The following is a 209786-nucleotide window of genomic DNA, read 5'->3' as shown; positions in this document are numbered from 1 at the left end:
GCCCAGCCACACCACGAACGTCACCGATGTCCTGAGACATCAACTGTCACCGATGTCCTGATACAGAACTGTCACCCATGTCCTGAGACATGACAATTGACTCGTCAGGATTCGTTGCGCTCGCTCGAACATCTGTTCTAATGTTTTCCCAGTTCGCGGTTCTCCACCCGGACGTCCGACCGGCCGAATCTCCCACCTCCGATGTGGACGGCCACCATCGGACCCGCCGCCCGGGGTGTGAGGTCCCGGGCGACGGAGAACCGCCCCAGAGAGTTTCGTGTACGACTGAGAAAGACAGGTGATGCCCGACGGAGGGATGCACGCGATGCTGCTCGAACACCGCGGCCGGCGACCGGTCGTGCCCGAATCCGCCTATGTCGCACCATCGGCCGTGCTCTGCGGCGCCGTCGTCCTCGGCGAAGGCAGCAGAGTCCTGCACGGTGCTGTGCTGACCGCGGAGGATGGTGAGGTCCGGCTCGGGACGAACAGTGTGGTGATGGAGAACGCTCTGGTGCGCGGCCGGGCGAAACATCCCGCCCTGCTCGGTGACGCGGTTCTGGTAGGTCCCCATGCACACGTGAACGGCGCTACGGTCGAGGACGAAGTCTTCATCGCCACGGGCGCTGCGTTGTTCCCCGGTTCTGTCGTCGGCGCGGGCGCGGAGCTCCGGATCAACAGCGTGCTGCAGGTCAACTCGCGCCTCGAACCCGGCGCGGTCCTCCCGATCGGCTGGATCGCGGTCGGAGACCCGGCTCAGCTCTTCTCGCCCGACCGGCACGACGAGCTCTGGCAGGTCCAACGCGAGCTCGACTTCCCCGGCACTGTGTACGGCGTCTCCCGAAGGACCGGCATGCGCGACGTCATGGCGCGCCAGTCCGCCTTCTACGGCGCCCATCACGACGACCGGGAGCTACCCGCCGACTGACTCGATGCTGTGCAGCTCGAACCGCCGTGCTTGGACGGGAGCCTTCCCGCTGCAGGTCAGCGGAGCATTCACGGTGTCGAAGTGCACCGACACCTCAACGACCAACTGAGTTGCGGCCAGCTGAGTACCGTGGTCACCCCCGCCCTGAGGAGTGGCGAGGGCGATTCGGTAGTGGTGGTCGGACAGAGGCGTGATCTGCGTGGGCTGGAGTGCGTCGAGAGCTAGAGAGTGACCTGCCTGGCGGGCGTAGTGCTGAGCTGCCTGGACCGGTGGGGCGACAGTGCCTGCGCCGCGGAGAAGGTCGGGGACGACACGGAACTCGGCGTGGTGTTTGGCGACTTCGACAGCGCGAGCCGGCGTGACCTGGCCGTAGAACAAGGCGTGCGGGAGGACGACGACGTTGCCGGCGAAGCGATCGCCGCCGATGTGGCTGCACTCCCACGTGCGCTCCGGGTAGGCCGCAGCGAGCGCAGCCGCGACGGGACGCCCGCGGACTGCGCAGCAGGCGTCGTGGCGACCGTGGGTGCAGACGAGATAGATCGGTTCCAGGGTTGGAGGTTGCAGGTCACTCAGAGTTTCCAGCGCGTCAGCCGCGACGGCGTCCAAGACGCTGATCAGGTGCGCGTCCGAGGCGAGCTCACCCCAGCGAATGGACTCGCGCCCGGGACGACAGTCGACCAGCGCATACCGTCGTACGGCGGCTCGGTCGACCCGGCCGTAGCGTCGGATCAGAACTGGCCGATAGCCGAGTTCCGCGCACCGGCGGGCTACCTCGGTGTCGACCTCCGGCAACGCGGTGAGCGCTTGGCGCGGCCACGGCGTACGGGACTCGATCAGGAGCCAGCGAGCGGCCGGCGGAGCGGTGGCGATCAGCGAATCGCCGCGCTGCAAAGCCATCGCCGCGCAACCTGTGTCGGGGCGGTAGCGGCGATCGGCCGGAGCCGAAGACGCCGCAATGGCGGGATCGAGGGGATTGGTCACTGGAGCCAAGTTTAGGCGGTCGACACCAGGACCGCCTCGGTGAGGAGACGCCGGACCAGCACCACCTGGTCGTCCACCGGGAGCCCGGGCAGCGTGCCCACCTTGTGTTCCTGACCGTCGAGCAGGTGAATGAGGGCCTCGCTGACCGCAGCCGGGAAGGTGATGGCTCGGTCGGGAAGCTGGAGCGTGATCGGGTCGCCCGGGATCAGCCGATGCCGGAGCCCACCGCGAAGGCGGACGGTCGTGCCAGCTGTCAGAGTGCCGAGCGCAGCCGCATGAGCCAGCGGCGGGATGGGCTCGGGGCGATTCGCAGACCAGGTACGACGGCGCAGTCGCGGCGCCAGGTCGTCGACCGCGGTCGAGCGCAGGTGAGCGACGAGAAGCTCGGTCACCTCCGGCAGCACCGCGGCCAGCTGAGCAGGATCACCCGGGTCGAAGCCGAGTGGCAGTGCGGTTCGCAGCGCCGGTTCGTTGGCAGCCAGTGCGGCGAGCTCTTGGACCAGCAAATAGCGGGTCAAGGTGTGCAGACCGACGGTTAGGTGCGCGCTGACTCCGCCAAGAGCCTTGGCCGAGTGCAGGAAGCCGCGCGGCACGTACAGCGCGTCACCGGGGCGCAGGACTTCGTCGACTACCGGCTGCTGATCCCGGGCGGCCGCGGCCACCGCAGCGGAGTGATCGGTCCACGGCTGGTTGCGCAGCGGATTCACATGGACTGGCTCGTGGACGGTCCAGTGCTTCTCGCCGGCCACTTGCAGGACAAACACGTCGTGTACGTCGTAGTGCGCCGAGAACCCCTGTGACTCCGGCGGAGTGATGTAGGCGTTGATCTGCACCGGATGACCGGCATCCGTTGACAGTTGGGTAGCGAAGTCGACCAGCGCGGGCCAGGTGCGATGCAGAGCCTGCAGTACGACGGTGTGCCCGCTGGCGAACAGAGCCGCGACCTTGTCGTCGCGAACCTGATCAGAGATATCCGCACCGACTCCACCGGAGCCGGTGAACTGACTGTCGCCCACGACCGACCCGTTCTTGGCCACGCGCAGGAACGGCGTGCGAAGGCCGCGGCGGGACAAGAGCTCGTCCGCGGCGGTCAGCGTGAAGAGGTCGTCGTACGGCGCGGGCAGGTCGGGAGCGTGCGACAGCAGGGCGCGCGAACCCCAGTAGCCAGTGGCGAACTCGTCGAGGTCGCCTGCCACGCAGCGCCGAAGAGCCGGACGGTCAACCGTCACAGCAGGATCTGATTGCGGTCCGGCCCCCGGCACTGTCGTCACCAGCTCCCGGAGTTGCCGCTCGCGCCTCCGTCGGCACCGCCGTCCGTCGCATTCGCGTCGGCGCCACCGTCAGCGGGGCCTTCACCCTGACCGGCGCCACCATCGGCACCACCGTCCGTACCGCCGCCTTCCGCGCCGCCGTCGGCCGGTCCCTCGGACTCGCCACCCGAGCCGCCCGAGCCGCCCGAGCCGCCCGAGCCATAGCCGTCGCCACCGCCGCCGTCAGCACCACCATCGGCACCGCCGTCCGTGCCACCACCCACTGCGCCGCCGTCGGCCGGACCCTCGCTGGAGTCACCGCGGGAGCCGCCAGAGCCGCCGTACTCGCCGGCGCCACCATCGGCGCCACCGTCCGTGCCGCCGCCTACCGCGCCGCCGTCGGCCGGACCCTCGGACTCACTGCCGTAGCCCGACGAGGTGTTACCGCCGCCGGCCTGGCTGTCGTTGCCTTCGGCAGAGCCTCCGTACTCGCCGTCGGACGAGGTGTTCATGTCGTCGTCGTTCAGACCCATGATGCTGCTCCCTTCACTGATGGTTTCAGAGCACCGGAGTGTGGAGCAGGCGCTCTGGGACCATCCTGTGCGCAAAGCAGCGGCGGGCTAAACGTCGCGGCGGTTACAGGTCGGCCGCAGAGTCCCGCCAGACCTTCACAAAGCCGTCAACGACATCCTCCGGCCGGACTGCGATCCGTAACCAGTCCGGTCCGAGCCCCGGGAAGGTGTCTCCACGCCGTACCGCATATCCCTTGGCCCGCAAGGCTTCTCGCAGTACGGCGCCGCCCGCGACCTGCACGAGGACGAACGGACCCCGCGGTACGCCGTAGGTCCGGACAGGACTCAGGCTGTCGAGCAGGTACGACCGCTGACGCTCGATGTCCCCAGCAGCCGCGGCCGCCTCAGCCACTGCCTGCTCGTTGCTGCAAGCAATGGCAGCGGCCAGCGCAGGCGTGGACACTGGCCAGTGCGGCTGCACAGCGGCCAACTGCTCGATCAGGCCGGCCGCGGCGAGCACGTAGCCCACACGCAATCCAGCGAGCCCCCACGTCTTAGTGAGACTGCGGATCACCACCAGCCCCGGAATCGACGCACCGGCCAGCGATTCCGGCTCCCCCGGTACGGCGTCCATGAACGCCTCGTCGACCACGAGAATCCGATCCGGCCGGGCGAGTTCGCGCAGGTCGTCGGCGCGGTGCAGGACCGAGGTCGGGTTGGTCGGGTTGCCGATCACCACGAGATCCGCATCGGCCGGGATCGCCGCCGGGTCCAGCACGAAGCCGTCCTCCGGTCGCAGGATGACCCGGTCGACCATGTGGCCCGCGGACCGCAGCGCGGCCTCCGGCTCCGTGAACTGCGGGTGCACAACCACCGCATGTCGCGGCCGGAACGCCCGGGCGATCAAGACGAACGCCTCGGCCGCACCAGCGGTCAGCAGCACTCGCTCCGGGTCCACCCGGTGCCGCGCAGCGACCGCCAGCACTGCGGCCTCCTGACGCGGGTACGCCGCCAGGTCCGTCAGGCTGGCTGTGATCGCGTCGACGAGCCATGGCGGCGGCGTACCGGTCCGCACGTTGACGGCGAGGTCTACGAGTCCGTCACCGACCTCGAGATCGCCGTGATGCCACAAGTCAAAACCATCCGCCACAACTGTGAGGCTAACCCGGGACTAGGAACGGGGAGTGACACTGAAGCGGCGATTGACCAGCGAAGGGTTGGTCTGACGTACGCCGGCCAGCCGGTCCCCCGACAACTCAGCGACCGCATACCCGTCCGACTCGCCCACTGCGGCGATGGCGATGCCCTGCGGATCGAGGACCTGACTGAGGCCGGAGTACTTCTTCCCGTTCTGCGCGGCAGCCACTACGTAGCAGGTGTTCTCGATAGCGCGCGCCGTGAGCAGCGTGGTCCAGTGGTGCTCCTTGAGCGGCCCCCGCACCCACGCGGCCGGTACGACGAGGACGTCGGCCCCCTTGTCGACCAATGCGCGCGACAGCTCCGGGAACCGCAGGTCGTAGCAAGTCATCAGGCCCAGTGTCCGGCCGGCGATCTTCACCACGACCGGTGCGACGTCACCAGCAGTCAGCTGGTCGGACTCCTTGTAGCCAAACGCGTCGTACAGGTGGATCTTGCGGTACGCGCCGAGCAGTGAGCCGTCGGCGCCGACCGCCAGCAGCGTGTTGTACGGCCGGTCCTGGTCGCAGCTGCGTTCGAACATGCCGGCCACGATCGCTACGCCGTGCTCCACCGCGCTCTTACGCAGCGTCGCCACGAACTCGCCGTCCAGCGGCTCCGCGACGTCAGCAACGCCCTCGACGTTGAAGTCGGCCATGATCGCCTCCGGCAGCACCACCAGATCAGGCCGGTCCGCAGCCGCCTCAGCCACCAGTCGCGCGACCAGCTCCCGATTGGCAGCCTTGTCCGAGCTACTGGCCGTCTGCACCACAGCAATCCTCATCTCCCCATGGTGCCGCAGAAACGCGACACGCACAGTGCCGCACTGTGCGAAGGGCAGACTGACCGGGTGGACTTCGATGCGGTGGTGGTGGCCGGGGGTGGGTCTACTCGGCTCGGCGGGGTGGACAAGGCGCTGGTGGTGCTCGACGGGGTGACGTTTCTCGACCGGGTGCTGCGGGCGGTAAACGCTGCCGTCAGCACGGTGGTCGTCGGGCCGGTGCGTACGACGTACCGCGAGGTGGAGTGGACGCAGGAGGATCCGCCAGGAAGTGGGCCGGTGGCCGGGCTGGCAGCTGGACTGCAGAGCGGAAGCGCACCAGTCGTAGTGGTGCTGAGCTGCGACCTGCCCTGGGTGACGGCAGCTGACGTCACCCAGTTGGTCGACAGTCTCGGAAGCCATGACGGCAGTGGGCTCCGGGACAGCGACGGACGTGACCAGTGGCTCGCGGCGGCGTACCGGCGGAGCTCACTCGACCAGGCGCTCGAGCGGCTCGGGGATCCACGCGACAAGTCGGTACGACGCCTCATGGCCGACCTGGACCTCGTCTGGTCGGAGCCGACCCGGAGTGGCGACGACGTGGACACGTGGGCCGACCTCGACGAGTGATCGCCGGTACGGTGTGAGTCATGCGAGCTGTCGTGTGTGAGGGTGTCGGTGGTGTCGAGGTTCTGACCGTCGGAGAGATTGCGGATCCGACTCCGGCTGTGGACGAGGTCGTGATCGACGTCGTGGCGGCGGGTGTCAACCGAGCCGACCTTCTGCAGCGGCAGGGGTTCTACCCACCGCCTCCGGGCGCACCCGGCACGATCGGGCTCGAGGTCTCCGGCCGGATCGCCGCGGTCGGTTCCGAGGTGACGGACTGGACGGTCGGCGACGAGTGCTGCGCGCTCCTGGCCGGCGGCGGGTACGCCGAGAAGGTCGTCGTACCGGCGCCGCAGGTGATGCCGATCCCGGAGGGGATCGATCTGATCAGCGCGGCCGCGTTGCCCGAGGTCGTGGCAACCGTGTGGTCAAACATCTTCATGACCGCGCACCTGAAGGAAGGCGAGACCTTCCTGGTGCACGGCGGCGCTTCGGGGATCGGCACGATGGCGATCCAGCTCGGCGTCGCGCACGGCGCGCGAGTGCTGACGACGGTGGGCAGCAAGGACAAGATGGAGTTCGCGAGCGCGCTCGGCGCGGATGTCGCGATCAACTACAAGGAAGCCGAGTGGGTCTCGGTGGTCAAGGAAGCGACCGGCGGCGCCGGGGCCGACGTGATCCTCGACATCATCGGCGCGAAGTACCTGACCGACAACGTGAAGACCCTTGCGTACGACGGCCGGCTCGTCGTGATCGGGATGCAGGGCGGAGCGAAGGGCGAGCTGGACCTTGGTCAGCTGCTCAGCCGCCGGGGTTCGGTGATCGCCACCGGCCTGCGGTTCCGGTCGGTCGCGGACAAGGGACGGATCGTCGCCGAAGTGGTCGGCCACGTCTGGCCGCTGGTCACCGCGAAGAAGGTCCGGCCCATCGTCCACGCCACCTTCCCGCTGGCCGACGTCGCCGAGGCGCACCGCGCCCTCGAGGAGTCCAGCCAGATCGGGAAGGTCCTGCTCACTCTCAGCTAGGGAAGTTCTCCGCCAACCACGCAGGGTCCGGTGCGACCAGCTGGATCACGTCGAGCCAGGTGCCTTCGGGGTCACGCACGAAGAAGTGCCGCTGACCCCACACCTCGGTGACCACCTCGGTCTCCAGCGGGATGCCGGCCTCGGCCAGCGCGGCCGCGGTCTTGTCGACGTCGTCGACGATGAAGCCGAACACATTGCTGCTTTCCCGCGCCGCGGAGACCGCGGCCGGCACCGACTCGTGCCCGCGCTGGGTGATCGCCAGTTCCCAGCTCGCGTCGCCCCGGCGGACGCAGATGAACCAGCCGAGGTCGATGGTGATCTGGAGATCGAAGTGCTGCTGATAGAAGGCGGCGACCTCCGCCGGACGGTCGGTCACCACGGTGGCGCCGAAGGCTGCGGGTTGCATAAGCACTCCTGACTACTACAGCTGTCGTTGTTGACCAGGACAGTTGTAGTGGATGGCTGCTACAGTTGTCAACGTGCCCCGGAACCCCGAACGCCGCACCCAGCTCGCCGACGCCGGTCTCGCCGTCCTCGCCGAAGCCGGCGCCCGCGGCCTGACACACCGCGCCGTGGACGCAGCCGCCGGCCTCCCCGCCGGTACGGCGTCCAACTACTTCCGCACCCGTGATGCGCTGCTCGGCGCCCTCGGCGAGCGGATCTTCGAGCGCCTCACTCCCGATCCGACCGTCCTCGAGCCGCTGTCCCAGCGGGAGCCGACCATCGATCTCGTCGTCGACTACGTGCACTACATCGTCGAGCGACTCCTCGGCCGCCCCGAGCTTTCACTCGCTCTGATGGAGCTCCGCCTCGAGGCAGCCCGGCGCCCCGACCTGCACGAAATCCTGTCCCGCACACTGCGCCAGGGCTTCGACGCCGACGTCTCCTTCCACGTCAATGCCGGCCTGCCCGGCGGTGCCGAGGAGATCCGCCTGCTGCACTTCGCCATCGACGGCCTCGTCCTCGACCAACTCACCCCCGGCACCGGCCACCCGTACGACGTCGCCGCCACCACCGAACGTCTGGTACGGCGCCTGGTCCGCGCCGACTGAGCGGCCACCGATTGACCCAGCCATACCGAGTATGCATACTCGGTATCTATGTCGATCAAACACGGACTGCTGGCGTTGCTCCGCGAGGAGCCGAAGTACGGATATCAGCTGCGCGGAGAGTTCGAAGCAGCCACCGGCGCGACCTGGCCGCTCAATATCGGGCAGGTCTACACGACGCTCACCCGGCTGGAGCGTGACGGCCTGGTCCGGGCCGCGTCCACCGAGGCGGACGGGCGATCGACGTACGAGATCACCGACGCCGGCCGGGACGAGCTGACCAACTGGTTCCAGACTCCGGTGACCCGCGAGTCGCGGCCGCGCGACGAGCTCGCGATCAAGCTCGCGCTGGCGCTCGCCGTACCGGGGGTCGACGTGAGCGCCGTCGTTCAGCGGCAGCGCGCGGCGACGATGCAGTCCCTGCAGGAGCTGACCCGGCTGAAGCGCGGCGATCGCGAGGGCGAGATCTCCTGGCGGCTCGTGCTGGAGTCGATGATCTTCGCCGCCGAGGCCGAGATCCGCTGGCTCGACCACTGCGAGTCGATCCTGTTACGGCACCGCGGCCGGCCCGCGAAAACGGCGCAGCCGGAGCCGGCCGAGGACACCACGGGAGCGAACCGATGACCGCGATCCTCGATGTCCGCAACCTGACCAGGACACACGGTCAGGGCGAGCGGGCCGTGCATGCGTTGCGTGGCGTCGATCTGAGCGTCGTACCGGGCGAGCTCGTCGCCGTGATGGGTCCGTCGGGTTCGGGCAAGTCCACCCTGCTCACGTGCGCCGGCGGCCTCGACCGGCCGACCCATGGCGAAGTAATTGTCGACGGCAACGATCTGGCCGGCCTCGGGCCGGCCGGCGTGGCCGCGCTGCGCCGCCGCCGGATCGGCTACGTCTTCCAGGACTTCAACCTGATCCCCGCCCTCACCGCGGCCGAGAACGTCGCCCTCCCGCTCGAGCTCGACGGCACCCGCAGCAAAACCGCCCGCAAGTACGCCGACGCAGCCCTGCAGGAGGTAGGTATCGGTGAGCTCGCCGACCGTTTCCCCGACGACATGTCCGGCGGCCAGCGGCAGCGGGTGGCGATCGCCCGCGCCATCGTCGGTGAGCGACGGCTACTGCTCGCCGACGAACCCACCGGAGCCCTCGACTCCGAGACCGGCGAAGCCGTCCTCCAGCTCCTCCGCGATCGCTGCGACCAGCACGGAATCGCCGGCGTCCTCGTCACCCACGAGGCCCGGCACGCCGCCTGGGCCGACCGAGTGGTCTACCTGCGCGATGGTGTCCTGGTAGGTCAGGCCGGACCGCTGCCCGACCCCGACGAGCTGCTGCAGGGAAGCCACTGATGGGCAGCTGGGGTCCGCCGCTGCGGATCGCCCGAAGAACCACTCGCAAACATCTCGGCCGCACCTTCCTGGTGGCGGCGTTGATCGGCCTGCCGGTGTTCGCCGCGACCTGGGCCGGAGTGACCGGCCGCACCGGGAGCCCGACCGGCGAACTGCTGGCCCGGACCACCATCGGACAGGCCGACGCGCAGCTCACCGTCACGCCGTACGACAAGCTCGACCTCTCGTACGGCGAGCCTCGGGCCGACGTGATGCCGGCGCAGGCGTCGGACAGCAGGCAGGTGCGGACGCCCGCGACCTTCGACCCCAAGCCGCTGCTTCCGGCCGGAACCGTGCTGGCCCGCCCGTTCAGCAGCGCCGGCAGCGCGGAGGTGAAGGGGCCGTCCACGGTCAACAGTGTCGACGTCGTCGTCGGTGACGGGCAGAGTCCGCTGCTGGGCGAAACGGTCCGGCTCGATCAGGGTCGCTTCGCGACCGCACCCGACGAGGTCGCGATCTCACCGGACCTGGCCGACCACCTCGGCATCGCCGCACCCGGCGCCACCCTGAACACCGCGAACGGCAAGGCGTACAAGGTGGTCGGGATCGCCCGGCAGAACCAGCAGCTGAGCCACTGGCTGATCTTCGCCACACCGGCGAGCACGCTGGTCGGCACGCCGCCACTCGAGGCGCGCTACCTACTCGATCTGCCCGACCGGATCGACCCCCGATCGTTGACCGGGGCACTCGGCGAGCAAGGCCTGTTCTTGTTGCCAAGAGCAAACATCATCGATCCGCCACCGGGACCGTACAACTACCCCCAGAACTCGGCCGGTCCGTACGCCGTGATGGCGCTGGCGATCGGTTTCGGCGTCCTCGAGATCGTGCTGCTCGCCGGTACGGCGTTCGCCGTCGGCGCCCGCCGGCAGACCCGCGAGCTCGGGCTGATCCTCGCCGCTGGCGGAACCGCACGAGACGTCCGCCGGATCGTCTTGCTGCAAGGCGTTTTCGCCGGTGTCGTCGGGGTCGGCGGCGGCCTCCTGCTCGCAGCTGTGGCACTGACCGTCAGCCGGTACGGGTGGTGGGAACACGCGTCGACGAGCTTCTTCGTGGAGTGGCAGATTCCCTGGACGGCGATCGTCACGATCAGCCTGATCGGGCTGCTCTCCGGGCTGGCGGCCGCCGTCGTACCGGCGATCAGCGCCGGGCGGCAGACTCCCCTGGCAGCCCTGTCAGGGCGTTTCGCGGCGACCGCGACACGGTCACCGATCCGCAAACCCGCGCTGCTGCTGGTGATCGCGGGCGTCGTCCTGGTCGTGACCGGTTCCGGGATGATCGCGGCGGCTCTGGCGCAGGCGAAGCGGCAGATCGTCGAGAGCTCGGGCGAGCACGCCACCGTGACGCCGGAGGGGCCGATCGCGCTGGTTCTGCTCGGCATCACGCTGGCGATCGCCGGGCTGATCTGGATGCTGCCGAGTCTGGTCAGCACAGTGTCCGGCCTGGCGGGGCGGCTGCCACTGAGCGGACGGCTCGCGATGCGCGACGCCGCCCGGCACCGGCACCGCACGGCTCCGGCCGCCGCGGCCATCATGATGTCGGTCGCCGCTACTGCTGCCGCTGCTTTCGCTGGTGCGAACTCCGTCGCCGCGAACGCCGCGGGGTATGTCCCGGAAGCCAGGATGGGGAATGCGACCCTGCGGTTCGACTCCGGACCGTCGAGCGTCCCGTTCTCACCGGAGCTCGAGCAGCGGGTTGCCGAGCAGTTGCCGACCGAGCAGACGTATCGCTTCGGGATGCTCTACTCCCCGCGGCCGAACCGCGACCCGGCGTACGTGGGCATCGAGCCACCGGCAGTCGATGCGGGGAAGTCGCCGGAGACCTTCGCCGGCCTGGTCGTGGTGGATCCCAGCTACATCGAACAGTTCGACGGCAACGGCCGGGAGCTGGCAGCCCGTCTGCGAGCCGGCGACATCGTTGTTCCGCGCAAGGACTTCACCAGCACAGGCACGGTCGGACTCGGTGGTCTCGATCCGGACCAGCCCGCGAAGCCCGTGCAGCACAAGGCGTCGTACGGCGGTGAGCTTCCGCTGATCCAAGGGCTGCGCGGCCAAGGACTGATCGGGCTGGAGGCCGCGGCGAAGCTCGGCCAGGTCAGCACGTTCATGGTCGAGTACCGGTTGCAGCGCGAGCCGACCGATGACGAACTCGCCGCCGTGGATCGAGTGCTCGGTCACGACGGGCTGCTGAAGGTCGAGCGGGGATATCAGAATCCGAGCGGCACGATCCTGCTCTGGATCCTGATCGCCGCGGCCGTCGTCACGCTGCTCGGCGTGGCGATCTCGGTCTCCTTGTCCGCGGCCGAAGGCCGGGCCGACCTCGCCACACTGGCGGCGGTCGGAGCCTCACCCCGCCGTCGGCGCAATCTCGCGGCGGCGCAGGCCTGGTTCCTCGGACAGCTCGGGTGCGTGCTGGGTGTTGGAGTCGGTGCGCTCTACGGGTACACGGCGCACGCGGCCTTCGGCTCGCCGCACTTCACGGTTCCGTGGGCGGAGATCGGCGGCACGCTGATCGTCGTACCGGCGTTCGCCGCGGCGCTGGCCTGGCTGCTGACGCGGTCGCGACTACCGATGGTTGCCCGTATCGACTAGCGCCACCTCGGGGTAGGCCACCGGGTACGGCGGTGTGCTTGTGACGCGCCAGTCGCCACAGGCACACCGCTGGTAGACGACGAGTCCTTCGCTGACCTGGTGGGAGGAGACCGCGCTCCAGCGGTGTCGATGTGTTGTCATACCGCCATCGTGCTGTAATGGCATTATGCATCTCAACCCTTACGGCGCGGACGCCGTACTGCTGGCCGTCAACCTGGTGACGCGACCGGCCACAACGCCCGCCGAGCTCGCCGAGCGCTGCGAGGAGAGCGGCGTCGAGAGCCGCCTGGTGCGGGACCGCAAGGTGACGCGCGCTGACCTTGCCGCCGTCCGGGTCGCGCTGGACGAGTGGCTCGAGGTTGTGGACGCCGAGGACGAGCAGAGTCGCGTCCATCTGATGAACGCCATGCTCGCGAAATACACCGAGCATCCGCGGCTGACCAACCACGCCGGCGACGGCTGGCACATGCACTACCGGCCGGACAACGTCCCGGTCGGCCGCCTGGTCGCGACCCTGATCAGCACCGGTACGGCGTTGCACCTGGCCGGCCGCGGCATCACCCGGCTCGGGCGCTGCGCCACCGAGGGCTGCGACAACGTGTACGCCGATCTGTCGCGCACCGGCCGGCAGCGCTACTGCAGCCCGGCCTGCGCCAACCGGGACGCCGTCCGGCGGCATCGTGCCCGCACCCCGTAGGAGCCGGCCGGACGGGTTCTAGGATGGGCAGATGAGCGAGAGCAGCAGCGGCGAGGGCCAGGAGATGCCGATGGCCGGGGCGCGGACCGAGGACGGCAAGATCCTGATCGTCGGTCCGGACGGGATGGCTGTCGAAGGACCGCCGCGCTCGAACGACGACAACGACGACGATCACGACGAGCCACGATCGGTGACCGAACTGGTCGAGCAGCCGGCCAAGGTGATGCGGGTGGCGAACATGATTCGCCAGCTGCTCGAGGAGGTGAAGTCGGCACCGCTCGACGAGGCCTCCCGGCAGCGGCTGCGGTCGATCCACGAAGCCTCGATCAAGGAACTGGAGAGCGGTCTGGCTCCCGAGCTCGTCGAGGAACTGGAGCGACTCAGCCTCGACTTCACCGAGGACAGCACTCCGACCGAGGCCGAGCTGCGGATCGCGCAGGCCCAGCTGGTCGGCTGGCTGGAGGGCCTGTTCCACGGCATCCAGACCGCGCTGTTCGCTCAGCAAATGGCCGCTCGTCAGCAGCTCGAAGGTCTGCGCCGAGCACTCCCTGGCGGCCAGCAGGCGCCGGGCGAGGAAGGACCCGGTCTCCCCGGCGCCCCGCGGGCCACTGACGGCCCGGGCAGCGGCGGGATGTACCTCTAAGCACTAAAGATCGAACAGCTCCTCGAGGACGGCGGCGACGCCGTCCTCGTCGTTCGAGGGGCAGATCCGGTCCGCTACGGCCAGTACGTCGGAATGCGCGTTCGCGACCGCATACGACGTACCGGCCCAGGCGAGCATCGGCAGGTCGTTGAGCGAGTCGCCGAACGCGATCGTGTCGGCGGCCGGGATGTCCAGCTCGGCGGCGAAGTCCGCGAGCATCGCCGCCTTGGAGACGCCGGTCGCGCCGATCTCCACGAGGCTGGTCCCGCCACTGTGACTGGCGGACACACGTTCGCCCACCACGGCACTGATCCGCGCCAGCAGTTCGTCGGAATGCCAGCTCGGGTGCCGGACCAGCAGTTTGGCGGCCGGCTCGGCCAGCAGCACCTCGAGCTCGGCGATCAACGTGTTCTCGGGTTGCGGCCAGCGATTCACGTACCGCGGTTCCTGTCCGTAACGGTTCGATCGCTCAATGGCGAACTCCACCTCGGGAATCTCCGACCGGATCGCCATTGCCACTTCGTGCAATACCGCCGGATCGATCAATCGGGTCCGCAGTGCGGTCTGCCGGCCGACGTCGTACAGAATGGCGCCGTTGGCAACTATTGCGATTCCGTGATCGCCCACGAGATCTGCCAGTTCGTGCAACCATCGAGGTGGCCGGGCGGTGACCATCACGAAAACACTTCCTGCGTCCTGGACGGCGGCCACCGCGGCGCGGGTTCGATCCGAGACGGATCGATCGCTGCGGACCAGCGTGCCGTCCAGATCGGTGGCGACCAGACGCGGCGGGCGGTGCGGTTCGGATGCCTTCACGCGCTCACCGTATCGGCCGTTCCCTCTACCGCCGGATCGGCCTGCTGCGCAAGGTGCCGGCGTCTGCCTTCAGATGATTCTGATCAATCTTATTGAGCTTTTGACAACGTCACCAGACCGTTACGGCAACAAGCTGCAAAGGCAGCTAGTTCGCCTGCGCAGCATGGAGAACGCGTGATTTCATGCGGAGGTCTGGCAGGGAACCCGGAGCGATTCGACCGCGTCGTATGCCTGTTCTGGATCAGCACGACTGAGACAGCCCGCCAGCGACCAGCGAAACGTCCGCGAAATTGATGCGGATTTGGCTGCAACCAAATCCTCAGCAGCGACGTCAACAGTTATGGATCGGTATGTCCCGCGCCAGGGACGACGTGGTGGGCCGGCAAACAGTCGCCGTTCCATCAGCTAGTGGATCCGTGTGATCGAACGAGGTTCACCGTTCGTTCACTTCGATCCGGATACTTGGGGAGCCTTGATGACCGTCAGCAGCGCCAATCTCTTGGGACACGATCGAGCTGTCGACACATCTTCCACGACAGATGGGGCCATGACCGGATGTATCGCCCGGTCGGACATTTTCCAGCACCGTCTGATGGAAGAGCCGCCGCCCGCCTCGGCAACCCGCCGGACCCGGGAGCGGTACGAGCAGCTGGTGCGGGAGGCAAAAGCCTTGTGTGCTTCGTGTCCGCTCTTCACCGACTGCCTGTACAGCGCGGTGGCGGAGCACGACGTGAGCGGCTTCGTCGCCGGAACGACCGCGGCACAACGCCGCTCGATGCGGAACCTGCTCGACGTCGAAGTGCAGGCCGACGACTTCGACCAGCTCGCCGGCGCCCGCGGCACGCGCCGTCCGGTCAGCCACGAAGAAGTACTGCGGCTGCGCAGCCAGTACCCCAACGACAGCCTGGAATCCCTTGCCATGCGGCTCGGATGTTCCTTGTCGACTGTCAAGCGGCACTTGCGCCGAGCCCGGCGCGGCCAGAGCCCGGCCACCAAGACGCCGCGGCCGCGGCCCGAGCTGAGCGCCGTACTGGACGCCTTCGAGACCGTCGTCGACGTTCAGCCGTGCCAGCCGCGCCGAGGCGGTAGCCGCGTCGCCTGATCCGACAAGCGGCCCGCCAGCGGACTGTCGGTCACTCAACGCACCGGCCCGGAATCCCTGCGTAGACAGGGGTTCCGGGCCTTTTTGTTGCTACCGGCAAGCTTCCGGCTTGTCAAGCTATTTTGTTCTGGTCGAAAGGGTTGCTGTCAGAACCAGCGGTTGAGTACGGCGGCGACTCCGTCGTCGGAGACCGACTTCGTCACCTCGTCGGCGGCTGCCTTCACCTCGTCGGGCGCCGAGCCCATCGCGACCCCGAGGCCGGCGAACTTCAGCATCTCGATGTCGTTGCGTCCGTCCCCGATCGCGACCAGACCCGACGGGTCCAGGTCGTACTGCGCCAGAGCGACCTTCAGACCGGTCGACTTGTCCACACCCTCGGGCGCAATGTCGAGCCAGGCCGTCCAGCCGACGAAGTAGCCGACGCCGTGCAGACCCAGCCGCTCGGCCAGCCGCACGAAGTCCGCCTCGGACTGCTCCGGGTCGCGAATGATCAACCTGGTCACGGGTTCCGGCGCGAGCTCCTCGTCGGAGACCACGCGGATCGTGGCGTTGTAGCCGAGGTCGCCGTCCGGGAACGGCTCGGTCACCAGGTACGTCCCGTCGTACTCCTCGACGGCCATCCGGGCGTTCGGTGCGTGCTCCCGGACCGAAGCGATCACCGTGCGCGGGTCGAAGGTGCGCTCGTCCAGCAACTCGCCGTCCGGGTAGCGCATCGTGCGCGCACCGTTGCTCACGACAACTATTCCGCCGGCGGGCAGGCCGAAGCGGTCGGCCACCGGCTTGGTCGTCGACCACGCCCGGCCGGTGGCCAGGAACACCGGCACCTGCGCGGAGGCCCGCCGTACGGCGTCGACGACCGCAGGCGACAGCCTCTCGTCGTGGTCGATCAGCGTGCCGTCGATGTCCAGGGCAACTGCTGTCGGCTGGAAAGGCGCCGCCTGCGGTTCGCTCACTTGCTGTTGACCGGCTCGAGGACCTCGCGGCCGAGGAACGGCTGGAGGGCGGCCGGCACCCGGACCGATCCGTCCGCGAGCTGGTGCGTCTCCAGGATCGCCACGATCCACCGGGTGGTGGCCAGCGTCCCGTTCAGCGTCGCCACCGGCTGCGTCTTGCCGTCGGCGTCGCGGTGCCGGATGTTCAGCCGGCGGGCCTGGAAGTCGGTGCAGTTCGACGTCGAGGTGAGCTCGCGGTACGCGCCCTGGGTCGGCACCCAGGCCTCGCAGTCGAACTTCCGGTACGCCGACTGTCCGAGATCACCGGTCGCGGTGTCGATCACCCGGTAGCTCAGCTCCATCTTGTCGAGCATCTGCTTCTCCCAGTCCAGCAGCCGCAGGTGCTCCGCGGCAGCGTCCTCGAGGCTGCAGTAGGAGAACATCTCGACCTTGTCGAACTGGTGGACGCGGATGATCCCGCGGGTGTCCTTCCCGTGCGAGCCGGCTTCCTTGCGGTAGCAGGACGACCAGCCGGCGTACCGGATCGGGCCGTTGGAAAGGTCCAGGATCTCGTCCATGTGGTAGCCGGCCAGCGCGACCTCCGACGTACCGGTCAGGTAGAGCTCGGGGTCGTCGAGGCGGTAGACGTCGTCGTGGGCCGAGAGGTAGCCGGTGCCGCCCATCACCTCGGGCTTGACCAGCGTCGGCGTGATCATCGGGGTGAAGCCGTTCTCCACCGCCTGCTGGACGGCCAGCTGCAGCATCCCGAGCTGCAGCAGCATGCCGACGCCCTTGAGGAAGTAGAACCGGGCACCCGACACCTTGGCGCCGCGCTCCATGTCGATCGCGCCGAGGAGCTCGCCCAGCTCGAGGTGGTCGCGCGGCTCGAAGCCCTCGGCCGCGAAGTCGCGCGGCTTGCCGATCGTCTCGACAACCCGGAAGTCGGCCTCGCCGCCGACCGGCGCCTCGTCCGAGACCAGGTTCGGCAGTGCGCCGGCCAGCTCGTCGTACCGGCGACCGGCCTCGTTGGCGGCGGCCTCGTTGGCCTTCACCTCGGCGGCCAGGGTCTTCGTCCGCTCCAGCAGCGCGGTGCGCTCGTCACCCTTGGCCTGGGCGACCTGCTTGCCGAGCGTCTTCTGCTCGGCGCGGAGCGCCTCGAAGGCGGAGATGGACGATCGACGCTCACTGTCGGCCACCAGAATCTGGTCGACCAGGTCGGTACTCTCGCCGCGCTTGGTCAGGGCGGCACGTACGACGTCAGGGTTCTCACGGAGCAGTTTCGCGTCAATCACACGATGAGGGTATCGGGGCGTGTCTCGGCGGGCGAAGTCAATTCGGGATGATGTGGTGTGTTGCATCGAGGATCGTTGGTGCGACTGGTGGTGGTCCAGTCGTTCGCTGGCAAGGCGGAGGAGGAGCGCGATGCGGAGCATCTCGCGACGACGACAACGCCGCCAGCGGGCGTCTGGGGCGCCTCCAGGCGTGCCGAACGGTTCTCGATGCAACACTGCACCGGAGTGACCACAGGGGGGAATTGAGCGGGCGATGAACCACCACCCATCCACTCCGGTCGGCCGCGCGCTGACCGTTGTCCTGGGTGCGGTGCCGTTCACCGTGATCACTCTGCTGGTCTTCGGCGGCTGGCCGCCGCTGCAGCGCTGGGACGCCTCCATGGCCGCCCGAGCCAGCGGGTACGGCGCCACGCACCCGGAGGTGGTCGACTTCTGGCAGGTGGTCGGAGCGGTCGTCCTGCCGTGGACGTCGCGAGCCGTGATCGTGGTCGTCGCCGTCTACCTCTGGCACCGTCGGGCGCGGCTGCTGACCGTCTGGCTGCTGGTCTCGGCCGGCGCCGAGCTCGGGCTGGTTCAGGCGGCGCAGTACATCTTCACGCGGTCCCAGCCCGCTCAGCACCTGGTCGAGACCGACGGCTGGTCGTATGTCTCAGGCCACGCGACCGCAGCGTTCGTGATGGCTGGGGCGCTTGGCGTCGTACTGCCTTCGGTGCGCGGGTGGCGGCGGCGGTTCCGGCTGCTCGTGCTGCTGCCGGTCATTGCGGTCGTGTGGATTGCGTCGGTGGACCGGCTCGCGCTGAACGTGCACTACGTGTCCGACGTGCTCGGCGGCTGGGCGCTCGGGCTGGCCATCCTCACCGCGACCTCGATCGGGTTCGGCCTGCGCCCCGGATTGCGCCGGAGGCGCCGCCGTACACCGTCCTCGACGTTGGAGACCGCGCGCCCGCCGCGGGCCGCGGTGATCGTGAACCCGATCAAGGTCGGCGACGGAGTGGCCTTCCGGCGGAAGGTGACCCGCTCGCTGGAATTGCGCGGCTTCGACGACCCGCTGTGGCTGGAGACCCAGATCGACGACTCCGGCAATGCGATGGCCAAGCGCGCGATCGAGTACGAGTCGGACCTGGTCCTGGTCGCCGGCGGCGACGGCACGGTCCGCGTGGTCTGCGCGGCGCTGGCCCACACCGGCATCCCGGTCGGCGTGATCCCGGCCGGCACCGGCAACCTGCTCGCCCGCAACCTGCACATCCCGCTCGACCTCGACGACGCGCTCGAGCGGATCCTCGAAGGCCGCAACCGGCGGATCGACCTCGTCTCCGTGTACGGCGACCAGCTGGACACCGACCGCTTCGCCGTGATGGCCGGGCTCGGGCTCGACGCCGCGATCATCTCCGGCGCGCCGCCCGTCCTCAAGGCGCAGATCGGCTGGCCGGCGTACTTGGTCTCGACCGCCCGCAACATCAACCACCCGTCGGTGCGCGTCCGGATCACCCTTGACGACGAGACGCCGATCGAGCGCCGGGTCCGGACCGTCGTGGTCGGTAACGTCGGCATGCTGCAGGCGAACATCCCGCTGCTGCCGGACGCCCGCCCCGACGACGGTCTGCTCGACGTGGTCGTGATCGCCCCGCGCCGCGTCACCCAGTGGCCGATCGTCGTCTGGCGCTTGCTGACGCGCACCAACCGCACGGACATGTACCTGGAGCGCTTCACCGGGCGCAAGGTCGAGATCATCGCCGCCGTCGACGTAGAACGCCAGCTCGACGGCGACCCCATCGGCCCCGGCCGAACCCTGACCGCCGAAGTAGAACCCGGCGCCCTGGTCGCCCGAGTCCCCCGCCGCCGCTAGGCGAGGGTGGGGCCGGCGTCTTTGCGGAGGGTTTCGAGGGCTTCCTCTTCCTCCGGGGAGAGTTTGGACTCGCTGGCGAAGGAGCGGATCTCCTTGGCGTAGGTGCGGGCGTCGGCGCGGCTGTTGATCGAGGTCAGGACGACGCCGTGGCCGTTGTCGTCGAGCAGGGCCAGCGACCAGGAGAGCTTGCCGCCGGTGTCGCCGAAGGCGTCGTACCGGACGATGGCGAGGTGCTGGACGGTGTCGCGCAGCTCGGCGCGGGTCACCTCGATGTCCTTGCCGAGTCTGCGCAGTTCGGCCTTGACCGTGCCGGGTTTGGGCTCGGGTTGCGGTTCCGGATCGGGCTCTGGGGCAGGCGGCGGTACGGCGGCGGCCGTCGTACCGGTCTGGGCCCGGACCGCCTGGATGGCGAACACGAGGGCGAGCACCGCCACGAACAAGGCAGCGATCCCGAATGCACCGGCTAACGTCGAAGACACGCACGAGAGCCTAAGGCATCCGGGTTTACCTGAGTACTCAGGTGGTTGCGGAGCGTGCATCACGTAGATTCACGACGTGACACATTTGCCTGACCAAGGACCACAGCCGGGGGTTCACGACCTCGGTTACGCCCGTCTCGACACCGACCGGCTGGAACGCACTGGCGACGCCGAGGTGGTGTACGGCGCCGGCAAGACGCCCTCACAGGTCGTCGAACTGCTGCGCACCCTGCACGCCACCCACCCGGGCAACGCCGTACTGGCGACCCGGCTGACGCCCGAGGCCCAAGCCGCGGTCGCCGCCGAGCTGCCGGATGCCGTGGTCGACCCAGTCGGCCGTACGGCGGTTCTCGGCGAGCCTCCCGTTCTGCGGGGGACCGTGGCCGTGGTGGCCGCCGGTACGTCGGATGCGCCGGTCGCACTCGAGGCGGCGACGACTGCACGCGTGTTCGGCGCGAACGTCGAGATGATCACCGATGTGGGTGTGGCCGGGCTGCACCGGATCCTCGGGGTGCGTGAGCGGCTCGACGTCGCGGACTGCCTGATCGTGGTCGCCGGGATGGAGGGTGCGCTCCCCAGCGTCGTCGGCGGGCTCGTCGGCGTACCGCTGGTCGCCGTGCCCACGTCGGTCGGCTACGGCGCATCTTTCGGTGGTGTGGCCGCGCTGCTCGGCATGCTGAACTCCTGCGCCCCCGGCGTGACGGTCGTCAACATCGACAACGGCTTCGGCGCCGGCGTCTTCGCCGCCCGAGTAGCCCGCCGCGCAGCCCCGCGTGAGCGGAAGGACGAGTCGTGAAGGTCGCCTGGATCGACTGCTCCGCCGGTGCGTCGGGCGACATGCTCCTAGGCGCGCTGCTCGACGCCGGCGCCGACCTGGCGTACGTGAACGCCGCGGTAGCCGCGGTAGACCCGTCTCTCGCCGTGCAGACGAGTCGGACAGCCCGCCACCAGATCGCCGCTCTCAAGGCGACGGTCGAGGTCAACGGCACTCCTCACCCGGAAGGGCCTGCAGTCGCCGTACCCGAACCGGAGGCTGGGCACGGACACGGCCATGGGCACGGTCATGGCGGGCACTCGCACTCGCATGGGCCTACTCGGCCTTGGAGTGAGGTTCGGCGGATTCTGGAGGCGGCTGAGCTGCCGGAGAGTGTTCGGGAGCGGGCGTTGGATACCTTCGCTCGGTTGGCTCGGGCTGAGGCGAACGCTCACGGAGTGGATGTGGAGGGGGTGCACTTTCACGAGGTCGGCGCGCTGGATGCGATTGCGGACATCGTGGGGGTGGCGGCGGCATCCGTTTCGCTCCAGCTGGAGCGGATCGTGGTTTCGACGATCGCGCTGGGTGGGGGGCGGCAGGTGCGGGGGCAGCACGGCGGGATTCCGATTCCGGGGCCGGCGGTCCTGCATCTTGTGGCTGAGGCTGAGGCGCCGGTGATTGGCGGCACCGCGCCGTACGAGATGACGACGCCGACTGGCGCCGCGTTGCTGGCGACGCTGGCGGACGAGTTCGGGATGATGCCGCCGATGCGAGTCGGCCGGACCGGGGTCGGCGCCGGCGGGCGAGACCCGGTGGAGGTGCCGAACATCCTGCGAGTGATCGTCGGGGAGACCGCCGAACGGGCCGCGACGCAGCTCGTCTACGAGACCAACATCGACGACCTGGACCCGAGGCTCTGGCCGCCCATTCTGCAGCGGTTGCTGGACGCCGGCGCTTCCGACGCGTGGCTGACGCCGATCCTGATGAAGAAGGGCCGGCCCGCCCACACGCTGTCCGTCCTCGTCAGCAGCACGAACGCCGACGCCGTACGACGCGTTGTCCTGACCGAGACCACCGCGATCGGCCTCCGCGAGTACGACATCCGCAAGCACGCCGCCGACCGCGAGTTCACCTCGGTCGACGTCGACGGCCAAGCGGTCAGCATCAAGATCGCCCGGTACGACGGCCAAGTGGTCAACGTGCAACCGGAGTACGAGGATGTCGTCACCGCGGCCGCCGAGCTCAAGCAACCGGTCAAGGCCGTCATGGCCCGGGCAGTCGCAGCAGCCGCGCACTTCTGGAACTAGCGCCCCGAGTACGCCGGAGCGAAGACGACCAGCAGCGAAAGGTCTTCGGTGATGTCGACGAAGCGATGCTCCTCTTCCGCGGGAACGAAGAGGACATCGCCCGTCTCAACAGGCTCCGCACCGGACGGCGTCACGAAGGTAGCCCGTCCAGCCGTCACCACGTAGATCTCTTCCTCGTGGTGCGGCGCCTGGTCGTCCACCCCACCCGCCGGAATCGAGTAGGTCCCCACCGACATCGACCCGGTCCGCAGTTGCTCGACGTAGTCGTTCGGCTCGCGGTGTACGAAGACACCCGCCCCCACCAGCTTCTTCATCCGGCGAGGTTAGCTTGCGGAAGCCTTCTCCGGAACGGCCTTCTGCTTGCGCCGCGGCCAGTCGTACGGCCACCACTGCGCGCCACTCCGGCGGGCCCACACGATCAACCCGACCAGTACGGCGAGCTCGATCGCCGGGCAGATCGTGTCCCGTAGCCGCGCGCTGAAGAACTCCAGCGAGTCGGACAGGCTCGCCGCGACCTGACGTGCGTTCGGATCCCGCCCTGGCACGTACGCGATCGCGAGCATCGTCGTCCGGACCACCATGAACTTGTCGACCTTCGACGCGGCCACGGCCGCCAACGGCAGCCAGGCGATGACGTCGTACCAAGGCAGTGAGTACATCGCGGTCAGCACCCAGGCGATCGCGTAGATCGCGGTGTAGCGCACCGCGGCCGGGACCGGGTCGTTCGGGTGCGTCTGCGGGACGAGCGACTTCGGCATCACCTGCGAGAGCAGGATCGCGACCACGATCAGCCCGACCCAGGCCAGGATCGCGAGGATCGTCCGGACGAGGGCGCCGGGCAGGAACAGGTCGAACAGACTCAGCAGCACCTTATGCGGCGTACCGGTCGAGATGAACGACGTCTGCGACCGCGCCTGCTGGAAGGCTTGCAGCCCGAAGATGCCGTACAGACCGCCCATCGCGAGCGCACCACCGCCGCACATGATGAGCGCCTTGCGGCGATCCGCGCGCAGTGACCACAACATCGCGATGCCGACCAGACCGATCGACAGCTTGGTCGCACCGGCCATCCCGATCAGAAGTCCGGCCAGGAACACATGCCGTCGCAGCGCCACCAGCGCCAGAACCGCGAACATCACCGCGATCGAGTCGTTGTGCGCACCGGCCAGCACCGACCACAGCAGCAGCGGGTTCGCCATGCCGAGCATCAGCACGCGCCGGCGGCTGGGCAGGTTCGGGCCGACGAGCTTGAGCAGCAGCAGGCTGGTCAGGATCAGGCTGATCCCGACCGACAGCTGCAGCATCCACACGGTCAGCTGCATCGAGTCGCCGCCGACCACCGACGACAGCCACTGGATCCAGGTCGCGATCGGGCCGTAGACACTGCGCGCGCCCTGCCACGGCCGCTCGGTCGCCGCGATCACCGGGTCGTAGCCGAGCCGGATCGTGTCGGCCGGCGCGGTCGTGTACGGGTTGCCGCCGAGCGTCATGATCCGCCCGTACGCCGCGTAGATCAGCACATCGCCGGACGCCATCGGCGGCACCAGCGTCACGGCCGCCGTCGTACCGATGCCTAGGGCAACCAATCGGCTGAGGCGCGGGGCCCAGCCGTGCTTCAACGCCTTGACCGCCATCCAGACGCCGTAGCCGCCGAGGAGGATCGCGACGTAGATCAGCACCGAGACGAGCCAGCCGTTCGGCTTTGCGTCGAACCAGTACGACGGGAGCCAGGCGTGCCGGTTCGTGAGCGTCAGCACGACGACCGACGGGCCGAGCAGGCCGACCGCCACGATCAACGCCGTACAGGCGAGGTAGAGAGCGACGGCGCGGCGGCCGTACCGCTCTGCGAGGCGCGGGTCGGGGGTGACTTCGGTGCTCATGGTGTCGTCTTCCGCGGGAACAGGCTGCGCAGCGACGGTCCCCCGTCGGCCGGCAACGCGCTGCGGGCCGCGAGAGCACGCCGTACATGCAGGTACTGCTTGCCGCGGTGCAGTTGGCCGCGCAGGTCGGTCCCGGTCGCCCGGTGCCGCACCTCGATCGGCACCTCGAGGATCCGGAACCCCTTGCGGCCGAGGTCGATGCTCAGCGCGGTCTCCACGCCGAACCCGGCAGCCAGCGGTACGGCGGCATCGAACGCGAGCCGGGTCAGACAGCGCTGGCCGGAGAGCGGTTGTTCCGGAGCCCAGCCGGTCGACTCCTGGATGCCGGCCCGGGCCAGCTTGACCACGAACCCGTGGCCGCCGGCCTTAGAACCGTCGGCCCGAACCTGCGCCGGCAGCGTCCCGATCGTCATGTCCGCGCGACCGGCCTGCACCGGCTCCAGCAGCGGAGCCGCAGCACTGGCGGAGTCGGTCAGATCCGCGTCGAGGAAGAGCAGGTGTCGCGGCCGGGCGCCATCGCGCTCGGCGACCGCCGCCGCGCCGGTCTCCATCGCGGCTGCCTTGCCCTGGTTGCGGTCGTGGCGGACCACGACGGCACCGGCACGCTCGGCCACTTGGGCGGTGTCATCGGACGATCCGTCGTCCACGACCACCACCAGATCGACCCCGATGATCTTGTGCACCGCGTCGACCGTCGCCGCGATCCGCAGCCCCTCGTCCTTCGCCGGGATCACACAGGCGACGGCACGCTCGAACGGCTCAGGGGAGGAATCAGCACCGGACACAGCACCGCAGCCTAGTTCCTCAATGGGCTGCGGACTGCTTCAGTGGGTACTCGAAGACGACATCTCGTTCTTTCGGACGAAGGCAGTGTTGTGCAGCTCTCTTTGCATCCGAGCGAAGATTGTCGGACAATCAGACAGTACTTGTCGACGAGAGGGCAGGCAGATGAGCCAGATGTACGGCGTCGACAGCGAGGTCGGCACGCTGCGGACTGTGATGCTGCACCGGCCGGGGAACGAGTTGCGCCGGCTGACCCCGCGCAACAACGACAAGCTGCTGTTCGACGGGATCCCGTGGGTCGGCCGCGCGCAGGACGAGCACGACGCGTTCGCGCAGGTGCTGCGGGACCGCGGTGTCGAGGTGCTGTACCTGCACGAGCTGCTGATCGAGGCGCTCGGTGACCCGGCGGCTCGCGAGCAGGCGGTGACCGGCGCGATCGCGGACCTGCGGCTCGGCGACACGCTGCGAGAGTACCTCGCTGCGTCGCTGACGGCTCTCGATCCGGCCGAGCTGGCCGAGGCGCTGATGGCCGGCGTCCGGAACGACGAGGTGCGGGCCGGCGGGCTGGTCACGTCATTGCTCGCGCACGAGGACTTCCTGATCGACCCGCTGCCGAACCTGCTGTTCACGCGGGACTCGAGTGTGTGGATCCGGGACTCGGTCGCGGTCACGTCGCTGGCGATGCCGGCGCGGGTTCGCGAGACCCAGCTGACCGAACTGATCTACGGCTTCCACCCGCGGTTCGCCGGGGCGGACAAGGTGTACGACCACTCTTTGGAGCACGTTGAGGGCGGGGATGTGCTTGCCCTCGGGCCCGGCGTGCTCGCGGTTGGCGTGGGCGAGCGGACGACGCCGGCTGGTGTCGAGCGGCTGGCGCGGCGGGTGTTCGCGAAGAACCTCGCGCACACGGTGCTCGCCGTACCGATTGCTCAGCAGCGCGCCACGATGCACCTCGACACGGTGTGCACGATGGTCGACGTCGACGCCGTACTGATGTATCCGAACATGGCCGAGGAGATGCGCGCGCTCGCCGTCACCACGGACGGCGACGAGCTACACGTGGCCGAGTCCGAGCCGTTCCTCGTCGCGGCCGCCAAGGCGCTCGGGATCGACACGCTGCGGCGGATCGACACCGGCCTGGACCCGGTCACCGCCGAGCGCGAGCAGTGGGACGACGGCAACAACACGCTCGCCCTCGCGCCGCGCGTCTGCATCGCTTACGAACGCACGGTCGAGACCAACCAGCGTCTCGAGGAATCCGGCGTCGAGGTCATCCGGATCTCCGGCTCCGAACTCGGCTCCGGCCGCGGCGGCCCCCGCTGCATGTCGTGCCCGGTGCTCCGCGAGCCCGCCTGACTCCTTACTTCACGCATTCACTTGACGACGCGAGTGAAGCCGACGACACGCGGAGTGAAAACGGGGCTTGTGCACTGACCCGCTCCTGAGTACTCTTCATGCCTAGGCCCAGGCCCTGTTGCTCCCCCGTCAGCAGGACTTGGGCCGTCCACGTTCGAGAAGGCCCCGGTTCCCACCGGGGCCTTCTCGCGTTCTGGGCACAAAAGCCCAGACCTGGGGTCCGCACGCACGCGCGCGGCAGGTGTCGAAAAGTCCGTCGCCGCCGAAGGCGGTGTCCTTCGGCGGCCGTGTCCTTTTACCGGATGGTGAGTTGGCGGCTGGCGAGGCCGGCTCGGGCGGCTCGCTCTTCGGTGGTGAGGGGGGCGGTGGCGGCGAGGGCCTTGTCGAGGGCGGCGGCGAAGTCGGCGGCGGGCTTCTCGACGTCGGCGGCTTCGGTGTCGGCGGGGAGCTCCCAGACCGGGGCCAGGACGCCGAGGGCGCGGAAGGAGCCGATCAGGCGGCTGTCTTCGACGAGCTGGGACTGGCCGGCTGCGTGCAGGCGAGCGAGCGCGTCGAGGACGGTGTCCTCGCCGTGCGGGAGGACCCAGCGCAGGTAGCGGCGGTCGCCGATCTGCGTCCAGTACGCCGCCTCGACCGACTCGAGCCGGACGGTCGGCGCAGCGGCGGCGTTGGCGCGCTCGAGACCGGCAGCGACCTCACCGGTCGGGTCCTCGACGTTCTCGCCGACCCAGAAGTCGAAGCCTTCGTGGACCTTGACCTCGATCGGCTTGGAGGTGTCGATCAGGTCCTGCAGGCGCGGGCCGTCCTTCATCAGGTCGCCGACCTGGATCGGGTTGCCGGGCTCGGTGGCGAGGGCGGCCGTGATCGCGTGGCCGAGGTCGCGTGACGGGTCACCGGAGGAGGCGTGCGTCTGCAGGCCGATCCAGATCGTCTCGTCGTCGCGGACCAGGCCGGGCATCGCCATCGGCAGCAGGGTGACCAGGTTGACCACCTTGCCGGAGTCGAGCAGCTCGACCTGCGCCGTCCCGGACGGCACGATCTCGCGGAACGCGATCAGGTCGCACTCGGACGGCAGCCCCTCGAACGGGCGCACCACCCAGGTGTCCGCGGCGGCCGCGATCTCCTTGCCGTGGCACTGCTTGAACCGCTTGCCCGAACCGCAGGGGCAAGGTTCCCGCGGACCGACGTCGACCAGGTCGGCCGGGTCGAGGGTGACGGTCGTCGTGTTCTTCGCGCGCTGCCGCGACTTCTTTCCCATGAGCGCAGTCTTGCAGCCCACCCCGCCGTACGGCGAACCCGCCGGAGTCAGCTCGGGACGACGGCGTGCACGGTCCGGCGCCCGATCCCGGTCCGGACGTCCCAGTGCGAGGTGAGGACGTCGACGATCGCCAGCCCACGGCCGCCGATCGACTCCGGGTGCGGGTCGTCGATCCGCCGCGGCTCGGTCTCACCGCGACCGTCGGTCACCTCGACGTGAATTCCGGAGTTGTCGATCCACCAGGCCGCGCGCACTTCTCCGGCCGGCAACGCGGGTGCGTAGCGGATGGCGTTGGAAAGCAGCTCCGAGAGCACCAGCTGAGCGTCGTCACACGCTCCGTCGGTCACGCGGTACCGCTTCAGGTATGCGGCCAAACGGCGCCGGGCATCCGCTACCGCGGACACTTCGTGCGGCAGTACGACGTCCACGACACTCACGTCGGCAGGCAGGGTCGCTGAGGACAAGCAGGGTCTCCTCGATGATCGGAACAGCCATCAGAGGTTCTGCCCACTTCCGGCCCGGAAAAACACCGGCGGGAATTCCGTTACACAGCTAACGCTTGAACCACGGGAGTTGTTGGGAAACTGTCATGAAATCGAGCGACATTTAACGTAACAATAACCGCCCGCATTCATCGGAACACCCTTAGGGACGTCCGATCTCTCGACTCTCGTCCGACAACACCCGGAGTACGGACTCCGGCCGGTCGCTGATGATCGCGTCGACCCCGATATCGCGGCAGTGCCGCATATCGGCCTCCGCGTTCACCGTCCACACATGTACCTGGTGACCGTGCTTGTGCGCTCGGTCGACGTACTCGGGGTGAGCGGTGACGATCTCCAGGCTCGGACCGGCATGCGAGACCCCGGTCGGCAGCGAGCCGTCGCGGAACCGCAGCGGCACCCGGTCCATCAGCAGTACGGTCCGCAGCCCCGGCGCCAGCACCCGCATCCGCCGCAGCGACAACCAGGAGAAGCTCATCACCCGGACCGGCGATTCGGTGCCGATCTTCGGATGCGACCACCCGTACCGCCCGAGTGCCTCGATCAGACGCCGTTCCACCAGTCCGGCGTACCGAGTCGGGTGCTTGGTCTCGATGGCCAGCTCCAGCGGCCGCCCGGAGTCCCGTACGGTCGCCAGCAGCTTGTCCAGCGTCAGCACCGTGGACAGGTCCGGATCCGGCAGTTCGGCGTCCTCGTCGAGATCGGACCACGGGTTCTTCCAGGAACCCCAGTCGAAGGCCTCCAGCTCCTGCAGGCTCATCGTGGACAGCACGCCTTTACCGTTCGAGGTGCGCTCGATCCGGCGGTCGTGCACACAGACCAGATGACCGTCCGCGGTCAGCCGGACGTCACACTCCAGACCGTCGGCCCCGGCATCGATCGCTCGGCGGTACGCCGCGAGCGTGTGCTCAGGACTGGTATCGCTGGATCCACGGTGCGCCACCACGCTCGGGCGTTTCCCCATGTAGAGAACTCTGACACGGCAGGAGGCAGGATGGTCGCCATGGACATGCGAGCAATCGTGCTGGACCACCCGGTGGAACCCGAAGAGCTCCGAGTACGCCGGGTGCCGGTTCCCGAGCCGGATCCGGGCTGGGTGCGGATCAAGGTCGAGGCCTTCGGACTGAACCGGTCGGAGTATCACCTGCGAGCCGGGCTGGCGACCGGGGCGACGTTCCCGGTCATCCCCGGGATCGAGGCGGTCGGCACCGTCGATGCCGCCCCGAACGGCGAGTTCGCGCCCGGGCAGCAGGCGGCCGCGATGATGGGCGGGATGGGCCGCCAGTACGACGGCGGCTACGCCGAGTACGTCGTCGTTCCCGCCACGTCGATCGTCCCGGTGACCACCGACCTGGACTGGGCCACGCTCGGCGCGCTCCCCGAGATGCTGCAGACAGCCCACGGGTCGCTGTTCACCGGCCTGGCGATCGAGCCCGGCCAGAGCGTGCTGATTCGCGGCGGTACGTCGTCGATCGGCGTGGCCGCCGCCGCGATCGCCAAGGAACACGGGCTGACCGTGTTCTCCACGACCCGCAATCCGCACCGTGTCGACGTTCTTCGCGACCACGGTGTCGACCATCCGATCGTTGACGACGGCAACGTCGCGGCAAAGGTCCGGGAAATCCGCCCCGAAGGCGTGCACGCCGCTCTCGAACTCGTCGGCACAAATGCGCTTCCCGACACGTTGAAAGCCGTCGCGGTGCACGGCACCGCGTGTTTCACCGGAATGCTCAGCGACAACTGGTCGATCCCGGACTTCTATCCGATGGACTATCTGCCGAACGGCGTCCGGCTGACCGCCTACAGCGGGGAAAGCAACGATCTCCCCGCCGAGGCGTTCCAGCGGTACTGCGATCTGGTGGCCGCCGGCAAGCTCTCGATCCGGATCGATCAGGTCTTCACGATGGAAGAGATCGGCGCGGCGCACCGGATCATGACCGACGGCAAGGCGGTCGGGAAGCTGGTCGTCCGGGTCTAACCGGTTGCCTCCTGCAGAACCGTGGACCGGCCGGCGGGGCGGGCTAGGCCGTAGTGGTCTCGGAGGGTTGTCCCGGTGTACTCGGTGCGGAACAGACCGCGCCGCTGCAGGATCGGGATCACCTCGTCGACGAAGACGGTCAGCCCGGACGGGAGCACCGGCGGCATGATGTTGAAGCCGTCGGCCGCTCCGGCCGCGAACCACTGCTCGATCGCGTCGGCCACTTGGTCCGGCGTACCGGTGAAGGTGCGGTGACCGCGGCCACCACCGAGGCGGCCGATCAGCTCGCGGACGGTCAGCTTCTCGCGGCGGGCCAGCGTGACGATCAGCGTGTAGCGGCTCTTCGCGCCCTCGATCTCGTCCTCGTCGGGCAGTTCGGCCGGGAGCTGCTGGTCGAGCGGCAACGCCTCCGGCGCGACGCGCAGTGTCTTGGCGAGCTGCAGCCGCGCGTACTCGGGCTGGATCAGCTCGTCGAGCTGCCGTTCCAGCCGCTGCGCCTCCTCGACCGTGGACCCGATCACCGGCACGATCCCGGGCAGGATCTTGATCGTCTCCGGATCGCGGCCCAGCGCCGCCGTACGGGCCTTCAGGTCACGGTAGAAGTCCTGGGCGTCGGCCAGCGTCTGCTGGGCCGTGAAGACGGCCTCGGCGTACCGGGCGGCCAGTCCCTTGCCGTCCTCCGACGAGCCGGCCTGCACGATCAGCGGATGCCCCTGCGGCGACCGCGGCAGGTTCAGCGGGCCGCGGACCTGGAAGTGCCGGCCGACATGATCGATCGGTACGACGCGGTCGTTGACCGCCCAGACGCCGGCCTCCTTGTCGGCGATCGCGGCATCGTCCTGCCACGAGTCCCACAGCTTGTACGCGACCTCGAGGAACTCGGCCGCCCGGTCGTACCGCTCCGCGTGCGCGGGCTGGTCGGCCAGGTTGAAGTTCTTCGCCGCGTCCGGACCCGCCGTGGTCACGACGTTCCAGCCGGCCCGCCCACCGCTGACATGATCGACGCTGGCGAACCGCCGCGCGAGATTGAACGGATCGTTGTACGTCGTGGATGCGGTCGCGATCAGTCCGATCCGCGAGGTCACCGCGGCGATCGCGGTCAGCAGCACGGTCGGCTCCAACGAGCCCGCCGGCCGCCGGCCGACCTCGCCGAACAACGCCGGCGAGTCCGCGAAGAAGACCGAGTCGAACAATCCGCGCTCGGCGATCCGCGCCAGCTCCTGATAATGCTCGATCGACGTGTTGGCGAACGGATTGCTCTCCGGCAGCCGCCACGACGCCTCGTGGTGACCCGTACTCATCAGGAACGCATTCAGATGCAACTGCTTGCTCACAACGAAACCCCCAACGCGTCAAGAAGCCGCGACCGGACCGCGGCAGGTTCGTCCACCACTTCTTCGGCGATCAGCCGCCCGTCCTCGAGCACGAGAATCCGATCTGCCAAGGCGACCGCCTCGTCGACGTCATGGGTCACGAGCAGGACGGCGGGCCGGTGCACCTCGCACAAAGTGCGCAGCAGGGCATGCATCTTCAACCGCGTCAGCGCATCGAGCGCACCGAACGGCTCATCGGCCAGCAACAGTTCAGGCTCCCGCACCAGCGACCGGGCGAGCGCCACCCGCTGCTGCTCCCCACCCGACAGCTCGTTCGGCCACGCCTTCTCCCGGCCGGCGAGACCGACCTCGGCCAGACTCTTCCGGCCCTGATCCTCGGCGCCGCGCAGTCCGAGGACGACGTTCTCCAAGACCGTTGCCCAGGGCAACAATCGCGAGTCCTGGAAGACGACCGAGACGTTCTGAGGCACCACCAGTTCGCCCGAGCCGGCGACGTCGGGGTCCAACCCGGCGAGGGCGCGCAACAGGGTGCTCTTGCCGGAGCCGCTTCGGCCCAGCAGGGCAACGAACTCGCCGGGCGCGATCTCGAGATCGACACCGTTCAGGACGGCTCGGTCGTCGTACCGGCGGACCAGATCGCGAGTTACGATGCCAGCGTACGGCGCCATGACAGGGCCCTCCTTTGAATCAAGCGAACAGCCCCGTCGGAGAGCAGGCCGAGAATTCCGTACAGGACCAGGCCGACGATGATGATGTCGGTCTGCCCGTAGGTCCGGGCCAGCTCCATCATGTAGCCGATCCCGCTGGTGGCGTTGATCTGCTCGACCACCACCAGCGACAGCCACGCGCCGGTCACGGCGAACCGCAGACCGAGCAGGAACCCGGGCAGCGCCCCCGGCAGGACGACGCGCCGGATGAACTCGCGCTGCGACAGGCCGACGGTCTGCGCGAGCTCGACGTACCGGCTGTCGATGGTGCGCAGGCCGTTGTGGGTGTGCAGGTAGATCGGCACGAAGACGCCGAGCAGGATCGTCACGACCTTCATCGACTCGCCGATCCCGAGCCACAGAATCAGCAGCGGCAGCAGGGCGAGCGACGGAATCGCGCGCTTGATCTGGATCGGTCCGTCGAGGATCGCCTCGCCGAGCCGGGAGAGCCCGGAGATCAGCGCCAAAGCGACGCCCAGCACGATGCCGAGGCCGAGTCCGACCAGCGCTCGTTGCGATGACGTCCACAGGTTCGACTGCAGACGGCCGTCCGAGATGAGCTCACCGGCGGTCGTGACGACCGTCCACGGCGCCGACAGTACGCGTTGGTCGATCCAGCCGGTGGCCGATCCGATGCTCCACCCGACGAGCAGCAGGATCGGTCCGATCGCAGCACCGAACTTGATCGGCTTCCCCGGTCCGAGCCGGCGCCGCCGTACGACGGGCGCGGAGCGCGTGACAGGCCGCACCCCGGGCAGACTGGTGACGGTCATTTCGCCGCACCTGCCTTGATCGCGTCGGCCGCGACCGTCTGGAACCGCAGGTCGTAGAGGTCCTTGGCCTGGATCACCGGGTTCTTGGTCTCCGCGGCCAGCAGTTCGATCGTCTCCTGGTTACGCGTGATCGCGTCGCTCCAGTCGGCCGTGATGTCCGGGTGGCCGGCGTTGTCGACGAGCCACTGACCGTCGGCCTCGGTGAGTCCCTGGTCCTTCACGTAGTACCCGGCGATCCATTCCTTCGGGTGCTTGTCGATCCAGTCCTGCGCGACGCCCCACGCGGCGACGTACGCACGAATGGCGGCCGCCTTGGCGGGATCCTCGAGCGACTCGACCGGACCGTAGAGGTGACCGGCGTCGTCCCGGATCCCGTGCTGCAGCGTGGTCGCACCGTCCTTGCCGTACTTGGCCGTGTAGCGCTTGATCTGTACGCCGCCGATCGGCGCGACGTCGACCTGCTTACCTGCAAGGGCGTTCGTGTACACGTCCCCCGTGCTGGGCAGCTCGATCAGCTTCACGTCGTCCTTGGTCAGGCCGGCCTTCTTCAGCACCTTGAGGACCAGCGCGCCCTGCGCCTGCCCCGGACTGAACGCGATCGACTTGCCCCGCAGGTCGGCGAGCGTCTTCACGGTCACGCCGGGCGCGATCCCGAGCTCGTAGATCGGGTGGTTGATCGCGTCCTGGCGGAACTTCGAGGCGACGATCTTCACCTTCAGCCCGGTCCAGGTCGCGTGGATCGCGGGGATCTCGGCGACCGAGCCGAGGTCGAGCGCATGCGCCCGGAACGCCTCGGTGGTCTGCGGTCCACCGCTCAGGTTCGCGAACTTGGTGTACTTCTCCACCTTGTCCAGCTGGCCCGACAGTTTGAACGCGACCTGGGTAGCCGGGTCGCCGACGACGATCTTCGCGCCGTCCGGGACGGTCGTCGGCAGCGGAGCATCCAGCGCGAGCTTCGCGCCACTGCCCGCCTGGGCCGCGCCGCCGCAGCCGCTCACGACGAGCAGCGCGGCGAGAGCGAAGTACTTCAAAGACTTAGACATGGTGAACCCTCGGGGTGGCGGTGGCGTAGCGACCGTCGTGGTAGAGCAACGGCTCGTGTTCGCGACGTTCGGTGTGGGTGATCAGGCGGGCGACGACCAGGTAGTGGTCGCCGACAGCGAAGCGGTGTTCGACGTGTGCGCGCAGGACGCTCGGCGCTTCGTCGAGCACGGGCTCCCCGGTGTGCAGCCGGGACCAGCGGGTCGGCGCGGCGAAGCGGTCGATCCCGCTGGTGGCGAACCGGCCGGCGATCGCCTGCTGGTCGTCGGACAGGAAGTTGATGGCCAGGGACTCGGTACGGCTGACGGTCGGCCAGCTGGACGCCTTGGTGTCGATGGCGAACGAGACGAGCGGCGGCAGCAGGCTGACCGAGACCAGTGAGGTGGCCGTGAAGCCCACCGGGCCGTGGCCCGCGTCGGCGGTGATCACCACGACGCCGGCGGCGTGGCGACGGAAGACGTTGCGGTAGACGTCGGCGTCCACGACACGCTCTTCGGAGCGATCGGGGACCAGTGAGAGGGCAGGACGGTGCACAGCGGGGACAGACATGGGTCTCCCTCGAACAAGGGGCACGCACAGAAAGAGATCAGGGTGATGGCGCAGGCAGAACAGGGGTCACCGACAGGTGGCGCTCGCCGTCCGCAGCAGATCGATGACGCGACGGCGGGTGAGCAAGGTCGTCGTCATGTCAGCTATCTTCGCACCAATGTCTACTGAAGAACTGCACAATCTCGCCATCCGGGACGGCCGTCCAGAAACGGGTGGCCCTCACACCTGACGGACCCGCTGCGTTTAATGAGCATGGTGACTGTCGAACTGCCGCCGTTCCAGGCTCTCGTCGACGCGCACTGGCGGGACGTCGCCCGCCTGGCCCGCGCGCTGGCCGGTCCTGTGGACGGCGACGACGTGGCGCAACGCGCGTGGGAGAAGGCGTTCGCCGCCTATCCCGGACTGACCTCGGCCAAGAACCTGCGCAGCTGGCTGCTCACCATCACCGCCCGGTGTGCGACGGACGTACACCGGGCCCGCCGGCCGCAACGGCCGCTCGACGACGCACCGCCGGTCGCGGTCGACGGCCCGGACGCCGCCGACTGGCCGGATCCCGAGCTGTGGCAGGCGGTCAACGGGCTGCCCGAGCGGCAGCGGTACGCCATCACCCTCAAGTACGTCGGCGACCTCGACCACCACGGAGTGGCCGCCGTACTGGAGACCACCCCCGCAGCCTCGCGCCGACTCGTCAGCGACGCTCTCGCGACCCTGCGCCGTACCCTCGGAGTTGACTCATGAACTCACTGGAGGACCGGCTCACCCGGTTCAGCACCTCAGATTTGAAGCCGCCTGTCCTGCCGGACGCCGACGTCGCCTACACATTGCACGACACCCCGATCGGCACGCTGCTGCTGGCGGTCGCACACGGCCGGGTGGTTGCTAGCTCGTTCGGCGACGAGGAGACGATGACCGGCCGGCTCGCGCGTGCCGTGTCGCCGCGCGTACTCCGCCAGCCGCGCGCACTGGACGCCGTACGGCGGGAGCTGGACGAATATCTCGGGGGTGAGCGCCAGGAATTCACCGTGCAGGTCGATCTCGCGCTCGCGACGCCGTTCCAGCAATTGGTGCTGAGCGACCTGCGCACGCACACCAGCTATGGACACACCAAGACCTACGGACAGCTCGCCGGGGAGATCGAGCGGCCCAAGGCCGCCCGAGCCGTCGGTACGGCGCTGGGCGCGAATCCCGTGTGTGTCCTGCTGCCCTGCCACCGCATCATCGGCGGAAGCGGAGCGCTGACCGGCTACGCGGGCGGACTCGAGGCGAAGCGCTATCTGTTGGAGCTCGAAAAGAAAAGAATGGTTTCCGCGTAGCCGCGGGAATGTCTTTAGAGTTGAAGGAATCAGGAGCAGGTCCCCAATGTGGAGTGGGGATCTGCTCCTATTTCTTCGGGGTTTAAACGTTCAGGCGTGGATCTCAAGGATGAGCCGGCGCCGGCCGCCCCACTCGCGCTTGTAGACCTTGTAGTTTTCGATCCCCGCGGCGGCACAGAGCCGGCCGTAGCTGATCTCGTCGTGGATGTAGTGCACGCTGCTCAGCCCGTCGGCGTGCTCGGTGGTGACGATCCGGTGCTCCGGTCCCTGCCGCATCCCGATCGCGATCTCACCGGCGGTCGCCGGTCCCCAGGACGGACCCTCGATGATCGCGATCCCGCCCGGCTTCAGCACCCGGGAGATCTCGCAGATCGTGGAGATCTGCTCGTCCTCGGCGAACAGCTCGTGGAACGCGGTCCACAGGCAGATCACCGCGTCGAACGAGTCCCACGCATAGGGCAGATCGGTCATCGAGCCGATCGCCCAGTCGATCGCCAACTCCTCCTCGAGCGCCCGGGCGCGGCCGGCCTCGACCAGGTTCGGTGAGATGTCGAGGCCGCGCACGGTCTTGCCGGCTCGTGCCAGCGGCAGCGAGATCCGGCCGTAGCCGCAACACAGGTCGAGGACCGATTCGCGGCCCTCGAGCAGTTCTTCGACGGCCTTGACGATGTCTGCGTCCCGCTCGGGCGAGGTCCGCGCGGCCAGACCGTCGACGCCGAGTTCGGCGTACTCGGCCCGGCTGCGCAGTGCGGAGTTGAGCATGGGCGCAAGTATCGCGGTTACGCCAGGTCAGTTGTCCAGTGGGTCCGGTGACATTACGGCCGACGAACCATCGGGGGCCGGGCCCTGTCCGATCGCTTCCCCCGGCCGCACTGTGGTCCCGACGGGATTTCCCCACTCCGAGGAGCAACCATGCCGACGTACGACGATCTGCACGCCCTGTTCGTGAACTGCACCCTGAAGCGGTCGCCGGCGGTGAGCAACACCGAAGGCCTGATCGAGGTGAGCGGTCAGATCATGCGTAAGCAGGGCGTGCAGGTCGACGTGATCCGGGCCGTCGACCACGACATTGCGACCGGTGTCTGGCCGGACATGACCGAGCACGGCTGGCCGACCGACGAGTGGCCGGCGCTGCAGGAACAGGTGATGGCGGCCGACATCCTGGTGATCGCCGGTCCGATCTGGCTCGGTGACAACAGCTCCGTCACCAAGCAGGTGATCGAGCGCCTGTACGCCAACTCCTCGATCCTCAACGAGCACGGGCAGTACGCGTACTACGGCCGGGTCGGCGGCTGCCTGATCACCGGCAACGAGGACGGGGTCAAGCACTGCGCGATGAACATCCTCTATTCGCTGCAGCACCTCGGGTACACCATCCCACCGCAGGCCGACGCCGGCTGGATCGGCGAGGCCGGCCCCGGCCCGTCGTACCTGGACGCCGGTTCGGGCGGCCCGGACAACGACTTCACCAACCGGAACACGACGTTCATGACCTGGAACCTGTTGCACCTGGCCCGGATGCTGAAGGATGCCGGCGGCATCCCTGCCCACGGCAACCAGCGCTCCGAGTGGGACGCCGGCTGCCGTTTCGACTTCGAGAACCCCGAATACCGCTGAGCTTGCTCAGGCAGCCTGGCGGCGACCGACCCGGCCGAGCAGCACCGCCGCGACCATCGACACGATGATGCTTGTGTACGTCGCGCCCAGCCAGCCTGGTACGGCGTGGCCGCCGAAGAGCTTGCCCTGGACATCGAGCCAGAACGGCGACCAGCCGGCGACCGTGCCGGGGTTGACGAGTTGGTACGCCACGAAGCCGATCAGCCAGGCGACCGCGGGCTGCCAGCGGAACTTCGCCGTACTGGAGACGTCCCACTTCATCTTGCTCACCAGGAAGAAGTCGGCAATGGCGACGGCGAAGAGCGGGATGAAGACCGAGCCGATCAGGTAGAGGAACTGGGTGTAGTTGCCCAGGTCAACCAAGAGGGCGAGGCCGGTGGCCAGGACGCCGATCGCGACCGAGATCCAGCGGCGGTCGACGTGGCCGATCAGGTTGTGCGCGGCCATCGTGGTCGAGTAGACGTTCGCGTAGGCCTCGTCGACCTCGTCCACCAGCAGCACGAACAGTGCGATCGCGCCGGCGGGCAACGTGACCAGAGCCGTGATCACGTCCTCGCTGTTGGTCTGCAGAGTCGCGACCGCGAAAACGCCCAAGGCGTAGTACAGGATCGCGGCCAGGCCGTAGCCGAGCGCGGAGCCGCCGAAGGCCGCCTTGTTGGTGCGGGAGTGCCGGGTGTAGTCGGCGGCCAGCGGCGCGAACGAAACAACGCCTGCGGCCGCGAGGTCGACGGCCGGCCAGAAGCCGTACACGCTGTCCTGCGGCAACGCGTGCACCGGCTTGCTCAGCACCTGCACAAATAGGTAGACCGAGGCAACCAACACCAGCCAGACCATGAACTTGCGCAGCACCTTCACGCTGCCCAGCGGGCGAACCGCCATCGTCGTCGCGATGATCCCGGCCAGTACGACGAACAGCCAGCGCCAGCGCTCACTCGTCACCGCGACCGCGGCCTGCGAGATCACGATGATCTCCATGGTCGCCCAGCCGATGTTCTGCGCGATGTTGAGCACGGTGGGGGCCATCGACCCGCGGCGACCGAAGATTCCGCGCAGCGCGGTCATCGCCGGCGCTCCGGTCTGCGAACCGAAGACCGCCGCGCCGCCGAGCACGAGCGCGCCGATCCCGCAGCCCACGACGACCGCGAGCAGCCCCTGCCACAACGATCCCGTGTACGCCGCGACCAGCGCGCCGGTGACCGGACCGAACAGCGAGATGCCGAAGTTGCCCCAGAGTGTGAACTGGTCCAGGAACCCCAGCGTCCGTGGCGCATCCGTGGTGAGAACCAGCGGTGCTTCTTCGTTGGCAGGGCGAATTGCAGTGTCAGTCATTGCGATCCCTACGCCGGCATTACCCGGTCAGGTTCAGGCGGTCGGCGACCCGGTGTCACGTCGCCCTCTCAGCCCGCATTCGGTGCGAGCTCCCGCAAAGGTTTTGCTACCGCGTCAACGATAACGCGTCAGTCGCCGGGCCGCGCGGCGGCTGCTCGCTGGATGAGCGCGGCCACCTCCGGGCCGTTGGTCAGCACCGGCATGTGCGAGCCCGTCTCCAGCGTCCGCGCCTCGCCGTGGGTGAGCTCCGCCAGCCGAAGGACCCAGTCGGCGGGCGACAGGTGGTCGTAGCGGCAGCGCACGATGATCACCGGCGCCTGGACCCGGGTGATCACCCCAGCCATGTCATGTCGCCGACAGGCCTCCGCGGCCCGGGCAATAGCGCGGAACGTTGTCCGCGCGTACTGCGGCGCCAGCACCGGTATCAGCCGCGGAGTCTCCGGCAAGGTCGACTCCAGCCACCGCATCGCCAGCGTGGGCCAGGTGACCGTACCCGCGTCACCGGTCGGAGCGATCAGGACCAGCGCGTGCACCAGTTCCGGGTGGGCGACCGCCAGTTCGACGACAATCTGTGCGCCGGCGGAGTGCCCGACCAACACCGAGCGCTCTCGGACCTTCTGCTCCAGCCGGGCAGCGAGCGCCCCCGGGTGCAGATCATCACGGTCGTCGGCAGGCTCGCCGTACCCGGGAAGTGTGACCACCTGGTACGGCAGCGAGAGGTGCTCGACCGTGGGGGCGTACGACTCCGGCCCGAGGCCGAGGCCCGGGACCAGGACTACCGGGGCGCTCACTCCCAGGGCGGGCGGCCCGGTGCCGCCCGGACTACCGTGTCGAGATCCGGCTTGAGCTCGCGGTAGCCGAGGAAGAAGCCGGCCGCCAGGATCAGCAGACCGAACCCACCCCAGGCGTACGCCGTCGGCAGCCGGTCCAGAGTGTCGTCGGCGGACCCCAGGCCGGTCGACAGCACCATGACTGCCCAGATCAGCAGCGGAATCAGCGAGACGCCGACCAGTCCGCCACCGATGAGCTCGTAGATGTCCGGCTGGCGTCCGAGCTTGCGCCGAGCCAACAGGTCGCGCGCCCAGAGCACCAGCGCGGCCAGACCGACCAGAACGATCAGCAGCTGCCCCAGTGCGTCGATCACGTCGGTGCGCAGCGGGTGGTTGAGCGGTGAGCCCGGAGCCTGGGTGATCTCCCGGATCGAGACCCGCTGGATCGTCACCGCCATCAGTCCGTAGACCGCCGCGATGATCGTCGCCAGCAGCACCACCTTGGCCGCGCGTGGATCACGGTCGGCGAAAGGCTCCTTACGCCCGTACGTCGGGAAGGCGGCCGGATGCGGGTCCACGGGAGCGCCGTACGGGTGGCCCGGCCGATAGCTCGGTGGCTGCGCCGGGTCGGTCGGCGGACCGCCGTACTGACCTGGCTGGGAGCCATAGGGCTGCGCGGGCGCATAGGGGGCGGGCGGCAGTGGCTGACCACCGCCGGCGTACGTGCCGGCGCCGTACGGCGTGGGTGGCGCGAAGTGCTGCTCTTCGCTGGGTTGCCCCTGCTCCGGGCGCTCCGGCTCCCGCCCGTACGTCGGGAAGTCCTGTGACGACATCGCTGCTCCCTCCCTCGGGACTCAGCTTCTCACGGGAGGTGGTCAGGTCGCTTTGATCGTCGGCCACGCGTTCGGCCGGCAACCACCGAGCCCCTTGGTCTGCTGCATCATCACCGGCGCCGGCGACTGCGCCTTCGTGCACGTCGAGTGCCCGTGCCCGAGCGCGTGCCCGACCTCGTGGTTCACCAGGTAGTTGCGGTACAACGCCACATCCCCGCCGTACGCCGGTACGGCGTACATCCAGCGCTTGGCGTTCAGCACGACCCGGTCCTCGACCCGGCAGGACACCTCACCGCCGGTGTCGAGCGGCAGACACAGCTTGTCGGTCAGCGTCGGCGTCGCCACGATGATGCGCAGATCCACGTCACCCGTGTCGGTCCGCTCGAAGCTCACCGGATGCACCGCCTGCCATCCGCGCGGATCGGTCAGCGTCTTGTGAATGCTCGCCGCCACCGCCGCCGCGTTCAACGACAGCCCCTGCTCGATCTCCACCCGGTACGTCAGCTTGTCCCGCACCCCGGTCGCCTTGTCCGACCCCGGCACGACACTCAGCTTCCCGCTCGACACCGTCACATTCGGCTTCGCGCCCTTCGGCTGCCGAGTCAACGTAGGTGCCGGCCGCAACGGAGTCGTCAGATGCGTCGAAGGCGTCGGCACCACCACCGGAGTAGGCACCACGGGCTGCGCCACCGGAGTCTCTGCTCCCGCAACAACCTCAGCAGCCAAACTCCGCCGCCCGGTCACATCCGGATGCACCACCATCACAGTCCCCAGCACCGCCAGCGCCGTCACCGAGAACCACTGCACCCGATGCGACTTCTTCCGACTGTGCCGCCCACGCACGGACACCCCAGCACGCTGGCCAGTCCGTCCCGTGGTCATGCCGATTCACCCTACAGACTCCCGCGCCCACCTCAAAAGGCCCGCCTCAGCGTTTCAGGCAGTGCGGGTGCGGAGGAATTTGCCGAAGTGGGGGACGGTGAAGGCTACGGTGCCGCGTTCGGCGGAGAAGACGAGGCCTTTTTTGATGAGACCGTCTCGGGCTGGGGAGAGGGATTGGGGTTTGCGGTTGAGGGTGGTGGCTACTTCGGCGGTGGGCACGGAGCCGTCGTCGGCGGCTATGCCTAGTTCGGCCATCGCGCGCATGTACTCGCGTTCGGCGGGGGTGGCGCGTTCGTAGCGGGAGCCGAAGAAGCCGACGGTGAGTTCGGCGGAGGCTTCGGGGGCGGCTACGGCGACGTCTTTGATGGTGATGGGTGAGGTGGGGGCGTGGTCCCAGGTGGCGTGGGCGAAGGCTTGGACGAAGTACGGGTAGCCGTCGGTCTGGGCGTAGAGCTCGTCGAGGGCCTCGGCGTCGTACTGCACGCCTTCGCTCTCGGCGGGGATCATCAGCGCGCGGTCGCAGGCTTCGCGCGCGAGGCGGTCGACCCGCACGTACCGGAAGAGGCGCTCGGAGTACGACTTGCTGGCAGACAGTACGGCGGGCAGATGCGGCAGCCCGGCGCCGACCACCACCATGGGTGCACTCTGCTGTGAGATCTCATGGCAGGCGGCGCACAGTGCGGACAGGTCATCGGAGCTGATGTCCTGCATCTCGTCGATGAACAGTCCGACCCCGACCGACAAATCACCCGCCAGGTCAGCCGCATCGGTGAACAGCTCGATCAGATCCATCTCGAGGTCACCGGAGTCCGCACGTCCCTTGGCCGCGGCCACATCAACAGGCGGATGCCACCGGATGCCCTTGCGGTCGTTCACATCGGTCCGCAGCGCAAATGCCTTCAGTACGGCGCTGAACTGGTCGACCCGATCGTCGTCCCGGTGCCGGTGTCCCAGTTCGCGCATCGCCGTGTGCAGGGCCTGCGCAACGGGCAGCCGGATGCTCTGGTCCGGGCGAGCCTCGATCTTGCCCGTGCCCCAGGCTCGCTTGATCGCCTGGCTGCGCAGCGTGTTGAGCAGCACTGTCTTTCCGACCCCACGGAGCCCGCTGAGCACGAGGCTCCGCTCCGGCCTGCCTGCCGCGACCCGCTCGAGCACGACCTCGAACTGCCGCACCTCGGTGTCGCGTCCGGCCAGCTCAGGCGGCCGCTGACCGGCGCCGGGCGCATAGGGATTCCGGATCGGATCCATGCTGCCACTGTATGAGCCCGTCTAGCGTTTTCCGTAGATTGACCAATCAACAACGAGAGCGTGTCGCGACCGCTCTCTACAGCTTTCTAGCGGAAACACTAGACAGCGATAGACACCCTGAGCGACCCGAAGAGCACTATCGTTCCCGCATGATCGGGCGGCTGGAGTGGGCTGAGCAGGCGGCAGCGGTGTACGAGCGCGTGCACCAGCAGTACGTCGGGGGCGCGCGCAAGCTCGAGTCGCTGATCAACGAGCTGATCGGTGAGGAAGAGGGCATCAACTACCTCACCGCGACCGCGCGCGCCAAGGACCCGGAGTCGTTCCTGGCCAAAGCGGCCAAACCGCACCCGGACGATCCGAACCGCCCGAAGTACGACCAGCCGCTGGAGCAGATCACCGACCTGGTGGCGGCTCGGGTGATCACGTTCCTGGTCGAGGCGGTGGAGCGGGTGTGCGAGGTGATCGAGGAGGAGTTCGAGGTCGTCGAGCACACCGACATGGGGGCGCACACGCGGGCGCAGGGCGTGTTCGGCTACGCCAGCAAGCACTACCTGGTCCGGCTGAACGCGCACCGGCGCGAGCTCCCGGAGTACGCCGTACTGAAGAACCTGACGATGGAGATCCAGGTCCGGACCGCGGTTCAGCACGCGTGGGCCGAGTTCGAGCACGACATCCGGTACAAGCTGGACATCCCGCCGGACCGCAAGCCGGAGTTCGACCGGCGGTTCCTGCTGGCGGCCGCGCTGATGGAGCTGGTCGACAACGAGTTCACCGAGATCGACCGGCTGTATCGGGAGCTGGCGGCAGCCGAAACGGACAAGGCACCGCGCGACCTCACCCCGGCCACCCTCACGACGTACCTGACCCGCCGGTACCCGGACGCCCCGCATGCGAAGACGAACCACTACGCGTGGATCCTCGGCATCCTGGCCCGCCTGGGCGTCAGCACGGAGGAGGAGCTCACCGAGCTGCTCTCCGACATCGACAGCACCGCCGTTCAGGCAGCGATGACGCACAAGTTCCCGGCCGGCACCGTACGACGCTTGGACGACGACCTGCTCGCTGCTCGCGGTTCGGCGTACGTCGACCTGTTCCCGGAGGAGGACCGCCGGCAGAAGATCCTCCGGGGTCGGCTCAGGGCACTCATCAAGGCCGGCATCACGGAAGCTTGAGCGCCGCCGCAGTACGGCGAGCCCAGGCACCAGTGGTGATCAGACCGAGCGCGAGCACCAGCAGCCCACAACCGACGACCAGATACCAGAAGAGCCGAGCAGCCGAGACGAACCCGCTCTCCAGCGGACCGACCAGCCGTGCCGATAGAACCGTGCCCGCGATCGCCACACCGAGCGATGCGCCAACCTGACGACTGGTAGACGCGACAGCGGCCGCAACACCGGCCTGCGCCCGTGGCATGCCAGACACCGCCGCATTCGTGATGGGCGCGTTGAGCATGCCGAAACCGATACCGAAGACCAGATACCCGATCGCCAGCACCACAACGGTTGTCGAGTCGGTCAGCCGAGACAGGATCAGCCCGGACGCCGCCAGCATCGTCCCGGCCACAGCCAGCGGCAGTCGCGGTCCGCGGTGCCCGACCAGCCAGCCGGAGATGGGTGCGAAGACCACCGTCATCGCAGCCATCGGCAGAGTCAGCAGTCCGGCATGCAGAGCGGAGTACCCACGCACTGACTGCAGATAGAGCGAGTTGAGGAACAGAAACCCGGAGAGCGCGGCAAAGCCCGCCACTGCGATCAGTGTGGCCCCGGAGAACGGCGCACTGCGAAAGAACCGAGGTTCGAGCAGCGGCTGCTCCCTCCGCTGCTCATAGAGCACCAGCGCCACCAGAGCCGCCACCGTCACTCCGAAGCACGCCAGGATCAGCGGCGACGTCCACCCCGCCTCACGGCCCTCGATGATCCCGTAGATCAGTCCACCCAGCAGCACCACGACCAGCACCTGCCCCACCGGATCCATCCGGCGTGGCACGAGCGACCGCGACTCAGGCACGAACAACGCAGCCAGTACGACGGCCAGTAGCGTCACCGGCACGTTCATCCAGAAGATGAACCGCCAGCCCACGCCGTCGACCAGTGCACCGCCCACGACCGGACCGACCGCCATGCTGAGGCCGACGACGCCGCCCCAGACGCCGATCGCCTGCGCCCGCTCCCGAGGATCTGTGAACGTGTTGGTGATGATCGACATCGCCACCGGATTCAGCATCGAGCCACCGACCGCCTGCAGCATCCGGAAGACAATCAGCAACTCGACCGTCGACGCGACTCCGCAGAGCAACGAACCGATGCCGAAGAGCACCAGACCGGCCTGGAACGTCCGCCGCCGCCCGATGCGGTCCGCGGTGGAACCCGACACCATCAGCAGGCTGGCCAGCACCAGCGTGTAAGCGTCGATCGTCCACTGCAGCTCGGTCACCGACGCGCCCAGCTCGGCGCGGATCGCCGGCAGCGCCAGATTCACGATGGTGGAGTCGAGACCCACGATGAACAAGCTGCAACAGCAGATGCCAAGGACCAGTACCCGACGCCTGCGGCTCAGCTCGCCCACGCCTCCGACACTACAGCGGCCCAATCAGCGAACCCCGAAAAGATCGCTGATCGTCTGCAGCACGGTGTTCCCGGCCTGATCCGTCGCCTCCACCCGCAGCGACACAGTCTTCGTACCTCGCGGCGGCAGCAGAAATCCCTGGTAGACGCTGCGCAGGTTGACTCCTGCCACGGCCTTCCAGCTCTGACCACCGTCATAGCTCACGCTGACCCGCACTGTCTTGAACAGCGCGGTCTGTGGCTTCGCAGAGCTCTCGTAGTACGGCTTGAGCTGCAGCGGAACGACGCCATGGGCAACCTTGTTGTTCTGGTCGGTCGGTGCCGAGTAGCGCAGGTACAGCAACCGCTGCGGCGCACAGACGGTCGCCTGGTAACACGTGCTGCTCCCCATGCCCGACGTACTGACGGACTGCGAGCCGAAGGTCCACTCCGAGTGCTGCTTCGCGCCGTACCGGTAGAGGTCCGGGTACGACGTCATCGGCGCGGCGTTCAGGTCGGTGTCCAGCACCAGCTTGTACCGTCCGGGTGCAGACGGCAGGTTGAAGGCCGGATAGGCGCCCTGCAACATCGTTCCCGCGATTTCCTGGTCGCCGGCGTACAGCTTGGCCTTGGCGCCGATCACGCGCAGCGACGGCACCACCAGCGGATCAGAGTTCGCGTACTGCGGTACGACGACCAGTCGGTCACCGTCTCGGCAGGCAGTGCAGTAGCCCATGTGCAGCAGGTTGGTCGCGGCCGCCGATACGTCGGAGGCTCCGATACTGCGCGGTGCGCCCAGCCAGCGTTCGTCCGGCATCCGGCCGGCCCGCAGGATCGTCCGGCGCTCCTCCACGGACGCCAGGCCCCGCTCGGTGCCGGCGGACCTGATCCACTGCTGACCCGGGACGATCGGACCGAACAGTTCCTCCCTGGTCAGCGGCACCTTGGTCAGGTAGGTCGTCCACTGGAACAGATTCGGTTGCTGCTCCCGGCTCAGCCGCTGACCCGCGAGCGACTTGGCGCCGTACCCACCCGGTTGCCATTCCGGCGTGTAGCTGGACCTGATCCGGGCCAGCTCCCGGTCGTGCACCTGGAAGGACATCGACTTCGGGAAGCTGGTCAGCACCTTGGAGAGGTGGTAGAGCGTCGGCGCATCCGGTACGCCGACCAGCGTCACGGTGACGGTTCCCTTGCCCAGCAGCGCATGCAGCTTGCCTGCCTCAGTGGTGTCGACCGCCGCCACCGGAAGCACGTCGGTGTCCAACTGGTACGGGTACGGCTCGCACTGGTAGCCGATCGACTCCTGCAGTACGCCGACCGCACCGGCCGCCTTGAGCGCCGCAACGTCCGCGCCACTCAGAATGCAGTCCCAACCGCCCTGTCCCGAACTGAAGGACATCAGGACGAGCTTGCCGCGCACAGTGGCCAGTTCACCCGGCTCCAGCGACCAGCCGACATCCACGACCGGCAGCTTCTTCCACGTGCCGTCGAGATGTGGGGCGGTGCTGTTGAAGGCGGCGTTGCCCGGGTAGTTGGGCAGCATGGACAGACCGCGGCCGTTGGCCGAGTCGACCGTCATCCGCAGCTGCGGTTGGCCCCGCGTGCTCATGAAGTTGATCAGGTAGCTGCCATCGGACGACACCGCCTTGTTCGGAGCGACCAGGTAATCACCGTCGCCGTACTGCGAGAACTCCTCGGTGATGATCCGCCCGTTGGACTTGTCCGCGTTGTAGCGCTGCTCGATCAGTCCACCGCCCAGCGGCTGGGTCGGCGCGTCTGTCGCCATCCGGAACGGGGTCGCGTCCTTGTCGTCGAACGCCAGCTCGGTCGGGCCCTGCACGGTCACATCGGGTTCGGAGAAGAGGACTCGCTCGAGCCGCTCGGTCGGCTGCCGCCGGGTAGCGCCGGCCCGGATCCAGTAATGCCCCGGAGGCAGGTCGAGCGTCACGTCTCCGCTCGTCCGGTCGCCGCCGGAGCGGGTGTACGTCGAGACAGCCGCCACGGTCGCGTCCTCGGCGTTGAAGGCCGTGACATACGCGTCGGTGTACATCGGCGCCGACAGCTTCACCGACAGGTGCACCGGGAAGGTCTGCCGCGACTTCCGCAGCGCCACCGGCGTCCGCACCTGTACGCCGTCCGCGCTCGCCACCACCACTCCGGACGAGAACCCACCGGCGAGCGCATCAGCATGCAGCGTGACGTCCACAGTCGCAGTTCCACGAGCCGGTACGACGACCTGTCCGGGAACACTCAGCGCTGCGCTCGTGTCAGCCCCAGTCGTCGTCCGCAGTGAGCCGGTAAGGCTCACCGTGACGTCGGCCGAGCTGTCGTTCCGGTAGGTGACCGGCCGGACCACATCGCCGTGCTCGCTGTCCAGAACGCGTCCGAAGTCGACGCCGCTGGTCACACCGACAACCGGCTGGCTCACTGCCCGGGCGATGTCGACGCGACCAGCGCCTTGCTCGAAGACGGCGTACTTGTCGTCCTTGCTGGTGCTCATGAGTGCTGCCTTGAGCTGCGGCCCGGACCAGTCCGGGTGCTCTTGCAGCAAGATGGCGGCGGCACCCGCCACGTGCGGCGTGGCCATCGACGTACCGGATGCGGTCGTGTAGTTGGCATCGACCGGTTCGCCCATGGCCGTCCCGGCGGCCCGGGCGGCGACGATGTCCGAACCCGGTCCGGAGATGTCCGGCTTGCTGACCCTGTTGGTGGACAGGAGCGGCCCACGGCTGGAGTAGTACGCCAGCTTGTCGCTCTTGTCGACCGAGGCCACGGTCAGGGCCGCTTCGGCGACACCTGGGCTGCCGACCGTGGAGGCGCCGTACTGGCCCCTGTTCCCGGCGGCGATCACGAACAGTGCGCCGGTCGACGCGGTCAGCTGGTTCACAGCGATCGCGCCGGGATCCTGCGAGTCGTCGGCGTACGCGTCGCCGCCGAGGCTGAGGTTGATCACCCGCGCGCCCTGAGCGGCTGCCCACTCCATCCCGGCGATGACGTCGGACTCCAGCCCCAGGCCGGAGTGGTCGAGTACCTTGCCGACCATCAGCTCGACGTCCGGCGCGACGCCCTTGTACTTGCCGCCCGAAGCGGCACCGGATCCGGTGATGATCGAGGCGACGTGCGTCCCATGCCCGAAGCCGTCGACGACGTCCGGGTCCGCTGTGAAGTTCTTCGATGCGGTCACCTGTCCCTTGAGGTCCGGGTGATTCAGATCGATGCCGGTGTCGAGAACTGCGACCTTCACGCCCTTACCGGTGTACCCGGCCGCCCACGCCTGCGGTGCACCGATCATCGGCACGCTCTGGTCCAGCGAGGCCCGCACCTTGCGGTCGAGCCACACCTTCGCCACACCCCGATGAAACGACCGCGCAGCGGCCTTCCCAGCAGTGAGCGACGCCCAGAACGACGCTGTCTGAGTCTTCGGTACGTCGACCGCCGTCGCATGCAAACTGTCCAGCTGCGCAGTCGGAGTTGCCCCCGGTACGGCGTCCGCCTGGCTACGCACCCTCGCCGCGGGCACTGACGACGCCATCTGGGTGATCAACGGCAACCGCTCGGCCGCACTGTCGCCGTACCCGTTCTCGACGAGGTACGAGACGTCGAACAGCGTCCGGTCCAGTACGCCGGCCGCGATCAGCGGACCGGCGTCGTCGGGCACCACCTCGCGCCGGCCGTTGGTCTCGGTCATCCGCAGCAGCGGCCGGTAGCCGTTCGGCCGCACCGCCGCTTCCATCGAGATCTTCGTGCCATCCGGATCCGGGGTCAGCGTGACCTTGTCGCCGGTGATCAGGGTGACAGTGGTCGGTGCGGCCACCTGCGGCAGTGCCGCCGCAACCGACTGTGGCGTCACAGCTTGCGCGTCCGCCGCAGTCAAGGTGGCAGCGATCAGGGCGGTTCCGAGCAGGACGGTCAGCGCAGGGCGGGACATCGGCGGCTCCTCACGACAGCGGGTGCTAGGAGCGTCACTGAGGGCCCGAAAGCCTGTAAAGACATGACCGAGACTGGTATAGGCCATTGGCCGATATCAGACATAGCCTGGGCGGGTGCTGGAAAGTCTGGGGCTCGACGCTGCGCAGGAGGAGCTGTACGAGCGCGTCCTGACCAACCCCGGACTGCAGGTCGACCCGGACACCCCGGAACGCGCGGTGCTGGATCAGCTGGTCTCCCGGCGACTGGTGCGCCGGAGCGACGATCGCTACACGGCAGTGCCGCCGGAGCTCGCACTGCAGCGCCTGCTCGACGACCGTCGGCTCGAGCTGGACCGGGCCGCCGCGCGGGTGCGGGAGCTGGAGCGGTTGCATCGGGCAACCCCGGACCCGGAACAGCAGGTTCCCGTGCAGTTCGTTCCCGGCGACGAGGCGCCCCACTTCCAGCGCGCGATTCATGCCACCACGCGGAATCAGTTGCGTGCGCTCGAGACTCCGCCGTACGGGAAGCCTTTCGAGCTCGGGGACACCGAACCGGAGGTGGGCGCGATCCACCGCGGAGTGCGGCACCGGATCGTCTACAGCCGCGAGGCGGTCGACGTCCAGGGGCTCGACGTCTTGCGGCTGACGCTGACGATCGGTGAGGAGGCGCGCGTCGCCGGCGACGTACCGCTGCGACTGTCGATCTTCGACGACGCGGTCGCCACGATGCCGCTGCGGACCGGCCGCCCGGTCACCGAAGGCCTCCTGGTGATCCGGCCGAGCGCTTTGCTCGACGCGCTGATCGCCCTGTTCGAGCAGGTGTGGTCCACTGCATTGCCGCTCAGTCCCGACCTCACCGACGGCCTGGACCCGGACGACGACCGGACGTTGATCGCCCTGCTGGCAGCGGGAATGGGCGACCAGGCGATCGCCCGCCAGCTCGGGATCAGCCTGCGCACGGTCGGCAGACGGGTACAGCGCGTACAGACCACGCTGAACGCGGCCACCCGGTTCCAGGCCGGGGTCGCGATCGGGGTGCAGCAGGCGCAGGACCACCCCTCGAAAAGGGTTTGACGGACTGTCGGAGGGGCCGCCTAGGCTTGTTCCATTCGCCTGGTCAGGTGCCCTTACCCCCTTCTATGTCTTCGTCTGTGGGACGTCATGTCTTTGCGCCTCATTCCGTTCGCCGACCCAGGTGTGCCAGACACCCGGTCCGGTCTCCGACTCATTCTCTGGCTCGAGCATCAGCAGCTCCGCGGGCAGGCGCTCGCCATCTTCTGGGGCCTGGTGTTCTTCGGTGGGATCGCCGCCTCGCCGATCGCGGTCGGCCTGGCTGTGCAGGCCGTGATCGATCGGTCCTGGCCGAAATTGATTCTGTCCGGCGTGCTGCTGCTCGTCTTCGGCGCGGCCAAGGCCGGCGCCGACTCGTACTTCCACCGCGCGGTGGTCTCCAACTGGATCAGTACGGCGTCGCGCCTGCAGCAACTGCTGATGCGCAAGGCGTCGGAGCTGGGCTCGCTGCTCACCCGGCGGATCGCGGCCGGCGAGGTGGTGGCGGTGAGCAGCGGCGACGTCGAGAAGATCGGCTGGTTCGTCGAGGTGCTCGGCCGGTTCACAGCCGCGCTGCTGACCTCGTTCGCCGTGGTCATCGGGCTGCTGTTCTACGAGCCGCAGCTCGGTCTGGTGGTGGCCGTCGCCGTACCGGTGCTGGCGTTCTCGATCGTGCCGCTGATGGGCCCGGCCGAGCGGCGTGCGGACGCGCAGCGCGCCAAGGGTGGTCGTGCGACCGAGCTGGCCGCGGACACCGTGGCCGGTCTGCGAGTGCTGCGCGGTATCGGCGGTGAGCAGCTGTTCCTGGACCGCTATCGCGCGGCCTCTCAGGAATACCGGGCCAGCGCGGTCCGCAGCGCGCGGATGTGGTCGCTGATCGCCGCACTGCAGGTGCTGCTGTTCGGCCTGTTCCTGGTGCTGATCGTGTGGATGGGCGTGCGGATGGTGTCGGCCGGCCGGATCACGGTCGGTGAGCTGGTCACGACGTACGGGTTCATCACGTTCCTGCTGGTGCCGCTGCACACGTTTGAGGAGACGGCGAACGCGTTCATCTTCTCGAAGGTGTCGGCCAAGCGCGCGGCGCGAGTGCTGTCGCTGCGCCGTACCGACGACACGATGGGCACGGCCGCTGCGCAGCTGCCGGAAGGTGACCTGTTCGACCCGATCTCCGGGCTGCAGGTGCCGGCTGGTTCGTTCACCGCGGTGGTGTCCGGCAACCCGGATGCGGGCGGCCTGCTGGCCGACCGCCTCGGCGGACACAGTCCGACGGCCGAGCCGGACGAGGCGTCGGTCCAGCTGGGCGGTGTTGGGCTGGACGACCTGCCGCTCGATTCGGCGCGCACGGTCGTGCTGGTGCAGGACAAGGACCCGGTGCTGTTGTCGGGCACGGTCCGCGAGCTGTTCGACGTACCGGCTAGTGGTGCGGTCTCTCCGGAGACTGCGCTGGAGGCAGCACAGTGTGCGGACATCCTCGACGTACTGCGCCAGAGCCTGCCGGCCGGTGAGACGGACGCGATGCACGCCGTACTGACCGAGCGCGGTCGCTCGCTGTCCGGTGGACAGCGGCAGCGCATCGCACTCGCCCGCTCGCTGTACGTCGATCCGCAGGTGCTGGTGCTCGATGAGCCGACCAGTGCGGTCGACGCGCACACCGAGGCCCGTATTGCCGACGGACTCCGCCTGCTGCGGGCCGGACGCACCACCGTGGTGTTCACGTCCAGCCCGCTGATGCTGGATCGCGCGGACCGGGTGGTGTTCGTGCCGGACGGGCGTGTGGCCGCAGTCGGAACGCACCACGAGCTGGTGCACACCAACCCGCGGTACCGCGCGGTCGTCACCCGTGAAGAAGAGCCAACTCTCGAGGAGTCGGTGTGAAGCCCCCTCTGTACGACCCGGCGGCGCCACAGGAAGTGGTCCGGTTGCCGGTGGCAAGTAGTGCAACTGTGCGCGCCTATGTGAAGACGCTGTTCCGCAGACACCGCCGAGCGTTCGGCTGGTTGACCGCGGTGAACGCAGTGGCGGCACTGAGCGGCATGGTCGGTCCCTGGCTGCTCGGCAACGTGGTCGAGAAGCTGTCACAGGGCCAGCAGGACGTCGACCTTCCCTATGTGGTGCTGGGATTCACCCTCGCCCTGCTGGTCCAGACGGTGTTCGTCCGGCTGACCAGACTGCGTGGTGCGGTGCTCGGTGAGGAGATGCTCGCGGATCTGCGCGAGGACTTCCTGGTCCGGTCCGTGGGTCTGCCGCCTGGTGTGCTGGAGCGCGCCGGTACCGGTGACCTGCTGTCCCGGATCACCACCGACATCGATCGGCTCTCGCATGCCATGCGGGACGCCGTACCGCAGCTGACCATCGCCGTACTGTGGGCCGGACTGCTGATCGGCGCACTGATCGTCACCGCACCGCCGCTCGCGGTGGCTGTGGTGATCGCGGCGCCGATCCTGATCATCGGCGGCCGGTGGTACTTCCGCCGGGCACCGCAGGCCTATCGCTCCGAGGCCGCCGGGTACGCCGCGGTCGCCTCGGCGCTGGCCGAGACCGTGGACGCCGGCCGGACCGTCGAGTCGCACCGGCTCGGCGCCCGCCGGATCGGTCTGGGCGACACCCGGATCGGGCAGTGGGTCGCGTGGGAGCGCTACACGCTCTACCTGCGGATGATCCTGTTCCCGGTGATCAACATGACGCACACGGTCGCACTGGCCGCGGTGCTGGTGATCGGCGGCGGCTTCGCGCTGCAGGGCTGGATGACCGTCGGTGCGCTCACCACGAGCGCGCTGTACATCCAGATGCTGGTCGAGCCGGTCAACATGATGATCCGCTGGTACGACGAGCTCCAGGTGGCGCAGGTGTCGCTGGCCCGGCTGGTCGGGGTGCGCGAGGTCGAGACCGAGCAGCTCGGTGAGGAGCGCGAGCCGGAGGGCCGGACCGTGCTGGCCGACGAGGTCCGCTTCGGCTACCTCGAAGGGCGCGACGTGCTGCACGGCGTCACGCTGACCGTGCAGCCGGGCGCACGGGTCGCGCTGGTGGGCCCGTCCGGTGCCGGCAAGTCGACACTGGGCCGGCTGCTGGCCGGGATCTACTCGCCGCGGGTCGGTGACATCACCCTGGGTGGTGCGGCTCTCGACAAGATGTCGGCCGAGCAGGTACGTACTCACGTTGCCCTGGTCAACCAAGAGCACCACGTGTTCGTCGGCAGTGTCCGCGACAACCTGCGGCTGGCGCGGCCGGCCGCGGCGGACGAGGAGCTGTGGGCGGCACTGCGCTCGGTGGACGCCGACGGCTGGGTTGCTGGATTCGACGACGGTCTGGACACCGAGGTGGGCTCCGGTGGCGTCACGCTGACGCCGGCGCAGGCTCAGCAGGTCGCCCTGGCCCGGCTCGTGCTGGCCGACCCGCACACCCTGGTCCTCGACGAGGCGACCTCGTTGATGGACCCGCGGGCCGCCCGGCACCTGGAGCGGTCACTGGCCGGCGTTCTCGAGGGCCGGACCGTGGTCGCGATCGCGCACCGCCTGCACACCGCGCACGACGCGGACGTGATCGCGGTGGTGGAGGACGGCCGGATCGTCGAGCTGGGCGGTCACGACGAGCTGGTCGATGCCCAGGGCCCCTATGCCGCGCTGTGGAACTCCTGGCACGGGGACCGTTGATTTGCAGCTTGTGGCAGGCCGGGCCGCCTGCCACAAGCTGTCCCGTCATGTGAGGATGAGGTGTGCTGACCTCGCTGTTCTCGATCCCGTCCTCGATGGCCCTCGATGTGAACGACGAAGGCGGGATGCTCGTCCTGTACGACGGGACCGGCGTCCGCCAGGTCAGCGAGATCACCCCCGACGGCAGCTGGCGCGCACTCACCGACCTCGGTGACACCTGCCGGAACGCGCAGTTCGTGCCGGGCAGCCGCTCGGTGGTCGTCGAGCACGACAGCGGCGGCAACGAGCGCGGGCAGCTCTCGATCCTCGATCTCGACGAACCCGGGCTGCCGACGATGGTCCCGCTCGTCCACGACCTCGACTACCTGCACCACCTGGTCGCCGCGAAGCCGGGCCGGGTGCTCTACACGACCAACCGGCGCAACGGCGTCGACTTCGACGTGGTCGCCCGCGATCTGGCCACCGGCGCGGACACGGTGCTGTACGACGGCGGCGGCTGGGTGATGGGCGTCAGCGTCTCGCCGGACGACCAGTGGGTCGTGCTGACCGTCGCAAGCACGCCGGCCAACTCCATGCAGCTCCTGCTCGTCGAGACCGCGACCCAAGCGGTCACCGAGCTCACTCCGGCCGACGCGCCGAACGATCAGGGCCAGGTGTCCTGGTTGCCGGACTCGTCGGCCTTCGTCGTCTCCACCGACGCCGACCGCGACCACAAGGCGTTACGCCGCTACGACTTGAGCACTGCGGCGTGGAGCGACGTACTGGTCGACGATGCGCACGACCTGGCCTCATGGCTGTCGCCGGACGGCGAGCAGCTGCTGGTCGCCGTTGTCGACGACGGTGAGGTGTCGCTCGCGACGTACCGGCTGTCCGACGGTTCTGAGCTCACCCCGCTGGAGCTGCCGGCCGGTGGCTGCGCGGCGCTGTCGATGATGACGCCGAACCCGGTCTGGTCGCCGGATGCCTCGTTCGCCGCACTGACCTACAGCTCTCCGACCACACCGCCGACGGTGTACCGGTATGTCCCGTCCAGCGGTGAGGTGAGTGCCGTACTGCCGCCGGACATGCCTGAGGTGCCGAAGCTGACCATGCCGGAGAGCCTGCGGGTGCCGTCGTTCGACGGCGAGCAGGTGCCGGTCTTCCTCTTCCGGCCGACCGGACCGGACCTGGGGTCGACGGTGCTGCACATCCACGGCGGTCCGGAGGGCGCAGCGCTGCGCATCTGGCACCCTGCGATCGCTGCGCTGGCGGCCGAGGGCCACACCGTCATCGTGCCGAACGTGCGCGGCTCAGCGACGTACGGCAAGCGGTGGTACTCGCTGGACGATCGCCACCTGCGACTGGACTCCGTGAAGGACCTGGCCGCGATCCACGCCTGGCTGCCGACCATCGGCGCCGACCAGAGCCGTGCAGTGCTCTGGGGCGGTTCGTACGGCGGTTACATGGTGCTGGCGGGCCTGGCGTTCCAGCCGGAGCTGTGGGCGGCCGGGGTGGACATCGTCGGAATCGCTTCGCTGGTGACCTTCCTGGAGAACACCTCCGACTACCGCCGGGCCATGCGCGAGCGGGAGTACGGCTACCTCGCCACGGACCGCGAGTTCCTGGAGTCCGCCAGCCCGCTCAGCCGCGTCGACGACATCCGGGCGCCGCTGTTCGTCATCCACGGAGCCAACGACCCACGGGTCCCGCTGTCCGAGGCCGAGCAGATCACTGCGGCGCTGGAGCAGCGCGGTGTGCCGTGCGAGCTCGCCGTCTACCCGGACGAAGGCCATGGCCTGGCCAAGCTCCACAACAAGCTCGACGCCTACCCGCGCGCGTTCAGCTTCCTGCGGCAGCACCTGGCCACAGTGGAGTGAGCGTCGCGGCTGTCGCGTCCAACCGAACCGGCAGCCCGAGCGGTACGGCGAGGTTCAGGTCCTCGTGGCCGATGCCGGCGCCTTCCACCATCGGAAGGCCCAGCGGCTCGAGCCGCTCCCGTACGACGTCCGCCGCGAGCCCGGCGTCGTCGGAGTCGGTGAAGTCCCCGATCACGAGGCCGGTCACCTGCTCGAACCAGCCGGCCCGCAGCAGCTGCGTGAGCAGCCGGTCGATGCGGTACCCGTGCTCACCGACATCCTCCAGTACGACGATCCCGCTCGGCGGCGCGTAGGTCGGCGTACCGATGCTGCCGGCGAGCAGTGCGAGATTGCCACCGCGCAGTACGCCGTCCACAACGCCTCCGACGACAGAGCGAGCGCCACGAGGTGCCAGCAGGTCGGTGACGCTGTCCGGCTCGAACAGCAGGTCGTGCAGCCTCGCGCGGCCCTCCGCGACGCCCAACTGCTCGACAGCGGCAGCCATCGGCCCGTGAATCGTCACGAGACCGCGAGCGTTGAGTGGCTCATGCAGTGCGGTGATGTCGCTGAAGCCCACAAACCACTTCGGTACGGCGGCCAACTCGTCGAAGTCGACCGCGTCGACCATCCGCTGCACGCCGTACCCGCCGCGTCCACAGAAGACCGCAGCGAACCGGTCATCCAGCCACGCGTCCCGCAGGTCAGCAGCCCGCGCATCATCCGCGGCCGCAAGGTAGTCGAACCGGTCATGCCCCGCGAGCACGAACGGCATCACGTCGACCTCAAGCCCCCACGCCTTCAGGTACTCAAGCCCTTGGTCCAGCCGCTCGGACCGGATCCGCCCGGACGGCGCCACCACGGCAATCCGGTCGCCAACTTGCAGAGGACGCGGGACGATCGTTTCAGTCACCCGGTAGACGCTACTCGACGCGGAAGCGCTCACCAGGTGACCGTCAGGGAGGCGGTCTGGGTGACGCCGTTGACGGTGACGGTCAGGTTGGCCGTGCCGGGGCGGAGGGCGGTCAGCTGACCGGTCGCCGGGTCGTACGACGCCACCGCCCAGAACGGGGCGGTGGCCGCCGTACCGATGTGCAGCTGCGACGAGCCCTGCCAGTCGGCCGAGACCGGGAAGGTGACCGGGACCCGACGCCCGTCCTGTACGACGGTGGCCGTGGCCGGTGCCGTCGTTCCGCGGCGGAGGGTTGTCGGTGCAGTCAGCTCAAGGCTGTCGACGTGGGGACGGAGCTCGAGTTTGAGCCAGTCGGGCTGCTGACCGATGCCTACCAGCGCCCAGCCGGTGAAGCCGCCGGCGTCCGGAGCAGCGGCCGGGCTCTTGCCGGAGTTGCCGGTCAGGGGGAGCAGGACGCCGTCGGTGCGAGTCGCGGCGAAGGTGCCGGCGTGGGCGGCCATGTAGGCAGCGCCCTTGCCTGTGTTCGCGCGGAAGTCGGCCAGCCACTTCACGATCAGGGCAGCTTCCTTGCGGTCACCGAGCTGCGAGTTCTGCGTCGGCGACGGGTCGTCGATCGGGTGGTGCGCCATCACGACGACGTTCCGGATTGCCTTGTCGCGGGCCGCATCGTCCAGCTGTGCCCGCAGATCCAGGATCTGTGCGAACCCGCCGGCCCGCAGCGAGCCGAGCGACGAGTCGCGCAGAACGAAGCGCGTGCCCTTGTGGTCGAACGTACTGGTCGGCGCCCCGAACACCTTCGTCCACTCGGACAGATCACCCGGTCCGTAGCTCTCGTGGTTGCCCGGCACATAGTGCACCGGCACCTTCCCGCCGACCTCCTCGTCGAGGATCTGCTTGGCCAGCGCGATATCCGGCCCGAAGGCCCGGTCAACGAAGTCGCCGTTGATGACCAGGAAGTCCGGGTGCTGGGCGAGCGCCTCGCGGATCGTCCGGCGGGCCTGCTTCACGTAATCCGAGTTCGGGTCGTCCGCGGTGAACTGCGCATCCGACATCACCGCGAACCGCCAGCGCCCGCTGGTGACAGTACCGTCGGTGACCACCATCGGGTCGATCACCTTGGCCGGCTGCGCCAGGTTCACCGGCGGCGCGCTGCGCACGGTCAGGTCGTCGATCACGATCCGGCCGGCGTACTGGCGCGTCGGTACCGTCTCCACGACGTAGATCCGCCAGAACCGCAGCGGCATCGTCAATCCGGCCGGGATACTCGCCTCGACGTACTTCCAGCCGACCCAGTCGACCGTGGCCGCCAGGTTGACGGTCTGCGCCGAGCCGCCGGCGCCGTCGTACGCGTTGGCACGCAACCACGCGCCCTTGCCGTCGCCGTACACCCAGGCGCCGAGCTTCTGCGGCTGGCCCGGCAGCGTCTGCTGCGGCGTCTGCGCCAAGTACGCCGCTCGCGTCGCCGTACTGCCGGTGAGCGAGTAGTCGAGGGCGATCGCCTGGCCGCCGTCGTGCCCCTCGGCCGCGGACCGCGAGGCGGTCGCAGCGCCAGCCGGTACGGCGTTGGCCGCCCACTTGGTGACGTCGTCGAGCTCGTCCACGACGGTGCTCGTCAGCCCAGCCGTGACGCTGAGCTGCGTGCTGAGCTTGCCGACCGTTGCAGTCACCACGGAGGAGACAGCTTCGTTGCTCAGGGCATTCACTTCGAATCCATTGCTTTTGGCAACCACATTCAGTACCGCCGGATCGAAGCTGAGCTTCACGTCGCGCGGCTCGATCCAGGTCGAGAACCCGTCCGCGTCGTACCCGTCGATCTCGAAGAAGCCCTTCGCCGCGGAGTCGGCCAGCGACACCTGCCGGCTCGACGGCGCCAACCGGACCGGCGCGCCCAGCACCGTCATCGGGAACCTCCCGTTCGCCGTCCCTCGCACCGCACTGACCACCACATCACCGGCGCGCCGCCCGGTCACCACACCCTTCTGATCAACGCGAACCGCACTCCCACCAAACCAGTACGGCGTACCTGGCGCGGGCGCGAAGGTCTCGTCGTGGCCGGCGGCAGTGAGCACTCGGCTGAGGCCGGTGAGCACGCGCGAGCTGCGCGACAGATCGGCATCCGCATCGGCGGCCGCGGTTCCGGCTGCTTCGATGCGGAAGCCCTTGAGCCGGCCGGATCCCTTGACCGGAACCAGGCCGAGACCGTTGGGGACCAGTCGCTCACCGCCGTCGGAGGGGTCGTTCACCACCGATGGCGACGCGTCGCCCGCCGTGCGAGCGAGCATGGTCGACGAACCGCCGCCGTCGAGGTTCAGCGCGTCGTCGGCGCCGAGGCCGATCATCAGCTGACCCATCTCCTTCAGCGACAACCCGCGCGAGCCGGTCGCCCGGCCATCGACGGTCAGCAGGATCATCCGGCTGCCGTCGGCGTCGAACCCGATCGCGGTCCGCGGCGCCAGATCCGCATCCGGTACGTCGGCCGGTACTGCGCCATCCTTGGCCAGCTGCACGTTCCCGCTGATCCCGACCGCCACCTGCGACGCATCCGGTCGCAGGCCGTACTCCACGTCGACCTTGTCGCCGACCTCGAACGCGGTCAGGGCCTCGGCCCCGGCCTCTCGGCCGATCAGAGCCTGCTCGTTCTGCGCCAGCGCCGTCGTACCGGGGGTGGGTGTCGATGAGACGACCACGCCGTCGCGCAGCACCACCTCGCGAACCGTCGGCAGTCCGTCGACGGTTCGGATTCGGGCCACGTCACCCCACTCGGGGGTGTAGAGGCCGATGCCGGCGGTGTCGACGGAAGGCGAGTTCAGGTTCGTCAGCGCGAGCTTCACGGCGTCGTCGTCGGTCGCCGTCCCTTGCAGGAAGAGCTGGGCGATCCGGCCGAGCCCGTCCTTGCCGATCACCGCGGTGTCGTTGTGCCCGGCAGCGGGCGCGTTGATCAGCCGGCCGCCCTGCTCGACGCCGACGCCGAGCGGCGCGGTCGTGTCGTTGATGTCGAAGAAGTCGCCGTTGACGCCGGCGATCGCGCCCTTGCGGACAAGCTGCTGACTCAGCGGAGCGCCGCCGGAGACCTTGCCAGTGTTCACGTAGTCGACCGTGACGCCGTGCTTGTCGAGGTCCGTGGTGATCAGGTCACCACGCAGCCAGCCGCGCGGATCGAGTCGCTCGAACGAGGTGTAGGTGACGCCCGGCGCGACCGGGCTGTCGTTGCGGCTCGCGAGCACCCCGTCGCCGGCCAGGCCAGTCCCAAGGTCAGGACCGGCGTACGACGGCAGCGTGAGCCCGGTCAGCAGACCGGTGAGAGCCAAGGCGGTGAGAGCGGGACGGGCGAGCGGCACGGGAGCCTCCACTGATCGCCTCTACTGAGTGCGGGCGGTGACAAACTAACGCCTTGAGTGCCACAGCGGAAGGTTTTCTTCCCTGGTGAGATCTCAGCCGCGGACGACGAAGCCGGTCTCGTAGGCGACCACCACGGCCTGCACGCGGTCCCGGACCCCGAGTTTGGTCAGAACGCGCGCCACGTGGGTCTTGACCGTCGTCTCCGCCACGATCAGTTCGGCGGCGATCTCGGCGTTCGACAGACCCCGCGCGATCAGCCGCAGGACGTCGAGTTCCCGCTCGGTCAACGCCGCGAGCTCCGCCGGCAGTCCGGCCGGCTGGACCGGCTCGGCGAACCGCTCGACCAGCCGACGGGTGATCGCCGGGTCGATCAGCGAATCCCCCGTCGCGGCAGCCCGCACGGCCGCGATCAGCCGGGAGGACGGCGAGTCCTTGAGCAGGAAGCCGGCCGCACCGGCCCGGAGCGCGCGGTACACGTACTCGTTCTGGTCGAACGTCGTCAGCACGATGATCGTCGGCGCGTCCGGCCACCGCCGGATCTGCTCGGTGGCCGCGAGCCCGTCGAGTTCGGGCATCCGGATGTCCATCAGGATCACGTCGGGCCGGACCAGCTGCGCCTGCCGGACGGCCGCCGTACCGGTGTCGGCCTCGGCGACCACCTCGATATCGCCCTCGGCCTCCAGGATGACCCGGAACCCGGTACGCACCAGCGTCTGGTCGTCGGCGACCAGGACGCGGATCTTGTCGGACACACGGTGATTGTGCCGCGTCATCCTTGCGGATGACAGCCGAGCCGAACAATCGTCCGCAGGACAGACGTGGACGACGGACGCCGGTCCCTAGCGTCGTGGCATCAGGGTTCGCATCCGCGGCCCACGACGGAGGGGAACTGCGATGAGCGAGATCTTCAAGGGCGTCCGGCCGCTCGACTACGTACTGACCGCACTGCTGTCGGTGGCCGGTCTGCTGCTGATGTACCAGAACACGGTCAGCACCGAGGCCACCGCTCACGCGGTCTCGACCACGAGCTGGGCGATCGTTCCGTCCTTCCTGCTCGTCACGCTGCCGATCCTGTTCCGTCGGCGCGGCATCCTCCCGGTCATCGCTGTCACCGCGGTCACCACGCTGGGGCACGTACTGGCGTTCGGCTGGCTCACCCGGTGCGGAGTCGCCGTCCCACTGGTGTTCGCGCTCGCGTACGCCGTCGCCCGGTTCGGCGGTGTACTGCGCAACCAGCTGATCGGGCTGGCCGGAGTCGTCGTCATCCAGTTGGTGATGCTCGCTCGGGATGCGTCGATCGACACCGTTCTCAGCGGACTGGCGCTGACGATCCCTGGAACCGCGCTCTTCTACGGGATCGGCCTGGTCGTGCAGAATCGAGTCACGAAGCGGTCCACCGGTGTCGCCTTGGCCGACCAGCGCCAGGCCGCCTGAGCCGGACCGCGATCAGAAGGAGCCGGCGATGACCGAGTCGTTCAGCTGGATCTTCCGGGGGATCAAGCTCCGCGACTGGCTCCTCACGGCCGTTCTCACCGCCCTCGGGATCGCGTTGATGCTGGAGAACCTCCACATCTCCGAGACCGAGGTGCGGGCAGCCATCGCGGAGGGGTCGATGGCGCACCCGATGGACTCTCATTCTGTCTGGATGATCCCGGTGTTCGCCGCGGCGACGCTTCCGGTGCTGTGGTGGCGCCGGAGCGTCGTCGTGGTCGCCGGCGTCTGTACGGCGGCGATGGCCCTGCACGTCCTGCTCTTCGGATGGGTCACCCGTTGTGGCGCCGGGCTGCCGCTGGCTTTCGTCGTGGCGTTTCTCAGCACCCTCGCCACCCGGGGCGTGATGACCTGGATCGCCTGCGGCCTGTCCGTGCTGCTGACCGGGCTCGTCCTGGTCGTCGATGCGACCACCGGCACGGGTGCCATCCTGCTGGCGCTGCCCGTGGTCCTGGTGCTCTTTGGTGTCGGCCTGGCCGCCCGCCATCGCTCCGACCTGAATCGGCAGCTCGCCCTTCGGGAGGAGGAACTGCGCCGGCTCCGCGACCAGCGCGCGGCGCTCGAGGTCTCCGACGATCGGGAGCGACTGTCCCACCAGCTCGACGGACTGTTGCAGGACCGCCTCACCCAGCTGACGGCAGCGGCCGAGACAGCCGGTGAGCTCCCACCTGCCGAGGCCAAGGCGGTGCTGGCGACGATCGAGTCCGACAGCCGACGGACGTTGCAGGACATGCGGGAGATCGTCGGACTGCTGCGCGGTGCGGACGCCGCGCTCTCCCCTGCGCCGACGGTCGCCCACCTCGACACGCTGCTTGCCCGGCTACGGACCGCGCACTCGCGGCTGACCGTGACCGGCGATCCGCGGGCGCTACCGCCCGCGGTCGAGCTGTCGGCGTACCGGATCGTCGAGCACCTGGTCGCCGCGCTCGCCGACGAGGCCGGTACGCCGATCGAGGTGGCCGTCAGGTTCGATGCGAACGCACTCGAGATCCAGGTGCACGGGCAGGTGGGCGTGCCCGCGGAGCTGAAGGCCGCTGTCGTCCGGGCGAAGGAGCGTGCCAAGTTGCTCGGCGGGTCGGTCGAGGTGAAGGTCACCAAGGGGTACGCCGGAGCGGTGGCCCAACTGCCGGTTGCCGGCTGATTCGCAGGAGCCGACGGTGCGTAGGTTGGAACGGCCCGCGATCGCGCTCCTGGTGCTCGTGGTGATCACTGTCCCCACGGCGTACGGCGGCTGGCCGCGCACTTTGGCGGCGAACGCCGTCGTTCTGCTGGTTCTGGCGAGCGGCCTGACGCTGGTCTGGTGGCGGTCGCATCCCCGGACGGTCGCGCTCCTGGGCGGACTGCTCTGGTTCCTGCCCGCGCTGGTCGCGCCATCGAGCGAGTTCCCGGACGCAGCGTTCGCGATCATCGCGCTGCTGACCCCACTGGCCGCGATCGGCTGGTCGGGCTGGGCGGCCCGCGTCGTCGGCGCCGGGCTGGCGGCGTACCTGGTGGCGCTGTGGCTGCTCGTGGGCGACGTCAGCGAAGTCGCGCTGGTGATGTTCAGTGTGCCGAGTTTCCTGGCCGGCACCATCCTGCGGCTCCGCCGCGAGGCCGCCGACGAACTCGCCCGCCGCGGCCGGGAGCTGGAAGAGGAACGGGAGCTCTTCGCCGAGCTCGCCGTCCGGCACGAGCGGAGCCGCATCGCCGCCGAGCTCCACGACATCGTCGGCCACGCGATCAGCGTGATGGTGATCCAGGCGGCGGCCGGGCAGCGGCTGGTCGGGCACGACCCAGCCGGGACCGAGCAGGTCTTCGCCGCGATCGCCGAGTCGGCCCGCCAGGGTCAGGCGGATCTCCGGCGCCTGGTCGAGCTGCTCGGCGGTACCGAGGTCGAAACACCCGATCTGTCCCTGATCGGGGAGGTGGTGACCCGGGCCGCTCGCGGCGGACTCGAGGTGACCTGCCGCTTCGAGGGCGACCGCGAAGGGCTGGCCGCGCCGACGGCGCACATCGCGTTCCGCGTCGTCCAGGAGAGCCTGACGAACGCGCTGCGGTACGCGCCGGGTGCCGCCGTACGGGTGCTGGTCAGCGGCTCCCGCCGGATCCTGACCGTCACGGTCGAGAACGACCGTGCTCTCGGTGAGCCGCCCCGGCTGGCCGGGACCGGGCACGGGCTGGTCGGCCTGCGGGAACGGGTCCAGGAGCTCGGCGGTCAGCTGGTCGCCGGCCCGCTCGCCGACGGCGGGTGGCGGGTCGCGGCGACCCTGCCGGGTGAGGTGGGGGTCAGTCGACCGCGACCGGACGGCCCTGGGTTTGCCAGGCGTGCATCCCGCCGTCCAGGTTGATCGCGTCGCGGCCCACCGAGTTCAGGAACTGGGTGGCCATCCCGGACCGGCCGCCGACCGCGCAGACACAGAGGATCTTCTGGTCGTTCGGCACCTCGCCGACCCGCTCCTGCAGGTCACCGAGCGGAATGTGGACGGCACCTTCGATGTGGCCGCGGGCCCATTCGTCCGGCTCGCGCACGTCGAGCACGAACGCCTCCTTGAGCAGGGCATCGTCGAGCTCGGCCACCACGACCGAAGGGATCTGCTGATTCTGGAACATGCCTCCGATGATGTCAGATCTCACAATGGCTCACATTCGAGCCGTTGAATTATGAGAGCGCTTCCCTTGTACTGGGCGTGACCGGTCCGGTGATCTCCGTGATCGGTCGACCTCTACTTCCGCCCCGATAGAGGAGACACCCGATGCGCAATCCCATGCCCAGATTCGCCCGGCTGTTCGTCGCCGGCGTACTGATCAGCTCCGGCGCGGTGGCCACCGCGGCCGCCGCCCCGCCTAGCAGCCCGGCCGCCGCACCTGCCGGGACCAGCTCGATCCAGGCTCCGCCGCTGCCCGGCAAGGTTCCGGCCGGCGCGATCGACGCGACCGGCTACTGGACCGCCGAGAAGATGGCCAACGCCATCCCGTACGACCTCCCGCCGGGCGCCAAAGGCACCGTCGGCAAGGCCGTGAACAACACCAGCGGCATCGCTTCGCACCCGGTCGCACCGAAGGGCAACGGCCTCCTGAACGACCCGGTCCCCAGCACCGCCGGCAAGTTGTTCTTCACCATCGGCAGCGCCAACTACGTCTGCTCGGCGTCGACGATCAACAACAACTACAAGAACCTGATCATCACCGCCGGCCACTGCGTCCACAGCGGCGCCGGCGGCGGCTGGCACGGCAACTTCGTCTTCGCACCGGCCTACTACAACGGCAACTCCGGGTACGGCGCCTACAACTGGAGCAACGCCCGAACCTTCAACTCCTGGATCAACAGCAGCGACTTCAGCCACGACCAGGCGTTCATCACCCTCCAGAAGCGCAACAACGTCAACGTCGTCGACGCGGTCGGCGGCAACGGCCTCGTCTGGGGCAACGGCCGCTCCCAGGCCAACACCCGCATCTGGGGCTGGCCGGCCGAGGCGCCGTACAACGGTCAGGTGCCGTACTACTGCGACGGCAACACCTACGCCTGGGGCTCCACCGACGCAGCCCTCACCTGCGGCATGAACGGCGGCGCCAGCGGCGGCCCCTGGCTCAAAGACCGCATCAACGCGAACCTCGGCTACGTCTTCGCCGAAACCTCCCGCCGAACCACCAGCGGCACCCCAACCCTGCTCGCCACCCCAAACTCAGGCGACGTCAAAACCATGTTCGACCAGATGACGACCTAGTACGACGAACAGCCCCGCCTCCGGGCGGGGCTGTTGTCAGGATCAGCGCTTCAGTCGTCGATCAGCACCCACAGGGTGCTGTAGCCCGGGCTCGCCTGATCGCAGCGCTCGGCTCTGGTCCCGCCGTAATCGTGGTACCAGTTGGCTTTCTGGAAGCAGGTGTAGGTGTCGAAGGTGCCAATCTTCTTCCAGCCCAACGACTGCACGACGTGACCGGCGCCGGTCGCGGCCTGGGCGGGTACGGCGACGACCAGCCCGGCCAGGGCGACGACTCCGGCTCCTGCCACTGCGGTAAGAATTCTGCGCATTCGGACTCCCAGCTCTCGCTCCGCCAGGAGCTCCGGCGGGCTGTTCCACCTTCGTCACACGAACTGGACCAGACCAACTTTTCCATATCGATCGAACTCCGTGTTCAGCTGAGACCGAAGGCCGAAGGATTTCGAAAGACCCGGTACCGGGAGTCCTCGTTCCGTCAGTTGTTGTTGAGGAAAGTCCGGGCGAGCTCCTGACCGCGGGAGGTTGCGAGGCTTTGGCTTTCGATGGGGTTGATGGTGGAGTTCTTGAAGACGATGTAGGTGACGGGGCCGTCGGTGCCGCCGTTGGCGGGGTCGGGGTTGATGCCTAGGGCAACAGCAGTCGCGTACGACGCCTCGCCGATGATGTCGGTGGGGCCGGTGTCGCCGATGACGGCGTACTTGACCTGGTTGTTGTAGATGACCGCGACCACACCGCCACCGGCGATCTGGAAGTTCTGGAAGTTCCAGATACTGCTCGCGCTCGGTACGACGACGTACGGCAGCTGCGCGGCGTTGAGCGGCTGGTCGGTCGAGGTGTGGAAGGCGGTGTCCGGCTGGAACCAGGGGTCGGTGTTCTCGTTGCACTGCGTGGTGCGGAGGCCGTCGCAGTCGATGTCGAGATCGGCCTTCCAGAAGACGGCTCCGTTCTTGCCGCAGACCGGGATGGTCGGGGAGAGCTCGGAGTCGGTTTTGTAGGTGCCGTTGGAGATTTGGCTGCAGCTGGTCACCTTGGCCAGGAGCTCGGCCGCGGTCGGCGCGCCGCCGCCACCACCGGAATCGGTGACGGTGAGCGAGTCGAGGTTGGGGCCGCCGTTCGCGGTGGTCGCGGTGGCCTTGATCGTGTGCGAACCCGCGGACAGGTTCGCGTTGACCGTGCTCGTGGTCCAGGTGGTCCAGGCACCGGTGCCGGCGAACTGCGGAGTGGCGACGGTGCTGCCGTCGACCGCGATGGTCATCGGGCGGCTCGTCGTGGTGCCGTTGGCGAAGCGGAACGCCAGTGTGGCGTTGCCGCTGGCGCCGACGTTCACCGTGAAGGTGACCGAGGAGCCGGTCACGTTGTCGTAGTTGACGAAGCCGGAGCCGGTGAACCCGGCGTGGTTGGACTCCACCACACCAAGGTTGCGGGCCGCGTTCTCTGCCTCGTACGACGTGGTCGCGGCCGTGGCCGTGGTCGCGAGCGTGGGGATCAGCAGCGCACTGCCGACCAGAGCGAGGGCGAATGCGATGGGGCGGAAACGCATCGTGCACACCTCCGATAGTTAAGAAACTTTCCTAACTGTCGGAAGGCGTTTTCCCGCTGTCAAGAGTTCATTGGTTCCGGAACTATTTGAGGAGCTTCGACAAGCGGCGATCGGCCAGCGGTTTACCGCCGGTCTGGCAGGTCGCGCAGTACTGCAACGAGGAGTCGGCGAAGCTCACTTCGCGGACGATGTCACCGCAGACCGGGCACTTCTGGCCGGTCCGCCCGTGCACCCGCAGGCCGGACTTCTTCTCCGACTTCAGGTCCTGTACGGCGAGGCCCGCGGAGCGGTCGACCGCGTCCTGGAGGGTCTCGCGCATCCCGTCGTACAAGGTCTTGAGCTCGGCGTCGGTCAGGTTGGAGGCCGGTTTGAACGGGCTCATCTTCGCGACGTGCAGGATCTCGTCGGAGTAGGCGTTGCCGATCCCGGCGATCACCGACTGGTTGCGCAGCACGCCCTTCAGCTGCACCCGGCCGGCCTGCTTGAGGATCGCGCCGAACTCCTCGATCGGCAACGAGAACGGCTCCGGACCGAGTCGCGCGATCCCCGGCACCTCGGCCGGGTCGCGAACGACATACACCGCGAGCTTCTTCTGCGTGCCGGCCTCGGTCAGGTCGAACCCGGACCCGTCGTCGAACGCCGTCCGCAACGCGATCGGCCCCTTGCCGGGCCGGACCAGGGCGGTCGACTGCTCGTCGCGCCAGCGCAGCCAGCCGGCACGGGCGAGGTGGATGACCAGGTGCACGCCCTTGGCCGAGAAGTCGAGGAACTTCCCGTGCCGCTGGACGTCGTCGATCAGCAGCCCGACCAGCGCCGAGACCGGCGGATCGTACGTCTTCAGGGCGCTGATCGCGGTGATGTCGGCGCGCACGAACGCCCGCCCGACGGCGCGCTCCCGCAGGAACACCGCCAGCGACTCGACCTCCGGCAACTCAGGCACCCTCCCAGTGTGCCTGATACCAGGGACAGTTTCGGGTGATCACCCATGGGAACCAGTTGTGCAGGCGGCTAGTGTCGAGAGCAATTCAACGAAGGAGGCCCCCATGGGTGGCTTTTTGAAGACGCTGGTGAAGGGTGCCGTCGTCGCCAAGGTGGTTCAGGTCGCGCAGCGCGAGCTGAGCAAGCCGGAGAACCAGCAGAAGATCAAGCAGGCGTTCCAGAAGGTCCAGCAGCGCCGCGCGCACTGATCAGGACTTGTGGGCCTGCAACGTGTAGGTCGCCGCAAGACGCTCGGGGTTGTCGGTGAGTCGCCACTCACCGGCACCATCTTGAGTCATCAGCCCTGGCATCGCGTCCCAGGGTGCACTGTCGTGCTCGGCCAATGAGTCGAACACCAGTCCGGCGTCCTGGACTGCCGTGATGATCTCGCCGAGGCCGTGGTTCCACTCGTGCGTGAGGTTCGTGGTGAACACCGCATCGGTGTCGGCGTAGGTGCCTCCCTCGTCGAAGACCAACGGCTCGTCGCGCTCGAAGTAGGTGTACTTCAGCACGGCCTGGTCGTCGAGCGCGAACAACATCGGATGCCCCTCGCGAATGAACAGCTGCCCACCCGGCTTGAGCAGACCGGCCACCGTCTGGGCCCATCGCTTGATGTCCGGTAGCCAACACAAGGCGCCGATCCCGGTGTAGACCAAGTCGTAGGTCTCCGCGCCAAGGATCTCGACCGCGTCGTACACGTCGCCGACATGGAAGTCGGTCTCGAGGCCCAATCCGTCCGCGAAAGACTGCGCCTGCGCAACCGCCGGCGGCGAGAAGTCCAGCCCACTCATCCGCGCACCGAGTCGCGCGAGCGAGACGGTGTCGGTGCCAATGTGGCACTGAAGATGCACGCCCCGCAGGCCGGTGATCTCACCCAGCCGCGGCAGGTCGAAGCGAACCACTTCGCTCAGGTACGACGGGTCGGCCGCGAAGTCGGCCACGTGATAGCTGCGGGCGGCCGCATGGGCGGGAACACGCTCGTCCCAGCTGGCCTGGTTGATCTTCCGGTAGTCGCTCACCGCCCGACTGTGGCACAGCCGGGCGGTGCGGTTCGATGGATTTATTCGAAGGCGGTCGTCCAGATGCGGGCCTTGTAGAACTGCGCGCCTGACCGCGAGCGATCCGCCGACTGCGAGAAGCGGATCGTCTTGTTGGCCCAGTCGCGCGGCTGCGTGCCGTCGCCGCGGATCGACACGACCTCGCCCGAGGAGTGCTTCACGTACGACTTCACCTTGGTCTCCGAGGAGATCTTGCGGCTGCGGAAGGTGCCGCCGTCGGTGAGCAGTTCGTAGACGCCCTTGGTCGCCGTGATCAGCATCTTGTGCTTGTTGGTGTAGTCGGGCTGTAGGTCGTGCCCGAGGTTCCCACTGCCGAGGCTGAAGTGGGCGGCGTACTTGAGCCGGGTGTTCCGGCCGCTACCCATCACCGCGTAGTGGCTGAACCGGTTCTTGCCGACCACCCAGAGCAGCTTGAAGGTCGGGTCCCACAGCACGCCGTGCGCAGCGGCGTAGTCGACGGTCTGCACCTGCTTCAGGCTGCCCAGGTTGCCGACGCTGGTCGGCGCGTACAGCGTGAGCTTGCCGTCGGAGCTCGCCACCACGACCGAGCCGTTCCCCGGTACCCGCTCGATCGCGTGGGGGTTGCCACCCGGCGTCGCACTCCACTTCAGGTCGTTGCCTTCGGTGTGCTTCTCGCTGCCGATGTCGACGATGCCGGCCTTGCCGCCGGACGCGGCCACCAGGGCGATCCAGCCCTGCGCCTCGGTGGCGCGGATCTTCACGTCGCTGAGGTTCGCCCACGCGCCGCCGCCGGGAGTGAAGCTCCAGTGCACGTTCGCGTCGGTGAACGCCTTGTTCTTGTCGAAGACGAGCACCTTGTTCTTGGTCTGCTCGGTGGCGGCCACGTAGTAGTTCGTGGCCGCTGCCGCTTCCTGCTGCCCCAGTAGTGTCGCCGCCGGCGCGGCTACTGCTGCCGCCGCCAGCCCTTGCAGGAACGTCCTGCGCTGCATCAACGTGTCTCCTCACAGTCGAGAGCGGGTGATCTTGAGGTGCTTAGATCAGCCAACCCGACTGTTGGTTCACGAGTAGACCAAAGTCACGCGGCGTGACGTCCGGGGTGCGTGAGTCGCGCCACCTGGATGCGGTGGACCGAGGCCTCGGTAGTGGTGGGCTTGTGGGTGAAGGGCTTGGCCGACGCGCCGAGGGCGAGCAGGTCGAGCTTGGTCCGGGCCAGGTCGCGGTCGTCCGCCGGGCCGGTCAGGTCGGTGTTGTGCCGACGGTGGCTGACCTCCAGAGCTGCGATCAGGGCCAGTGCGATTGCTGCGATCACCACGATTCCGTTCATGGCAGTAATCATGCTATGCATCAGATCCCGCCACCATTGGCACTATTGACATAGTTCATCAAATTCCTGCCATACTGGCCGCATGCTGCAGAAGATCGCCGTCGTCCTGATGGAGGACGTCGCCCTGTTCGAGTTCGGAGTGGTCTCCGAGGTGTTCGGGATCGACCGCACCGACGACGGCGTTCCGCCGTTCGACTTCAAGGTCTGCTCCACCCAGCCCGGCGTGCCGATGAGCACGAGCAGCCATTCCGCCGTCGTCGCGCCGTACGGGTTGGAGGAGCTGGAGGACGCCGACCTCATCGCGCTGCCGGCGACGACCTGGCGGCACGCGTACGACGACCGCATCCTCGAGGCATTGCGGAAGGCCGAGGCGCGCGGAGCGATCCTGCTGACGGTCTGCTCAGGCGCCTTCGTGCTCGGTGCCGCTGGACTGCTCGACGGCCGGCCGTGCACCACGCACTGGCGTTACGTGAAGAAGTTCGAGGAGCAGTTCCCGCTGGCCAAGCTGGACGCGGACGTGCTGTTCGTTGACGACGGCAACATCATCACCAGCGCCGGCACCGCGGCCGGGATCGACGCCTGCCTGCACCTGGTACGGCGTGAGCTGGGCAGCGCCGTAGCGACCCGGATCGCCCGCCGGATGGTCGTCCCGCCGCAACGCGACGGCGGCCAGCGCCAGTACGTCGAGGTGCCCGTCCCCGAGTCGTCCGGCGAGAGCCTGCAGCCGGTGCTGGACTGGATGGTCGACAACCTGACCGTCGATCACACCGTCCCGGCACTGGCCAAGCAGGCCCAGATGTCGGAGCGAACCTTCGCCCGGCGCTTCGTCGCCGAGACCGGGACCACGCCATTGAAGTGGGTCACCACGCAGCGCGTCCTGCGGGCCCGGACCCTGCTCGAGCAGACCCGGATGGGGATCGAGCAGATCGCGACCGAGTCCGGGTTCGGGACCGCGGCACTGCTGCGGCACCACTTCCGCCGCGTCGTCGGCGTACCGCCGCAGGACTACCGGCGCACATTCCGCACCAGCGCGTGACGTATCGCACACGATTTGCAACCACCCCCGGCGGTCCCACTAGGATCGTCGAAGTATCACGGGGGGATAACGGGTACTTGGGGGGACACGGCCGAAACTGATTCGGCGAGTCGAGCCAAGCTGGAGCTTCTGTGTCCACGTCCCCGTCTTCGGGGCGCCGCCTGAGCTGGGACGTTGTCCGCGTCCTCGCCGTTCTGGCCGTCGTTTTCACCCACACCACCTACATGGGCCCGTTCCTCCATCCGGAGCTCGGCGCACCACTCACCCCGCATCCCTTCCAGGTCGGCGCCAGCGTCCTGCTGGTGATCAGCGCGTACTTCGTCTGCGTCACGGTGCGCAAGGATCGCTCCACACTGCGCTGGCTGTGGCGGCGCTACGCACGCGTCGTACCGCCGTACTTGGCTGCTGTTGTCCTGACCTACACCGCGCTGGTGTTGTTCGGGCCGAGCCAGTGGACGCTGCCGACACCCCACGACCTGTGGGGCAATCTCACGTTGACCAGCTCGTTCGACCCGACCGTGCGGATGATCGACGGCTCGTACTGGACGCTGCCGTTGCAGTTGATGGCGTTCACCGCCGCTGCCTTCCTCTGGCCGCGTGGCGCCGCGACCGGGCACCGGATCACCGTGCTGCTCTGGGTGATGATCCTGGCGCCGGTGATGCTGCAGTGGAACGACCGCATCACCAACAGCCCGCTCTGGGTGATCCAGATCTGGAACGGTTTCGGCATTCACCGGCTCCAGCTGTTCGCCATCGGCATCGCGATCTGGCTCTGGTCGAAACATCGAATTGGCCTACCGCACCTCGGCGCGCTCCTGGTCGCGACCGTGTTCGCGCACCACGCGCAGACCGATGACCTGCCGTCATCGCTCGGCATGGGCGTCCTGCTGGTGGTTGTCGCCGGCGCGGCCCGCGGGCCGGACTGGACGATCTTCGAGCCGGTACGGCGACCGATCGAGTTCCTGGCGAAGATCTCGTTCGGGATCTACCTGCTGAACCAGGAGCTCGGCTACCTGGTCGCGTGGCACCTGATGGAGCTCGGCGTCGGCCGGGTCGGCCAGATCGCCGGCGCGGTCACCGCGGCGATCCTCCTCGCCTGGCTGCTCACCAAGTACGTCGAGCAACCGGCGTACCGGGTGTTGACGACGCTCCGGCCGGTCCGGCGGTTCGGGTTCCGCGCGGTCGCGTGGCTCAATACTTGACATCGGATACCCGTGAGCTAATACTCGATCTCGAATAGCCGAGATCGAGGAGTCCGTGATGGCGAAACGCAAGGTGGCGAACCCGCTGGCCTTCGCCGTGCTCGGCACCCTGAGCGAGCGCCCGATGCACCCGTACGAGATCTCCACGACGCTCCGGTCCCGGGGCAAGGACTCGAGCATCAAGCTCAACTACGGCTCGCTCTACTCGGTCGTGGCCGCGCTGGAGAAGCACGGCTTCATCGAGGCCCAGGAGACCGTTCGGGACGGCAATCGCCCGGAGCGGACGGTTTACCGGCTCACCGAAACTGGGCAGCGTGAGTTCGCCGACTGGCTGACCGAGCTGATCGGATCGCCGGCCCGGGAGTACCACCCGCTGGAGGCCGGCCTGGCCTACATGCCGGGCCTGCAGCCGGACGAGGTCGTCGAACTGCTCGAGAAGCGCGGCGCGGCGGTCGACGCCGAGATCGAGCAGATCACCGCCGCGCACGAGCAGATGACGGCGATGGACTTCCCGCGGGTGTTCTGGGTCGAGTCGGAGTTCCGGCTCGCCCTGCTGAAGACGGAGTCGGCGTACGTGCATCAGCTCGCGGAGGAGATCCGGACCGACGCGCTGGGCGGCTCGGGCTTCTGGCGGCAGGCGTGGAGGACCTCGATCGAGCAAGGCATCAGTCCGACGGATCAGCTCAAGGATCCGGTCAAGTACTTCGGCCAGGAGTTCGCCTGGATGAAGAACCAGTAGAACGGCCCCGACCCACGGCGCGGCAACGCCAGGGGTCAGGGCCGCAGTTTCCTCGAGTCGGTCCGAAGACCTGGCACCCAAGGGCACACCATCAGGATAGCCAGACCTGGACCGCCTCCCCATCACAAGTGAGGGAGTCACCATGGCAACGCATGCCCTGGAAGCAGTTGAACTGGTCAAGACCTATCCACCCGGCCATCGCGCCCTCGACGGACTGACCTTCAGCGTCGGCGAAGGCGTGGTCCTCGGCCTGCTCGGCCCGAACGGCGCCGGCAAGTCGACCACCGTCAAGATCCTCACCACCCTGTCGCGCGCCGACTCCGGGACCGCCCGGGTCGCCGGGTACGACGTCGTCCGCGAACAGACTCAGGTCCGGCACGCGATCGGCTACGTCCCGCAGAAGTCGAGTTCGGACCCGATGGCCACCGGGATGGAGAACCTCGTGCTGGGTGGCCGGATCTACGGTCTGTCCCGGACCGACGCCGTACGGCGGGCCACCGAACTGCTCGAGCGCTTCAGCCTCACCGAGTACGCCGGTCGCCCGGTCAAGACGTACTCCGGCGGCATGCAGCGCAAGCTGGATGTCGCCCTCGGACTGGTTCATCGGCCGCAGGTGTTGTTCCTCGACGAGCCGACGACCGGTCTCGATCCGGAGGCCCGCGCGGACCTGTGGACGGAGGTCGGCCGGCTGGCCGGTTCCGAAGGTCTGACCGTGCTGCTCACCACGCACTACCTCGAAGAAGCGGACCGGCTGGCCGACCAGCTCGCGATCGTCGACCACGGCAAGATCGTTGCCGAAGGCACCCCTGAGGGTCTCAAGTCCGAGCTGCGCGGCGACTCGGTCCAAATCGAACTCGTCGACGCCGATACCGACGGCAGCGTGCGGGCGCTGTTGGGACAGCTCCCCGGCATCCGTGAACTAGTTGTCGAGGGCAAGCTGTTGCGGGCGCGCGTCGACCACGGCGCGACGGCGGTCCCCGCCGTACTGGGAATCCTTGAGGACAAGGCGATTCCGGTCTCCGCGGTCACCGTCTCGCGACCGTCGTTGGACGACGTGTACCTGAGCTACACCGGTCGTTCGTTCCAGGCAGCTGAGGAGGCGGCGTGATGACCACCGCGGTTGCGCACACTCGTCTCATCACCGGTCGCTGGCTGCGCGCGTCGTACCGGCAACCGGCGCTGATCGTCCTCACGTTGGTCCAGCCGGCGATCTGGCTCCTGCTGTTCGGCCAGGTCTTCCAGGGCATCGTGAAGCTTCCAGGCTTCAGCGACACGTCGTACGTCGCCTTCCTGACGCCGGGCATCGTGATGATGACCGCGCTGATGTCGAGCGGCTGGAACGGTACGACGTTCATCGCGGACATGGAGCGCGGCGTGATGGACCGGCTGCTGGCGTCACCGGTGAGTCGCGGCGGCCTGATGGCCGGGCAGTTGATCAGCAATGCGACCAACACGCTGATCCAGACGCTGCTCGTCTTCGTGATCGGGATGGCCGCCGGCGCCCGGTACGACGGCGGCGCGGCCGGCTACCTGGTCACCGCCGTGGTGGCGATGCTCGTCGGAACGGCCTTCGGATCACTCTCGAACGCCGTGGCACTGCTGACCCGGCAGCAGGAGGCGCTGATCGGGATCTCGCAGTTCGTCTCACTGCCCCTGACGTTCCTGTCGTCGATCATGATCGACCCGAAGGTGGCGCCGCACTGGGTCTCGGTCGCCGCCCGCTTCAATCCGGTCGACTGGGCCGCGATCGCCGCCCGGCAAGCGCTGGCCGCCGACCCGGACTGGTCGTCGGTGCTGCGCCACGGCGGCTACCTGCTGGCCTTCACGCTGATCGTCGCGTGGCTGTCGACCCGTGCCTTTCGCACCTACCAGCGATCGGTGTAGCTCGGCCCGATTCTTGTGAGGTTCTCGACCCAAGGGGCTGCAACCCCTTGGGTCGAGAACCAGCTTCGGTGTGGGCGGCGACGATCGCGTCAGCCGTCTCCCACGGTTCGGCCGCGGCGTCCGGGCGGACGATCGCGCCGGTTCGCTGAGCGGCGAAGTACGGCAGCACGGCGTCCTCGATCGTGCGGTCGCCGGTGGTGTTCACGAGCACGTCGAGCCCCTGGTGATAGCCGACGATCCCGGCCACCACGTGGTCGGCCCGCTCCGGCGCGAATCCCAGCGCCTCGACCTGCTGCGGAAACGCTGCCACCAGGTCGTACACGGACTCGGGCTGCCGGGCCGCGGCGACTACGACCGCTCCGGAGGCGGCCGCAGCGGCCACGATCGAGCGCCCCAGCGCGCTGTCCGCGTCGGTCACCAACCAGACCTTCGCCATGCCGTGCTCCCCCCAGATCGGACCCGAAGTCAGACTCTAGTCCAAGTTGATGTCATAGTCTGCCCATGGACTCTGACTCGGCAACAGTCGACGGCACTCCACTGGGCCGCCGGGAGCGGAGCAAGGTTGCGCTGCGGCAGCGATTGCTGGAGGCCGCGATGGCCGCGTTCGCGGAGAAGGGCTACCGCGCCGCCACCATCGACGAGATCGCCGAACGAGCCGATGTCGCCCGGGCCACGGCCTTCAACCACTTCCCCCGCAAGGAAGACTTCCTGCTGGCGCTGATCATGCAGCGGCGGGAGACCGTGATGGGCCGGCTCGGTGAGTACCTCGAGTCCGGCGACCGCACGGTGATCGACGCCATCGGCGACCTCGTCCGCGAGCTCGGCCGCTGGTGGGACGCCGACCGGGAGATGAACCAGGCGATGATGCGCGCGGTGCTGCACTCCGGCGTGATGGCCACCGCCGGCTCGCACGCCAGCGGCCTGGTCTTCGGTCGCGCGATCGCCACCGGTCAGGAGCGCGGGGAGATCGATCCGGGTCTGGACCCCTTCGCTGTCGGCAATCTGATCTTCGACGGCTACCTTGGCATCCTCTACCGGTGGGGACTCGGCGAGGTCAGCATCCCGCTCGAGCAGGCCTTCGGTACCGCGCTCGACATCGTCGTGACCGGAATCGGCTCAACGCGCCGATAACGCTTCCTTCCGGCACGCTTGAAGCAACTGACTGTTGCTGACCGTTGCTGTGAGGAGAATGCGCATGAGCCGAGCGAGTCGCCGGGCCGTCCTCGGGGGTGCTGTCGCCACCGCCGCCGGTATCGCCGCCAGTGGTACGTCCACCGCCGCCCACCGACCAGCGGGCCGATTCGCCGGGAAGGTCGTGCTGATCACCGGCGGCACCTCGGGGATCGGAGCCGCCGCCGCTCGGGCGTTTGCCCTCGCCGGGGCGCGCGTCGCCTTCTGCGGTCGGCGGACCGCCGAAGGGCATGAGGTCGAGCGGACGATCCGCGCTGCTCGCGGTGAGGCGACGTACGTCCAGGCCGACGTTCGTGAGCCATCGTCGGTGCAGAACTTCGTCGACACCGCCGTCCGCCGGTACGGGCGTCTCGATATCGCGTTCAACAACGCGCGGGCGCAGGTCGGGTCGGTCGCGGAGTGGGATGAGGGGCTGGCCACGAATGCGCGCGGGCAGTTCCTGGCGATGAAGTACGAGCTGCCGCATTTGATCGCGAGCGGGGGCGGGCACATCATCAGCAACTCACCGGCCGCGCAGGATCTGGTGCGGACCGCGGCGGCCGAGTACGCCGTACAGGGGGTTCGGGTGAACCTGATCCTGCCGGGGAGTGTTCCGGCGGCTGCGGCCGCTGCGGCTGTGCTCGGGTTAGCGAGTGACGAGTTCAGCTATCTGAACGGCGCGACGATCCCGGCCGGCGGTGGGCTCGGCTGATGCAGGCAGTTGTCGTGCACGGCCCGGGGGATGTCCGCGTCGAGGAGCGACCGGATCCATCCCCTGGGCCAGGCGAGGTGCTGGTCGCGATGGAGTGGGGCGGGATCTGCGGGAGTGACATCTCGTACGCCCGGCACGGATCATCCGGTACGGCGGTGCTCCGGCATCCGCTCGTGCTCGGGCACGAGGTGGCCGGGCGGATCGCCGTACTGGGTGCTGGGGTTTCGGGTTGTGCCGTAGGGGATGCGGTGACCGTGCATCCGGCGTCGCCTGATGGTCGGTACTTCGGGTCGGCGGCTTGTGATCCGCATGAGGATGGCGGCTTCTCGACGTACCGGGTGGTGCGGGTGGATCAGCTGCGTTCGTTGCCTGGCGGGTTGTCCACTCGGGTTGCTGCGTTGGCCGAACCGCTGGCTGTTGCGTTGCATGCGGTGGGGCGGCTGGGGGATGTGCGAGGCGAGACCGTCTTTGTGAACGGCGCTGGGTCGATCGGGTCGCTGGTGGTTGCGGCCTTGAAGGCTCGTGGGGCTGCGCGGGTGCTGAGCGCTGATGTGAATGTTGATGCGCTGGCGATGGCTGAGGCGTTGGGTGCGGATGAACTCTTCGATGCCCGCCAGGGTTTGCCGCAGGACGTTGCGTTGGCGGTCGAGGCTTCTGGTGTCTCGGCTGCGCTCGGTGGGGTGCTGCGCGCGACGGCTCGCGGCGGAACCGTCGTACAGGTGGGGAATCTGCCGATGACGCCGACGCCTTCGGTGCTCGCGGATCTGGTCACTCGCGAGATCACGTGGACCGGCTCGTACCGCTTCGTCGACGAGATCACCGAGGCGGTCGCCTTACTGGCGGGCGGACTCGAGGTGACACCGCTGATCGCGGCCGAGTTCGGCCTCGCCGACGCAGCGGCCGCTATCGATGCGGCCGCAGCGACAGCGGGGAAAGTCCTACTCCGCTTGAGCTAGCGCTTCGGCGTACCAGGGCTTGATGATGCCGTCGATGATCGCGAGCCGCTCGTCGAAGGGGATGAAGGCGGACTTCATCGCGTTGATCGCGAACCAGCGGAAGTCCGCCAGCCCGTAGCCGAAGTTCTCCGCCAGCAACGTGAGTTCGCGGGTCATCGACGTACCGGACATCAAGCGGTTGTCGGTGTTGACCGTGACCCGGAAGCGCAGCTTGGTGAGCAGCCCGATCGGGTGCTCGGCGATCGACGTGGCCGCGCCGGTCTGCAGATTCGAACTCGGGCACATCTCCAACGGGATCCGCCGATCCCGCACGTACGCCGCCAGCCGGCCCAGCTCGACCTTGTCGCCCGCGGGGTCGTGGCTGATGTCGTCGATGATCCGCACGCCGTGCCCCAGCCGGTCCGCACCACACCACTGGATCGCCTGCCAGATCGACGGCAGCCCGAACGCCTCACCCGCGTGAATCGTGAAGTGCGCGTTCTCCCGCTGCAAGTACTCGAACGCATCCAGGTGCCGGGTGGGCGGGTACCCCGCCTCCGCCCCAGCGATGTCGAACCCCACCACGCCCGCATCCCGGTACGCCACCGACAACTCCGCGATCTCCATCGACCGCGCCTGATGCCGCATCGCCGTCAGCAACTGCCGCGCCACGATCGGCCGCTCCGCCACCGCCATCCCGTGCTCGAACCCCGCCCGAACGGCATCCACCACCTGCTCCAGCGACAACCCCTTGGTCAGATGCTGCTCCGGCGCATACCGCACCTCCGCATACACCACCCCGTCCGCCGCCAGGTCCTGCACACACTCACTGGCCACCCGCGTGATCGCCTCAGCCGTCTGCATCACCGCGACCGTGTGATCGAACGTCTCCAGATACCGCTCCAACGACCCCGAGTCCGCCGACTCCACGAACCAGGCCCCCAGCTCCCCCGGATCCTCCCGAGGCACCCTGTGCCCAACCTCCCGAGCCAGCTCCACCACAGTCTCCGGCCGCAACCCACCATCCAGATGGTCGTGCAAAAGAACCTTCGGCGCTGCCTTGAGCTGTTCCGGCGTCATCATCCACCCATCTTGCCACCGGAGACCATCCGCCCCGATCTGCCCCTGGATGCCCCTGGAATCCCTTCGTGTCGCAGACGTGTCCCGCGAAAGCGTTGCCGCATGAACGACAAACCACGCTTCGAAAGCGCCCCCGCCCGATCGTCCCTGCCCACGTGGTACCCCGATTTGCTGGACGACATTTCCGAACACATCAGCACCGGCCACCGCCGCGCCGTCACGGCGGCCAACCAGGAGACGTTGCGGAGTTACTGGTCCATCGGGCACGAGATCCTGAAGCGACAGTCCGAGGAAGGCTGGGGCGCCCGGGTCATCGATCGCCTCTCGACCGACCTCAAGTCACGCTTCCCCGGAGCGAAGGGGTACTCCCCCCGCAACCTGAAGTACATGCGCGCCTTCGCAGCCGGCTGGCCGGACCTCTCAATTGTGCAGCGCAGCGTTGCACAATTGCCGTGGCGGCATCACATGGCCCTGCTGGACAAGCTCAGCACGCCTGAACTACGCCGTTGGTACGCCGCCGCGGCGGCTGAGCACGGGTGGAGCCGTGATGTGCTCGCGCTGCACATCGACGCCCGATTCCACGAGCGAGCCGGCAAGGCGATCACCAACTTCGCCACGACGATGCCGCCGGGTGACTCCGACCTTGCGCAGCAAGCAACCCGCGATCCGTACCTGTTCGACTTCCTCGGCACGACCGACGGCTGGCACGAACGCGAGGTCGAGCAGAAGCTCGTCGAACATGTCGGCAAGTTCCTGCTGGAGCTCGGCCAGGGCTTCGCGTTCATCGGGCAGCAGGTGCGCCTCGAGCTCGGCGGCGACGAGTTCTTCTGCGATCTGCTCTTCTACCACCTCGAGCTGCGCTGCTACGTCGTCGTGGAGCTGAAGGCGGTGAAGTTCAACGCAGCTTTCCTCGGTCAGCTCGGGCTCTACATGGCCGTAGTGGACGACGTCCTCGCGAAGGACGGGGACAAGCCGACGATCGGGCTGCTCCTGTGCCGGAACAAGAACGAGGTCGTCGCGGAGTACGCGCTGCGGGGTTACAAGGCGCCGATCGGCGTGGCCGAGTGGACCGAGGCGATCGAGAACTCGCTGCCGGAGGAGTTCCAGTCGGTGCTTCCCAGCGTCGCCACGCTGGAAGCAGAGCTGTCGGAGCATGCACCGGAGGCCTGATACTCACCGCCATTTGTGCAAGTGCCGCTTGCACAAATGACACGCCGCTCAATTCTGCAACGCTGCGTTGCAGAATTGAGCGGCACCTCCTTCCGGGTCCTGCGGTCCTCGAGGCGGAACTCTCGATGCCGGAGGAGTAGGACGGTCGCGCCTCAGCTCCCGCCTTGCCACCGACCGCCTCAGCAGGCCGCGCCCGCCGGCGCCCACGGCCGGCCCGGGCGGGAAAGGCCGCCGCTGCACGCGCGACCCGCACGGGTGGGGTTGCCACCTCAACCGACTGTTCAGGCGGGGTTGATGCGGAAGGCGGGGACGCCGGGGGCTACGTGCTGGAGGACCTCGTCGGGGGAGTCCTTCGTGACGTCGCCTTCGAAGAAGGCGCCTACTTCCCAGGACCACTTCTTGAGGTAGAGGCGGAGGATGGCGGTCTTTTCGGTGTCGGCGAGTTCTTCGGCGCGGAAGGTTTCGGTGGTGCGGCCGAGTTGGAGGCGGGCTTCGGGGGTGGCGCGGAGGTTGCGGACCCACTGGGTGTGGCCGCGGGGGGCGACCAGGTAGCGCTGGCCGTCGAGGACGAGGAGGTTGACGGGGGTGCTGCGCCACTCGCCGGACTTGCGGCCGCGGACGGAGAGGACGCGGCTACCCATCAGGCTGATGCCGAGCTTGGTGAGGCGGGCGACGATGCGGTTGAAGACGCGCATGCTGCCTTCGCCGCCGGTGAAGACGCGCTTGCTGTCGTAGGTCTGCTTGTACTCCGGCATCGTCGGACTCCTTCTCGGCGGTTTGCGAGAGCAGTGCTCTCTGTTGTGATCAGTGAACACGGAAGCAGTGATCACTGTCAAGAGCAGTGCTCTCGGTTTTGTGGCAGACTGGCGGCATGAGCGCTCCACGGACTGCCCGTGCGCGGGCCAGAGCTGAGCTGACCGGCGAGATCAAGGCGGCCGCGCGGCGGCAGCTGGAGACCAGCGGCGCGGAGAGTTTGTCGCTGCGGGCGATCTCGCGTGAGCTCGGCATGGTGTCGTCCGCGCTCTACCGCTACTTCCCCAGTCGTGACGACCTGCTCACCGCGCTCATCATCGACGCGTACGACGCCCTCGGCGAGGCGGCCGAAGCAGCGGCCAAGCAGGAGTACCCGCACCCGCGCGAGGCCTGGATCGCCGTGTACGCCGCTGTCCGCGACTGGGCCCGCGCCAACCCGCACGAGTACGCGCTGATCTACGGTTCGCCGATCACCGGCTACCAGGCGCCCCAGACGACCGTGCAGCCCGCCACCCGCGTGCCGATGGTCCTGCTACGCATCCTCCAGCAAGCCAACGAGGAGGGCTGGGTGCAGAAGCTCGACGCGCCCGAGCCGACCGGCCGATTGGCCGAGCAGGTCGACATCGTCGCTCCGCTCGCCCCCGGCGTACCGCGGCCGTTGCTGCTGCGGATGGTGATCGCGTGGACGCAGCTGTTCGGAATGATCAGCTTCGAGCTGTTCGGCCAGCTGGTCGGCTCGATGGACCCCGCCGACGACTTCTTCAAGGAGACCAGTCGGCAGATGGCTGCCTACGTCGGGATCAGCTGAACGCCTTCGGCAGGGGCAACGGCAGCGCCCGGCGAACCCGCCTTACGTACTCATCGCGCGGGATCGAGATCGCGCCCATCGTCGCGAGGTGGTCGGTCACCCACTGGATGTCGAACACCCGCTCGGCGGCGTACTCGTCGTCGAGCAGCTCGATCAGCCCGGCCACGGCCGCCTTGGATCCGTCGGTCTTGTGATGGAACATCGACTCCCCGGCGAACAGTCCGCCGATCGCGACGCCGTACAGGCCGCCGGCGAGTTCGTCGCCGTCCCAGGCCTCGACCGAGTGCACCCAGCCGAGCCGGTGCAGTTCGGTGTACGACGCGATGATGTCGCGGTCGATCCACGCGCCTGGCCGGCGCGGGTCCGCGCAGGCGCGGATCACCTGGTCGAACGCCGTGTTCACGCGAATCTCGAACTTGCTCCGCGCCCGCCGTACCGTGCGGGTCGGCTGATACCCGGCGACCTCGATCACGCCGCGGTCCACCGGCGACCACCACAGCAGCGAGTTGCGGTGGTCCGGCATCGGGAACAGCCCTTGCCGGTACGCCGCCAGCACCGTCCCCGGACGCAGATCCGCGCCACCCGCCACCACGTCGCTGTCACCGGCGACCGACACCGGCGGGAAGTCCCACACTGACGCAGCAGGCTCGACAGGCATCCTCACATCCTGGACCACGGCAGATTCCAGGGCACACCGAGGGTTTCTCCCGAGTGGCGGGCGGACACGGGCCACGTAGAGTTGAAGCACGCCCGGGTCACTGACGCGTGGGGCTGGGCGGGAAGGAGCACCGTGGCCGGAGTAGCCAGGTTCGTCGCCAGTAGTCTCGCGCCCGCCGCCCAGCGGTTCGCGCCGCAAGCCGCGGCGGGGGTGCTGCGCCAGATCCTCGAGTTCGCCATCGACGGGTACCAGCGTTTCCCGAGCGCCGAGCAGGTCGCGGACAACAAGCTCGCCAAGACCGGCGGTGACACTCAGCTGGCGATCGACGCCGTCGTCGACCAGCACATCCGGCTCGCCGGGGTGCAGGGGTTCGTCACCAGCGTCGGCGGTCTGGTCACGCTGCCGGTCGCACTCCCGGCCAACCTGACCGGTCTCGCCATCGTGCAGGCCCGGATGGTCGCGGCGATCGCGCACCTGCGCGGTTACGACCTCGACGACCCACGGGTTCGAACGGCCGTGATCACCTGTCTGCTCGGCGAGGACGGCGTCACCGACCGGCTGAAGAAGTCCAGCCTGGTGAGCTCGCCGCTCGCCATCGCGACTGCCCCGGTCTTCGACCCCGAGCTCGACCGCCAGGTCGCCACCGAGGTCGTCGCCGAGCTGATCGCCCGGGTCAGCGGCAAGCGGATGGCGCTCACCGTCACCCGCCGCGTCCCGCTGCTCGGCGGTGCAGTCGGAGCGGGAGTCGACGGCTGGTCGACGTACCGGATCGGTCAGTACGCCGACAAGAGCCTCATCCGCCGGATCCGGCGGCCGATCGAGCAGTAGCCGCTGGTCAGCCCCAGTCCCAAGCACGCATCTCAGTTCCACCTCTGTCCGTTCCGGCACTCACTGTGAGCGCCGAGACTCAGCCTGGCGTCGGAGGCTTCGACCGGACAGGGACAAAGTGGTACACCGCGGCGGTCAGCTCGGGGCAGTCGTCCCGTGCGCCGCATAGACCGCTTCGGCGAGCTGGAGCTGCTCTTTGCCGTCGGCATCCCGGCCGAGTTCGAGATAGGTCTGCCCGAGGCCGGTCCTGATCCGCGCCTCGCGATCCCACAGCTCGCGGCTCACCGCGATTCCCAGGCCCTCGAGATAGGCGGCCAAGGCCTCCGGGTGGCGATCGAGATCGCCGTACGCCGCGCCCAGTTCGCACAATGCCTCGGCCAGAACTCCACGAGTGTCGTGCTCCCGGATGACGTCCACGCCGGCCAGCAGCACGTCAATCGCCAGCGCCGCCTGACCGCACTCCCGCAACGACGCACCGGCGCTGATGTGCATTCTGCACAGGACATCGGGGTTGTCCTGGACGAGAGCGATCGCGCGCTCGAACGATTCCACTTGGAGCGCGGACTCCCCAGCGCGTCCGTGGAGCATGCCGAGCGTCAGCTGCGCCCACGAGCCTTGCCCGGCGGCTTCGGGCACTCGGTCGATCAGGTCGAGGGCTTCGCGCACGTACCCGAACCCCTCCGGTACGCGATCGGCCTGCTCAAGCATGTGGGCGAGATTCACCAAGGAGCTGATCAGAAACTCCTGCTGCCCGATCAGCCGGGCGGCGTCCGTGGCCAACGCCAACTGGTCGGCGGCGGCGGAGAAGTCATTGAGCTCGCCGAGCGCGAGGCCGAGATCGAAATGGACGAGTGCCGCGCCGACCGGGTCCGATCGCAGGTCGACGACTTCGGCAGCCGCGCGGTTCACGTCGCGCCACTCCAGCCACCGCAGCCGGGAGGGGCCGAAGACGTTCATCCCGACGGCGATCCGGACCGCGAGCTGCCGATCGGACTCGGTACCCCGAGCGGCCCGCCGTACCAGGTCGACGAGTGCGGATCGGTCGGCGTCGAGCCAATCGAGGACGTCGGTGAGTTCGGTGAGATCTCGCGCAGGCTCGGCCCAGCTCGGGTCCCGCCAGGCCGCGCTCATCGGCGCCTCGCCGGCCAACTCGTCGGCCCGCCAAAGCATCGCGAGGTAGCAGTTGAGAACGCGCTCCTCAATCCTCCGCTGGTCCTCTGCACGCGCGCCTTCGCGACCGACGGCCCGGACCAGGTCGTGCAGCCGGTAGCGGTGCAGCGTCGGCGCCTCCAGCAGATGCACGTCGACCAACCGATCGAGGAGCTCCTCCGTCTCGTCGACCGTCCGCCCCAGCGCGGCAGCCGCCACCCGCAGCGAGAACTCGCCGGGATCAAGCAAAGCCAGTACGCCGAACGCTTCCGCCGCATCCCGGTCAGCCGGTACCGAGCGCAGGTCGTCGATGGACAGCGCGATCGACGCCCGCACACCCGTCTCTTGATTGGCGAGCTCGCCCAGCCGGGTGCTCGCATCGGCCAGCCGATCCGCGAGCTCCTGCACCGGTCGACCGCTCGGCAGCCGCCCGCCGGCGATGCGCAACGCGAGCGGCAGGTTCCCACAAGCGTGTACGACGGCCAGCGCCGCCTCGGGCTCGGCCGCGATCAGAGCTGCGCCGATCACTTCACCGAGCAAGTGCAGCGCCTCGTCATCGGACAACACGTCGAGCCGCAGGTGCAGCGCCCCGGCCAGTTGGTCGAGCAGGCGTCGGCTCGTGATCACCGCGGCCGATCCCGACGTACCAGGGATGAGCGGGGTGACCTGCTCCGCGTTCGCCGCATCATCCAGTACGACGAGCACTCGGCGCCCCGCGAGCGCCGTACGGTATCGGGCGGCCGCGGCAGCAAGCTCGTCCGGAATCTCCTGCGCCGGTACGCCGAGGGTCCGCAGCAGCGAGGTGAGCGCCTGCAAGGGCGGAACCGGCTCGGTCTCGCCACGCAGGTTCAGGTAGATCCGGCCGTCCGGGAACTGCGCTTCGACGAGATGCCCAACGTGGATCGCGAGCGTGGTCTTGCCGACCCCGCCCATCCCGGTCACCGCGGAGATCACGACGCTGGTCGGCCGCGCCGGCTCGCGGGTTCGCAGCAGCAGATCGGTCAGCGTCTGCACCGACTCGGCCCGGCCGACAAAGTCCGTGACGCCCGCGGGCAAGCGGTCTTGTGTCTCGGTCGGTCGCCGCGCAGCCTGCTCCAGCTCATCCCGGTCCTCGGTAGTGAGCTCAAGCGCATCCGCGAGCCTGCTCACCGTGAGCGCCCGCGGATAGCGGCGGCGGCCGATCTCGAGCGTCCGGATCGCTTCCACGCTGAGGCCGGAGGACTCGGCAAGCTGCTCCTGCGTCAGCCCGGACTCAGCACGGAACCGACGTAACAGTTCCGGCACACCACTCACGAGCCACCCGCCGTTCTCTTGGTTCGGAGCCAGCCGCGGAGATCGGCCGGGGACCACGACGGCCTGCCGACCATTCGGGCGGCCGCTCGCCGCAACGCCGCGGGCGAGCCTTCGCAGAGCTCGATCACCTCGAGCGTTGCCGCGGGATCCTGCTGCCAGCGGTCGGCGCCGACGATCTGGTGCAGCAATCGCTCCGCGTCTGCGGTGGGCAGTGCGCCGAGCTCGATGTGAACCGCCTCGTCGAGAGGCTGCCGACTCGTCACGAGGACGGTCCCAGTTGTTGCCTTAGGCACCTGTTTTGCCGACTGGACGTCGTCGAGGACGAGCAGTGCACCTTCGACGGGTCGTACCGGCTGCGACGTCATCCGGGCGTTCACGAAGATCTCGCCGTTCGGGAAGGCGACCTGGCGCGCGGCGTGCACGGCGAGCGCCGTCTTGCCGGCGCCGGCGCGGCCGGTGATCACGACCGTCCCCGGCGAGGCCAGCAGGCCGACCAGGCGCCGTACCTCGTCGGCTCGGCCAGTGAAGTCCTGGACGTCGGCGGGCAGTTCGTGTGGCACGAACTGCCGCTCCGCGCCGGCCGCGGCAGTGAATCGGGCCCGCTCGCCGGCGGCCAGACCGAGCGCATCGATCAGCAGTCGAAGCGTTTCATCGCGGGGTGACTTCCGGCGGCCGGACTCGAGACTGCGGATCGTCTCGATCCCCACGCCGGACCGCTCGGCCAGAGCTCCTTGGGTCAACTCAGCCGCGCCCCGGAACCGTCGTAGCAACTCACCGAACGAACGCGCCTGCACACCGGCTCCCATCCGTTATCCGAAGGGCCACCGGCATGCTACCCGGAGTGACTGATCAGCCCGCCAGGGCCTGCACCACTCGGCTCGGCGACGGCTTGCCGAGCTGCTCGGCCATCCAGACGCTGGTCTCGACGAGCTTGGGCAGGTCGACACCGGTGCTGATGCCGAGACCGTCGAGCTGCCAGACCAGATCCTCGGTGGCAAGGTTCCCGGTGGCGGACTCGGCGTACGGGCAACCGCCGAGGCCGCCGGCCGAGCTGTCGACGGTGGTGACGCCTTCGCGCAGCGCGGTCAGCGTGTTGGCCAGCGCCTGGCCGTAGGTGTCGTGGAAGTGCACGGCGAGCTTGTCCGGGCCGACGCCGGCCGCGCCGAACGCGCTGATCAAGGCGATCACGTGGCCGGGTGTCGCGACGCCGATCGTGTCACCGAGGGAGAGTTCGTGGCAGCCGAGGTCGACCAGCCGCGCACCCACCTTCACCACCTGATCGATCGGTACGTCGCCCTCCCACGGATCGCCGTAACACATCGACACGTAGCCGCGGACGGTCAAACCCTCGGCCAGCGCCCGCTGGACGGTCGGGGTGAACATCGCGAACTGCTCGTCGACGGTCGAGTTCAGGTTCTTCGCCGCGAACGTCTCGGTGGCGCTCGCGAAGATCGCGATCTCCCGTACGCCGGCCGCCAGCGCGCGATCGAGACCGCGTTCGTTCGGCACGAGAACGGGCGCGCGAACCTCGCCGGGCAGGTCGAGCCGGCCGAGCAGCTCGGTCGCGTCGGCGAGCTGCGGAACCCACTTCGGGTGCACGAAGCTGGTCGTCTCCACCGTCCGCAGCCCGGCCTCGACCAAGCGGCGGATGAACTCCGCCTTCACCTCGACGTCGACGATCGCCGACTCGTTCTGCAGTCCGTCCCGCGGTCCGACCTCGTAGATCGTGACCTGGTCGGGCAGTCCGCCGGCCTGCACCAGCTGCGGTGTCCGCATATGTCGCCTCCGTGCGTTCGGTGGGTTCTCCACCACAATGGCTCGTGATGACAACTCTGGCTGACATTCTGCGCGGCGTCGAAGGTGGCGTCTTCCCGGCTCCCGACCTGGGCGTGACCGTCGTCTCAGCCCCGTCCGCACGGGAGGCGTGCGTACTGGCCTTCACCGGCCACAGCGTGGTCGCGGCCGACGTCGACGCCGCCTGGGTCGCGGACCGCCTGCCGCCCGAGGATCTCGCCGCTCCCGTCTCGCCGCCGTTCCTGACTGCGCTTGGTCAGGCGACCGGGCGCCAGGCGCAGGCCCTCGACGCGATGCTGCTCGCGCCGGCGGTCGCGGACGCCGCCGTACTGGCTGGGCTCGAAGAGCTCACCAGCCGTGATCATCCTCGCGTCCGGCGCGCTTTCGAGTTCCGTGACGACGTCCGCGCGTACGTCGATCCGTACGGCGGCGTCGTGACCACCGGCCGCGGCGTGGCCGGTCGGCTGGAGTGCGCGATCGAGGTCCCGGACTCGGTGCAGGGTCAAGGACACGGGCGCCGCCTCGCGCGCGCCGCCCGCGCCTTGATCCCTGCTGACACGCACATCTGGGCGCAGATCACGCCCGGCAATGCCGCGTCGCTCCGCGCGTTCCTTGCCGCGGGCTATCGCCTCGTCGGTTCGGAGATCCTGCTTCTCTAGTAGGTCGGTTCGATCGAACGGCCTGCGCTGGTGATGGCGGTGACATTGGTCAGCGTCGTCGGCAACGCGACCCGAGGCGTCAGGGTGCCGTCCGCGCGGCGGCGCCGGGTGTAGAGCTTGCCGCCGGAGGTGGCAGTGATCTGCAGCTCGCCACCAACCGAGGACGCCGCGACCTGGTCAGCCGCGTCGCCGGTCTGGGTCGGCCACTGCCAGCTGCCGTCGGTGTGCTGGATCGCGTAGTACAGCTGGCCGCCGGCGGCGATCACGACCATCATCTCGTCGCCGACCACAGTCACCGCCACGGACGTGATACCTGCCAGCGTGACGAACAGGTTCCGCGAACTCCAACTGCCGCTGGCATTGCGCACGCGATGGTAGATGCGGCCGGAACCTTCGACCTGGATCAGGTGGAAGGTGCTGTGGAATTCTGTGGCTGCCACCAGGTTCGCGGCGTCGCCGAGCCGGTTCGGTCCGTCCCAGCGACCGTCGGCGTACTGCATCGTGTGGTAGACGACTCCACCCGACGCGAACGCCACCTGCAGGCTGCCGACCACTACCGCGGCCGTCATGGACGACACTGCATTCAGCCCACCGAAGAGGTTCCGGCTGCCCCAACTGCCGTCGACGGCGCGCACTCGGTGGTAGATCGCGTCACCGGTCATCTCCATGACGTCCAGCGCGCCGTTGCGCTCGGCCGCCGCGACGAGGCGGGCCGGGCCGCCCAGTGAGTTCAGTTCTGTCCAGGCTCCGCCGACCTGCTGGATCCCGTGATGCACGCCGGTCTCCGTCGCCACGACGAGCTGCAGTTGCGGATCGAGCGACGTACCGGTGGAGTCGAGTCGGTAGAGCGCGGCAGCGCCAGGGGCCAGCGAGACCGAGAGCGAGGCCGGGCTCGGCTGTGCCGTATAGGTCCTGGTCTCCGGGTCGAAGCGCGAGACGCCGGAGACCGTGGTGGTGTCGAGGTTGAGGGTGGCCTGCGCAGAGGTCGCGTGGGACCAGTTCGCCACCCACAACCACCTGGTCAGCGGCTTGCGATCCTTGCTGCGGAACGTGCCGAGCACGACCGGGCTGCCGCTGGTGCTGGTCACGAACCTGTCCGGTGTGAACGGCTCCGCGTTCGGCGGGACCGACCCGTTCGCGTGCACCACCCGCTCCGACACGAGCGGCTTGAGCTGGGAACCGGCCGGCGCGAGCCAGCTCTTGTTGAGCGTCGTGGCGTAGTCGTAGAGCGGCGACCGATTGCCCTCGTAGTCGATCAGGGCCGCGCCGTAGGTCGGGGGCGGTTCTGGCGACCAGTAGCAGAAGTACTGGATGCCCTTGCAGCCGTAAGCCAAGCTGACGTTGACCTGCCAGGCCAGCTCGGCGGCCGACGGCGAGCGATAGCTCCAGTGCGGGACCGACAAGATGTAGATCCAGGTCGGTACGCCGGCGCCCAGACCGGCCGCGCGGAACTCCCGCCATTCGCCGCAGTAGTTGGCGTGGTCCGTGCCGTTGTCGTTCAAGGGATAGCGGTCGTACGACAGCATGTCCGGGCGGACGACGCCGACGAACTCGTGGATGTACTCGCGCCAGGACCCCTGGTCGGGAAGCAGGTTGATGTTCAGCAGCAGGTCCGGGGACAACTCACGCAGGGTCGCCGAGCCGGTGCCGAGGTCGGGAAACTTCGAGGTGTTCGCCGGTTCGTCGTCCAGCCGGAAGCCGGCGAACGATGGGTGCCGAAGGTACTCCGCACGCCGCTCGATCGCTTCCTTGGGCCAGTTGACGACAATCGCCTTCAGCCCGACCTGATCGGTGAGTTCCAGCGTGGAATGCACCGTCTCCGGGGTTTCGTCTTCCGGTTTCGAGCTGCCGTTGCCGACGAAGGAGAACGTGAAGCCGGCATCCTTCATCTCCTGGAAACGCTCCAGCAGATTGAACCTGCGTTGCATCGACGGCGGCCAGAAGGCGCCGATCGGGAATTCCGGTCCGGACAGGATCGGCAACGCCGAGCGCGGCGCGGCTACCGCTTGGGTTGTTCGGGCCAGAGCTTTGGTGGCGGGCAGGAAGGGCACGAGGCCGGCCGCGGCGGCGAGCTTGAGTACTCCGCGGCGGCCCATCGTCGGCGGGGTCATGGATCGCATTCGAGCACGCCGGCGATGATCGAACTACCGCTGCAATTCCGGTCGAACAGTTGTTGCCATGGGTTAATCGCGGTGGTACGTCCGGGCTTTGCCGGCGTAGAACGTGCCTCGGTAGTGGCCGTGGATGATCTCGGCCTCGTAGCCGTCGAGTTCGGGGGCGCCGAGGTCGCGGGCGACGGCGAGTTCGGCGTGGGCGTCGTACGGGACGCGGACGAACTGGATCGAGAAGGGCGCCTTGGGGTCGTCGGCGCCTTCGAGGATCGTGTAGACCGGCGTCGGGTCGTTCAGGCTGTTGCCGACCGAGCCGACGTTGATCAGCGTGCGGCCGAGATCGCATTCGTAGTAGGCGTCGTGGGTGTCGCCGTACGCGACGACGGTGGGCAGCGGGCCGTCGCCGGTCGCCGGGGTGTTCTCGAACATGCCCAGGTACGCCGTCTCGTCGTGGTCGAAGTAGACGCGGCGGTGCACGGAGGTCGCGGACGCGTGGAAGATGCGGATCTGCCGGCCGCTGAGCCGGAAGTCGTGGCAGAACGGGAGACTGCGCAGCCAGACGTGCTGGTCCGGGCGGAGCTCCTCTCGCCACCAGAGCATGCTTCCGCCGGCCGGGTATTCGCGGTCGGGGTCGGGGAGGAAGTCGTCCCAGTTGCCTTGGATGTTCACCTCGCAGACCTCCCGGCAGCGGTCCACCACCGCCTGCCCCCGCGGACCCTTGCCGACATAGTCGCCGAGGTTGAAGATCCGCGTGATACCGCGGGCCGCGATGTCGGCCAGGACCGCTTCAAGTGCGGTGAGGTTGCCGTGGACGTCCGAGATGAGGGCGATCCGCTCGAGGTGCATGCGCGCCATCGTTCAAGGCCCGGCCGCGCCACGGCAAATCGTTTCTCATCGATCACCAACCGCCTGAGGGGCCGTCGTAGTTGGCCGAACTGGTGCCGGTGGTTGCGTAGGTCCGGGATGGTGCGCCGCCGGATGCTCCCGACGGGCCTCCTCCTGAGGAACCGCCTTGCGAACCGCCGCCGCCGTAGGAGCCCCCGCCGCCGTACGAGCCGCCGCCGCCTGACGCGCCGCCATATGAGCCTCCGCCCGACGCGCCACCGCTCGACGAGCTACCGCGGGAACCGCCACCGCGGGAACCGCCACCGCGGGAACCGCCACCGCGGGAACCGCCTCCGCGCGATCCGCTGGGGCCGAAGGAACTCGGGGTGCTGCCACCGCCGCCGCCTTCGCCGCTCGAGTGTGCGGCGGCTCCGGCGAGCGCACCGCCGGCTTTGCGGGCCGCCGTGACGGCCGCGCCTGCAGCGCCCATGCCTGCACCGACCGTGCGGGCACCCGACGCACCGCCACCCGCCCCACCGCCCGCGGCGCCACCGCCGGAGGCGCCGCCTGAACCGAGGCGGGCGCGGCCGACGTTGACGGCGCCGGTCGCGAGACCGCCGGGGTCGGCGACCGAGCTGCCCATCGCGGCGCTGCCGCCGGCGACGGCCGCGGTGAGCGGTACGGCGAAGCGCAGCAGCGCGGGTAGTGCGAAGACGGCGAGCATCAGCATCATGATTCCGGTCATCGCCTGCACCAACTGGTTGTCGCTGGGCAACATCGCGGACTGGTTGAGCTTCATCGCCGCCGCGTAGATCAGCGCGGCGGCGGGCTTGTACGCGATGAAGGCGAGCGACCAACCGCAGAACTTGCGGAACCACGTCCGGCCGACCTCGGTGTTGGTCGCGGCGGCCGCGAGCGGGAAGGTGCCGGCGAGCAGCACCAGCATCGCGGACCGGATCAGCAGCAACAGGATCTGGATCACCGACGCGCACATCACCGAGACCGTCACGCACAGGGCGAGGATGACCTGCCCGGTGGCGACGCCGAGCTGGGTGAACGAACCGTTCGCGACGATCGAGTTCAGACCGGCCTCGACGTTCCCGCCGGAGGCCTGCGCCACGATGTCGTGAGCGAACCCGTCGGACCATTCGGTCAGCAACTGAAGCACCGCCGCCCCCGCGCCACAGACCAGCACGAACGTCATCATTGCCTTGAGCAACTCTTGGATCGGCTTGGCGCGTTGCTCCCAGGCGGTTCGCGCACCGGCGATCAGGATCGCGAGGGTGAAGATCGCCGCGACGACGGGGACGGTGCTGTGCTGCAGGTACTCGACCGGGCCGCTGTTCTTCCAGCCGCCCGCGTTGGTCGCGATCGTTGCGTCCGGCACCTTCAGCCAGAGTGTCGCCATCGAATGCATGGAGTCGAGCGCGGCCTGGCTGGCCTGGTGCAGCAGCGAGTCCAGGCTCGACGTCGCGACCGAGACGAAACCCTGCTTGATCTGACAGCCGATCTCGAGCTTCCCGCACATCAGAGACCACTCCACTTCACGAAGTCGGCGAGGTTGCGAACCTGGGCGAACGGCGCCCCGACGGCGGCACCCGGCGACGGTGGCTGCAGCCGCCAGTCGTGGTCGTGCCAGACCATCGTGAGCGTGAGACTCATGTACTGCGCCTCGACCGGTACGGCGAGCATCACCGTCACCTGATCGCGGTTAGCGGCGATGACGCGGTACCCGGCGAGTTGAGTCGCCTCGGAGGCGGTCGACGGCGACTCCTTGGCGGTCTGTCGCAGAAGCTCGTCGGTGTCCGGTCCAGGCACCATCAGCTTGCGAGCGCTGGCGGCGAGCTTGGTCGGATCGCCGAGCGCCGCCAGCACGTTGTACGCCGCGAACACCGCACCCGTCGGCGAATGCGCGAAACACCGCCGGAACCCGTCGGAGTCCGTCACCGCCGGCCCGAACTGCGCCGACCGAGGAACAACCACCCGCCGACTCACCTCCCACCCATCCACCGCAGGTCCCGTGGCAGGAACCGCCTGATCGCCAGTGGGGAGAGCACAGGTGGAACGGGAGGGGCGGGGGCACGCCCCAGAGCCGCCGGAGGTGGAACCAGCCGGGTCGCCCGAGCCGGAGCAGCTGGCGTCGGGAGTTGCTGGGCTGGCTGCCGTTCGCCGAGCCTCGCCCGGCGCGGCTGCGGCGGGGTTGGCGAGAGTGGTGGTGGCGGGGCCCGCCGGGCCGGCGACGAGCAGCACCACGCCGCAGGTGACGACCGCCGCGATCACGATGCAGGCCGCGACGAAGCCTGGGCCGAACGGTGTGGTGCTCTCGTTGTCGCTCATCCGCGTCCCCGATCCGAAGCTGAAAACCTGCTGGACCAAGGCTTGCAAAAATCGCCCGACCGCCGCGGAAGTTATCCACAGGCACCCGGCGAAGCGGTCTGGACAGGTGCTCGGTTACGCTCAGAACAGCGCTGATCGACCGGCGATCTGTAGCCAAAAGGTCACCCCGTGTAGCGAAGTGAACTAGTCAGCTACTAGAGTCCGCGCATGACCATCGCGCCTTCGCTTTGCTCGCCCCTAGCGCTCGCCGATGCAGAACCCACCCGCGCCGCGGAACCCTGGGAAAGCGACGTGATCACGGCTTATGGCCTGCTGCGCGAGGCAGCGGCCGAGCTCGATCAACTGATGCGTCACTCTCTCAAGCGCAGTGGTCTGCAAATGGCAATGTTCGAACTGTTGCTGCGGCTGGCCCGCAGTCACGGGGAGAAGCAGCGTTTGACCTCCCTGGCCAGGGAGCTGACCGTCACCACCGGCGGCATCACCCGGCTCGTGGACCGTGCCGAGAACCTCGGCCTGGTTCGTCGCGAGCCGTGTCCCGACGACGCCCGCGGTTCGTACGCGGTGCTCACCGAGGAGGGGAAGCGGCGGCTGCGCGAAGCACTGCCGGATCACCTCCTGGAGATCGACAGCCTGTGGATGTCGCAGCTGTCCGACGACCGCGACGTCGTGCTCGGCAAACTGCGCCGGGTCCGGGACAACGCACGCCGCTGGCCGAACGGCCGGCCCGCGCTCTAGGCGAGCAGTACCAGCAACGACAACTTCAACGGATTACCCGGAACTAACGGATGGGGCGCTCGGCTGGTGTCGGGCGCCCCTCCGCGTCAAGGTTGAGATGTGAATCAACAGCTGGCCGAGCGCGAGCAACAGACCGAACGCCACGCGGACGGCCGGCGCGCGACCCGATGGCGTGGCGCGCTCGGCGGCGTACTGGCTGCCTTGGCCGGTCTCGCGGCCGGCAGTGTCGCGGCCGGCCTACTCGGTACGTCGCAGACTCCCGTGGTCGCGATCGGTTCGGCGTTCATCGACCGAGTGCCGCCGTGGCTGAAGGAACTCGCGATCGCCTGGTTCGGTACGCACGACAAGACCGCACTCCGAACCGGCATCCTGATCGTCCTGCTCGCACTGGCCGCGGTCGGCGGCGTCCTTGCGGTACGCCGGTACTGGGCCGGCGCGCTCGTGGTCGTCGTACTGGCCGGCGCAGCGGTCGCCGCCGCGATGACGCGCGCGGACTCGGGGCAGACGGGGTTCTTGCCATCGGCCGTCGCCGGGCTCGTGGCACTCGGGGTGCTGCGCCTGTACACCTCACGGCTGGAACCGCTGCTCGACTTCCCGGACGACGACGTCAGCCGCCGAGGCTTCCTGCAACTGTCCGCCGGTGTCGCGATCGGCACGGTCGCGATCGGGGCACTGGGTCGCGTGATCGGCGGCAGCCGGACCGCCGTGGCCGATGCGCGCAAAAGCCTGAACCTGCCCAAGCCGCCGTCGCTGGTCCCACCGGCCGGTGTCCAGGCCGACGGCGCAACCCCGTGGGCCACGCCCAACGAGGACTTCTATCGCATCGACACCGCGCTCGCGGTGCCGCAGATCATGCCGTCGGACTGGAAGCTGCGGATCCACGGCATGGTCGACAAAGAGCTCAACCTCACCTTCGACGACCTGCTGAAACGCCAGGTGCTGCACAAGTGGGTCACGCTGACCTGCGTCAGCAACGAGGTCGGCGGCGACCTGATTGGGAACGCCTTGTGGTCAGGCGTCCTGCTCAAGGACCTTCTCGAAGAAGCAGGTCCCTCGAAGGACGCCGACGCGATCCAGTCGACGTCAAAGGACGGCTTCACGGCCGGTACGCCGCTCAGCACGCTGCTCGACGATCGCCAGGCGATGCTCGCGTTCGCGATGAACGGTGAGCCGCTGCCGGTGGAACACGGGTTCCCGGTGCGGATCGTCGTACCGGGTCTGTACGGCTATGTGTCGGCGACGAAGTGGCTGGTCGATATCGAGGTGACCCGGTTCGACCGGTTCGAGGCGTACTGGACGCCGCGCGGCTGGTCGGAGCTCGGTCCGATCAAGCTGTCGTCGCGGATCGACGTACCGCTGGGCAAGAAAGTGACCGCGGGCCCGGTGACGGTGGCCGGCGTGGCGTGGGACCAGCATGTCGGGGTGTCGAAGGTCGAGGTCCGCGTCGATGGTGGCCCTTGGCAACAAACCACGCTCGCCGCGGACGGGTCGATCGACACCTGGCGGCAGTGGCACTGGACCTGGGACGCGCCGCGCGGGACGCACATCCTGCAGGTCCGCGCAGTCGACGGGAAAGGCACCCCGCAGGTCGAGGCGTCCGCGCCACCGGCTCCGGACGGCTCGACCGGACTGCACACGATCAGTGTGAAGGTCGACTGACCGCGTCCAGCACGATCGGCAGAAAGGCGTGCTCCAGCGAGCCCGGCGAGACCTTGCCGGGCTCGAGCAGGCTCTGCGATCGCGCACCCTCGTGCACCGCGATCACCAGGCGCACGAACTGCTCGGCCGGCACGCTGAACTGCAGGTGACTCGCAGCCGAAATCTCCTCGACCAACCGGGTCAGGCTGGCCCGAAACATCGCGCGCTGCTCATTCAGCGCCCGCGCCGCGTCGGGATTGCGCAACGCGTGCAAAGTGAACTCTGTCGAGATCAGATGCCATTGCCGCTGATCGCCGATAGCCTCGTCGAGCAACCCCAGGATGGCGTCGAGCAGCGTGCCGGGCTGGTTCGCCAGCTCGGGCAGTAGCGCCTCGATCTGCTCGAGCAGCCGGTCGGTCGTTGCCTGGAACAACGAGAGCACCAACTCGTCCTTCGAGGTGAAGTTCGAGTAGAACGCGCCCCGGGTGAAACCTGCCTGGTCACAGATGTCCTCCACGGAGGCACCGGCGAAGCCCCGCTCGGCGAAGACTTCGAGCGCGCCTGCCAGGAGGCGGGCCCGAGTGGCGGTACGACTGCGCTTGGGTGGTTCCATAGGAGTAGGATACAGTTCTGTATTGAATACACAACCGTATTGAACGGGGAAGAGAATGCAGCTCGAGGCCGTCGGAGTCAGCGTGTTCGGTCCGCACGCCCCGATGCTGACCGGTACGTCGGTGTCGGTCGACGAGAAGCAGGTCATCCTGCTGACCGGCTACCCCGGCCCCGGGCACGTTGCTGCCGCACTGGCTCTCTCCGGGCGCCTCAAGCCGGACACCGGCGAAGTCACCCTGCAGGGCTCCTCGGACCCCGCAGTACTGCGTCGCCGGGTCGCTGTGGTCGACGCACCGGGAATCACCGAGCCGGACGACGCACTGCCCGTTCAGACGGTTGTCGGCGAGGAGCTGGCCATGGCGGGTCACAAAGCCGGCCGGAAGGCCGTGCTGGAGTGGCTGAGCGAGCATGGCGCCGCTGAGCACGCCGACAAGCGCTTCGAGCACCTGCCGGTCGCTGCCCGCACCAGACTGCTCGCCGAGCTGACGGTCGCGCGACCGGACGTGAAGGTCGTCATTCTGACCATGCCGGACCGGCATGGCGGCGATCCGCACGAGTGGTACGCGCTCGGTCAGGAGCTGGCCGACCGTGGCTACGCGGTCCTGATCACGTGCGCGGACACCTCCGCCCGGTTGCTCGACGTACCCGCAGAACAAGTTGAGGAGATGAAGGCGTGACCGCGCTCCGGATGGCCCTGAGTGAGCTGCGGCGGCTGACCGCCGGCCGGCTGCCCAAGCTGGCCGTGGTGGCCCTGCTGATGGTCCCGGTCCTGTACGGCGGCCTCTACCTCTACGCGAACCACGATCCGTACAGCAGGCTGAACCAGATCCCCACCGCGGTCGTGGTGGAGGACGAGGGGACGACGCTGGCGACCGGCGAGAAGCTGAACGTCGGGCCGCAGGTGGCCGACGAGCTGGTGAAGTCGAAGAGCTTCGACTGGCACCGGGTCGACCGGGCCGCGGCGACCAAGGGAGTCTCGGACGGCAAGTACGAGTTCGCCCTGGTGCTGCCGAAGTCGTTCTCTTCAGACCTGGCCTCCAGCGCGGAGTTCCAGCCGCGGCAGGCGAACCTCGAACTGCTCACCAACGACGCCAACAACTACATCGCGCACACCATCGCCAACCAGGTCGTCGCTCAGGTCACCAAGACCGTCGCCTCGCAGGTGAGCGAGACCGCGGCGAGCAAGCTGCTGGCCGGCTACAACACCATCCACGGTCAGATCAGCCAGGCCGCTTCCGGCGCTGCGCAGCTCCAGAACGGGCTGACGTCCGCGTCCACTGGCGTTGGCAAGCTGCAGAGTGGTGCGAGCCAGCTCAACACTGCACAGCAGCAACTGTCGGCCGGTGCGACCAAGCTGGCCGCAGGTACCGGACAGGCGAAGCAGGGCGCGGCGAAGCTCGCCACTGGCGCTGACCAGCTCAGCGACGGCCTGGGCACGCTGAAGTCCAAGACCGCGAGCCTGCCGAAGCAGACCAAGGCGCTGGCGAACGGCGCTGACCAGGTGGCCGACGGCAACGAGAAGATCGCCGGAGTGGGCCGGCAGGTCGCCACTGCGTCGAGCGCTCTGGTCAAGGACCTCAAGGCGTTCGACAAGACTCTGGCCGCTCGCTTGAAGGCACAGGGGCTGAGCAACCACCAGATCAACGTCATCCTGTCCGAGACCGCCAAGCTGCGCGGTCCGGTCCTGCGGGCGAACACCAAGATCCAGTCGACCTCCACTCAGCTCAACCAGCTCGCCGGTGGCGCACGCAAGGTCTCCAACGGAGCTGCCCAACTCGCCAAGGCCACGCCGGCTCTGACCAACGGCATCAGCGCGGCAGCCAACGGCGCCAAGCAGCTCGACAACGGAGCGGGTCAGCTGAGCTCTGGACTGACCACGCTGCAGTCCGGCGCGCAGCAACTTGCGGCCGGTGAGAAGCAGGCGGTGGCCGGGCAGGGCCAGCTCCTGACCGGGGTGAACAGCCTGGCCGACGGCATGACCAAGCTGAAGAACGGCTCGGCCCAGCTGAACAGCGGGCTGCAGAAGGGCGTCAAGGAGATCCCCAACCCGAGCGCGGCGCAGCGCAAGGCCACCGCCGAGACGCTGGGCGCACCGGTCACCCTGCAGAACGTCTCGCAGGCGAGTGCCGAGAGCTACGGCGCCGGGCTGGCTCCGTTCTTCCTCTGCCTGGCCTGCTGGATCGGCGCCTACGTACTCTTCCTGCTGGTGCGGCCGCTCTCCCCGCGCGCTCTGGCCGGGCTGCAGTCGCCGTTCCGGGTGGCGCTCGGCGGCTGGTTGCCGCCTGCTCTGTTCGGCGCGATCCAGGCGACGCTGGTGTTCACCGCGGTGACTCTCGGACTCGGCATCCACGCGGCACACCCGTGGCTGACGGTCGGCTTCCTGATCCTGACCTCGGTGACCTTCGTCGCGATCCTGCACGCGCTGGCCTCGTGGTTCGGTGCCATCGGCAAGTTCCTCGGTCTGGTGATGATGGTGATCCAGCTGGTCAGTGCGGGCGGCACGTTCCCGTGGCAGACCATCCCGGCGCCGCTCTACTTCTTCCACCACGCGCTGCCGATGAGCTACGCGATCGACGGCGTCCGGCACCTGATGTACGGCGGCTCCACCGCATCGCTCGGCAAGGACCTGCTGGCCCTGGCCGCCTGGTTCGCAGTGGCACTGGGCGCGTCTACGCTGGCTGCGCGCAAGCAGCGGGTGTGGCCGGCCAAGAAGCTTCAGCCGGAGCTCGCGCTCTGACGGGAGAGTTTGGATGAGGCCTACACAGGACGACGTCCTCGGATACTTCGACACACTGTCGAACTGGGGACGCTGGGGCGACGACGACGAGCGCGGCACGCTGAACCACATCACCGACGAGGTCCGGCTGGCCGCAGCACGGGCCGTGCGCCACGGCAAAAGCGTCTCGTGTGGCTGGGAGATCGGCGTACCGGGTGAGATGGAGCGGGCGACCAATGTCTGCCCGTGCGCGGTGGAGATGCCCGGTGCCGAGCACATGCCGCAGCTGTTTCAGAACGACCGGCGCTGGGGCTTCTCGAACGAGCGCCTCGGCATCATGTTCCACGGCAACACGATCACCCACCTGGACTCGCCGTGCCATCTGTTCTGGGACGGCAAGACGTACAACGGGCGGTCGCACTCGATGGTCGACGCCGAGACCGGTTCGGCCTGGGCGGCCGTCACTGCGGCTGCGGACGGGATAGTCACGCGTGGCGTGCTGCTGGATGTTGCGGCAGTTCGCGAGGTGCCGTGGCTGGAGCCGGGTGAGGGTGTCTACCCTGAGGACCTCGAGGCGGCTGAGCGTCGCCAGGGCGTGCGGGTGCAGTCCGGTGACGCGGTGCTCCTGAGGACTGGCTACGGCCGCGCGCGGCACGAGGCCGGGCCTAGTGGTGGCATCACTCAGGCCGGCTGGCACGCGTCGTGCCTGCCGTGGTTGCAGGAGCGAGAGGTCGCGCTGATCGGCGCCGACACTCCCCAGGACGTGCAGCCGTCCGGGTATGACGACGTACTGATGCCGGTGCACGCGGTGAGCCTGGTCGCGATGGGCCTGTGGATGCTCGACAACTGCGACCTGGAGCAGTGCGCGTCGACAGCTGCCGAGCTCGGCCAGTGGGATTTCCAGCTCGCCGTGGCACCAGTCCGCTTCGCCGGTACGTCGGGCAGTCCGGTCAACCCGATCGCCACCTTCTAAGCGTTCACGAAGGCCGCCGTCTCGGTCAGCAGCTGACTGGTCGCCGGCTGGTCGAAGTACGTGATGAGCGCTTCGTACACACCCGCCTCGGCCGCGGCCGGATCGACGACGTACCCGAAGTAGCCATCGGTGTAGCCGACCACTCGCGTGATCGGATGGCTGCTCTTCTCCTGCAGGGTGGCGCCGTGCAGAGCGAACAGCTCGACTGGCAGGTTGATCCAGCAGACATCGCCCATGGTGACCACGCTGACCGGGAGCTCGAGTTCGGCCGGCAATGCGACCGCAGTCATCAATGCCTGCCCTCTGGCGCCGTCCAGGCGAGTCTGCGCCATCCTGGCCGACGGATCGTCCATGCCACTCCGCGCAGCGCTCTCAGCCGTCCTGACGATGGCAGCGGTGTCGTCGGCGGGAGGTAGCGACCGCACCGGCAGCCGGACCGTCGTACGGCGGATGCTGGGGGCAGCCGAAGGTAGTGCGAGCCCCGGCTCAGCCAGCGCCTCCTTGACTCGTGTTGCGAGCAGCTCACCCAGCCTGGTGACCTCAGCCGCACCACGTCCCTGCCGAGTGAACCGCGGGCTCACATCACCCGCCGCACCCTGCAGATAGCCGACGACAGTCGGTCTGAGCGCAGCTCTGGCCGCACCGGGCCAGTCCGCCGACCACAGCAAGTTCTCCGGCCCGTACGTCGTCGGATGGCACGCGAAGTCCAGCAGAACGGCCTCCAGCGCACCAGCCGGCGAATGCAACGCGAGCACACCAGCCGTGTTGTCGTGCGGACCGTCCTGCCGGTGCCGGTTGGTCCCGACGCCGGTCACCTCGACCGACCGCCACGACGCCACCACCGCCCGCCGATCCAGTACGGCGTTCGCCACCGCAGCGGTGAGTGGTTCGTACAGCTCGGCCTCACGCTCGGCCGGAATGACCGGATGGATCTGCCCGGTCCATCCGCTCGGACCGGAGTGCGTGTGCGACGCCGACACCACCACGTGCTCGGCCGGGATGCCTGCTGCCTGCGATGCCGCCGCGGACAGTTCGGCGGTCAGCTCAGCGCCGACCGCGATCGCGTCCAGGGTCAACCACAGCACGCCGGGGTCGTCCGCCGTACTGAGCCAGATGATGGTGGCGTGCAGTGGATCGGCCGTACCGGTCGCGGGACCGGTGCGGGCGGCGTACCCGTCCAGGTGGTGACCTGGCGGTGGTGTGACGTCCAGGGACGTCGCGGCGAGCATCAGTTCCGTCACTTCAGGGCTCCTGCGGTCATACCGGCACTGATCTGCCGATGAAAGGCAAGGTAGACCGCGAGGACCGGGAGGATCGAGATGGTGAGCCCGGCGAACAGTCCCGAGTAGTCCGAGTGGTACCCCTGGGTCACCGCGAGGTTCGCCAACCCCTGGGTGACCAGGTAGCGGTTCTCGTCGGTGTTCAGCACCAGCGGCAGCAGGTATTCGTTCCACATGCCGAGGAACTGGAAGATGCCGATGCTGACCAGCCCCGGCCGGGCCAGCGGCAGCATGATGCGGAACAACACACCCCAGTGCGAGCAGCCGTCGACGAGCGCGGCCTCGGCGAGCTCCTTGGACTGGGTCTTGAAGAACGCGGTCAGGAAGAAGACCGAGAACGACATCCCGCCGGTGGCGTAGACCAGGATCAGGCCGAGGTAGCTGTTCATCAGTCCGAGGTTCTGGACGACGAAGAACAGCGGCACCAGGGCCATGAAGCCGGGGAACACCATGCCGCCGACGAAGACGTAGTACAGGGCTTTGCTGCCCGGGAACTCGAACTGCGCCAGCACGTAGGCGACCGCCGCCGACAGCAGCAGGCAGAGTACGACGCCGCAGGTCACCACGACCACACTGTTGAAGAAGTAGCGGCCGATGTGCGACTCGCTCCAGGCTCGGGAGAAGTTGTCCCAGTGCCACACCGCCGGAAACTGCCACGGGCTCTGGAAGATCTCCGAGTCGGTCTTGAACGAGCTCACCACCGACCAGAGCAGGGGGAACAGCACCATCGCGCCCCACACCAGCGCGAAGCCCTGGGTCAGGCCGCCGAACACGTGGCCGGTCCGCGTGCGGGTCATCGAACGCACCCCCTCAGTAGACGACCCGCTCGCGGCGGGTCAGCCGGAACGTGAGCACGGTCAGGATCATGTTCAGCGCGAACAGCGTCACGCCGATCGCGGAGGCGTACCCGAACCTCCCGTACGTGAACGCGTTCGTGTACATGTACAGCGAGATCACCTGGGTCGCGTTGTTCGGTCCGCCGGAGCCGACCGAGAGCACCTTGATCAGCGCGAACTGGTCGAGCGCCCCGATCACCAGGAACGCGATCGCGACCTGCACGGTGTTCCAGATCAGCGGCAGCGTGATCCGGAAGAACGCCTGGATCGAGTTCGCGCCGTCCAGCAGGGCCGCCTCGTAGAGCTCCTTCGGGATCGCCGCCATCGCCGCGGTGAACAGCACCACGTAGAACCCGACTCCGGCCCAGACCACCACGGCCATGATCGAGCCGAGCGCGGTGTCGCCGTCGCCCAGCCAGGACTGGGCGAGCGCGTCCAGACCGACGCCGCGCAGGAACCCGTTCAGCAGGCCGCTGCGCGGTTCGAAGATGAACTGCCAGAGCACGCCGACGACCGCGATCGACAGCACCGCCGGGAAGAAGTACACGATCTTGTAGAACGTCGCGCCCCGGATGCCGCCGCGGTGGTTGAGCACCGCGGAGAAGAACAGCGACAGCGTGATGATGATGGTCGGCAGACTGACCAGCAGGAACAGGTTGTGCCGCAACGCCGTCCAGAAGATCGCGTCGTGGAACAACGCGACGAAGTTGTCGAACCCGATGTAGGTGTACGTCGCCGACAGGCCTTCCCAGTCGGTGAACGCGATCGGGAAGGCCTGCACGTACGGCGAGACCACGAACACGGCGTACAGGCCGAGCGGGATCAGCAGCAGACCGATGACGAAGCGGTACTTGCCGTGGTGCATGTCAGACGTGGTACTTCTTGATCGACGGGTCCTTCGCGGTCTCGTCGGCGTACTTCTGCATCTGCTTGCTCCACTCGTCCGGCGTGACCTCGCGGTTCATCAGCGCGGCCATCGCGTTGTCGGAGCTGTCCAGCAGCTTCTTGTACCAGTTGCGGAACTTGAAGTCGGCGAACATGTTGGTGCCGGCGGCCGTTATCACGTCCTGCATCGACTGCGCGGCGTGGCTCAGCTTCACCCCGTCGGTCCCGCCCTTCACCACGACCGGCGAGTTGGTCAGCTGGGCGAAGTTCTGCATGCACTTCTTCGACAAGATGATCCGCAGCAGCTCGATGCCGCCCTGCGGGTTCTTCGCCTGCGCGGGCACGATCAGCGCGCCGCCGGGACCACCGGTCACCGTCTCGAACGGCGCCTTGTCGTCCTTGGACCAGCCCGGCACCGGCGCCATCGTCATCGCGAAGTCCTTCGGCGCGTCCTGGCCGGACTCGTTCTCCAGCCAGCCGCCGCAGGGGATGAAGACCGCCTGGCCCTTGGCCCAGAAGGCCTGCGACTGCTTGTGGTCGATGGCCTGTGAGCCCTCCAGCAGATAGCCCTTCGCGGCCAGCTCCTGGTAACCCTCGGCGGCCTGGATCAGCGCGGGATCACGCCAGGCGTTCGGCTCCAGGTTGTCGAGCCGCGTCTTCAGCTCCGGCCCGGCCGCCTTGTACGCCGTCATCAGCATCGGGACGGTCAGATACCCGGGGTACTTGCCCTGGTAGGTCCACGGCGCGATCTTGGTCGACTTCTTGATCTCGGCGCAGAGGGCGAGCATCTCCGGCCAGGTCTTCGGGTAGACCCAGCCGTGCTCGTCCATCAGCTTCTGGCTGAACCAGATGCCGCCGGTGCCGATCACGTACGGCATCTCGTACTTGACGCCGTCGTAGACGCCGGCCTCGGCCACGCCCGGCAGCAGGGTGTCCTTGAACTTCACGCCGGGCTGGTCGTAGGCCTCCATCTCGAGCAGCGCGCCGATGTCCATGACCTGCTTCTTCGCGGCCAGCGCCGCGCCGTCCAGACCGACGTTCTCGATCAGGTCCGGCGGGTTGCCCTGAATGAACCGGGGCTGCAACTGCTGCTGGAGCTGCTGACCGCTGGTCAGCTTCACCGCCGCCTGCGGAAACTCCTTGCGGTACAGGTCGAGCGGCATCTCGGTCCACTTCTTCCCGTACCCGCCGTCGAAGTTGAAGAACTCCAGCGGTTTCGTGCCGTCGACCTTCGCACCGAGCGCCGGGGGCGCGGACTTTTCAACGACCGGCTTCGCACAGGACGCCAGCGCGGCCACGGCGGGCGCCGCCAGCGCGACGCGGAGAAGGGTTCGGCGGTCGACGTGGGCGTCTGTGCTCATGGGACGCGTCCTCTCCAGGGGATGGGTTGGGACATGGATACGCCCGCGCGACGGCACTGCGGAAGGGGATTCGACCTGCATCGACAAGGTGGAGTAGACCACTCTGATGCGTTATGACGTGCTGATCGCGCTCACCAGACGGGCTGTGATGTCCATCGGATTCGTGATCGCGTAACCGACCACGACGGCGTACGCCCCCGCATCGCAGACTGCGCGCACGTCCTCCGGCGTCCGAACCCTGCCTTCGGCAACGACCGGGCAATCGAGCTTGGCGGCCAGCTGCCGGACCAGCTCGACGTCTGGTCCGCTCGGAGTGTGGCCATTGGTATAGCCGGACAAGGTCGACGCGACCATGTCGGCACCTGCGGCGCGGGCCGCGATACCGGCTTCGACGGTGTCCACGTCGGCAAGAACCGGTACGCCGAGTTCGGCGTGGATGCGGGCGATCTGCTGGTCCAGGCGTTGTCCGTCCGGACGTGGTCGCAGGGTGCCGTCGAGGGCGATCAGGTCGGCACCGGCTTCGACGATGCCGATCGCGGACTCGAAGGTCGGCGTGATGAAGACGCCGGCCGGGTCACCGAGCTTGTTGATCCCGATGATCGGGAGGTCGGTGACCGCGCGGATGGCGGCGACATCGGCGGCGCCGTTGGCACGGATCGCGCCCGCTCCACCGGCTTCGGCGGCGCGGGCCATTAGCGCCATCGACTCCGGAGCGTGCAACGGATTGCCGGGGGCAGACTGGCAGGACACCACCAAGGTGCCCGGGGCGAGAACTGTCATTGTTTCCTCTGGATCACGGTCAGGGCGGTGTATGGGCCGAGCTCGGCGGTGGCTAGTCGCTCGGCGCCGTCCAGTGCGTTGCCGGCGGCGGGGACGAGGTCGGCGCGTGTGGAGAGCGCTGCGCGGACTGGTGCGAGCAACTGTTCACCAGCACCGGCGAAGAGCCCGCCGACACAGGCGACCGGGACCGGCCCTGTGCCGATCAGTTTGCCCACCGCAGCGTCAATCGTCTCGGCGATATCTCTCGCTGCGGCTTCTAGGATGCCTTGGGCAACGACATCACCTTCGGCGGCACACCGCAGTACGTCGGGTGCGAAGCGAGCCACGTCGTCGACCAGAGTCGGCGAACGGTAGTAGGCGATCGGATCGATCAACGTGTCGGCGAGCTTGGTCACCGGCCCACGCCCGTCCCGAGCGCGTTGCACGGCCCGCAGTCCCGCCCGGCCGATCGAGAACGCGCTCCCCGCGTCGCCGAACAAGTACCCATGCCCGTCGAGCTTGTGCCAGCTGCCATCGCGGTCCACCGCCAGCCCCACCAACCCGGTGCCCGCAGCAACCACCACGCCGTACCCGTCGGGCAGCGCGCCGGCATGAGCCGTCACCATGTCCTGAGTCAGCCGAACCTCATCCGCGTCGAGGAGTTGAAGCACCTGGCCGGCGAACGTCGCCGCGGCGCCGGGCGCGGACGGGTAGCCGCTCAGCCCGAGCGCGACGACCCCGACGCGCGGGCGCACCCCACCCGGAGCAGGCGAGGTCGCCTCTCGCTCCACCACCCCGGCGTCCGTGGCCGCCGCGCGGATGGCGTCGAGCATGCGGTCGGCGGCGTCTGCGCCATGGGTGTACCCGGGGCCGGCACCCGTCTCACCTGCGGGGAGGACGCGGAGGCGGAGGGCCGACTGGCCGCCGTCGATCGCCACGTTCACCTTCATGCGGTGAGCCAGTGGGAGTAGTCCTGCCACGGGAGGTGCCAGCGGTTGACCTTCCGGGTACGGCGGTCCTGGCCGGCGGTGTCGTTCGCCACGAGACGGACGGTACCGAGCTCCTCGTCGTACAGGACTGCCGGGGAGCCGGTGAAGTGCAGGGTGCCGACCTGTTCCCAGGGAGTGTGGCCGCCGCGAACGTCGATCATCGAGCAGTGGTGGATGTGCCCGTCCGCGCCCAACGCGTAGACCTCGATCGCGTTGGCGCCGGGGTTGAACGCGACCACGGGCTCGTCGGCCAACTCGAGGTCGCCGATCTGTTGCCAGCGGCCCTGACCGAGGCGGTCATCCAGGTAGGTGTGGTGCAGATGACCGTCGACTCCACGGACATAGATCTCGTCGGCACCCACCGGAGAATTGCGCGCCCAGACCGGCTCTCCCGCCGCGATCAACTCTCCCAGCACAGCCTGTACGCCGTTCTGGACCCGGATCACCCGGCCGTCGTCGCGGCGCCTGAAGCTGGCCGGCGCCGGCTCGCCGGCCTGGATGGCGTCGAATTCGGCCCGGATCGCCGCGGGCAGGTCAGACTTCCCAGCGCTCTCCGGGAAGAACGTGTCACTGGTCAGGTAGAGCATCGCGCCGATGATCGCCGGGGCGACCGACCAGCCGGTCTCGACGCAGTACGGGCCCCACCCGAGGTCGGCGTTCGAGCCGAAGTACTCCCAGGAGTCGAAGTCGAACGCGCGCTGCCAGGTACCGTCGAGCTGCTCGTCGTCGGGGTCGTCGATCTGAATCCGGCTGAGATAGTCGAGGACGCCGTACGCCAGCTCCTCGAACACCGGGTCGCCGGTCACCCGGTAGGCGAGCGGCAGCGCCCAGGCCGCGAACGGCGTTCCGTACAGCTGATCCGTGACGAGGTCACCGTTCGCCGCGAAGATCGCCGCCTCGTCGACGCCGTACGCCTCGTTGCTCGGCGGGCACTTCCCGTCCCACTCGGCGAACCCGCCGTCCGGGCCCTGCTTGCTCTTCAGGTACGCCGCCAGCGAGCGCATCGTCTCGAGATACAACGGCTTGCGGGTGTAGTGGTAGGCGCCGGCCAGCGGCAGTAGGAAGCGGCCGGCCTCGCAGGTCCGGCTCGTCTCCAGCCGGGCGCGCGGATGGTGCCCGGCCATGTGATCCAGGCCGCGGGTGGCCGTGTCGAGGTAGCGCTGGTCACCGGTCAGACCGTAGGCGTAGAGGTAGGCGCACTGCGCCGAGCTCTGCCAGTGCGAGGTGAGGTCGAGCCCGTCCGCGATCGGCGAGCGGGCGATCTCGTCCCAGCCCTTCACCAGCAGCGTGGACGGCGTCCGCCACGGATCGACCTGCAGCCCGAGCTCCGCGCTCGACGTACGAATCAGCGCCTCGACGCCACGGAGGCCGGGCTCGACGTGACCGGACATCAGCGTGAACAGCGAGATCCATCCGTTGTCGTCGGCAAACAAGTTGTTGGTGCCGGTCAGGTCGGTGCGGGCGCCGCGTGGTTCGAAGGATCCGTAGAGCTGGTTGCGATCGGTGAGCTGTTCCTCCTCGACGACCAGTCGCATCAGGTTGGCGGCGATCGTCCGGCCGCGCGGGAAATCGGCAAGGTCGGCGTACATCCGGAACGCGTGCGCGGTCTGCACGAAGCAGTCACCCCGAGGCACCGGCCGGAACGGAAGCTTGCCGTCGGCATCGATCTCGTTCGAGAACCCCTCGGCGACGCCCTTCGAGCCGTCGGGGGCGTCGTAGAACATGCCGGCCCGGTCGTACCAGGCGATCGCCCGGTCGACCATCCGGCGGTACCGCTCCGCGCGCGGACCCACCGCGATGGTGACGTACTGGTCAGCCATTACGAAGGTGTGCTCGCCGTCCGGCAGGTACTGGGGATCGGACTCGAACCGCCCGGGTCTCGTCTCGACCAGGTCGAGCCCGGTGAGCTGCTCGGCCGCCGGCTTGACGCTGGATCGGACCACGAGCTTGACCGGCTCACCACTGGCGACCCAGACCCGCGGCTCGGTGAACAGCTCGATCTCCTCGGCGAGCTGCACGCCGGTCAGCTGGCCGACAATTACCTGCAGTAGCCGGCGCCACCGGCGTACCGGCTTGTAGCGGCCCTTGAGGTGATGACTGAGCGCGGTCGTGGCGTAGAGCAGCCGGCCGTCGCCGACCGGGATGTCGAGCAACGCCGGGAAGGTGATGTCCGGCGGACCGAAGATCGCCTCGTGGGTCCCGGCGACGGTGCCGTAGCTGCACAACTCGATCGCGTTGCCAGGAGCAACCACCTGCTGCGCGCGCGACGAGTGCTCGTCGAGGATGTGCAGCGGTTCGATCCCTGGTAGGGCCGCCGTGGTGAAGATCCGCTCGATGTGCGCGGTCCGGAGCTCGCCGGCCGGCAGGAAGCCCGTGTTGTCGAGCGCGAACTCCACGTACGCCGACCCGCCCGCGCGTACGTACTCCGCCAACCCGGTGACGTCGAGGCGCTCGGGCTCGGGATAGCGGCCGGCGACCACGATCACCGCCGCGTAGGCGGAGAGGTCCACGGGCAGTTCGTCGTACCGGGCGGAGGCGAGGCCGGCCTGGTCGAGTGCGGCCGTGAAGGCGGCGGCCGGTTCCGGCGGGCCGATCACGGCGACAGGCACAGATGCGGTCACCGCATCACTGTCCCCGACAGCGGGCAGCCGGTAAAGCACCTCGAGTAGACCACTCAGGCGCGAAACCCGGGCGTCGGCCGGTCACGTGGCAGGCTGGACACATGCGCTTTGGGCTGAAGGTCAATCCGGCCGGGTGGGACGACGCGGTGTCGTGGGCGAAGGTGGCCGAGCAGGCCGGCTTCGACGGGCTGTGGACCGGCGACAACCTGCGGAATCCGCGGGATCCGGCGATCCCGGTGCACGACGGGCCGACGATCATCGCGGGCTGGGCGGCGACCACCGAGCGGATCCGGGTGGGCATCCTGATCGCGAACCTGGTCTTCCGGCACCCGACCGTCCTGGCCAAGACCGCGACCTCGCTGGACCACGTCTCCGGCGGCCGGTTCGACCTCGGGATCGGCTCGGGCGTCTGGCCGACCGACCACGGCATGGCCGGTACGCCGGTCTGGACGGCACGCGAGCGGACCGACCGGCTGACCGAATTCGTCGCGATCGTGGAGCGGCTGCTGTCGGGTGACGTGACCGATCACGCCGGCCCCTACTACCCGTACTCGCTGGCTGCGATGACGCCGGGGACGATCCAGGAGCGGTTGCCGCTGATCATCGCGGCGAACGCGCCCAAGGCGCTGGCCGCGGTCGCGGCGCACGGGGACGGCTGGGTGACGTTCCCCGGCGCGGCCGCCGAGGAGGAGTTCTACGCGAAGTCGGTCGAGCGGTCCCAAGCTCTCGACGCGGCACTCGACGGGCGCAAGATCCGCCGGCTGCTGCTCGGGTACGGCGAGCTGGACCCGTGGGGTTCGGTGGACGGATTCGCCCGGATGGTCGAGCGATACGCCGCGATCGGCTTCGACGAACTGGTCCTGTACACGCCGAAGGAGCACGAGAAAGTGGTCTTCGACAAGGTCGTGAACAGGCTGGACAGCTACCGCTAGCCGCCTAGGGTCGGGCCTCATGGGTGACTTCAACGGGCTCGACGTCCATCTCGGCAACGTGGCGCGGCTGTCCGCAGCCCGGACCTACTCGATCAGCGCGGAGAACCGCGACGGCGCCAAGGGCGGTGGGGCGCGGGCGACCGAGGGAACCATGTCGCGGCAGGCTCGCGACCTCGGCGTCGGCTGGAAGATGTCCCCGTGCATCCCGTTGCCGGCCGGCTCGACCACGACGCTGGCCGAGATCGAGGGCTCCGGCGCGATCACGCACCTCTGGATGACCGTGGACAAGAAGGTGTGGCGGTCGCTGGTCCTCCGCGCGTACTGGGACGGCGAGGAGACGCCGTCGATCGAGGTTCCGCTCGGCGACTTCTTCTGCAGCGGCTGGGGTGAGCACGCCCAGGTGAGCTCGGTGCCGATCGCGGTCAATCCGTCGGGCGGCTTCAACAGCTACTGGCAGATGCCGTTCCGCGCCGGCGCCCGGATCACGATCGAGAACCTCCAGGAGGTCGACGTACCGGAGCTCTTCTACCAGATCGACTTCGTCCGCACCGAGGTTCCGGACGACGCGGCGTACTTCCATGCGCAGTTCCGGCGGTCGAACCCGGTCCCGTACGGCGAGGTGCACACGCTGCTGGACGGGGTCCGGGGTCAGGGGCAGTACGTCGGCACGTATCTCGCGTGGGGCTGCAACAACACCGGCTGGTGGGGGGAGGGCGAGGTCAAGTTCTACCTGGACGGCGACGACGAGTTCCCGACCATCTGCACCACGGGGACCGAGGACTATTTCGGCGGCGCGTGGGGGTTCATCCATCCGGACGGCGTCTATGCGACGTTCACGACGCCGTACCTGGGGATGCCGCAGGCGATCCAGCCGGACGGGTTCATGAAGAACCAGCAGCGATTCGGCTTGTACCGCTGGCATCTGACCGACACGATCCGGTTCACTTCAGATCTTCGCGTGACTGTGCAGGCGCTCGGGTGGCGGCGCGACGGCCGGTTCCTCCAGCTCCAGGACGATCTGGCCTCGACGTCGTTCTGGTACCAGACTTTGCCGCACGCGCCGTTCCCGGAGCTGCCTTCGCGGGACTATCTCGAGGTGATCTAGAAGGCCGACATCACGTGCTTGATCCGGGTGTAGTCCTCGAGGCCGTACATCGACAGGTCCTTGCCGTGGCCGGAGTTCTTGAAGCCGCCGTGCGGCATCTCGGCGACGATCGGGATGTGGGTGTTGATCCACACACAGCCGAAGTCGAGTCTGCGCGACATCCGCAGCGCGCGGCCGTGGTCCTTGGTGAAGACCGATGACGCGAGACCGTACTCCACGCCGTTCGCCCAGCGCAGCGCTTCGTCCTCGTCGGTAAAGCGCTGGACGGTGATCACCGGGCCGAAGATCTCGTCCTGGATCGCCTCGTCGTCCTGCTGCAGACCCGAGACGACCGTCGGTTCGAAGAAGTAGCCGCGGTCGCCGATCGCGTGCCCACCGGTCTGTACGGCGGCATGGTCGGGCAGGCGGTCGACGAAGCCCCGGACCCGGCCGAGCTGGTCGGCGTTGTTCAGGGCGCCGTACGCGACGTCCTCCTCGGGCTGACCGGTCGTGGTCTGGCGGGCCTGCTCGGTGAGGGCTGCGACGAAGTCGTCGTGGATCCGCGGACCGGCCAGCACGCGGGTGGCCGCCGTACAGTCTTGGCCGGCGTTGAAGTAGCCCGCGACCGCGATCGCCTCCGCGGCCGCCTCCAGGTCGGCGTCGTCGAAGACGACCACCGGCGCCTTGCCGCCGAGCTCGAGGTGGGTGCGCTTGAGCTTGCGCGCGGCCGAGGACGCGACCTCGCGGCCGGCGCGGACCGATCCGGTGATCGCGACCAGCTGCGGGATGTCGTGCTCGACCAGCGCGCGGCCGGTGTTGCGGTCGCCGCAGACCACGTTGAGCACCCCCGGCGGGAGGAACTCGTTGCACAGCTCGGCGAGCAGGACCGTCGAAGCCGGAGTGGTGTCACTCGGCTTGAGGACGACGGTGTTGCCCGCCGCCAGCGCGGGAGCGATCTTCCAGATCGCCATCATCAGCGGGTAGTTCCACGGCGTCACCTGGCCGACGACACCGATCGGCTCGCGCCGGATCCACGAGGTGTGGCCGGGCATGTATTCACCGGCGGACCGGCCTTCGAGCACCCGCGCGGCCCCGGCGAAGAAGCGCAATTGGTCCACACACGGCGGGATCTCCTCGCTCGCCGTCAACGCCAGCGGCTTGCCGGTGTTGCGGCTCTCGACCGCGGTGAACTCGTCCGCCCGCTGCTCGATGGCGTCCGCGATCTTCAGCAGCGCGCGCTGCCGGTCGGCCGGCGTACTGTCCCGCCAGCTTTCGAACGCACGCGCCGCCGCGGTGTACGCCTGGTCCACGTCCTCCGGTCCGGACAACGGCGCTTGCGTGTACGACTCCCCGGTCGCGGGCGCGATCACGTCGTACGTCGCTCCGCTCTGGGCGGCGACCGGTTTGCCGTCGACAAGGTTGGTCAGCGTCACGAGGGGTCCTCTCTGGTCGAGCCGAAGACGAGTTCGCCCTCGACGTAGGTGGCCCGGACTCGGGCGGTGTTGATCTCGTCGGTCGGTGCGGTGAACGGATCGCGGTCGAGGATCGCGAGGTCCGCGAGCGCGCCGACCTCGATCCGGCCGGTGTCGTCGGCGTGGTTCACCCAGGCGCTGCCTGTGGTGTACGCCGCGAAGGCGGTCGCGAGGTCGAGCGCCTGCTCGGGAAGGAACGGCTCGTCGGCCTCGTCGGTACGGCGGTTGACCGCGACGTGGATCGCTTCGAGCGGGTCGGGGCTGGAGACCGGCCAGTCGGAACCGGCGACGAGTCTGGCTCCGGTGGTGTGTAGCGACTTGAAGGGATACTGCCAGCCGGTGCGCTCGGGGCCGAGGAACGGGATGGTCAGTTCGGTCATCTGGGGTTCGTAGACCGCCCAGAGGGCTTGCATGTTCGCGGCGACGTTGAGCTCGCGGAACCTCGGGATGTCGTCGGGGTTGATCACCTGCAGGTGCGCGATGTGGTGCCGGTTGTCGTTGAATCCGTTGCTGGCTTGGGCTTTTGCGAAGGCGTCGAGGGCTTCGCGGGCGGCGCGATCGCCGATCGCGTGCACGTGGACCTGGAAGCCGGCGGCGTCGAGCTGGGTGACATGGTCTTGCAGGGCTTGCGGATCGACGAACGAGAGGCCGGAGTTGGCGGTGCGGCAGCCGCAGCCGTCGAAGTACGGGTCGAGCATGGCGGCGGTGAAGTTCTCGGCGACGCCGTCCTGCATGATCTTGACGCTGCCTGCCCGGAATCTTGGGTAGTTCAGCTCGTTGCGCTTGGCAATGAGTTCGGGGATCTGCTCGGCGCCGCGCTCGCGTTGCCACCAGAGGGCGCCGTTGACCCGGGCGGTCAGGCGGCCGGTTCGCGCGAGCTCGACGTACGCGGGGGTGGAGTCGCCGAGATTGGCGTAGGCGCCGAGGATCGCGTCCTGCCAGCCGGTGATGCCGAGTGAGTGCAGGTAGGCCTGCGCGTCGAGGAGCGCGTCGACCATCTCCTGATGGGTGGTCGGCGGGACGAGGCGGCCGACCAGGCTCATCGCGCCTTCGTGGAGAGTGCCGGTCGGGGTGCCGTCGGGGCTGCGCTCGATGCGGCCATCTTGGGGATCGGGGGTGCGCGCGTCGATTCCGGCGAGTTGGAGCGCCTTCGAGTTTGCCCACGCGCTGTGATGGTCGGCGTTGACGAGGAAGGCGGGTCGGCCGCCGGTGACCGGGTCGAGGTCGGTGGCGTTCGGGGCGCCGCCGGGGAAGTCGGGCTGGTGCCAGCCGCCGCCGAGGATCCACGGTGCTGTCGGGTGCAGAGCGGCGTACTGGCTGATCTTGGCCTGGTACGCCGGGAGTCCGTGGAACGGTGAGAGGTCGCAGTGCGCGCGCTCGACGCCGCCTTGGACGGGGTGGATGTGCGCGTCGACGAAACCAGGGAGAAGCAGTCCGCCCTTCAGGTCGACGACCTTGGCGCCGCTGCGCTGCCCCAGGTCCGGGCCGATCGCGGCGATCCGGCCGGCCTTGATCGCCACCGCGAGGCCCGGCCGGTACGTGGTCCCGTCGAAGACGGCGCCGTTCACGAACAGGGTGTCCACGCGCACGACCTCTCGCAGTACGGAATCCGAACCTTTTGGCCCTACAGAATGATGACATCGACACTCTATCGGCTCAACCGACACGAAATCACTTGCCAGTGCGGAAATTGCCAGGCAGGATGACGAGCATGTCCGACACGATCGGTGATGCCGAATTCGCCAAGCTGCAGCAGTCCGCACGGGACCACCTGTGGATGCACTTCACCCGGATGTCGAGCTACGACAAGGCCGATATCCCCGTGATCGTCCGCGGCGACGGCGCGTACATCTACGACGCGCAGGGCCGGCGCTATCTCGACGCGCTGGCCGGACTCTTCGTCAGCCAGCTGGGCCACGGGCGTACCGAGCTCGCCGAAGCCGCCGCCAAGCAGGCCTCCGAGCTCGCCTTCTTCCCGCTCTGGTCGTACGCGCATCCGAAGTCGATCGAGCTCGCCGAGCGGGTGGCTGGGTATGCGCCCGGCGATCTGAACCGGGTGTTCTTCACCAGCGGTGGCGGCGAGGCCGTCGAGACCGCGTGGAAGCTCGCGAAGCACTACTTCAAGCTCACCGGCAAGCCTGGGAAGCACAAGGTGATCAGCCGGGCGATCGCGTACCACGGCACCACGCACGGCGCGTTGTCGATCACCGGGCTGCCCGATTTGAAAGCGCCGTACGAGCCGTTGGTGCCGTCGACCTTCCGGGTGCCGAACACCAACTTCTACCGGGCACCTGCCTTTGCCGACGACGAGGTGGCCTTCGGCCGGTGGGCCGCAGATCAGATCGCGGTCGCGATCGAGAACGAGGGTCCGTCGACGGTTGCCGCGGTCTTCCTTGAGCCGGTCCAGAACGCCGGCGGCTGCTTCCCGCCGCCGCCCGGCTACTTCGAGCGGGTCCGCGAGATCTGCGACGAGTACGACGTACTGCTGGTGAGTGACGAAGTCATCTGCGCCTTCGGCCGCCTCGGCACCATGTTCGGCGCCGAACGCTACGGCTACCAGCCCGACATCATCACCTGCGCCAAAGGCATCACCTCCGGCTACTCACCCCTGGGCGCGGCGATCGCCACCGACCGCCTCTTCGAGCCCTTCGCCAAGGGCGACACCACCTTCGCCCACGGCTACACCTTCGGTGGCCACCCCGTCTCCGCCGCGGTCGCGCTGGCCAACCTGGACATCTTCGAGCGCGAAGGCATCAACGAGCACGTCCGGAACCACGAGGGGGACTTCCGGGCCACACTCGACCAACTGCTCGACCTGCCCCTGGTCGGCGACGTCCGCGGCGCGGGCTACTTCTACGGCATCGAACTCGTGAAGGACAAAGCCACCAAAGAAACCTTCAACGCCGACGAGTCCGAACGCCTCCTCCGAGGCTTCCTCTCCAAGGCGCTCTTCGACGCCGGCCTCTACTGCCGAGCCGACGACCGCGGCGACCCCGTCATCCAACTCTCCCCGCCGTTGATCTGCGACCAGTCCCACTTCGACGAGATCGAACAAACCCTCCGCGCAGTCCTCACCGAAGCAGAATCCAAGCTGTAGCTGCCCGGCACACCCGCCAGAGCTGACGCTCGCGACGAACTGCCGACCGACAGGACGTATATCCCCACGAAGCCCGCGCCACGCCAGCTTTGAGCGTGTGCCTCCCGTGCAGCACCCCTATACGTCCTGTCGGTGCGGAGGTGTGGCGTCGGGAAGGACACGTAGTGGTGCCCGCGGCGGGCGCGGTGCGGGCGTGGCGGGTGCTGCGGGAACGAGTTCGGGGCGACTAGTACGTGTTCTTGGCGACGAAGATGATCGTCGCTGGTGAGCAGGACGGCAGCGGTGGCTCGAGCCTCCCCAAAACGCTTTGGGGAGGGAACGGGACGGAATCGGGGGGTGGATCCACCCCGAACCGGTTTGGGGGAACGAGCGCGGTCGCGGCCGGCACTGCCGTCGTGGGTGCGTTCAGCTGGGCGGCGCGGGGGTTAGCTGAGGAAGTCTTGGGCTAGGGCCTGGGGGTTGAGTTGGCGGGGGTCTCGGCCGGTCATGATGGCGAAGAAGATTGGGCCGATCAGGTGGGCCGAGGCTTGGGTGGGGTCGCGGTCGGGGGTTGCGCGGGCGAGGACTGCGCGGGCGCTGTCGCCGAGGATGTCTTTGCCGGCTAGCAGCTGGGCGACCTCGGGGTCGTGTTGGGCTTCGCCGATCAGGGCGCGGTAGCCGGCGCCGGCGTGGGAGTGGGCCAGGAAGTCGATGAGGGCCTGGAGGTAGGCGGTCAGGTCGCCCAGGGCGTCGCCGGTGGCAGGTACGGCGAGTTCTTGTTCGGCGTCGGCGGCGCTGGCCTCGAAGAGGATCTCGGCCTTGGTCGACCACCAGCGGTAGACGGTTTGGCGGGAGACGCCGGCGCGTTCGGCGATGCCTTTCATGGTCACGGCCGCGTAGCCCACTTCGACGAGGAGGTCGTCGACCGCGTGCAGCACGGCTTCCCTGGCTCGCTCGCTGCGGGGGCGGCCGACCTTGCTCTCCATGGCAGCACTCTACCTGGACACGGTGACTCGATATTGCTAGATTACTGGACACAGTGCACCGAAATAGATCAGGAGAAGCACATGCGTGTCTTTGTCACCGGAGCCTCAGGCTGGATCGGCTCCGCCACTGTCGACGAACTGCTCGCCAGCGGTCACGAGGTCCTCGGGTTGGTTCGCTCCGACGCGGCAGCCGCAGCGTTGATTGCGAAGGGAGCGCAGGCGCATCGGGGTGATCTGGACGACCTGTTCTCGCTACGGAAGGGAGCGGCCGAGACCGACGGCGTGGTTCATCTGGCCAACAAGCACGACTGGGCGAACCCAGCGGAGTCCGACCGAGCAGAGCGGGCAGCAGTCGAGGCAATGCTCGACGCCTTGGCTGGTACCGATCGACCGTTCGTCATCGCCAACGCCCTGTCCGGGATCGTCGAGGGCCGTTCGGTCGTCGAGACCGACCCGTCGCCCGCGATCGGTCCCGGATCCGACCGAGGCGGTAGTGAGAACCTCGCGCTGGAGGCCGCCGTACGGCGGGTTCGGTCGGCTGTGGTCCGCTTCGCTCCCTCGGTACACGGGCGTGGGGATTGGGGGTTCGTCACGTTCCTCGCCGACGCGGCGCGAAAGCACGGAGTGTCGGGGTACATCGGTGTCGGGTCGACCGCATGGTCGGCTGTGCACCGCACGGACGCCGCCAGCCTCATCCGGCTCGCGATTGAGCGAGCCCCGGCCGGATCACGATTACACGCGGTCGCCGAGGAAAGCCTTACCACCAAGGCGATCGCGGAAGCACTCGGCGAAGCCCTGAACCTGCCGGTCACGTCGATCGACCCTGCCGATGCCGCCGAACACTTCGGCGTCGTCGCCCACTTCTTCGCCACCACGATGACGGCCGAGTCCGCGATCACCCGAAAGTTGCTCGGCTGGAAGCCGACCGGGCCGGGGCTGATCGAGGACATCATGTCCGGCGCTTACACGAACTGAGGAGACAGCCATGTCCGAGAGCACCTTCGAAGCCGGACTGACGGGATTCATCCTGGTCAAGACGCGCCGCGAGTGGCTGGATCTGACGGTGCAGCAGCGCGTGGCCGCGTTCGAGACCACGGTGCTACAACACCGCAACCCCCACCACGATCGTCGCCTGACCGCTTAGAAATCGAAGCCGAGGCCCAGGCGGTCGAGCGTGCGGAGCCACAGGTTGCGGTGGCCGGCTCGGGCGTCGGCTTGGGACATGGCGTGGCGGGTGAGGTGGATGCCGGCGGAGCGGATCGGTTCGGGTGGGAAGGGGACCGGGCGCGTGCGGACCATCCGGAGTGCGGTGCGTTCGGTGGATTCGCGGTACAGGTGGTCGAGCATGACGTCGGCGCCGAAGCGGGTGGCGGCGACGCCGAGGCCGGTGTAGCCAAGGGCATAGGCGGTGCGGCCCTCGTGAGCGGTGCCAAAGAAGGCGCAGAAGCGAGTGCTGGTGTCGATGACGCCGCCCCAACGGTGGGTGAAGCGCAGACCTTCGAGCTGCGGAAACGTGGTGAAGAAGTGCTCGGCGAGCATCGTGTGTACGGCGCTCTGTCGCTCGTACGCCGGGTCGATCCGGCTACCGAAGTGGTAGATCGGGGTGTAGCCGCCCCAGATGATCCGGTTGTCACGGGTCAATCGGTAGTAATGGAAGAGATTCGAGGCATCGCCGACCCCTTGCCGGTTCTGCCAGCCGATGCTCGCGAGCTGGGCGGCGGACAGCGGTTCACTCGCGAGCACCAGATCATAGACCGGGACGGTGAACAAGCGCAGCCGACGCAGGAGTGAGGGGAAAGCGTTGGTAGCAAGGGCAATCCGTGCCGCCCGAACCGAACCGTGCGCGTCGGCGCCGATGGTGGTGAGCCGGCCGGCATGGAGCGCGGTGACGCGGGTGTGTTCGTAGATACGAACGCCGAGATCCAGGCACGCCTGACGGAGACCCCAGGCCAGGCGAGCCGGCTCTACGAGGGCGGTGGAGCAGGGGTCGGAGAGCGCGCCCAAGTAGGTCGGGGAGTTGAGTTGAGCGCGGGCAGCAGCCCGGTCGAGGAGCTGGGTGTCGGAGCGACGGGCAGCTTCTTCGGCGAGCGCTTCCAGGTGATGCGGTGCGGTGGCGACCGTGAGTTCACCCGTACGGCGCCAGTCGCAGTCAATCCCCAGTCGCGCGATCGTGGCCCCGATCGCCTCGAGGTTCTCCGTACCCAGTCGCTCGATCGTGGCGAGCTCGTCGGGCCAGCGGGCGAGGCCGTTGCTGTATCCGTGGGTCAGGCTCGCGTCACAGAAGCCGCCGTTGCGCCCACTGGCGGCCGAGCCGCAGGTGTTGGCCTCGAGCAGGACGATATCGAGGCGGGGATAGCGTTCCTTGGCTCGCAAGGCCGTCCACAGGCCGGTGTACCCGCCGCCGACGATCGCGAGATCTGCGCTGATCGGTCCAGTGAGAGGAGGCGCGGGGTCGGGCGCGGCGGGGTCATCCAACCAGAACACCTGCGGCGCGGCTTCCGCCAGCGCCGCGCGGGCGCTCACCGTCCGGCCTCGCGAGCGGGCGCGGCCGGCATCCCTAGCTCCGCACTCGACGGCGGCGCGCGACCTCACCGGCCAGGACGAAGACCAGCGCGAGCAGGAACATCGCCGTACCGACGACGTTGATCTGCGGTGGGATGTCGCGTTGCGCCGATCCCCAGACGTACATCGGGAACGTCACCGTCGTCCCGGCGTTCAGGTTGGTGATGATGAAATCGTCGAACGACAGCGAGAAGCTGAGCAGCGCCGCCGCCATGATGCCGGGGAAGACGAGCGGGAAGGTGACCCGCCAGAACGTCTGCCACTCGTTCGCGTAGAGATCCATCGCCGCCTGTTCCAGCCTGCCGTCCATCCCGGCCAGCCGTGCCTTCACGGTCACCACGACGAACGACAGGCAGAACATCACGTGCGCGATCAGGATCGTCCAGAACCCGAGCTTGCCGCCGAAACCGCTGGAGACGAACAGGGCCAGCAGCGACGAGCCGAGCACGATCTCCGGCGAGGCCATCGGCAGGAAAATGAACAGGTTCGTCGCCGACCGCCCGCGGAACCGGTGCCGCACCATCGCGAACGCCATCAGCGTTCCGAGCGCGGTCGCGACCACGGTCGCCAGCAGGCCGATCCGCAGCGATGTGCTGACCGCGTCGCACAACCCGTACGGCTGGCAGGGATGCGCCCAGTTGTCCCAGGTGAAACCGTCGAAGGTGTACGACAACCGCCCCTTCGGCTGGTTGAACGACATCAGCATCACGACGACGATCGGCGCGAACAAGTACAGCAGCACGATGAGGCCCAGCACCATGATCAGGTGCTGTCCGATGAACCGCCCGACGCGCGTCATACGAGATCATCCGTTCCGGCTCGGCGGACGTAGATCAGCACCAGTACGACGATCGCCGCCATCAGCGTCACCGACAACGCGGCCGCGGTCGGGTAGGCGCCGGCCGCGAACAGCCGCTGGATGTCGTTGCCGATCATCCGCTGCTTCGGCGTACCGAGGAGTTGGGCGTTGATGTAGTCACCGGCGGCCGGGATGAAGGTGAGCAGCGTGCCCGCAACCACGCCCGGCATCGACAGGGGCAGCGTCACCGTGCGGAACGTCGTCAGCGGACCCGCGAACAGGTCACCGCCGGCCTCGATCAGCCGCCGGTCGATCTTCTCCAGACTCGCGTAGAGCGGGAGCACCATGAACGGCAGGAAGTTGTACGTCAGACCGGTCACGACCGCAGCTGTTGTCGCCAGCAACCGACCGTCCGGACCGAGGATGTGCAGCCACTTCAACGCGTCGACGACGAAGCCGTTGTCGCTGAGCAGCAGCTTCCACGACAGTGTGCGGATCAGGAAGCTGGTGAAGAACGGCGCGATCACCAGCGCGAGCATCAGGTTCTTCCAGCGGCCGGCCTTCATCGCGATCGCGTACGCGAGCGGGTAGCCGAGCAGGAGACAGAACGCCGTGGTCACCACCGCGTACCAGAGCGAGCGCAGGAACGGCCGCGCGTAGTCGGCCATCGTCGTACCGAAGTTCTGCCAGTGCCAGGTCATCGAGAAACCGTTCTCGATCGACCCGTTCGGATCGTATAAACTTGCTGCCAGCAACGAAACCAGCGGAACCACGAAGAAGAGCAACAGCCAGAGTCCACCGGGCAGCAACAGCAGGTACGCCGTACGCCGCCGCCCGGATCGCTGGGGCGGCGGAGCCGGGGCCTGGGCGACCGCGCCGAGCTGACCGACGGCGCTCATTCCACGTCCTCGACCCCGGCCAGCGCGTCCTGCGCCGCGTCGAGCAGGAAACTGTGCGCCGGTCGCCAGTGCAGGTCGACCGAATCGCCGGCCCGGAACGCATCCCGGGCACCAGTGTTCTGTTCGAAGACCGTCAGCTCCTGTCCCCACGGCAGCTTCGCCAGGTACTGCGTGCTGACACCGACGTAGCTCACGTCCGTGACGACCGCGCCGCGAAGCTGGTTCACGCCGTCGCCCTCCTCCGAGCCGGCGGCGGCGAGGAACACCTTCTCCGGACGGATCCCGAGCCAGACATCCCCTTCGGTGACCCGGCAGCGCGCCGCCGGGACGATCACCTTGCGGCCTTGGATCTCGACCACCAGGTTCTGATCGGCCTGGCCGATGACCGTGCCGCGGATCAGGTTCGACTGGCCGAGGAAGTTCGCCACGAACGTGGTTGCGGGCAGGTCGTAGAGCTCGGCTGGACTGCCCAGCTGCTCGATCACACCGCCGTTCATCACCGCGATCGTGTCGGCCATCGTCATGGCCTCCTCCTGATCGTGCGTGACATGCACGAAGGTGATGCCGACCTCGGTCTGGATCCGCTTCAGCTCCAGCTGCATCTGCCGACGCAGCTTGAGGTCGAGCGCGCCGAGCGGCTCGTCGAGCAGGAGAACCTGCGGACGGTTGATCAGAGCGCGGGCCAGTGCGACTCGTTGCTGCTGGCCACCAGATAGTTGCGCAGGGCGCCGTTTGCCGTAGTCCCGCAGCTCCACCAGGTCGAGCATCTCTTCGACCTTCGGCTTGAAGTCCTTGACCTTGCGGCGTTTCAGCCCGAACGCGACGTTCTCGAAGATGTCGAGATGCGGGAAGAGCGCGTAGTTCTGGAAGACCGTGTTCACCGGCCGCTTGTACGGGCGCAGTCCGGTGATCTCGTCGTCGCCGAGGCGGATCGTGCCGCTGGACGGCTCCTCCAGACCGGCGATCATCCGCAGCGTCGTCGTCTTGCCGCAGCCGGACGGACCGAGCAGCGCGAAGAAGCTGCCCGCGGGCACGGTCAGGTCGAGGTTGTCGACGGCTCGATGACCGGCAAACTGCTTGCTGATGCCTTCGAGGACCAGGTCTGTGGTCATCTATCAGCCTCCGATCGCGAGGTTGAAGTCGGTTTCGTAGAGCTTCGCCTTGGCCGTGTCGAGCGGCATGAACGACGAGGTCTTCGACAGCATGGCCTGGTCGGGAAAGACCAGCGGGTTGTCGACGAGCTCGGGGTCGATCTTCTCCATCGCCTGCCGGGCACCCTCGACCGGACAGATGTAGTTCACCCAGGCGGCCAGCTCGGCGGCGACCTCAGGGTCGTAGTAGTAGTTCATCAACGCTTCGGCGTTCGCCTTGTGGGCCGCCTTGTTCGGCACCAGCATGTTGTCCGACCAGAGGTTGAGCCCCTCTTCGGGGACGACGAACTTGATGTCGGAGTTGTCGGCCTGGAGCGCGAGGACATCGCCGGACCACGCCATACAGGCGGCGATGTTGCCGTCGTTCAGGTCCTGCACGTAGTCGTTCCCGGTGAAGCGGCGGATCTGGCCGGAACCGACGGAGTTCTCCAGCTTCTCCAGCGCCTTGCTCCACTCGGCGTCGTTGAACTTGCCGGGATCGGCACCGACCAGGCGCAACATGATCGCCATCGTGTCCGGCATCTCCGACAGCAGCGTGACCCTGCCCTTGAGCTCGGACCTGCCGATCAGGTCGGCCCAGCTGCCGACCTTGCCGGTGACCTTGGCGTTGTACGCGATCCCGGTCAAGCCGCTCTGCCACGGCACGCTGTAGTCCCGGTGCGGATCCCAGCTCGGGGACTTGAGCTGCGCGAGCAGGAACTTGTCGACATTCGGCACTGCCGCGTGGTCGAGCTTCTGGATCCAGCCGAGGCTGACCATCCGGGCCGCCATCCAGTCGGTGAGGACGAAGATGTCCCGGCCGCTCGGCTGGCACGAGCCGAGCTGGTCGCGGACCTTGGCGTAGAACTCGGAGTTGTCGTTGACGTCGGCGGTGTAGGTGACCCGGATCCCGCTCTGCTTCTGGAACGCGTCCAGGGTCGGCAGCGCGGTCTTGCCGTTGACCTTCTCCTCGGACTCGTCCATGTAGCTCGGCCAGTTCGAGAAGTTCAGCAGCTTCTGGGTGCCGGACTGGTCGGTGCTGATGCACTTGTCCGCGCTCTGCCGCGCCGGCGGGATGCCGCAGGCCGCCAGCGCGCCCGCGCCCAGGCCTAACCCGACCCCGCGCAACACCGCCCGGCGGCCGAGGATCGGCGTACGACGAGGTCTCACGCGAACCTCCTTGCAGGGGCTGTCGCGGTGGATACTGTCAAACGATCCGGACCGAGACAAGGGATTCCGTAGCGAACTTCGATTTTCACAACGAATTCCGCTTCGCCGGGTAAGATCAGGCGGGTGGCAGTACGAACGGGGCACCCCGACAAGAACCAGGGTCTGCTGGACGAGACCTCCAAGGCGATCATCGAACAGCTCCAGGTCGACGGACGGCGCTCGTACGCCGCGATCGGGAAGGCGGTCGGATTGTCGGAGGCCGCCGTACGGCAGCGTGTGCAGCGACTCACGGACGCCGGCGTGATGCAGGTGGTCGCGGTGACCGATCCGCTCGAGCTCGGCTTCGACCGGCAGGCGATGATCGGGATCAAGGCCGAGGGCGCGCTCGAACCCATCGCCGACCAGCTCGCCGCGATGGACGAGGTCGAGTACGTCGTGATCACGGCCGGCTCGTTCGACCTGCTGATCGAGGTGCTCTGCGAGAGCGACGAGCACCTGCTGCAGGTGCTGTCCGAGCGGGTCCGGCAGATCGAGGGCGTGAAGAGCACCGAGTCGTTCGTCTACTTGAAGCTCGTGAAGCAGACCTACTCATGGGGCGTGCGCTGAACCTCTGGAGCTCCACGTCGGTGACCGCGCGGCCTCCACTCGCTGGAGACCGGGATGCCGACGTGGTGATCGTCGGGGCTGGGTACACCGGGTTGTGGACGGCGTACTACTTGGCTCGGGCCGATCCTTCGCTGCGGATCGTCGTACTGGAGAAGGAGACGGTCGGGTTCGGGGCGTCCGGGCGCAATGGTGGTTGGTGTTCGGCGTTGTTCCCGGCGTCGGCGCGGAAGCTGGCCGCGCTGCCGGGGTCCAATCGGTCGGCGGCGATCGACATGCATCGGGCGATGCAGGATTCGGTCAACGAGGTCGGGCTGGTGACGGCGGCCGAGGGGATCGACTGCGACTATCACAAGGGCGGCACGATCGTGCTGGCTCGATCTCAGGCGCAGCTGGCGCGGGCGCGCGCCGAGGTGGCTTCCGCGGGCGAGTGGGGTCCGGGCGATCTGCGGTTCTTGTCGTCGGACGAGGTCTCCGCTCAGGTCCGCGCAACAAAGGTGCTGGGGGCAACTTTTACTCCGCATTGTGCGGTGATTCATCCGGGGAAGCTGGTTCGGGGACTCGCCGAAGTTGTCGAGGGCCTGGGCGTTGTGATTTTTGAACAGACGCCGGTGAGCGTCGTATCTCCTGGTAGGGCCGTCACGCCGTACGGCGTGGTGCGAGGTGACGTTGTCGTGCGGGCGACCGAGGGATTCACCGGCGGGCGTGCGGTGGCGCCGGTGTACTCGCTGGTGGTTGCGACCGAGCCGCTGAGTGCTGCGACATGGGATCGGATCGGGCTCGCGGATCGGCCGTCGTTCAGTGATCACCGGCACTTGATCATCTATGGGCAGCGGACTGCGGATGGGCGACTCGTGTTCGGTGGGCGCGGGGCGCCGTACCACTTCCGGTCGCGGGTGCGGCCGGCGTACGACTCGGAGCCGCGGGTGTTCGCCAAACTCCAGGCCACGCTGAAGGATCTGTTTGCCCTGGAGGATGTGCAGTTCACCCACGCGTGGGGCGGCCCCCTTGGGGTGCCGCGCGACTGGTGCGCTTCAGTCGGCCTCCAGGACGGTCTCGCCTGGGCAGGCGGCTACGTAGGCGACGGCGTCAGCACCACCAACCTCGCCGGCCGCACCCTCACCGACCTCATCCTCCGCCGCGAGACGTCCTTAACCAGGTTGCCGTGGGTCAACCACCACTCCCGCCCCTGGGAACCCGAACCCCTCCGCTGGCTAGGCATCAACGCCGGCCTCGGCGCCATGACGCTAGCCGACACCGAAGAACGCCTCACTCGTCACCAAAGCCAGATAGCCCGCCTGATGGATCCGCTACTCGGTCACTAGCTCACGAGTTCGAGTTGGTGAAGAATTCTGCAGCTAGCAGGCCGGCCAGGAGAATCACCGGAAGGTACGCGGCGAACGGCCACCTGAAGGTGGTGACCCGGGCCAGCACGGCCACCCCGATCGGTGCGTAGACGAAGCCGCTCATGACCGCCAACGTCGGCATCACGCCGGTCTGGTAGGCCAGGAGATAGATCGGCATTCCGACGACACCGGCCGCAGCGTAGGCGTAGCCGAACGCGCGACTCCACGGGTTCGCCGGCAGCCACAGCTTCCATCCAGGCGGCGGCGGTCCCCAGCTCGGATCCGGCCGCCACCCGGGCGCCGGACGCCAGCCCTCAGGTCGTGCCGGCCAATTCGGGGGCGGGTTGTAGATCATCCTCGACTCCTGTCCAGCGGCCTCTGGCCTCGATCTCTCGAGTCTCCGCACCTCGGATGACATGTCGATGACACCCACTCGGTCACCAGAACTGGTTGAAGGGTGGGGTGTATATCCGCCCTTTCCGGCTCAATCGCCTCCCCAAACCGGTTTGGGGAGGCGATGCACCGTGCCCGAGGGGATGTGGGGAGGAATCACCGCCCGAAACGGGTCGCGGATCCGCCCCAAACCCGTTGCGGCGGGGAGACGCGGGTGGCAGTCCGGTTGCGCGGGGAGACGCGGGTGCTAGTCCGAACCGCGGCTAGTTCTGTGGGTTCACGGCGGATTGCGGACCGCCCCCACTCACCAACCACGGTTTGGGACGGTGCTTCACGCTCAGCAGAGCGCGATTCTGGTGATTGGTGAGTGTTGGCGGTCCGCCCATGCGGTCCGCGCTCGTCATCGACCGCCACCGGCAGCCGCGATCACGTGCACGGCGGGCCCAATCACATTGCCCAGAAGCACATGCGTGGGTGGCTTGCACATCAGCCGCGACGGCGAGCAGGTACCGCGGCGAGCAACTGCTCAGCCGGCGCTGACCACGGGGTCGCGGTGGAGGGTGGTTAGGGGGTGGCCGGTTAGGTGGAGGGTGGGGTGTAGCCAGTCGTTGAGGATGGGGGCGGAGGTGGCTAGGTGGTTGGCTAGTTCGGTGCGGCTTAGTTCGAAGAGGTGGGCTGGGTTGCCGGTGAGGTCGACGACCGTTTGCATCAACGCGCTGGCTTGTTCGTTCCACAGCGGGTCGGCGGCATCGATGTCGTCGGGACGGATCAGCAGGAGCTCTACGTCCGACTCGAGGTCGCCGTCGGCTCGGGCCAGCGCGCCGTAGGCGGAGGCGTGGATGGGGGCTAGGCGCCAGGCGGCTAGTTCGTCGGCGAGGCGGTTGACGAGGGCGGTGCGGAGGTCGGCGAGGAACTCGACGACGGGGGCCACCAGGTGTGTGCGGTTGAGGCGGTAGAGCAACGAGTTGCCGGCGTCGTCTACGTGCACGAGACCGGTCGATGCCAGGCGCTGGAGGACGAGGCGGACGCCGGCGACGCTGCCCTGACCTGCGAGTTTGTGGATCTGGCGGCCGGACAGGCCTTCGTCGGCGCGGGCCAGGACCTGCAGGACCGGGCCGTCCAGGGAGGGGATCACGGTGCTGATCGGAGACTTCAGGTCCATGAAGCGACACTAGTAACCGATCAGCTCCGCAGAGTAATCATTCTGACGGGTCAGCCTTTGACGGCGCCGGTCAGGCCGTTGACGATGTAGCGCTGGAAGAGCAGGGCGAGCAGGACCGGCGGCAGCGCAGCCAGTACGCCGCCCGCCGCCACCAAGCCGAAGTCGGACGAGAACTTGCCGGTGAACTCGGCGATCGCGACCGGGATCGTCTTGGAGTTCGTGGTGGAGGTGAAGATCAGCGAGTAGAGGAACTCGTCCCAGGCCAGCAGGAAGCCGAACATGGCGGTCGCGACGATGCCGGGCCGGGCCAGCGGGAGCACGATGCGGACGAGTGCGCCCATCCGGGAGCAGCCGTCGACCCGAGCCGCGTCTTCGAGTTCGGCCGGGAGACTCAAGTAGAAGTTGCTCATCGTCCACAGGCAGAACGGCGTCACGATCGAGCAGTAGGTGATGATCAGGCCGAGCTGAGTGTCCAGCAGTTGCAGGTTCGCCAGGGCCAGGTAGAGCGGGATCACCAGCGCGATCGGCGGCAGCATGTAGATCGCCAGGAACGCGAACAACGTCGTACGGCGGAAGCGGAACCGCAACCGGGCGAACGCGTAGCCGCCGAGGCAGCCGACCACCAGCGAGATCAGCGTGGTCGCCGAAGCGACGACCAGACTGTTCACCATCGAGACGCGGAACGTCCCGGCGATGCCGTCCGAACCGGACGTGAAGATGTCCTGGTAGCGCGAGAAGGTCGGATGCGCCGGCCACAGCGAACCGCTGGTCAGCTCGTCGGCCGGGGACAGGCTCGAGATCACCAGCCAGCTGAACGGCGCCAGTACGACGACCGCCAGCAGACCGCACATCGCGTATTGGAACTTGCGCATCAGACCCCCGCCAACTGGTTCTGCCGGAGCAACCGCAGGTAGAACATCGCCAGCGCGCCGACCGCGATCACGATCAGGTAGGCCAGTGCGGCGCCGTACCCGAAGAGCTGGTTCGAGAACGCCTGCAGATAGGTGTAGAAGGCAACAGTCTGAGTGCCGGAGGCGGGACCGCCGCCGGTCATCACATAGACGATGTCGAACACCTTGAACGCCTCGATCGTGCGCAGCACGAGAACGACCGCGATACTCGGCTTCAGCAGCGGTACGACGACCTGCCAGAACGTGCGCCAAGTCGACGCGCCATCCACCACCGCCGCCTCACGCAGTTCGTGCGGAATCGTCTGCAACCCCGCGAGCAGGAAGAACGCGACAATCGAGGTGTTCTTCCAGACGTCGGCCACGATCACCATGTTCAGCGCCAGAAACGGTGAGCCCAGCCACTGGATCTCCGTGCCGAGCAGGTGGTTCAGGACGCCGTACTGGCCGTTGTCGATCCAGCGCCAGAGTGCTCCGTTGACGATCGTCGGCAGCGCCCAGGGCAGTACGACGAGACTGCGCCACAACCACTTGAAGCGCAGCGGGGCGTTCAGCAGCAGCGCAACGCCCATCCCGAGCAGAAGCTCCGCGGCGGTCGAGACCAGAGTGAAGTACGCCGTGTGCCCGAGCACCGGGTAGAACGACGGGTCGGTGAAGACCTTCGTGTAGTTGCTCAACCCGGCGAACGGGTAGCTGCCGGGCATCGCACTGTCGACCTTGTAGAACGACATCAGCAGCGTCCGCAGCACCGGGTAGAGCACTACCCCGAAGACGACGATTGCCGCAGGCAACAACAGGAACAGCGCGAACCGTCCCTCGCCGCGGACTCGGACCGGCCTCACGACTGCAGGAGGCTGTTCGCCTTGTCGGCCGCGTCGTCGAGCGCCTTCTGCGCCGGCTTGCGCCCGAGGAGTGCGTTCTGCAGCTCGGCCTGCAGGACCTGCGAGAAGGCGTTGTAGCTCTTCGCCTGCGGCCGCAGGATCAGGTCGTCGAGCTGCTTCTTCGCCTGCGGTACGACGGCCGGGTTCGTCTTGATCACGGCCGGTTCCTCGTACGACGTGCCCCACACCGGCAGCGAGTCGAGCGCGTACTTCTCCTGCTCGGGCTGGCTGGTCAGGTGCGAGATGTACTTGAACGCGGCGGCCTGGTTCTTGCTGCCCGCGGTGACGCAGAGCGCCATGCCGCCGTTGACGCCCGGCCGGCCGACGCTGCCCTTCGGCGTCTGCGCGACCTGGACCTTGCCGGCCACCTTGCTCTGCTTGGCGTCGTTGGCGGCGCCATACATGTAGGTCCAGTTCAGCACCAGGCTCGCCTGGCCTGCCTGGAACACGCGCTGTACGTCGGCCTCCAGCGACTGCGTCGACGCCGGGTTGGTGAGTCCGTCGACGATCGTCTGCCGCATCCACTCCAACGCCTGGACCCCTCCGCCGGCGTTGAAGGCGACCTTGCCCGAGTCGTCGAGGAACTTGCCGCCCATCGCACCGAGCAGCTGGGCGTAGTCGCAGACCAGCGCCTCGGCCTGCTGCCAGGACCAGATGAACGGGTACTTCACGACGCCGGACGCCTTCAGCCGGCGAGCCGCCTTCAGCGCACCTTCCCAGGTGTCGAGCCACTGCGGGTTCACGTGGGCGTCCTGCAGGTGCGCGGTGTTCAGGAACAGGTACTTCGTGTCCATGATCCACGGGACCCCGTACAGCTTGCCGTCGTACTCGGCGGTGTCGATCGCGCCGGCGAGCATCTCGGTCTTCCACGCGGCCGGCCACTGGCTGCTCACGTCGGTGATCATCTTCTTGCTGCCGAACTCGGCCGGCCAGATCACATCGATCAGCACGACGTCATAGGTCCCGGCGGGACCCGCGGCAACGATCTTGTCGTGCAGCGCCTCGTAGGCGACGAACTCCGGCGTCACCTTGATGCCCGGGTTCGCGGCCGTGAACGAGGCCGTCATCTTCGTGACGTCGTCCTCGGTGTAGGCCGCCTGCTTCATGAACAGCGCGCGGATCTCCCCGCTACTGCCGCTGCCCTGGTCCCCCGTGGTCGCGCCTTTGCCTCCGCTGCACGCGGCCAGCAAGGCCGCCAGTCCGGCCCCACCGGCCGTCTTCAACACGGTCCGCCTGTCGATCGCCACCATCGCCCCACTCCAGGTCTTTTATTTGTTAGGCAACTTTCCTAACATTCGAGCAGTATTGTCAGGGTCGACGAGGGAGTCAAGAACTCCGCAGAGGTGATGTGTGAACCGTGTTGTGAGTGGCACGCCGAGTGCGAGCGTGGTCCTGGCACGCCTGCTCGCGTTGCCCGGACCGCAGACCCGGTCCGAGCTGGCCGCTGCCTGCTCGCTGTCGCGGCCCACGGTCTTCGCCGCGATGGAGCGGCTGGAGGCACTCGGGCTCGCCGAGTCACTCGGTCAGCGCAGCGGTCTCCCCGGCCGGACGGCCACCCTGTACGGCGTTCCTGCGCGCGCGGGCTGTGTCGCGGCGATCGACATCGGCGGTACGAATCTCCGCATCGCGGTCTGCGATGTGAGCGGTACGCCGTTGGTCGAGCTCAAGCGGCCAACCCAGGCGCAGGGCGCGGAGAGCGTCGTACGGCAGGCGGTCGAGTTGCTGGCCGAGGCACGAGCCGAGGCCGGACGGACCGACGTACCGCTGCTGGCTGCGGGGGTGTCCACGCCGGGCGCGGTGAACCTGACCAACGACCCGATGGTTCGTTATGCCTGGAATCTCGGGCAGGAGACGCCGTACGACTTGTATTCGCAGTTGGCCGCGGGGATCGACGGGCCGGTGCTCCTGGAGAACAACGTCAACCTGGCCGCGATCGGTGAGTACCGGCACGGCGCCGGGAGCGAGCTGTCGACCTTCGCGGTGATCGCTATCGGCGCGGGTGTCGGCGCCGGGATCATGCACAACGGCTCACTGTTGCGCGGAGCCCACGGCGCGGCCGGCGAGGTCGGCTTCCTGCCGACCACTCACGCACGACGCGGTACGCCGAGGGAGCCGGACGAGGCAGGCGGTCTCGCCCTGCTGCGCGAGGCGCGGGCGTTGGATCCCGCGCTGCGCGACGTCCATGACTTGTTCGATCGAGCCCGCGCTGGTGACGACTACGCGTTGTCGCTGGTCGAGGACGAGTGCCGCCGGATCCACGAGATCGTCGCCGCACTGAGCGCGATCGTCGATCCCGAGACTGTCATCCTCACCGGCGGGATCGGCGACAACGAACTCCTCGCCGCCCGCGTCGCCGAACTCGCCGCCACGCTTCCCGTCCCGATCGCCGTCACCCGCTCCACCCTCGGCGACCGCGCTTCACTGGTCGGCGCGATCGCGACCGCTACCGATCATGCGCGTACTCAGCTACTGGCTCGAACGTCCTGAAAGAAGTTGTGGAGGTCGCCGACGAGAAGGTCGGGCGCTTGATGGGCGGCATAGTGGCCGCCGGTGCCGTGCTCGATCCAGGAGACGATGTTGGCGTGGTCCCGCTCTGCGTAGGCACGGATCGACCGCAGGTCGTCGCGGAACTGGGACAGCGCCAGCGGAACCGTGGTCGGTCTGTCGGGGGCCGGCTGACGTTCGTATTCGGCGTACAACTGCATGGCGGAGCCTGCTGTGCCGGTCAGCCAGTACGCCGTGACGTGGGTGAGCAGCGTGTTGGGTTCGAGGCCGCCCATGGCCTGGCGGTTCCAGGTCAGCAGGCCGACCGGTGAGTCGTTCAAGGCGGCGCCGAGGATGTGCGGCCGCTGGCCGTGGACATGCGCGTAGGAGCCGTTCGAGCGTTGGAGCTCACGCAGACTGTCGAGGGCGGCTTGGTCGGCAGGACTCAGCACGCTGCGGTCCGGCTCGGTGGTTGGCGGATAGGCCAGCCACTCGCCCTCGGGGAAACAGAAAAACTGCGTGACGTGGGCGCCTGCGACCGCTTCCGGAGCGACGCGACCGAGCTCGGGCGAGATGTGCGAACCCCAGTCGTTGCCGGCCGCGCCGTACCGGTCGTAGCCCAGGCGCTGCATCAGCGTCGCCCAGGCGCGAGCGATCCGGCGCGGGCCCCAGCCGCGAGCCGGGGTCGGGCCTGACCACGTGTAGCCGGGCAGGGACGGGATGACGAGGTCGTAGCCAAGCTCGGTCAGCGGGCCGATCACGTCGACGTACTCGACGACCGAGCCGGGCCAGCCGTGAGTGAGGATCAACGGGAACGCGTTCGGCCGGGGTGAGCGCACGTGCAGGAAGTGGATATTTGTCCCGTCGATCGTCGTCGTGAACTGGGGATACTCGTTCAGTCGTCGTTCCCAGGCTCGCCAGTCGTAGTCGTCTCGCCAGTACGCGGCGAGTTCGTCGTCGACGCCCGAGAGCCGTCGGCGAAGCTCGGTGAGTTGCGCCTCCGGGACCTCGATGACGTACGGCTCAGCTCTGCTTCGCGAGCCATTCGAGCCCCTCCTCTGCGTGCTCGACGATCGTGAAGTGACTCGCGCCCTCGTGGAGTTGCAGGGTCGCGGTCGGGCAGTGGGCGGCGAGCCAGCTGCCGTGGGACGGCGGGATGATGTGGTCCGCGGTTCCGTGCTGGAGGAGGATCGGCGCGGTGACGGTGGTGGGGTCGCAACCCCACGGGCGTGTGTACGACGCGTCGTCGTCGATCTGGCCGTAGGGCCCGGCGTCGAGCCCGGGGCCGGCGACCTTGCCCAGCCAACCCCACGGGCCTTCGAACAGGCGGCGGTCGGTCGCGGTGAAGCCGGCGTCGTACTCGAAACCTGAGTCGTGCAAGGCGGCTCGTACGTCGGCACCGGCCGCGGCGCTCGCCAGCGCGGCGACGCTGGACGGGATCATGCCGGTGAACCAGTCCTCGACGCCGTACGGCGCGATCGCGGCCAGTGTCATGACCGCGCGCACGCGGTCGCCGAGCGCAGCGACGGTGCCCAGCGCGAACGTTCCGCCGCCGGAGTAGCCGACGACCGCGAACCGTTCGAGGCCGAGCGCGTCCGCGAGGAACTCGGTGTCACGGGCGACCGAGGCCACGGTTCGTCCCCGGGCCACGGTCGAGCCGCCGTACCCGGGGCGATCGAAGGAGATCCAGCGGAGGCCGAGGCGTTCCGCGGCCGCGAACAGCGGTTCGGGTGGCGCGCCGACGTTCGGGGTGCCGTGGTTCCAGACGACGGGGATGCCGTCCGAACCGGCGTCGTACACGTGGAGGGTGCGGCCATCGGGGAGGTCGAGGTTCATGCCGGGGACGTCGGAGCCGGTCCGACGGCGTCGACATTCCTAGAAACTGGTGGCTCGGGCTCGCGGGGTTTGGGTCATCCGGAGTTCGGTGGTGAAGGCGTAGCGGTCACCGCGGTAGAGGGCCGAGGTGTACTCGAAGACGCGGTCGCGGCTGTCGAAGCTGATGCCGTGCGTGGCCAGGCAAGGTTGAGTGACGGGGATGTCGAGCCAGGCGGCGGTCTTGGCGTCGGGCATGACGGGCTCCAGGCGGGAGGTGCCGCTGACCACGTCGATGCCGTAGCGGTTCGTGAGCAGGTCGTAGAGGGAGCCGTTAAGGTCCTCCGCCTCCAGACCCGGAACGTAGGACGCGGGCAGAGTGGTCCGCTCGACCACCATCGGGAAGTCGTCGGCCAGGCGCAGGCGCGTGAATGCGATGATCGGATCGCCGACCGGAATCCGCAGCCGGCGGGCGGCGGCCCGCTCCGCCTTCTGATGCCGGAACTCGAGCATTGTCGTCCCGGGGCGCATCCCGCGCCGGCGGATGTCCTCGGAGAACCCGATCATGCCCAGCCAGCGCGCCACCTTCGGCCGGGTCGTGTACGTCCCGCTGCCGTGCCGCCGGATCAGGAGCTCCTCGATCACCAGCTCGTCGACCGCCCGGCGCAACGTCATCCGGGCCACGTTCCAGCGCACAGCCAGCTCCCGTTCGGGCGGCAGCGCGGCGCCCTCCGGCAGCGTGTCGATCAAACTCAGCAACAACGCCCGGATCTCGGCGGCCTTCCCCGGCAGCGAACCATGCATACGTCAGGGGTAACACCCCAGCATCCGGCACCGGAAGCTTTTCCACCGCCGTCGAAGGAGGTGTCAGTAGACCACCGAAATCCTTCGGCCGGACAAAACAAGCACGCTTGATTCTTTTTGGGGATCGTGTCAGTGTCGGTGGCACGATCTCCACCCCCTGGGAGTGCGGCGTGCAAGTAGACGAGGTGCTGGCCGATCTGTGGGCCGAGAGTGCGGAGCTGGATCGGCTCGTCGGTGGGTTGGCGGCGGACGAGTGGTCTCAGCCGACTCCGGCGGAAGGCTGGACGATCGCGCATCAGATCGCGCATCTGGCCTGGACGGATGAGGCGGCGCGGCTGGCGATCGCGGAGCCGGACGGATTCGCCGAGCTGTTGGAGCAGGGCGCGAAGAACCCGACCGGGTACGTCGATGATGCGGCGGCTGAGGGCGCAGCGCTGCCGCCGGATCAGCTGCTGGTCTATTGGCGGGAGTCGCGTGCGGACCTGGCTGAGGTATTGAAGGCGGTGCCGGCCGGGGAGAAGATCCCGTGGTTCGGGCCGCCGATGAGTGCGACGTCGATGGCGACCGCGCGGCTGATGGAGACGTGGGCGCATGGGCAGGATGTGGCTGATGCGTTGGGCGTGCGGCGTCCGCCGAGTAACCGGCTGCGGCATATCGCGCACTTGGCCGTGCGGACGCGTGGGTTCTCGTACCTGCTGCGTGGGCGGGCTGCGCCGGAGGTCGAGATCCGGGTCGAGCTGACCGGGCCGGACGGGGACGTGTGGAGCTGGGGGCCGGAGGATGCGGCGCAGCGGGTGAGCGGGCCGGCGGTGGACTTCTGCTTGTTGGCCACGCAGCGGCGGCACCGGGACGACTTGAAGGTGGTCGCGGAGGGTGCGGACGCGGACGAGTGGCTGGGGATCGCGCAGGCGTTCGCGGGGATGCCAGGCAAAGGACGTGAGCCGGGGCAGTTCGTGGACGGGGCAGGAGCGCCGGGGCAGTACGTGGACGGGGCAGCAGCGCCGGGGCGCTCACCCAGCGCACCAAGCGAGGAGCGCGGGGCGGGGGAGATCGGGTGAGTGCTCCGATTCGGATTGGGAATGCATCGGGGTTCTACGGCGATCGGTTCAGCGCGGTACAGGAGATGCTGACCGGTGGGCCGTTGGATGTGCTGACCGGTGACTATTTGGCCGAGCTGACGATGTTGATCCTCGGGCGGGACCGCCTGAAGGATCCGTCGCTCGGGTACGCGCGGACCTTTCTCAAGCAGCTCGAGACCGGGCTCGGCGAAGCGCTCGATCGCGGCGTGAAGATCGTCAGCAACGCTGGCGGGTTGAACCCGTCGGGGTTGGCGAGGGCGATCGGGGAGCTGGCGGAGCGGCTGGGGCTGCATCCGAAGATCGCGTATGTCGAGGGTGACGATCTGCTGGCGAGAGCGGCTGAGCTCGAGCTGGGTGCGCCGTTGACGGCGAACGCTTATCTAGGTGCTTGGGGCATTGCCGAGGCACTGCAGGCCGGCGCGGATGTGGTTGTGACGGGGCGGGTGACGGACGCGTCGGTGATCGTGGGTCCGGCGGCCGCGCATCACGGCTGGAAGCGGACGCAGTACGACGAGCTGGCCGGCGCGACCGCCGCCGGACATGTGATCGAGTGCGGATGCCAGGCGACCGGCGGCAACTTCTCGTTCTTCAGCGAGATCCACGACCTGGGCCGGCCGGGCTTCCCGATCGCCGAGATCCACGCGGACGGCAGCAGCGTGATCACCAAGCACGACAACACCGGTGGCGCCGTCACGATCGACACGGTCAAAGCCCAGTTGCTGTACGAGATCACCGGCGCCCGGTACGCCGGTCCTGACGTCACCACTCGGCTCGACACGATCGAGTTGTCCGACGACGGGCCGGATCGGGTTCGGATCACCGGGGTGCGGGGTGAGGCTCCGCCGCCGACGTACAAGGTGTCGTTGAACAGCGTGGGCGGATTCCGCAACGAGGTCACCTTCGTGCTGACCGGGCTACAGCTGGAGGAGAAGGCCGAGCTGGTCAAGGCTCAGCTGGAGTCCGCGCTCGTGAAGCGGCCGGCCGAGCTGCAGTGGACGCTCGCCTGGACTGAGAAGCCGAACGCGGAGACCGAGGAGGAGGCCAGCGTCTTCTTGCGGTGCGCGGTGAAGGATCCCGATCCGAAAGTGGTCGGGCGCGCCTTCTCCAGTGCGGCGGTCGAGTTGGCGCTGGCGAGCTACCCAGGGTTCCACGTGATCGCGCCGCCCAGCGATGGTTCGCCGTACGGCGTCTTCCGGGCCGGGTACGTCGACATCCACGAGGTCGAGCACGTCGTCGTACTGCCGGGTGGTACGCGGGTGGTCGTCGAACCGGCCGCGGAGACGCAGCCACTGACTCCGGCCGAGGATGCAGGACTGCCGATTCCGTTGCCGTCGCTGGCGTCGACGGGCCGACCGCGGACGCGCGAGGTCCCGCTCGGGCGACTCGTCGGCGCGCGGTCCGGCGACAAGGGCGGCGACGCGAACGTCGGCGTCTGGGTGCGCGACGAGAAGGCGTGGCGGTGGTTGGCGCACACGCTGACCGTCGAGCTGTTCCAGGAGCTGCTGCCGGAGACGCAGAAACTGACGGTGACGCGGTACCTGCTGCCCAATCTGCTCGCGATGAACTTCGTCGTCGAAGGACTGCTGGGTGAAGGCGTTGCCGCGCAGGCGCGGTTCGATCCGCAGGCCAAGGCAGTCGGCGAATGGCTGCGATCTCGATATGTCGACATTCCGGAGATGTTGCTGTGAGCACCTTCCGGGACAGCGTGCGGCGGTTCATGGTGGCGGAGGTGTTGCCGCACCTGGATCAGTGGGAGCGCGACGGTGAGCTGCCTCGCGAGCTGCACAAGAAGGCCGGGCAGCTGGGGTTGCTCGGGGTGGCATTTCCGGAGGCGGTCGGTGGCGGCGGCGGTTCGCTGCGCGATGCACTCGCGGTGGTCGAGGAGATGCACTACGCGGGTGGATCCGGTGGGCTGGTCGCATCGCTGCTGACCTGCGGGATTGCCGTGCCGCATATCGTTGCCGCGGGCAATCACGAGCAGATCGCTCGATGGGTGCGGCCAACGCTGGACGGTGAGTTGATCGGCTCGTTGGCGATCACGGAACCTGACGGTGGTTCGGATGTGGCCTCGATCAGGACGACGGCTCGGCGTGACGGTGACTTCTTCGTCGTGAACGGCGCGAAGACGTACATCACCTCGGGTGCCCGCGCGGACTTCGTCACGACTGCCGTGCGTACGGAGGGTCCGGGTGCGCACGGGATCAGCTTGCTGGTGATCGAGAAGGGGACGCCGGGGTTCGAGGTGTCGCGGACACTGGAGAAGCTCGGCTGGTTGTGTTCGGATACGGCCGAGCTGTCGTTCACCGATGTCCGGGTGCCGGTCGGGAATCTGGTCGGCGCCCCGGGGTCGGGGTTCGTCCAGCTCGCGGTGAACTTCGTCGCCGAGCGACTGACGCTGGCCGTTCAGGCGTACGCCGGCGCGCAGCGGGCGCTCGACCTCACCGTCGAGTGGTGCCGCAACCGGGAGACCTTCGGCCGGCCGTTGATCTCGCGGCAGGTCGTGCAGCACACGCTCACCGAGATGGCGCGCCGGATCGACGTCGCCCGCGTCTACGTGCAGTCGGTCGCCGAGCGGGCCGAGCGCGGTGAGGACGTCTTCACCGAAGTGTGTTTCGCGAAGAACACCGCGGTCGAGGCCGGGCAGTGGGTTTGCGACCAGGCGTTGCAGCTCCACGGCGGCTTGGGCTTTATGCGCGAGGCCGAGGTGGAGCGCCAGTACCGCGACCAGAAGGTGCTCGCCATCGGCGGCGGCACAACCGAAATCATGACCGGCCTCGCCGCCAAACGACTGGGATACACCACATGAGTAACCGTCAAGCGATGCTGGAGAAACTCAGCGCACTGGAGGCTGAGCATGCGAAGGCGCTGGCCGGGGGTGGGGAGAAGTACGTCGAGCGGCATCATCGGCGCGGGAAGTTGCTGGCGCGGGAGCGGATCGAGCTGCTGATCGACCCGGACACGGCGTTCCTGGAGTTGTCGCCGTTGGCGGGGTGGGGATCCGACTTCACCGTCGGCGCCAGCCTCGTGACCGGAATCGGCGTGGTGGAAGGGGTCGAGTGCCTGATCACCGCGAACGATCCGACAGTGAAGGGTGGCGCGAGCAATCCCTGGACGTTGCGGAAGGCGTTGCGCTCGGACGAGATCGCGCGGGCGAACCGGTTGCCGGTGATCAGTCTGGTCGAGTCCGGCGGCGCGGATCTGCCCACGCAGAAGGAGATCTTCATCCCGGGCGGCGCCATGTTCCGGAACCTGACCCGGCTGTCGGCCGAGGGGATTCCGACGATCGCGCTGGTGTTCGGCAACTCGACCGCGGGTGGCGCGTACATCCCCGGCATGAGCGACTACGTGGTGATGGTCGACGGTGGCGCGAAGGTGTTCCTGGCCGGGCCGCCGCTGGTGAAGATGGCGACCGGTGAGGACGCCGACGACGAATCCCTCGGTGGTGCTTCGATGCACGCCCGGAAGTCCGGGCTGGCCGACTACTTCGCTGTGGACGAGCAGGACGCGATTAGGCTCGGTCGGCAGATCGTCTCGCGGTTGAACTGGCGCAAGCAGGGCCCCGCGCCGGCGCCGTCGTACCAGGAGCCCTTGTACGACGACGATGAGCTGCTCGACATCGTGCCGAGTGATCTCAAGACGCCGTTCGATCCGCGGGATGTGATCGCGCGGGTCGTGGATGGGTCGGTGTTCGACGAGTTCAAGCCGCTGTACGGTTCGTCGCTCGCGACTGGATGGGCGTCGGTGCACGGGTATCCGGTCGGGATTCTCGCGAACGCGCGAGGCGTGCTGTTCAGCGAGGAGTCGCAGAAGGCGGCACAGTTCATCCAGCTGGCGAACCGCTCCAACACGCCGCTGATCTTCCTGCACAACACGACGGGCTACATGGTCGGCCAGGAGTACGAGCAGGGCGGGATCATCAAGCACGGTGCGCAGATGATCAACGCGGTCGCCAACTCCAAGGTGCCGCATGTGTCGATCCTGATGGGCGCGTCGTACGGCGCCGGGCACTACGGGATGTGTGGTCGTGCGTTCGATCCCCGGTTCCTGTTCGCGTGGCCGTCGGCGAAGTCGGCGGTGATGGGGCCACAGCAGCTGGCCGGTGTGCTGTCGATCGTCGCGCGGGCCGCCGCGGAGGCGAAGGGCATGCCGTACGACGAGGACGGCGACGCGAAGATGCGCGCGTACGTCGAGGGGCAGATCGAGGCGGAGTCGTTGCCGATGTTCCTGTCGGGCCGCCTGTACGACGACGGTGTGATCGACCCGCGCGATACGCGCACTGTGCTGGGTCTCTGTTTGTCCGCGATTCACTCGGCACCGGTGGAGGGCACGTCCTCCTTCGGTGTGTTCAGGATGTGAGCCCGATGATTTCTTCAGTGCTTGTTGCCAATCGCGGGGAGATCGCTCGGCGAGTGTTCCGGACTGCTCGCGCGCTCGGGTTGTCGACGGTTGCCGTTTACTCGACGGCGGACGCGGACGCGCCGTACGTGGATGAGGCGGATGCGGCGGTGCATTTGCCGGGGAACGCGCCGGGGGAAACGTATCTGCGCGGGGACCTGGTGATTGAGGCGGCACTTCGCGCGGGGGCGGATGCGGTGCATCCGGGGTATGGGTTTCTGTCGGAGAACGCGGGGTTCGCGGCGTCGGTGATCGAGGCAGGGCTGACCTGGATCGGGCCGCCGGTGGACGCGATCTCCTCGATGGGGTCGAAGATCGAGGCGAAGAAGCTGATGGCGGCGGCCGGCGTACCGGTGCTGGCGGAGTTGACGCCGGCCGAGGTGTCGGAGGCCGATCTGCCGGTGCTGGTGAAGGCTTCGGCCGGTGGCGGCGGGCGCGGGATGCGAGTGGTGTCGCGGCTCGCGGACCTGCCCGGTGAGATCGAGGCGGCGTCGGCGGAGGCGTTGTCGGCGTTCGGGGACGGGACGGTGTTCTGCGAGCGGTATCTGCCGGCTGGGCGGCATATCGAGGTGCAGATCCTGGCCGATCAGCACGGGACGATCTGGGCGGTCGGGGAGCGGGAGTGCTCGATCCAGCGGCGGCACCAGAAGGTGGTCGAGGAGGCGCCGTCGCCCTTGGTGTCGCGGATCCCCTCCATGCGTCCGTTGTTGTTCGACGCGGCGCGGAAGGCTGCGGCGGCGATCAACTATGTCGGTGCGGGGACTGTTGAGTTCCTCGCGGACGAGGACGGGAGCTTCTACTTCCTGGAGATGAACACGCGGCTCCAGGTCGAGCACCCGGTCACGGAGGAGACGACGGGGCTGGATCTGGTCGAGTTGCAGATCGCGATCGCGGACGGTCAGCGGTTGCCGGCCGAACCGCCGCCGACAGTGGGGCACGCGATCGAGGTGCGCCTGTACGCCGAGGATCCGGCGAACGACTGGCAACCGCAGACGGGTGCGCTGCACAAGTTTTGTGTCGATCCGAGTGTGCGAGTCGACTCGGGCGTCGAAGACGGCTCCGTCGTCTCTCCCTTCTACGACTCCATGCTCGCCAAGGTGATTGCCTATGGCCCCGATCGGACCGCCGTCGCGCGGCGGTTGGCGGGGGTATTGGAGCGGGCGACGATTCACGGGGTAGGGACCAACCGAGGGTTGCTGGCGTGGATCCTTCGGCATCCGGCGTTTGTGGCGGGGGACACGGATACGGGGTTCTTCGACCGGTACGGGGTGGGGCCGGGGGTGACGCCGGAGGTCGAACGGTTCGCTGCGCTGGCGGCGGCTCTGGCGGACTCAGCGGGGCGGTCGGGTCCGGTGCGGGTGCCTAGTGGATGGCGGAACCTTCCCTCACAACCACAGCGGAAGAGCTACCGAGTCGGCGACACGACCTATGACGTCGAGTACCGGCTGACCCGGGACGGGTTGGTTGTCGATGGCAACATTCAGCTGATCTCCAGTACGCCGGACCGCGTCGTACTCGCGATCGACGGCGTACGGCGGGTGTTCGACGTGGCGACGTACGACGGGCTGGTCTGTGTGGGGCCGGTGAATCTGACGCCGGTACCGCGGTTCGTGGATCCGTCGGAGCAGGTGGCGGCGGGGTCCTTGGTGGCGCCGATGCCGGGCACCGTGACGCGGGTCGGGGTCGCCGTGGGTGACGTGGTGAAGCAGGGGCAGCCGCTGGTGTGGCTGGAGGCGATGAAGATGGAACACACGATCGTCGCGCCGGCTGATGGCGTGGTCGGTGAGCTCAAGGTCGAGGCAGGTCAACAGGTCGAGGTCGGCGCCGTACTGGCTGTCGTTGGGGAGGAAGCATGAGCTTCTACGTGGAGTCCGAAGAGCGCCAGGCACTACGCAAAGCGGTTGGTGAGCTGGGGAAGAAGTACGGCTACGCGTGGTTCGACCAGCAGGCGCGCAGCGGCGGGAACACCTCCGAGCTGTGGCAGGAGGCCGGGAAGCTCGGCTATCTCGGCGTCAACCTGCCGGAGGAGTACGGCGGCGGTGGCGGTGGGATGGGCGACCTGTCGATCGTGCTCGAGGAGCTCGGTGCGGCCGGTTGCCCGTTGCTGATGATGGTCGTGTCGTCGTCGATCGTCGGCACGGTGATCACGCGGTTCGGTACCGAGGAGCAGAAGCAGCGCTGGCTGCCCGGGCTGGCCGACGGTTCCACGACGATGGCGTTCGCGATCACCGAGCCGGATGCGGGGTCCAACTCGCACAACATCACCACGACTGCCCGGCGTACCGAGGACGGCTGGTCGCTGTCGGGGCGGAAGGTCTTCATCTCGGGGCTCGACGTCGCGCAGGCGATGCTGGTCGTCGGGCGGACCGAGGATGCCCGAACGGGCAAGCTGAAGCCGGCGTTGTTCGTCGTACCGACCGAGGCGGCCGGGGTCGAGTTCCAGCAGATCGAGATGGACCTGATCAGCCCGGACAAGCAGTACACGCTGTTCCTGGACGACGTGCAGCTGCCGTCTGACGCGCTGGTCGGCTCCGAGGACGCCGCGCTGATGCAACTCTTCGCCGGACTCAACCCGGAGCGGATCATGGCCTCGGCCTTCGCGATCGGAATCGCCCGGCACGCGCTCGGCAAGGCACTCGCCTATGTCAAGGACCGGCAGGTCTGGAAGACGCCGATCGGCGCGCACCAGGCGATCGCGCACCCGCTGGCCCAGATCAAGATCGAGCTCGAGCTGGCCCGCCTGATGATGCAGAAGGCCGCCGCTCTGTACGACGCCGGCGACGATCTGGGCGCGGGTGAGGCCGCGAACATGGCGAAGTACGCCGCGGGCGAGGTCGCGGTCCGGGCGACCGACCAGGCGGTCCAGTCACTCGGCGGCAACGGCATGACCAAGGAGTACGGCGTCGCTGCGCTCTCCACAGCGGCTCGCGCGGCCCGGATCGCGCCGGTGAGCCGGGAGATGATCCTGAACTTCGTCGCGCAGCACAGCCTCGGACTGCCGAAGTCGTACTGAGGTCTGGCGCAAATACTCGGGAGTAAGTCACAGTTCCTGCCACTAGCTCCGCCCGCTGCTCAGAAAGGCCGGCCGATGGTCATCACCAGCCAGTTCCCGCCCGTCGAGGTTCTTGATGTCCCGCTGCACGAGGCCGTGCTCGGCCGCGCCCAGGAGTACGGCGACCGCCCGGCCCTCGTCGACGCGGTCAGCGGCCGTGAGATCAGCTACGCCCAGCTCGACGGGATGACGCGGCGGGTTGCGGCCGGACTGGCCGAGCTGGGGATCCGGCCCGGTGACGTGGTCGCGCTCTACAGCCCGAACACGATCCTCTATCCGGTCGTCTTCTACGGCACCACCCGGGCGGGCGCGACAGTGACCACGGTCAACGCGCTCTACACCGCCGACGAGTTGCACAAGCAGCTGGTCGACTCGAAGGCGAAGCTGCTGGTGACGATCTCGCTGTTCCTGCCGGTCGCGACCGCCGCGGTCGAGGGGACCGACGTCACGGAGATCTTCGTCTGCGACCAGGCCGAAGGCTACCGGTCGGTCCAGGAGCTGATCGCCTCGACCGGGCCCGAGCCGGAGGTGACGATCGACCCGGCCGAGGATGTCGCCGTACTGCCGTATTCGAGCGGCACGACCGGCGTGGCCAAGGGCGTGATGCTGACGCACCGCAACATCGCGACCAACCTGCTCCAGGCCGAGGCCACCTTCTCGATGGACGAGAACGAGCGGATCATCGCGATCCTGCCGTTCTTCCACATCTACGGGCAGTCCGTGCTGATGAACCTGCCGTTCCGCCTCGGCGCGACGGTGGTTGTTCTGCCGAAGTTCGAGTTGCAGCAGTTCCTGACCACGCTCGACGAGCAGAAGATCACCCGGGCGTTCGTCGCGCCGCCGATCGTACTGGCGCTGGCGAAGCACCCGGCCGTGGACGGGGTGGACCTGTCGGCGCTGAAGTACCTGACGTCCGCGGCCGCTCCGCTGGACGCGGAGCTTGCTGAAGCGTGCGCGAAACGGCTCGGCCTGCACGGCGTGCTGCAGTGCTACGGGATGACCGAGCTGTCGCCGGGCACGCACGCCGTACCGCAGGACGACCCGGAGCCGCCGCCCGGTGCGGTCGGCAAGCTGTTCCCGTCCACCGAACAGCGGCTGGTCGGTGCCGATGGCAACGATGTCGGCGAGGGGGAGGTCGGCGAGCTCTGGATCCGGGGACCGCAGGTGATGAAGGGCTATCTGGGTCGGCCGGCGGAGACCGACGCGACGATCGATCGGGACGGCTGGTTGCACACCGGCGACCTGGCGCGCGTGGACGAGCGGGGCTATCTGTACATCGTCGATCGGGTCAAGGAGCTGATCAAGTACCACGGCTACCAGGTGCCGCCGGCCGAACTCGAGGCGGTGCTGCTGACCGACGACCGGATCGCGGACGCGGCGGTGATCGGCGTCTCGGAGGACGGCAACGAGGTGCCGAAGGCGTTCGTCGTCCCGATGCCGGGGTCCGGGCTGACCGAGGCCGATGTGCTCGAGTACGTCGCGGCTCGCGTAGCGCCGTACAAGAAGGTGCGGCAGGTGGAGTTCATCGAGGCGGTGCCGAAGGCAGCGTCCGGGAAGATCCTGCGTCGTGAGCTGAGAGCCCGCGAGGCCGCCCGTGAGTGAAGCAGTCCGAGCGCCACAACAGGACCGCAGCCGCGCCACCCGGCAGCGGCTGCTCGAGGCCGCGGTCGAATCGCTCGCCGACGTCGGGTACGCCGCGACCACGGTGGCCGTGGTCGCGGCCCGCGCGGGGGTGTCGCGTGGTGCTGCGCAGCACCACTTCCCGACGCGGGCGGATCTGTTCGCGGCGGCGGTTGAGTACATGACCGAGGTGCGGTTGGCGGAGATCCGGGCGGCTCAGTTGCCCACCGGGCCTGGTCGAACCGAGGCGATCGTGAGTCTGCTGGTGGACGTGTACACCGGTCCGCTCTTCAAGGCCGCGCTGCATCTGTGGGTCGCAGCGTCCACCGAGGAGGCACTGCGCGCGCAGATCGTTCGCCTGGAGGAGCGCGTCGGGCGGCGAGCGCACCGGGCACTTCTCGACGTGCTGGACGTTTCGGAGCGGACACCCGGCGTACGAGAGACGGTGCAGGGCGTGCTGGACATGGCCCGCGGGCTGGGGCTGGCTGACCTGCTGTCGGACGACAGCGCACGCCGGCGCGGGATCGTGCGGCAGTGGAGCCGCATCCTCGATCAGGCCCTACTTGCGCCGGGTGTGTGACCGAACGACCGCCGGAAGGTGTCGATGAACGCACTGGTTGACGCCCAGCCGCACCGATGAGCGACTCGGGTCACCGACTCGCCGGCTGCGAGCAGTCTGAGTGCCGTATGCAGTCTGAGCTCGGTGCGCCACTGCGGGAAGGTCATGCCGAGGTCTGCGCGGCACAGGCGGCTCAGCGTGCGTTCACTCGCTCCTACCTGCGTGCCGAGTTCCGCCAGGGTGCGGTTGTCGGCCGGGTCGTCGTACAGGAGTTCGCAGAGCGCAGCCAGGCGGGGGTCGTTCGGTGTCGGCAAGTAGGTGGGGCGCTGGACGGACCGCTTGAGCTGGTCCAGCAGTACGGCGTACAAGCGGTCGCGCTCTGCTGGGTCGTCCATCGGTGCTGTGTAGGTGAGGATGAGCTCGCGGAGGAGCGGACTGACCACGAGTGCGGACGGCGCGTCGAGAGCGAGCGGGTTCTCGGTCAGTCCGATCGTGTGGAGAGCGGTGTGGCCGTAGGCGCGATGTTCGTGGACGGTGCCGCCCGGAACCCAGATGGCGCGGTTGGCCGGAGCGATCCAGCTCCCGGCGTCCGTGGTCACGGACAGCACGCCCTGACCGGCGTACACGATCTGGTGCTGGTCGTGCCAGTGCGCGTCGATCGCTCCACCGGCGGGGATCGGCAGAATTCCGGTCGAGGCGACCGAGTGGCGGATTTCCGGCATAGGTTGGCATTTTATCGGAAGCCGGACAGCTGCTGCCCGGGCAACGATCGTCGGTATGAGGAGAATTCCGCCGGTCGGACTGATGGCGATCGGGCATGCGTGTGTCGATGTGTACCAGGGCGCCGTGCCGGCTTTGGTGCCGTTCCTGGTCGCCGAGCGCGGGCTCGGGTACGTCGCGATCTCCGGGATCACGCTGGCGGCGACGCTGTTGTCGTCCGTCGTGCAGCCGGTGTTCGGCGTGCTGACCGACCGGCGGCCGCTGCCTTGGCTGCTCCCCGTCAGCATGACGACCGCCGGGCTCGGCATCGCGCTGATCGGGGTCGGCGAGATCTACTGGCTCGCGGCCGGGCTCTCCGGGCTCGGCGTCGCGGCGTACCACCCGGAAGCGGCCCGGATGGCGCGCGCGGTCAGCGGCGGCAGCCACGTCGAGATGAGCTGGTTCTCGGTCGGCGGGAACGTCGGGTTCGCCTTGGCGCCGGCGCTCGTGACACCGATCGTGGCGGCCGGCGGCCTGGGGTGGACGCCGGTGCTGATCGGGCCGGCGGTCTTCGGTGCGGTGATCACGCGGCTCGCGATCCGCTATGCCGGGTTTGTTGCTGTTGGCAATGATCAGGGCGCGACCGGCGTCGACGACTGGCCGTCGTTCCTGCGCTTGTCCGCCATCATGGTCTGCCGCTCGCTCGTGTTCGTCGGACTCGGCACCTTCATCGCCCTGTACGCCGGCCAACGCGTCGGCGGCGGGACCACGACCGGCGGGATCGCGCTGTTCGTCCTGTTCGCCGCGAGCGCGGTCGGTACGCTGCTCGGCGGCCGCTTCGCCACTCGCTTCGGCCGGATCCGCACGCTTCGGACGTCGTACGCCGTCGCCGTACCGGCGCTCGCCGGACTGGTGTTCGTGCCCGGGCCGGCGTTCTTCGGCTTCCTCGGGTTGACCGCAGTCGCCCTTGCGGTTCCGTTCTCCCTGCATGTCACGCTCGGCCAGGACTTCCTCCCCACTCGGGTGGGCACTGCCGGCGGGATGACGCTGGGCCTGGCCGTCAGCATCGGCGGCATCGGCACCCCGGTCCTCGCCACCGTGGCCGAACGCACCTCGCTCCACGTCGCCCTCGCCACCCTCATCGCCCTACCGCTTGCGTGTGCGCTCATCGCCTACGCCCTGAAGGAGCCAGGCGATGGTGTACCGACGGACTGTTAGTAGTCGCGGTCGCCGCGGATCGCGAGGCGTGCCGAGGCCGCGCGGGGGAGCCAACGGCGGCCTATTAACAGTCCGTCCGTACGCCGACGACGCGGCGGTCGACCTGGGCGGCCAGTTGGTCCGGGTCGCAGTCGGCGAGGTGGTCGCGGATGAGTAGGTGGATGAACGAGTACTCGCCGGGGGCGGTGCGGGCGAGGATGAAGCGGTCGGCGGCGTAGGTGAGGAAGGCTCGGCGGCGCCAGGGCAGGTGGCCGGTCCAGCAGAGGAGGACGTCGAGCACGACGCGGTAGAGCGGGCCGGCGTCTTGGGAGAGGCGGGGCGACGCGCCTACGGCGACCATGCCGAGGAGGATGCCGGGTAGTAGGGCGAGGTCGGTCGGCCGCAGTGCAACGAACCCGATTAATGCACCACCTAATGCCCAGGGGCCGATTCGCCAGCGGGCGCTGGGGTGTGAGAGCAGTTGCCAGAAGTTCGGGATAAAGGTCAGCGTGCGGACGGCGCCGGCCACGAACAGGCCGGTCAGGACGCCGGCCACGAAGCTGGGGCTCGGCGCTAGGAGCAGTACGCCGCTGGCCGCCGTACCGGCGATGAAGGCGAGTACTGCGATGGCCAGTTGGCTGCGGTCGAAGTCGCGCCGTACCAGGGCATTGCCTGCGGGTCTCCAGCGATATGCGAGCAGCACTGCGCAGATAGCGAGGGGCAGGGCGGCCACGGCTGTGCAGCCGGCGATGACTCCGGCGAGCAGAGCGGGCAGGCAGATCGTGTGCAGGAGGTAGATCACCGAGCCGTCGGCGTCGCGACCATTGGCGTTCGGCCAGCGCGGTACGACGGACTGGGCGCCGGGGCGGTTGCGTGTGCGCAGGGCGAGGGCGCGGAGCGAGCGGACCGCCGTACGGGCGTCGTACTGGCGACTGCCGGCGCGGCGGCGGGCAAGGACCTCGACGATGAACGTGTCGAAGAGCGCGCGGCGTACGTCGGAGAGATCGGTGACGGACTCGGGGTCGCGGTGCTGGTAGGCCAGCAGGAGGATGTTGAGCATCAGCGGGGAGGTGACCAGGTCCCAGAGCTCGTCGTCCTGTTCGATGGCGACTCGCGCGCCGTCCAGCTCCGGACCGGCCGCGGTGAAGTAGTCGAGCACCTGCTGCCGGGAGAGCGGCTTGATGTCGACGGCGCCCTGCATCCGGAGCGGATTCTTGAGGTGCTTGTAGTCCTCAGTCCGGCAGGTCACTGCGAGTCGGGGGATCGAGTAGTTCATCCGGAGTTCGTCGAGGACGCCGGCCAGCTTGTCGCGGTGGGCGGTGTCGACTTCGTCCAGGCCGTCCAGCAGTAAGGCGAACCGGCCGTTGATCAGCCAGCGCCGGCCGGCTGCTGGGTGAATGCCGTACCTGGTGTCGAGCTCGTCGAGCAGCCAGCGGACGAAGCCGGCCAGCTGCGGACTGTCCCGCGGGTGATCATCGGGTCGCCGCGACACAGCGCCGGTCCAGCGCGACAGGTTCAGCAGCACCGGGATCGGTTCGGTCTCGTCGGCGTGCGCCTGCTCGGCCAGGGTGCGGGCCAGGTCGAGGAGCAGCGTCGTCTTGCCCGCACCGGGCGCGCCGAGGATCAGCATCGAGAACTCGAGGTCGTCGAAGACCGTCGCGATGTGGGCGTCGTCCGGCAGCGCGTGCGGATCGCGATCGAGCGGCCGGACGACGATGTCGTACGGGCGGGCGACCACCTCGGGACGCTGGTCGAGCGCGAGGGCGACCCGGGTCTGGGCCGCGAGCGAGCCGTCGACCCGGCGCTGCAGGGTGCGATCCACCTGGGCGAGCGCGTTCGCCCGGTTGCGGGGTTTGTCGGCCGACCGGCTGGCCAGGACCGGGCGCTGGCGGCTGCGGACCTCGCCGAGGGCGGTCAGGATCAGGACCAGCCACAGGACGCCGATCGCCGGCCACGTCCAACCGACGTACGGGGCGAGGAAGGAAGGCGCCGTGCCGCCGGTGCCGACGTTGATCGCGATCGGGAGCAGCACCAGGCTGAGCGAGGCGGTCAGCACGATCACGACAGCGCGCAGCGCAGAGTCCCGGATCCTCACGCCCCGGAGCGTATCGGTCGGTGGATGGTAGCTGCAGGAATCGTTCAACGATCACGTAAGTTGGACTTTGTCATGACTACTGAGCGGGTCGACCGCGCGAGTGTCGGGCTGAGGTCGGAGCGCGGCCCGATTCTGCTCGCGGTGATGCTGAGCACGGGGTTGGTGGCGCTCGACGCGACCATCCTGGCGACGGCCGTACCGTCGGTGGTCGAGGATCTGGGTGGGTTCACGCAGTTCCCGTGGCTGTTCTCGATCTATCTGCTGGCGCAGGCCGTCTCGGTGCCGATCTACGGGAAGCTGGCCGATCTGCGTGGCCGGAAACCGATGATCCTGTTCGGGGTCACGCTGTTCGTGGTCGGGTCGGTGCTCTGCGGGTTCGCCTGGAGCATGCCGGCACTCATCGCGTTCCGGCTGATCCAGGGGCTCGGTGCGGGCGCGATCCAGCCGATCGGGATGACGATCATCGGCGACATCTACACGGTGGCCGAGCGGGCCAAGGTCCAGGGCTACCTGGCCAGCGTGTGGGGGATCTCGTCGTTCGTCGGGCCGACGCTCGGCGGGGTGTTCTCCGACTACATCTCCTGGCGCTGGATCTTCTTCGTGAACGTGCCGCTCGGAGTCGCGGCGGCGATCGTGCTGCGCAAGCGGTTCCAGGAGAAGACGGCGGCGAAGACCAGGCACCAGATCGACTACACCGGCGCGGTGCTGCTCGCGGTCGGCGGCTCGCTCCTGTTGCTCGGCCTGCTCGAGGGCGGCGTGATGTGGGCCTGGGACTCGCCGGTCAGCATCGCGATCCTGGCGGTGGCGGTGATCCTGATCGTCGCCTTCGCCCTGGTCGAACGGCGGGCGGCCGAGCCGATCCTGCCGCCGTGGGTGCTCGGCCGCCGGGTGCTGAACTCGGCCAACGCGACCGCGTTCCTGATCGGTCTGCTGATGATGGGACTGTCGACGTACGTGCCGGTCTTCGCGCAGGGCGTGCTCGGGACGACCGCGTTGATCGCCGGGTTCACGCTCGCCGCGATGACGATCGGGTGGCCGATCGCGGCGTCGCTGTCCGGGCGGATCTATCTGCGGCTCGGGTTCCGGTGGACGATGTTGCTGGGCTCGGCCTTCGTCGTACTGGGTGCGGGGATTCTGCTGACGGTCGGTGCGCGCAGCAGTGTCTGGCAGCTCGCGGCGGCTTGTTTCGTGATCGGGGTCGGGCTCGGGTTCTCCTCGGCGCCGGCTGTCGTCGCGGCGCAGTCGTCGGTCGACTGGCAGCACCGCGGTGTGGTCACCGGGACCAACATGTTCGCGCGGTCTGTGGGCAGTGCGGTCGGCGTCGCGAGCTTCGGCGCGGTGGCGAACGGCGAGATCGCCGCTCGCCTCGGCGGTGCGCACGCGGACCTCGAGAACCTTCCGCCCGCTGTGCTCGCGCCTGCGGTTCACGACGTGTTCTACGGCGCCGCGGCGGCCGCCGTACTGCTGATTGTTGCAGTTGCCTTCATCCCCAACCGCGTCCCCGAGCAGCCACTCGCCGCTAGGTAGGGAGCGGCCCGGCCAGCGCGATCCACAGGCCGCCGGCGGCCAGCAGGATCAGGGCCACGCCCAGCCCGGGCGCGATCTTCCGCTGCGTCGCGGCCGGCAGCGGCCGGCCGGCGATCTTGCCGGCCACGAGGAGGACGACCGCGCTGACCGCCAGCATCGCGACGATCGTCAGCCCCGCGCTCGCCCAGCCGTAGGAGAGCGGCTGCGCGTCCGGGTAGACATCGCCGAACACGACCTTGGGACGGCTCCGGCGACCACCGGGCAGCATCGCCGACGATGCGGCAAGGCAGAACATCACGGTGGACACGACGCCGCGCACTCTGCGGCTGAGGCGGTGCCGGAGCAGCAGCAGAACGGTGAGGACGACGACCGGTACGCCGAGCCAGCACCAGCCGAGAGCCCGGAGGGCCAGTTCGTCGTGGGCGACCGCCGTACCGAGGTGGGCGACGAAGTCCCGCACGTACAAGTCGCCGAAGACGCCAGAGACCACCAGCACCGCGACGACGAGGATCGACGCGAATCTGCTCCATCGGCTGGTCAGGTTCAAGGCGACAGCAGCAGGTCGGTTCCGCACCCCCGAACTCTCGCAGTTCGGGGGTGCAGTCCCGGAGTCAGACTCGCGGGATCACGAACCTGCGGTACAACGCAGCGTTCCCGCGCGGAGGGCGTGGCCGCCGTCGTTGCCGTCGTCGGCCCACACGACCTGCTTGCGCCCCGCCGTACAGGTCGACGGGGGTGCGATCGCGAACCCTTCGTTGTTGTAGTCGGGCAGTCCGCTCGGCCGGTCGTAGGTCGCGGAGACGGTGAACTTGCCATTGACGATCGACAGCGTCGCGCTGCGTCCTTCGCAGGTGTTGTCACAGGTCGACCAGAGCAGACCGGTCTCCGGCTCGAACTCCAGATCCATGATCGCTCCGAGCCCGCCCGCGAAGGCGGCGACGCGGGTGAATGTTCCGCCGGCCTGGTTCAGCGCGTAGGCGTAGACCACGCCGTTGTCCTCGAGCCCGACGAAGTACAACCCGGTGCCGTGATTGGTGTAGGAGCTCGGCGTGTACGGCGCGTTCGTGCGCTCGTCCTTGAACCCTCTCGCGGTGAGGAACGAGTCCGGGATCCAGGAGATGGCTTCGAGGCCGTCGTTGTTGCCGACCGCGGGCAGGTCGCCGGTGAGGTTCCATTCGGCGGTCGCGTTGACGGACTTCGCCGTGGACTTCGGGTCGAACCGGAGCACTTTCAGCAGACTGCTCCCGCTGTTGTCACCGTCGCGCTCGGTCGCCACGACCAGGCCGTCGGGTGTGGAGACCACCGCTTCCGAGTCCGGATCGCCGCTGCCGTTGCGGTAGTTCAGCGTCCGCGCGCCGACCGAGTCCGGCCGCCACAGGGCGCCGTCGCGAACGAGGCGGTACAGCGTGCTGGGACCGTTCTTCACCGCCCACAACACGTCGGGACTCTCGAAGGTGAGCCCACTGAGGTTCTCACCGAACACGTTGCTGCCGTCGGCAACGGTGACCGCCGCGTCTCCCGGCCAGGTGGTCTCGTTGACCTCCGTCCTGACCGTCACCGCCGTACTGACGGCCGAGGTGTTGCCGGCAGCGTCCCGCGCGCGGACCGCATAGCTGTACGACGTGTCGGGGGTGAGCCCGCCGTCCTGGTAGGACGTGGTCGTCGCCGTACCGACGGGGCTCCCGTTGCGGAGCACCTCGTAGCCGGTGACTCCGACATTGTCCGTCGAGGGCGACCAGGACAACGCCGCGCTGGTGGCGGTCACGGTGCCGGCGGTGAGGCCGGTCGGTGTGGTCGGAGCTTGGGTGTCACCGGTGGTGTCGGTGGAGCCGAAGGCCTGCAACTCCCAGAACGAGTAGCCATACGGCGTACCGCGAGTGAGTCCGACGAACTTCAGGTACCGCCCTCGCGCGGTGAATCCGGTCAGGTCGTCGGTGTTGCCGTCACCGTTGTCCACGGCGACGACCGTGCTGTAGTTGACGCCGTCGTCGGAGATCTCCAGGCGGTACTTGGTGGCGTAGGCGGCTTCCCAGTTCAGCTTGATCCACCGGACCGTGGCCGCCGTACCGAGGTCGATCCGCAACCACTGCGGATCGATCCCCTCCGCGCTGGCCCAGCGGGTGGTTCCGGAGCCGTCGACGGCCTTGGCGCCGGTGAACGAACTGCTCTCGACACTGGAGGTGGTGACCGGTTTTCCCCGGGACAGCAAGGAATCGGCGGCGCTGGCGGGACTGAGGGTGAGGGACGAGATCAGCACCGCGACAACTGCGGTGGTGACCGTAGTACGTCGGAACAGGGACACTTCGCGCTCCTTCCGGCCGGACAGGGCGGGGGCTCGGTGAAACAGCAGCGATTCTGTTAGGAAAGTTTCCTAACAGAATCGGACTGTACCGAGGCGTGCAGGCACTGACAACAGCTCGGCCGCCTACGCTGGCGTAGCATGCGGGAAGTCGATTGCGTCGGTGCACTGATCCGTGATCCGCGGGGACGGGTTTATACCCATCGACGATCGCAGGACCGGCGGCTGCTGCCGGGGATCTGGGACATCGTCGGCGGGCACCTCGAGGCGGGCGAGACGCCCGAGCAGGCGCTGGCGCGCGAGGTCGAGGAAGAGACCGGCTGGACGGTCCGCGAAGTGCTGGGGACGGTCGCGGACTGGGAGTGGGAGTGGCAAGGCCGCGTACGGCGTGAGCTCGACTATCTGGTCGCGGTCGACGGCGACCTGTCGCAGCCGCGACTGGAGGTGGGCAAGCACGACGCGTCGGCGTGGGTCGGGCTGGACGACCTGGAGTTGCTGATGGTCGGGCGGACCGACGGGGACCGGCGGTTGCGCGACATCGTCGCCCACGTGGTTCGGATGCGGCTGACGGAGCGATTGCGGCTCGAACCGATCAGTGGACCGGGTGCGGTCCTGACCGGACATGAAGCGGACCTCGTGCGACTGTTCGCGGACCCCTGGGTGTCCCAGTGGTACGGCGAACAGTGGTCACCCGAGGTGGCCGCGGAGCGCGCCGCGGAGATGCATCGCGCCTGGGAGCGCGATGGTGTCAGCAAGTGGATCGCCTACGAACGGTCGACGGGCGCGTTGGCCGGGCGAGGCGGGCTGTCCCGACTCACCGCCGGTACGCCGACCGCCGTGGCGATCGAAAAGCTCGTCGGACCGGAGTGGGCGGCCGACCGGCTGGAACTCGGGTGGGCGCTGGTCGGGTCGGCGCGCGGCCGTGGGCTGGCCACCGAGATCGGACAGGCCGGTCTGGACTTCGCGTTCGAGACGCTAGGAGCACAGGCAGTGATCGCTTTCACCGAGCGTCACAACGCGGCGTCGCGAGCGGTGATGGAGCGGCTCGGCATGACCTCCGCGGGCGAGATCACGGCGGAGGGCTGGGTCGAGGGCTCCGAGACGGTGCGGCCCGACGCTCCCTTCGCGGTCTATGTCAGCTCTCGAGGGCGCTGACGAACCGGGTCAGTAGATCGGCGAAGCTGTCTCGCTCGCGATCTGTCCAGCCGGTCATCGCGTCGGCGAAGCGCCGGCGCCGATGCTCGTGGACGGCGTCGAGCCGCTCCTGGCCGGCGTCGGTCAGGACCAGGTTGGTCCGGCGGCCGTCCCCCTGGTCCGCCTCCCGGCGGACCAGTCCGGCCGCGACTGCCGCGGCCACCAGCTTGCTGGCCCGCGGTTGGTCCACACCGAGCCTGGTCGCGACCCCGTTGACGCCGGTCGGCGTCGTACCGGCTGCTTCGAGTGCGTCGAGGACGTCCTGGACCGGGTCCGGCCGCCCGGCCTGCTCCGCGAAGGTACGGCGGGTCTGCCGACGGCGGATCGTGACCATCGCGGTCTCCACGCGGGCGACCGGATCCGGGGTTGTCATCACAGCTCCAGACTATATGCTGATTGACATGTATATGTCAGATGACAACAAGCCTATCGGGTGGTGGCTCAAGGAGCTCGACCGCCTGCTGGAGTCGTCGTTCGAACGACTCCTCGCGGCCGACGGGCTGACCCGCAGGCAGTGGCAGGCGCTGAACGCAGCGGCCGGCGACGAGCCGATCGCGGTCGCGCTGGCGCCATTTCTCGACGGCAACCCGGAAACAATCGCAGCCGTCACCGAGCCGCTGGCGGCACGCGGCTGGCTCGCGGGGGATGAACTCACCCCCGCCGGCCAGGCAGCGCTCACCGGATTGACCGCGAAGGTCCGGGCGCAGCGGGCGCTGGTGACGGCCGGCGTCAGCGACGACGAGTACGCGGCCACGGTCGACGTACTGCGCCGGATGGCCGGGAACGTGGCCACGGCATGACAGAGGCTCCGCCGTGTGACCACCCAGGCGCGGTGGTCACACAGCGGAGCCGGCCACCTCGGGGGGGTGGTTCCTGGTGAGGTGTCAGGAACCACCGGTGGTGTCCTACCGCCCAGGACACCCGACCCCGTTCTGGCCCGAGGTGTCGGCCAGGAGGTGGTGGTTGGAACGGCTGGGCGGCGGCGATACAGGGACTCAGCCGCCAAGCCCAGCCGGGCTTTGGGCGGTGCGGTCCGGGGCTGAGGAGTGCCCCGGACCGCACCTGGGTTTCGTTCGGAACTGAGGAGGGTCCCGAACCTTCCAGAGATGCTGAACCCTGAACGTGAGGAGACTCCAGGGTGCAGCGCACCGAGTCTGAGGAGGACCCGGAAGTTTTCAGTCAGGCGTTTGAATCAGTCCGTGCTGTCGAGCGGTCCGAGCAGGTCGTTGGTGACCTTGAGGCCGGCGAAACGGCGCTTCATCGCCTGCTCGTAGCGGGCCGCCAGCGGCGCTTCGGCGACGTACTGGGCGATCACATGTTCACCGAACCAGACCCGAACCCGGCGACGATGCTGTCGCGCCGTCATTTCCGCAATGCTCACTGCCTCTCACCCCGTAACTCTGAGCCCTTGCAACCAGTTGGACTTACTGGTTGTCATGGCAGTAATGGTGCACGAGCCCAACGTGACCGCTCTAGGACCTGAAGAGGACCTTTGCCGGACCTCTTACGGACCTCTGGCGGACATCTGGAGGACAGCACCTTGTCGTGGGGCATGAGTCGAGACAACGTCTGTTCTGACGTGAACGGGAGGAACGATGGCGGCGAGGTTGGCGCCTAAGACGGTCCTGGCGCACTTGATCCAGCGCCGGAACCAGACCTACTCCGAGATCGTCGCCGAGTTCGTCGAGCTGGGTGGAACCATCACCGAGCGGCACCTGCGGCGCCTCGCATCGGGCGAGCGGGCAGGAACCACTCCCCAGACCCGGCGCACCCTGCAACGCATGTTCGGAAAGCCGGTCGAGGAGCTCCTCGCGCCGTACGTCCCCGAGCACGTGTCGGCCCAGCAGCACGGGGGTCAGCAGATGGTGCCGGTGGCTGGCACGGGTGGACGGATCACGACAGGTAACGAGATGGAGGTTCTCGACATGGCTGCCAGCCGAGCGAGGGCATTTGCCCTTGCGGCCCAGTCCGGTCTCGGAAGCGAGGCCATGGAACAGGTGTACGACGACGTTCGCCACGTCGCGAAGGCGTACCCCCAGCGGCCGCTGCCGGAGATCCTCGGTCAGCTGGTCGAGACCCAAGACCTGGTCTTCGCGCTGCTGGAGAGCCGGCAGCGTCCCGAGCACCTGCGGCAGCTGTACTTCCTCGGCGGGGTGACCGGCGGTCTGCTCGCCAAGGCCTCGCACGACCTCGGGAACCCGCACGCGGCGCTGACCCAGGCGCGGACCGCGTTCCTGTGCGCCGACAACGCCGACCACCACGGCCTGCGGGCCTGGGTGCGCGGTCTGCAGTCCCTCGTCTCCTACTGGGCCGGCAACCCGCACGACTCGGTCCGCTACGCCCAGCTCGGCGCCGGCTATGCCGAGCAGGCCAACAGCACCACCAGCGTCTGGCTCCCGGTCAGCGAGGCCCGCGCCTGGGCCGCGCTCGGCAACCCGGAGGCCACCCGCGCCGCGCTGGCGCGCGCCGAGGACGCCTGGGACAACGTGCAGAACGACGACCTCGACGACATGGGCGGGCTGTGCACCTTCGGGCGCAACCGCCAGCTGTACTACGCGGCCGACGCGCTGGCCTGGCTGCCCGGTGAGGGCGAGCAGGCCGAGCGGTACTCGCGGCAGGCCGTCGACGCGTACGCCGACCAGAACCACCCGGAGTGGGCCTTCGGCGACGCCGCCGGCAGCCACGCCGCGATGGCGATCAGCCGGATCGCCACCGGTGAGCTGGACGGCGCCGCGGACGCACTCGCTCCGGTGCTGGACCTGCCGGCCGAGCGCCGGATCAACGGCGTCGTGCACTCCGCCCGCCGGGTTCACCAGGCGCTGCGGCAGTCGGGTCGCGCCGACGACGCCCGGGAGCTGCAGGAGGAGATCGAAACGTTCACCCGGACCCCCATGCAGACTTTGAACCGCTGACCCCGGCGGCTGGCAACAATCGCCTCATGGAACCTCTCAACGGTCGCTTGACCGTCCTCCGCGAGTTCCGTGCGGACGATCTCGACGACTATGCCGCCATCTGCGGTGACGACCGGGTCACCGACTGGATGGCTTTCGACAGTTACGACCGGGCCAAGGCGATCGAGGTGCTCAACGGCATCATCGAGCGATCCGCCCGCCCGGACCGGTCCGACTACATGCTCGCCGTCACCCGCCGGGACGACGACCACGTGATCGGTTTCGCCCGGATCGCCCCGGGCACCCCGGCACGCGCACCCTGGTCAGCCAAGCTCGGGTACGCCGTTCACGCCGACCACTGGGGGCGCGGCTACGCTACGGACGCCGCCCGGGTGATGCTCGGCTTCGCCTTCGGCACCCTGCGGGTGCACCGGGTGACCGCGGCCATCGGCCCGGAGAACGAGGCCTCGATCGCCGTCGTGAAGCGGATCGGCTTCAGCTTCGAAGGTCACCTGCGTGACCATGTGTTCACCAACGGTGCCTGGCGGGACTCGTTGCTCTACTCGATCCTCGAGACCGAGTACGCCGATCGTTCACCTGCCGGTCATCTGGAGCCTTGACGGCATTTTGTCCTTACCTGCAGGGTGGCGGCTATGCAGCAGCTACCCGCCTGGGCGGACACCGACGTACCGGAAGCGACCCTGGATCCGCAGGGGGTGTCGCGGCGGAATCTGATCCGGGGTGCGGGTCTGCTCGGCGCGAGCTTCGCCGTGAGCGCTACCGGGGTGGCGGAGGCGGCCGCCGCGACCACGCCGTCGTCCCACGGTGATCCGGAGTTGGTCTACCTGGTCGGCGACCATCACGTGCACAGCCGGTACAGCCATGACGCGAAGTACGACTTCACGCAGCTGGCGCAGCGCGGTGCGCAGTTCGGGCTGGACTGGATGGCGTTCACCGAGCACAGCAACTTCGGACACGCCGACAAGGGCGCCGCGGCCGAGAACGCCGAGGTGCTGAAGGCTCGCGCCGAGAACCCGCGGATGCTGATCTTCCAGGGGCTGGAGTGGTACATCCCGGCGGCCGAGCACGGCACGCTGCTGGTCGCTCCCGGACCGAACAACGTCGCGCTGCTGCAGCAGTTCGAGCGCGAGTACGACGGGAAGCTCACCAACCGCTCGGGGGACAGCCCGGAGAACGAGCAGCACGCACTCAAGGGCATGCAGTGGCTGGCCGCTCAGAAGCGCAGTGGCTTCGTGGACGACGTACTGGTGGTCGCGAATCATCCGCTGCGGCTCGGTATCGACGCACCGCACGAGATCCGCGCCTGGCGCGACACCGGCGTCTGCATCGGCATGGAGGGCGCTCCGGGCTCGCAGGGCGACGCTGAGCCGGCCTGGGTGAAGTTCCGTGGCGCCACGAACGCGCAGCGCGGCGAGTACGTGAACTCTCCGAGCGCCGCGAGCTACCCCGGCTATCCGCTCGACGCATACCGCACGTACGGCGGTTTCGACTGGGCTACCGCGACGGTCGGCGGACTGTGGGACAGCATGCTGGCCGAGGGCCGCCTGTTCTCGATCACCTCGAACAGCGACAACCACCGGACCATCTGGGACACCTGGACGGACGGTGTGTTCCCGCCGGGGCAGAACTTCGACAGCCTCGGCTGGAAGCCCTCACCGACCAACACGGACACCCCGCAGGCCGGGAGCGACTTCTGGCCCGGTCAGTTCAGCCGGACGCATGTTGGCGTGACTCGGTACGGCTACCTCGAGGTGATGGCCGCACTGCGGGCCGGCCGGGTGTGGGTCGACCACGGTCAGCTGGTCGACGGCATCGACGTACGGCTGGCGCCGGCAGGTTCCCGGCAGCGTGGGGTGACGCTCGGCGGACGTCTGCGAGTACGGCGGCACGAGCGACTCGAACTGCGGATCACCGTGACCAGCGCGACTCGGCCGAACTTCCACGGCATACTGCCGCGGCTGGCGCACGTGGACGTAATCCGTGGTGCGGTGACCGGTCCGACCGCCGACCGGGACAGCTGGAAGGCGCCCGACACCAGAGTGGTCGAGCAGGTCGACGTACAGCGCCGGACTGGCACCTACGAGCTGTGCATCCCGCTGGGACGGGCCGAGCGCTCGCACTACGTCCGGGTGCGCGGCAGCGACGGCAACCGGCACGGAGTCGGCTACCTGGGCCGCAGCATCGACCCTGCCGGTCCGATTCAGCACCCGACCAACGACGGCGACCCGTGGCTGGACACCTGGCTCTACACCAACCCCATCTTCGTTGACGTTGTTTAGCTTGGAGTGGTGGGCAGACTGGCAGTATGAGAGACCAGCTGGCCCGCATGATCCTGACGAAGGTTGCGGGGCCGGACCCCCAGGCTGAGCGCGCCCGGGTGCATCAGACGCCCGGTCCGCGCTGGTTCGCGCCGGGCAGCCCGATCCAGCGAGTGCACGGGGATGCGTCGATGTTCGCGGGCGGTCTGCGCGCTCTACTACTGCAGTCGATGCATCCACTGGCGATGGCAGCTGTCTCCGCGCACTCCGGGTACCGCGGTGATCCGTGGGGACGCTTACAACGCACCAGCTACTTCCTCGCGATCACGACGTACGGCGCTGTCCCGGACGCGGAGGCGGCGATCGCGCGAGTGCGAGCGGTGCACGAGCGGGTCCGCGGAGCGAACTACCGCGCCTCTGACCCGCACCTGCTGAAGTGGGTGCACGTCGCGGAGGTGGACAGCTTCCTCACCGCCCACCAGACGTACGGCGCCAATCCGCTCGACGCGGCCGACCAGGATCGCTACGTCGAACAGACGGCCTTCGTGGCCGGCAAGCTCGGAGTGATCGATCCGCCGACAACCGTCGCCGAGCTGCGTCGGACCCTCGCCGACTACCAGCCCGAACTGCGCGGCACGACCGAGGCTCGGCAGGCGGCGCGCTTCATCCTCGTCCACCCACCCGTGCCCTGGGCCGCGCGCCCGGCGTACGGCGTACTGACGGCGACCGCGGTCGGGCTGCTCCCGTGGTGGGTGCGCTTGCCGTTGCGGCTGCCCTATCTTCCTTTGACAGAACAAACTGTGGTCCGCGCGGCCGGTGACGGCCTGACCCGGACCATCCGGTGGGCTTTGACGTCGCCGACGCTGGGGGAAACCGCCGTAAAGACTTAACCGCCGGTAGGTTGTTCTCGTGCCGCTGCGTCCACATCGCCCCCTCCCGCTGGCCACGCCCGCGGGAGTCGAGGTGCTGACCCGGATCTTGACCCAGGGCCCGATCCCGCGGGTGGAGATCGCGCGGCGGACCGGACTGTCGCAGGCCGCGGTCACGAAGGCGGTCGCGCCGCTGATCGAGGCCGGGTTCGTCACCGACCAGGCGGTGCCGTCGGCCGAACTCGACGGCGGTGGTCAGATCGGGATCGGGCGGCCGGTGAGCCCGCTGACCGTCGTACCGCACAGTGTGTCGGTGATCGGTGTGAAGGTGACGCCGACCGCGCTGATCGGCGTCACCACGGACTTCACCGCCGGCATCCGGAACGTGTGTCACCGGCCGCTGGAGAGCACCGATCCGAAGAGCGTGATCGAGCGGCTGGCCGAGCTGGCCAAGGAGTTGATCGGCGCTCTGAAGTCCGGGGCCGAGACGGTCGGACCGGTGGTCGGCGTCGGCGTCGCCGTGTCGGGTGACGTCGACGAGCGGCATGGTGTGGTTCGCGATTCGCCGTTCATGGGGTGGCGCGACGTACCGGTGGCGGAGCTGCTCGGGCGCCGGCTGAAGCTTCCGATCGTCGTGACCAACGACGTACGGGCGCTGACCGTGGCCGAGCATTGGTTCGGGGTCGGGGTGGATGCCGACTCGTTCGCGGTGGTGACCATCGGTTCCGGGATCGGCTGCGGGCTCTACATCAACGGCGAGGTCGTCTCCGGCGCGTACGGCGTCTCCGGCGAGCTCGGCCACCTGCCGCTCGCACCTGGTGACCTGGTCTGCACCTGCGGCCGGCGCGGTTGCGTCGAGACCGTGGCGTCGTCGGACGCGATCCTGAACCGGATCCGGGAGACGACCAAGCAGCCGACGCTGGACCTGGCCGGCGCGATCAAGCTGGCGCACGAGGGTGACGAGCACGCCCGCGAAGCCTTCGACCGGGCCGGCGAGGTGATCGGCTCCGCGCTCGCCGCGATGGTCAACCTGGTCGGACCCGAGCTCGTGGTGATCGCGGGCGAGGGCGTCGCGGAGTACGACCTCTACGAGGACCGGATGCGCCAGGCCTTCGGCGAGCACGCCTTCGGAGCGGCCGGCGACTGCCGCCTGATGCTGCGCTCGCACACCTTCGACGACTGGGCCCGCGGCGCGGCCGCGACCGTCATCCGCGCCTACGTCCGCGGCGAGCCCCCACTCCAGCGCTGAGTGGGGACCACCGGCGAACTGCGCTCAGGTACGAGCGGCGGCGAGGATCTTGCGCCAGACCTTCTTGTAGGCCTCGAGCCCGTCGGCGGCCAACGGGCCGTCGGGGCCGGCGGTGATCGAGACCCGCTCCGGGATGGAACCCCAGACGGGGATGCCTTCCTTGGCGTACGCCTCCATCAGGTCCTGGTACGCGCGGGTGTAGGTCCGCGCCGAGCAGATCACCACGCCGGCCGGAACGTCCTCCGGAACCAGCTCGAGGACCGCCTTCACACGCGGCGTCTCGACACCGCCGACACGGGTCGGAATGACCACGATCCGGGCCCGCTCGAGGGCCTTGTTCAGCAGCCGCTCGTGGGACGGCGGCATGTCGACAATGCCGATCCCTTCCGGCGGCACCTTGTCCAGCGCCTTGGTCAGCAGCCGCTCCGTCGGCGCCTCGGAAATCTCGATCCGGTCCAGGTTCGCGTCGTCCGAGGCATCGATCCAGTCGGCGGCACTGCCTTGTGGATCCGCGTCGACGAGAGTGGCTGTGCGACGGTTGGAAGATGCCAGCGCGGCCAAGTACACCGACGTGGTTGTCTTCCCGACCCCGCCCTTCAGTGCAGCTGTCACGATGATCATGGGACCGACGCTACCGTGTTTCGGCGGAAATCCGGCGTGTCGTCGGCGTTGCTTGAAAGACCCGTGATAATTGCCCACGGCCCCCTTGAACAAGCTCAACCCAACTTCAACCTGTCAGAGGAGAGCCAGCCTGTGCCCGATCGGTACGCCGGACGACCCTTCCTGAAGCTCGTCGACAGCTACGTCCTCTCCCTGATCGGCGAGCTGGACCCGGCCACCGCCGAGTCCCTGGAGCGGATGGCGCCGAAGCTCAACGAGACCTACGGCCTGTCCGGCGCGACCTGGCAAGAGGTGGTCCGCAGTCAGCTGCACCTACCGCCGGACACCGCTCGTCAGATCGTCGACGGATGGTTCGCCGAGCCCGGGGATCCGGACCCGGTGGCGTGGAGCCAGTTCGTCGCGGACCAGATGATCGGCTAGCCATGTCGTTACCGAGTGTGCTGAGCTGATCACCGGTTAGCGTGGCGGGGTGGAGCGGCAGGAGGCTTGGATGGGGACTCGGCGGGCATTGCTCGGGGCTGTTGGACTCGGGATTCTGGTGACTGGATTCGACCCGGTACGGCGGTCCTGGGCGACGGACGCCGGCAACGTGGAGCCGCTGCCACCGCTCGACGGACAAGTGGTCCTGGACGGGGCGAGCCGCGAGGCCGTGTCGCAGGACGCGGGCCGGTACGTGCAGAAGATGCCGCAGGCGGTGCTCGTGCCGGGCTCGGTGCGGGACATCCAGGCAATGATCAAGTACTGCGTCAAGCACCGGGTGAAGGTCGCCGCGCGCGGACTCGCCAACACCACGGACGGCCAGGGCCTGGTCGTCGGTCTGCTGATCGACATGCGGGCCCTGCGCAAGATTCACCGGATCGACGCGGATCGCGCTGTTGTCGACGCCGGGGCCGACTGGCTGCAGCTGACCAACGCCGCGCATGCCAAGGGCCTGACGCCGCCCGCCTTGACCGGCTTCCTCGGTCTGACCTTCGGCGGAACGCTCTCACTCGGCGGGATTCCGCCCGCGATCCAGTCCGGCGGGCAGGTCGACAGCGTGCTCGAGCTCGAGGTCGTCACCGGCACGGGTGAGCTCAAGCGGTGCTCGGCAACGCAGGATCGGGAGCTGTTCGAGGCGGTCCTGGCCGGCCTCGGTCAGTACGCCGTCATCACCAAGGCGACCGTCCGCCTCGGCCCGGCGCCGGCCAAGGTCCGCGGTCACGAGCTCGCCTACACCAGCTCGAAGGACTTCTTCAAAGACTTCAAGACTCTGCTCAAGCGCTCCGAGATCAGCGAGATCTACGGCGACTGGTGGCGTCCCGGCGAGCACGGCGAAGTCAGCCACCTGAACGCCTTCACGTTCCACTCGGCGGCGTCCCCTCCGAGCGACGCGCACATCCTCCGCGGCCTCACCAAGCCGCCGACCGCGGCGATCGTCAGCCAGAACGACTTCCTCCCGCACGTCACCCGCATCGACGCCGCCGTCGAGCAACTCCGCGAAGCCCTCGACTGGGACCACCTCGCGAAGCCGTGGATGACCCTCTGGTTGCCGGAGCGCTCGGTCGAGCAGTACGTCGCCGACGTCGTCAGCAACCTCACCCCGCACGACGTGGGCAACGGCGGATTCGTGCTGATGTACGCACACCGCCGTACGAAGCTGACGCGGCCGTCCCTGCGCCTCCCCGCTGCTGACGGCAGCGACTGGGTCTACCTCTTCACGCTGATGACCGCCGGGCCGGCCGGCGCCGGCCCAGAGTTCGCCGCCGAGATGCTGAAGCGCAACCGCCGCCTGTTCGACCAAGCCCGCGCCCTCGGCGGCGTCCGCTACCCGATCGAGTCAACCCCGTTCACCCCCGCCGACTGGAAACAGCACTACAGCAACCGCTGGCCCCACCTGCAGGCGCTCAAACGCAAGCACGACCCAGCCGGCATCCTGACGCCGGGCCCAGGCATGTTCTAGCCGTCCCCCGTCGCCTCGCTCCCAAAGAGCAGCCACCCACTCCCCAACAACCCCGCTGCTCTTTGTGCACGACGCGCATCTTTGGGAACCCACCAACCACGAGAAGCTCACTGACCTGACCGGTGGGTGCACAAAGTTGGATCTCGTGCACAAAGAGAAGACAGCGCACCTTTGGGCGGTTGGGTGGGCGAGGACATGCGGAGGTGTTGCCGTGCAGCTCGGGGCCGTCGGCAACGACACGTGGTGGTCGACTGGTTCGTGGTGGTGCACGCTTAGCGGGTCGACCGGATTGGGCGGGTGAACGACTAGTACGTGTCCTTGGCGACGCCATCCGCCGGACCCGCGAAGGAGCGCGCGTGTCCCGGAGCGAGGGGGTACCTCGCTCCGGGGGTGGGTTACTTGCCTAGCCAGGTGTTGACTTTGGCGGTGTTGGCGTCGACCCATTTGGCCGCGGCGGCGTCGGGGGTCATCTTGTCGACGGCGATCATGCGGGCTACGGCGTTCTGGTCTTCGTTGGTCCACTGGAAGTTCTTGACCAGGTCGTAGGCCGGGCTGCCGGAGTCGGCGAACTTCTTGGAGACAATCTTGTCCAGGTCGTACGGCGGGTAGTCGCAGGCGATCTTGGCCGGATCGGCGTCGCAGCCGGCCTTGTACGCCGGGAGGTTGATCTTGACGAGTTTGAGCTCGTTGAAGAACCACTGCGGCTCGTAGAAGTAGGCGAGCAGGGGCTTCTTGGTCTTCTCGGCGTCGCGGAAGGCCTGGATCAGGGCGGTTTCGCTGCCGCTCTGGACGACCTTGTAGTTCAGACCGAGGTTCTTCACCAGCGCTTCGTCGTTCGTCACGTACGACGGGTCGCCGTCGAGGAGCTGGCCCTTGCCGCCGGACTCCGAGGTCTTGAACAGGTCGGCGTACTTGTTCAGGTTCTTGGAGTCGGTGATGTCGGGGTACTTGGCGGCCATCCACGGCGGGACGTACCAGCCGATCACGCCTTTGACGCCGGTGGAGCCGGCCTCGACGGCGACCTTGTCGGTCTGGATGTACTTCTTCTTCAGGTCCTCGTGGCCCCAGTTCTCCAGGTTCACGTCGACCTCGCCGGTGCCGAAGCCCTGCCAGGCGATCTCTTCCTTGAGGTTCTTCTTCACCACCTTGCAGCCGAGGTCCTTGGTGGCGACGTAGGCGACCACGGCGGCATTCGCCTCGTAGCCGACCCAGGGGCTGACGGTCAGGTTGAAGCTGCCGCACGCCTTGCCGCCGGCGGCGGACGGCTTCGGTTCGTCACCGACCTTCGCCCCGCCGCAGCCGGCCAGGGCCAGCGCTGCAGCCGCCAGGACACCGGCGTACCGGAGTTTCTTCACTGCTTGTCTCCTTTTCCGTGCGGCTTGGGCGCCGCGGCTTGCGTGATGCGGTCGAGCAGGACGCCGAGCAGGACGATCGCCAGGCCGGCCGCGAGGCCCTTGCCGTAGAGCTCGCTCTGCGCGAAGCCGGCCGCGACGTCGTAGCCGAGGGCGCCGGCGCCGACCAGCCCGCCGACGACGACCATCGCGAGCACGTAGATCAGGCCCTGGTTGACCGCCAGCGTGATCGCCCGCCGGGCCACCGGCAGCTGCACCTTGCTGATCACCTGCCAGCTGCTGGAGCCTACCGAGGTGGCCGCCTCGACGGTCGCGACCGGGACCGCTTTGATGCCGTCAGCAACGATCTTGGTGGTCACCGGTACGGCGTACACGACGGCGGCCGCGATCGCGGTGAACCGGCTGGTGCCGAACAGAGCGAGGAACGGGACCAGGTACACGAACGGCGGCATCGTCTGCCCGGCATCGAGGATCGGCCGGATGACCAGGTCGACCCGCCGATTGCGCCCGGCCCAGACGCCCAGCGCCAGGCCGACGGCCACTACGACCACGGTCGCGAGCAGCGTCGAGGCCAGCGTGATCATGCTGTCCTGCCAGACCCCGGTCGCGACCAGCAGACCGATACACACCACAGCCGGTACGGCGGCCTTCCAGCGACCGAGAATCGCGGCCACCGCCACGACGAACGCACCGACCAGCCACCACGGCGACCCGGTCAGCAGCGCCTCGAGCGGATTCAGCACGCCCTTCGTGACCGCGTCGCGCACGCCGTACGTGAAACCGCCGAAAACGTCCTGCACCCACGTCGTCACGTCAGCGGCGACCACCGCGATCCGAGACCCGATCCCAACCGAAGACGGGAACTCGGCCGCCCAAACATAAGTGCGCGAAAACCAGATCGCCACCAGTACGCCGACCGCTCCCGCCCCTAGCGCGACCTTCCGTCGTACCGAAGCGATCCGCCACGGCCGGTCGCCGGCCGCGGTGGTCACCCGGTCGAGCACGATCGCGATCACCACGATCGCGAGGCCGGCGTTGAACGCGACTCCGACATCCAGCGTTTGCAGCGCCTTGAGGACTGTCTGGCCGAGACCCGGCGCGTCGATCAGAGCGGCGACGGTGACCATCGACAGCGCGGCCATGATCGTTTGGTTGATTCCGACGACAACCGTGCTGCGCGACATCGGCAGCAGGACCTTGGTCAGCGTCTGACCGCGGGTCGAGCCGAGCGAGCGGGAAGCCTCGACGCTCTCCGCCGGAACCGAGCGGATCGCGTGCGCCGTCAGCCGGACAGCCGGGGGAGCCGCGTAGATCAGAGTCGCGATCGTCGCCGCGGCCGGGCCGATCGCGAAGAACAACGTCAACGGCGCGAGATAGACGAACGTCGGCAGCGTCTGCATCAGGTCGAGGATCAGCGTCGCGACCTTGAACGCACGCTCCGACAGACCGGCCCAGATGCCGAGCGGGATGGCAACCAGCAGCGAGAGCAGCACGGCCGCGATGGTCAGCGCGAGCGTGTCCATGCTTTCCTGCCACAGCCCCTGCAACCCGACGAACGCGAGCCCGGCCGCGGTCAGCACCGCGACCTTCCAGTTGCCGAACGCCCAGGCCAGGTACGCCGAGATCGCGACCACGCCGAGCCAGCCGACGACCGGAACGGGCCGGCCGAACGAAGGCTGCGACACCAGATCCTGCAGCAGTACGACGAGCTGACCGACGGCAGTCCGGATCCCGTCGAAGACGACGTTGCCCTGGCCGACAAAGTCCCGGTTCTCGGTGAGCCAGCGGTGGAAGCCGGTCGTCTCCTGCCCGCCGAGCGGCAGTGTGTCGATCCCGCTCAGCACGAAGTACGCGGCCACCCACACGACCAGAAGCACGCCGATGACCACGCTGCGCCGCGGGCGACGTACCTCCACGTGCGCGTCGCTGGTGATCGCCGCCATCAGTCGGTCGGGCGGTCGGACGGACGCGCGGACCAGTGCGAGTCGGCTGGGTCCGCCACCACGGCGAGGATCTCCTCGTCGCTGATCACGCCGAGCAACTGCCCCTCCGAGACGACCTTGACCGGTCGGTCCGCCTCCAGGACCAGGCGGGTCGCCTCGCGTACCAGCGTGTCCGGGCCGAGCTCGGGGCCGTCCAGCGGCTCGCCGTCGCGCGGCGGGCGCGCGATCCAGCGCAAAGTCAGTACGTCGGCCCGCGGGACATCGCGGACGAAGTCGCGCACGTAGTCGTCGGCCGGTGCGCCGACCAGCTCGTCGCCGGTGCCGAGCTGGATCGCGGCGCCGTCGCGCATCAGCAGGATCCGGTCGCCGAGCTTGAGCGCCTCGGACAGGTCGTGGGTGACGAAGACCATCGTCTTGCCGACCTCGCGGTGCAGCCGGACGACCTCGTTCTGCATCTCGCGGCGGATCAGTGGGTCGAGCGCGGAGAACGGTTCGTCGAAGAGCAGCACATCAGGGTCGTTCGCGAGCGCGCGGGCGAGGCCGACGCGCTGCTGCATACCGCCGGAGAGCTGCTCGGGGTACTTGTGCTCGTTACCGGCCAGGCCGACCAGGTCGATGACCTCCTGGGCCCGGCGCCGGCGGTCCGGCTTGCTCTCGCCGCGGACCTCGAGCCCGTACGAGACGTTGTCGATCACCTTGCGGTGCGGGAGCAGGCCGAAGTGCTGGAACACCATCGAGAACTTGCTCCGGCGCAGCGCCCGCAGCCGCTTCTCGTCGGCCGCGCGCAGATCCTCGCCCTCGAAGATCAGGCTGCCCGCGGTCGGCTCGATCAGCCGGGTCAGGCAGCGGACGAGCGTGGACTTGCCCGAACCGGACAAGCCCATCACCACGAACACCTCGCCGGGTGCCACATTGAAGCTGAGGTCGCGGACGGCCGCCGTACAGCCGGTCCTGGCCGCCAGCGCGGCGCGGTCGAGCGACGCCAACTCCGGCCGCCGGGGTACCCGCTGGGCCTTCGGGCCGAACACCTTCCACAGGCCCTGGATCGACAACAGCGCGTTGTCGTCGTCGATCTCGGGATACTCGAGCTGAGCGGTCACGGGTCCCTCCCGAGATTTGTCGTGAACCGCGACTGTATCCAACGACCAGTCCCAGCACGTTCTCCTGGGGTGTTTGTCTCGTCAGGAAGGGACGTACGGCGGCGCCTCGCCCCAGCCCCAGTGCGGGACCGGCGCCTTCGGCGGCGGGGTGGCGCCGGGCTGCGAGTTGGCCAGCGCGATCCGGGTGCCCCACTCGACGTACGCGACGAAGGCCGAGCGGAACTCCGGGTCGTCGGGGAGCCCGGCCGGGTCCGCGCTCGCCGCGATCAGCGCGGCCCACCGCGACCGCTGCTCCTCGGTCAACTGCAGTCCGATGTGATGCGCCAGCATCGCCGGATAGCCGCCCAGCTCCTCGGTGTAGCGATCGTGCCCGCGGAAGACCTCCCCGAGCCACAGCGCCACGTGCTCACGATGCTGGTCGCTCATGTGCGCGAAGACCGGCGCCAGCACCGGATCCTCGAGCACCCGGTCGTAGAACACCTCGGTCAGCCGCCGCAGCGCCTCGTGGCCGCCGGCCCATTCGTAGAGCGTCGGAGTCGTCATGTAATGATGTAATCACAGCTTCAGGGCCATGGCGACGACGAATTGGCCGGGGTCGAGCTCCGCGGACCAGATCGTGTTCTGGAGGATCCGGCCCGCGGTCCAGGCGAGCGCCCGGTCACGGTCGATGCCGGTGATCTCGAGCATCAGGTCGAAGCGGTCGCGGATCGCCTGGTCGAGGTTGCCGGTCGCCAGCAGATCGTCCCAGCGGTTGTGGAGCACCGGGAACAGCTCGAAGGCCGGGTCGCCGGCGAGCGGCTTCGGGTCGATCACCAGCCACGGCTGCCGGTCCGACGCCATCACGTTGTCGTAGTGCAGATCCCAGTGCAGCAGGCGGTCGCCGGACTCGGGGATCAGTTCGCGGAGCTGATCGGCGTACCGGCGGACGAGGCGCTGCTCGGCCGGGTCGCCGAGCGTGAGGTCGGCGGCGTCCTCGACCATCTCGGCCGCGATGTCCGCGAGCGTGCGGACCTCCGGTGGCGCGGGCACCTGGATCAGGCGAGCCATCAGCTCGGCGAGGATGCGGGTCGCCTCGACGTGATCCGGTACGGCGTTCAGCGTCTGCGGGTGGAGTCGCTCGAGTAGCAGCGTGGAGGTGGCCGGATCGTCCTCGAGTACGGCGACCACGTCGTCGGGCGACCAAGTGCGCAGAGCGAGTGCCTCGGCCGCACTCTCGTCGTTCCATGGCTGCAGCTTCAGCATGGCGTCCGTGCCGTCGCGGCGGACGACCGGGACGATCAGCGAGGCAGCGCCGTTCAGGAAGTCTCCGGTGCGGGTGAGCTCCCAGCGAGCTAGGTACTCGTCGAGCTGGCCCGGCAGCCCGGCCAGCCACTCCGGAGACTCGTCCCCGTGCGACTCGATCAGCTGCGCAGGAATCATCATGCGACGAACGCTTCCGGGAAGTGCTTGGCGTAAGCACCGTCCAGATCGTCATCGGACATCGACAGGAACCGTCCGAGGACGCGATCGCGAGAGATGACCGCCGCACAGGCGCAGATGAGCAGACCGAGAATCACCAGGCTGGCGCTCGAGTTCAGGCCCCCGGAGATCAAGCCGCCCAGCAAGGCCCCCAATGGCATCACGATCCCCGACAGAAACGACACCGAGGCGACCATCCGGTTACGGTAACTCGACGGCGTGGCCAGGACCCGCACAGCTCCGGTGTTGACCACCACCATGCTCAGCCCGGTCCCGGCGGCGAGCAGGAACAAGGAGCTGACCGCCGAGAAGACCAACGGCCCGCTGCCGGCCAGGCCGCCGGCCGCGCCGGCGCCGACGAATCCGAGTCCCAGCGCGCCGAACCCGCTGACGACCGTACGTCGCCGTCCGAGCAGACCGGTGATCCGTCGGGTCACGAAGGTACTGCCCGCGATCAGGCCGACCGCGAACGCGGACTCCACAACGCTGAGCACCCAGGATTCCGCCGCGAATCGTTCCACGACGACGATCGGGATGATGACCGCGAACACCGGGTACAGCGCGAAGTTCACGACCATCGTCGTGATGGCCAGGCGCCACTCGGGAGTCACCCGCCGTACGGCCCGGAAGCCGGCGACGACGTCACCTACCCACCGCGCCGCCCCGCCGGACGCAGCCCCGGGCACAGTCTCTTGGCGATCCATCACCAGCACCAGAACGGCGGAGCTGACGACGACGGCGGCCGAGAGGGTGAGCACTGTCCGGTAGCCGAAAGGGCCGATGAGCGCGCCGGCGACGATGGGACCGGCGAACGCCGAACTCGACATCACGGCGCTTCTGATCCGGACTGCGTCGGCGACATCGGCCCGCTGGACCAGCTCGCGGATCAGGGACATCTGCAACGGCTCCCGAACGCCAAGGCCTGCGCCCAAGGCAACGATTGCGGCACTGACCAGCCAGAGACTGTACGTCCCGGTCCAGGCGGCGACGGCCAGCGTCGAACTGATCAATCCGCCCGCCACATAACAGCAGAGCACGACCACTCGTCCGTCGAACCGGTCGCCCAGCCAGGCGAGCGCACCGCGGGAGAGCACGTCGGCGCCGATCCCGAGTGCCACCAACGCACCGAACAGCGCCGGGTTTCCGGTCTCGCGAAGCACCCACCAGGCGACCGCGACCTCGAGACAGCGGGTGGCGATCGTGCCCAGGAACGAGGCGGTCTGCAGTAGGTAGAAGTCCCGCTTCACCTCGGCACTGTAGGTGCTGCGGCGTTCATGTGCTTGGGTCTTGTCTGTGACTGAGGTGGAGCGCCGGCATCGGCGCGTGCAGCGGATCGTGGCGCTCGTGTACGTCGGGATCCCCGTCGTACTGCTGGCGATCGTGGCGTTCGTTAGCTCGCGCGGGCCGGCGGCGGGATGGGTCGTGTGCCTGGTGCCGGTCGCGATGCTGGCGCTGGGCCTGTACTTGCTGCCGCGGCACCGGTACCAGCCGCGGTGGTGGGCCGGGATCGGCGGACTGTTCGGAGCGGTCGCGGGAGTGACCGCAGCGGTCTACCCGCTGGTGACCGGGCGCTGGTGGGTGACGGGAGTGCTCATCGGGCTGATCGCGGCAGTTCCGGCCGCGATCTTCGGGTTGCTGGTCGGGCTGCTGCTGGCTCGCCGGGCGAATCTGGCGCTGCTGGTTCCGGTCGTGCCTGAGCTGGCGGAATCGCCGTACGAGCTGGTGTTTCAGCTGCGCGGAGCGCCGCTCTCGACGGTGCTGCTTGGTGCGGACGCACTGGAGATCCGCGCTGCGCCGACCAAGCGGAAGGGCGCGGAGCAGTCGCGGAGTTATCCGCTGAGCGCGATCACCGGCACCTTCGAGGTCGACCTGAGTGGCTCGGAGCGGCTCAAGTTCCCGATCGCGCTATCGGTCGCGGGCACGCCGGGACCGGCCGTCATCGTGCAGGCCGCCGGCGAGGACTGGGTGCTGCCGACGAACGAGGCGGCGATCCTGATCGAGCTGCTGGACCGCCGCCGTACGACGACGGCCTAGTTGCCGGCCGCGGCGCGTTCCTTGGCGGCGGTCTCGGCCTTCTCGGCCTGCCAGCCGTCCTCGTTCTTGCCGATCCGCCAGTAGCCGGACAGCGAGACGCGGTCGCGCGCCAGGCCGCGCTCGGTGAACAGATGCTTGCGAAGCCGCAAGACGAACCCGGCCTCGCCGTGCACGAACGCCTGTACGTCGCCCTCGGGGAAGGTCAGCGCCTCGACCGCGGCGACCAGGGCATCCCCGCGGGCAGCAGCGCTTCCAGCGCGGTGGAACCAGGTCACGTCGACCTCGCTGAACTTCTGCTCCTCGGTCTCGTCCTCGACCTCGACGAACACGGTCGCCTTGGCGCCCGGTGGCAGCTGCTCGATGGCCGCGCCGATCGCCGGCAGTGCGCTCTCGTCACCGACCAGCAGGTGCCAGTCGGCCGACGCGTCTGGCGCGTAGGCGCCGCCGGGGCCGTTGTACCAAACGACGTCGCCCGGCTGGGCCGCCGCGGCCCACGGCCCGGCAACGCCCTCGTCACCATGGTGGACGAAGTCGATCGCCAGCTCCTTCGTGGCCTCGTCGAAGCTGCGCACCGTGTAGGTCCGCATCGTCGGCCACTGCTCGGACGGGAGCGTCTCGCGGATCACGCCCATGTCGAGCGGCTCCGGGTACTCGACGCCGGCCTTGCCGAACAACAGCTTCACGTAGTGGTCGCTGGTGCCGTTGTCGACGAAGTCGTCGGCGGTGAACACCACTCTGATCATGTGGGGCGTGATCCGCTCGGTACGACGGACCACGGCCCGCTTCGGCGTGCGGTTACGGCGGGGTGCGGGGCTGGCCACGGGACCACGGTCCTCTCGAGCGGAAGTTAGGATGACCTAACTCAGGCTAACCCACGCACCCCAACCGAGGACAAACTCAGGTTCCGCGGATCGTGAAGGTCTTGCTGATGGCGGCCGTCAGGCTGCTGCCGCACGCCGGGAACAGCACCCGGTAGGGGATGTTGCCCTTGTACGCCGGCTGCGCGGTCAGCGTGTAGCGGTAGCTGACGTCGCGAACCTGCCCGGAGTTGACCGTTCGCCACTGGCTCGCGCCGTACAGCCGCTGCAGGTGCACCGGGCACCGGTTCGAACCGCCGGTGACGTTGCCGTTGACCGCCACCTTCGTGCCGACCGGAGCGCTGGTACGCGCCGGCGTCGCCGAGACGGTAGGGATCCGCCTCGGGGAGTTCGCCCAGCCCTTGGCGATCGGGAACGGGTCACCGCCCCCGATGGTCAGGCAGGTCAGCGGGATGCTGGTCCGCTCGGCCGCGTACGTTCTGGTCACGTAGCCCGCCGTATCGGTGAGGACCGGCGCCGAGCCGCCGAACTTGCATCCGGTGTCCTGATCGAGAGAGACCTTGAGCCGCGAGCCGTACGGCTTGCCGGTCTGGTCGTTGATCACCGACCAGCGGAAGGTGTACGGCTGGCTGACCGGGCTCGGCGCGTTGAGCTGTTTCACCGTGATCCGCGGCTGGTTGGTGCCGGTCACGGTGAGCTTGGGACCGTTCACCACGTCCGTCGGCTCGTCCCCCATCTCGGCGTACAGCTCTCCGGTGGTCATCACCGAGCGGACCTGGAAAGTCCCGTTGGCGGTCGACGGCACCCGCAGCACGCCGCGCCACTTGCCGTTGTCCGATGTGCCTTCGTAGCGGGTCAGTCTGGCCGAGTAGAGGTCGTCCAGGTGCCCGGTGCCACCCACACGATCGAGGATGGCGTGCAGGGTCTGATCGGGGCTCTCCCCGGGGAATTTCGCGTCGACCTCGACGGTCACCGGCACCGTGTTGAGCGACGACACCGCCACGCTGGTCCGGCTGAGCCGGACGTCGGTGACCACGTCGCCCGGTTCGGCATGTGCCGCCGGAGCGAAGCCGAGCGCCGTACCTGCCAGCGATACCACGAGTGCTGCACGAACGGTCCTCATTCACACTCCCGTGATGTAGAAGGTCTTGCTGCTGGTCGCGACGATGTTGTTGCAGGCCGGGAACTGGGCCCGGTAAGGGATCTTGCCCTTGTACGCCGGCTGCGCGTTGAGCGTGAACCGGGCACTGGTGCGGACCTTAGCGGTACCAACGGTCCGCCAGGCGGTCGCGCCGTACAGGCGCTGCAGGTTGATGGTGCAGCCGGCCGCGTACGGCGCGGTGCCGTTGACCGGCACGATCGAGCCGACCGGCGCACTCGTCTTCGACGGGGTCGCGGAGACGGTGATCGAGTTCTTCACCGAGAGCCAGGCACTGGTGATCGGACCGGGGCTGCCGGGAATCCGGAGGCAGTACAGGCCGTAGTTCGACTTGTCCGGGATCGACAGCACGCCGTTGACATCGGTCAGCGCGACGTCGGGTTCGCCTTCGACGCAGGTGTTGTCCTTGGCCGGCCAGGTCTTGATCCGCGTGCCGTAAGGCTTACCGGTCTGCGAGTCGGTGATCGTCCACTTGATCGTCACCGGCTTGTCGATCGGAACCACCGCAGGTGTCGCGGTGCCGACGATCTTCGGGCGGTGCGTCCCGGTCACCGCGAGCGTCGGCCCGTCGACCTGCACCGGATAATCCTCACCGCACGACGTACAACCGAAGTAGTAGCTGCCCGCGATCACCTTGCTGGCCTTGATCGTGCCGTTGGCCGTGGACGGCACGTTCACCACGCCCTGCCAGGTGCCGTCGTCGAGCGTTCCCTTGATCAGCTTCAACGGCATCGAGTACAAATCGGGCGGACCGCCGGTGAACTCGACGTAGAACGTGTCGTAGTCACTCGGCTTCGCCGAGCCCGTCATCGTCACCGTGACCGGCACCGTGTTGAGCGACGAGACTGCGACACTGCCGCGGCTCAGCACCAGCGAGTCGACTTCGAGGTCCGGACCGGCCGCCTGCGCGGCGGTCGCCGTACCGAGAGTGGTGAACGTCAACGGCACTGCGAGGAGAGCAGCGAGAATGCGCATCAGATACCCCGAATCGTGAACGTCTTGCTGACGCCGGCAACGAAGCCGCTGCAGGCCGGAAACTGCACCCGGTAAGGGATAACGCCCTTGTACGACGGCTGCGCGCTCAGCGTGAACCGAGCACTCGACCGGACCTTCGCCGTACCGACGGTGCGCCAGGCGGTCGCGCCGTACAGCCGCTGCAGGTTGACCGTGCAGCCGCTCGCGTAGGCAACCGTGCCGTTGACCGGGACGATCGTGCCGACCGCCGCGCTGGTCTTCGCCGGCGCGGCCGTGATCGCCGGCAGGGTTGGGATGTAGGTGGCCGCACTGGCGATCGGCGCCGGATTTCCGGGCAGCCGGACGCAGTACAACGAGCCGCTGTCCGACAACTTCAGCGTCACCGATCCGCTGAGGTCCGAGAGCACGGTTCTGGTGTCGGTGCCCTCGGCGCAGGCAACCTCGTTGGTCGGGTTCATCCGGATCCTGGTGCCGTACGGCTTGCCCGTCTGGGAATCGGTCACGGTCCACTTGAGCGTGAACGACTGCCCCACCTGCACCGCTTTCGGCGTGAAAGTCGCGGTGATCTTCGGGATGTGCACTCCGGTGACCGCAAGCGTCGGCCCGGCGACCGGAACCGGATAGTCGAAGTCACACTGCCCGCAGCCGAAGGGGTGACCGCCCGCGATCACCCTGGTGGCCTTGATCGTGCCGTTGGCCGTGGACGGCACGTTCACCACGCCCTGCCAGGTGCCGTCGTCGAGCGTGCCTTTGATCAGCTTCAACGGCATCGAGTACAACTTGCGCTGACCGCCGGTGAACTCGACGTAGAACGTGTCGTAGTCGCTCGGCTTGGCCGAGCCCTTGAGGGTGATCGTGACCGGGACCGTGTTGAGCGACGAGACCGCGACACTGCCGCGGCTCAGTACCAGCGAGTCGACTTCGAGGTCCGGATCGCCGGCCGCCTGCGCGGCGGTCGCCGTACCGAGAGTGGTGAACGTCAGCGGGACTGCGAGGAGCGCCGCGAGCAAGCGTCGGTTCGTCATGAACCAAGAATGAGCCCTCGCGGCGCTCCCACTAGACCAGAACTCAGGTCCCGCTGATCGTGAACGTCTTGCTGACGGTGGCCGCGAACGCGCCGCAGATCGGGAACGAGACCCGGTACGGCGCCGGGCCCTTGGCGGCGGGTTGTGCGGTCAGGGTGAATCGGCCGCTGGTCCGGGTGGTCGCCGTACCGAGCGTTCGCCAGGCGGTGGCGCCGTACAAACGCTGCAGGTGAACGGCACAGGGGTGCGGTGCACCGGTGACCGAGCCTTCGACGGGCACGGACGCACCAACCGGCGCGGCCGTTCGGGACGGCGTGACTGCGACTGCGCCAAGACGTCGCGGCGCGAACGTGAGCTTGGCGATCGGCTCGGGGACACCCGGCAGGATCAAGCAGTGCAGGCCGGAGGCGCCCGCTGCCGCGTAGCTCTTGACGACGTAACCGCTGGCCGTGCTGAGCTCCGGATGCCCCTGGTTCCGGGCGCAGTCGGCGCCTTGCCCCATCACGACCTTCAGCTTCGTGCCGTACGGCTTCATGGTGTCGGCGTTGAGGATCGACCAGCTGATCTTGTACGGCTGACCGACCGGCACGATCTCCGGGATGAACCGCGCGCTGAGCCGCGGCTGGCCGGTCCCCTTGATTGTCAGCTTCGGCCCGATGACGGTGGTGTAGTCGGGCTGTTGCCCGTCGCCGCCCAGACCGTTGCTCACCAGGTCGACACCATAGACACCGCTCGTGGTGGAGCGGACGTGCGCGAAGCCCCGCCACTTGCCGTGTTGCGTGGTGCCTTCGTAGCGCGTCAACGCCGCGGACGAGAAGCTGTACGTCCCAGGACCGCTGTCCCGGCCGAAGGCGGCGTACAGAACCATGTTCGGGTCGGCGGACGGTCCGTCGAAGCCGCCGTCGACCTCGACGGTGACCAGGACCGTGTTGAGGCCGGTCACCGCGACCTGGCTTCTGCTCAGGCGAACATCGGTGACGGTCAGGCCGGCAGTCGGCTCGGCGTGCGCGACGGGCGCGGTGCTGAGCACCGCGCCCATCAGCGACGCCACGAGTAGTGCTCGCAGCATTAGATTCCTTTGATTGTGAAGGTCTTGCTGACGCCGGCCAGGTAGTTGCCGCACCTCGGGAACGACACCCGGTACGGGATGTTCCCCTTGTACGCCGGTTGTGCGTTGACCGTGTAGCGGCCGCTCTGCCGGACGTTCGCCGTACCGACAGTGCGCCAGGCGGTCGCGCCGTACAGGCGCTGCAGGTTCACCGGACAGTTGCCCGGCGCACCGGACACCGTGCCGTTCACCGGGACGATCGAGCCGACCGGTGCACTGGTCTTCGACGGCGTCGCCGAGACGACGACGGCGCGCTTGGGGCGGTTGACGAACAGGCCGAGGGCACCGATGGGTGCCGGATTGCCCGGTAGCTGCAGGCAGTTGAGGAAGTTGCCGTAGTCGGCGGGGTACGCCTTGGTCAGGTAGCCGTTGGTGTCGGTCAGGTACGCAGGCCCGCCGAACTGCTCCACACAGCCGTTGTCGTTGGCCAGCCAGACCTTCAGCCGGCTGCCGTAGGGCTTTCCGGTCGATCCGTTGATCACCGACCAGCGGATCGAGTAGTTCGCGCCGTACGGGACCGGATCCGGAAGCACCCGCGCGGTGATCTTCGGGAGGTTGCTCCCGACCACCGTCAGCTTCGGCGGAGTCCCCGGGACCGGGGTCGGATCGGTCATGTCACCGCTGCCGGGCCAGTACTGGCCGACCATGATGCCGGTGAGCTCGAACGTGCCGTTCGCCGTCGAGGGCACGTTCACCACGCCACGCCACTTGCCGTCCTGTGTGGTTCCTTCATAGCGCTTGAGTGGGGGCGTGATCAGGTAGGTCAGCGGGCCCACACCGCCGGAGCGGTGCAGGATTCCGAACAGCGTGGTGTTCGGGTCGGCGTCGGCCCAGGCGTACTTGGCGTCGACCTCGACCGTCACCGGCACGGTGTTGAGCGACGAGACCAGGACGGGTGTCGTCCTGGGAATCCGCGCCGCTGTGACTGTCAGGTCCGGGTTCGGGCTCGCCGCCAGTGCGGTGGGGGCGGTGAGGGTCAGTGCTGCCAGCGGCGTCACCAGGAGCGCCGCGATCAGTCGGATGCGCATCAGATCCCCCTGATGGTGAAGGTCTTGCTGACACCGGCGCGGAAGTTGTAGCAGGCCGGGAACGACACTCGGTACGGGATGTACCCCTTGTACGCCGGTTGTGCGTACAGCTCGAATCGACCGCTACCCTGCCGGACCTTCGCCGTACCGACGCTGCGCCAGGCGGTCGCGCCGTACAGGCGTTGCAGGTAGACCGGGCAGCCGGTCGGCGCACCGAGGACTGTTCCGTTGACGGTCACGATCGAACCGACCGGAGCACTCGTCTTCGCCGGGGTCGCCGAGACGATGCCGGGACGGTTGATGCCGATCGAGAGCCAGCCGGACGGCGACGGGATGTTGGGCAGGAGCAGGCAGTTCAACGCCCCTGCCATGCTCGCCGGGTAGGACTTGGTGACGTAACCGTTGGTGTCGGTCAGCGCGTTCGAACTGCCGTAGCTCTCCACACATGCGCTGTCGTTAGCGAGCGCCACCCGCAGCCGGGTCCCGTACGGCTTGGCGGTCTGCGAGTTGATCACCGACCACCGGATCGAGTAGCCCTGGCCGAACGGCACCGGGTCCGGGATGATCCGCGCGGTGATCTTCGGGAGGTTGGTCCCGACCACCGTCAGGGTCGGCGGGCTCGGCACCGGCGTCGGGTCGGTCATCCCGTCGCTGCCCGGCCAGTACGGCCCGACCATCACGCCGGTCAGCTGGAACTGCCCGTTCGCTGTCGACGGCACGTTCACCGTGCCCCGCCACTTGCCGTTCTGGGTGGTTCCCGAGTACCGCTTGAGCTCGGTGGTGAAGAGATAGCGCAACTGGCCGGTGCCGGCCGACCGCACGAAGATCCCGTGCAGGGTCGTGTTCGGGTCGGCCTCCGGCCAGGTGTACTTCGCGTCGACCTCGACGGTCACCGGCACCGTGTTGAGCGACGACACGGTAACCGGTGTCGTCCTGATGATCCGGGCCGCCGTCACTGTCAGGTTCGGGTCCGGATCTGCCTGCGCGGTGGAGGCGCCGAGCGCCAGGACCACCATCGGCGCCATGAGCTGCGCCACCACTCGAATCATCCGCATACAGCACAGAGTGCTGCCGGACCACCCACTCCGCCTACAGCCGCGCCCGACAATTGCGCGATCGGGCGGAGCAGGTGGACCGGAAAGCTCAGACTCCGGTGATGGTGAAGCTCTTGCTCACCCCGGCGAGGGTGTTCTGGCAGGCGGGGAACTGCACCCGGTAGGTGCCCTTGCCCAAGGCCGCGACCTGCGCGGGGAGTGTGTAGCGACTCGTCACCGACAGTTTGGCGCTCCGCAGCGTGCGCCAGGCGGTCGCACCCGACAGCTTCTGCAGGTTGACCGGGCAGCCGTAGGTGATTCCGGCGACGTTGCCCTTGACGGAGACCGTCGTACCGACCTTTGCGCTGGTCTTGTCCGGGGTCGCCGCCACGATGCCCGGCCGCGGCACGAGCGCAATGTGGTCGTCGATCGGTGCCTGGGTGCCCGGAATCAGCAGGCAGTTCAGGCGGTCCGCCTCGGCCGGGGCGTGCTGAGTGACGATCACACCGGCTGCGTTGGTGAGCAGCGCACCCGCCGAGCCCTTGGCTTCAAGGCAGGCGTCACCCTTGGGGTGCAGCACCTTGAGGCGCGTCCCGTACGGCTTGTTGGTCCTCGAGTCGAGGACCTGCCAGGTGACCGAGTACGCCTTGCCGAACGGCACCGGGCTCACGCTGAGCTTGCGGGTGATCTTCGGGATGTGCAGACCGGTGACCGCGAGCGAGACACCGCTCACCGGGTCGTTGTCCGGCGTCTTGGCCTTGAGCGACCGGTTCAGGACACCGGCGTACACGGTGCTGACGTCGAGCCGGCCGTCGGCGGTGGACGGGACGTTCACCTTGCCTTCCCAGGTGCCGTCGGTCGGTGTGCCGGAGATCAGCTTCAACGGCTCGGAGAACACCTGAGTGGAGTAGGTGTGCTTGGACTCGTAGCTGTTCAGCTCGACGTACATCGGCTGGTTGGCGGTGCCCAGCTTGTAGGTGGCCTTGACCGTGACGGTCACCGGCACAGTGTTCAGACTGGAGACAGCGACCGACGAGCGGCTGAGGAGGACGGATTCGACCTGCAGGTCGGGCGGCGCGGCGGACGCCGGAACGGTGCTGAGCGCCGCGCCTACGAGAGACGCGACGCCCAGGGCCGTAAGAAAGTTACGAGTCTTCATGCCTCAATCATGAAGCACTGTCAGGTCCCCGTGATCCAGAATGTCGGGCTGACGGCTGTGACGTAGTTCGAGCAGGTGGGGAACTGCACGCGGTACGGGATCTTGCCCTTGTACGCCGGCTGCGCCTTGAGCGTGTAGCGCTTGCGCGAATCGGTCTTCACGGTGCCGACGGTCCGCCAGGCGGTCGCGCCGTACAGGCGTTGCAGGTTCACCGGGCAGTACAGCGGGGCGACCTTGACGACGCCGTTCACCGGGACGATCGTCCCGACCGGCGCGCTCGTCTTCGACGGTACGGCGGTGACGACGCCGGGGTGCCGGAGCAGGATCGTGAGGCCGCCGATCGGAGCCTGGCTGCCGGGGACCAGGAGGCAGTGGATCGCGTCGTCGGAGATCGTCTTGTTCATGATGACGCCGTTGACATCGGTCAGTACAGTGCCCGCCGTGCCGACCCGCTCGACACATCCGTTGTCATCGGCAACGATCACGCGGAGCTTGGTGCCGTACGGCCGCCTGGTCTCCGAGTCCATCACCTGCCACCGGATCGTGACCGCTGTGCCGGCCTTCGCGATCGACGGCGTCGAGATCGAGCCGAACTGCGGCTGGTGCACGCCGGTGACCTGGATCGCCGGTCCGTCCACCGGTGTCGCCGGGGTGTTGGTCCCCGAGGCCGGGTTGTACGTGCCGATGTTCAGGCCGGTGATCTTCAGCGTGCCGTTGGCGGTCGACGGCACGTTCACCTTGCCGCGCCAGACGGCGTCGGTCTCGTTACCGGCGATCATCGCCAGCGGGTCCGAGACGACCCAGTTGATGTTCGCCGGTACGGCACCGCTCCGCTTCAGGTCGGCGTACAGCGGAGTGGTGGTCCGGCTCGGGTCACCCCCGGTGATCGACCCCGTGACCGTGATCGTAACCGGCACGGTGTTGAGGCCGGCCACGGCGACCGCCGTGCGATCGATCTGCACGGCCTTGATGGTCAGGTCCGGATCCGCCGCGGACGCCGGAGCCGCGGTCAGAACCGCCGCCGCCAAGGGTGCCGCGAGCAGCGCAGCCAGAAGTCTCTTCATAGGTCCCAGAGTGCAACACCCCGGGACCACCAGCTAGACCGGAATCACCTACTTATGATCCCAGTTCCGGATCGTTCACGTCCGCGAGATGGAGCCCAAGGTTCGCTCCGGCTTTGAGCAACTGACGATCCCCGGAGGCGAACAGCAGATCCGGCTCATGAATATTCTCAGCCGTCGCGCAGTGCAACGCGTCGTACGAGCGCAGCGTCTCCGTGAAGGTCAGCGTGGCCGCCCTGCGCACCAGCCGCTTGGTCACGTCGACCACATTCACCTCCTGCCACAGACGATCGAGCGCCCGCAACGCTTGCGTGTGCTGCGAAGCGGTCATCCGATCGCATCGGGTGGCCTGGGCCAGTGCCCCGGAAGCCTCGAGGTACATGATCCGCGTCGAGATCACGTCGTCGGCGTCCCGCCAGAGTTGCTGGCAGAGCGACGAACTGGGCTCCTCGATCAGGAGCGGGACGAAGGCCGAGGTATCGAAGTAGCAGATCATCGGCTCTGCTCCGGGATCAGATCGCTGACCGGACCCTTGGTCTTGATGGGCGGCGGCGCCGGTCGCTTGGGGCGAACGGGCGGGTGGGCGTCGCCGTCCGCGATCATCTGCTGCAACTTGGTGAGCCCGTCGACCGGGACGATCTTCGCGATCGGCTTGCCGTGGTCGGTGACGGTGATGGTGTGTCCCTCGCGGACGTGGGCGAGGTGCCGGCTGAGACCGTCGCGGAGCTCCCGAATGCCGATGTCCATCAGATCTCCACCTATTTCCAGTGCTGCCATGGCCACAATTCCTCCTCTGATACTAGCCACAATTTGCGGCTGGTATCACTGTGAGGGCGCGGAGGCAGTGCTGCGAAGGGCAGATGGTGGGGCATCCAGGGGCATCCAGGGGCAGATCGCCGTCACGGCCAGATGGAGGTGATGTATTCGGGGTGGTCGATGAAGGGGTTTCGGTTGTGTTGGTAGGTGGTGTAGATGACCTCGTTGCGGCGCTTCTCGAAGGCGTCCGGCGGGTCGGCGGCGGCCCAGGCCTTCAGGACGGAGAGTTTGCCGATGTACGGCGCGGTGCCGTTGTTGACGGCGTTGTTGGGTTCGAGGTTCGGGAAGCCGTCGTCGCCTTCGTAGCGGACGGCCATGTAGAGGATCATCCGGGCGACGTCGCCGCGGACGGCGGCGCGGGGGGCGAAGGAGTCGGCGTCGGCGGTGCAGCCGGGGCATTCGGTGACGGCGGTGCCGCCGTTGTCGAAGTCGAGGTTGCCGCGGGCCGAGTTGACCGAGACGTCCTCGGGGCGGAGGTGGTGGATGTCGGTGCCCGGGCCGGTCGCCGTACCGAAGTCGCCGTGGGACTTGGCCCAGACGTGTTCGCGGTTCCAGTCGTTGACGCCACCGCCGTTGGTGGACTTGCTCTGGGAGCGGCCGGAGTAGAGCAGGATGACGTTGTTGGTGTTGGCCGGGTCCTGGTCGGTGTCCTTGAGGGCGTTCCAGACCTGGTCGTAGGTCAGCTTGGTCTGCTGGGCGATGAGCGTGTGCAGGCCGGCCTTCAGGGCAGCGCCGGTCTTGCCCGCGACGGGCGCGTAGTAGTCACCCGGATCCGTCGGGTCGCCGGGGTCCGATCCACCGCCGCCGGTGAAGGCGGTCGCGTCCTTCAACCCGGGATGGGTGAAGTACGCCGCCAGCGTGCCGGTGACCGTGATCTGCTTCCCGAGCAGCCCCGGATTGCTCTGCAGTCCGTACGACGCCCGGAACGCGGCCGGGATCTGCACGTACAACATGGACGCCGTACTCGTCTGACTCGCGGAGTCCGCGAGGGCGAGCGCGTAGTCGCTCGGATAGTTGCTGCGGACCACCGTGTTGGTAGCCGTCGGCTGACCGACCACCCACCCGGTGACCGAAGCGGTGGAGCCGTTCTGCTGCCCGATCGCCGTCGCCACGGTGATCGGGGTCGCGGCGGTCGACGGCGTGACGCCGAAGCCCAGCAACGCGAGGACGGCGGTCAGAATCAAGACCGGACGGTACGAGCGGACCACAGCAACTCCCAGGGGCGGATGGGATCTGTCGGAGGTGAGTCTGCCCCTCCGCCCGGTCCGGCGAAACGTCCCAGCACCTGAAGATTGCCGGACGATCCGGCAAACTCAGGGCAGCTGCAAGGTCCCGACCGGCTTCTTGCCCATGGCCCCGTTGATCGACTCGTAGACCAGGTACGTACCAGCCGGGTGCTTCCAGCCGGGACATCCGGCGACGGAGAGCTGTGCGTAGATGATGGCCGAGCCACCTGGCCTGAAGACGAAATCCCCCTTGGCGACCTTCGCCAAGGCGCTGCCGACGATCTTCGGGTCGCCATGCTTCGGGACGACGAAGAAGAGAGTCGACGTGCTGGTGGTGCTGTAAACAGTGACGTCGGACGAGTTGGTGAGCGTGATCCTGGCGGTACCGCTCCAGGCGTAGTTGCCGGTCCGCTTCATCGTCTTCTGAGTCAGCGCGACCTTCAACCGCTCTCGCTGCAGCTGGCCGTTGTAGGCCTGGTTGCAGTCCTGGTGCTGCAAGGACGGCTTGGCCGACGGAGCACCACCGCTCACCGGAGCATCCCCGGCACCCGGCAGTACGGCGTACGCGCCGACGGCGAGCGTGGTCACCGCGGTGACGCTGCCGACGCCCACCGCGGCCGAGCGGATGCGGCGGCGCCGGCGGATGGCAGGGAGCAGGGCGCTGCCGTCGACGCTCACGTTCTCGGCCTCGGCGGCGGCGCTGCGGAGCAGTTCTTTCAGATCGGTCATTTCATCGTCTCCTCGGGGACGGCGAGCTGGGTGGCGAGTTTGGCGTGCGCGTCGGCCAGGTGACGTTTGACCGTGCCTTGCGCGCAGCCGAGCTGTTCCGCGATGTCGGGGACGGTCAGATCCTCGTAGTACCGAAGCACCACGCACGCTCGCTGCTTGGGCGACAGCGTGGCGAGCGCCTGCCGTACGACGTCGGTCAGCAGCCGGTCCTCGTCGTGGTGTTCGGCCGGATGGACCAGCAGGTGCCGTTTGGCTCGCCAGAGTCCGGCCCGGCGGCGGCCGTCCACGAACTGGTTGAGCATGGCGCGCCGTACATAGCCCTCGAGCTGGATGACATCCCTGCCGACCCGCATCCGCCCGAAGACCTTCAGCAGCGCGTCCTGGACCAGGTCCGCGGCGGCTGCCGACTCGCCGGTCAGTAGATAGGCGTACGCCCGGAGCGCGCCGCCTCGCGCGGCGAGCAACTCCTCGAAGGCTCGTTCCCAGTCAGCCATCCCGTACCCGTCTCTCGGTTTCAGCTGTCGGTCACCAAGACGAACTCGGGAGCTGAACCGTTGGGGTTGAGTCGGTGGGGCGGTGAGCGAGTGAGTGTCGCTCGCCGCCCCACCTAGGCAGATGGGCCCCCATCAGTCCGCGGCTGTCACCACGGGCTGCTTGCCCATCCACCAGTGAGGTGCCACTGGCGGGCGGTACCTCACCGTTCGAGTACGGAGGCGTCCTCCGTCATGGCGTGGTGCGGACGCCGTTACGGACGGTACTCAGTCCGCCACGCGATGTCCATGGGCAAAGCAGCCATCTCGGGGATTGATCCCCGGCTTGCTGACTCAGCAGCTGATCGTATCCCGGTGGGTGGTGCCGGCGGCGCGGAAGTTGTTGACCCGGCTGGTGATCTGGGCAGGTGTCAAGGTTTCGTTCTTCGCGTAGTAGACCCAGTCGGCGGACTGCACGTAGGTGCTGACGCCACCGGTGTGACCGCTCAGGTCGATGAACCACTGGTTGTAGTTCAGCGTCATCGGGCGCCGCGGGTAGACGTTGTGTCCCGCGTCGTCGGTCGTGTGGTCGGCGGCCAGCGATCCGTCGATGTAGTACTTGACGTGCCCGCCCGCGACGACGGTGACGAGTGTGTGCCAGCCGTTGTGGCTGAAGCGGCGCGCGGTGCTCTTCCGCCAGCCGTCGAACGGATCCTCCTGGTACGTGTTCCAGCTGGTGATGAAGTCGACCGGACCGGTCTCACCCCAGCCGCCGTTCGGCAGGTACTCGGAGATGTCGAGCTCGGAGTACGTCGGTTCCCAGTCGTAGTCGAGCGGCGAGATCGTGTAGAAGGTCTGGTTCACCAGGTCGCCGTCGTTGCCGCTGATCGGCGCGTCGGCGAACTTGAAGCGGGTCGCGTAGGTGCCTTCGAAGAAGCGCAACCGGTTCTGCTGGACCTGGGCCTGGGTGGTGCCGCTGGTCGTGCCGTTGGTGGTGGCCTTGAGCTGCAGCGACTTCTGGCCGTCGACCACCGGGAAGCTGACGTTGGCGGCGGACCACGTGTCCGGGATGCCGGGGCCGCCGGCGCCGGTCCGGATACTCCAGTCGTGGCCGGTGAAGTTCGGGTCGGTGCGTGACGAGTAGTTGAAGTCGTCGAAGAGCGCTCCGCAGGCCGCCGTCGTACTGGTCGAGGCGGGGCCGGCAGTCGCGGTGGCCGCCGTACCGGCGGCGAGGGCGGCCAGTACGACGGCCGCGGCGGTGAGGCGGATCTTGGGCGATCGAGTCATCGGGATTCACCTTCGTTTGTCGGGGCGGACAATCTCCACCCGAGGGTGGTCTATCCAATTGGTAAAGTCAATGCGTAAAGCACGTCCACGCTGCGCGCAGATGGTTAACCACTGGTAAGATTTCGGGATGAGACGGACCGAGGCGCGGGACCAGCTGCTGCGGCTGATCGAGGTGCGCAACCCCGGTGAACCGCTGCCGTCGGAGCGCTCCCTGAGTGAGGAGCTCGGCGTCTCCCGGCCGACGTTGCGGGCCGCTCTCGACGACCTCGCGCGGGACGGACTGGTGATCCGCGAGCACGGTCGCGGCACGTTCACCAGTGCCCGCAAGATCCAGCAGGAGCTCGAGCCGACCGCGTCCGGCGACTACCAGGCCCCGCTGGCGGAGGGCTCACCCTGGCCGAGCCGGCTGCTCAGCTTCGAGGTCGGTCCGGCCGGCGCCCGGCTGGGGCACAAACTGGAGATGTCACCGGTCGAGGACCTGGTCACCGCGCTGCGGCTGCGCATCGTCGACGGTGCACCGATGTGCATCGAGCACATCCGGATCCCGGCCGCGTTCGTCCCCGGGATCAAAGGCCGCGACTTCGAGCTCGGCTCGTTCTACGGACTGCTCCGCTCGCGGTACGCCGTCGCTCCGAAGGACGCCGTCCAGACGGCGGAGCCGACGGTGACCGACGCGCAGGAGGCCGAACTGCTGGGCGTGCCGGTGCATTCACCGGCACTGCTCTTCGAGCGCACCACCCGCAACGCCGACCACGCCGTGATCGAGTACACGCGCTCCATCTATCGCGGCGACCGGTACCGGATCACGACGCGGCTCACGTTCGACTAAAGCAGCTGGCCGAGGACGGCGGCGGCTACCGCCGCATCAGTCGCACCAACACCGGTGAGATCAGCGATGGACTTCGCATCGTGTGGCGCTCTATCGCGCAGTACTGCGCCCACCGGCGCGTCCGCCTCTTCCCCCACCACGCCGGCGCGGACGGCGTTGCCGAAGTCGCCGTGGTGGAGACACTGCGCGTGGTCGTCGGTGGCGACGAGCGCTCCGGCGAATACCTCGGGCGGCAGCTCGCCCTTGCCCGGCATGTCGGTTCCGATCCCGGTGATGTGCACAGCGTTCCGGAAGGCCTCCAGTGGCAACGGTTCGCGAGCAGCGGTCGTGGTGATCACGCACGGCGCACCGGTGAGACCGTCCGGGGTCGCCTGGAGGCCTGCAGCCTGCAGTTGCTGACAAAGCCGATCCACCGCCTCCGGTCGGCGACCCCAGACCTTCACTCGACGCAGCGGTCGCAGCTCGCGCAACCACAGCACTTGCAGCAGCGCCTGCTCACCAGTCCCCAGTACGGCGACCTCGTCGACCTCGACCGGCGTCATCGCGTCGGTGATCAGCGCCCCGGCGGCCGCCGTACGCCAGGCGGTCAGTTTGCCTTGGTCAGCCAGTACGGCGGCCGGCTGACCGTTGGTCGCGTCCATGGCGAGCATCAGCCCGTTGTTGACGGAGCCGAAGCTGCTCGCCACCTTCACCACGAAGTACGGCGTACCGGCGACGTGACCGGCCTTCACATGCGTGTCACCGGCGTACTCAGGGAAGTCGAGCACCATCGGCGCCGGTACGGACGTGCGCCCTTCCGCATGCGCGATCAACGCCGACCGCACGGCCTCGAACACGACCGCCGGCTTCGCAACCTGACTGATCTCGTCGAGTCCGAAGATCGGCAGCTTCATCGATGCTCCAGCCAGTCCGCCCAGGCAGCCAGCGCGGGACCGGGGTTGTGCCGCCCGACGCCGACCCGGAAGCGGTCCGTCGGGGTCCCGGTGAGCGCGGACCTGTAGATGCTTGCCGGAAGCAACAGTACGCCGGCCTGTTCGACCAGCGCCTCGCACATCGCCTCGACGCCATCCACGCCGAGGTAGCGCGGATAGGCCACGCATCCGCCGTCCGGTGCGGCGAACTCGAACAGGTCGGAATAGCGGTCGAAGAACTCTGTGAATGACGGCAGGTTCGCCGCGATGATCCCGCGGTTGCGTGCGAGCAGCTGGTCGCGGGCTCGGAGTGCGATCAGCGCGAGCACCTCGCTCGGCGCGGAGTTGCAGATCGTCGTGTAGTGCTTGGCGCGTTCGAGCCGATCGAGGACCGTGCGATCACGGCAGGCGATCCAGCCGATCCGCAGGCCAGGCAGTCCGTACGCCTTGGACATCACGTTGAGCGAGAGCGCCGTACCGGAGAGATCTGTTGCTTGCGGCAACGGATCACGAGTGAGCTCGAGGCCGCGGTAGACCTCGTCGGAGAACAGCAGGATGCCGCGCTCCGCACACAGGTCGACCAGCCGCTGCCAGGCCTCGGGGGTGGGCACCGCGCCGGTCGGGTTGTTCGGGAAGTTGACCGAGACCATCCGCGTGTTCGGCCGCAGTGCCTGCTCGATCGCGTCGACGTCGAGCGCCCAACCGTCCTCGGGGCGGAGCGCGACGCCGGTCACCTCGGCGACGGAGAGCGGCACCGTCTCGGCCGCTTGGTAGTTCGGCGTGAGCACGACGAGGTGGTCGCTCGGCTCCAGCAGAGTGCGCATCGCGAGGTAGATCCCCTCCTCCGCACCCGCGAAGCAGAGGATGTCGTCGGCCTCCGCGTCGGTGTAGGTCGATGCGATGGCTTCCCGGAGCGCAGGCAGTCCGCGCGTCTCGGTGTAGCCGAGCGCCAACGACTCCCAGCGCTCGCGACCGTCCTCGTCGGCCAGCGCGAGCAGCTCGGCCATGGTGACGGTTTGCGCGTCGGATGCGGTCAGGTGGTAGCGCGCGGCGAACTCCCAGCGCGCGAAGTGAGTCTCCAGGCGGAAGTCAGGCAGGGTCGGCATGGGACTCCTTCCGAGCCTCGGCCAGCAGTTGATAGAGCGCGGACCGCGACACCTGCAGCGCCCGCGCCACCGTCGGCACAGACCGGCGCTGGCTGAGCACGCCTGCCGCATCCAGTCGCCCGAGCAGCTCCACCCGGTCCGCCCGACTCAACCGCTCCACCGGTACGCCGCGCTCCTGCACGTAGCCGGCGATCGACTCGTTGAGCTTCTCGGTCCAGTCGTGCTCGAACAACACCCGCGGCTGACCGGACACCGGCGCCGCGAACGCCGCCAGCAACCGGCTCGCAGTCTCGAAGGCGGTCCGGTCGACGTTCACGCACAGGACGTAGGCCGCCGTACCGGCGTCGTCGCGCAGTACGGCGCTCACGCTCGACAGGCGGCGGCCGTCCGGCAACACCTTCGGATATGGCCCGTACGCGTCCCGCCCGGTCTCCGTCAGCTCATCCAGCTCACCGAGCAGCGACGGCTCACCAACCTCGCGACCCGACAACGGATTCCAGATCGCCGCGATCCGATCGGTCGCCGAGTCGTGCAGCACCACCTCCGCGTGCGGCGACAGCAACCGCGCCACCACCTCGCCGACCGGCGTCACCTGCTCAAGCTTCACCTGACGGACGATACGTCCACTCTGGACGAAATGTCCATCCGCCGGGCGCGACGGAGGCCGAGCAGGAGGAGGCCGATCGAGATCGTGCCGACCACGGCGTAGGTGATGACTCCGCCGATGCCGTCCCAGGCGGTGTGCAGGGCGACAGCCAACGCGTACATACCGGCGAACCCGGCCAGGTGCCTACCGCTCGGAGCGCTCACGAAGCGCCAGAGGCCCCAGCAGCTCAGACCGGTCCAGGCGGCGTGGCCAGCCGGCGACAGCAGTCCGCGGATGAAGAGGGTCTGCTCGGCGGCGCCGACGTTCCCGCCGGACTGCAGCAGCGCGACGAAGGCGTAGCCCATCGTCTCCAGTACGGCGAACCCGGTACCGACCGCGACTCCGATGATGATTCCCCGCCCGACCGAAGCGCGGTACCGGTGTCCGAAGAAGACGACCAGCACCGCGGGCACGACCAGCTTGGCCGCTTCCTCGATCAGCCCGACCCCGAGCATCGGCAGCGTCCCCAGCCGCCGCATGGCGTCGTACTCGAGCAGTCCGGCGACCACGACTCCCACCACTCCGCCGAACAGCAGGCACCCGCCCAGCGTCGGCCCGTCGATCAGCCAGCGTCCGGAGCGCCCCGCCGCGAACGTCACGAAGGTCAGCGGTACCACCAGCGCCCCGAGCAGGATCATCGTCGGGAACAGGTTCGGGTTGTTGGTGTCGGCAAGCACCGCCAGTACGGCGAAGTACAACGCCGCGCCCACCAGCAGAGTCCCCAGCCAGGCCCATTTGCGCACCGCACTCACACTCATGTGCTGATGGTGCCGGGTACTGGCGTGCTTGCGCCATGTCGCAGGGACGGCAGTGATGGACAGGGCCGATCACCGTGACGAGATTGCAAACTCAAACGGAACAGCGCTGCGCCCAGCCTGTGAACTACTGAACTCCGAACGAGGAGACCTGCCCATGCCCTCACCACGGATCCCTGCGGTCACCCTTGCCGCGGTGCTGACCCTCGGCGCGGTCACAGTGGCCCCGGCTGCTGCGGGGTCACCACCCCAGCGCGGGAGCGCCCAGCCCACCACCAGCTCTGTCACGCTGATCACCGGTGACGTCGTCTCGGTCACCGATGCCGGCAACGGCAAGAAGGCGGCCAGTGTCCAGCCGGCGCCCGGCCGTGAACGCATCGCGTTCCACACCGTCGAGGCCGACGGCGGACTGCGCGTGCTGCCGAGTGACGCGGTGCCGTACATCTCCACCGGCGTACTCGACGTCGACCTGTTCGACGTCGACGAGCTGATCCGAGACGGGTATGGCGACTCTGCCGCGGAGCAGCTCCCGCTGATCGTCAAGTACGCCGGGGGCGTGCGCACCGCGTCCGCACTCGCCGGTACGACGACCACTCGGCAGCTCGACTCGATCGGCGGCGCTGCGGTGTCGGCGGCGAAGGGCGAGTTGCCGGAGCTCTGGAAGTCACTTGCCGGTCCACGAGCGCTGAGCGGTGGCGTCAGCAAGGTGTGGCTGGACGGGAAGGTCCGTCCGACGCTGGACAAGAGCGTGCCGCAGATCGGTGCACCGGACGCGTGGAAGGCGGGTTACCAGGGCTCCGGCGTACAGGTCGCCGTACTGGACACCGGTGTGGACGCGCAGCACCCGGATCTGGTCGGCAAGGTCAAGGAGGCGCAGGACTTCTCCGGTAGCGAGAGCGGACCGGCCGACCACTTCGGCCACGGCACGCACGTCGCGGCGACGATCGCCGGCACCGGTGCGGGCGCAGGCGGTACCCGGAAGGGTGTCGCGCCGCAGGCCGACCTGTTGGTCGGCAAGGTGCTCGCCGACGACGGCATGGGGTACGACTCGTGGATCATCGCCGGCATGGAGTGGGCGGCCGCGAAGGGCGCCAAGGTGATCAACATGAGCCTCGGCGGTGGTCCCACCGACGGGACCGACCCGATGAGTCAGGCCGTCAACGACATCACCGCGCGGACCGGCACCCTGTTCGTCATCGCGGCCGGCAACGACGGCCCTGGTGAAGAGACAGTCGGTACGCCGGGCTCAGCGGCCGCCGCTCTCACGGTCGGAGCCGTTGACCGCACCGACAAGCTGGCCGACTTCTCCAGCCGCGGACCGCGACTCGGGGACGGCGGACTGAAGCCGGAGATCACCGCACCGGGCGTGGAGATCGTTGCGGCCCGCGCGGCCGGCACCGCCATGGGCAACCCGGTGGACAACCTCTACACGGCCGCCTCCGGTACGTCGATGGCCACGCCGCACGTGGCCGGCGCCGCGGCGCTGCTCGCGCAGCAGCACCCGGACTGGAAGGCCGACCGGCTCAAGAACGCACTGGTCAGCACTGCGAAGACTCAAGCGAGCCAGACCGCTTACCAGCAAGGCGCCGGACGCGTCGACCTGACGCGGGCGGTTGCCCAGCAGGTGTTCGCCACTGGTGTGGCCGACTTCGGCCTGGCCGCCGGCAGCAGGCAGATCAGCTACCGCAACGACAGCGCCGCACCGGTCACGCTGACCCTGTCCATGGCAGCCACCAACCTCGACAACGGAAAGGCGGAGACCGACGCCTTCGGCCTCCCCGCCACCGTGACCGTCCCCGCCCACGGGAGCGCCGACGTCACGCTCAACCTGGACAGCACGAAGCTGGAGCGCGGTCTGCACAGCGGCTGGGTCACAGCGACCGGACCGAACGGAGTGCTCACCCACACCGCCGTTGGCGCGTTCAAACAGGGTGCGAAGCACACAGTGACCTTGCGAGCGGTCGGACTGGACGGTCAGCCGACCGGTGTCCCGGTCATCACGCTCTACGGCAGCAACTCACGTTCCGACGTACTGGCGTGGCTCGGTGACGGTCAGACCTACCAGGCCGAGATCGAGGAAGGCACGTACTTCCTGCACTCGCTGGTCGAGGACTACAACCCGGAGCACGAGCAGGTCAGCCTGTTCACCGATCCCAACATCGTGGTCGACAAGGACCGCGAGATCGTGATCGATGCGCGCAAGGCGGTCCCGATCACGATCCAGACGCCGAAGCCGTCCGAGCAGCAGGCGGTCCTCAGCTACTACGTGCACCGCGAGTACCCGAACGGCCGCTCGATCAGCCACGGCGTAATGCACTTCAGCACGGTGCAGCAGGTCAACGTGACACCGACCAAGCCGGTTGCCGACGGCAAGTTCGAGTTCTCGTCGCGCTGGCAACTGGTCGCGCCGATGGTTCAGACGTCGATGCCCGACCTCGACATCAACCTGCTGCACGCCTCCCCGTCGTACGAGGGCAAGCGGCGGTTCCCGCTCGTGTACGCCGGCTCGTCGTTGAAGGGCGTGAAGGGCGCGCTCGTGGTTCAGCGCACGAACGACGACGTGAGTGAGCAGGACCAGATCGCGGCGGCGGCCCAGGCTGGTGCCGCGGCGATCATCCTGGTCCGGCCGCAGGATCAAGGCGCGTGGACCGTGTGGCGGCCGCTCGGAGACCGCGAGCCGATCCCGGCGATGGTGACGACGTACGGGAACGGTCAGCGGCTGATCGAGCGCGCCCAGCGCGCCCGCGCCACCATCGAGGTCACCCTGACCACGTCGAGCCCCTATCTGTACGACGTGCAGCAGGTGTCGACCGGATCGATCCCCAGCAAGATCAACTACCGGGTGACCGCGCAGAACTCCGCCCGGGTCACTACGCGCTACAACGACAACGGTGGCTTCACCTGGGTCAAGGAGCAGCGGTTCGGCTGGCGTCCGTGGCAGGACTACTCGTGGAACGACTCGCAGCGGTTCGTCGAGACGCCGAAGGAGCGCGAGGAGTGGGTGACGTCGGGTGACTCGCTCTGGCAGCACCGGGTCAGCCATGGCTACGGCTGGGACACCATGAACCCGCTGCGCGGCGGCATGGCCGACCAGCCCAAGAGCTACCGCACCGGTACGTCGAAGGAGACGTGGTTCGGTCCGGTCGTCCGGCCGGCCGCTGCGCCGGGCGTGGTCTCCACGAGGACGGGTGACCGGCTGTCGCTGCGCATTCCGAGCTTCGTCGACTCAGCTGGGCACTACACCGTCGGTGAGACCACTGCGGCCTCCGCAGTGCTGTCTCGCAACGGTCAGACCGTGGCCGAGCTGCCCGATGCGTGGCAGGACGTGATCACCACCAGCGGCGACGCGTCGTACCGGCTGGACCTCAGCACCGAGCGGGACGACCCGGACGGTGAATGGCTGTGGGGCACGCGCACGCAGACCAGCTGGGAGTTCCGCTCGGCCAAGACCGCTGAGGACAAGGCAACGCCGCTGTCCCTGCTTCAGGTCGGCTACAAGGCACCCACCGACCTGACCGGTCGCGCCTCGCGCAACCACGTGCTGGGCTTCGATGCGCCCAAGTCCACGAGCTTGCTGGCCTGGGCGTCGTACGACGAGGGCCGGTCGTGGCACCGTCTCCCGGTGATCGGCGCACTGGGCCAGTACGTGGCAGTGGTCGCCAATGCCCGCGGCACCGTCTCCCTCAAGGTCCAAGCGACCGGTGCGAACGGCACCAAGGTCACTCAGACCGTGATCAGGGCGTACGGCGTCAAGTAGTCCGAAGCACCGGCCTGGTCAGAGCCAGTCGCGTTTGGCGGCTTGGTAGGCCAGGCCGGTGCGCGTGTCCACCCCGGCGAGCGCCATCAGCCGGTCCAGCCGTCGCTGCACGGTCCGGCGGCTGATGCCGAGCTGGGAGGCGATCGACTTGTCGGGGACGCCGGCGACGAGCAGTGAGAGCAGGAAGCGCTCGTGGTCGTCGAGAACCCCACCGGTCGGCTGCTCGGCAGAGTGCAGAGCCACTGGAGTAGCCATCTCCCAGTGGCTCTCGAACAGTGCAAGGACTGCGTCGAGCAGTTGGCCGCGACTGATCACGGCGGCAGTGGGTTCTCCGATGCCTAGCTCGTCGTCGCGGACCAGCGGGCAGACCGCGGTCGCCCGGTCGACGATCGCTAGCCGGACGGGGAGGCTGGGCAGTGTCCGGGCCTCCTCGCCCCAGCTGATGCCTTCGGCGATCGTGTCGAGCTCACCAGGTGTCTCGAGCAGCGCTCGCTCGTAGATGGCGCGATAACGCACGCCACGGGACAGAGCGCCGTACTCCTCGGTGTTCTCGGCGCCCTGCATGGCCACTGGGTTCGCGCGGCAGAACCAGAGGATCTCCTCGCGTGCCGACTCCTGCAGGTCGCGGAGCCGCTCGCGCAGCGCCGCGGCACCGACAACCACCTCGACGAGGTGATGTGCGTCGCGACGGCTCGCACTGGCCCGGAACTCCTCGCTCAGCACCGCCACCGTCTTGCGAGCCGCCTCGAGCGACTCCTGGCGGCGCAGCAAGGTGGTCCCGAGCGCCACATCGGGCGGCAACGCGCGGAACACCGGCTCGTCGGCGGCCTGGCTGACCGCGACCAGACCCTTCGCCTGCAGCCGCTGCAGCACCTCGACCGCCTCCTGCGGTGGCAGCTCGGCCACCTCCGCCAGGTCGGTCGACCGTGCGGCCGACAGACCGACGAGCAGCCGGTACGCCCGCTCCTCCCGCGCGTCGAGCAACAAGCCGTCCTGCATCGATTCACCTCCCCGCTTAGCTAACCAGTCAGGCAACCGCCACGGCGACCGTTTTCCGCGTGGTTTTGATCAAATCTTTTCCGACCCGCCGTAGTCACGGGGTAGCTCCGCGTCGTACCGGCGTTCTGTCGGTGCGGGCTGAGACGGTAGGGCGATGACGGGGATTCGTATCGCTATTGCTCAGCCCACCATCACCGCGGACGCGGAGGAGAACGGGAAGAAGGTCCGGTCGCTGATGCGGAAGGCAGCCGCCGGGCGGGCGCGGCTGGTGCAGTTCCCCGAAGGAATGCTGAGCGGTTACGCGAAGGAGCAGATCGCCGACTGGTCCCAGGTCGACTGGGACACCGTGCGCTCCGAGCTCGAGCAGATCATGGCGCTGGCCGCCGAGCTCGGGATCTGGGTCGTGCTGGGCTCGGCGCACCCGCTGACCCCGCCGCACCGCCCGCACAACAGCCTGTACGTCGTCTCCGACACCGGCGCCCTGGTCGACCGCTACGACAAGCGCTACCTGTCGCACACCGAGAACACACACTTCTACACCCCCGGCTTCGAGCCGGTCGTCTTCGACGTCGACGGCTACCGCTTCGGCGCGATGATCTGCGTCGAGATCAACTTCCCGCACCTGTTCGCGCAGTACGAGCGCCTCGGCGTCGAGTGCCTGCTGCTCTCGGCCTACCCGGTCGACACCGTCTTCGAGCTCAAGGCCCGCGCGCACGCCGCGATCAACTGCTACTGGATCTCGATGTCGCTCCCGGCCCAGACCGTCGACCTGATGCCCTCCGGCATGATCACCCCGGCCGGCACCTACACCACCCAGGTCGTCGGCACGTCCGAGCTCGCCTTCGCCCACGTCGACCGCGAAGACCCCACCGTCGCCGGCCCCCTCAACCACGCCCGCCCCTGGCGCGCCGCCGCCACCAAGGGCGACATCTACCGCTCCCGGGCCGTCACCGACCCGCGCTCCACCAACCGCACCGCCTTGTGAGCGACGACACGTCGGGGACAACAAAAAATCCCGGTCTCTCGACCGGGATTCTCGTTGGCATTCGCTGTGCGCGAGGGGGGAGTTGAACCCCCACGCCCTTTCGGGCACACGGACCTGAACCGTGCGCGTCTGCCTATTCCGCCACCCGCGCGCTGCTGCTCGGACGAGGTCCTTGCAACGAGATGGAACATTAGCACGGGAATGTCCGGTGCTTCACATTGCGGGTTCGGTCGAACCTCCCGTTACGATCGATCGTCGTACCCGGTGTGTCCGCCACGACCGGTGGATTCAGACCGTGGACCGAGGTGGAGGAGGAGGCGTGCGACCGCTGCAGCGCTTCGAGCGACGTCTGGAGGGCATCGTGAGCGGTGTCTTCGCGCGCGCATTCAAGGGCGATGTCGAGCCGATCGAGCTGGCTGCGGCGCTCAAGCGTGAGATCGACAACACCGCCCGGATCCTGTCCCGGGACCGGCGGCTGGTGCCGAACCACTTCACGATCGAACTGGGCCCGGGCGATTTCGAGCGCCTGAACGCGTACGGCCGGACCCTCAATCACGAGCTGTCCAACGAGCTGCGGGACCATGCCGACATCCAGCGGTACACGTTCTCCGGGCCGATCGAGATCGAGCTGACCCAGCAGGACGACCTTCCGACCGGTAAGTTCCGGGTGGTCAGTGCGACCGTCGGCACGCCGCAACGGCGGGCCCCGTCCTACGAGCAGCCCTACCAGCAGGAGCCCTACGTGCCGCCGAACGACGGCCAGACGGTGCTGCAGAGCGCCCCGGTCAACCCACCGCCCGCACCGCAGCCACGTCGCAGCGGCCACCCCCAGGTGATGCTCGAGGTCAACGGGCGGCGCCGCCCGGTCAACCCGCCCGGCGTGGTGCTGGGCCGCGGGACCGACGCCGACATCCAGATCAACGACCCCGGGGTGTCCCGGCGGCACGCGGAGATCCGGCTGATGCCCGAGGGCAACGGCGGGATCCGGGTGGTGCTGGTCGACCTCGGCTCGACCAACGGCACGCTGGTCAACGGGCGGCGCGCCACCGAGCAGGAACTGGTCGACGGCTCGACGGTGCGGATCGGCAACACGACGATGACACTGCGGCTGGCGGACGAGCCGATGGCTCAGCCGCCGAGCAGCGGGTGGTGACCGCACCACCATGTCGGAACTGACGCTGACCCTGATCAAACTGGGGTTCCTGGCCCTGTTGTGGATGTTCGTGCTGGCGGTGCTGTCCGTCATCCGCTCCGACCTGTTCGGGGCGAAGGTGGACAGCCGCGCCGCCGCGGCCGCCGTACCGGCTGCCGCGCGGACGCCGAAGCCGGCCAAACCGGCGAAGAAGCGCAAGGGGCTGCCCGGCTCGGTGACGATCGCCGACGGGCCGCAGGCCGGTGTCGGCGCGAGCCTGGTCGAGGAGCCGGTCGTGATCGGCCGCGGCTCGGACTGCCAGATCCGGCTCGACGACGACTACTCCTCCACCCGGCACTCGCGACTGTTCCTGTCCGAGGGTCAGTGGTGGGTCGAGGACCTCGGCTCGACCAACGGGACGTATTTGGACGGCCAGCGGGTGACCCGCCCGGTGCCGGCCGAGATCGGTGGCTCGATCCGGATCGGCCGGACGACGCTGAACATCGCGAAGTAGGCCTGCCTCGATGACCCTGTCGCTCGACTACGCCGCACTGTCCGATGTCGGACGGGTGCGCCGCAACAACGAGGACTCGGCGTACGCCGGTCCGCACCTGCTGCTGCTCGCCGACGGAATGGGTGGCGCGGCGGCCGGTGAGGTGGCCAGCGCGGCGGCGGTCCAGGTGATCCGGCGGCTCGACACTGCCACCATCGGCGGCGAGGACATGATCGAGGCGCTGGCCGGCGCCGTGCACCGCGCCAACGAGCGGCTCTCCGAGCTGGTCGAGGAGGACCCCGAGCGTGAGGGCATGGGCTCGACCGTCACCGCGCTGATGTTCGACGGCCGGCAGCTCGGCCTCGCGCATCTCGGCGACTCCCGCGCGTACCGGATGCGGGACGGGCTGCTCTACCAGCTCAGCCATGACCACACCTTCGTGCAGTCACTCGTCGACGAGGGCCGGATCTCCCAGGAGGAGGCCTTCACCCATCCGCACCGCAACCTGATCCTGCGGGTGCTGGACGGCCGGCCTGACTCCGATCCCGATCTGCAGATCCTCGACGTCCAGGCGGGCGACCGGTTGATGCTGTGCAGCGACGGGCTGCCGGACTACGTCGCCGCCGAGGTGATCGCCGCCTCGATGGCCGACGGTACGCCGGACTCCGTCGTCGTCGAGCTGATCACACACGCGCTCGAAGCCGGCTCGAACGACAACATCACCTGCATCGTGGCCGACGTGGTCGAGACCGAGCCGGCCAGCGGAACCACTCCGCAGCTGGTCGGCGCCGCCGCAGAGCTCGCTCAGGGCGGCACCGGTCGCGGCGAACCGACGACGCTCGTTCCCGGCGGCAGCAACAGCGGCAGTGGCGGTGGCCGCGGCGGCACGGCGGTCGACCCGGAGGAGCTGCGCTACGCGCCCCGGCCGCCGAAGCGGTTCCCGTGGGCCCGCCGGATCCTGGCCGCGGTGATCGTTCTCGGCCTGATCGCCGGCGCCGGCTGGTGGGGCTATCGCTGGACCCAGGACCAGTACTACGTCGGCACCGACGGTGACTACGTGGCGATCTATCAGGGCGTCGACGCGGACATTCCCGGCCTGAACCTGACCAAGGTGTTCGAGAAGCAGCAGCTGCAGGTCGACAAACTTCCGACGTACAACCGCCAGCAGGTGGAGGGCAACATCGAGGCCGACGACCTGGCCGGAGCGCGCGTGATCGTCAGCGAGCTGCAGCGGACGGCGGAGGAGTGCGCCAAGAAGCTCACCCCGCCGACGCCGACGCCCAAGCCGAGTACGACGCCGCCCAAGCCGCCGGCCTCGAAGGCGCCGACCACCGCGCCGTCGTCGACCGCCCCGTCCAGTACGGCGAGCACGCCGAACGGCGTGAACCCGGACGACTGCGACGGCGTCAAATGAGCATTGCTTCCACCTCGGTCATCCAGATCATCCCGCGCACCCGGCGCGGGGTGGAGTTGTTCCTGCTCCTGATCGCCGTCGGAATCTCGGTCGGCGCCTATGTGAACATCGGCATCACCGCGCAGGGCGGCGTCCCCGCCAGCACCGGCCTGTACGCCGCCGGGATCGGGCTGCTCGCTCTGATCGCCCACCTCGCGCTGCGCTTCCGGGCGCCGTACGCGGATCCGGTGATCCTGCCGTGCGCCGTGCTGCTGAACGGACTCGGCGTCGCGATGATCCACCGGATCGACCTCGGCCTGACCTCGATCGGCCGGACCAAGGGCGTCCCGTTCGCACCGCAGCAGATCACCTGGACCGCGGTCGGCGTCGTGCTGTTCCTCGCGGTAATCATCGTGATCCGCGACCACCGGCGGCTGCAAGCCCTCACCTACACGCTCGGACTGGTCGGCCTGCTGCTGCTCGTGCTGCCGCTGGTCCCGGGTCTCGGCGTGAACCTCAACGGCGCCTCGATCTGGGTGCGCGTGGCCGGGATGTCGTTCCAGCCCGGTGAGTTCGCCAAGGTCTGCCTGGTCATCTTCTTCGCCGGCTACCTGGTCGTGAAGCGCGACGTACTGACGCTGGCCGGCCGCCGGTTCCTCGGTCTGGACCTGCCGCGCGCCCGCGACCTCGGGCCGATCCTGGTCGCCTGGCTGGTCAGCTTGGGCGTTCTGGTCTTCGAGAGCGACCTCGGGTCCTCGCTGCTGTTCTTCGGCCTGTTCCTGTTCCTGCTGTACGTCTCCACCGAGCGGGCCGGCTGGCTGATCATCGGCGGCTTGCTGTTCGCGGCCGGCGCCTTCTTCGCGTACTCCGCGATCGGCCACGTCCACAAGCGGATCACCGACTGGCTGGACCCGTTCTCGATCGACGGCGGCCAGATCGCCGGCGGCTTGATGGGCCAGGCCTGGGGCGGCATCCTCGGCCGCGGTCTCGGCCAGGGCCAGCCGCACCTGACCCTGTACGCGAACAGCGACATGATCATCTCCTCGTTCGCCGAGGAGCTCGGGCTGACCGGCCTGATCGCGATCCTGCTGATCTACACGCTGATCGTCGAGCGCGGTCTGCGCACGGCGCTGGCCTGCCGCGACATCTTCGGCAAGCTGGTCGCGACCGGTCTGGCGATGTCGTTCTCGCTGCAGGTCTTCGTGATCGTCGGTGGCGTCACCGGCCTGATCCCGCTGACCGGTCTGGCCACCCCGTTCATGGCCCTGGGCGGTACGTCGCTGGTCGCGAACTGGGCGATCATCGCGTTGCTGCTCCGGATCAGCGACCAGGCCCGCAGACCACAGACACCTGCCGCCCCGGTGTCCGACGAAACGATCGCGATGGCGGTGCAGAAGGCATGAACTCGGCGATCCGACGACTGGCCGTGGCGGCGATGGTGCTGATGCTCGCCCTGATGGCGAACTCGACGTACCTGCAGGCCTTCCGGTCCAACGAGATCAACGGCCGCAACGACAACCGGCGGGTCCGGGACTCGCAGTTCTCGGTCGACCGCGGCGCGATCCTGATCGGCAACAAGGCGATCGCGGAGAGCAAGCCGTCCGACGATCGGTTCAAGTACCAGCGCACGTACTCCGACGGGCCGGTCTACGCCCCCGTCACCGGCTACTACTCCTACGTCTTCGGCCGGGCCGGCATCGAGCTGACCCAGAACTCGGAGCTGAACGGCTCCGACCCGTCGCTGGCGTTCCGCCGGATCATCGACGTGATCAGCAACCGTCCCCAGCAGGGCGCCAGTGTCACGCTCACGCTGAACGCGGCGGCCCAGCAGGCGGCGTACAAGGGTCTGGGCAACAAGACCGGTGCCGTGGTCGCGATCGAGCCGAAGACCGGCAAGATCCTGGCGCTCGCGACCACTCCGTCGTACGACCCGAACAAGCTCTCCGGACACGACCTGAGCAAGGTCGCCGACGAGTGGAACCGGCTGGGCAAGGATCCGGCCAAGCCGACGCTGAACCGGGCCGTCCGCGAGACCTACCCGCCCGGCTCGACGTTCAAGCTCGTCACCGCCGCGGCCGCGCTGTCGAGCGGCAAGTACACGCCGGAGAGCAAGGTCAACTCGCCAGCCGAACTGCCGCTGCCGCAGACCACCACTCCCTTGGTGAACGAGGACCGGAAGAACTGCGGTGGCAGCAACAACGCGACGCTGACGATCGCGCTGCGCTACTCCTGCAACACCGCCTTCGGCAGCGTAGGCCTGGACATCGGCGCTGACGCCCTGGCCGAGCAGGCGGCCAAGTTCGGCTTCGGGGAGCGGATGCTGCCGGAGCTGTCCGGTGTCGCCAGCGCGTTCCCCGGCGACCCCAACCCGCCGCAGACCGCGCAGTCCGCGATCGGCCAGTTCGACGTCCGGGCGACCCCGCTGCAGATGGCGATGGTGGCCGCCGGAATCGCGAACAAGGGCGAGGTGATGAAGCCCTACCTGGTCCAGAACGTGAAGACCGCCAACCTCAAGACGGTCTCCGAGACCAAGCCGGAGTCGCTGCACCAGGCCGTCAGCCCCGAGGTGGCCGCCCAGCTGACCGGCATGATGATCGACGTCGTCAAGAACGGCACCGGTAAGAAGGGCCAGATCGACGGCATCGAGGTGGCCGGCAAGACCGGTACGGCGCAGACGTCGCCCGAGCGCCCGCCGTTCGCCTGGTTCACGGCGTTCGCACCGGCCAACGACCCGCAGATCGCGGTCGCGGTGATGATCGAGTCCGCGGACGTGGCACGCAACGACATCGCGGGTGGCGCGCTGGCCGCGCCGATCTCCAAAGCGGTGATGGAGGCGGTGCTCCAACGATGAGCACCATACGGAATGATGCGGTCACGAAGCGTCTTTCCAACGGGGATCCACTGGCAGCGACAGCTACCGTGGGCAAATTGAGTGTATTCCGGACAGGTTGGAAGGCTGAGTCATGACATCGCAGGCACGTCTCGTCGGCGGCCGGTACGAAGAAGGCGAACCGCTCGGCCGCGGCGGCATGGCCGAAGTACGCCGAGGGATCGACAACCGGCTCGGCCGGGCGGTCGCGATCAAGCGGCTGCGGGTCGACCTGGCCAGTGACTCGACCTTCCAGGCGCGGTTCCGGCGGGAGGCCCAGTCCGCGGCCTCGCTGAACCACCCGACGATCGTGTCGGTCTACGACACCGGCGAGGAGCCGGATCCGAACGGTTCCGGCATCACCATCCCGTACATCGTGATGGAGCTCGTCACCGGCAAGACACTGCGGGACCTGATCCGCGAAGGCCGCAAGATCATGCCCGAGCGCGCCCTGGAGATCACCTCCGGTGTGCTCGAGGCGCTCGACTACAGCCACCGGGCCGGCATCGTGCACCGCGACATCAAGCCCGGAAACGTGATGCTGACCCCGCAGGGTCAGGTCAAGGTGATGGACTTCGGGATCGCGCGTGCGGTCGCCGACACCACCTCAGACATGACCCAGACCGCGGCCGTGATCGGCACCGCGCAGTACTTGTCGCCCGAGCAGGCCCGCGGCGAGACCGTGGACGCCCGCTCCGACCTGTACTCGACCGGCTGCCTGCTCTACGAACTCCTGGTCGGCCGGCCGCCGTTCGTCGGCGAGTCGCCGGTCTCGGTCGCCTACCAGCACGTCCGGGAGCAGCCGCTGCCGCCGTCGTCGTTCGACCCGGACATCCCGCCGGAGGTCGATGCCGTCGTCCTGAAGGCGCTGGTGAAGAACCGCGACGAGCGCTACCAGAGCGCAATCGAGATGCGCCAGGACCTGCACCGCGTGCTGGCCGGGCAGCAGGTGACCGCGCCAATGCACGCGGTCGCCGAGACCCGCGCGATGGCACCGACCGCGGTCGCCCCGGCGGCGACCCAGACGTTCCGGCAGACCCACGACGACCTGCTCCCGCCCGGTGGCGGCGACGAGATCGAGGACGCTCGGGCCCGCCGCAACCGCGGGCTGGCCTACTTCCTGCTCGGCCTGGCGATCGTCGCGGTGGCGATCGGCGCCTACGCGCTGATCAACAACATGGGAAACAAGGACGACAACAAGGGGGCCGGCGGCAACCCGACCACCTCGGCCCCGACCAAGGTCTCGGTCCCGGATGTCAGCGGGATGACCACCTCACAGGCGACCGCGAAGCTGAAAGAGGTGAATCTGGTCTTCGCCCAGGGCGACTCCGTCCCGAGTTCGACCGTCGGCAAGGGCAAGGCCATCTCGTCCACCCCGCCGGCCGGCACCGAGGCCGAGCCGAACTCCACCGTCACGGTGACGTTCTCGTCGGGTGAGCAGTCCTTCAGCGTCCCGCCGGTGGTGGGGTTGCCGGAGGACCAGGCCCGGGCGAAGATCGAGAACGCTCCCGGCGGGTTCAAGGTCGCGGAGAAGAACGTCGAGAAGGATTCCGAGAAGCCGGCCGGCACCGTGCTGGAGGTCAGCCCGGACCCGGGCCAGAAGTACGCATCCGGTACGAAGTTCACACTGACCGTGTCCAGCGGCCAGGTGATGGTGGAGGTGCCGGACCTCCGCACCGTCACGGCCGACGACGCGATCGCCCAACTGAAGGCCAAGGGCTTCGTCCCCGGCCAGAAGTACGGCGAAGACCCGAACGCGCCGGACGGCACCGTGCTCGCGCAGAGCGTCGAAGGCGGCAAGAAGGCCCCGAAGGGCACCACGATCACGCTGACCATCAACCGACTGCCGGAGGGCGACCCGACCGGTGATCCCACCGGCGACCCGACCGGTGACCCGACCAATACCACCAGTCCGCCCCCGGTGATCGGCGGCTGATCTCAGCCACAGACGACGAAGCCCCCGCCACGGCGGGGGCTTCGGTCTGTCCGGGGTCAGCTGACCAGCGGCGCCATGCCCGCTGAGCGCTCGACCGCGCCGGGGTCACCGCACATCGCGAGCCAGTTGGCGAGCATCCGGTGCCCGCCCTCGGTGAGCACCGACTCGGGGTGGAACTGAACGCCCTCGACCGGCAGGTCGCGGTGCCGGGCGGCCATGATGACGCCGGCCTCGGTCCGGGCCGTCACCTGCAGCTCGTCGGGGACACTGTCCTGCGCGATGGCCAGCGAGTGGTAGCGGGTCGCGGTGAACGGCGACGGCAACCCGGCCAGCACCCCGGCGCCCTCGTGGAACACCTGGCTGGTCTTGCCGTGCAGCAACTCGTCGGCGCGTCCGACCACACCGCCGTACGCGACGCCGATCGCCTGGAGGCCGAGGCAGACGCCGAAGATCGGCACCGTGCCACCCGCCTCTTTGACGATGTCCACGCAGGCACCGGCCTCTTCGGGGGTCCCGGGACCGGGGGAGAGCAGGACACCGTCGTACGCCGCGACCTGGTCAGGGGTGACCTCGTCGTTGCGCAGCACGGTGGTCTCGGCCTGCAACTGCTGCAGGTACTGCACCAGGTTGTAGACGAAGGAGTCGTAGTTGTCGACGACGAGGATCCGCGGCATGCGGTCCATTCTGACAGGCTCAGCGACCGCCGGTGGCCGTCGGGCTGGCGCTCGGCGTCCGGTCGAAGCCGGGGACGCTCGCGCTCTGCAGATCCAGGGTGCCCTCGTAGGCGGGCATCGCGATCGAGGACTCGGTCTTCACGTCGTAGCCGAGCTGGAACTTCACCACGTAGTCCTGCAGGTTCTCGATGTACTTCGAGTCGTCCAGCGCCTGCTGCAGCTTCCGCCGGTCGCCGATCGCCGTGATCTTGTACGGCGGCAGGTACGGAACGCCGTGCAGGACGACGGAGTTGCCGACGCACTTGATCCCGGTCGTGGAGATGACCCGGTGGTTCTGGATCGAGAGTGCCTCCGCGCCACCGGCCCACAGCGCGTTCACCACGGCCTGGATGTCCTGCTGATGAATCACCAGCCAGTCGGCGTCGACGTCCGGGTTGTCCCGGACGACCTCCTTCGGCGCGTCCTTGAGCGTCACGGTCAGGCCCGGCCCGGTCACCGGCGTGATGCCGACCGCGTCGGACAGGCTCGCCAGCCGCTTGGCGATCTTCGGGTCGATCGAGCCCTGCTGCGCCTGCAGCTGCTCGATCTCCTGGGTGAGCGTGGCGTGCTGGCGGACCAGGGCGGCACTACGGCGGCTCTGCTCCTCCACCAGCCCGGCGAGCGTCGTGTTCCGGCTCGGTCGCAGGTCGGTTCCGCGGGCACTGGTGGCGCTCGTGGCGAACAGCAGACCGGCGCACAGCAGCGCCAGCGGCACGCCCGCGCGCCACAGTGAAATCCGCTTCAACCTACGCACCAGTCACCTCAAGATCGCTCTCTGCACTACGCTAACCCGGGACCGGACCCGACAGGTCCTGCCTCCTGGCCCTCAAGAGGTCAGCTTATGCGTCCTTACAAGGAGTTCAGCCGTGCCCGAGTCGAGCAGTCGTAACAAGAAGAAGACCGAGAAGGTCAAGGTCGAGAAGACGCCGAAGCAGCCGCGGACCACCAGCCGCGTCTGGGTCGCACCGCTGATGCTGGCTTCCTGGCTGCTCGGGCTCGCCTGGCTGGTCGTCTTCTACGTCGCCGGCCAGGACATCCCGGTGATGCGGGACCTCGGCAACTGGAACCTGCTGGTCGGCATGGGCCTGATCGCGCTGGGCTTCGTCGTCTCCACGCAGTGGGTCTGATCTCCGGTTCGACGCACGGTTCGTGATCCCGGTGCGCACGGCACCGGGATCCCCTTTGCCCCTAATTCATCACAGACTGAATTAGAGTCGGCCTGTGGATCACAGCTCCGGCTCGAAGTTATCCACACCCGTATCCCCAGCTGTGCACACCGTTTCGGCCGACTTATCCCCAGCTTGCACCCAGGTTTTCCACCGTTTCCACCGCCAAGGGGCCCAAATCTGTGGATAAATCGGGTTTTGGCACCTGCTCTTTCCACACTGTTCATCTCAGTCTGGCGCTCTACGTACAGCTATGCGTATAGTTGTACCCATGCCGAACAAGACGATCTACGTGTCGGACGACGACCTGCCGCTCTACAAGCGCGCCCAGGAGTTGGCCGGCAATCTGTCCTCGGCGATCTCGGTCGCCCTGCGCAAGTACGTCGAGCTCGAGGAGGGCCGGCTCGAGGGGTACGACGAGATCACCGTCCGGGTCGGACGCGGCTCCGGACGTAAGCAACGCTTCTCCGGGGTGCTGCTCGCCGAAGGCGGCCGATCCAGCAGCTCGGGCTACGAGGCCTTCAAGGTGTACCGCAGCCGGACCGGGAAGTTCGTGCTGCACGCCGACCGCAGCGCGAAGTTCACCCAGGGCGCCGACGACGAGAAGTACCTGACCGGCTGGCGGTCCTGGGTCGGCAACTGGAGCACCGACCAGTCCTGGAGCATGGCGCAGGGCGAAGCCACCCTCGACGTGGTCGACACCGTCGAGGAACTGCGCGACCTGATCCCGGACGACCTCTACGCACTGGTCGAGATGGCCGCCGACCAGCCCGCGGTGGAGGACCTCGACATCTAGTCCCTTCCTGAGCACCGAACTACCCGGCGACCATCTGGTCGGCCGGTGGGTCTCGCACACCCTCTTACACCCACACCACACCCCAGGGCGGCGGCAGCCTGCCCGGAAACAGGAACTCGTCATGTCTGCAGCGATCGAAGCCCTCGGACTGCACAAGTCCTACGGCGACAAACTCGTCCTCGACGGGATCGACCTGACGGTGGCCGAAGGCACCATCTTCGCCCTGCTCGGCCCGAACGGCGCCGGCAAGACCACCGCCGTCCAGATCCTGTCCACGCTCATCACCGCCGACGCCGGCCGGATCCGGGTGGCCGGGCACGACCTGAGTGCCGACCCGGACGCGGTCCGCGCCGCGATCGGCGTCACCGGCCAGTTCTCGGCGGTCGACGGCCTGCTCACCGGCCGCGAGAACCTGATCGTGATGGCCGACCTGTACCACCTCGGCCGCCGGGCCGGGCGGGAACGGGCCGACCGGTTGCTCGAGCAGTTCGACCTGGTCGAGGCGGGCGGCAAGCTCGCGATGACCTACTCCGGTGGCATGAAGCGCCGGCTCGACCTGGCGATGACGCTGGTCGGCGACCCGCGGATCATCTTCCTCGACGAGCCGACCACGGGTCTCGACCCGCGCAGCCGGCACAGCATGTGGTCGATGATCCGGGAGCTCGTCGCCAGTGGCGTCACGGTCCTGCTCACGACGCAGTACCTGGAAGAGGCTGATCAGCTCGCCGACAGGATCGCCGTACTGGATCAGGGGCGGCTGGTCGCGCAGGGGACGCCGGAGGAGCTCAAGCGGCTCGTGCCCGGCGGGCATGTCCAGCTGCGGTTCAACTCGCCGGCGGAGTTCACGCTCGCCGGCCAGGCGCTGCCGACCGCGCTGGCGAATGCCGAGGCGCTCACCCTGCAGGTGCCGAACGACGGCAGCGTGCACGCACTCCGCGACCTGCTGACCCGGATCGAGGAGTCCTCGCTCGACGTCAGCGAACTCACCGTCCACACCCCCGACCTCGACGACGTCTTCTTCGCCGTCACCAACTCCGACCAGAAAGTAGCCCAGTGATGAGCACGTACGCCGTCGCCGACACCGCCACCCTGTTGCGCCGCAACCTGCGGCACTCGTTGCGCTATCCGTCGCTCGCGATCGGAGCGGTCGGGATGCCGATCGTCATGCTGCTGCTGTTCGGTCTCGTCTTCGGCGACACTTTCTCGGCCGGACTCGGCGGCGGCTTCGACTACATCGACTTCCTGACGCCGGGGCTGCTGTTGATGTCGATCGCGTCCGGGACGATGTCCCCCGCGATCGGCGCCGCCGTCGACATGACCGAGGGCATCGTCGCCCGCTTCCGCACGATGGCGATCTATCGGCCGGCCGTGTTGACCGGACACGTGCTGGGCAACGTGATCCTGACCGTCGTCAGCCTGGCGCTCGTGGTCGGCTTCGCGGTCCTGATCGGGTTCCGGCCGAACGCATCAGTCGGGGACTGGCTGCTCGCGACCGGGCTGCTGATCCTGGTCACCGTCGCGCTCACCTGGTTCGCGATCGCACTCGGCCTGATCAGCAAGACGGCCGAGGGCGCCAGCAACGTCGTGCTCCCGATCAGCTTCGTGCTGCCGTTCCTCAGCAACACCTTTCTGCCGCTGGAGTCGATGCCGAGCGGCATCCGGTGGTTCGCCGAGTACCAGCCGTTCACCCCGATCATCGACTCGCTGCGGCACCTGCTGCTCGGTACGCCGATGGAGTCGGGCTCAGGCTGGCTCGCGGTCGCCTGGTGCATCGCGATCACGATCGTCGGCTACTTCTGGGCACAGAAGAGCTACAACAAGGGCACCGCGGCCTAGGACGGTGCGCCGAGCAGGTTGGCCCGGGTGCGAACGTGCGCCGGGACCAGCAGGTCACAGTCGGAGTTCGTCACCGGCTCGTCGGCCACCACCCGGAGCGGCAGCACGCCCGTCCAGTGCGGGAGGTCCAGGTCCTCGGGTTCGTCGTTCGCCTCACCGGAGCGGGTCTTCACCGACGCCTCGGTGAGTGCGAGCGCGAGCACCGAGGTCTTGGCCAGCTCCTTGCGATTCGGCGGTCGCGTCGCCGACGACCGCCCCGGCACCAGGTGATCGACGATGCAGTTGAGCCCGGCGAGCTTCTCGTCCGCATCCGTCACCAGCCGAGGTACGCCGAAGATCACCGCCGACCGGTAGTTCACCGAGTGATGGAACGCCGACCGCGCCAGCACCAACCCGTCCGCGTGCGTCACCGTCACACAGACTGTCTGCTCCGGCGCCGCCACCACACTCCGCGCCGCCACGGACCCGTGCAGGTACAAGGTCCCGTCCGGTCCGCGATTCAGGTCCACCCCGTACGCCGTCGGCAGCACCAGCGGCGCCCCGTCCACCACGACTCCGAGATGGCAGAACATCCCCTCGGCCAGGACGTCGTACAGGGCCTGGCGGTCCGTGGCGGCCCGCTCCTTGCTGCGGCGCAGTGCGGTCCGAGCGGTCGGTTGCAGCGGCGTGATCGTCATAGCTCCAGCGTCAGGCCGGGAGTGGCATGCTGGCACGGTCCATTCCCGACGGAATCAGGTAGTCCATTCGTGCAGAGTTCACTCCCGCTGGTCATCGATCGCACCGCCGGTACGCCGCTGCATCTGCAGCTCGCCGAGCAGTTCAGGGCGGCGGTGGTGGACGGGCGGTTGCAGGCCGAGCATCGGTTGCCATCGACTCGGGATCTCGCGAAGCAGCTCGGGGTCTCGCGGGCGGTGGCGCAGGCGGCGTACGACCAGCTGCATGCGGAGGGCTGGATCGAAGGGCGGACCGGCGCGGGCACGTTCGTGACGGATGTTGCGCCACTGCGGCCGACCGAGCGACGCCGTACGACGGTCGACCGCACCCTCGACCGTGAGCTGCTCACGCTGCGGCCGGGGATCCCGTTCATCGACCCGACACCCGATCCGGGGTGGCGGCGCGCGTGGCGGGAGGTGTCGACGCAGTCCCCACCTCGCGGGTACGACGATGCCGCCGGCCTGCCCGCGTTGCGGACGGCGCTGGCCGAACATGTCGGCCGGGTGCGCGGGATTGCGTGCGGACCGGAGAACATCCTGGTCACCAACGGAACCGTGCACGGGTTGCGGCTGCTGCTCGGGGTGACGCGGCAGCCGGGGGACCGGATCGCGATCGAGGACCCAGGCTACCTGAACGCGGTCGCCGCCGCGATGGATCACCGGCTCACGATCGTCGACGTACCGGTCGATCGGGACGGGCTGCGGGTATCGGCGCTCACCGACGATCTCGCCGCGGTCTACGTGACGCCGTCGCATCAGTACCCGCTCGGCGGCCGGCTACCAGTTGCCCGACGCAACGAGTTGATCCGGTGGGCCCGCCGTACCGGGGCGATGCTGATCGAGGACGACTACGACAGTGAGTTCCGGTTCGACGTCGCGCCGCTGCCGGCGCTCGCCCAACTCGACCTGGACCGCGTCGTCCACCTCGGCACGCTGTCGAAGACACTCAGCCCGGCACTCCGCCTCGGCTGGCTGGTCGCGTCCGACACCACCGTCGACCGCCTCGCCACCTTCCGCGCGAACTCCGGCGACTGGCCCGGCTGGCCGATGCAGGCTGCCCTGCTCGCCATGCTCCGCGACGGCTACCTCGACCAAGCTATCCGCAAACACCGCCGCCGGTACGCCGAACGCCGTACCCACACGTGTTCCGTCCTCGCCCCCTACGGCCGCGTGATCGGCCAAGACGCCGGCTTGCACATCACCCTGCTCCTGCCTGACCACATCGACGACCGCGCGGTCTCCGCTCAAGCCCGCGAAGCCGGTGTCGCCGTCGCCGCCCTCTCCGACTACCGCCGTACTGTGCCCGGCCCACCCGGCCTCGTCATCGGCTACGCCACCCCCACCACAGAGGACCTGCACCAGGCCCTTGGGATCCTGACCGAAGTCCTGATTCGAGCAGGATCGAAGAGCTGAAGCTGTGCACCAGCTTCCTGCGACTCTCAGGACATGACTCGATGCGCCGGCCTCGCACTCCTCGCTCTCGCCCTCCCGCTCTTGGCACCGCAGTTCGCCCACGCGGCACCGGCCGCGCCGTGTCTGCAGCGCCCGCTGGCGACGGCATCCGGTCTGACCGGAGTCGGCGCATCCGGGGCCGCACCGGCCGGACGGTTCGTCGTGGGGTCCGGTGCGCGGAGCGACGGCCGACAGAGCATTGTCCGCTGGCACGACGGCGTACCGACCCAGCTCGGCGTGAGCGGCGATTGGGTGCAGGCAGTGGATGCCAGTGACGACGGCCAGATCCTGATCAGCAGCGACACGGGGAATTTCCGCTACCGCGACGGCGTCGCCGAAGCACTCCCGACACCCGCCGGGTACGCCGACGCCCGCGTGACCGCGATCGACAACGCCCACGGACTGACCGTCGGCCACGCCTCCGACGCGAACGGCCAGAACGGTCACGCAGTGGTCTGGAGCGCGACCAACGAGCCCCGCGTCCTCCCGATCCCGGCCGGCTTCAACCACGCGGTCGCGAACGACATCGACGACGACGGCACCGTGGTGGGCACCGTCCAGAACTGGGACTGGGACAACGCCCACGTCCTCGCCCAGAGCGCGGTTCTCTGGCGCCCCGACGGCACGGTCCACCCACTCCCCGCCACCGGCGACCACCCTGAAGCAACCGCCGTCCGCAACGGCACGGCCGTGGGCACCGACGCCGGCCAAGCCGTCCGCTGGGACCTCACCACCCCCGCCACACCAGCAACCACCGTTGCTCCCGGTAAAGCCACGGCCGTCAACGACCGCGGCGACATCCTCATCGGCACCAACGCCGCCATCACCGGCCAAGGCCTCCGCCCACTAGAGCAAAAGGACCCCGGCGGCGCCTCCGGCATCGCCCCCGCCGCCATCACCAACACCCGCCGGCTCTACGGCACCGACACCTTCACCAACCAACCAGTCACCTGGGACTGCAGCTAGACCTGTACGACAGGAGTGTCGCCGGACCAGGTGAGTTCGGCGATGTGCATGGTGCGACCGCGGGGGTCGGTACCTACCTGGGCGGGATCCCAGGCGTGGTAGACGAAGTAGTCGTGGCCGCCGGTGGACAGGACCATGTTGTGGCCTGGGCCGCCGGGGCCCGCGAGGATCGGGTCGCCGGACTTGACGAAGGGGCCGAGCGGGGTCGGACCGACTGCGTGACCTACGGCGTACTCCGGGCGGTCAAAGGCGTTGGCGGAGTAGAAGAGGTGGAAGCGCCCGTTGCGTTCGACAACGTAGGGGGCCTCGACGAGGGTGCCTTCCCAGGGGAGGTCTTGTTTGATGAGGCGGTGGGCCGGGCCGGCCAGGGTG

General features: G+C 68.3%; 199 protein-coding genes, 1 tRNA gene and 1 riboswitch (1 of these 201 cut by a window edge). Of the genes, 88 read left to right on the top strand and 112 right to left on the bottom strand.

Going from position 1 to position 209786, the window contains the following annotated elements; all coding sequences use genetic code 11:
• The first annotated feature begins 301 nt into the window (after nt 1–301).
• Nucleotides 302–925 (top strand): gamma carbonic anhydrase family protein, encoded by a 624-nt coding sequence (locus ABZS29_RS11455; RefSeq protein WP_355460802.1) that lies wholly within the window; start codon nt 302–304, stop codon nt 923–925.
• Here the strand turns inward: ABZS29_RS11455 and ABZS29_RS11450 are convergent.
• The 5 genes from ABZS29_RS11450 to ABZS29_RS11430 all read right to left on the bottom strand — a co-directional run bounded on the left by ABZS29_RS11450 (nt 911) and on the right by ABZS29_RS11430 (nt 5628).
• Nucleotides 911–1906: a sucrase ferredoxin gene (locus ABZS29_RS11450; RefSeq protein ID WP_355460800.1), complete on the bottom strand. Its 996-nt coding sequence runs from the start codon at nt 1904–1906 to the stop codon at nt 911–913. The two genes, ABZS29_RS11455 and ABZS29_RS11450, sit on opposite strands and share 15 nt — an antisense overlap.
• Before the next feature lie 11 nt (nt 1907–1917).
• Entirely contained in the window at nt 1918–3135 is a 1218-nt protein-coding gene (locus tag ABZS29_RS11445; protein ID WP_355460798.1) for a cupin domain-containing protein, read from the bottom strand.
• Between the two features lie 38 nt (nt 3136–3173).
• Nucleotides 3174–3689 carry a BatC protein gene (locus ABZS29_RS11440; protein WP_355460796.1) on the bottom strand — a complete coding sequence of 172 codons (516 nt, stop codon included), beginning with the start codon at nt 3687–3689 and terminating at the stop codon, nt 3174–3176.
• Between the two features lie 103 nt (nt 3690–3792).
• Complete coding sequence (gene cobC / locus ABZS29_RS11435) at nt 3793–4818, bottom strand: Rv2231c family pyridoxal phosphate-dependent protein CobC (protein ID WP_355460794.1); 1026 nt, start codon at nt 4816–4818, stop codon at nt 3793–3795.
• Between the two features lie 21 nt (nt 4819–4839).
• Nucleotides 4840–5628 carry a carbon-nitrogen hydrolase family protein gene (locus ABZS29_RS11430; RefSeq protein WP_355460792.1) on the bottom strand — a complete coding sequence of 263 codons (789 nt, stop codon included), beginning with the start codon at nt 5626–5628 and terminating at the stop codon, nt 4840–4842.
• A 66-nt stretch (nt 5629–5694) separates the two neighbouring features.
• Here ABZS29_RS11430 and ABZS29_RS11425 point away from each other — a divergent pair, with 66 nt between their 5' ends.
• Together ABZS29_RS11425 and ABZS29_RS11420 are read left to right on the top strand one after the other, a co-directional pair.
• Nucleotides 5695–6234, top strand: coding sequence for a molybdenum cofactor guanylyltransferase (locus tag ABZS29_RS11425; RefSeq protein WP_355460790.1), 540 nt, complete (start codon nt 5695–5697; stop codon nt 6232–6234).
• A 20-nt stretch (nt 6235–6254) separates the two neighbouring features.
• Complete coding sequence (locus ABZS29_RS11420; RefSeq protein ID WP_355460788.1) at nt 6255–7235, top strand: NAD(P)H-quinone oxidoreductase; 981 nt, start codon at nt 6255–6257, stop codon at nt 7233–7235.
• Here ABZS29_RS11420 and ABZS29_RS11415 read toward each other — a convergent pair.
• Nucleotides 7228–7641 (bottom strand): VOC family protein, encoded by a 414-nt coding sequence (locus ABZS29_RS11415; protein WP_355460787.1) that lies wholly within the window; start codon nt 7639–7641, stop codon nt 7228–7230. The genes ABZS29_RS11420 and ABZS29_RS11415 overlap by 8 nt on opposite strands.
• A 73-nt stretch (nt 7642–7714) precedes the next feature.
• Here ABZS29_RS11415 and ABZS29_RS11410 point away from each other — a divergent pair, with 73 nt between their 5' ends.
• The 6 genes from ABZS29_RS11410 to ABZS29_RS11385 all read left to right on the top strand — a co-directional run bounded on the left by ABZS29_RS11410 (nt 7715) and on the right by ABZS29_RS11385 (nt 13594).
• Nucleotides 7715–8287: a TetR family transcriptional regulator gene (locus ABZS29_RS11410; RefSeq protein WP_355460785.1), complete on the top strand. Its 573-nt coding sequence runs from the start codon at nt 7715–7717 to the stop codon at nt 8285–8287.
• A 48-nt stretch (nt 8288–8335) separates the two neighbouring features.
• Complete coding sequence (locus ABZS29_RS11405) at nt 8336–8908, top strand: PadR family transcriptional regulator (protein ID WP_355460783.1); 573 nt, start codon at nt 8336–8338, stop codon at nt 8906–8908.
• Nucleotides 8905–9627 (top strand): ABC transporter ATP-binding protein, encoded by a 723-nt coding sequence (locus ABZS29_RS11400; protein ID WP_355460782.1) that lies wholly within the window; start codon nt 8905–8907, stop codon nt 9625–9627. Before ABZS29_RS11405 ends, ABZS29_RS11400 begins: the two co-directional genes overlap by 4 nt.
• Entirely contained in the window at nt 9627–12254 is a 2628-nt protein-coding gene (locus ABZS29_RS11395; RefSeq protein WP_355460780.1) for an FtsX-like permease family protein, read from the top strand. The genes ABZS29_RS11400 and ABZS29_RS11395 overlap by 1 nt, the downstream gene beginning before the upstream one ends.
• Before the next feature lie 166 nt (nt 12255–12420).
• Nucleotides 12421–12951, top strand: a complete 531-nt coding sequence (locus ABZS29_RS11390) for a CGNR zinc finger domain-containing protein (protein WP_355460778.1) — start codon at nt 12421–12423, stop codon at nt 12949–12951.
• A 31-nt stretch (nt 12952–12982) separates the two neighbouring features.
• A complete protein-coding gene (locus ABZS29_RS11385; RefSeq protein ID WP_355460776.1) occupies nt 12983–13594 on the top strand; it encodes a bacterial proteasome activator family protein in 612 nt (203 codons plus the stop codon).
• Between the two features lie 3 nt (nt 13595–13597).
• Here ABZS29_RS11385 and ABZS29_RS11380 read toward each other — a convergent pair whose 3' ends face one another.
• The gene (locus ABZS29_RS11380; RefSeq protein WP_355460774.1) at nt 13598–14410 is read right to left on the bottom strand and encodes a Cof-type HAD-IIB family hydrolase; all 813 of its coding nucleotides are present in this window, start codon (nt 14408–14410) and stop codon (nt 13598–13600) included.
• 547 nt (nt 14411–14957) lie between these two features.
• Between ABZS29_RS11380 and ABZS29_RS11375 the strand changes: the two genes are divergently transcribed.
• Entirely contained in the window at nt 14958–15512 is a 555-nt protein-coding gene (locus ABZS29_RS11375) for a WhiB family transcriptional regulator (protein ID WP_355460772.1), read from the top strand.
• A 146-nt stretch (nt 15513–15658) separates the two neighbouring features.
• Here the strand turns inward: ABZS29_RS11375 and ABZS29_RS11370 are convergent, their stop codons facing one another.
• Together ABZS29_RS11370 and serS are read right to left on the bottom strand one after the other, a co-directional pair.
• Nucleotides 15659–16465 (bottom strand): HAD family hydrolase, encoded by an 807-nt coding sequence (locus ABZS29_RS11370; RefSeq protein WP_355460770.1) that lies wholly within the window; start codon nt 16463–16465, stop codon nt 15659–15661.
• Entirely contained in the window at nt 16462–17736 is a 1275-nt protein-coding gene (gene serS / locus ABZS29_RS11365) for a serine--tRNA ligase (protein WP_355460768.1), read from the bottom strand. The genes ABZS29_RS11370 and serS overlap by 4 nt, the downstream gene beginning before the upstream one ends.
• A gap of 253 nt (nt 17737–17989) precedes the next feature.
• Between serS and ABZS29_RS11360 the strand changes: the two genes are divergently transcribed.
• Nucleotides 17990–19582 (top strand): diacylglycerol kinase family protein, encoded by a 1593-nt coding sequence (locus ABZS29_RS11360; RefSeq protein ID WP_355460767.1) that lies wholly within the window; start codon nt 17990–17992, stop codon nt 19580–19582.
• Here ABZS29_RS11360 and ABZS29_RS11355 read toward each other — a convergent pair.
• A complete protein-coding gene (locus ABZS29_RS11355) occupies nt 19579–20061 on the bottom strand; it encodes a DUF4446 family protein (protein ID WP_355460765.1) in 483 nt (160 codons plus the stop codon). The two genes, ABZS29_RS11360 and ABZS29_RS11355, sit on opposite strands and share 4 nt — an antisense overlap.
• 76 nt (nt 20062–20137) lie before the next feature.
• Here ABZS29_RS11355 and larB point away from each other — a divergent pair, with 76 nt between their 5' ends.
• On the top strand, nt 20138–20857 hold the full coding sequence (gene larB, locus ABZS29_RS11350; protein ID WP_355460763.1) for a nickel pincer cofactor biosynthesis protein LarB: 720 nt from the start codon (nt 20138–20140) through the stop codon (nt 20855–20857).
• Entirely contained in the window at nt 20854–22122 is a 1269-nt protein-coding gene (larC, locus tag ABZS29_RS11345) for a nickel pincer cofactor biosynthesis protein LarC (RefSeq protein WP_355460762.1), read from the top strand. The genes larB and larC overlap by 4 nt, the downstream gene beginning before the upstream one ends.
• Here larC and ABZS29_RS11340 read toward each other — a convergent pair.
• Genes ABZS29_RS11340 through ABZS29_RS11330 form a run of 3 tightly spaced genes read right to left on the bottom strand, consistent with a single transcriptional unit; the run spans nt 22119 to nt 24787 of the window.
• Nucleotides 22119–22436 carry a cupin domain-containing protein gene (locus tag ABZS29_RS11340; RefSeq protein ID WP_355460760.1) on the bottom strand — a complete coding sequence of 106 codons (318 nt, stop codon included), beginning with the start codon at nt 22434–22436 and terminating at the stop codon, nt 22119–22121. The genes larC and ABZS29_RS11340 overlap by 4 nt on opposite strands.
• Nucleotides 22437–22445: 9 nt before the next feature.
• Complete coding sequence (locus ABZS29_RS11335; protein ID WP_355460758.1) at nt 22446–24002, bottom strand: DUF2029 domain-containing protein; 1557 nt, start codon at nt 24000–24002, stop codon at nt 22446–22448.
• Nucleotides 23999–24787, bottom strand: coding sequence for a glycosyltransferase (locus ABZS29_RS11330; protein WP_355460756.1), 789 nt, complete (start codon nt 24785–24787; stop codon nt 23999–24001). Before ABZS29_RS11330 ends, ABZS29_RS11335 begins: the two co-directional genes overlap by 4 nt.
• Before the next feature lie 163 nt (nt 24788–24950).
• On the opposite strand from ABZS29_RS11330, the gene ABZS29_RS11325 reads away from it, so the two are divergent.
• Nucleotides 24951–26141 (top strand): arginine deiminase, encoded by a 1191-nt coding sequence (locus tag ABZS29_RS11325; RefSeq protein ID WP_355460755.1) that lies wholly within the window; start codon nt 24951–24953, stop codon nt 26139–26141.
• 295 nt (nt 26142–26436) lie between these two features.
• On the opposite strand, the gene ABZS29_RS11320 is transcribed toward ABZS29_RS11325, so the two are convergent.
• The 3 genes from ABZS29_RS11320 to ABZS29_RS11310 all read right to left on the bottom strand — a co-directional run bounded on the left by ABZS29_RS11320 (nt 26437) and on the right by ABZS29_RS11310 (nt 28866).
• Nucleotides 26437–27399 carry a DUF5926 family protein gene (locus ABZS29_RS11320; protein WP_355460753.1) on the bottom strand — a complete coding sequence of 321 codons (963 nt, stop codon included), beginning with the start codon at nt 27397–27399 and terminating at the stop codon, nt 26437–26439.
• A gap of 47 nt (nt 27400–27446) precedes the next feature.
• On the bottom strand, nt 27447–27863 hold the full coding sequence (locus ABZS29_RS11315) for an ATP-binding protein (protein WP_355460751.1): 417 nt from the start codon (nt 27861–27863) through the stop codon (nt 27447–27449).
• 181 nt (nt 27864–28044) lie between these two features.
• Entirely contained in the window at nt 28045–28866 is an 822-nt protein-coding gene (locus tag ABZS29_RS11310; RefSeq protein WP_355460750.1) for a glycerophosphodiester phosphodiesterase family protein, read from the bottom strand.
• Between the two features lie 39 nt (nt 28867–28905).
• Between ABZS29_RS11310 and ABZS29_RS11305 the strand changes: the two genes are divergently transcribed.
• Nucleotides 28906–29880: a zinc-binding alcohol dehydrogenase family protein gene (locus tag ABZS29_RS11305; protein ID WP_355460749.1), complete on the top strand. Its 975-nt coding sequence runs from the start codon at nt 28906–28908 to the stop codon at nt 29878–29880.
• On the opposite strand, the gene ABZS29_RS11300 is transcribed toward ABZS29_RS11305, so the two are convergent.
• From ABZS29_RS11300 to ABZS29_RS11280, 5 genes are read right to left on the bottom strand one after another with little or no spacing between them, the layout of a single operon-like run.
• Nucleotides 29877–31214 carry an LLM class flavin-dependent oxidoreductase gene (locus ABZS29_RS11300; protein ID WP_355460747.1) on the bottom strand — a complete coding sequence of 446 codons (1338 nt, stop codon included), beginning with the start codon at nt 31212–31214 and terminating at the stop codon, nt 29877–29879. The two genes, ABZS29_RS11305 and ABZS29_RS11300, sit on opposite strands and share 4 nt — an antisense overlap.
• Nucleotides 31211–31882 (bottom strand): ABC transporter ATP-binding protein, encoded by a 672-nt coding sequence (locus tag ABZS29_RS11295; RefSeq protein ID WP_355460745.1) that lies wholly within the window; start codon nt 31880–31882, stop codon nt 31211–31213. Before ABZS29_RS11295 ends, ABZS29_RS11300 begins: the two co-directional genes overlap by 4 nt.
• Nucleotides 31858–32694: an ABC transporter permease gene (locus ABZS29_RS11290; RefSeq protein ID WP_355460743.1), complete on the bottom strand. Its 837-nt coding sequence runs from the start codon at nt 32692–32694 to the stop codon at nt 31858–31860. The genes ABZS29_RS11295 and ABZS29_RS11290 overlap by 25 nt, the downstream gene beginning before the upstream one ends.
• Nucleotides 32691–33737 carry an ABC transporter substrate-binding protein gene (locus ABZS29_RS11285; protein WP_355460741.1) on the bottom strand — a complete coding sequence of 349 codons (1047 nt, stop codon included), beginning with the start codon at nt 33735–33737 and terminating at the stop codon, nt 32691–32693. The genes ABZS29_RS11290 and ABZS29_RS11285 overlap by 4 nt, the downstream gene beginning before the upstream one ends.
• On the bottom strand, nt 33730–34284 hold the full coding sequence (locus ABZS29_RS11280) for a flavin reductase family protein (RefSeq protein WP_355460739.1): 555 nt from the start codon (nt 34282–34284) through the stop codon (nt 33730–33732). Before ABZS29_RS11280 ends, ABZS29_RS11285 begins: the two co-directional genes overlap by 8 nt.
• Nucleotides 34285–34539: 255 nt before the next feature.
• Here ABZS29_RS11280 and ABZS29_RS11275 point away from each other — a divergent pair, with 255 nt between their 5' ends.
• Both ABZS29_RS11275 and ABZS29_RS11270 read left to right on the top strand, forming a co-directional pair.
• The gene (locus tag ABZS29_RS11275) at nt 34540–35022 is read left to right on the top strand and encodes a sigma-70 family RNA polymerase sigma factor (RefSeq protein WP_355460737.1); all 483 of its coding nucleotides are present in this window, start codon (nt 34540–34542) and stop codon (nt 35020–35022) included.
• On the top strand, nt 35019–35597 hold the full coding sequence (locus tag ABZS29_RS11270; protein ID WP_355460736.1) for a methylated-DNA--[protein]-cysteine S-methyltransferase: 579 nt from the start codon (nt 35019–35021) through the stop codon (nt 35595–35597). The genes ABZS29_RS11275 and ABZS29_RS11270 overlap by 4 nt, the downstream gene beginning before the upstream one ends.
• A 90-nt stretch (nt 35598–35687) precedes the next feature.
• Here ABZS29_RS11270 and ABZS29_RS11265 read toward each other — a convergent pair whose 3' ends face one another.
• Nucleotides 35688–36359, bottom strand: a complete 672-nt coding sequence (locus ABZS29_RS11265) for a methyltransferase domain-containing protein (protein ID WP_355460734.1) — start codon at nt 36357–36359, stop codon at nt 35688–35690.
• A 150-nt stretch (nt 36360–36509) separates the two neighbouring features.
• On the opposite strand from ABZS29_RS11265, the gene ABZS29_RS11260 reads away from it, so the two are divergent.
• Nucleotides 36510–37214, top strand: a complete 705-nt coding sequence (locus ABZS29_RS11260) for a flavodoxin family protein (RefSeq protein WP_355460732.1) — start codon at nt 36510–36512, stop codon at nt 37212–37214.
• Nucleotides 37215–37220: 6 nt separating this feature from the next.
• Here the strand turns inward: ABZS29_RS11260 and ABZS29_RS11255 are convergent, their stop codons facing one another.
• From ABZS29_RS11255 to ABZS29_RS11235, 5 genes are all read right to left on the bottom strand, one after another.
• On the bottom strand, nt 37221–38543 hold the full coding sequence (locus ABZS29_RS11255; RefSeq protein ID WP_355460730.1) for a cytosine permease: 1323 nt from the start codon (nt 38541–38543) through the stop codon (nt 37221–37223).
• Nucleotides 38532–38649: riboswitch (TPP riboswitch) on the bottom strand. (Overlaps the previous gene by 12 nt.)
• Before the next feature lie 22 nt (nt 38650–38671).
• The gene (locus tag ABZS29_RS11250) at nt 38672–39334 is read right to left on the bottom strand and encodes an alpha/beta hydrolase (protein WP_355460729.1); all 663 of its coding nucleotides are present in this window, start codon (nt 39332–39334) and stop codon (nt 38672–38674) included.
• The gene (locus ABZS29_RS11245; protein WP_355460728.1) at nt 39331–40146 is read right to left on the bottom strand and encodes a hypothetical protein; all 816 of its coding nucleotides are present in this window, start codon (nt 40144–40146) and stop codon (nt 39331–39333) included. The genes ABZS29_RS11250 and ABZS29_RS11245 overlap by 4 nt, the downstream gene beginning before the upstream one ends.
• 42 nt (nt 40147–40188) lie before the next feature.
• Nucleotides 40189–41028, bottom strand: coding sequence for a DUF3152 domain-containing protein (locus ABZS29_RS11240; RefSeq protein WP_355460726.1), 840 nt, complete (start codon nt 41026–41028; stop codon nt 40189–40191).
• Nucleotides 41029–41082: 54 nt separating this feature from the next.
• The gene (locus tag ABZS29_RS11235) at nt 41083–42276 is read right to left on the bottom strand and encodes an ATP-binding protein (RefSeq protein ID WP_355460725.1); all 1194 of its coding nucleotides are present in this window, start codon (nt 42274–42276) and stop codon (nt 41083–41085) included.
• A 149-nt stretch (nt 42277–42425) separates the two neighbouring features.
• Between ABZS29_RS11235 and ABZS29_RS11230 the strand changes: the two genes are divergently transcribed.
• Nucleotides 42426–43448: a (p)ppGpp synthetase gene (locus tag ABZS29_RS11230; protein ID WP_355460724.1), complete on the top strand. Its 1023-nt coding sequence runs from the start codon at nt 42426–42428 to the stop codon at nt 43446–43448.
• On the opposite strand, the gene ABZS29_RS11225 is transcribed toward ABZS29_RS11230, so the two are convergent.
• Complete coding sequence (locus ABZS29_RS11225) at nt 43435–44841, bottom strand: DHA2 family efflux MFS transporter permease subunit (RefSeq protein ID WP_355460722.1); 1407 nt, start codon at nt 44839–44841, stop codon at nt 43435–43437. The genes ABZS29_RS11230 and ABZS29_RS11225 overlap by 14 nt on opposite strands.
• 24 nt (nt 44842–44865) lie before the next feature.
• Nucleotides 44866–48747: a S8 family peptidase gene (locus ABZS29_RS11220; RefSeq protein WP_355460721.1), complete on the bottom strand. Its 3882-nt coding sequence runs from the start codon at nt 48745–48747 to the stop codon at nt 44866–44868.
• Between the two features lie 115 nt (nt 48748–48862).
• Here ABZS29_RS11220 and ABZS29_RS11215 point away from each other — a divergent pair, with 115 nt between their 5' ends.
• From ABZS29_RS11215 to ABZS29_RS11200, 4 genes are all read left to right on the top strand, one after another.
• Complete coding sequence (locus tag ABZS29_RS11215; protein WP_355460719.1) at nt 48863–49801, top strand: helix-turn-helix domain-containing protein; 939 nt, start codon at nt 48863–48865, stop codon at nt 49799–49801.
• Between the two features lie 87 nt (nt 49802–49888).
• Nucleotides 49889–51652: an ABC transporter ATP-binding protein gene (locus tag ABZS29_RS11210; RefSeq protein ID WP_355460717.1), complete on the top strand. Its 1764-nt coding sequence runs from the start codon at nt 49889–49891 to the stop codon at nt 51650–51652.
• Nucleotides 51649–53427 (top strand): ABC transporter ATP-binding protein, encoded by a 1779-nt coding sequence (locus tag ABZS29_RS11205; protein ID WP_355460716.1) that lies wholly within the window; start codon nt 51649–51651, stop codon nt 53425–53427. Before ABZS29_RS11210 ends, ABZS29_RS11205 begins: the two co-directional genes overlap by 4 nt.
• A gap of 62 nt (nt 53428–53489) precedes the next feature.
• Nucleotides 53490–55283: a S9 family peptidase gene (locus ABZS29_RS11200; protein WP_355460714.1), complete on the top strand. Its 1794-nt coding sequence runs from the start codon at nt 53490–53492 to the stop codon at nt 55281–55283.
• Here ABZS29_RS11200 and ABZS29_RS11195 read toward each other — a convergent pair.
• The 3 genes from ABZS29_RS11195 to ABZS29_RS11185 all read right to left on the bottom strand — a co-directional run bounded on the left by ABZS29_RS11195 (nt 55246) and on the right by ABZS29_RS11185 (nt 60263).
• Nucleotides 55246–56172, bottom strand: a complete 927-nt coding sequence (locus ABZS29_RS11195; RefSeq protein ID WP_355460712.1) for an LD-carboxypeptidase — start codon at nt 56170–56172, stop codon at nt 55246–55248. The genes ABZS29_RS11200 and ABZS29_RS11195 overlap by 38 nt on opposite strands.
• Before the next feature lie 29 nt (nt 56173–56201).
• Nucleotides 56202–59510 carry a phosphodiester glycosidase family protein gene (locus ABZS29_RS11190; protein WP_355460710.1) on the bottom strand — a complete coding sequence of 1103 codons (3309 nt, stop codon included), beginning with the start codon at nt 59508–59510 and terminating at the stop codon, nt 56202–56204.
• 93 nt (nt 59511–59603) lie between these two features.
• Nucleotides 59604–60263, bottom strand: a complete 660-nt coding sequence (locus ABZS29_RS11185) for a response regulator transcription factor (protein ID WP_355460708.1) — start codon at nt 60261–60263, stop codon at nt 59604–59606.
• 142 nt (nt 60264–60405) lie between these two features.
• Here ABZS29_RS11185 and ABZS29_RS11180 point away from each other — a divergent pair, with 142 nt between their 5' ends.
• Genes ABZS29_RS11180 through ABZS29_RS11170 form a run of 3 tightly spaced genes read left to right on the top strand, consistent with a single transcriptional unit; the run spans nt 60406 to nt 63329 of the window.
• Nucleotides 60406–60945: a hypothetical protein gene (locus tag ABZS29_RS11180; protein ID WP_355460707.1), complete on the top strand. Its 540-nt coding sequence runs from the start codon at nt 60406–60408 to the stop codon at nt 60943–60945.
• 28 nt (nt 60946–60973) lie between these two features.
• Entirely contained in the window at nt 60974–62143 is a 1170-nt protein-coding gene (locus tag ABZS29_RS11175) for a hypothetical protein (RefSeq protein ID WP_355460705.1), read from the top strand.
• 16 nt (nt 62144–62159) lie between these two features.
• Nucleotides 62160–63329: a histidine kinase gene (locus ABZS29_RS11170; RefSeq protein ID WP_355460704.1), complete on the top strand. Its 1170-nt coding sequence runs from the start codon at nt 62160–62162 to the stop codon at nt 63327–63329.
• Here ABZS29_RS11170 and ABZS29_RS11165 read toward each other — a convergent pair.
• Nucleotides 63268–63591 carry a rhodanese-like domain-containing protein gene (locus ABZS29_RS11165; protein WP_355460702.1) on the bottom strand — a complete coding sequence of 108 codons (324 nt, stop codon included), beginning with the start codon at nt 63589–63591 and terminating at the stop codon, nt 63268–63270. The two genes, ABZS29_RS11170 and ABZS29_RS11165, sit on opposite strands and share 62 nt — an antisense overlap.
• A 143-nt stretch (nt 63592–63734) precedes the next feature.
• Here ABZS29_RS11165 and ABZS29_RS11160 point away from each other — a divergent pair, with 143 nt between their 5' ends.
• A complete protein-coding gene (locus ABZS29_RS11160) occupies nt 63735–64706 on the top strand; it encodes a hypothetical protein (protein WP_355460701.1) in 972 nt (323 codons plus the stop codon).
• A gap of 50 nt (nt 64707–64756) precedes the next feature.
• Here ABZS29_RS11160 and ABZS29_RS11155 read toward each other — a convergent pair whose 3' ends face one another.
• The 3 genes from ABZS29_RS11155 to ABZS29_RS11145 all read right to left on the bottom strand — a co-directional run bounded on the left by ABZS29_RS11155 (nt 64757) and on the right by ABZS29_RS11145 (nt 67183).
• Nucleotides 64757–65014, bottom strand: a complete 258-nt coding sequence (locus ABZS29_RS11155) for a hypothetical protein (protein ID WP_355460699.1) — start codon at nt 65012–65014, stop codon at nt 64757–64759.
• A 164-nt stretch (nt 65015–65178) separates the two neighbouring features.
• Nucleotides 65179–66243, bottom strand: a complete 1065-nt coding sequence (locus ABZS29_RS11150; RefSeq protein ID WP_355460697.1) for a glycoside hydrolase family 75 protein — start codon at nt 66241–66243, stop codon at nt 65179–65181.
• An 82-nt stretch (nt 66244–66325) separates the two neighbouring features.
• Complete coding sequence (locus ABZS29_RS11145; RefSeq protein ID WP_355460695.1) at nt 66326–67183, bottom strand: DNA-formamidopyrimidine glycosylase family protein; 858 nt, start codon at nt 67181–67183, stop codon at nt 66326–66328.
• Nucleotides 67184–67286: 103 nt separating this feature from the next.
• On the opposite strand from ABZS29_RS11145, the gene ABZS29_RS11140 reads away from it, so the two are divergent.
• A complete protein-coding gene (locus ABZS29_RS11140; protein ID WP_355460694.1) occupies nt 67287–67430 on the top strand; it encodes a hypothetical protein in 144 nt (47 codons plus the stop codon).
• Here ABZS29_RS11140 and ABZS29_RS11135 read toward each other — a convergent pair whose 3' ends face one another.
• The 3 genes from ABZS29_RS11135 to ABZS29_RS11125 form a co-directional block, all read right to left on the bottom strand.
• Nucleotides 67431–68240 (bottom strand): class I SAM-dependent methyltransferase, encoded by an 810-nt coding sequence (locus ABZS29_RS11135; RefSeq protein WP_355460692.1) that lies wholly within the window; start codon nt 68238–68240, stop codon nt 67431–67433.
• 41 nt (nt 68241–68281) lie between these two features.
• A complete protein-coding gene (locus tag ABZS29_RS11130; protein WP_355460690.1) occupies nt 68282–69229 on the bottom strand; it encodes a DUF6528 family protein in 948 nt (315 codons plus the stop codon).
• A gap of 86 nt (nt 69230–69315) precedes the next feature.
• Nucleotides 69316–69564, bottom strand: a complete 249-nt coding sequence (locus tag ABZS29_RS11125; protein WP_355460689.1) for a hypothetical protein — start codon at nt 69562–69564, stop codon at nt 69316–69318.
• An 82-nt stretch (nt 69565–69646) separates the two neighbouring features.
• Between ABZS29_RS11125 and ABZS29_RS11120 the strand changes: the two genes are divergently transcribed.
• From ABZS29_RS11120 to ABZS29_RS11100, 5 genes are all read left to right on the top strand, one after another.
• The gene (locus ABZS29_RS11120; RefSeq protein ID WP_355460687.1) at nt 69647–70600 is read left to right on the top strand and encodes a helix-turn-helix domain-containing protein; all 954 of its coding nucleotides are present in this window, start codon (nt 69647–69649) and stop codon (nt 70598–70600) included.
• 131 nt (nt 70601–70731) lie between these two features.
• Complete coding sequence (locus ABZS29_RS11115; RefSeq protein ID WP_355460685.1) at nt 70732–71802, top strand: acyltransferase; 1071 nt, start codon at nt 70732–70734, stop codon at nt 71800–71802.
• A gap of 58 nt (nt 71803–71860) precedes the next feature.
• Entirely contained in the window at nt 71861–72541 is a 681-nt protein-coding gene (locus ABZS29_RS11110; RefSeq protein WP_355460684.1) for a PadR family transcriptional regulator, read from the top strand.
• A 142-nt stretch (nt 72542–72683) separates the two neighbouring features.
• Complete coding sequence (locus tag ABZS29_RS11105; protein WP_355460682.1) at nt 72684–73649, top strand: ATP-binding cassette domain-containing protein; 966 nt, start codon at nt 72684–72686, stop codon at nt 73647–73649.
• On the top strand, nt 73649–74425 hold the full coding sequence (locus ABZS29_RS11100) for an ABC transporter permease (protein WP_355460680.1): 777 nt from the start codon (nt 73649–73651) through the stop codon (nt 74423–74425). Before ABZS29_RS11105 ends, ABZS29_RS11100 begins: the two co-directional genes overlap by 1 nt.
• Here the strand turns inward: ABZS29_RS11100 and ABZS29_RS11095 are convergent.
• Nucleotides 74364–74861 carry an SDR family NAD(P)-dependent oxidoreductase gene (locus tag ABZS29_RS11095; RefSeq protein ID WP_355460678.1) on the bottom strand — a complete coding sequence of 166 codons (498 nt, stop codon included), beginning with the start codon at nt 74859–74861 and terminating at the stop codon, nt 74364–74366. The two genes, ABZS29_RS11100 and ABZS29_RS11095, sit on opposite strands and share 62 nt — an antisense overlap.
• Before the next feature lie 65 nt (nt 74862–74926).
• On the opposite strand from ABZS29_RS11095, the gene ABZS29_RS11090 reads away from it, so the two are divergent.
• The 3 genes from ABZS29_RS11090 (at nt 74927) to ABZS29_RS11080 (ending at nt 77263) form a co-directional block, all read left to right on the top strand.
• Complete coding sequence (locus ABZS29_RS11090) at nt 74927–75556, top strand: TetR/AcrR family transcriptional regulator (protein ID WP_355460676.1); 630 nt, start codon at nt 74927–74929, stop codon at nt 75554–75556.
• 64 nt (nt 75557–75620) lie between these two features.
• Nucleotides 75621–76307 carry an SDR family NAD(P)-dependent oxidoreductase gene (locus tag ABZS29_RS11085; protein ID WP_355460675.1) on the top strand — a complete coding sequence of 229 codons (687 nt, stop codon included), beginning with the start codon at nt 75621–75623 and terminating at the stop codon, nt 76305–76307.
• Complete coding sequence (locus tag ABZS29_RS11080) at nt 76307–77263, top strand: alcohol dehydrogenase catalytic domain-containing protein (RefSeq protein WP_355460673.1); 957 nt, start codon at nt 76307–76309, stop codon at nt 77261–77263. The genes ABZS29_RS11085 and ABZS29_RS11080 overlap by 1 nt, the downstream gene beginning before the upstream one ends.
• Here ABZS29_RS11080 and ABZS29_RS11075 read toward each other — a convergent pair.
• Nucleotides 77246–78325, bottom strand: a complete 1080-nt coding sequence (locus ABZS29_RS11075) for an adenosine deaminase (protein WP_355460672.1) — start codon at nt 78323–78325, stop codon at nt 77246–77248. The two genes, ABZS29_RS11080 and ABZS29_RS11075, sit on opposite strands and share 18 nt — an antisense overlap.
• A 99-nt stretch (nt 78326–78424) precedes the next feature.
• Between ABZS29_RS11075 and ABZS29_RS11070 the strand changes: the two genes are divergently transcribed.
• The gene (locus ABZS29_RS11070; RefSeq protein ID WP_355460670.1) at nt 78425–79492 is read left to right on the top strand and encodes a PDDEXK nuclease domain-containing protein; all 1068 of its coding nucleotides are present in this window, start codon (nt 78425–78427) and stop codon (nt 79490–79492) included.
• A 281-nt stretch (nt 79493–79773) separates the two neighbouring features.
• Here the strand turns inward: ABZS29_RS11070 and ABZS29_RS11065 are convergent, their stop codons facing one another.
• Nucleotides 79774–80247 (bottom strand): nitroreductase family deazaflavin-dependent oxidoreductase, encoded by a 474-nt coding sequence (locus tag ABZS29_RS11065; protein WP_355460668.1) that lies wholly within the window; start codon nt 80245–80247, stop codon nt 79774–79776.
• Nucleotides 80248–80363: 116 nt separating this feature from the next.
• On the opposite strand from ABZS29_RS11065, the gene ABZS29_RS11060 reads away from it, so the two are divergent.
• Nucleotides 80364–81053 (top strand): TetR/AcrR family transcriptional regulator, encoded by a 690-nt coding sequence (locus ABZS29_RS11060; RefSeq protein ID WP_355460666.1) that lies wholly within the window; start codon nt 80364–80366, stop codon nt 81051–81053.
• Here the strand turns inward: ABZS29_RS11060 and aat are convergent.
• Nucleotides 81046–81711 carry a leucyl/phenylalanyl-tRNA--protein transferase gene (gene aat / locus ABZS29_RS11055; RefSeq protein ID WP_355460665.1) on the bottom strand — a complete coding sequence of 222 codons (666 nt, stop codon included), beginning with the start codon at nt 81709–81711 and terminating at the stop codon, nt 81046–81048. The two genes, ABZS29_RS11060 and aat, sit on opposite strands and share 8 nt — an antisense overlap.
• Before the next feature lie 132 nt (nt 81712–81843).
• On the opposite strand from aat, the gene ABZS29_RS11050 reads away from it, so the two are divergent.
• Nucleotides 81844–82539, top strand: a complete 696-nt coding sequence (locus ABZS29_RS11050; RefSeq protein ID WP_355460663.1) for an EcsC family protein — start codon at nt 81844–81846, stop codon at nt 82537–82539.
• Between the two features lie 135 nt (nt 82540–82674).
• On the opposite strand, the gene ABZS29_RS11045 is transcribed toward ABZS29_RS11050, so the two are convergent.
• Genes ABZS29_RS11045 through ABZS29_RS11035 form a run of 3 tightly spaced genes read right to left on the bottom strand, consistent with a single transcriptional unit; the run spans nt 82675 to nt 86757 of the window.
• A complete protein-coding gene (locus ABZS29_RS11045; RefSeq protein ID WP_355460661.1) occupies nt 82675–84981 on the bottom strand; it encodes an NB-ARC domain-containing protein in 2307 nt (768 codons plus the stop codon).
• A complete protein-coding gene (locus ABZS29_RS11040) occupies nt 84978–85775 on the bottom strand; it encodes a helix-turn-helix domain-containing protein (RefSeq protein WP_355460658.1) in 798 nt (265 codons plus the stop codon). The genes ABZS29_RS11045 and ABZS29_RS11040 overlap by 4 nt, the downstream gene beginning before the upstream one ends.
• A gap of 55 nt (nt 85776–85830) precedes the next feature.
• Nucleotides 85831–86757, bottom strand: a complete 927-nt coding sequence (locus ABZS29_RS11035; RefSeq protein WP_355460656.1) for a hydroxymethylglutaryl-CoA lyase — start codon at nt 86755–86757, stop codon at nt 85831–85833.
• Between the two features lie 47 nt (nt 86758–86804).
• On the opposite strand from ABZS29_RS11035, the gene ABZS29_RS11030 reads away from it, so the two are divergent.
• Complete coding sequence (locus tag ABZS29_RS11030; RefSeq protein WP_355460655.1) at nt 86805–87434, top strand: GNAT family N-acetyltransferase; 630 nt, start codon at nt 86805–86807, stop codon at nt 87432–87434.
• Here ABZS29_RS11030 and ABZS29_RS11025 read toward each other — a convergent pair.
• The 4 genes from ABZS29_RS11025 to ABZS29_RS11010 form a co-directional block, all read right to left on the bottom strand.
• Nucleotides 87431–89545 carry a hypothetical protein gene (locus tag ABZS29_RS11025; protein ID WP_355460653.1) on the bottom strand — a complete coding sequence of 705 codons (2115 nt, stop codon included), beginning with the start codon at nt 89543–89545 and terminating at the stop codon, nt 87431–87433. The two genes, ABZS29_RS11030 and ABZS29_RS11025, sit on opposite strands and share 4 nt — an antisense overlap.
• Before the next feature lie 72 nt (nt 89546–89617).
• Complete coding sequence (locus ABZS29_RS11020; protein ID WP_355460652.1) at nt 89618–90391, bottom strand: metallophosphoesterase family protein; 774 nt, start codon at nt 90389–90391, stop codon at nt 89618–89620.
• Nucleotides 90392–90443: 52 nt separating this feature from the next.
• A complete protein-coding gene (locus ABZS29_RS11015; RefSeq protein ID WP_355460650.1) occupies nt 90444–91913 on the bottom strand; it encodes a type IV secretion system protein in 1470 nt (489 codons plus the stop codon).
• Nucleotides 91898–92707: a hypothetical protein gene (locus ABZS29_RS11010; RefSeq protein WP_355460648.1), complete on the bottom strand. Its 810-nt coding sequence runs from the start codon at nt 92705–92707 to the stop codon at nt 91898–91900. The genes ABZS29_RS11015 and ABZS29_RS11010 overlap by 16 nt, the downstream gene beginning before the upstream one ends.
• A 207-nt stretch (nt 92708–92914) precedes the next feature.
• Between ABZS29_RS11010 and ABZS29_RS11005 the strand changes: the two genes are divergently transcribed.
• Together ABZS29_RS11005 and ABZS29_RS11000 are read left to right on the top strand one after the other, a co-directional pair.
• A complete protein-coding gene (locus ABZS29_RS11005; RefSeq protein WP_355460646.1) occupies nt 92915–93442 on the top strand; it encodes a MarR family transcriptional regulator in 528 nt (175 codons plus the stop codon).
• Nucleotides 93443–93541: 99 nt separating this feature from the next.
• Nucleotides 93542–95101, top strand: a complete 1560-nt coding sequence (locus ABZS29_RS11000; RefSeq protein ID WP_355460644.1) for a molybdopterin-dependent oxidoreductase — start codon at nt 93542–93544, stop codon at nt 95099–95101.
• Here the strand turns inward: ABZS29_RS11000 and ABZS29_RS10995 are convergent.
• Nucleotides 95082–95693, bottom strand: coding sequence for a TetR/AcrR family transcriptional regulator (locus ABZS29_RS10995; protein ID WP_355460643.1), 612 nt, complete (start codon nt 95691–95693; stop codon nt 95082–95084). The genes ABZS29_RS11000 and ABZS29_RS10995 overlap by 20 nt on opposite strands.
• 55 nt (nt 95694–95748) lie before the next feature.
• Between ABZS29_RS10995 and ABZS29_RS10990 the strand changes: the two genes are divergently transcribed.
• The 3 genes from ABZS29_RS10990 to ABZS29_RS10980 are packed head-to-tail and all read left to right on the top strand — an operon-like array spanning nt 95749 to nt 99381.
• A complete protein-coding gene (locus tag ABZS29_RS10990) occupies nt 95749–96369 on the top strand; it encodes a hypothetical protein (RefSeq protein WP_355460641.1) in 621 nt (206 codons plus the stop codon).
• Entirely contained in the window at nt 96366–98429 is a 2064-nt protein-coding gene (locus tag ABZS29_RS10985) for a YhgE/Pip domain-containing protein (protein ID WP_355460640.1), read from the top strand. Before ABZS29_RS10990 ends, ABZS29_RS10985 begins: the two co-directional genes overlap by 4 nt.
• 13 nt (nt 98430–98442) lie before the next feature.
• Nucleotides 98443–99381, top strand: coding sequence for a cyclase family protein (locus ABZS29_RS10980; protein ID WP_355460638.1), 939 nt, complete (start codon nt 98443–98445; stop codon nt 99379–99381).
• On the opposite strand, the gene ABZS29_RS10975 is transcribed toward ABZS29_RS10980, so the two are convergent.
• The 7 genes from ABZS29_RS10975 to ABZS29_RS10945 form a co-directional block, all read right to left on the bottom strand.
• Nucleotides 99378–100622, bottom strand: coding sequence for a hypothetical protein (locus tag ABZS29_RS10975; protein WP_355460636.1), 1245 nt, complete (start codon nt 100620–100622; stop codon nt 99378–99380). The two genes, ABZS29_RS10980 and ABZS29_RS10975, sit on opposite strands and share 4 nt — an antisense overlap.
• Nucleotides 100619–101458, bottom strand: a complete 840-nt coding sequence (locus ABZS29_RS10970) for a carbohydrate ABC transporter permease (protein WP_355460635.1) — start codon at nt 101456–101458, stop codon at nt 100619–100621. Before ABZS29_RS10970 ends, ABZS29_RS10975 begins: the two co-directional genes overlap by 4 nt.
• Nucleotides 101459–101471: 13 nt before the next feature.
• Nucleotides 101472–102362, bottom strand: coding sequence for a sugar ABC transporter permease (locus ABZS29_RS10965; RefSeq protein ID WP_355460633.1), 891 nt, complete (start codon nt 102360–102362; stop codon nt 101472–101474).
• Between the two features lies 1 nt (nt 102363).
• Nucleotides 102364–103743, bottom strand: coding sequence for an N-acetylglucosamine/diacetylchitobiose ABC transporter substrate-binding protein (gene ngcE / locus ABZS29_RS10960; protein ID WP_355460631.1), 1380 nt, complete (start codon nt 103741–103743; stop codon nt 102364–102366).
• A 111-nt stretch (nt 103744–103854) separates the two neighbouring features.
• Nucleotides 103855–104523 (bottom strand): putative N-acetylmannosamine-6-phosphate 2-epimerase, encoded by a 669-nt coding sequence (locus tag ABZS29_RS10955; RefSeq protein WP_355460630.1) that lies wholly within the window; start codon nt 104521–104523, stop codon nt 103855–103857.
• A complete protein-coding gene (locus tag ABZS29_RS10950; RefSeq protein WP_355460629.1) occupies nt 104520–105452 on the bottom strand; it encodes a BadF/BadG/BcrA/BcrD ATPase family protein in 933 nt (310 codons plus the stop codon). The genes ABZS29_RS10955 and ABZS29_RS10950 overlap by 4 nt, the downstream gene beginning before the upstream one ends.
• Nucleotides 105449–108112, bottom strand: coding sequence for a hypothetical protein (locus ABZS29_RS10945; protein WP_355460628.1), 2664 nt, complete (start codon nt 108110–108112; stop codon nt 105449–105451). Before ABZS29_RS10945 ends, ABZS29_RS10950 begins: the two co-directional genes overlap by 4 nt.
• 101 nt (nt 108113–108213) lie before the next feature.
• On the opposite strand from ABZS29_RS10945, the gene ABZS29_RS10940 reads away from it, so the two are divergent.
• Together ABZS29_RS10940 and ABZS29_RS10935 are read left to right on the top strand one after the other, a co-directional pair.
• A complete protein-coding gene (locus ABZS29_RS10940; RefSeq protein WP_355460626.1) occupies nt 108214–109044 on the top strand; it encodes an LLM class flavin-dependent oxidoreductase in 831 nt (276 codons plus the stop codon).
• 19 nt (nt 109045–109063) lie between these two features.
• A complete protein-coding gene (locus ABZS29_RS10935; protein WP_355460624.1) occupies nt 109064–110149 on the top strand; it encodes a glycoside hydrolase family 172 protein in 1086 nt (361 codons plus the stop codon).
• Here the strand turns inward: ABZS29_RS10935 and ABZS29_RS10930 are convergent.
• Entirely contained in the window at nt 110146–111561 is a 1416-nt protein-coding gene (locus ABZS29_RS10930; RefSeq protein WP_355460623.1) for a gamma-aminobutyraldehyde dehydrogenase, read from the bottom strand. The two genes, ABZS29_RS10935 and ABZS29_RS10930, sit on opposite strands and share 4 nt — an antisense overlap.
• A complete protein-coding gene (locus tag ABZS29_RS10925; RefSeq protein WP_355460621.1) occupies nt 111558–113183 on the bottom strand; it encodes an amidohydrolase in 1626 nt (541 codons plus the stop codon). Before ABZS29_RS10925 ends, ABZS29_RS10930 begins: the two co-directional genes overlap by 4 nt.
• Nucleotides 113184–113311: 128 nt before the next feature.
• On the opposite strand from ABZS29_RS10925, the gene ABZS29_RS10920 reads away from it, so the two are divergent.
• The gene (locus ABZS29_RS10920) at nt 113312–114697 is read left to right on the top strand and encodes an aspartate aminotransferase family protein (RefSeq protein WP_355460619.1); all 1386 of its coding nucleotides are present in this window, start codon (nt 113312–113314) and stop codon (nt 114695–114697) included.
• Nucleotides 114698–115122: 425 nt separating this feature from the next.
• Here the strand turns inward: ABZS29_RS10920 and ABZS29_RS10915 are convergent, their stop codons facing one another.
• Nucleotides 115123–115662 carry a TetR/AcrR family transcriptional regulator gene (locus ABZS29_RS10915; RefSeq protein WP_355460618.1) on the bottom strand — a complete coding sequence of 180 codons (540 nt, stop codon included), beginning with the start codon at nt 115660–115662 and terminating at the stop codon, nt 115123–115125.
• An 81-nt stretch (nt 115663–115743) separates the two neighbouring features.
• Here ABZS29_RS10915 and ABZS29_RS10910 point away from each other — a divergent pair, with 81 nt between their 5' ends.
• Nucleotides 115744–116637 carry an SDR family oxidoreductase gene (locus tag ABZS29_RS10910; RefSeq protein ID WP_355460616.1) on the top strand — a complete coding sequence of 298 codons (894 nt, stop codon included), beginning with the start codon at nt 115744–115746 and terminating at the stop codon, nt 116635–116637.
• A 10-nt stretch (nt 116638–116647) separates the two neighbouring features.
• A complete protein-coding gene (locus tag ABZS29_RS10905; protein WP_355460614.1) occupies nt 116648–116806 on the top strand; it encodes a darcynin family protein in 159 nt (52 codons plus the stop codon).
• Here the strand turns inward: ABZS29_RS10905 and ABZS29_RS10900 are convergent.
• From ABZS29_RS10900 to ABZS29_RS10880, 5 genes are read right to left on the bottom strand one after another with little or no spacing between them, the layout of a single operon-like run.
• Nucleotides 116803–118185, bottom strand: coding sequence for an FAD-dependent oxidoreductase (locus ABZS29_RS10900; RefSeq protein WP_355460612.1), 1383 nt, complete (start codon nt 118183–118185; stop codon nt 116803–116805). The two genes, ABZS29_RS10905 and ABZS29_RS10900, sit on opposite strands and share 4 nt — an antisense overlap.
• A gap of 34 nt (nt 118186–118219) precedes the next feature.
• A complete protein-coding gene (locus tag ABZS29_RS10895) occupies nt 118220–119023 on the bottom strand; it encodes an ABC transporter permease (RefSeq protein ID WP_355460610.1) in 804 nt (267 codons plus the stop codon).
• Nucleotides 119020–119922 carry an ABC transporter permease gene (locus ABZS29_RS10890; protein WP_355460608.1) on the bottom strand — a complete coding sequence of 301 codons (903 nt, stop codon included), beginning with the start codon at nt 119920–119922 and terminating at the stop codon, nt 119020–119022. The genes ABZS29_RS10895 and ABZS29_RS10890 overlap by 4 nt, the downstream gene beginning before the upstream one ends.
• Nucleotides 119919–121034 carry an ABC transporter ATP-binding protein gene (locus ABZS29_RS10885; protein ID WP_355460606.1) on the bottom strand — a complete coding sequence of 372 codons (1116 nt, stop codon included), beginning with the start codon at nt 121032–121034 and terminating at the stop codon, nt 119919–119921. Before ABZS29_RS10885 ends, ABZS29_RS10890 begins: the two co-directional genes overlap by 4 nt.
• Nucleotides 121035–121037: 3 nt before the next feature.
• Nucleotides 121038–122222 (bottom strand): spermidine/putrescine ABC transporter substrate-binding protein, encoded by a 1185-nt coding sequence (locus ABZS29_RS10880; RefSeq protein WP_355460605.1) that lies wholly within the window; start codon nt 122220–122222, stop codon nt 121038–121040.
• A gap of 123 nt (nt 122223–122345) precedes the next feature.
• Between ABZS29_RS10880 and ABZS29_RS10875 the strand changes: the two genes are divergently transcribed.
• Nucleotides 122346–122828 carry an Lrp/AsnC family transcriptional regulator gene (locus tag ABZS29_RS10875; RefSeq protein WP_355460603.1) on the top strand — a complete coding sequence of 161 codons (483 nt, stop codon included), beginning with the start codon at nt 122346–122348 and terminating at the stop codon, nt 122826–122828.
• Nucleotides 122813–124150, top strand: coding sequence for an FAD-binding oxidoreductase (locus tag ABZS29_RS10870; protein WP_355460601.1), 1338 nt, complete (start codon nt 122813–122815; stop codon nt 124148–124150). Before ABZS29_RS10875 ends, ABZS29_RS10870 begins: the two co-directional genes overlap by 16 nt.
• A 1-nt stretch (nt 124151) precedes the next feature.
• Here ABZS29_RS10870 and ABZS29_RS10865 read toward each other — a convergent pair whose 3' ends face one another.
• From ABZS29_RS10865 to ABZS29_RS10845, 5 genes are all read right to left on the bottom strand, one after another.
• Nucleotides 124152–124526 (bottom strand): hypothetical protein, encoded by a 375-nt coding sequence (locus ABZS29_RS10865; protein WP_355460600.1) that lies wholly within the window; start codon nt 124524–124526, stop codon nt 124152–124154.
• A gap of 564 nt (nt 124527–125090) precedes the next feature.
• Nucleotides 125091–125726, bottom strand: a complete 636-nt coding sequence (locus ABZS29_RS10860; RefSeq protein WP_355460598.1) for a hypothetical protein — start codon at nt 125724–125726, stop codon at nt 125091–125093.
• Nucleotides 125727–125776: 50 nt separating this feature from the next.
• Nucleotides 125777–126598, bottom strand: a complete 822-nt coding sequence (locus ABZS29_RS10855) for a carbohydrate ABC transporter permease (protein WP_355460597.1) — start codon at nt 126596–126598, stop codon at nt 125777–125779.
• The gene (locus tag ABZS29_RS10850; protein WP_355460595.1) at nt 126598–127476 is read right to left on the bottom strand and encodes a sugar ABC transporter permease; all 879 of its coding nucleotides are present in this window, start codon (nt 127474–127476) and stop codon (nt 126598–126600) included. The genes ABZS29_RS10855 and ABZS29_RS10850 overlap by 1 nt, the downstream gene beginning before the upstream one ends.
• On the bottom strand, nt 127473–128765 hold the full coding sequence (locus tag ABZS29_RS10845) for an extracellular solute-binding protein (RefSeq protein ID WP_355460593.1): 1293 nt from the start codon (nt 128763–128765) through the stop codon (nt 127473–127475). The genes ABZS29_RS10850 and ABZS29_RS10845 overlap by 4 nt, the downstream gene beginning before the upstream one ends.
• Nucleotides 128766–128865: 100 nt before the next feature.
• Between ABZS29_RS10845 and ABZS29_RS10840 the strand changes: the two genes are divergently transcribed.
• Complete coding sequence (locus ABZS29_RS10840) at nt 128866–130002, top strand: ROK family protein (protein WP_355460591.1); 1137 nt, start codon at nt 128866–128868, stop codon at nt 130000–130002.
• Here ABZS29_RS10840 and ABZS29_RS10835 read toward each other — a convergent pair.
• From ABZS29_RS10835 to ABZS29_RS10825, 3 genes are read right to left on the bottom strand one after another with little or no spacing between them, the layout of a single operon-like run.
• On the bottom strand, nt 129978–131012 hold the full coding sequence (locus ABZS29_RS10835; RefSeq protein WP_355460864.1) for an epoxide hydrolase family protein: 1035 nt from the start codon (nt 131010–131012) through the stop codon (nt 129978–129980). The genes ABZS29_RS10840 and ABZS29_RS10835 overlap by 25 nt on opposite strands.
• Nucleotides 131013–131022: 10 nt before the next feature.
• Nucleotides 131023–131835, bottom strand: coding sequence for an alpha/beta hydrolase (locus tag ABZS29_RS10830; RefSeq protein WP_355460589.1), 813 nt, complete (start codon nt 131833–131835; stop codon nt 131023–131025).
• Nucleotides 131836–131874: 39 nt separating this feature from the next.
• Nucleotides 131875–132615, bottom strand: coding sequence for a GntR family transcriptional regulator (locus ABZS29_RS10825; protein WP_355460587.1), 741 nt, complete (start codon nt 132613–132615; stop codon nt 131875–131877).
• Between the two features lie 170 nt (nt 132616–132785).
• On the opposite strand from ABZS29_RS10825, the gene ABZS29_RS10820 reads away from it, so the two are divergent.
• The 8 genes from ABZS29_RS10820 to ABZS29_RS10785 all read left to right on the top strand — a co-directional run bounded on the left by ABZS29_RS10820 (nt 132786) and on the right by ABZS29_RS10785 (nt 143341).
• Nucleotides 132786–133673 carry a TIGR03084 family metal-binding protein gene (locus ABZS29_RS10820; RefSeq protein ID WP_355460585.1) on the top strand — a complete coding sequence of 296 codons (888 nt, stop codon included), beginning with the start codon at nt 132786–132788 and terminating at the stop codon, nt 133671–133673.
• The gene (locus ABZS29_RS10815; RefSeq protein WP_355460583.1) at nt 133670–135382 is read left to right on the top strand and encodes an acyclic terpene utilization AtuA family protein; all 1713 of its coding nucleotides are present in this window, start codon (nt 133670–133672) and stop codon (nt 135380–135382) included. The genes ABZS29_RS10820 and ABZS29_RS10815 overlap by 4 nt, the downstream gene beginning before the upstream one ends.
• Nucleotides 135379–136500, top strand: coding sequence for an acyl-CoA dehydrogenase family protein (locus ABZS29_RS10810; RefSeq protein WP_355460582.1), 1122 nt, complete (start codon nt 135379–135381; stop codon nt 136498–136500). The genes ABZS29_RS10815 and ABZS29_RS10810 overlap by 4 nt, the downstream gene beginning before the upstream one ends.
• Nucleotides 136497–138050 (top strand): carboxyl transferase domain-containing protein, encoded by a 1554-nt coding sequence (locus ABZS29_RS10805; protein WP_355460580.1) that lies wholly within the window; start codon nt 136497–136499, stop codon nt 138048–138050. The genes ABZS29_RS10810 and ABZS29_RS10805 overlap by 4 nt, the downstream gene beginning before the upstream one ends.
• 5 nt (nt 138051–138055) lie before the next feature.
• The gene (locus ABZS29_RS10800; protein ID WP_355460578.1) at nt 138056–139945 is read left to right on the top strand and encodes a biotin carboxylase N-terminal domain-containing protein; all 1890 of its coding nucleotides are present in this window, start codon (nt 138056–138058) and stop codon (nt 139943–139945) included.
• The gene (locus tag ABZS29_RS10795) at nt 139942–141102 is read left to right on the top strand and encodes an acyl-CoA dehydrogenase family protein (protein WP_355460576.1); all 1161 of its coding nucleotides are present in this window, start codon (nt 139942–139944) and stop codon (nt 141100–141102) included. The genes ABZS29_RS10800 and ABZS29_RS10795 overlap by 4 nt, the downstream gene beginning before the upstream one ends.
• Before the next feature lie 75 nt (nt 141103–141177).
• Nucleotides 141178–142743, top strand: a complete 1566-nt coding sequence (locus ABZS29_RS10790) for an AMP-binding protein (RefSeq protein WP_355460574.1) — start codon at nt 141178–141180, stop codon at nt 142741–142743.
• Nucleotides 142736–143341, top strand: coding sequence for a TetR/AcrR family transcriptional regulator (locus ABZS29_RS10785; protein WP_355460572.1), 606 nt, complete (start codon nt 142736–142738; stop codon nt 143339–143341). Before ABZS29_RS10790 ends, ABZS29_RS10785 begins: the two co-directional genes overlap by 8 nt.
• Here the strand turns inward: ABZS29_RS10785 and ABZS29_RS10780 are convergent.
• Nucleotides 143314–144042, bottom strand: coding sequence for a helix-turn-helix transcriptional regulator (locus ABZS29_RS10780; protein WP_355460570.1), 729 nt, complete (start codon nt 144040–144042; stop codon nt 143314–143316). The genes ABZS29_RS10785 and ABZS29_RS10780 overlap by 28 nt on opposite strands.
• 55 nt (nt 144043–144097) lie before the next feature.
• On the opposite strand from ABZS29_RS10780, the gene ABZS29_RS10775 reads away from it, so the two are divergent.
• The gene (locus ABZS29_RS10775; RefSeq protein ID WP_355460568.1) at nt 144098–145237 is read left to right on the top strand and encodes an MFS transporter; all 1140 of its coding nucleotides are present in this window, start codon (nt 144098–144100) and stop codon (nt 145235–145237) included.
• 64 nt (nt 145238–145301) lie between these two features.
• On the opposite strand, the gene ABZS29_RS10770 is transcribed toward ABZS29_RS10775, so the two are convergent.
• Nucleotides 145302–147311, bottom strand: coding sequence for an NACHT domain-containing protein (locus ABZS29_RS10770; protein WP_355460566.1), 2010 nt, complete (start codon nt 147309–147311; stop codon nt 145302–145304).
• A gap of 72 nt (nt 147312–147383) precedes the next feature.
• On the opposite strand from ABZS29_RS10770, the gene ABZS29_RS10765 reads away from it, so the two are divergent.
• Nucleotides 147384–148838: an MDR family MFS transporter gene (locus ABZS29_RS10765; RefSeq protein ID WP_355460564.1), complete on the top strand. Its 1455-nt coding sequence runs from the start codon at nt 147384–147386 to the stop codon at nt 148836–148838.
• Here ABZS29_RS10765 and ABZS29_RS10760 read toward each other — a convergent pair.
• Together ABZS29_RS10760 and ABZS29_RS10755 are read right to left on the bottom strand one after the other, a co-directional pair.
• Nucleotides 148831–149412: a hypothetical protein gene (locus ABZS29_RS10760; RefSeq protein ID WP_355460562.1), complete on the bottom strand. Its 582-nt coding sequence runs from the start codon at nt 149410–149412 to the stop codon at nt 148831–148833. The genes ABZS29_RS10765 and ABZS29_RS10760 overlap by 8 nt on opposite strands.
• 51 nt (nt 149413–149463) lie before the next feature.
• Nucleotides 149464–151140: a discoidin domain-containing protein gene (locus tag ABZS29_RS10755; RefSeq protein ID WP_355460560.1), complete on the bottom strand. Its 1677-nt coding sequence runs from the start codon at nt 151138–151140 to the stop codon at nt 149464–149466.
• 138 nt (nt 151141–151278) lie between these two features.
• On the opposite strand from ABZS29_RS10755, the gene ABZS29_RS10750 reads away from it, so the two are divergent.
• The gene (locus ABZS29_RS10750) at nt 151279–152292 is read left to right on the top strand and encodes a GNAT family N-acetyltransferase (RefSeq protein ID WP_355460558.1); all 1014 of its coding nucleotides are present in this window, start codon (nt 151279–151281) and stop codon (nt 152290–152292) included.
• Here the strand turns inward: ABZS29_RS10750 and ABZS29_RS10745 are convergent.
• A complete protein-coding gene (locus ABZS29_RS10745) occupies nt 152273–152704 on the bottom strand; it encodes a MarR family winged helix-turn-helix transcriptional regulator (protein WP_355460862.1) in 432 nt (143 codons plus the stop codon). The genes ABZS29_RS10750 and ABZS29_RS10745 overlap by 20 nt on opposite strands.
• A gap of 28 nt (nt 152705–152732) precedes the next feature.
• Here ABZS29_RS10745 and ABZS29_RS10740 point away from each other — a divergent pair, with 28 nt between their 5' ends.
• Nucleotides 152733–153131 (top strand): MarR family winged helix-turn-helix transcriptional regulator, encoded by a 399-nt coding sequence (locus tag ABZS29_RS10740; RefSeq protein WP_355460556.1) that lies wholly within the window; start codon nt 152733–152735, stop codon nt 153129–153131.
• A 392-nt stretch (nt 153132–153523) separates the two neighbouring features.
• Here the strand turns inward: ABZS29_RS10740 and ABZS29_RS10735 are convergent, their stop codons facing one another.
• Nucleotides 153524–153697, bottom strand: a complete 174-nt coding sequence (locus ABZS29_RS10735; RefSeq protein ID WP_355460554.1) for a hypothetical protein — start codon at nt 153695–153697, stop codon at nt 153524–153526.
• Between the two features lie 229 nt (nt 153698–153926).
• Between ABZS29_RS10735 and ABZS29_RS10730 the strand changes: the two genes are divergently transcribed.
• From ABZS29_RS10730 to ABZS29_RS10710, 5 genes are read left to right on the top strand one after another with little or no spacing between them, the layout of a single operon-like run.
• A complete protein-coding gene (locus ABZS29_RS10730; RefSeq protein WP_355460552.1) occupies nt 153927–155243 on the top strand; it encodes an XRE family transcriptional regulator in 1317 nt (438 codons plus the stop codon).
• A gap of 26 nt (nt 155244–155269) precedes the next feature.
• The gene (locus ABZS29_RS10725) at nt 155270–155842 is read left to right on the top strand and encodes a GNAT family protein (protein ID WP_355460550.1); all 573 of its coding nucleotides are present in this window, start codon (nt 155270–155272) and stop codon (nt 155840–155842) included.
• Between the two features lie 33 nt (nt 155843–155875).
• Nucleotides 155876–157522, top strand: coding sequence for a PHP domain-containing protein (locus ABZS29_RS10720; protein ID WP_355460548.1), 1647 nt, complete (start codon nt 155876–155878; stop codon nt 157520–157522).
• Nucleotides 157523–157548: 26 nt separating this feature from the next.
• Nucleotides 157549–158391: an oxygenase MpaB family protein gene (locus ABZS29_RS10715; RefSeq protein ID WP_355460546.1), complete on the top strand. Its 843-nt coding sequence runs from the start codon at nt 157549–157551 to the stop codon at nt 158389–158391.
• Nucleotides 158392–158410: 19 nt separating this feature from the next.
• Nucleotides 158411–159619 (top strand): ROK family transcriptional regulator, encoded by a 1209-nt coding sequence (locus tag ABZS29_RS10710; RefSeq protein WP_355460544.1) that lies wholly within the window; start codon nt 158411–158413, stop codon nt 159617–159619.
• A gap of 24 nt (nt 159620–159643) precedes the next feature.
• Here ABZS29_RS10710 and ABZS29_RS10705 read toward each other — a convergent pair whose 3' ends face one another.
• Nucleotides 159644–160240, bottom strand: coding sequence for a ParA family protein (locus ABZS29_RS10705; protein ID WP_355460542.1), 597 nt, complete (start codon nt 160238–160240; stop codon nt 159644–159646).
• 132 nt (nt 160241–160372) lie between these two features.
• Between ABZS29_RS10705 and ABZS29_RS10700 the strand changes: the two genes are divergently transcribed.
• Both ABZS29_RS10700 and ABZS29_RS10695 read left to right on the top strand, forming a co-directional pair.
• Entirely contained in the window at nt 160373–160660 is a 288-nt protein-coding gene (locus ABZS29_RS10700; protein ID WP_355460541.1) for a hypothetical protein, read from the top strand.
• A gap of 70 nt (nt 160661–160730) precedes the next feature.
• A complete protein-coding gene (locus tag ABZS29_RS10695) occupies nt 160731–162179 on the top strand; it encodes an FAD-binding protein (protein WP_355460539.1) in 1449 nt (482 codons plus the stop codon).
• Between the two features lie 395 nt (nt 162180–162574).
• Here the strand turns inward: ABZS29_RS10695 and ABZS29_RS10690 are convergent, their stop codons facing one another.
• From ABZS29_RS10690 to ABZS29_RS10665, 6 genes are all read right to left on the bottom strand, one after another.
• Nucleotides 162575–163534, bottom strand: coding sequence for an ABC transporter substrate-binding protein (locus tag ABZS29_RS10690; RefSeq protein WP_355460537.1), 960 nt, complete (start codon nt 163532–163534; stop codon nt 162575–162577).
• Nucleotides 163531–165474: an ABC transporter permease subunit gene (locus tag ABZS29_RS10685; RefSeq protein WP_355460535.1), complete on the bottom strand. Its 1944-nt coding sequence runs from the start codon at nt 165472–165474 to the stop codon at nt 163531–163533. Before ABZS29_RS10685 ends, ABZS29_RS10690 begins: the two co-directional genes overlap by 4 nt.
• Nucleotides 165474–166574: a glycine betaine/L-proline ABC transporter ATP-binding protein gene (locus tag ABZS29_RS10680; protein ID WP_355460533.1), complete on the bottom strand. Its 1101-nt coding sequence runs from the start codon at nt 166572–166574 to the stop codon at nt 165474–165476. The genes ABZS29_RS10685 and ABZS29_RS10680 overlap by 1 nt, the downstream gene beginning before the upstream one ends.
• A gap of 81 nt (nt 166575–166655) precedes the next feature.
• Nucleotides 166656–167117 (bottom strand): group II truncated hemoglobin, encoded by a 462-nt coding sequence (locus tag ABZS29_RS10675; protein WP_355460531.1) that lies wholly within the window; start codon nt 167115–167117, stop codon nt 166656–166658.
• 12 nt (nt 167118–167129) lie between these two features.
• Entirely contained in the window at nt 167130–167996 is an 867-nt protein-coding gene (locus tag ABZS29_RS10670; RefSeq protein WP_355460530.1) for an aminoglycoside phosphotransferase family protein, read from the bottom strand.
• A complete protein-coding gene (locus ABZS29_RS10665; RefSeq protein WP_355460528.1) occupies nt 167993–169279 on the bottom strand; it encodes an MFS transporter in 1287 nt (428 codons plus the stop codon). Before ABZS29_RS10665 ends, ABZS29_RS10670 begins: the two co-directional genes overlap by 4 nt.
• A gap of 46 nt (nt 169280–169325) precedes the next feature.
• Between ABZS29_RS10665 and ABZS29_RS10660 the strand changes: the two genes are divergently transcribed.
• Nucleotides 169326–170066 carry a hypothetical protein gene (locus ABZS29_RS10660; RefSeq protein WP_355460526.1) on the top strand — a complete coding sequence of 247 codons (741 nt, stop codon included), beginning with the start codon at nt 169326–169328 and terminating at the stop codon, nt 170064–170066.
• Here the strand turns inward: ABZS29_RS10660 and ABZS29_RS10655 are convergent.
• The 15 genes from ABZS29_RS10655 to ABZS29_RS10585 form a co-directional block, all read right to left on the bottom strand.
• Nucleotides 170063–170887: a siderophore-interacting protein gene (locus ABZS29_RS10655; protein WP_355460524.1), complete on the bottom strand. Its 825-nt coding sequence runs from the start codon at nt 170885–170887 to the stop codon at nt 170063–170065. The genes ABZS29_RS10660 and ABZS29_RS10655 overlap by 4 nt on opposite strands.
• A 76-nt stretch (nt 170888–170963) precedes the next feature.
• Nucleotides 170964–172007 (bottom strand): hypothetical protein, encoded by a 1044-nt coding sequence (locus ABZS29_RS10650; protein ID WP_355460522.1) that lies wholly within the window; start codon nt 172005–172007, stop codon nt 170964–170966.
• Nucleotides 172008–173018, bottom strand: coding sequence for a hypothetical protein (locus ABZS29_RS10645; protein ID WP_355460520.1), 1011 nt, complete (start codon nt 173016–173018; stop codon nt 172008–172010).
• A complete protein-coding gene (locus tag ABZS29_RS10640) occupies nt 173018–174043 on the bottom strand; it encodes a hypothetical protein (RefSeq protein WP_355460518.1) in 1026 nt (341 codons plus the stop codon). The genes ABZS29_RS10645 and ABZS29_RS10640 overlap by 1 nt, the downstream gene beginning before the upstream one ends.
• Before the next feature lie 43 nt (nt 174044–174086).
• A complete protein-coding gene (locus ABZS29_RS10635; protein ID WP_355460516.1) occupies nt 174087–175112 on the bottom strand; it encodes a hypothetical protein in 1026 nt (341 codons plus the stop codon).
• Nucleotides 175112–176179 carry a hypothetical protein gene (locus ABZS29_RS10630; RefSeq protein WP_355460514.1) on the bottom strand — a complete coding sequence of 356 codons (1068 nt, stop codon included), beginning with the start codon at nt 176177–176179 and terminating at the stop codon, nt 175112–175114. The genes ABZS29_RS10635 and ABZS29_RS10630 overlap by 1 nt, the downstream gene beginning before the upstream one ends.
• A complete protein-coding gene (locus tag ABZS29_RS10625; RefSeq protein WP_355460512.1) occupies nt 176179–177234 on the bottom strand; it encodes a hypothetical protein in 1056 nt (351 codons plus the stop codon). The genes ABZS29_RS10630 and ABZS29_RS10625 overlap by 1 nt, the downstream gene beginning before the upstream one ends.
• Before the next feature lie 88 nt (nt 177235–177322).
• Nucleotides 177323–178372 carry a hypothetical protein gene (locus ABZS29_RS10620; RefSeq protein WP_355460510.1) on the bottom strand — a complete coding sequence of 350 codons (1050 nt, stop codon included), beginning with the start codon at nt 178370–178372 and terminating at the stop codon, nt 177323–177325.
• A 20-nt stretch (nt 178373–178392) separates the two neighbouring features.
• Nucleotides 178393–179436: a hypothetical protein gene (locus ABZS29_RS10615; protein ID WP_355460508.1), complete on the bottom strand. Its 1044-nt coding sequence runs from the start codon at nt 179434–179436 to the stop codon at nt 178393–178395.
• A gap of 52 nt (nt 179437–179488) precedes the next feature.
• Nucleotides 179489–179929, bottom strand: a complete 441-nt coding sequence (locus ABZS29_RS10610; protein ID WP_355460506.1) for a type II toxin-antitoxin system VapC family toxin — start codon at nt 179927–179929, stop codon at nt 179489–179491.
• Nucleotides 179926–180180, bottom strand: a complete 255-nt coding sequence (locus tag ABZS29_RS10605; RefSeq protein ID WP_355460504.1) for a type II toxin-antitoxin system prevent-host-death family antitoxin — start codon at nt 180178–180180, stop codon at nt 179926–179928. The genes ABZS29_RS10610 and ABZS29_RS10605 overlap by 4 nt, the downstream gene beginning before the upstream one ends.
• Before the next feature lie 152 nt (nt 180181–180332).
• Nucleotides 180333–181433 (bottom strand): endonuclease, encoded by a 1101-nt coding sequence (locus tag ABZS29_RS10600; protein ID WP_355460502.1) that lies wholly within the window; start codon nt 181431–181433, stop codon nt 180333–180335.
• A 129-nt stretch (nt 181434–181562) separates the two neighbouring features.
• Nucleotides 181563–182204 carry a hypothetical protein gene (locus tag ABZS29_RS10595; RefSeq protein ID WP_355460500.1) on the bottom strand — a complete coding sequence of 214 codons (642 nt, stop codon included), beginning with the start codon at nt 182202–182204 and terminating at the stop codon, nt 181563–181565.
• A complete protein-coding gene (locus ABZS29_RS10590) occupies nt 182201–182698 on the bottom strand; it encodes a SigE family RNA polymerase sigma factor (protein WP_355460498.1) in 498 nt (165 codons plus the stop codon). The genes ABZS29_RS10595 and ABZS29_RS10590 overlap by 4 nt, the downstream gene beginning before the upstream one ends.
• Before the next feature lie 330 nt (nt 182699–183028).
• Nucleotides 183029–183961, bottom strand: a complete 933-nt coding sequence (locus ABZS29_RS10585; RefSeq protein ID WP_355460496.1) for a glycoside hydrolase family 16 protein — start codon at nt 183959–183961, stop codon at nt 183029–183031.
• Nucleotides 183962–184088: 127 nt separating this feature from the next.
• On the opposite strand from ABZS29_RS10585, the gene ABZS29_RS10580 reads away from it, so the two are divergent.
• Nucleotides 184089–184790 carry a GntR family transcriptional regulator gene (locus ABZS29_RS10580; RefSeq protein WP_355460494.1) on the top strand — a complete coding sequence of 234 codons (702 nt, stop codon included), beginning with the start codon at nt 184089–184091 and terminating at the stop codon, nt 184788–184790.
• Here the strand turns inward: ABZS29_RS10580 and ABZS29_RS10575 are convergent.
• Genes ABZS29_RS10575 through ABZS29_RS10560 form a run of 4 tightly spaced genes read right to left on the bottom strand, consistent with a single transcriptional unit; the run spans nt 184787 to nt 188211 of the window.
• Entirely contained in the window at nt 184787–185683 is an 897-nt protein-coding gene (locus ABZS29_RS10575; RefSeq protein ID WP_355460492.1) for a hypothetical protein, read from the bottom strand. The two genes, ABZS29_RS10580 and ABZS29_RS10575, sit on opposite strands and share 4 nt — an antisense overlap.
• A complete protein-coding gene (locus ABZS29_RS10570) occupies nt 185680–186807 on the bottom strand; it encodes a pyridoxal phosphate-dependent aminotransferase (protein WP_355460490.1) in 1128 nt (375 codons plus the stop codon). The genes ABZS29_RS10575 and ABZS29_RS10570 overlap by 4 nt, the downstream gene beginning before the upstream one ends.
• On the bottom strand, nt 186791–187414 hold the full coding sequence (locus ABZS29_RS10565) for a PAS domain-containing protein (RefSeq protein WP_355460488.1): 624 nt from the start codon (nt 187412–187414) through the stop codon (nt 186791–186793). The genes ABZS29_RS10570 and ABZS29_RS10565 overlap by 17 nt, the downstream gene beginning before the upstream one ends.
• Nucleotides 187411–188211 (bottom strand): PrsW family intramembrane metalloprotease, encoded by an 801-nt coding sequence (locus ABZS29_RS10560; protein WP_355460486.1) that lies wholly within the window; start codon nt 188209–188211, stop codon nt 187411–187413. The genes ABZS29_RS10565 and ABZS29_RS10560 overlap by 4 nt, the downstream gene beginning before the upstream one ends.
• Nucleotides 188212–188365: 154 nt before the next feature.
• Between ABZS29_RS10560 and ABZS29_RS10555 the strand changes: the two genes are divergently transcribed.
• The gene (locus ABZS29_RS10555; protein ID WP_355460484.1) at nt 188366–191965 is read left to right on the top strand and encodes a S8 family serine peptidase; all 3600 of its coding nucleotides are present in this window, start codon (nt 188366–188368) and stop codon (nt 191963–191965) included.
• Between the two features lie 18 nt (nt 191966–191983).
• On the opposite strand, the gene ABZS29_RS10550 is transcribed toward ABZS29_RS10555, so the two are convergent.
• On the bottom strand, nt 191984–192964 hold the full coding sequence (locus tag ABZS29_RS10550; RefSeq protein ID WP_355460482.1) for a helix-turn-helix domain-containing protein: 981 nt from the start codon (nt 192962–192964) through the stop codon (nt 191984–191986).
• Nucleotides 192965–193118: 154 nt separating this feature from the next.
• Here ABZS29_RS10550 and ABZS29_RS10545 point away from each other — a divergent pair, with 154 nt between their 5' ends.
• Nucleotides 193119–193949, top strand: a complete 831-nt coding sequence (locus ABZS29_RS10545; RefSeq protein WP_355460480.1) for a carbon-nitrogen hydrolase family protein — start codon at nt 193119–193121, stop codon at nt 193947–193949.
• A gap of 67 nt (nt 193950–194016) precedes the next feature.
• Here ABZS29_RS10545 and ABZS29_RS10540 read toward each other — a convergent pair.
• Nucleotides 194017–194100: transfer RNA gene (locus tag ABZS29_RS10540), tRNA-Leu, on the bottom strand.
• Between the two features lie 168 nt (nt 194101–194268).
• Between ABZS29_RS10540 and ABZS29_RS10535 the strand changes: the two genes are divergently transcribed.
• The 6 genes from ABZS29_RS10535 to pknB all read left to right on the top strand — a co-directional run bounded on the left by ABZS29_RS10535 (nt 194269) and on the right by pknB (nt 201772).
• Nucleotides 194269–195102 carry a DUF3662 and FHA domain-containing protein gene (locus ABZS29_RS10535; RefSeq protein WP_355460478.1) on the top strand — a complete coding sequence of 278 codons (834 nt, stop codon included), beginning with the start codon at nt 194269–194271 and terminating at the stop codon, nt 195100–195102.
• Nucleotides 195103–195112: 10 nt separating this feature from the next.
• On the top strand, nt 195113–195595 hold the full coding sequence (locus ABZS29_RS10530; RefSeq protein ID WP_355460476.1) for an FHA domain-containing protein: 483 nt from the start codon (nt 195113–195115) through the stop codon (nt 195593–195595).
• 10 nt (nt 195596–195605) lie between these two features.
• Complete coding sequence (locus ABZS29_RS10525) at nt 195606–196988, top strand: protein phosphatase 2C domain-containing protein (RefSeq protein ID WP_355460474.1); 1383 nt, start codon at nt 195606–195608, stop codon at nt 196986–196988.
• Nucleotides 196985–198370, top strand: coding sequence for an FtsW/RodA/SpoVE family cell cycle protein (locus ABZS29_RS10520; protein ID WP_355460860.1), 1386 nt, complete (start codon nt 196985–196987; stop codon nt 198368–198370). The genes ABZS29_RS10525 and ABZS29_RS10520 overlap by 4 nt, the downstream gene beginning before the upstream one ends.
• Nucleotides 198367–199818 (top strand): penicillin-binding transpeptidase domain-containing protein, encoded by a 1452-nt coding sequence (locus tag ABZS29_RS10515; RefSeq protein ID WP_355460472.1) that lies wholly within the window; start codon nt 198367–198369, stop codon nt 199816–199818. Before ABZS29_RS10520 ends, ABZS29_RS10515 begins: the two co-directional genes overlap by 4 nt.
• Before the next feature lie 112 nt (nt 199819–199930).
• Nucleotides 199931–201772 (top strand): Stk1 family PASTA domain-containing Ser/Thr kinase, encoded by a 1842-nt coding sequence (gene pknB, locus ABZS29_RS10510; RefSeq protein ID WP_355460470.1) that lies wholly within the window; start codon nt 199931–199933, stop codon nt 201770–201772.
• Nucleotides 201773–201828: 56 nt separating this feature from the next.
• Here the strand turns inward: pknB and ABZS29_RS10505 are convergent, their stop codons facing one another.
• Together ABZS29_RS10505 and ABZS29_RS10500 are read right to left on the bottom strand one after the other, a co-directional pair.
• Nucleotides 201829–202446 (bottom strand): aminodeoxychorismate/anthranilate synthase component II, encoded by a 618-nt coding sequence (locus ABZS29_RS10505; protein ID WP_355460468.1) that lies wholly within the window; start codon nt 202444–202446, stop codon nt 201829–201831.
• Between the two features lie 19 nt (nt 202447–202465).
• Entirely contained in the window at nt 202466–203239 is a 774-nt protein-coding gene (locus ABZS29_RS10500; RefSeq protein ID WP_355460466.1) for a DUF881 domain-containing protein, read from the bottom strand.
• Between the two features lie 112 nt (nt 203240–203351).
• On the opposite strand from ABZS29_RS10500, the gene ABZS29_RS10495 reads away from it, so the two are divergent.
• The 4 genes from ABZS29_RS10495 to ABZS29_RS10480 all read left to right on the top strand — a co-directional run bounded on the left by ABZS29_RS10495 (nt 203352) and on the right by ABZS29_RS10480 (nt 206283).
• Complete coding sequence (locus ABZS29_RS10495; RefSeq protein WP_355460464.1) at nt 203352–203612, top strand: cell division protein CrgA; 261 nt, start codon at nt 203352–203354, stop codon at nt 203610–203612.
• Between the two features lie 310 nt (nt 203613–203922).
• Nucleotides 203923–204447 (top strand): EXLDI protein, encoded by a 525-nt coding sequence (locus ABZS29_RS10490; RefSeq protein WP_355460462.1) that lies wholly within the window; start codon nt 203923–203925, stop codon nt 204445–204447.
• Between the two features lie 121 nt (nt 204448–204568).
• Complete coding sequence (locus ABZS29_RS10485) at nt 204569–205504, top strand: ATP-binding cassette domain-containing protein (protein WP_355460460.1); 936 nt, start codon at nt 204569–204571, stop codon at nt 205502–205504.
• The gene (locus tag ABZS29_RS10480; RefSeq protein WP_355460459.1) at nt 205504–206283 is read left to right on the top strand and encodes an ABC transporter permease; all 780 of its coding nucleotides are present in this window, start codon (nt 205504–205506) and stop codon (nt 206281–206283) included. Before ABZS29_RS10485 ends, ABZS29_RS10480 begins: the two co-directional genes overlap by 1 nt.
• Here ABZS29_RS10480 and ABZS29_RS10475 read toward each other — a convergent pair.
• Entirely contained in the window at nt 206280–206960 is a 681-nt protein-coding gene (locus tag ABZS29_RS10475) for a pyridoxamine 5'-phosphate oxidase family protein (RefSeq protein ID WP_355460458.1), read from the bottom strand. The genes ABZS29_RS10480 and ABZS29_RS10475 overlap by 4 nt on opposite strands.
• Before the next feature lie 69 nt (nt 206961–207029).
• Between ABZS29_RS10475 and ABZS29_RS10470 the strand changes: the two genes are divergently transcribed.
• Nucleotides 207030–208409 (top strand): PLP-dependent aminotransferase family protein, encoded by a 1380-nt coding sequence (locus tag ABZS29_RS10470; RefSeq protein ID WP_355460456.1) that lies wholly within the window; start codon nt 207030–207032, stop codon nt 208407–208409.
• Between the two features lie 33 nt (nt 208410–208442).
• On the top strand, nt 208443–209414 hold the full coding sequence (locus ABZS29_RS10465) for a hypothetical protein (protein ID WP_355460455.1): 972 nt from the start codon (nt 208443–208445) through the stop codon (nt 209412–209414).
• On the opposite strand, the gene ABZS29_RS10460 is transcribed toward ABZS29_RS10465, so the two are convergent.
• Nucleotides 209411–209786: the end of a glycoside hydrolase family 43 protein gene (locus ABZS29_RS10460; protein WP_355460453.1), read on the bottom strand. The gene runs 464 nt beyond the window's last position; 376 of the gene's 840 nt are visible here — the last part of the coding sequence; its start codon lies off the right edge, out of view — the gene reads right to left on this strand; the stop codon is at nt 209411–209413. The genes ABZS29_RS10465 and ABZS29_RS10460 overlap by 4 nt on opposite strands.

This window comes from Kribbella sp. NPDC005582, assembly GCF_040605415.1.
In the GTDB taxonomy this organism is placed as follows: Bacteria; Actinomycetota; Actinomycetes; order Propionibacteriales; family Kribbellaceae; genus Kribbella.
This window is presented reverse-complemented; position numbering and strand designations above follow the sequence as displayed.

Bases quoted from the DNA above. Each gene is read 5' to 3' on its own strand.
- ABZS29_RS11455 (WP_355460802.1), top strand. From the start codon at position 302: ATGCCCGACGGAGGGATGCACGCGATGCTGCTCGAACACCGCGGCCGG.
- ABZS29_RS11440 (WP_355460796.1), bottom strand. From the start codon at position 3,689: ATGGGTCTGAACGACGACGACATGAACACCTCGTCCGACGGCGAGTAC.
- ABZS29_RS11430 (WP_355460792.1), bottom strand. From the start codon at position 5,628: ATGAGGATTGCTGTGGTGCAGACGGCCAGTAGCTCGGACAAGGCTGCC.
- ABZS29_RS11420 (WP_355460788.1), top strand. From the start codon at position 6,255: ATGCGAGCTGTCGTGTGTGAGGGTGTCGGTGGTGTCGAGGTTCTGACC.
- ABZS29_RS11415 (WP_355460787.1), bottom strand. From the start codon at position 7,641: ATGCAACCCGCAGCCTTCGGCGCCACCGTGGTGACCGACCGTCCGGCG.
- ABZS29_RS11405 (WP_355460783.1), top strand. From the start codon at position 8,336: ATGTCGATCAAACACGGACTGCTGGCGTTGCTCCGCGAGGAGCCGAAG.
- ABZS29_RS11400 (WP_355460782.1), top strand. From the start codon at position 8,905: ATGACCGCGATCCTCGATGTCCGCAACCTGACCAGGACACACGGTCAG.
- ABZS29_RS11395 (WP_355460780.1), top strand. From the start codon at position 9,627: ATGGGCAGCTGGGGTCCGCCGCTGCGGATCGCCCGAAGAACCACTCGC.
- ABZS29_RS11390 (WP_355460778.1), top strand. From the start codon at position 12,421: ATGCATCTCAACCCTTACGGCGCGGACGCCGTACTGCTGGCCGTCAAC.
- ABZS29_RS11385 (WP_355460776.1), top strand. From the start codon at position 12,983: ATGAGCGAGAGCAGCAGCGGCGAGGGCCAGGAGATGCCGATGGCCGGG.
- ABZS29_RS11375 (WP_355460772.1), top strand. From the start codon at position 14,958: ATGACCGGATGTATCGCCCGGTCGGACATTTTCCAGCACCGTCTGATG.
- ABZS29_RS11360 (WP_355460767.1), top strand. From the start codon at position 17,990: ATGAACCACCACCCATCCACTCCGGTCGGCCGCGCGCTGACCGTTGTC.
- ABZS29_RS11340 (WP_355460760.1), bottom strand. From the start codon at position 22,436: ATGAAGAAGCTGGTGGGGGCGGGTGTCTTCGTACACCGCGAGCCGAAC.
- ABZS29_RS11335 (WP_355460758.1), bottom strand. From the start codon at position 24,002: ATGAGCACCGAAGTCACCCCCGACCCGCGCCTCGCAGAGCGGTACGGC.
- ABZS29_RS11325 (WP_355460755.1), top strand. From the start codon at position 24,951: ATGAGCCAGATGTACGGCGTCGACAGCGAGGTCGGCACGCTGCGGACT.
- ABZS29_RS11320 (WP_355460753.1), bottom strand. From the start codon at position 27,399: ATGGGAAAGAAGTCGCGGCAGCGCGCGAAGAACACGACGACCGTCACC.
- ABZS29_RS11310 (WP_355460750.1), bottom strand. From the start codon at position 28,866: ATGGGGAAACGCCCGAGCGTGGTGGCGCACCGTGGATCCAGCGATACC.
- ABZS29_RS11305 (WP_355460749.1), top strand. From the start codon at position 28,906: ATGGACATGCGAGCAATCGTGCTGGACCACCCGGTGGAACCCGAAGAG.
- ABZS29_RS11295 (WP_355460745.1), bottom strand. From the start codon at position 31,882: ATGGCGCCGTACGCTGGCATCGTAACTCGCGATCTGGTCCGCCGGTAC.
- ABZS29_RS11290 (WP_355460743.1), bottom strand. From the start codon at position 32,694: ATGACCGTCACCAGTCTGCCCGGGGTGCGGCCTGTCACGCGCTCCGCG.
- ABZS29_RS11285 (WP_355460741.1), bottom strand. From the start codon at position 33,737: ATGTCTAAGTCTTTGAAGTACTTCGCTCTCGCCGCGCTGCTCGTCGTG.
- ABZS29_RS11280 (WP_355460739.1), bottom strand. From the start codon at position 34,284: ATGTCTGTCCCCGCTGTGCACCGTCCTGCCCTCTCACTGGTCCCCGAT.
- ABZS29_RS11270 (WP_355460736.1), top strand. From the start codon at position 35,019: ATGAACTCACTGGAGGACCGGCTCACCCGGTTCAGCACCTCAGATTTG.
- ABZS29_RS11265 (WP_355460734.1), bottom strand. From the start codon at position 36,359: ATGCTCAACTCCGCACTGCGCAGCCGGGCCGAGTACGCCGAACTCGGC.
- ABZS29_RS11260 (WP_355460732.1), top strand. From the start codon at position 36,510: ATGCCGACGTACGACGATCTGCACGCCCTGTTCGTGAACTGCACCCTG.
- ABZS29_RS11255 (WP_355460730.1), bottom strand. From the start codon at position 38,543: ATGACTGACACTGCAATTCGCCCTGCCAACGAAGAAGCACCGCTGGTT.
- ABZS29_RS11245 (WP_355460728.1), bottom strand. From the start codon at position 40,146: ATGTCGTCACAGGACTTCCCGACGTACGGGCGGGAGCCGGAGCGCCCG.
- ABZS29_RS11240 (WP_355460726.1), bottom strand. From the start codon at position 41,028: ATGACCACGGGACGGACTGGCCAGCGTGCTGGGGTGTCCGTGCGTGGG.
- ABZS29_RS11235 (WP_355460725.1), bottom strand. From the start codon at position 42,276: ATGGATCCGATCCGGAATCCCTATGCGCCCGGCGCCGGTCAGCGGCCG.
- ABZS29_RS11230 (WP_355460724.1), top strand. From the start codon at position 42,426: ATGATCGGGCGGCTGGAGTGGGCTGAGCAGGCGGCAGCGGTGTACGAG.
- ABZS29_RS11220 (WP_355460721.1), bottom strand. From the start codon at position 48,747: ATGTCCCGCCCTGCGCTGACCGTCCTGCTCGGAACCGCCCTGATCGCT.
- ABZS29_RS11210 (WP_355460717.1), top strand. From the start codon at position 49,889: ATGTCTTTGCGCCTCATTCCGTTCGCCGACCCAGGTGTGCCAGACACC.
- ABZS29_RS11180 (WP_355460707.1), top strand. From the start codon at position 60,406: ATGAGCGAGATCTTCAAGGGCGTCCGGCCGCTCGACTACGTACTGACC.
- ABZS29_RS11175 (WP_355460705.1), top strand. From the start codon at position 60,974: ATGACCGAGTCGTTCAGCTGGATCTTCCGGGGGATCAAGCTCCGCGAC.
- ABZS29_RS11165 (WP_355460702.1), bottom strand. From the start codon at position 63,591: ATGTTCCAGAATCAGCAGATCCCTTCGGTCGTGGTGGCCGAGCTCGAC.
- ABZS29_RS11160 (WP_355460701.1), top strand. From the start codon at position 63,735: ATGCGCAATCCCATGCCCAGATTCGCCCGGCTGTTCGTCGCCGGCGTA.
- ABZS29_RS11155 (WP_355460699.1), bottom strand. From the start codon at position 65,014: ATGCGCAGAATTCTTACCGCAGTGGCAGGAGCCGGAGTCGTCGCCCTG.
- ABZS29_RS11150 (WP_355460697.1), bottom strand. From the start codon at position 66,243: ATGCGTTTCCGCCCCATCGCATTCGCCCTCGCTCTGGTCGGCAGTGCG.
- ABZS29_RS11140 (WP_355460694.1), top strand. From the start codon at position 67,287: ATGGGTGGCTTTTTGAAGACGCTGGTGAAGGGTGCCGTCGTCGCCAAG.
- ABZS29_RS11130 (WP_355460690.1), bottom strand. From the start codon at position 69,229: ATGCAGCGCAGGACGTTCCTGCAAGGGCTGGCGGCGGCAGCAGTAGCC.
- ABZS29_RS11125 (WP_355460689.1), bottom strand. From the start codon at position 69,564: ATGAACGGAATCGTGGTGATCGCAGCAATCGCACTGGCCCTGATCGCA.
- ABZS29_RS11120 (WP_355460687.1), top strand. From the start codon at position 69,647: ATGCTGCAGAAGATCGCCGTCGTCCTGATGGAGGACGTCGCCCTGTTC.
- ABZS29_RS11110 (WP_355460684.1), top strand. From the start codon at position 71,861: ATGGCGAAACGCAAGGTGGCGAACCCGCTGGCCTTCGCCGTGCTCGGC.
- ABZS29_RS11105 (WP_355460682.1), top strand. From the start codon at position 72,684: ATGGCAACGCATGCCCTGGAAGCAGTTGAACTGGTCAAGACCTATCCA.
- ABZS29_RS11100 (WP_355460680.1), top strand. From the start codon at position 73,649: ATGACCACCGCGGTTGCGCACACTCGTCTCATCACCGGTCGCTGGCTG.
- ABZS29_RS11095 (WP_355460678.1), bottom strand. From the start codon at position 74,861: ATGGCGAAGGTCTGGTTGGTGACCGACGCGGACAGCGCGCTGGGGCGC.
- ABZS29_RS11090 (WP_355460676.1), top strand. From the start codon at position 74,927: ATGGACTCTGACTCGGCAACAGTCGACGGCACTCCACTGGGCCGCCGG.
- ABZS29_RS11085 (WP_355460675.1), top strand. From the start codon at position 75,621: ATGAGCCGAGCGAGTCGCCGGGCCGTCCTCGGGGGTGCTGTCGCCACC.
- ABZS29_RS11080 (WP_355460673.1), top strand. From the start codon at position 76,307: ATGCAGGCAGTTGTCGTGCACGGCCCGGGGGATGTCCGCGTCGAGGAG.
- ABZS29_RS11075 (WP_355460672.1), bottom strand. From the start codon at position 78,325: ATGATGACGCCGGAACAGCTCAAGGCAGCGCCGAAGGTTCTTTTGCAC.
- ABZS29_RS11070 (WP_355460670.1), top strand. From the start codon at position 78,425: ATGAACGACAAACCACGCTTCGAAAGCGCCCCCGCCCGATCGTCCCTG.
- ABZS29_RS11065 (WP_355460668.1), bottom strand. From the start codon at position 80,247: ATGCCGGAGTACAAGCAGACCTACGACAGCAAGCGCGTCTTCACCGGC.
- ABZS29_RS11060 (WP_355460666.1), top strand. From the start codon at position 80,364: ATGAGCGCTCCACGGACTGCCCGTGCGCGGGCCAGAGCTGAGCTGACC.
- aat (WP_355460665.1), bottom strand. From the start codon at position 81,711: ATGCCTGTCGAGCCTGCTGCGTCAGTGTGGGACTTCCCGCCGGTGTCG.
- ABZS29_RS11035 (WP_355460656.1), bottom strand. From the start codon at position 86,757: ATGCGGACACCGCAGCTGGTGCAGGCCGGCGGACTGCCCGACCAGGTC.
- ABZS29_RS11030 (WP_355460655.1), top strand. From the start codon at position 86,805: ATGACAACTCTGGCTGACATTCTGCGCGGCGTCGAAGGTGGCGTCTTC.
- ABZS29_RS11025 (WP_355460653.1), bottom strand. From the start codon at position 89,545: ATGACCCCGCCGACGATGGGCCGCCGCGGAGTACTCAAGCTCGCCGCC.
- ABZS29_RS11020 (WP_355460652.1), bottom strand. From the start codon at position 90,391: ATGCACCTCGAGCGGATCGCCCTCATCTCGGACGTCCACGGCAACCTC.
- ABZS29_RS11010 (WP_355460648.1), bottom strand. From the start codon at position 92,707: ATGAGCGACAACGAGAGCACCACACCGTTCGGCCCAGGCTTCGTCGCG.
- ABZS29_RS11005 (WP_355460646.1), top strand. From the start codon at position 92,915: ATGACCATCGCGCCTTCGCTTTGCTCGCCCCTAGCGCTCGCCGATGCA.
- ABZS29_RS10995 (WP_355460643.1), bottom strand. From the start codon at position 95,693: ATGGAACCACCCAAGCGCAGTCGTACCGCCACTCGGGCCCGCCTCCTG.
- ABZS29_RS10990 (WP_355460641.1), top strand. From the start codon at position 95,749: ATGCAGCTCGAGGCCGTCGGAGTCAGCGTGTTCGGTCCGCACGCCCCG.
- ABZS29_RS10980 (WP_355460638.1), top strand. From the start codon at position 98,443: ATGAGGCCTACACAGGACGACGTCCTCGGATACTTCGACACACTGTCG.
- ABZS29_RS10970 (WP_355460635.1), bottom strand. From the start codon at position 101,458: ATGACCCGCACGCGGACCGGCCACGTGTTCGGCGGCCTGACCCAGGGC.
- ABZS29_RS10965 (WP_355460633.1), bottom strand. From the start codon at position 102,362: ATGCACCACGGCAAGTACCGCTTCGTCATCGGTCTGCTGCTGATCCCG.
- ngcE (WP_355460631.1), bottom strand. From the start codon at position 103,743: ATGAGCACAGACGCCCACGTCGACCGCCGAACCCTTCTCCGCGTCGCG.
- ABZS29_RS10955 (WP_355460630.1), bottom strand. From the start codon at position 104,523: ATGACAGTTCTCGCCCCGGGCACCTTGGTGGTGTCCTGCCAGTCTGCC.
- ABZS29_RS10950 (WP_355460629.1), bottom strand. From the start codon at position 105,452: ATGAAGGTGAACGTGGCGATCGACGGCGGCCAGTCGGCCCTCCGCCTC.
- ABZS29_RS10940 (WP_355460626.1), top strand. From the start codon at position 108,214: ATGCGCTTTGGGCTGAAGGTCAATCCGGCCGGGTGGGACGACGCGGTG.
- ABZS29_RS10935 (WP_355460624.1), top strand. From the start codon at position 109,064: ATGGGTGACTTCAACGGGCTCGACGTCCATCTCGGCAACGTGGCGCGG.
- ABZS29_RS10920 (WP_355460619.1), top strand. From the start codon at position 113,312: ATGTCCGACACGATCGGTGATGCCGAATTCGCCAAGCTGCAGCAGTCC.
- ABZS29_RS10915 (WP_355460618.1), bottom strand. From the start codon at position 115,662: ATGGAGAGCAAGGTCGGCCGCCCCCGCAGCGAGCGAGCCAGGGAAGCC.
- ABZS29_RS10910 (WP_355460616.1), top strand. From the start codon at position 115,744: ATGCGTGTCTTTGTCACCGGAGCCTCAGGCTGGATCGGCTCCGCCACT.
- ABZS29_RS10905 (WP_355460614.1), top strand. From the start codon at position 116,648: ATGTCCGAGAGCACCTTCGAAGCCGGACTGACGGGATTCATCCTGGTC.
- ABZS29_RS10895 (WP_355460610.1), bottom strand. From the start codon at position 119,023: ATGACGCGCGTCGGGCGGTTCATCGGACAGCACCTGATCATGGTGCTG.
- ABZS29_RS10890 (WP_355460608.1), bottom strand. From the start codon at position 119,922: ATGAGCGCCGTCGGTCAGCTCGGCGCGGTCGCCCAGGCCCCGGCTCCG.
- ABZS29_RS10885 (WP_355460606.1), bottom strand. From the start codon at position 121,034: ATGACCACAGACCTGGTCCTCGAAGGCATCAGCAAGCAGTTTGCCGGT.
- ABZS29_RS10870 (WP_355460601.1), top strand. From the start codon at position 122,813: ATGGGGCGTGCGCTGAACCTCTGGAGCTCCACGTCGGTGACCGCGCGG.
- ABZS29_RS10865 (WP_355460600.1), bottom strand. From the start codon at position 124,526: ATGATCTACAACCCGCCCCCGAATTGGCCGGCACGACCTGAGGGCTGG.
- ABZS29_RS10860 (WP_355460598.1), bottom strand. From the start codon at position 125,726: ATGGACCTGAAGTCTCCGATCAGCACCGTGATCCCCTCCCTGGACGGC.
- ABZS29_RS10855 (WP_355460597.1), bottom strand. From the start codon at position 126,598: ATGCGCAAGTTCCAATACGCGATGTGCGGTCTGCTGGCGGTCGTCGTA.
- ABZS29_RS10845 (WP_355460593.1), bottom strand. From the start codon at position 128,765: ATGGTGGCGATCGACAGGCGGACCGTGTTGAAGACGGCCGGTGGGGCC.
- ABZS29_RS10830 (WP_355460589.1), bottom strand. From the start codon at position 131,835: ATGAACCTCGACCTCCCCGATGGCCGCACCCTCCACGTGTACGACGCC.
- ABZS29_RS10825 (WP_355460587.1), bottom strand. From the start codon at position 132,615: ATGCATGGTTCGCTGCCGGGGAAGGCCGCCGAGATCCGGGCGTTGTTG.
- ABZS29_RS10805 (WP_355460580.1), top strand. From the start codon at position 136,497: ATGAGTAACCGTCAAGCGATGCTGGAGAAACTCAGCGCACTGGAGGCT.
- ABZS29_RS10800 (WP_355460578.1), top strand. From the start codon at position 138,056: ATGATTTCTTCAGTGCTTGTTGCCAATCGCGGGGAGATCGCTCGGCGA.
- ABZS29_RS10795 (WP_355460576.1), top strand. From the start codon at position 139,942: ATGAGCTTCTACGTGGAGTCCGAAGAGCGCCAGGCACTACGCAAAGCG.
- ABZS29_RS10790 (WP_355460574.1), top strand. From the start codon at position 141,178: ATGGTCATCACCAGCCAGTTCCCGCCCGTCGAGGTTCTTGATGTCCCG.
- ABZS29_RS10780 (WP_355460570.1), bottom strand. From the start codon at position 144,042: ATGCCGGAAATCCGCCACTCGGTCGCCTCGACCGGAATTCTGCCGATC.
- ABZS29_RS10775 (WP_355460568.1), top strand. From the start codon at position 144,098: ATGAGGAGAATTCCGCCGGTCGGACTGATGGCGATCGGGCATGCGTGT.
- ABZS29_RS10765 (WP_355460564.1), top strand. From the start codon at position 147,384: ATGACTACTGAGCGGGTCGACCGCGCGAGTGTCGGGCTGAGGTCGGAG.
- ABZS29_RS10750 (WP_355460558.1), top strand. From the start codon at position 151,279: ATGCGGGAAGTCGATTGCGTCGGTGCACTGATCCGTGATCCGCGGGGA.
- ABZS29_RS10745 (WP_355460862.1), bottom strand. From the start codon at position 152,704: ATGACAACCCCGGATCCGGTCGCCCGCGTGGAGACCGCGATGGTCACG.
- ABZS29_RS10740 (WP_355460556.1), top strand. From the start codon at position 152,733: ATGTATATGTCAGATGACAACAAGCCTATCGGGTGGTGGCTCAAGGAG.
- ABZS29_RS10735 (WP_355460554.1), bottom strand. From the start codon at position 153,697: ATGACGGCGCGACAGCATCGTCGCCGGGTTCGGGTCTGGTTCGGTGAA.
- ABZS29_RS10730 (WP_355460552.1), top strand. From the start codon at position 153,927: ATGGCGGCGAGGTTGGCGCCTAAGACGGTCCTGGCGCACTTGATCCAG.
- ABZS29_RS10725 (WP_355460550.1), top strand. From the start codon at position 155,270: ATGGAACCTCTCAACGGTCGCTTGACCGTCCTCCGCGAGTTCCGTGCG.
- ABZS29_RS10720 (WP_355460548.1), top strand. From the start codon at position 155,876: ATGCAGCAGCTACCCGCCTGGGCGGACACCGACGTACCGGAAGCGACC.
- ABZS29_RS10715 (WP_355460546.1), top strand. From the start codon at position 157,549: ATGAGAGACCAGCTGGCCCGCATGATCCTGACGAAGGTTGCGGGGCCG.
- ABZS29_RS10705 (WP_355460542.1), bottom strand. From the start codon at position 160,240: ATGATCATCGTGACAGCTGCACTGAAGGGCGGGGTCGGGAAGACAACC.
- ABZS29_RS10695 (WP_355460539.1), top strand. From the start codon at position 160,731: ATGGGGACTCGGCGGGCATTGCTCGGGGCTGTTGGACTCGGGATTCTG.
- ABZS29_RS10685 (WP_355460535.1), bottom strand. From the start codon at position 165,474: ATGGCGGCGATCACCAGCGACGCGCACGTGGAGGTACGTCGCCCGCGG.
- ABZS29_RS10675 (WP_355460531.1), bottom strand. From the start codon at position 167,117: ATGACGACTCCGACGCTCTACGAATGGGCCGGCGGCCACGAGGCGCTG.
- ABZS29_RS10670 (WP_355460530.1), bottom strand. From the start codon at position 167,996: ATGATGATTCCTGCGCAGCTGATCGAGTCGCACGGGGACGAGTCTCCG.
- ABZS29_RS10650 (WP_355460522.1), bottom strand. From the start codon at position 172,007: ATGAGGACCGTTCGTGCAGCACTCGTGGTATCGCTGGCAGGTACGGCG.
- ABZS29_RS10645 (WP_355460520.1), bottom strand. From the start codon at position 173,018: ATGCGCATTCTCGCTGCTCTCCTCGCAGTGCCGTTGACGTTCACCACT.
- ABZS29_RS10640 (WP_355460518.1), bottom strand. From the start codon at position 174,043: ATGACGAACCGACGCTTGCTCGCGGCGCTCCTCGCAGTCCCGCTGACG.
- ABZS29_RS10635 (WP_355460516.1), bottom strand. From the start codon at position 175,112: ATGCTGCGAGCACTACTCGTGGCGTCGCTGATGGGCGCGGTGCTCAGC.
- ABZS29_RS10630 (WP_355460514.1), bottom strand. From the start codon at position 176,179: ATGCGCATCCGACTGATCGCGGCGCTCCTGGTGACGCCGCTGGCAGCA.
- ABZS29_RS10625 (WP_355460512.1), bottom strand. From the start codon at position 177,234: ATGCGGATGATTCGAGTGGTGGCGCAGCTCATGGCGCCGATGGTGGTC.
- ABZS29_RS10620 (WP_355460510.1), bottom strand. From the start codon at position 178,372: ATGAAGACTCGTAACTTTCTTACGGCCCTGGGCGTCGCGTCTCTCGTA.
- ABZS29_RS10615 (WP_355460508.1), bottom strand. From the start codon at position 179,436: ATGAAGAGACTTCTGGCTGCGCTGCTCGCGGCACCCTTGGCGGCGGCG.
- ABZS29_RS10610 (WP_355460506.1), bottom strand. From the start codon at position 179,929: ATGATCTGCTACTTCGATACCTCGGCCTTCGTCCCGCTCCTGATCGAG.
- ABZS29_RS10605 (WP_355460504.1), bottom strand. From the start codon at position 180,180: ATGGACATCGGCATTCGGGAGCTCCGCGACGGTCTCAGCCGGCACCTC.
- ABZS29_RS10595 (WP_355460500.1), bottom strand. From the start codon at position 182,204: ATGACCGATCTGAAAGAACTGCTCCGCAGCGCCGCCGCCGAGGCCGAG.
- ABZS29_RS10590 (WP_355460498.1), bottom strand. From the start codon at position 182,698: ATGGCTGACTGGGAACGAGCCTTCGAGGAGTTGCTCGCCGCGCGAGGC.
- ABZS29_RS10585 (WP_355460496.1), bottom strand. From the start codon at position 183,961: ATGACTCGATCGCCCAAGATCCGCCTCACCGCCGCGGCCGTCGTACTG.
- ABZS29_RS10580 (WP_355460494.1), top strand. From the start codon at position 184,089: ATGAGACGGACCGAGGCGCGGGACCAGCTGCTGCGGCTGATCGAGGTG.
- ABZS29_RS10575 (WP_355460492.1), bottom strand. From the start codon at position 185,683: ATGAAGCTGCCGATCTTCGGACTCGACGAGATCAGTCAGGTTGCGAAG.
- ABZS29_RS10570 (WP_355460490.1), bottom strand. From the start codon at position 186,807: ATGCCGACCCTGCCTGACTTCCGCCTGGAGACTCACTTCGCGCGCTGG.
- ABZS29_RS10560 (WP_355460486.1), bottom strand. From the start codon at position 188,211: ATGAGTGTGAGTGCGGTGCGCAAATGGGCCTGGCTGGGGACTCTGCTG.
- ABZS29_RS10555 (WP_355460484.1), top strand. From the start codon at position 188,366: ATGCCCTCACCACGGATCCCTGCGGTCACCCTTGCCGCGGTGCTGACC.
- ABZS29_RS10550 (WP_355460482.1), bottom strand. From the start codon at position 192,964: ATGCAGGACGGCTTGTTGCTCGACGCGCGGGAGGAGCGGGCGTACCGG.
- ABZS29_RS10545 (WP_355460480.1), top strand. From the start codon at position 193,119: ATGACGGGGATTCGTATCGCTATTGCTCAGCCCACCATCACCGCGGAC.
- ABZS29_RS10530 (WP_355460476.1), top strand. From the start codon at position 195,113: ATGTCGGAACTGACGCTGACCCTGATCAAACTGGGGTTCCTGGCCCTG.
- ABZS29_RS10525 (WP_355460474.1), top strand. From the start codon at position 195,606: ATGACCCTGTCGCTCGACTACGCCGCACTGTCCGATGTCGGACGGGTG.
- ABZS29_RS10520 (WP_355460860.1), top strand. From the start codon at position 196,985: ATGAGCATTGCTTCCACCTCGGTCATCCAGATCATCCCGCGCACCCGG.
- ABZS29_RS10515 (WP_355460472.1), top strand. From the start codon at position 198,367: ATGAACTCGGCGATCCGACGACTGGCCGTGGCGGCGATGGTGCTGATG.
- pknB (WP_355460470.1), top strand. From the start codon at position 199,931: ATGACATCGCAGGCACGTCTCGTCGGCGGCCGGTACGAAGAAGGCGAA.
- ABZS29_RS10505 (WP_355460468.1), bottom strand. From the start codon at position 202,446: ATGCCGCGGATCCTCGTCGTCGACAACTACGACTCCTTCGTCTACAAC.
- ABZS29_RS10490 (WP_355460462.1), top strand. From the start codon at position 203,923: ATGCCGAACAAGACGATCTACGTGTCGGACGACGACCTGCCGCTCTAC.
- ABZS29_RS10485 (WP_355460460.1), top strand. From the start codon at position 204,569: ATGTCTGCAGCGATCGAAGCCCTCGGACTGCACAAGTCCTACGGCGAC.
- ABZS29_RS10480 (WP_355460459.1), top strand. From the start codon at position 205,504: ATGAGCACGTACGCCGTCGCCGACACCGCCACCCTGTTGCGCCGCAAC.
- ABZS29_RS10475 (WP_355460458.1), bottom strand. From the start codon at position 206,960: ATGACGATCACGCCGCTGCAACCGACCGCTCGGACCGCACTGCGCCGC.
- ABZS29_RS10465 (WP_355460455.1), top strand. From the start codon at position 208,443: ATGACTCGATGCGCCGGCCTCGCACTCCTCGCTCTCGCCCTCCCGCTC.